Source organism: Leucobacter luti (genome assembly GCF_004217175.1).
Lineage (GTDB): Bacteria > Actinomycetota > Actinomycetes > Actinomycetales > Microbacteriaceae > Leucobacter > Leucobacter luti.
This window is the reverse complement of the sequence record NZ_SHKI01000006.1, coordinates 1-230686: the sequence shown is the minus strand read 5'-3', so window position 1 is coordinate 230686 and position 230686 is coordinate 1. Positions and strand designations below refer to the sequence as shown.

187 protein-coding genes, 6 tRNA genes, 1 rRNA gene, 1 pseudogene and 1 riboswitch (1 of these 196 cut by a window edge) are annotated in these 230686 nt (G+C 71.0%); of the genes and pseudogenes, 71 read left to right on the top strand and 124 right to left on the bottom strand.

Annotated elements, in window-relative coordinates; genetic code table 11:
- Positions 1–226, bottom strand: partial view of a RimK family alpha-L-glutamate ligase gene (locus EV139_RS12465; RefSeq protein ID WP_130454665.1) — the 5' end (the start) only. It extends 971 nt beyond the left edge of the window; only the first 226 of its 1197 coding nucleotides appear in the window; its start codon is at positions 224–226; the stop codon falls past the left edge of the window.
- Positions 227–250: 24 nt separating this feature from the next.
- Between EV139_RS12465 and EV139_RS12460 the strand changes: the two genes are divergently transcribed.
- Entirely contained in the window at positions 251–730 is a 480-nt protein-coding gene (locus EV139_RS12460; RefSeq protein WP_241989053.1) for an ATP-dependent zinc protease family protein, read from the top strand.
- A 3-nt stretch (positions 731–733) separates the two neighbouring features.
- Here the strand turns inward: EV139_RS12460 and EV139_RS12455 are convergent, their stop codons facing one another.
- Positions 734–1033 (bottom strand): META domain-containing protein, encoded by a 300-nt coding sequence (locus tag EV139_RS12455; protein ID WP_130454664.1) that lies wholly within the window; start codon positions 1031–1033, stop codon positions 734–736.
- Positions 1034–1130: 97 nt separating this feature from the next.
- On the opposite strand from EV139_RS12455, the gene EV139_RS12450 reads away from it, so the two are divergent.
- Positions 1131–2228, top strand: a complete 1098-nt coding sequence (locus EV139_RS12450) for an N-formylglutamate amidohydrolase (protein WP_130454663.1) — start codon at positions 1131–1133, stop codon at positions 2226–2228.
- A 219-nt stretch (positions 2229–2447) separates the two neighbouring features.
- Here the strand turns inward: EV139_RS12450 and EV139_RS12445 are convergent, their stop codons facing one another.
- On the bottom strand, positions 2448–3791 hold the full coding sequence (locus EV139_RS12445) for an anaerobic C4-dicarboxylate transporter (protein ID WP_130454662.1): 1344 nt from the start codon (positions 3789–3791) through the stop codon (positions 2448–2450).
- A gap of 176 nt (positions 3792–3967) precedes the next feature.
- Between EV139_RS12445 and EV139_RS12440 the strand changes: the two genes are divergently transcribed.
- From EV139_RS12440 to EV139_RS12425, 4 genes are all read left to right on the top strand, one after another.
- Positions 3968–5614 carry a SulP family inorganic anion transporter gene (locus EV139_RS12440; protein ID WP_130454661.1) on the top strand — a complete coding sequence of 549 codons (1647 nt, stop codon included), beginning with the start codon at positions 3968–3970 and terminating at the stop codon, positions 5612–5614.
- Positions 5614–6873: a heparan-alpha-glucosaminide N-acetyltransferase domain-containing protein gene (locus EV139_RS12435; RefSeq protein WP_130454660.1), complete on the top strand. Its 1260-nt coding sequence runs from the start codon at positions 5614–5616 to the stop codon at positions 6871–6873. Before EV139_RS12440 ends, EV139_RS12435 begins: the two co-directional genes overlap by 1 nt.
- A gap of 123 nt (positions 6874–6996) precedes the next feature.
- The gene (locus EV139_RS12430) at positions 6997–8319 is read left to right on the top strand and encodes an aminotransferase class I/II-fold pyridoxal phosphate-dependent enzyme (RefSeq protein WP_130454659.1); all 1323 of its coding nucleotides are present in this window, start codon (positions 6997–6999) and stop codon (positions 8317–8319) included.
- The gene (locus EV139_RS12425; RefSeq protein ID WP_130454658.1) at positions 8316–9839 is read left to right on the top strand and encodes an O-acetylhomoserine aminocarboxypropyltransferase/cysteine synthase family protein; all 1524 of its coding nucleotides are present in this window, start codon (positions 8316–8318) and stop codon (positions 9837–9839) included. The genes EV139_RS12430 and EV139_RS12425 overlap by 4 nt, the downstream gene beginning before the upstream one ends.
- Positions 9840–10143: 304 nt before the next feature.
- Here the strand turns inward: EV139_RS12425 and panB are convergent, their stop codons facing one another.
- From panB to EV139_RS12390, 7 genes are read right to left on the bottom strand one after another with little or no spacing between them, the layout of a single operon-like run.
- On the bottom strand, positions 10144–10992 hold the full coding sequence (gene panB, locus EV139_RS12420) for a 3-methyl-2-oxobutanoate hydroxymethyltransferase (RefSeq protein WP_130454657.1): 849 nt from the start codon (positions 10990–10992) through the stop codon (positions 10144–10146).
- A 5-nt stretch (positions 10993–10997) separates the two neighbouring features.
- Positions 10998–11879 (bottom strand): pantoate--beta-alanine ligase, encoded by an 882-nt coding sequence (panC, locus tag EV139_RS12415; protein ID WP_130454656.1) that lies wholly within the window; start codon positions 11877–11879, stop codon positions 10998–11000.
- Positions 11876–12607: a DUF2520 domain-containing protein gene (locus EV139_RS12410; protein WP_130454655.1), complete on the bottom strand. Its 732-nt coding sequence runs from the start codon at positions 12605–12607 to the stop codon at positions 11876–11878. The genes panC and EV139_RS12410 overlap by 4 nt, the downstream gene beginning before the upstream one ends.
- Before the next feature lie 8 nt (positions 12608–12615).
- A complete protein-coding gene (locus tag EV139_RS12405) occupies positions 12616–13890 on the bottom strand; it encodes an FAD-binding protein (RefSeq protein WP_420029121.1) in 1275 nt (424 codons plus the stop codon).
- Positions 13887–14315 (bottom strand): MaoC/PaaZ C-terminal domain-containing protein, encoded by a 429-nt coding sequence (locus tag EV139_RS12400; protein WP_130454654.1) that lies wholly within the window; start codon positions 14313–14315, stop codon positions 13887–13889. The genes EV139_RS12405 and EV139_RS12400 overlap by 4 nt, the downstream gene beginning before the upstream one ends.
- Positions 14312–14785, bottom strand: coding sequence for an FAS1-like dehydratase domain-containing protein (locus EV139_RS12395; RefSeq protein WP_130454653.1), 474 nt, complete (start codon positions 14783–14785; stop codon positions 14312–14314). Before EV139_RS12395 ends, EV139_RS12400 begins: the two co-directional genes overlap by 4 nt.
- Before the next feature lie 56 nt (positions 14786–14841).
- Complete coding sequence (locus EV139_RS12390; protein ID WP_130454652.1) at positions 14842–15471, bottom strand: DUF937 domain-containing protein; 630 nt, start codon at positions 15469–15471, stop codon at positions 14842–14844.
- Positions 15472–15658: 187 nt separating this feature from the next.
- Between EV139_RS12390 and EV139_RS12385 the strand changes: the two genes are divergently transcribed.
- Positions 15659–17425 carry an acetyl/propionyl/methylcrotonyl-CoA carboxylase subunit alpha gene (locus EV139_RS12385; protein WP_130454651.1) on the top strand — a complete coding sequence of 589 codons (1767 nt, stop codon included), beginning with the start codon at positions 15659–15661 and terminating at the stop codon, positions 17423–17425.
- Positions 17426–17567: 142 nt separating this feature from the next.
- Here EV139_RS12385 and EV139_RS12380 read toward each other — a convergent pair whose 3' ends face one another.
- Positions 17568–18836 carry a GNAT family N-acetyltransferase gene (locus EV139_RS12380; RefSeq protein ID WP_130454650.1) on the bottom strand — a complete coding sequence of 423 codons (1269 nt, stop codon included), beginning with the start codon at positions 18834–18836 and terminating at the stop codon, positions 17568–17570.
- A gap of 112 nt (positions 18837–18948) precedes the next feature.
- Between EV139_RS12380 and EV139_RS12375 the strand changes: the two genes are divergently transcribed.
- Both EV139_RS12375 and EV139_RS12370 read left to right on the top strand, forming a co-directional pair.
- Positions 18949–20316 carry an MFS transporter gene (locus tag EV139_RS12375; RefSeq protein ID WP_130454649.1) on the top strand — a complete coding sequence of 456 codons (1368 nt, stop codon included), beginning with the start codon at positions 18949–18951 and terminating at the stop codon, positions 20314–20316.
- A 189-nt stretch (positions 20317–20505) separates the two neighbouring features.
- Positions 20506–21492 carry an LLM class flavin-dependent oxidoreductase gene (locus EV139_RS12370; protein ID WP_130454648.1) on the top strand — a complete coding sequence of 329 codons (987 nt, stop codon included), beginning with the start codon at positions 20506–20508 and terminating at the stop codon, positions 21490–21492.
- 14 nt (positions 21493–21506) lie between these two features.
- Here EV139_RS12370 and EV139_RS12365 read toward each other — a convergent pair whose 3' ends face one another.
- On the bottom strand, positions 21507–24194 hold the full coding sequence (locus EV139_RS12365; RefSeq protein ID WP_130454647.1) for a MucBP domain-containing protein: 2688 nt from the start codon (positions 24192–24194) through the stop codon (positions 21507–21509).
- A 223-nt stretch (positions 24195–24417) separates the two neighbouring features.
- On the opposite strand from EV139_RS12365, the gene EV139_RS12360 reads away from it, so the two are divergent.
- Positions 24418–24693, top strand: a complete 276-nt coding sequence (locus tag EV139_RS12360; RefSeq protein WP_130454646.1) for a hypothetical protein — start codon at positions 24418–24420, stop codon at positions 24691–24693.
- A 603-nt stretch (positions 24694–25296) separates the two neighbouring features.
- On the opposite strand, the gene EV139_RS12355 is transcribed toward EV139_RS12360, so the two are convergent.
- From EV139_RS12355 to EV139_RS12345, 3 genes are all read right to left on the bottom strand, one after another.
- Positions 25297–27858: a helix-turn-helix transcriptional regulator gene (locus EV139_RS12355; protein WP_130454645.1), complete on the bottom strand. Its 2562-nt coding sequence runs from the start codon at positions 27856–27858 to the stop codon at positions 25297–25299.
- A 243-nt stretch (positions 27859–28101) separates the two neighbouring features.
- Positions 28102–28175, bottom strand: a tRNA-Met gene (locus tag EV139_RS12350).
- Positions 28176–28210: 35 nt separating this feature from the next.
- Positions 28211–28282, bottom strand: a tRNA-Thr gene (locus EV139_RS12345).
- Between the two features lie 121 nt (positions 28283–28403).
- On the opposite strand from EV139_RS12345, the gene EV139_RS12340 reads away from it, so the two are divergent.
- On the top strand, positions 28404–28880 hold the full coding sequence (locus tag EV139_RS12340) for a hypothetical protein (RefSeq protein WP_241989052.1): 477 nt from the start codon (positions 28404–28406) through the stop codon (positions 28878–28880).
- Between the two features lie 25 nt (positions 28881–28905).
- On the opposite strand, the gene EV139_RS12335 is transcribed toward EV139_RS12340, so the two are convergent.
- A complete protein-coding gene (locus tag EV139_RS12335; RefSeq protein WP_130454644.1) occupies positions 28906–29916 on the bottom strand; it encodes an NADP-dependent oxidoreductase in 1011 nt (336 codons plus the stop codon).
- A gap of 54 nt (positions 29917–29970) precedes the next feature.
- Positions 29971–30360 (bottom strand): DUF1304 domain-containing protein, encoded by a 390-nt coding sequence (locus EV139_RS12330; RefSeq protein ID WP_130454643.1) that lies wholly within the window; start codon positions 30358–30360, stop codon positions 29971–29973.
- A gap of 93 nt (positions 30361–30453) precedes the next feature.
- On the opposite strand from EV139_RS12330, the gene EV139_RS12325 reads away from it, so the two are divergent.
- The gene (locus EV139_RS12325; RefSeq protein WP_130454642.1) at positions 30454–31077 is read left to right on the top strand and encodes a TetR/AcrR family transcriptional regulator; all 624 of its coding nucleotides are present in this window, start codon (positions 30454–30456) and stop codon (positions 31075–31077) included.
- A gap of 135 nt (positions 31078–31212) precedes the next feature.
- Here EV139_RS12325 and EV139_RS12320 read toward each other — a convergent pair whose 3' ends face one another.
- Positions 31213–32157 carry an alcohol dehydrogenase catalytic domain-containing protein gene (locus tag EV139_RS12320; RefSeq protein WP_130454641.1) on the bottom strand — a complete coding sequence of 315 codons (945 nt, stop codon included), beginning with the start codon at positions 32155–32157 and terminating at the stop codon, positions 31213–31215.
- Between the two features lie 130 nt (positions 32158–32287).
- Between EV139_RS12320 and EV139_RS12315 the strand changes: the two genes are divergently transcribed.
- On the top strand, positions 32288–32968 hold the full coding sequence (locus EV139_RS12315) for a TetR/AcrR family transcriptional regulator (protein ID WP_130454640.1): 681 nt from the start codon (positions 32288–32290) through the stop codon (positions 32966–32968).
- A gap of 111 nt (positions 32969–33079) precedes the next feature.
- On the opposite strand, the gene EV139_RS12310 is transcribed toward EV139_RS12315, so the two are convergent.
- From EV139_RS12310 to serS, 3 genes are all read right to left on the bottom strand, one after another.
- Positions 33080–33170 (bottom strand) — tRNA-Ser (locus EV139_RS12310).
- A gap of 47 nt (positions 33171–33217) precedes the next feature.
- Positions 33218–34096 carry an HAD family hydrolase gene (locus EV139_RS12305; protein WP_130454639.1) on the bottom strand — a complete coding sequence of 293 codons (879 nt, stop codon included), beginning with the start codon at positions 34094–34096 and terminating at the stop codon, positions 33218–33220.
- Positions 34097–34101: 5 nt separating this feature from the next.
- Complete coding sequence (serS, locus tag EV139_RS12300; RefSeq protein ID WP_130454638.1) at positions 34102–35373, bottom strand: serine--tRNA ligase; 1272 nt, start codon at positions 35371–35373, stop codon at positions 34102–34104.
- Between the two features lie 90 nt (positions 35374–35463).
- On the opposite strand from serS, the gene EV139_RS12295 reads away from it, so the two are divergent.
- Positions 35464–36462 (top strand): diacylglycerol/lipid kinase family protein, encoded by a 999-nt coding sequence (locus EV139_RS12295; protein WP_130454637.1) that lies wholly within the window; start codon positions 35464–35466, stop codon positions 36460–36462.
- Between the two features lie 173 nt (positions 36463–36635).
- Here EV139_RS12295 and pheA read toward each other — a convergent pair whose 3' ends face one another.
- Positions 36636–37586, bottom strand: a complete 951-nt coding sequence (gene pheA, locus EV139_RS12290; protein WP_130454636.1) for a prephenate dehydratase — start codon at positions 37584–37586, stop codon at positions 36636–36638.
- A 35-nt stretch (positions 37587–37621) separates the two neighbouring features.
- Positions 37622–39262, bottom strand: a complete 1641-nt coding sequence (pgm, locus tag EV139_RS12285; protein WP_130454635.1) for a phosphoglucomutase (alpha-D-glucose-1,6-bisphosphate-dependent) — start codon at positions 39260–39262, stop codon at positions 37622–37624.
- A 257-nt stretch (positions 39263–39519) separates the two neighbouring features.
- Between pgm and EV139_RS12280 the strand changes: the two genes are divergently transcribed.
- Entirely contained in the window at positions 39520–40311 is a 792-nt protein-coding gene (locus EV139_RS12280) for an HAD-IIA family hydrolase (protein WP_130454634.1), read from the top strand.
- A 47-nt stretch (positions 40312–40358) separates the two neighbouring features.
- On the opposite strand, the gene EV139_RS12275 is transcribed toward EV139_RS12280, so the two are convergent.
- From EV139_RS12275 to EV139_RS12235, 9 genes are all read right to left on the bottom strand, one after another.
- A complete protein-coding gene (locus EV139_RS12275) occupies positions 40359–41822 on the bottom strand; it encodes an MATE family efflux transporter (protein WP_130454633.1) in 1464 nt (487 codons plus the stop codon).
- Between the two features lie 164 nt (positions 41823–41986).
- Entirely contained in the window at positions 41987–42433 is a 447-nt protein-coding gene (locus EV139_RS12270) for a MarR family winged helix-turn-helix transcriptional regulator (RefSeq protein ID WP_130454632.1), read from the bottom strand.
- Between the two features lie 59 nt (positions 42434–42492).
- Complete coding sequence (locus EV139_RS12265; RefSeq protein WP_130454838.1) at positions 42493–44034, bottom strand: carboxyl transferase domain-containing protein; 1542 nt, start codon at positions 44032–44034, stop codon at positions 42493–42495.
- The gene (locus EV139_RS12260) at positions 44031–45320 is read right to left on the bottom strand and encodes a CaiB/BaiF CoA transferase family protein (protein ID WP_130454631.1); all 1290 of its coding nucleotides are present in this window, start codon (positions 45318–45320) and stop codon (positions 44031–44033) included. Before EV139_RS12260 ends, EV139_RS12265 begins: the two co-directional genes overlap by 4 nt.
- A gap of 79 nt (positions 45321–45399) precedes the next feature.
- Positions 45400–46521 (bottom strand): ABC transporter substrate-binding protein, encoded by a 1122-nt coding sequence (locus tag EV139_RS12255; protein ID WP_130454630.1) that lies wholly within the window; start codon positions 46519–46521, stop codon positions 45400–45402.
- 3 nt (positions 46522–46524) lie between these two features.
- A complete protein-coding gene (locus EV139_RS12250; protein ID WP_130454629.1) occupies positions 46525–47358 on the bottom strand; it encodes an ABC transporter permease in 834 nt (277 codons plus the stop codon).
- Complete coding sequence (locus EV139_RS12245) at positions 47355–48320, bottom strand: ABC transporter permease (RefSeq protein WP_198677564.1); 966 nt, start codon at positions 48318–48320, stop codon at positions 47355–47357. Before EV139_RS12245 ends, EV139_RS12250 begins: the two co-directional genes overlap by 4 nt.
- Positions 48317–49396 carry an ABC transporter ATP-binding protein gene (locus EV139_RS12240; RefSeq protein WP_130454628.1) on the bottom strand — a complete coding sequence of 360 codons (1080 nt, stop codon included), beginning with the start codon at positions 49394–49396 and terminating at the stop codon, positions 48317–48319. Before EV139_RS12240 ends, EV139_RS12245 begins: the two co-directional genes overlap by 4 nt.
- Positions 49393–50859 (bottom strand): amidase, encoded by a 1467-nt coding sequence (locus tag EV139_RS12235; RefSeq protein ID WP_130454627.1) that lies wholly within the window; start codon positions 50857–50859, stop codon positions 49393–49395. The genes EV139_RS12240 and EV139_RS12235 overlap by 4 nt, the downstream gene beginning before the upstream one ends.
- Positions 50860–51022: 163 nt before the next feature.
- Here EV139_RS12235 and EV139_RS12230 point away from each other — a divergent pair, with 163 nt between their 5' ends.
- Entirely contained in the window at positions 51023–52042 is a 1020-nt protein-coding gene (locus tag EV139_RS12230; RefSeq protein WP_130454626.1) for an Lrp/AsnC family transcriptional regulator, read from the top strand.
- Here the strand turns inward: EV139_RS12230 and EV139_RS12225 are convergent.
- Positions 52039–53244, bottom strand: a complete 1206-nt coding sequence (locus EV139_RS12225) for an amidohydrolase (RefSeq protein WP_130454625.1) — start codon at positions 53242–53244, stop codon at positions 52039–52041. The two genes, EV139_RS12230 and EV139_RS12225, sit on opposite strands and share 4 nt — an antisense overlap.
- Positions 53245–53256: 12 nt before the next feature.
- Positions 53257–53448, bottom strand: coding sequence for a hypothetical protein (locus EV139_RS12220; RefSeq protein WP_130454624.1), 192 nt, complete (start codon positions 53446–53448; stop codon positions 53257–53259).
- Between the two features lie 138 nt (positions 53449–53586).
- Here EV139_RS12220 and EV139_RS12215 point away from each other — a divergent pair, with 138 nt between their 5' ends.
- On the top strand, positions 53587–53952 hold the full coding sequence (locus EV139_RS12215) for an Lrp/AsnC family transcriptional regulator (protein WP_157993044.1): 366 nt from the start codon (positions 53587–53589) through the stop codon (positions 53950–53952).
- Here EV139_RS12215 and EV139_RS12210 read toward each other — a convergent pair.
- The 10 genes from EV139_RS12210 to lysA all read right to left on the bottom strand — a co-directional run bounded on the left by EV139_RS12210 (position 53930) and on the right by lysA (position 64646).
- Complete coding sequence (locus EV139_RS12210; protein WP_130454622.1) at positions 53930–54712, bottom strand: sulfite exporter TauE/SafE family protein; 783 nt, start codon at positions 54710–54712, stop codon at positions 53930–53932. The genes EV139_RS12215 and EV139_RS12210 overlap by 23 nt on opposite strands.
- Positions 54713–54769: 57 nt before the next feature.
- The gene (locus tag EV139_RS12205; protein ID WP_241989051.1) at positions 54770–56314 is read right to left on the bottom strand and encodes a gamma-glutamyltransferase family protein; all 1545 of its coding nucleotides are present in this window, start codon (positions 56312–56314) and stop codon (positions 54770–54772) included.
- Positions 56304–57029: a FadR/GntR family transcriptional regulator gene (locus EV139_RS12200; protein WP_237465226.1), complete on the bottom strand. Its 726-nt coding sequence runs from the start codon at positions 57027–57029 to the stop codon at positions 56304–56306. The genes EV139_RS12205 and EV139_RS12200 overlap by 11 nt, the downstream gene beginning before the upstream one ends.
- Before the next feature lie 78 nt (positions 57030–57107).
- Positions 57108–57821, bottom strand: coding sequence for an ABC transporter ATP-binding protein (locus EV139_RS12195; RefSeq protein WP_130454619.1), 714 nt, complete (start codon positions 57819–57821; stop codon positions 57108–57110).
- 2 nt (positions 57822–57823) lie between these two features.
- On the bottom strand, positions 57824–59683 hold the full coding sequence (locus tag EV139_RS12190) for a branched-chain amino acid ABC transporter ATP-binding protein/permease (protein ID WP_130454618.1): 1860 nt from the start codon (positions 59681–59683) through the stop codon (positions 57824–57826).
- Positions 59684–59686: 3 nt separating this feature from the next.
- On the bottom strand, positions 59687–60592 hold the full coding sequence (locus EV139_RS12185; RefSeq protein WP_130454617.1) for a branched-chain amino acid ABC transporter permease: 906 nt from the start codon (positions 60590–60592) through the stop codon (positions 59687–59689).
- Positions 60593–60665: 73 nt separating this feature from the next.
- Positions 60666–61820, bottom strand: a complete 1155-nt coding sequence (locus EV139_RS12180) for an ABC transporter substrate-binding protein (RefSeq protein WP_157993043.1) — start codon at positions 61818–61820, stop codon at positions 60666–60668.
- Between the two features lie 26 nt (positions 61821–61846).
- Positions 61847–62344, bottom strand: coding sequence for a RidA family protein (locus EV139_RS12175; RefSeq protein WP_198677562.1), 498 nt, complete (start codon positions 62342–62344; stop codon positions 61847–61849).
- Between the two features lie 393 nt (positions 62345–62737).
- Positions 62738–63292, bottom strand: a complete 555-nt coding sequence (gene pyrE / locus EV139_RS12170; protein WP_130454614.1) for an orotate phosphoribosyltransferase — start codon at positions 63290–63292, stop codon at positions 62738–62740.
- A gap of 28 nt (positions 63293–63320) precedes the next feature.
- Positions 63321–64646 carry a diaminopimelate decarboxylase gene (lysA, locus tag EV139_RS12165; protein WP_130454836.1) on the bottom strand — a complete coding sequence of 442 codons (1326 nt, stop codon included), beginning with the start codon at positions 64644–64646 and terminating at the stop codon, positions 63321–63323.
- Positions 64647–64881: 235 nt separating this feature from the next.
- Between lysA and EV139_RS12155 the strand changes: the two genes are divergently transcribed.
- Positions 64882–66444 (top strand): PucR family transcriptional regulator, encoded by a 1563-nt coding sequence (locus EV139_RS12155; protein ID WP_130454613.1) that lies wholly within the window; start codon positions 64882–64884, stop codon positions 66442–66444.
- Positions 66445–66504: 60 nt separating this feature from the next.
- Positions 66505–67320, top strand: a complete 816-nt coding sequence (locus EV139_RS12150; RefSeq protein ID WP_130454612.1) for a Sir2 family NAD-dependent protein deacetylase — start codon at positions 66505–66507, stop codon at positions 67318–67320.
- A gap of 520 nt (positions 67321–67840) precedes the next feature.
- On the opposite strand, the gene EV139_RS12140 is transcribed toward EV139_RS12150, so the two are convergent.
- The gene (locus tag EV139_RS12140; RefSeq protein WP_130454610.1) at positions 67841–68878 is read right to left on the bottom strand and encodes a YeiH family protein; all 1038 of its coding nucleotides are present in this window, start codon (positions 68876–68878) and stop codon (positions 67841–67843) included.
- An 83-nt stretch (positions 68879–68961) separates the two neighbouring features.
- On the opposite strand from EV139_RS12140, the gene EV139_RS12135 reads away from it, so the two are divergent.
- Positions 68962–69894: a LysR family transcriptional regulator gene (locus tag EV139_RS12135; protein WP_198677561.1), complete on the top strand. Its 933-nt coding sequence runs from the start codon at positions 68962–68964 to the stop codon at positions 69892–69894.
- An 8-nt stretch (positions 69895–69902) separates the two neighbouring features.
- Here EV139_RS12135 and EV139_RS12130 read toward each other — a convergent pair whose 3' ends face one another.
- The 3 genes from EV139_RS12130 to EV139_RS12120 all read right to left on the bottom strand — a co-directional run bounded on the left by EV139_RS12130 (position 69903) and on the right by EV139_RS12120 (position 73637).
- Positions 69903–71276, bottom strand: coding sequence for a ferredoxin--NADP reductase domain-containing protein (locus EV139_RS12130; RefSeq protein WP_130454608.1), 1374 nt, complete (start codon positions 71274–71276; stop codon positions 69903–69905).
- A 94-nt stretch (positions 71277–71370) separates the two neighbouring features.
- Complete coding sequence (locus EV139_RS12125) at positions 71371–72387, bottom strand: polyprenyl synthetase family protein (RefSeq protein ID WP_130454835.1); 1017 nt, start codon at positions 72385–72387, stop codon at positions 71371–71373.
- Between the two features lie 41 nt (positions 72388–72428).
- On the bottom strand, positions 72429–73637 hold the full coding sequence (locus EV139_RS12120) for a class I SAM-dependent methyltransferase (protein WP_241989050.1): 1209 nt from the start codon (positions 73635–73637) through the stop codon (positions 72429–72431).
- 123 nt (positions 73638–73760) lie between these two features.
- Between EV139_RS12120 and EV139_RS12115 the strand changes: the two genes are divergently transcribed.
- On the top strand, positions 73761–75137 hold the full coding sequence (locus EV139_RS12115) for an isochorismate synthase (protein WP_130454607.1): 1377 nt from the start codon (positions 73761–73763) through the stop codon (positions 75135–75137).
- Here EV139_RS12115 and EV139_RS12110 read toward each other — a convergent pair.
- From EV139_RS12110 to EV139_RS12100, 3 genes are read right to left on the bottom strand one after another with little or no spacing between them, the layout of a single operon-like run.
- A complete protein-coding gene (locus EV139_RS12110; RefSeq protein WP_198677560.1) occupies positions 75134–76018 on the bottom strand; it encodes a PPK2 family polyphosphate kinase in 885 nt (294 codons plus the stop codon). The two genes, EV139_RS12115 and EV139_RS12110, sit on opposite strands and share 4 nt — an antisense overlap.
- Before the next feature lie 47 nt (positions 76019–76065).
- Complete coding sequence (gene menD, locus EV139_RS12105; RefSeq protein WP_241989049.1) at positions 76066–77898, bottom strand: 2-succinyl-5-enolpyruvyl-6-hydroxy-3-cyclohexene-1-carboxylic-acid synthase; 1833 nt, start codon at positions 77896–77898, stop codon at positions 76066–76068.
- Positions 77895–78380 (bottom strand): PLDc N-terminal domain-containing protein, encoded by a 486-nt coding sequence (locus EV139_RS12100; protein ID WP_130454605.1) that lies wholly within the window; start codon positions 78378–78380, stop codon positions 77895–77897. The genes menD and EV139_RS12100 overlap by 4 nt, the downstream gene beginning before the upstream one ends.
- Positions 78381–78483: 103 nt before the next feature.
- On the opposite strand from EV139_RS12100, the gene EV139_RS12095 reads away from it, so the two are divergent.
- Both EV139_RS12095 and EV139_RS12090 read left to right on the top strand, forming a co-directional pair.
- On the top strand, positions 78484–78876 hold the full coding sequence (locus tag EV139_RS12095) for a DUF4229 domain-containing protein (protein WP_241989048.1): 393 nt from the start codon (positions 78484–78486) through the stop codon (positions 78874–78876).
- Between the two features lie 9 nt (positions 78877–78885).
- Entirely contained in the window at positions 78886–80025 is a 1140-nt protein-coding gene (locus EV139_RS12090) for an FAD-dependent oxidoreductase (RefSeq protein WP_130454603.1), read from the top strand.
- Between the two features lie 94 nt (positions 80026–80119).
- Here EV139_RS12090 and EV139_RS12085 read toward each other — a convergent pair whose 3' ends face one another.
- On the bottom strand, positions 80120–81937 hold the full coding sequence (locus EV139_RS12085; RefSeq protein WP_130454602.1) for an ABC transporter ATP-binding protein: 1818 nt from the start codon (positions 81935–81937) through the stop codon (positions 80120–80122).
- Positions 81934–83772: an ABC transporter ATP-binding protein gene (locus EV139_RS12080; protein WP_130454601.1), complete on the bottom strand. Its 1839-nt coding sequence runs from the start codon at positions 83770–83772 to the stop codon at positions 81934–81936. The genes EV139_RS12085 and EV139_RS12080 overlap by 4 nt, the downstream gene beginning before the upstream one ends.
- 255 nt (positions 83773–84027) lie before the next feature.
- On the opposite strand from EV139_RS12080, the gene EV139_RS12075 reads away from it, so the two are divergent.
- The 3 genes from EV139_RS12075 to EV139_RS12065 all read left to right on the top strand — a co-directional run bounded on the left by EV139_RS12075 (position 84028) and on the right by EV139_RS12065 (position 87575).
- Complete coding sequence (locus EV139_RS12075) at positions 84028–85386, top strand: sensor histidine kinase (RefSeq protein WP_130454600.1); 1359 nt, start codon at positions 84028–84030, stop codon at positions 85384–85386.
- Positions 85383–86054 carry a response regulator gene (locus tag EV139_RS12070; RefSeq protein WP_130454599.1) on the top strand — a complete coding sequence of 224 codons (672 nt, stop codon included), beginning with the start codon at positions 85383–85385 and terminating at the stop codon, positions 86052–86054. Before EV139_RS12075 ends, EV139_RS12070 begins: the two co-directional genes overlap by 4 nt.
- Positions 86055–86177: 123 nt before the next feature.
- Positions 86178–87575: an acyltransferase family protein gene (locus EV139_RS12065; protein ID WP_130454598.1), complete on the top strand. Its 1398-nt coding sequence runs from the start codon at positions 86178–86180 to the stop codon at positions 87573–87575.
- On the opposite strand, the gene EV139_RS12060 is transcribed toward EV139_RS12065, so the two are convergent.
- From EV139_RS12060 to EV139_RS12050, 3 genes are read right to left on the bottom strand one after another with little or no spacing between them, the layout of a single operon-like run.
- Positions 87572–88528, bottom strand: coding sequence for a 1,4-dihydroxy-2-naphthoate polyprenyltransferase (locus tag EV139_RS12060; protein ID WP_130454597.1), 957 nt, complete (start codon positions 88526–88528; stop codon positions 87572–87574). The two genes, EV139_RS12065 and EV139_RS12060, sit on opposite strands and share 4 nt — an antisense overlap.
- Entirely contained in the window at positions 88525–89784 is a 1260-nt protein-coding gene (locus tag EV139_RS12055) for an AMP-binding protein (RefSeq protein ID WP_241989047.1), read from the bottom strand. The genes EV139_RS12060 and EV139_RS12055 overlap by 4 nt, the downstream gene beginning before the upstream one ends.
- A 19-nt stretch (positions 89785–89803) precedes the next feature.
- Entirely contained in the window at positions 89804–90592 is a 789-nt protein-coding gene (locus EV139_RS12050; RefSeq protein ID WP_130454596.1) for an IclR family transcriptional regulator, read from the bottom strand.
- 106 nt (positions 90593–90698) lie between these two features.
- Between EV139_RS12050 and EV139_RS12045 the strand changes: the two genes are divergently transcribed.
- Complete coding sequence (locus EV139_RS12045; protein ID WP_130454595.1) at positions 90699–92930, top strand: malate synthase G; 2232 nt, start codon at positions 90699–90701, stop codon at positions 92928–92930.
- 57 nt (positions 92931–92987) lie between these two features.
- Here the strand turns inward: EV139_RS12045 and EV139_RS12040 are convergent, their stop codons facing one another.
- Together EV139_RS12040 and EV139_RS12035 are read right to left on the bottom strand one after the other, a co-directional pair.
- A complete protein-coding gene (locus EV139_RS12040) occupies positions 92988–93902 on the bottom strand; it encodes a 1,4-dihydroxy-2-naphthoyl-CoA synthase (protein WP_130454594.1) in 915 nt (304 codons plus the stop codon).
- A gap of 26 nt (positions 93903–93928) precedes the next feature.
- On the bottom strand, positions 93929–94663 hold the full coding sequence (locus tag EV139_RS12035; protein WP_130454593.1) for a VIT1/CCC1 transporter family protein: 735 nt from the start codon (positions 94661–94663) through the stop codon (positions 93929–93931).
- 149 nt (positions 94664–94812) lie between these two features.
- Here EV139_RS12035 and EV139_RS12030 point away from each other — a divergent pair, with 149 nt between their 5' ends.
- Positions 94813–95829 (top strand): o-succinylbenzoate synthase, encoded by a 1017-nt coding sequence (locus tag EV139_RS12030; RefSeq protein ID WP_130454592.1) that lies wholly within the window; start codon positions 94813–94815, stop codon positions 95827–95829.
- 13 nt (positions 95830–95842) lie between these two features.
- Here the strand turns inward: EV139_RS12030 and EV139_RS12025 are convergent, their stop codons facing one another.
- The 4 genes from EV139_RS12025 to EV139_RS12010 form a co-directional block, all read right to left on the bottom strand.
- Complete coding sequence (locus EV139_RS12025; RefSeq protein WP_130454591.1) at positions 95843–97045, bottom strand: cobalamin-independent methionine synthase II family protein; 1203 nt, start codon at positions 97043–97045, stop codon at positions 95843–95845.
- A gap of 96 nt (positions 97046–97141) precedes the next feature.
- Positions 97142–98908, bottom strand: a complete 1767-nt coding sequence (locus EV139_RS12020; RefSeq protein ID WP_130454590.1) for an AMP-binding protein — start codon at positions 98906–98908, stop codon at positions 97142–97144.
- A gap of 5 nt (positions 98909–98913) precedes the next feature.
- On the bottom strand, positions 98914–102039 hold the full coding sequence (locus EV139_RS12015; protein ID WP_130454589.1) for a DUF2207 domain-containing protein: 3126 nt from the start codon (positions 102037–102039) through the stop codon (positions 98914–98916).
- Between the two features lie 58 nt (positions 102040–102097).
- Complete coding sequence (locus tag EV139_RS12010; RefSeq protein WP_130454588.1) at positions 102098–102664, bottom strand: adenine phosphoribosyltransferase; 567 nt, start codon at positions 102662–102664, stop codon at positions 102098–102100.
- A 120-nt stretch (positions 102665–102784) separates the two neighbouring features.
- Between EV139_RS12010 and EV139_RS12005 the strand changes: the two genes are divergently transcribed.
- A tRNA-Arg gene (locus EV139_RS12005) sits at positions 102785–102858 on the top strand.
- Between the two features lie 51 nt (positions 102859–102909).
- Here EV139_RS12005 and EV139_RS12000 read toward each other — a convergent pair.
- The 3 genes from EV139_RS12000 to EV139_RS11990 all read right to left on the bottom strand — a co-directional run bounded on the left by EV139_RS12000 (position 102910) and on the right by EV139_RS11990 (position 112104).
- Positions 102910–106485 carry a DUF11 domain-containing protein gene (locus tag EV139_RS12000; protein WP_198677559.1) on the bottom strand — a complete coding sequence of 1192 codons (3576 nt, stop codon included), beginning with the start codon at positions 106483–106485 and terminating at the stop codon, positions 102910–102912.
- 492 nt (positions 106486–106977) lie between these two features.
- Positions 106978–108477, bottom strand: a complete 1500-nt coding sequence (gene putP / locus EV139_RS11995; protein WP_130454586.1) for a sodium/proline symporter PutP — start codon at positions 108475–108477, stop codon at positions 106978–106980.
- Between the two features lie 69 nt (positions 108478–108546).
- Positions 108547–112104: a proline dehydrogenase family protein gene (locus EV139_RS11990; RefSeq protein ID WP_237465231.1), complete on the bottom strand. Its 3558-nt coding sequence runs from the start codon at positions 112102–112104 to the stop codon at positions 108547–108549.
- Between the two features lie 161 nt (positions 112105–112265).
- Between EV139_RS11990 and EV139_RS11985 the strand changes: the two genes are divergently transcribed.
- Positions 112266–113189: a LysR family transcriptional regulator gene (locus tag EV139_RS11985; protein WP_130454584.1), complete on the top strand. Its 924-nt coding sequence runs from the start codon at positions 112266–112268 to the stop codon at positions 113187–113189.
- Positions 113190–113276: 87 nt separating this feature from the next.
- A complete protein-coding gene (locus EV139_RS11980) occupies positions 113277–114686 on the top strand; it encodes a hypothetical protein (RefSeq protein WP_130454583.1) in 1410 nt (469 codons plus the stop codon).
- Between the two features lie 79 nt (positions 114687–114765).
- Here the strand turns inward: EV139_RS11980 and EV139_RS11975 are convergent, their stop codons facing one another.
- Positions 114766–115449 carry a metal ABC transporter ATP-binding protein gene (locus EV139_RS11975; protein ID WP_130454582.1) on the bottom strand — a complete coding sequence of 228 codons (684 nt, stop codon included), beginning with the start codon at positions 115447–115449 and terminating at the stop codon, positions 114766–114768.
- Between the two features lie 55 nt (positions 115450–115504).
- Here EV139_RS11975 and aztB point away from each other — a divergent pair, with 55 nt between their 5' ends.
- The 11 genes from aztB (at position 115505) to EV139_RS11915 (ending at position 130755) form a co-directional block, all read left to right on the top strand.
- Positions 115505–116362, top strand: coding sequence for a zinc ABC transporter permease AztB (gene aztB / locus EV139_RS11970; protein ID WP_130454581.1), 858 nt, complete (start codon positions 115505–115507; stop codon positions 116360–116362).
- Positions 116363–116418: 56 nt separating this feature from the next.
- Positions 116419–117744, top strand: coding sequence for an ABC transporter (locus EV139_RS11960; RefSeq protein WP_157993042.1), 1326 nt, complete (start codon positions 116419–116421; stop codon positions 117742–117744).
- On the top strand, positions 117741–118676 hold the full coding sequence (gene aztC / locus EV139_RS11955) for a zinc ABC transporter substrate-binding protein AztC (protein WP_130454579.1): 936 nt from the start codon (positions 117741–117743) through the stop codon (positions 118674–118676). Before EV139_RS11960 ends, aztC begins: the two co-directional genes overlap by 4 nt.
- Positions 118677–118696: 20 nt before the next feature.
- The gene (gene aztD / locus EV139_RS11950; protein ID WP_130454578.1) at positions 118697–119896 is read left to right on the top strand and encodes a zinc metallochaperone AztD; all 1200 of its coding nucleotides are present in this window, start codon (positions 118697–118699) and stop codon (positions 119894–119896) included.
- 94 nt (positions 119897–119990) lie between these two features.
- Positions 119991–121304 (top strand): YibE/F family protein, encoded by a 1314-nt coding sequence (locus EV139_RS11945; protein ID WP_157993041.1) that lies wholly within the window; start codon positions 119991–119993, stop codon positions 121302–121304.
- A 353-nt stretch (positions 121305–121657) separates the two neighbouring features.
- Positions 121658–121981: a hypothetical protein gene (locus tag EV139_RS11940; RefSeq protein ID WP_130454576.1), complete on the top strand. Its 324-nt coding sequence runs from the start codon at positions 121658–121660 to the stop codon at positions 121979–121981.
- Positions 121982–122120: 139 nt separating this feature from the next.
- Positions 122121–123302, top strand: a complete 1182-nt coding sequence (locus EV139_RS11935) for a low temperature requirement protein A (RefSeq protein ID WP_130454575.1) — start codon at positions 122121–122123, stop codon at positions 123300–123302.
- A 71-nt stretch (positions 123303–123373) separates the two neighbouring features.
- Entirely contained in the window at positions 123374–125794 is a 2421-nt protein-coding gene (locus tag EV139_RS11930) for a sensor histidine kinase (RefSeq protein ID WP_130454574.1), read from the top strand.
- The gene (locus tag EV139_RS11925; protein WP_130454573.1) at positions 125791–126456 is read left to right on the top strand and encodes a response regulator transcription factor; all 666 of its coding nucleotides are present in this window, start codon (positions 125791–125793) and stop codon (positions 126454–126456) included. The genes EV139_RS11930 and EV139_RS11925 overlap by 4 nt, the downstream gene beginning before the upstream one ends.
- Positions 126457–126612: 156 nt before the next feature.
- Positions 126613–128748 (top strand): VaFE repeat-containing surface-anchored protein, encoded by a 2136-nt coding sequence (locus EV139_RS11920; protein WP_130454572.1) that lies wholly within the window; start codon positions 126613–126615, stop codon positions 128746–128748.
- A 237-nt stretch (positions 128749–128985) separates the two neighbouring features.
- Positions 128986–130755, top strand: coding sequence for a cation:proton antiporter (locus EV139_RS11915; protein WP_130454571.1), 1770 nt, complete (start codon positions 128986–128988; stop codon positions 130753–130755).
- A gap of 179 nt (positions 130756–130934) precedes the next feature.
- Here EV139_RS11915 and EV139_RS11910 read toward each other — a convergent pair whose 3' ends face one another.
- The 5 genes from EV139_RS11910 to EV139_RS16000 form a co-directional block, all read right to left on the bottom strand.
- Positions 130935–132485: a GGDEF domain-containing protein gene (locus EV139_RS11910; protein ID WP_198677558.1), complete on the bottom strand. Its 1551-nt coding sequence runs from the start codon at positions 132483–132485 to the stop codon at positions 130935–130937.
- Complete coding sequence (locus tag EV139_RS11905) at positions 132482–133315, bottom strand: alpha/beta fold hydrolase (RefSeq protein ID WP_130454569.1); 834 nt, start codon at positions 133313–133315, stop codon at positions 132482–132484. The genes EV139_RS11910 and EV139_RS11905 overlap by 4 nt, the downstream gene beginning before the upstream one ends.
- A gap of 54 nt (positions 133316–133369) precedes the next feature.
- Positions 133370–134452: an HTTM domain-containing protein gene (locus tag EV139_RS11900; RefSeq protein WP_130454568.1), complete on the bottom strand. Its 1083-nt coding sequence runs from the start codon at positions 134450–134452 to the stop codon at positions 133370–133372.
- Positions 134449–135273: a DUF5819 family protein gene (locus EV139_RS11895; protein ID WP_130454567.1), complete on the bottom strand. Its 825-nt coding sequence runs from the start codon at positions 135271–135273 to the stop codon at positions 134449–134451. The genes EV139_RS11900 and EV139_RS11895 overlap by 4 nt, the downstream gene beginning before the upstream one ends.
- 106 nt (positions 135274–135379) lie before the next feature.
- Positions 135380–138709 (bottom strand): choice-of-anchor G family protein, encoded by a 3330-nt coding sequence (locus tag EV139_RS16000; protein ID WP_198677557.1) that lies wholly within the window; start codon positions 138707–138709, stop codon positions 135380–135382.
- Positions 138710–139060: 351 nt separating this feature from the next.
- Here EV139_RS16000 and EV139_RS11875 point away from each other — a divergent pair, with 351 nt between their 5' ends.
- The 3 genes from EV139_RS11875 (at position 139061) to EV139_RS11865 (ending at position 143639) form a co-directional block, all read left to right on the top strand.
- The gene (locus EV139_RS11875; protein ID WP_130454566.1) at positions 139061–141583 is read left to right on the top strand and encodes a LuxR C-terminal-related transcriptional regulator; all 2523 of its coding nucleotides are present in this window, start codon (positions 139061–139063) and stop codon (positions 141581–141583) included.
- On the top strand, positions 141580–142473 hold the full coding sequence (locus EV139_RS11870) for a phosphatase PAP2 family protein (protein ID WP_130454565.1): 894 nt from the start codon (positions 141580–141582) through the stop codon (positions 142471–142473). The genes EV139_RS11875 and EV139_RS11870 overlap by 4 nt, the downstream gene beginning before the upstream one ends.
- Positions 142474–143018: 545 nt before the next feature.
- Complete coding sequence (locus EV139_RS11865; protein WP_130454564.1) at positions 143019–143639, top strand: GNAT family N-acetyltransferase; 621 nt, start codon at positions 143019–143021, stop codon at positions 143637–143639.
- 58 nt (positions 143640–143697) lie between these two features.
- On the opposite strand, the gene EV139_RS11860 is transcribed toward EV139_RS11865, so the two are convergent.
- A complete protein-coding gene (locus tag EV139_RS11860) occupies positions 143698–144408 on the bottom strand; it encodes an MgtC/SapB family protein (protein ID WP_130454563.1) in 711 nt (236 codons plus the stop codon).
- 688 nt (positions 144409–145096) lie between these two features.
- On the opposite strand from EV139_RS11860, the gene EV139_RS11855 reads away from it, so the two are divergent.
- A complete protein-coding gene (locus EV139_RS11855; protein WP_130454562.1) occupies positions 145097–145465 on the top strand; it encodes a hypothetical protein in 369 nt (122 codons plus the stop codon).
- A 79-nt stretch (positions 145466–145544) separates the two neighbouring features.
- On the opposite strand, the gene EV139_RS11850 is transcribed toward EV139_RS11855, so the two are convergent.
- The 6 genes from EV139_RS11850 to EV139_RS11825 form a co-directional block, all read right to left on the bottom strand.
- Entirely contained in the window at positions 145545–147014 is a 1470-nt protein-coding gene (locus tag EV139_RS11850) for a phytoene desaturase family protein (protein WP_130454561.1), read from the bottom strand.
- 37 nt (positions 147015–147051) lie between these two features.
- A complete protein-coding gene (locus tag EV139_RS11845) occupies positions 147052–147231 on the bottom strand; it encodes a YegP family protein (protein WP_130454560.1) in 180 nt (59 codons plus the stop codon).
- Positions 147232–147362: 131 nt separating this feature from the next.
- Positions 147363–151061 carry a DUF7507 domain-containing protein gene (locus EV139_RS11840; RefSeq protein ID WP_130454559.1) on the bottom strand — a complete coding sequence of 1233 codons (3699 nt, stop codon included), beginning with the start codon at positions 151059–151061 and terminating at the stop codon, positions 147363–147365.
- Positions 151062–151406: 345 nt separating this feature from the next.
- Positions 151407–151498, bottom strand: a tRNA-Ser gene (locus EV139_RS11835).
- Positions 151499–151583: 85 nt separating this feature from the next.
- Entirely contained in the window at positions 151584–152903 is a 1320-nt protein-coding gene (locus EV139_RS11830; RefSeq protein WP_130454558.1) for an LCP family protein, read from the bottom strand.
- A gap of 110 nt (positions 152904–153013) precedes the next feature.
- Complete coding sequence (locus EV139_RS11825; RefSeq protein WP_130454557.1) at positions 153014–155755, bottom strand: helix-turn-helix transcriptional regulator; 2742 nt, start codon at positions 155753–155755, stop codon at positions 153014–153016.
- 116 nt (positions 155756–155871) lie between these two features.
- Between EV139_RS11825 and EV139_RS11820 the strand changes: the two genes are divergently transcribed.
- The 4 genes from EV139_RS11820 (at position 155872) to EV139_RS11805 (ending at position 160393) form a co-directional block, all read left to right on the top strand.
- A complete protein-coding gene (locus tag EV139_RS11820; RefSeq protein ID WP_130454556.1) occupies positions 155872–156750 on the top strand; it encodes an exodeoxyribonuclease III in 879 nt (292 codons plus the stop codon).
- Between the two features lie 47 nt (positions 156751–156797).
- The gene (locus tag EV139_RS11815; protein ID WP_130454555.1) at positions 156798–157664 is read left to right on the top strand and encodes an exodeoxyribonuclease III; all 867 of its coding nucleotides are present in this window, start codon (positions 156798–156800) and stop codon (positions 157662–157664) included.
- 52 nt (positions 157665–157716) lie between these two features.
- Positions 157717–158724, top strand: coding sequence for a tryptophan--tRNA ligase (trpS, locus tag EV139_RS11810; RefSeq protein ID WP_130454554.1), 1008 nt, complete (start codon positions 157717–157719; stop codon positions 158722–158724).
- Positions 158725–158848: 124 nt separating this feature from the next.
- Positions 158849–160393 carry an amidohydrolase gene (locus tag EV139_RS11805; RefSeq protein ID WP_130454553.1) on the top strand — a complete coding sequence of 515 codons (1545 nt, stop codon included), beginning with the start codon at positions 158849–158851 and terminating at the stop codon, positions 160391–160393.
- A gap of 148 nt (positions 160394–160541) precedes the next feature.
- Here the strand turns inward: EV139_RS11805 and EV139_RS11800 are convergent, their stop codons facing one another.
- Positions 160542–161582, bottom strand: coding sequence for an alcohol dehydrogenase catalytic domain-containing protein (locus tag EV139_RS11800; protein WP_130454552.1), 1041 nt, complete (start codon positions 161580–161582; stop codon positions 160542–160544).
- Positions 161583–161689: 107 nt separating this feature from the next.
- On the opposite strand from EV139_RS11800, the gene EV139_RS11795 reads away from it, so the two are divergent.
- From EV139_RS11795 to EV139_RS11765, 7 genes are all read left to right on the top strand, one after another.
- Positions 161690–163861, top strand: coding sequence for a bifunctional lysylphosphatidylglycerol flippase/synthetase MprF (locus tag EV139_RS11795; protein ID WP_130454551.1), 2172 nt, complete (start codon positions 161690–161692; stop codon positions 163859–163861).
- Positions 163858–164610, top strand: coding sequence for a DUF1345 domain-containing protein (locus EV139_RS11790; protein WP_241989046.1), 753 nt, complete (start codon positions 163858–163860; stop codon positions 164608–164610). Before EV139_RS11795 ends, EV139_RS11790 begins: the two co-directional genes overlap by 4 nt.
- Before the next feature lie 71 nt (positions 164611–164681).
- A riboswitch (FMN riboswitch) is annotated at positions 164682–164823 on the top strand.
- 57 nt (positions 164824–164880) lie between these two features.
- Positions 164881–166041: a bifunctional diaminohydroxyphosphoribosylaminopyrimidine deaminase/5-amino-6-(5-phosphoribosylamino)uracil reductase RibD gene (locus EV139_RS11785; RefSeq protein ID WP_130454550.1), complete on the top strand. Its 1161-nt coding sequence runs from the start codon at positions 164881–164883 to the stop codon at positions 166039–166041.
- Positions 166041–166706, top strand: a complete 666-nt coding sequence (locus EV139_RS11780; RefSeq protein WP_130454549.1) for a riboflavin synthase — start codon at positions 166041–166043, stop codon at positions 166704–166706. Before EV139_RS11785 ends, EV139_RS11780 begins: the two co-directional genes overlap by 1 nt.
- Positions 166703–167989 (top strand): GTP cyclohydrolase II, encoded by a 1287-nt coding sequence (gene ribA, locus EV139_RS11775; RefSeq protein WP_130454548.1) that lies wholly within the window; start codon positions 166703–166705, stop codon positions 167987–167989. The genes EV139_RS11780 and ribA overlap by 4 nt, the downstream gene beginning before the upstream one ends.
- Before the next feature lie 38 nt (positions 167990–168027).
- The gene (gene ribH / locus EV139_RS11770; RefSeq protein WP_130454547.1) at positions 168028–168555 is read left to right on the top strand and encodes a 6,7-dimethyl-8-ribityllumazine synthase; all 528 of its coding nucleotides are present in this window, start codon (positions 168028–168030) and stop codon (positions 168553–168555) included.
- Positions 168556–168701: 146 nt separating this feature from the next.
- Positions 168702–170690 (top strand): ABC transporter ATP-binding protein, encoded by a 1989-nt coding sequence (locus EV139_RS11765; protein WP_130454546.1) that lies wholly within the window; start codon positions 168702–168704, stop codon positions 170688–170690.
- Between the two features lie 790 nt (positions 170691–171480).
- On the opposite strand, the gene EV139_RS11760 is transcribed toward EV139_RS11765, so the two are convergent.
- The 6 genes from EV139_RS11760 to EV139_RS11735 all read right to left on the bottom strand — a co-directional run bounded on the left by EV139_RS11760 (position 171481) and on the right by EV139_RS11735 (position 176923).
- Entirely contained in the window at positions 171481–172563 is a 1083-nt protein-coding gene (locus EV139_RS11760; protein WP_130454545.1) for an acyltransferase family protein, read from the bottom strand.
- A gap of 9 nt (positions 172564–172572) precedes the next feature.
- Entirely contained in the window at positions 172573–173154 is a 582-nt protein-coding gene (locus EV139_RS11755) for a hypothetical protein (protein WP_130454544.1), read from the bottom strand.
- A 71-nt stretch (positions 173155–173225) separates the two neighbouring features.
- A tRNA-Thr gene (locus tag EV139_RS11750) sits at positions 173226–173301 on the bottom strand.
- Between the two features lie 123 nt (positions 173302–173424).
- Entirely contained in the window at positions 173425–175008 is a 1584-nt protein-coding gene (locus EV139_RS11745; protein ID WP_130454543.1) for an alpha/beta hydrolase, read from the bottom strand.
- A complete protein-coding gene (locus EV139_RS11740; RefSeq protein ID WP_130454542.1) occupies positions 175005–176159 on the bottom strand; it encodes a DNA polymerase III subunit delta' in 1155 nt (384 codons plus the stop codon). The genes EV139_RS11745 and EV139_RS11740 overlap by 4 nt, the downstream gene beginning before the upstream one ends.
- Positions 176160–176296: 137 nt before the next feature.
- On the bottom strand, positions 176297–176923 hold the full coding sequence (locus EV139_RS11735) for a YigZ family protein (protein WP_130454541.1): 627 nt from the start codon (positions 176921–176923) through the stop codon (positions 176297–176299).
- A gap of 188 nt (positions 176924–177111) precedes the next feature.
- Between EV139_RS11735 and EV139_RS11730 the strand changes: the two genes are divergently transcribed.
- Both EV139_RS11730 and EV139_RS11725 read left to right on the top strand, forming a co-directional pair.
- Positions 177112–177489 (top strand): RNA-binding S4 domain-containing protein, encoded by a 378-nt coding sequence (locus EV139_RS11730; protein ID WP_130454540.1) that lies wholly within the window; start codon positions 177112–177114, stop codon positions 177487–177489.
- Complete coding sequence (locus EV139_RS11725) at positions 177489–178475, top strand: 3-methyladenine DNA glycosylase (RefSeq protein ID WP_237465234.1); 987 nt, start codon at positions 177489–177491, stop codon at positions 178473–178475. Before EV139_RS11730 ends, EV139_RS11725 begins: the two co-directional genes overlap by 1 nt.
- Here EV139_RS11725 and EV139_RS11720 read toward each other — a convergent pair.
- The 4 genes from EV139_RS11720 to EV139_RS11705 all read right to left on the bottom strand — a co-directional run bounded on the left by EV139_RS11720 (position 178463) and on the right by EV139_RS11705 (position 183236).
- Entirely contained in the window at positions 178463–180373 is a 1911-nt protein-coding gene (locus EV139_RS11720) for a heavy metal translocating P-type ATPase (protein WP_130454539.1), read from the bottom strand. The genes EV139_RS11725 and EV139_RS11720 overlap by 13 nt on opposite strands.
- Before the next feature lie 54 nt (positions 180374–180427).
- Positions 180428–181495, bottom strand: coding sequence for an Rv2578c family radical SAM protein (locus tag EV139_RS11715; RefSeq protein ID WP_130454538.1), 1068 nt, complete (start codon positions 181493–181495; stop codon positions 180428–180430).
- 149 nt (positions 181496–181644) lie between these two features.
- Entirely contained in the window at positions 181645–181941 is a 297-nt protein-coding gene (locus tag EV139_RS11710) for a chorismate mutase (RefSeq protein WP_130454537.1), read from the bottom strand.
- Positions 181942–181949: 8 nt separating this feature from the next.
- The gene (locus EV139_RS11705; protein ID WP_130454536.1) at positions 181950–183236 is read right to left on the bottom strand and encodes an adenylosuccinate synthase; all 1287 of its coding nucleotides are present in this window, start codon (positions 183234–183236) and stop codon (positions 181950–181952) included.
- A 142-nt stretch (positions 183237–183378) separates the two neighbouring features.
- Here EV139_RS11705 and EV139_RS11700 point away from each other — a divergent pair, with 142 nt between their 5' ends.
- On the top strand, positions 183379–184365 hold the full coding sequence (locus tag EV139_RS11700; protein ID WP_130454535.1) for an epimerase: 987 nt from the start codon (positions 183379–183381) through the stop codon (positions 184363–184365).
- A 396-nt stretch (positions 184366–184761) separates the two neighbouring features.
- Here the strand turns inward: EV139_RS11700 and EV139_RS11695 are convergent, their stop codons facing one another.
- From EV139_RS11695 to EV139_RS11685, 3 genes are all read right to left on the bottom strand, one after another.
- Positions 184762–185184, bottom strand: a complete 423-nt coding sequence (locus EV139_RS11695) for a DUF3151 domain-containing protein (protein WP_130454534.1) — start codon at positions 185182–185184, stop codon at positions 184762–184764.
- A gap of 115 nt (positions 185185–185299) precedes the next feature.
- Positions 185300–186019, bottom strand: a complete 720-nt coding sequence (locus tag EV139_RS15995; RefSeq protein WP_198677556.1) for a hypothetical protein — start codon at positions 186017–186019, stop codon at positions 185300–185302.
- A gap of 23 nt (positions 186020–186042) precedes the next feature.
- On the bottom strand, positions 186043–186531 hold the full coding sequence (locus EV139_RS11685; RefSeq protein ID WP_130454533.1) for a YajQ family cyclic di-GMP-binding protein: 489 nt from the start codon (positions 186529–186531) through the stop codon (positions 186043–186045).
- A 159-nt stretch (positions 186532–186690) separates the two neighbouring features.
- On the opposite strand from EV139_RS11685, the gene EV139_RS11680 reads away from it, so the two are divergent.
- A complete protein-coding gene (locus EV139_RS11680; RefSeq protein WP_198677555.1) occupies positions 186691–188133 on the top strand; it encodes a dicarboxylate/amino acid:cation symporter in 1443 nt (480 codons plus the stop codon).
- A 105-nt stretch (positions 188134–188238) separates the two neighbouring features.
- On the opposite strand, the gene EV139_RS11675 is transcribed toward EV139_RS11680, so the two are convergent.
- The 5 genes and pseudogenes from EV139_RS11675 to EV139_RS11655 all read right to left on the bottom strand — a co-directional run bounded on the left by EV139_RS11675 (position 188239) and on the right by EV139_RS11655 (position 192217).
- Entirely contained in the window at positions 188239–188952 is a 714-nt protein-coding gene (locus EV139_RS11675) for a hypothetical protein (RefSeq protein ID WP_130454532.1), read from the bottom strand.
- Positions 188949–189869, bottom strand: a complete 921-nt coding sequence (locus EV139_RS11670; RefSeq protein ID WP_130454531.1) for an ABC transporter ATP-binding protein — start codon at positions 189867–189869, stop codon at positions 188949–188951. The genes EV139_RS11675 and EV139_RS11670 overlap by 4 nt, the downstream gene beginning before the upstream one ends.
- A complete protein-coding gene (locus EV139_RS11665) occupies positions 189866–190231 on the bottom strand; it encodes a GntR family transcriptional regulator (protein WP_130454530.1) in 366 nt (121 codons plus the stop codon). Before EV139_RS11665 ends, EV139_RS11670 begins: the two co-directional genes overlap by 4 nt.
- A gap of 187 nt (positions 190232–190418) precedes the next feature.
- A complete protein-coding gene (locus EV139_RS11660; protein WP_130454828.1) occupies positions 190419–191531 on the bottom strand; it encodes a sensor histidine kinase in 1113 nt (370 codons plus the stop codon).
- A 14-nt stretch (positions 191532–191545) separates the two neighbouring features.
- Positions 191546–192217: pseudogene (locus EV139_RS11655) on the bottom strand (response regulator transcription factor).
- Between the two features lie 87 nt (positions 192218–192304).
- Here EV139_RS11655 and EV139_RS11650 point away from each other — a divergent pair.
- The 3 genes from EV139_RS11650 (at position 192305) to EV139_RS11640 (ending at position 195536) form a co-directional block, all read left to right on the top strand.
- Entirely contained in the window at positions 192305–192967 is a 663-nt protein-coding gene (locus tag EV139_RS11650) for a M15 family metallopeptidase (RefSeq protein WP_130454529.1), read from the top strand.
- Positions 192968–193362: 395 nt separating this feature from the next.
- Entirely contained in the window at positions 193363–194298 is a 936-nt protein-coding gene (locus EV139_RS11645; protein ID WP_130454528.1) for a CPBP family intramembrane glutamic endopeptidase, read from the top strand.
- A 209-nt stretch (positions 194299–194507) separates the two neighbouring features.
- Positions 194508–195536: a threonine aldolase family protein gene (locus EV139_RS11640; protein WP_130454827.1), complete on the top strand. Its 1029-nt coding sequence runs from the start codon at positions 194508–194510 to the stop codon at positions 195534–195536.
- A 126-nt stretch (positions 195537–195662) separates the two neighbouring features.
- Here EV139_RS11640 and EV139_RS11635 read toward each other — a convergent pair whose 3' ends face one another.
- The 8 genes from EV139_RS11635 to EV139_RS11600 all read right to left on the bottom strand — a co-directional run bounded on the left by EV139_RS11635 (position 195663) and on the right by EV139_RS11600 (position 205619).
- Positions 195663–196280, bottom strand: a complete 618-nt coding sequence (locus EV139_RS11635) for a response regulator (RefSeq protein ID WP_130454527.1) — start codon at positions 196278–196280, stop codon at positions 195663–195665.
- Positions 196277–197608, bottom strand: coding sequence for a sensor histidine kinase (locus tag EV139_RS11630; protein ID WP_130454526.1), 1332 nt, complete (start codon positions 197606–197608; stop codon positions 196277–196279). The genes EV139_RS11635 and EV139_RS11630 overlap by 4 nt, the downstream gene beginning before the upstream one ends.
- Entirely contained in the window at positions 197574–199673 is a 2100-nt protein-coding gene (locus EV139_RS11625; protein WP_130454525.1) for an MMPL family transporter, read from the bottom strand. Before EV139_RS11625 ends, EV139_RS11630 begins: the two co-directional genes overlap by 35 nt.
- An 824-nt stretch (positions 199674–200497) precedes the next feature.
- Complete coding sequence (codB, locus tag EV139_RS11620) at positions 200498–201829, bottom strand: cytosine permease (protein WP_130454524.1); 1332 nt, start codon at positions 201827–201829, stop codon at positions 200498–200500.
- Positions 201826–202359: a nucleoside deaminase gene (locus tag EV139_RS11615; RefSeq protein ID WP_130454523.1), complete on the bottom strand. Its 534-nt coding sequence runs from the start codon at positions 202357–202359 to the stop codon at positions 201826–201828. Before EV139_RS11615 ends, codB begins: the two co-directional genes overlap by 4 nt.
- A gap of 26 nt (positions 202360–202385) precedes the next feature.
- Complete coding sequence (locus EV139_RS11610; RefSeq protein ID WP_130454522.1) at positions 202386–203915, bottom strand: tripartite tricarboxylate transporter permease; 1530 nt, start codon at positions 203913–203915, stop codon at positions 202386–202388.
- 1 nt (position 203916) lies between these two features.
- Positions 203917–204573, bottom strand: a complete 657-nt coding sequence (locus EV139_RS11605) for a tripartite tricarboxylate transporter TctB family protein (protein ID WP_130454521.1) — start codon at positions 204571–204573, stop codon at positions 203917–203919.
- Positions 204573–205619, bottom strand: a complete 1047-nt coding sequence (locus EV139_RS11600) for a tripartite tricarboxylate transporter substrate binding protein (protein ID WP_198677577.1) — start codon at positions 205617–205619, stop codon at positions 204573–204575. Before EV139_RS11600 ends, EV139_RS11605 begins: the two co-directional genes overlap by 1 nt.
- A 176-nt stretch (positions 205620–205795) precedes the next feature.
- Here EV139_RS11600 and EV139_RS11595 point away from each other — a divergent pair, with 176 nt between their 5' ends.
- Together EV139_RS11595 and EV139_RS11590 are read left to right on the top strand one after the other, a co-directional pair.
- The gene (locus tag EV139_RS11595; RefSeq protein WP_198677553.1) at positions 205796–207034 is read left to right on the top strand and encodes an ATP-binding protein; all 1239 of its coding nucleotides are present in this window, start codon (positions 205796–205798) and stop codon (positions 207032–207034) included.
- Complete coding sequence (locus EV139_RS11590; protein ID WP_130454519.1) at positions 207031–207780, top strand: response regulator; 750 nt, start codon at positions 207031–207033, stop codon at positions 207778–207780. Before EV139_RS11595 ends, EV139_RS11590 begins: the two co-directional genes overlap by 4 nt.
- A 45-nt stretch (positions 207781–207825) precedes the next feature.
- Here EV139_RS11590 and EV139_RS11585 read toward each other — a convergent pair whose 3' ends face one another.
- The gene (locus tag EV139_RS11585) at positions 207826–208938 is read right to left on the bottom strand and encodes a lactonase family protein (RefSeq protein WP_157993039.1); all 1113 of its coding nucleotides are present in this window, start codon (positions 208936–208938) and stop codon (positions 207826–207828) included.
- 102 nt (positions 208939–209040) lie between these two features.
- A complete protein-coding gene (gene lysE / locus EV139_RS11580) occupies positions 209041–209655 on the bottom strand; it encodes an L-lysine exporter (RefSeq protein WP_130454517.1) in 615 nt (204 codons plus the stop codon).
- Between the two features lie 60 nt (positions 209656–209715).
- Here lysE and EV139_RS11575 point away from each other — a divergent pair, with 60 nt between their 5' ends.
- Complete coding sequence (locus EV139_RS11575; protein WP_237465236.1) at positions 209716–210636, top strand: LysR family transcriptional regulator ArgP; 921 nt, start codon at positions 209716–209718, stop codon at positions 210634–210636.
- A gap of 9 nt (positions 210637–210645) precedes the next feature.
- Here EV139_RS11575 and EV139_RS11570 read toward each other — a convergent pair whose 3' ends face one another.
- The 6 genes from EV139_RS11570 to EV139_RS11545 form a co-directional block, all read right to left on the bottom strand.
- On the bottom strand, positions 210646–211491 hold the full coding sequence (locus tag EV139_RS11570; protein WP_130454516.1) for an ABC transporter ATP-binding protein: 846 nt from the start codon (positions 211489–211491) through the stop codon (positions 210646–210648).
- Positions 211488–212282: an ABC transporter ATP-binding protein gene (locus EV139_RS11565; protein WP_130454515.1), complete on the bottom strand. Its 795-nt coding sequence runs from the start codon at positions 212280–212282 to the stop codon at positions 211488–211490. Before EV139_RS11565 ends, EV139_RS11570 begins: the two co-directional genes overlap by 4 nt.
- Positions 212282–213139, bottom strand: coding sequence for an ABC transporter permease (locus EV139_RS11560; RefSeq protein ID WP_130454514.1), 858 nt, complete (start codon positions 213137–213139; stop codon positions 212282–212284). The genes EV139_RS11565 and EV139_RS11560 overlap by 1 nt, the downstream gene beginning before the upstream one ends.
- Positions 213136–214089 (bottom strand): ABC transporter permease, encoded by a 954-nt coding sequence (locus EV139_RS11555; protein ID WP_130454513.1) that lies wholly within the window; start codon positions 214087–214089, stop codon positions 213136–213138. Before EV139_RS11555 ends, EV139_RS11560 begins: the two co-directional genes overlap by 4 nt.
- A 3-nt stretch (positions 214090–214092) precedes the next feature.
- The gene (locus EV139_RS11550) at positions 214093–215745 is read right to left on the bottom strand and encodes an ABC transporter substrate-binding protein (protein ID WP_130454512.1); all 1653 of its coding nucleotides are present in this window, start codon (positions 215743–215745) and stop codon (positions 214093–214095) included.
- A gap of 62 nt (positions 215746–215807) precedes the next feature.
- Positions 215808–217007: a C45 family autoproteolytic acyltransferase/hydrolase gene (locus EV139_RS11545; protein ID WP_130454511.1), complete on the bottom strand. Its 1200-nt coding sequence runs from the start codon at positions 217005–217007 to the stop codon at positions 215808–215810.
- 84 nt (positions 217008–217091) lie between these two features.
- On the opposite strand from EV139_RS11545, the gene EV139_RS11540 reads away from it, so the two are divergent.
- The gene (locus tag EV139_RS11540; RefSeq protein WP_241989045.1) at positions 217092–217994 is read left to right on the top strand and encodes a MurR/RpiR family transcriptional regulator; all 903 of its coding nucleotides are present in this window, start codon (positions 217092–217094) and stop codon (positions 217992–217994) included.
- 70 nt (positions 217995–218064) lie between these two features.
- On the opposite strand, the gene EV139_RS11535 is transcribed toward EV139_RS11540, so the two are convergent.
- Both EV139_RS11535 and EV139_RS11530 read right to left on the bottom strand, forming a co-directional pair.
- Positions 218065–219444: a TRAP transporter large permease subunit gene (locus EV139_RS11535; RefSeq protein WP_130454509.1), complete on the bottom strand. Its 1380-nt coding sequence runs from the start codon at positions 219442–219444 to the stop codon at positions 218065–218067.
- Between the two features lie 62 nt (positions 219445–219506).
- Positions 219507–221171, bottom strand: coding sequence for an amidohydrolase (locus EV139_RS11530; RefSeq protein WP_241989044.1), 1665 nt, complete (start codon positions 221169–221171; stop codon positions 219507–219509).
- Between the two features lie 84 nt (positions 221172–221255).
- On the opposite strand from EV139_RS11530, the gene EV139_RS11525 reads away from it, so the two are divergent.
- The 3 genes from EV139_RS11525 (at position 221256) to EV139_RS11515 (ending at position 223552) form a co-directional block, all read left to right on the top strand.
- A complete protein-coding gene (locus EV139_RS11525; RefSeq protein ID WP_130454508.1) occupies positions 221256–221954 on the top strand; it encodes a TetR/AcrR family transcriptional regulator in 699 nt (232 codons plus the stop codon).
- Between the two features lie 8 nt (positions 221955–221962).
- Entirely contained in the window at positions 221963–222877 is a 915-nt protein-coding gene (locus tag EV139_RS11520; RefSeq protein WP_241989043.1) for an AEC family transporter, read from the top strand.
- Positions 222878–222976: 99 nt separating this feature from the next.
- Positions 222977–223552 (top strand): nitroreductase family protein, encoded by a 576-nt coding sequence (locus EV139_RS11515; protein ID WP_241989042.1) that lies wholly within the window; start codon positions 222977–222979, stop codon positions 223550–223552.
- A gap of 107 nt (positions 223553–223659) precedes the next feature.
- Here the strand turns inward: EV139_RS11515 and EV139_RS11510 are convergent, their stop codons facing one another.
- The 9 genes from EV139_RS11510 to rrf form a co-directional block, all read right to left on the bottom strand.
- Positions 223660–224085, bottom strand: a complete 426-nt coding sequence (locus EV139_RS11510) for a hypothetical protein (RefSeq protein WP_130454505.1) — start codon at positions 224083–224085, stop codon at positions 223660–223662.
- Positions 224086–224088: 3 nt separating this feature from the next.
- Complete coding sequence (locus EV139_RS11505) at positions 224089–224880, bottom strand: uroporphyrinogen-III synthase (protein ID WP_130454504.1); 792 nt, start codon at positions 224878–224880, stop codon at positions 224089–224091.
- A 189-nt stretch (positions 224881–225069) separates the two neighbouring features.
- A complete protein-coding gene (locus tag EV139_RS11500; RefSeq protein WP_130454503.1) occupies positions 225070–225330 on the bottom strand; it encodes a DUF3618 domain-containing protein in 261 nt (86 codons plus the stop codon).
- On the bottom strand, positions 225327–225839 hold the full coding sequence (locus EV139_RS11495) for a phage holin family protein (protein ID WP_130454502.1): 513 nt from the start codon (positions 225837–225839) through the stop codon (positions 225327–225329). Before EV139_RS11495 ends, EV139_RS11500 begins: the two co-directional genes overlap by 4 nt.
- Entirely contained in the window at positions 225839–226189 is a 351-nt protein-coding gene (locus EV139_RS11490; protein ID WP_130454501.1) for a YtxH domain-containing protein, read from the bottom strand. Before EV139_RS11490 ends, EV139_RS11495 begins: the two co-directional genes overlap by 1 nt.
- 99 nt (positions 226190–226288) lie before the next feature.
- Entirely contained in the window at positions 226289–227680 is a 1392-nt protein-coding gene (locus EV139_RS11485) for a hypothetical protein (protein WP_130454500.1), read from the bottom strand.
- Positions 227673–228839, bottom strand: coding sequence for a CPBP family intramembrane glutamic endopeptidase (locus EV139_RS11480; RefSeq protein ID WP_130454499.1), 1167 nt, complete (start codon positions 228837–228839; stop codon positions 227673–227675). Before EV139_RS11480 ends, EV139_RS11485 begins: the two co-directional genes overlap by 8 nt.
- 157 nt (positions 228840–228996) lie before the next feature.
- Complete coding sequence (locus tag EV139_RS11475; protein ID WP_130454498.1) at positions 228997–230382, bottom strand: glycine--tRNA ligase; 1386 nt, start codon at positions 230380–230382, stop codon at positions 228997–228999.
- A gap of 217 nt (positions 230383–230599) precedes the next feature.
- Positions 230600–230686 (bottom strand): 5S ribosomal RNA (rrf, locus tag EV139_RS11470); the annotation flags it as partial.

Here is a 230686-nt window from a genome sequence, read left to right as displayed (position 1 = left end):
CGGCCGTGCCGAAGTACGTCACCGAGTTGCCGATTCGGGGCAGCACCGCGTCGTAGTCGCTGAGCTGCTTCCCCCGATACATCAGGTCGGGTTCTTCCCCCGCGAGGTCGATCCCGAAGCGCAGGGTGTTCAGCACGCGCGCGCGGTGGCCGCGCTCTTCGCTTGCCGCCATCAGGCGTTGCGTCGAGTACGCCTGCGGGGCGCGCGAGAGAATCGCGAGTTTCACCGTGGTTCCTGCCAAGATAGAAGTGTGAGCGGACACCACTATTCAAGCACCCCCACCGGGTGGCGTGAATGGGTGTCGCTCGCAGACATTGGGCTGCCCTGGGTCAAGGCCAAGGTCGACACTGGCGCGCAGACCTCCGCGCTCCACGCGACCGGAATCACCGAGTTCGAGCGCGACGGCGCGCCGTGGGTCCGCTTCACCGCGCACCCCTGGCAGCTCAGCGATGACGACGCGGTCGAGGTCGAGCTTCCCGTGCACGATCGCCGCACCGTGCGCAGCTCATCCGGGCACGCTCAAGAGCGCCCGGTGGTGCGCGTCGACGTGGAGCTCGTGGGGCGGCGGATCCCCGCTGAGTTCACCCTCACTGATCGCGACGGGATGGCGTTCCGCATGCTGATCGGGCGCGAGGCGCTGCGCCAGGGCTACATCGTGGACGCCGCGGCCTCGTTTCTCGGCGGCAAGCCCGCGAAGCCGATCCGGCGCCGCAACCGCGCCCGCGCGTAGGCGCTACGCGTCACGCCGCAGCTCGCCGATCACCACGCCCGCGGCGTTTGCGACCGTGAGTTTCCCGCCCGCGAGCGTGACCGACGCGACGCCGGCAAGCCACTGATCAACGCCGACGCACGCCACCGCGGTGATCACGAACGGGGCGATCCGTGCACCGGCATCCGTCTCCTCGTACTTGCTGACGATGCGGTTGCAGCCGTCGCTCCCGCGCACCGTCCCAGACGCGTCAAACACGAGCGTGGGCCGCCCAGGCTCGTCGGACGCCCAGGTCCCGAGGACCCGTCCGTTCACAGCACTCATGCGGTCACCCTCTCGCCTCGCCGCGTGCCTCTCAGTTCCCCGAACAGACTTCCCGAAACCCCTGGTCAGGCTCTGGGCTCAAAGCTATTCTGAACTCATGAGCGCCACGAACCTCGATCTCATCCCGTCTGGCACGGTCTTCACTCCCGAGCAGATCACCCACTACGCCGACCCCGACACGCGGACGCTCGAGCAGGCGATCGCGGACGCGGATCTGCTCGTCGCAACGCCGCACTCCGGCGCCGCGATTCCCGAGGAGGTCGCGGAGTTCATCTCCCCCGAGCTCACTCGCCGCCTGCAGTACGACTACAGCGACGTAGCCACCGCGTCGATCGTGCGCCGCTGGGCCGAGATCGACCCCCGGATCGTCGCGGTCATCAACCCGCACCCGCGCCTGATCCGCGACCCGAACCGGCGCAAGCCCGACGACGTGCGCGCCGACCTCGCCGCGGCGATCGAGCGCGTGCGCGCCGCCGGCGCCTGGCAGAAGGTCGACCTCACGGGGGTCGACGCGATCCGGCCGGTGACGTTCTCGTTCTTCCCGATCCTCGAGATCCCCGACACCGACGCCGGGCTGCAGCGCCTGGTTGACGCGTTCGCCGAGACCGCCGAGCAGGGGCTCGGCGTGTACGAGCGCACCCGCGAGGCACTCACCGAGCTGTTTGTGGCGCAGGGCCTTGAGCGCGGCGGATCATTCACCCGGCTCTCGTTCCACGACACCATGAACACCACCACCACGCGCGACGGCGCGGTCAACGTGGAGCGCGCCGAAGCGGATCGGCTCCCCGACGTTGTCGCTCTGTCGAACCGCGGGGACCACTCCGGTGAGGAGCGCGATCCCGCGGACCGGCCCACGATGGATCCGGCGGCGCTGCGCAAGCTCGCAGCCGCGCACCGGTCCGGCTTCGAGGTGTCGCACCCAGAGGCCGTACTGCTGAATCAGCCCTACCTCGGCAGCGAGGAGATCCGGGCCGCGGGCGCGCGTTTCGGCGCAATGCGCGCCGAAGCCGACGCGGCCGGGCTGCGGCTCGGCGCGGTGCAGGCCGAGTTCCTCCGCGAGTATCTGCTGGGGCCGGTCGCGGCCGCGGAGCTGCAGCGGCCGGGCACCGACTGGGTCGAAGAGGATCCCGAGCACATCGACGCGATCGCGCACGCGTGCAAGCGCGCGTGGGATGCGTTCCGCGCCGACGCGTAGCCGAAGCAGCTCGGGCAACTCGGCACGGGCGTCGCGCGAGCTACGGCGCGGGCACGGGCGCAGTGCAGCGTCGACGCTACGCAGCGCAGCGCGCCGCGCCGCGCCGGCGCTACGGTGTGCGGGGCGCCCGGGCACGAACGCCGCGCGAGCACGCCCACACACCACGGGAGGCGGGGCCGCCAGCGTGCGCGGCCCCGCCTCCCGCGGTGTGTCCCGGGGTTAGCCGCCCCAGAGCACCCCGAACAGGGCGCCGGCCGCGATCGTGGTCACCGCGAGGATCAGCGTTGGCAGGAAAAACGAGTGGTCCACGAGCTTGGTGCCGAGCTTCGTCGAGCCCGAGTGGTCGAAGTTCGCAGCGGCGATCTGCGAGCCGTTGGTGGGCAGCAGGTAGATGCCGGCGAAGGCGCCGGCCCACATGCCGGAGAGCAGCCCGAGCGGGATCCCGGCGGCCAGGCCGATCGGCACGATCGTCCGCGTGGCGGTCGACTGGCTCGTGGTGAGCACACAGACCAGGAAGATACCGAGCGCGAAGATCCACGGCGCGGCCGAGACGAGGCCGCCGACGCCCTCGGCGATGAGAGTGGCGTGCGCGCCGAGGAACGTGTCGGTGAGCCAGGCGAGACCGAACAGGGCGATTGCAGAGACCATACCGGCCTTGAACACGGTCATGGTGGGGATCTCGGAGACCTTCGGCCGCGAGATCAGAAGGATCAGTGTGCCGACCACGAACATCACGATCTCGATGATCGGGGTCATGGCGACCGGATCACCCGAGGCATCGAGCGGCCGCATGCCCTTGAACAGGCCGAACGCGACGATTGCGCCAACACCGAGGAGGAAGATAATTGCCGCGTTGCGGCCGGCGGCGGTGACCGTGACCTCTGCGCGCACCTCGGCGGCGTTCGCCGACGGAGCGGGGATCGTGCCATCCGCGATCCGCGCCTGGATCTCGGGGTCGTCCGCGATGTCCTTGCCGAGCTTGTTGACAAAGATGCCCGAGATGATGATGCCGACGATAGCGGCGGGGATGGTCACCTTGAGGATGTCGACCAGCTCGAAGTTCCAGGGCGCCGTGTCGGTGAGCGTGACCATTGCCGCCATTGCCGCGGAGACCGGGCTACAGGCGAGCGCGACGCCGGTCGCGACCACCGACAGTGAGAGCGGACGCGAGGGCCGCACGCCGTTGCGGTACGACAGGTCCTGGATCACCGGCAGCAGCGGGTACAGGATGTTCGAGGTGCCGGCGCCGGCCGCGAACAGGAACGACACGAGCGGCGCGATGATCGTGATCTGCTTTGGGCTGCGAGCGATCAGCTTCGCGGCGATCGACACCATCCAGTCGATGCCGCCCGCGGACTGCATCATCGACGATGCGAGCACCACGGAGAGCACGATGAGGAGCGCGTCGACCGGGGGCGATCCGGGCGCGATGCCGAACACGAACACGAGGATCGCGACGCCGGCACCACCCCAGAGACCCAGGCCAACGCCGCTCGATCGGGTGCCCATGACGATACAGCCGAGCACCACCAACAACTGTGTAATGAACAGGACAATATCCACAGGGTCCCCCTTGATTCTTCTGCGATCAGCGTAGCGTTGTGCAGGGGTGAAGCACAGCACATTTTTGGAAGACGGCCCCGCGCGTGCGCGTGCGCGCGCCCCACGCCGGGACCGGCCGCCTCCCGTCCGCGCGCCGCGGGGTGGGGCAGGATAGAGGCAGAGAGCGGAGGCGATCAATGTCAGCACTTCTGTCGGGGCTCCGCGCCCTGTTGCCCACCCGCGCCGACTATCGCGGCGCGCGGATCAGCTGGCGCGCCGATCTCGTCGCCGGGCTCACCGTCGGCATCGTGGCCCTGCCACTGGCCCTGGCCTTTGGGGTGAGCTCCGGGGTCGGCGCCGAGGCCGGGCTGGTCACGGCAATCGTCGCCGGCCTCGTCGCGGCCGTGTTCGGTGGCTCAAACGTGCAGGTCTCGGGCCCCACGGGGGCGATGGTCGTGGTGCTCGCCCCCATCGTCGTGCTCCACGGCGTCGGCGCGGTCGCCGTGGTGAGCCTCATGGCCGGTGTGCTGGTGGTGGCCGCCGGGATCTTCCGCCTCGGCCGCGCCGTCAGCTACATCCCCTGGCCCGTCATCGAGGGGTTCACCGCGGGGATCGGGATCATCATCTTCCTCCAGCAGGTCCCCGCGGCGCTCGGCGTCGAGGCCGGCGGCCACTCCTCGAACGCCGTGGTCGCGGCGTGGCAGGTGGTCACCGAGGCGAGCTGGCCCGCCGCGCTGCTGCCGCTCGCCGCGGTGGCCGGGGTCGCGCTGATCATGGTGCTGCTCGGCCGGATCGCCCCGGCCATCCCCGCCTCGTTCGTCGCGATCCTCGCTGTCTCGATCGTGACGGTGCTCGCGGGCTCGCCGCTCACCACGATCGGCACGCTGCCGAGCTCGCTCCCGGCCCCGTCGCTCCCGGCTCTCGACCCCGCGACCCTCACCGCGCTCGCCGGGCCGGCGGTCGCGGTCGCGGCGCTCGCGGCGATCGAGTCGCTGCTGTCGGCCCGCGTGGCCGCCACGATCGCCGACACCGGCCAGGTGAACGCCGACCGCGAGCTGTTCGGCCAGGGCCTCGCGTCGATCGCGTCGGGGTTCTTCGGCGGGATGCCGGCGACCGGCGCGATCGCCCGCACGGCGGTCAACGTGCGCAGCGGCGCGCGCACCCGGCTCGCCGCGGTGATCCACGCGCTCGCCCTGCTGCTCGTGGTGCTCGTCGCCGCGCCAGTCGTCGGCGCGATCCCGCTCGCCGCGCTGTCCGGTGTGCTCATGATGACGGCGGCACGCATGGTCTCCCCCGCCACCATCGGGCGGGTGCTGCGCTCAAGCCGATCGAGTGTCGCGGTGTTCGCCGTCACCCTGTTCGTCACCGTCGCGTTCGACCTGGTGATCGCGGTCGGGATCGGGCTCGCCGTCGCCGCGTTCTTCGCGCTGCGCACCCTGAGCCGCATGAGCGACGCGACGCGCGAGGTGCTGCCCGGCCCCGCGGCACCCGGCGACGAGCGGATCGCGCTGTTCACCGTGCACGGTTCCCTCTTCTTCGGGGCGGCTGATCGACTCGTCGACCAGATCTCGGAGGCCCCGGACGTCGCCGTGGTGGTGCTGCGCCTCTCCGACGTGCAGATCATCGACGCGACCGGGGCAAACGCGCTCGCCGAGCTCGTCAGCGCCCTGGAGCGGCGCGGCGTGACCGTGCTCATCAAGGGGGTGCGCCCGGAGCACCGCCGGCTCCTCGAACAGCTCGGCGTGATCCGGTCCCTGCGCGATCCGGGCCACCTCTTCACCGAGCTCGCACCGGCGCTCGATCACGCACGCGACCACGTGCGCCGCGAAGCAGCGAGCCAGTAGTGCGCTACGTCGGAGTAGACCTCGCCCGGTTCCTCGCGATCGCCGGCATGATGGCGGCCCACCTCGTGACCATCGGCGGGATGGCGGCGGACCCCGGGAGCTTCGCGTACTCGGCCGCGGCGCTCACCGACACGCTCACGGAGGGCATCGCTGCCCCGCTGTTCGCGGTGCTCGGCGGCGTCAGCGTGGTATTCGCCTCCCGCCGCCAATTGCGGGACGGCAGGATTGGCGCGGCGATCGGCGCGACCGTGGTGCGCGGCGCGCTCCTCATCCTGATCGGGCTGATCCTCGGGCTCATCGAAACGCCCGTGGCGATCGTGCTCAGCTACTACGGCACCGCGATGCTGCTCGTCGCGCCGCTCGTCGCCGTGCGCGGCTGGATCCTCGCCGCCCTCGCCGGGCTCCTCACCGCTGTCGGCGGCCCCATCAACGCCGCCGTGCGCACCGGGCTCACCGTCGCGGGCCCCACGGGCTCTCTCACCTTCGAGGATTTCGGCGCGGACTGGGTGATCGCGGTCCGGGCGCTCCTCCTCACGGGCGAGTACCCGGCCCTCACGTGGTGCGTGTACCTGCTGCTCGGGATCCTCGTGGGGCGCGCGCTGACTGCGGCGAGCGCCCGCGGTTCGCTTGGACGCGCGGCCGCGGTCATCGCGGGGGTCGGTGCCGCGGTTGCGGTGGCGGCGCAGCTCTTCTCGGAGATGGTGATCCGCAACGTCGCGGCCCTCGGCGGCCCCTGGGTCCCGGGCACCGATCCCGCCGCGGTGCGGGAGCTCGTGGCGCACTCCTCGTCCGGTGCCCCGCTCGCCCCCGAATTGTGGGCACAGCTGATTGCCACGCCGCACTCGGGCTCGCCCGTCGACATCCTGCGCACGGCGGGCATCGCCGCGCTCGTGATCGGCCTGCTGGTGCTCGTCAGTGACGCGGGACCCACCGCACGGGATCGGCGCCTCGGCCCTGTCCTCGGAACCGTGCGCGCGGCGGGCGCCGCACCGCTCACGATATACACCCTGCACATCGTCGCGACCGGCCTGCTCCTCGAACCCGCGCTGCAGGATCCGCAGGTGTGGATCACTGGCTTCCCCTGGTGGGCCGCCGGGGTGAGCGCGTTCGTGCTGCAGCTCGCCGGCGCGCTCGCGATCGGCGCGATTCTCGCTGCGCTCGGGCGGCGCGGGCCGCTCGAGGCGGCGGTCTCGGGTGTTGTTCGGGTGGCGGTGGGCGACGGCCGTCCGGCGGGGGCGCGGACAGCGCGCGGGAACTGATCCGGATCCGGCCGGGCCCTCGGCTCCCTCTCCGTCCCTGATCGCGGGGGCCGCCCCCGCGCTGTGTGACGCCCCCTTACTCGCGGACTCGCGCCCGGCGGCGGCGCGGGAGACGATTGACGCATGAGCGAGCCTGACTGTCAGTCTTCCCCCAGCGTGGATCCGTCCGGTGTGCCGTTCACCGAGCTGGATCCGGAGCTGCTGCGCGCGCAGCGCACGAGCCTCAAGTGGACGCGCTTCCCCGCCGACGTGCTCCCGCTCTTCGTGGCCGAGATGGACTTCGCTGTGGCGCCGGAGATTCGGGAGGCGATCATCGCCCGCGTCGAGGCGTCAGACACCGGCTATCTCGACGGCCCCGGCCCGCTCGCGCCGGCGTTCGCCGAGTTCGCTGCGGCGGCGTGGGACTGGCACGTCCCCACCGAGCACGTGTACCTCGCCACCGACGTGGCGACCGGCGTGGTCGAGTCGCTGCGCATCGCGTGGGAGCTGCGTCGCGCTGACGCCGCCGCGGGCGGCGCGCCCGCGTCCGGCCGCATCGTGGTGCCCACCCCCGTGTACCCCGGCTTCTTCGAGATGCTCGAGGAGGTGCCGTACGAGATCGTCGAGGTGCCGCTGCGCGAGGCCGACGCCGCGGGCGCCGAGGCCGGCGCTGGCGCTGCGTCCGGCACCGGCGCTGGCGCTCCCGTCCCCGGTGAGGGCCCGGAGCTGCGACTCGACCTTGCGGCGATCGCCGACGCGTTTGCCGCCGGCGCCGACGCGTTCCTGCTCTGCAACCCGCACAACCCGCACGGGCTCGTGCACACCGCCGCCGAGCTGGGCGAGCTCGCCCGCCTCGCGGAGCAGTACGGCGTCTTCGCGGTCTCCGACGAGATCCACGCCCCCCTCACCCACGCGGGCGAGCGCTTTGTCCCGTTCGCGCCGCTCGCGGCGGCGGCGGGGGCGCTCGCGGTGGTGGCAACCTCCGCGAGCAAGGGGTGGAACCTTGCCGGAGCCAAGTGCTCGGTGATCGTCGCGGCCGACGAGCGGGCGAACGCCGCCCTCCAGCACCTGCCGCCCGAGACCGTGACGCGCGCGAGCATCCTCGGCCTGCACGCCGGCGTCGCCGCGTTCACCTCGGGCCGGGAGTGGCTTGCACGCGCAATCGGGCAGATCGAGGCGAACACGGCGCTCCTCGCCGAGCTGGTCGCGGCTCAGCTGCCCGGCGTGCGGCTCGTGCGGCCGCGGGCCGGCTACCTCGCCTGGCTCGACTTCCGGGAGGCCGGGCTCGGCGAGGACCCGTACGCGCGGATCCTCACCGAGGCCCGAGTGGCCCTCAACGACGGCGCGTTCTTCGGGGCCGGCGGGGCCGGTCACGTGAGGCTGAACCTCGCCTGCGCGCCAGACACGATCCGCGCGGCCGTCTCCCGCATCGCCGCGATTCTGCCGACTGGAAAGGGCTCCCGATGACCACGCATGATCACGCACACGAGGCGGCGGTCGGGGCTGCGCCCGTACCCCCCGCGTCCCCAGCGTCGGCAGAAGCGCCCGCGGCGCCGGTGACGTCGGCGGCCACGCCTTCCGCTCCGGCAGCGCCCGCGGCGCCGGCGGCACCGGCGGCACCGGTGACCGACTGGGCCGACTTCGGCTTCGATACGCGCCAGGTGCACGCCGGCGAGTACCCGGACCGGAACTCGGGGCTGCGCGTGCCGCCGATCGCGCTCTCGGCCGGCTACGTGTTCGACAGCTTCGACGACCAGATCGACCGGTTTGCCGGCCGCGCGCTGTGGCACGGCGGCGGCCTCACCCGCGGGGACGGGACCGACCCCGTAAACGAGCTCGCGGGCGAACCGGCCCCGATCTACTCGCGCCAGGGCAACCCCACGAACGCCGTGGCCGAGGAACGGCTCGCGTCGCTCGAGGGCGGCACCGCCGCGGTCGCCGTGTCAAGCGGGCAGGCCGCGATCTCGTCGGCGCTCTTCGCGCTCGCGCAGCAGGGCGACCACATCGTCTCGACCGCGTCGATCTATGGCGGGACCAGGATCCTCTTCGGGCGGAGCTTCAAGCGCTTTGGCATCGACTTCGACTACGTGTGGGACGCGGACGACGACGCCGAGTGGGATCGGGTGATCCGGCCGAACACGAAGGCGATCTACACCGAGACGATCCCCAACCCGCGCAACGACGTCACCGACCTGCGCCGCATCGCGGCTGTCGCCGCGCGGTACAACCTGCCGCTCGTGGTGGACAACACCGTCGGCACTCCCGCCCTGATCCGCCCCATCGAACACGGCGCGAGCATCGTGGTGCACTCCACCACCAAGTTCTTGACGGGCCACGGCGCCGCGGTGGGCGGCGCGATCGTCGACGGTGGCACGTTCGACTGGGATGCCGCCGAGCGCGCGGGGCGCTCGTACCCGCTCGTCACCGCGGCGCCCCGCCCGGGCGTCCCCTCGCTGCTCGACCGCTTCGGCCCGCTCGCGTACGCGCGGGCCGTGCGCGAGGCCGTGGTAAACGACATCGGTCCCTCGCTCTCCCCGTTCAACGGGTTCCTGCTGCACCAGGGCATGGAGACGCTGTCGCTGCGCATGGAGCGCCACGTGGACACGTCGCTGCGGATCGCCGCGTGGCTCGAGGAGCAGCCGGAGGTGGAGGTCGTCGACTACGCCGGCCTCCCGTCGAACCCGCTCCACGAGATCGCGCTGCGCGACTACGCCGGGCGCACCGGGTCGGTCTTCGGCGTTACGGTGCGCGGCGGGATCGATGGCGCGCGCGCCTTCGTCGACGGGCTGCGCGTCTTCTCACGCATGACCGGGATCGGCGACACCCGCTCGATGGTGATCCACCCGCTCAGCTCCACGCACGCGTCGTTCACCCCTGAGGTGTCGGCCCGGCTCGGGATCACCCCCGGCTTGCTCCGGCTCTCGGTGGGGCTCGAGTCGGCCGACGACCTGATCCGCGACCTGCGCGCCGCCCTCGACCGGGTGTAGTGCGCGGGGCTGCGGCGCCGCGCGCCGTGGCGCGGTGCGGCGGGCGCCGGCCGCGTGGCGCGTGGCGCCGCTCCGTGCGCACGGTGCCCCACTGTCCCCGCCCGCTGGTGGGCACCCCTCCCCCGCAGATCCGACCCGCTCCGCCAGATCCGACCCTCTGCACCGAGCCTTCCCCGCGAATTACCGGGTCGGATCTGAGCTAGCGGGTCGGATCTGCGGGACGGATCTGCGGGACGAGGAGCGGGCAGCCAGGAAGCAGCCAGCGCAGCCTGGGCCAAGCGCCCCGCCACCGCGCCCGCGCCCGCTACTCCCCGGCGAGCACGGCGCGAGCCGCCGCGACCGCCTCAGGCGCCGCCGCGTACCCGTGCTCGGGCCCGGGGAACGCCGCCGCGCGCACCTCGGCGGCGTAGGCGGCGATCGCCGCGGTGGTGTCGGCGCCGATCGTGCCGTACGACTTCACGAACTTGGCGGTGTGCCCCTCGGTAACGCCGAGCAGGTCGTGCAGCACGAGCACCTGCCCGTCCGCGGGCCCGGCGCCGATCCCAATGATCGGGATGTCGAGCGCCTCGCGCAACACCTCGGTGATCTCGGTGGGCACGGCCTCGACGACGACGCAGAACGCGCCGGCCGCCTGCACCCCGAGCGCCTCCGTGACCAGGCGCGCGGCGCTCTCGGTGGTGCGACCCTGCGCGCGCAGCCCGCCGAGCGCGGTGGCGGTCTGCGGCGTGAGCCCGATGTGCGCCACAACGGGGATCCCGGCGGCGACGATTGCGCGGATGCGGCTCAGGCGCGACGCATTGCCGCCCTCAAGCTTCACGGCGTCGGCGCCAGCCTCCTTGACGAAGCGCACCGCGGTCTCGACCGCCTGCACGTCTGACGCCTCGGTGGTGCCGAACGCCACGTCGCAGACCACGAACGCGGTCTCGGTGCCGCGGCGCACCGCCTTCGCGAGCACGAGCAGCTCGTCCGTGGTGATGGCGACAGTGGAGTCGTGCCCCAGGACCACCTGGGCGCCCGAGTCGCCCACGAGCACCATGTCGACGCCCGCGCGCTCGGCGGCGCGTGCCCCCGGATAGTCGTACGCGGTCACCATGACGATGGGCGTGCCGGCGGCCCGCTTCTCGCGCAGCTGCGGGATCGTGATTCGTGCCATCTGCCTCACTCCTTCTCGCCGGCGGGCGCCGGGGCCAGTACCGCGTTGTCGATCAGTCGCACCGCCCCAACGCGCGCGGCGATCGCGCAGAGCACCTCTTCGTCGACGGTGTCGACGGGGGTGAGCGCGTGGGGAGTCACGAACGCAAGATACTCCGGATCGATCTGCGCCGGGGCGAGGATCTCCTCCGCGGCCGAGCGCAGGGCGGCGACGGAGCGCTCACCGGCAGCGAGCCGGGCGGTCACCTCGGCGAGGGCCCGCGGGATCGCCAGGGCGCGCTCGCGCTCGGCCGCGCTCAGGCGAACGTTGCGGCTCGAGAGCGCGAGGCCGTCGGCGTCGCGCGCCGTGGGGCAGGCGACAATGCGGGTGGGGATCCCCAGATCGGCGACCATGCGCTGGACCACGAGCAGTTGCTGCGCGTCTTTCTGGCCGAAGTAGGCGGTGTGCGGCTGCACCGCGAGGAGCAGCTTGGTGACGACCGTGGCCATCCCGTCGAAGTGCGCGCTGCCGCGGCCGGCGCCCTCAAGGGTGGCGGTGAGCGGTCCGGCGACACTCACGGTGGTGGCGTAGCCCTGCGGGTACAGCTCCGCTGCGGCGGGCGCGAAGATGAGGTCGACGCCGGCGCCCGCGGCGAGCGCGGCATCGGCGGCCTCCTGGCGCGGATACGCGTCGAGGTCGCTGGCCTCGGTGAACTGCGTGGGGTTCACAAAGATTGAGAGCACCACGATCTCGGCGTCGCGGCGGGCGGCGCGCACGAGCGAGAGGTGGCCGTCGTGGAGCGCCCCCATCGTGGGGACAAACCCGACCCTGGCGTCACCCGGGGCGCGGGTGCCGCGCAGCTCGGCGAGTGCCTCGCGCAGTTCGGCGATCGTGCGGACAGTCTTCATCGCGATTCCTCGGTGGGTTCGGCGGGGTGGGCGGCGAGCGCCCGCGTGGTCTGGGTGAGCGCGTCGAAGAGCCCCAGCTCGTCGGGCAGCCGCGCTGCGAGCGCGTCGCGCTGGCGCGACACGGTTGCCTCGTCGCCGCGCGCGATCGGCCCGGTCAGCGCCGCGGCGGCCCCCCGCGCGGCCCAGTTGTCGAGTGCCGCGCGCGCGAGCGGGGCGAGCGCGGCCCGCGGCACCCCTGCGGTCGCTGCGAGCCGCTCGGCCACCCACTCGATCGCGACGAGCGCGTTCGCCGAGATGCTCGCCGCCGCGTGGTAGGCGGCGCGGTCCTCGTCTGCGACCGTGAACGGGACGAGCCCGAGCGTTTCGGCGAGACTCCGCGCGGTGGCGAGGGCTCGCTCGGACGTGCCAGCCACGGCGGCGTGCGCCCCCGCGAACGCGGTATCGGGGCCCGTGACGCTGAGCAGCGGGTGCACGCTGAGGGCCTCGTGCGGCGCGAGCGCGGCGAGGGTGGTCATACCGGAGAGGTGGCCCACCAGTGGGCCGGGGGCGATCAGGCGCGCAGCGTCGGCGATCGCGGCGTCTGGCACCGCGAGCAGCACGAGGTCTGCCCCGGACCCGTCGGCGCCGCGTCCGGCGAGCGGCAGCAGGACGTCGCCAGCTCCCGCGGCCGCGAGGCTCGCGTGGAGCGCCGCGCCCATGCGGCCCCATCCGACGATCTGGATCCGCATCGCGACCGCTACAGCTCGAGTCCGTAGAGGTTTGGCTCGGGGCTGAGGATCACGCCGAACTCCTGCTGCACACGCTGCACGATCAACCGCGCGAGCTCCGCGACCTGCGCGGCGGTCGCGGCGCCACGGTTGGTGATGGCGAGCGTGTGCTTTGAGGATACGGCGGCGCCGGATCCCGGCAGCCGGAAGCCCTTCGCGACCCCGGCCCGGTCGATGAGCCACGCCGCGGAGAGCTTGACCATGCGCTCGGGCTCGGCGGCGGGCGCCGGAATCTCGGCGCCCGCGGCGAGGTCTTCGAGCGACAGCACCGTGTCGGGCCGCTCGGCGACCGCGATGGGGAAGCGCGGGGCGTCTTCCGGGAGCGTGCGCGCAAAGCGCTCGGTCACGATCGGGTTGGTGAAGAACGAGCCGGAGCTCCACGAGTCGTGGTCGGCGGGGTCGAGCACCATCCCCTTCGCGGCGCGCAACCGCAGCACGGAGTCGCGCAGCACGCCGATCGGCACCAGGGTGCCCACTTCGACGCCGAGCGCGGTCGCGAGCTGCGCGTAGCGCACCGGCGCGAGCGGGGCGGCGGCTGAGATCGGCAACTCCGCCGGGTCTGGCACGGCGCCGTGCCGGCCGCGCGGCGCCGTGCCGGACGCGGTGCCGGGCGCGGCCTCGGCCGCCGCCGCGCGCGTGAGCACGAGGTCGAGCGAGAGCACCACGCCCTCAAGGCCCTGCTTGATCACCGAGTCGCGGTACCCGAGTTCGAGCTCGGCGGCAGACATGCGCCGCGGCTCGGCAGCGGTCGCGTCGAGGAACTCGATCGAGTGAAGCACGTCCGAGAGCTCCTGCCCGTACGCGCCGATGTTCTGCACGGGCGCCGCGCCGGCGCGGCCGGGGATGCCCGACAGCGCCTCGATGCCGGCCCAGCCGCGCTCACCCGCCGTTGCGACGAGCGCGTCCCAGTCCTCGCCGGCGGCAACGCGGATCCGCACCCGGTCACCGGGCAGTTCGGGATCGGTGACCTCGGCGATCCCGGCCGTGCGCACGAGCAGTGCGGTGCCCGGGAAACCGTCGTCGTGCACCACGGTGTTGGAGCCGCCGCCGAGCAGCAGCCACGGTTCGCCGTCGCGCCACAGCTGGGCGGCGAGGCTGATGAGCTCCTCCCGGGTGTGCGCCACGAGGATGCGCTCGGCCGGGCCACCGACGCGCATGGTCGTCAGCTCGGCGAGCGGGGTCTCGTCTGCGTACTGCGCGGCATCGGTGTGCTGCGACCCCGCGGCCGGAAGGAGTTCGCTCACGCGAACGCCGCCACGAGTTGGGCCTTGCCCAGCACCGTCGCGCCGTCGAAGACCACCTTCAGGTCAATGCGCGCGGTGCGTGCCTCGGCGTCGAGCGCGCCCACGACCGCGGTGACGGTGACGGTGGCGCCGAGTTCGGCGTCAACCGGTACCGGGCGCGTGAATCGGGACTGGAAATCCTTGACCCACCCGCTCGCACCCAGCCAGTCCGCGGCGACCCCGCCGGCAGCGCCCATGGTCAGCATTCCGTGGGCGAGCACCCCCGGCAGGCCGACCGCGGCCGCAACGTCGTCGCGGTAGTGGATCGGGTTGAAGTCGCCCGAGGCGCCCGCGTACCGCACGAGGCGGTCGCGGGTGAGGCTGAGCTCGCGCTCGGCGACGGTCTCGCCTACGGCGAGCTGCTCAAACACTGGTGCGGCGCTCACGCGGCGGCCTCCGTTGCGGCTTCGTCCGGCTCGGGCGCGCGCACCACGAGCGTGGAGATCGCGGTGACCACGTGCGCCCCGGACGCGTCGGTCATGCTGCTGGACGCGGTGACCATCGAGTGCCCGCCAAGCTGCTTCACCGCGGTGATCGTGAGAGTCGCGGTGAGCTCATCGCCGGCGACAATCGGCCGCGTGTAGCTGAACCGCTGGTCGCCGTGCACCACGCGGGTGAAGTCGACCCCCGCCTCGGGATCAGCGAGCAACTGCGCGAGCGTCGCCTCCTGCACCACGACCGGGAAGGTGGGCGGCGCGACCACGTCGGCGTGCCCGGCCTGACGCGCGGCCTCCGGGTCGAGATGGAGCGGCGATGCGCTCAGCACGGCGCGAGCGAACTCGCGAATCTTCTCGCGGCCCACGAGGTAGGGCGCGGTCGCCGGGTAGACCCGGCCTTGAATTTCAGGATTCACCACCCCGCCAGTCTACAGAATCGTGCAGAGCCGTGGCGGGGCGGTGCGCCCGAGGGTGGTTACTTCTTGCCGCCGAGCAGGCCACCCAGCAGGCCACCCAGGCCGCCGCCTGAGGACTGCTGGCCACCGCCGCCGAGCAGGCCGCCGAGCAGATCCCCGAGGCCACCACCCGAGGAGGCCTGCGAGCCCTGCTGCTGGCCGCCCCCGACGAGGCCGCCGAGCAGGTCGCCCAGCACGCCGCCGAGGCCGCCCTGGTCACTCTGCGCCGCGACCGTGCCCTGCTGGCCGCCGAGCTTGCCGGCGAGGAACTGCATCACGAGCGGGGCGAGCAGCGGCAGCAGCTGCGGCACGAGGCTCGCGACCGCGTTGTTGCCCGACTGCTGGCCGAGCGCCTGCGCGACCTCCTGCTCCTTGTCGCCCAGGACGTGCTTCACGATCTTCTCGCCGTCGGCGGTGTCGATCGCTTCGAGAGACACCGAACCGCTGGCGGGCTGGTGCTTCTGCACGGCACTCTCGAGCTTTGCTGCGCCGTCCGCGTCGGCCGCGTTGACCGCCATGCCGCCGATGAGGCCGGGGAGCGCCTGCTGCACCGCGGCGCCGATGGTGGCCTCGTCCACGCCGAACTTCGCGGCCAGCTCGCCGAGCGGGATGTTCTGCAGCAGGGAGTCAAGATCAGAGTTCTGTGCCATGGTGTGCTCCATATGTGTTGATTCGGGAGGGGTTCGGCGACGCAGCAGCGGTGCCGCACACCTCAGCGTACTGGCTGCGACAGGCCCGGGGAATAGACCACTCACTGTCTTATTCCGCAACGGATCAGGGAAAGGTTTGTGTCTTATATCCAAGGATGGGGGCTGCCCCTCCAATAGGCTGGAGGCCATGTCGCGCATTCGTAAAGTCCTCATCGCCAACCGTGGTGAGATCGCCGTCCGCATCATCCGCGCCGCCGCTGACAGCGGCATCGCTTCCGTCGCCGTCTTCGCCGACCAGGATCGCGATGCTCTGCACGCGCAGCTGGCCGACGAAGCCTACGCGCTCAACGGGTCGACAAGCGCCGAGACCTACCTGAGTATCGACAAGATCCTCACGATCGCGCGCCGCTCGGGCGCCGACGCCGTGCACCCCGGCTACGGCTTTCTCGCCGAAAACGCCGACTTCGCGCGCGCCGTGATCGCCGCGGGCCTCACCTGGATCGGCCCGGGTCCGGACGCGATCGAGCGCCTTGGCGACAAGGTCTCGGCGCGTCACGTTGCCGAGAAGGTGGGCGCGCCGCTCGCGGCCGGCACCAGCGACCCGGTGAACGACGCCTCCGAGGTCGTCGCGTTTGCCGACGAGGTCGGCCTGCCGATCGCGATTAAGGCGGCGTTCGGCGGCGGCGGCCGCGGCCTCAAGGTCGCGTACACCCGCGAAGAGATTCCCGAGCTGTTCGACTCCGCCACCCGCGAGGCCGTCGCTTCGTTCGGCCGCGGCGAGTGCTTCGTGGAGAAGTACCTCGAGCAGCCCCGCCACGTGGAGACCCAGTGCCTCGCGGATCAGCACGGCAACGTGGTCGTCGTTTCGACGCGTGACTGCTCGCTGCAGCGCCGGCACCAGAAGCTCGTGGAGGAGGCCCCGGCCCCGTTCCTCACCGACGAGCAGAACGAGAAGCTCTACGCCTCGTCGAAGGCGATCCTGCAGGAGGTCGGCTACGTTGGCGCCGGCACCTGCGAGTTCCTGGTCGCGAAAGACGGCACGGTCTCGTTCCTTGAGGTCAACACGCGTCTCCAGGTGGAGCACCCCGTGTCCGAGGAGGTCACGGGGATCGACCTCGTGCGCGAGCAGTTCCGGATCGCCGAGGGCGGCACGATCGACTATGCCGACCCGGTGCCGCACGGCCACTCGTTCGAGTTCCGCCTCAACGGCGAGGACCCGGGCAACGGGTTCCTCCCGGCGCCCGGCCCGGTCTCGCTGTTCAAGCCCGCCTCCGGCCCCGGGGTGCGCGTGGACTCCGGCGTCACCTCCGGCGACGTGGTCTCCGGCGCGTTCGACTCGATGCTCGGCAAGCTGATCGTCACGGGCGCGACCCGCGAGGAAGCGCTGCAGCGCGCCCGTCGCGCGCTCGACGAGTTCGAGGTGCAGGGCCTGCCCACGGTGCTGCCGTTCCACCGCAAGATCGTGCGCGAGCCGGCGTTCACCGCCGAGGACGGCACGTTCGGCGTGTACACGCTCTGGATCGAGACCGAGTTCACCAACGACATCGAGCCGTGGGAGGGCGAGGTGCCCCCCATCGCGCAGGATCCGAAGCGCCGCAGTGTGGTCGTGGAGGTCGAGGGGCGCCGCATCGAGGTGTCGATGCCGGCAACGCTCGTTCCGCTCGTGGACCAGGAGGTCACTCGCGGCCCGGCCCCCAAGCGCGCCAAGGGCGCCGGAGTCGCCACGGCCGCGGGCAATGCGATCACGGCACCGATGCAGGCAACGATCGTGAAGGTCGCGGCCGAGGAAGGCCAGGCCGTCTCCGAGGGCGACCTCGTGGTGGTGCTCGAGGCAATGAAGATGGAGCAGTCGATCTACGCGCACCGCTCCGGCGTGGTCGCGGGCGTCGATGCACCGCTCGGGCAGACCGTGCCGAGCGGCCACGTGCTGCTCACCATCGTCGACGCCGAGTAGGCACGCGGCCGAGCAGGCACAGGCCCCGAGGAGGCACAGGCCCCCAGCGGGCCACGATGCCGAGCGGGCCTCACGCCGGAGCCCGCCGAACGCCCCGCGCACGGGGAGGTCGGCGGCTCCGGCGTTTCCCTGTACCGCGGGGTTAGAACACCCAGTCGACCCCGGCAGCCACGGGCCACGACCAGGCCACCGCGGCCCGGGCCAGCGGCTCGGCGGTGCCGCGCACGAGGCCTGCCTGCGCGAGCGCCGCGAGCGACGTCGATCCGAGATGCGCGGAGCCCAGCTCGCGAATATCGAGCCGCAGATCCTGTTCAGTGTCGACGCGCGTCACCGCGGCGTGCCCGAATGCGTCGGCCACGACGCGCCACCGGCCCGCGTTCGCCGGAATGAGCGCGTCGGTCACTTCGAGCACCACGTCAACGGGCGCGGCGTAGCGGCGCTCGGCGAGCGCGCGCGGCAGGTCGAGGATCCTGATCCACTGCATGTCGTTCGTGGTCGGGAGCGCCGCCCTCGCGTCGACGAGCAGGCTCAGGATCGGGTCGTCGCTCGCGAGCGGACCGGCCGCGACCGTGGCCATGAGGTCGAGATCGAGCAGTACGCTCCAGAGCCGGTGCGCCGCCGCGGGGTCGAGCGCGACGATGTCCCGCAGCTGCACCGAGCTTCGCGGAACGTTGAGCTGCCACTCGGGCTTGCGGCGAAAGCGCGCGTACCCGCGCAGCTCCCCGGCGCCGTCGCGCACGAGCACGAGCCGCTGCGGCTCCTGCCCGCCCCGGAGCGCGGGCGGATCCTGGTCGACGTACTTGCGCAGCGTGGGCGTCTCCCACGTCGCCCAGCCCGGCCGCCCGAGCCCGGCGGGCAGCTGCGCGTAGGCGGCGTGCAGCGCTTCGACCACTGGACCGTCGCGCTCCGGATCCCACTCCCGCATTTCGAGGCTCAGCTCGGAGCTCCCGGCAACGTCGCGAAGGGCCGCGCCGCGCGGCACGGTCAACGACACCTGCGTGGAGGCCTGGCCGTACCCAAAGCGGCCATAGATCGCGGCCTCCGCGGCGTTCAGCCCTGAGACTGCCTCGCCGCGCGCGAGGCAGTCTGCGAAGTGGTGGGAGATCAGCTCGCGCAGGATCCCCTGACGCCTGGCGACGGGGTGCACTCCGACCCAGGTGAGCCAGCCCACGGGCACCACGGCGCCGGGCACGGGGAACCGCCGCAGCCCATGGCAGCCGTACATTGCGCGCAGATCACCGTCGAGAGTCTCAACTGCCCACGCCCGCCCCCACGGGATCCCCGATTCTGTGGCGACGCGATCGGCCAGCGGCGTTCCCGTGGGAAAGGTCCACGCGTCAAATCGCAGCACCTCTTCCAAACGATCAGCGGTATCGAGCGCGACGAGCCGGGTTCCTGCGGGGAGTGCCATTCACCCAGTATCCCCAATTTCGGGGGTGCTCTCGATTCGGGATCACCGAAGTTTTCGTTTACAGTGTTGGTACAGAAAGTAAGTTTCTATAGTTGGACAAGGGCGTCAAATAATGACACAGGCAACAGTTGCACCCGTGAGCTCGCAGAGGGAACGGCGCAAAGTCGTTGCCGCCTCGATCATCGGCACCACCATCGAGTGGTACGACTTCTTCATCTACGCGTTCGCCGCGAACCTGATCCTCGCGAAGCTCTTCTTTGAGCCGGCCGGCCCAGAGATGATGCAGATCCTCTCCCTCGTTACGATCGGCCTCTCGTTCCTGTTCCGCCCGCTCGGCGCGTTCCTTGCGGGGCACTTCGGCGACAAGCTCGGCCGTCAGCCAATGCTCGTGATCACGCTGCTACTCATGGGCATCGCCACGGTGGGCATCGGCCTGCTCCCCACCTACCAGTCGATCGGGATCGCCGCGCCGATTCTGCTCATCCTGCTGCGTATCCTGCAGGGCCTCTCCGCGGGCGGCGAGTGGGGCGGCGCTGTCCTCATGTCCGTGGAGCACGCCCCCAAGGGCAAGCGCGGCCTCTTCGGCGTCTTCCCGCAGCTCGGTGTGCCGTTCGGCATGCTGCTCGCGTCCGCAATGCTCGCCCTCATGCGCGTGCTCGCCCCGGGGGACGCGTTCGAGGAGTGGGGCTGGCGCGTGCCGTTCCTGTTCTCGGTCATCCTCATCATCGTCGGCTTCATCATCCGCCGCACCGTCGACGAGTCCCCGGTGTTCAGCGAGATCGCCCAGGCGAAGAAGCAGGAGTCGGCCCCGATCGTCCAGATCTTCAAGCTGCACTTCCCGCTCGTCATCCTGAGCGCACTGCTCTTCGCCGGCAACAACGCCGTCGGCTACATGCTCACCGGCGGCTACGTGCAGGGCCTCGCGTCACGTCCGGAGACGGAGGGCGGCCTCGGCTACGACCCCGTTCAGGTGCAGCTCGCGGTACTCACCGCCGCCGTGGTGTGGGGCATCTTCACCTACCTCTCGGGTCCGCTCTCAGACCGGTTCAGCCGCAAGTCGGTCATGACGGTTGGCTGGTTCGTGCAGGCGGCCGGCGTGATCCCGCTGTTCCAGTTCGTGTTCAACGGCGGCGTTGGCGGCGTACTGCTCGGCACCTGCCTGCTCGCCGTGGGCCTCGGGCTCACCTACGGCCCGGCCGCCGTGTGGTTCGCCGAGAGCTTCCCCGCCTCGGTGCGCTACTCGGGCATCTCGATCAGCTACGCGCTGGGCGGCGTCATCGGCGGCGCGTTCGCCCCCACGATCGCGCAGCTCCTGCTGCAGTCGTTTGGCTCGACCTGGGCGATCGTCGTCTACCTGCTCATCATGACCGGGCTCGGCCTGCTCGCCACCATCCTGCTGCGCGACCGCAGCAACATCCCGCTCGACGTGGAGTTCGAGCGCAGCGGCCAGTGGAAGAGCTGGACGCCCGCGGGCAAGTAGTCCCGCACGATCACACCGCGGCCGATCCCGGATTCCGGGGTCGGCCGCGGTGCGTGTGCCCCGCCCCCGCCCCCGGAGCCCTGATAGCCGGGGCCCGGCCGCCCGGGGCGCTCCGGGGCGCTCCGGGGCACTCCGGGGCACTCCGGGGCACCCCGGAATAGCGCACTCCCCCGGCGCGTTGCACACTCCATGACTACGCTGCCCCCGCTCTCGATCCTTGACCTCGCCACAGTCGAAGCGGACGGGAGCATCGCGGACGCGCTCACCCACTCGGTCGCCCTCGCGCAGCTCGCCGAGCAGCAGGGCTACTCGCGCGTCTGGTACGCGGAGCACCACAACATGTCGTCAATCGCGTCGAGCGCCACCTCCGTGCTCATCGCCCACGTCGCCACGCAGACGAGCACGATCGGCCTCGGCGCCGGCGGCGTCATGCTCCCCAACCACTCGCCGCTCGTGATCGCCGAGCAGTTCGGCATGCTCGCGGAGCTGCACCCGGGCCGCATTCACCTGGGCCTCGGCCGGGCACCCGGCACCGACGGCGCCACCTTCCGCGCGCTCCGCCGCACCCACGAGGCCGCCGAGCGCTTCCCCTCGGACGTGCTGGAGCTGCAGAGCTACCTCTCGGATGAGCTGCCGCGCAACGCCGTCAACGCGTACCCGGGGCGCGGCACGCGCGTGCCGCTCACGATCCTCGGCTCGTCCCTGTTTGGCGCTCAGTTGGCCGCGCAGCTGGGGCTCCCGTATTCATTCGCTTCGCACTTTGCCCCGCAGCTGCTCACCACGGCGGTGCAGCACTACCGCGCGAACTACACGCCGAGCGCCGCGCACCCCACGCCGTACGTTAGTGCCGGCGTCAACGTCGTCGCCGCGGCGACCGACGCGGCCGCCGAGCAGCTCTTCGCCCGCACCGAGCTCGACCGGGTGCGCCGGTTCCTCTCACGCGGACGCGAGCGCGACCTCACCGTCGACGAGGCGGCGACTCTCATGGACACCCCGGCCGGCACCGAGATCCGCGCCATGCTCACGCACACCGCGATCGGCGGCCCGGAGCGGGTGCGCACCGAGCTCGCCGAGTTCGCGAAGTTCGCGGATGTGGACGAGCTCGTCACCGTGCACGCCGCCCCCACGCGGGCCGAGCAGCTCGAGTCGGTGCGCCTCACCATGCACACCGACTGAGCTGGCTGCCGCGCCTAGCCCTCGGCCCCGCCGGTCCCCGGCTTGCGGCGGCCGTGGATGAACACGCCGGCCGCGATCAGGAGCGCCGCGGCGCCCGCGATCCCGATCGGCCACCACAGGTCCAGGCCCGTCGAGGCGAGTCCCCCGGCGGGCGGTTTGCCGCCCTCAGCCGGCGGGGTGACGACGGGCGGCTCGGGCGTGATCGCGTCTTTTGCCTGGTACACGTAGGTGACTCGCGCGGCGGTGCTGCCGTAGACGCCCGTGGCCTTCCCGTCGACTCGCACGTAGGAGTAACCGGAGAACGAGAGCTGTCTCGTCTGGTAGCTCGCGCCGATCTTGCCCGTCTGCGTCATCGGGCTGCGCAGCGCTTTACCCGACTCGTCGACGTAGTAGGCGGTCACGGAACCCATGCCCGCGGGCGGAGCGACCGACTGCTCGTAGTGGTAGCGCACCGTCACAGGAGCCTCGGCGAAGTCACCCTCGATCGGCCCCTCCACCCGCACGAAGGCGTAGCCCGGGAACGCGAGTTGTTCGGTCACATATGGATCGCCGATCGGCCCGGTCTGGGTGATCGAGTTGCGCAGCTTGTTGCCGTCCTCGTCAACGTACTCGGCGATCACCGTACCGTCTGCCACACTCGGGGTGTCGTCCTCCCACTGCGCGTAGAGCCTGAGGTTGCCCGCGGGGATGGTCACGTCGCCGGCGGGGAAGAACGCCCCCGTTCCGTCCGGCTGCGTGTTCCAGCCGGCGAACCGCTTGTCCTCGGGCACCGTGGTGGGTGCGGGTTCCGTCTGGACGGTCGAGCCAACGGCACCCACGGTCCAGACGAGAGCCGCGTCGTCGGGGCGCTGCACAATGCGTTCCCCGGACCGCGGCTCCTGAATGAACGCCTTTTCCGTGTAGTCAGCCCAGTCGCCGCCGTTGGGGTCGAACCGCACGAATGCCTGCTGTAGCGCGCCTGAGTCGGCAGGGTCGTCGACGGGGAAACCGCGCTGATCGGTCGTGATCCCCGGCGCGGCGGGACCAACGTTGTCGGCGATCCCCACCAGGTACGGCGCGTCGCCGGGCGTAAACAGGAGCGTCCCGGGCGCTTGCGCGGCGTCCCCGCGGGGATCCCCAGCCACCACGGCGTTGCCGTTCACGGCGAGCTCCGGGGTGTCCGTGCCGAGGACGGCGAGCCGGTTCACCACCGCCAAATCGATCGCGGTCCCGTTGTCCACGCCGATGTTCGTCGCGTCGGCGGCAAACTCAATCGTCTCCGGTTCGATCGCGGCGCGGTCCTCGTCGAGCGGCGGGTAGACGAGCTCAAGATCTTCGAGGGCCGGGATCCGCAGATCAGTGTGCACACCGTCGCTGTCGCCCGGTGCCGGCGGCAGCTCGCCCGCGGGCGACTCGATACCCTTCGACGCCGAGACCTGGCGGTACGCGCTCGACGCGACCGAGTTACCGTTGCGGTCGAGCACGTCATTGCCAACGAAGAGGTTGTGGGAGAACACCGGGATCTGTGTGGGGAGGTAATTGGTGTCCCCGTACATGGAGACGGCGCCGCCGCGCTGCGCCGTTCCGATGAGCAGGGTGCCGCGCTCGGCCACGTTGTTGACAAATGTGTTGTGCAGCAGCGTGAGCGGTGTGCCAAACGACTCGATCGCGCCGCCGCCGCTTGAGTCGTCGTAGTTCAGTTGCCGCCCCTGCGCAATGTTGCCGACGAACGTGCTGTTTCGCACGGTCACCTCGGAGCCAACGCCCGAGTGGGCAAGGATCGCGCCGCCCTCATCGGCCGCCACGTTGTCCACGAATGTGGTCCCAGAGATCAGGGTCCGGCCCGTTTGCTCGCCCGCGATGGGGCGCTCGGTCACTGCGATCGCCCCACCGTCATTGAGGGAGGTGTTGGTCTGCGCGAGGGGCACCGTGTTCCCCTCAAAGTAGCTGTCAGTGATGGTGAGGCGCCCGTCCATCTGGTGGAACGCGATCGCGCCGCCCCGGGTGGTCGAGAGGTTGTCGGCAAACACCGTGCGGTTCACCGTGAGATCCGTCTTCCCGGAGAGCCGGATCGCACCGCCCGAGTACCCCGGCCACGTGCCGTGATTCTTGGCGATCGTGCTGTCTGAAATGGTCGCGACAATCCCGTTCGGCAGCGCGAGCGCGGCGCTCGAGCTGGCGCGGTTGCCCAGGAAGCTTGACCCGGTCACGTCGAGGGTGGTGACGGAACTGAGGGAGAGTCCACTCGCGCCGTCGATCCCATTGAAACTCGAATCGGCCACTGTGACCGCCGCCGCGCTGCTGATGCTGACGCCGCCGCCCGGAACGCCGCCGGGCTCCCCCGTCGGATCCGGGTCGTTGAGGCCCACGAACGCGAGATTCTGCACCGCGATCGCCACGCTCCCGTTGCCCACGAGGTCGAGGTGGTGTCCGGTGGTACCGGCCGCCTTGGCCACGGTGGTGCCCGCCGCGTCGCCCGCGAGGGTGAGTTTGGTGACCCCCGCAGGGATCGACACACTAGTGATCGCCCCGACCGGCGCGAACCCAGCGGCCAGGGTGATGGTCGATTCGCCCGCCGGGAGCGCCTCGACCGCGGTCTTCAGGGCGTCATAGTCAGCGACGATGGCGTCGACCGCCATCGCCGGAGCGCTGACCGAAAGCCCCCCGGCAATCAGTGCGGCGCTGAGGCCGATCGCGGTCACGGTTTTTCGTGAAATGTTCACAGCTCGAATCCCCCGATGGTTCGGCCGGGACCCCACACGCACCCCGGCGGTTTCACTCGCTGAGCGACCGAGGGAGCATCGGTGCACCCTCTCCAACCTTAACTTTCGTTGTGAAAACGCTATTCGTCAAGTGTCGTCGAGATTTTCGCCCTTGACACCCCGGTTCGAGGGAACTTAAATGTGGGGATATCGAGTTGGCCTGTGACCTCAGCGGGGAGGGGACGTGAGCGATGCGAGCACCGCGGGTGATCCGCTCGCGCGCCTTCACGACGTCTCAGACGCCCTCGTCGCCGCCTACCGTGCGCGCTGCCAGCACCCCGAGAGCGCACACGCGGCGCGCTGCTCACACTGCGAGAACATCGCAGAGGTGCTCGACATGATTCGCTGCGCGGCAGACTCCGCGTTCGAGGCTTCGGCGCTCCGCGCTCACTTCCAGCAAGAATTGAGGGCGTTGCTGGGGCATGCGCCCCTCGGGGCGGTTGCGGTCACAACCGCCTGAGCCGTGGGTACCGCCCCCTCCGGGCCCGGCGCCGCGCTTGAAACGCGCGGTTGCAACTGGTGGCAAGTGCAGGGCCCCCCGGAATCACGACGGATTCCGTGGAGACCCAGCCGGCCACCGATGGAGATGCAGATCGCGCCGGGGGGATGATTGGGGATCACGGCGCGGCTTCGATGACAGACCTTGCAAGGGAAAAGTACTTCTGAACTGGGCCGGTGTCAAGCGCGCCGGACCGAGACGGTCATATTCACGGGCTACACCGACGCGTTTCTCAACCGCCTGCGAAAGAAAAGCCGCTGTGACCGACCGAGGGGATGGGGGATGGGGGTATCGGTCGGCCACAGCGAAGTGCTAGCTTCATCAACTCCGTCGTTGCGAAGAATCCACCAGCGTTGAGAAGCTCACAGAGACATGACCAGGGTCCTGCCCCTCCCTTTCCGCTCCGAGTTCGGAAGTCCGAACCTGCTGGTTCGTTGTGAACCTCTCAAGAACAACAGTACGGGCGAGAATGGGCCTATTTCCCATTCTGAGTAGGGCTTTCAATTAGTAGAGTGAGAACTACTCAATGCCTGAGTACGGCCGCTCGCCTTCCCCGAGAATTTCTCAACTCACCTCGCCCACCGCCCCGGACACCCAGCCGTGCACGGCCTCCACAACTTCCTGCCGAGTCGACACTCGGAGCTTCCGCATCAGGCGGTGCACGTGGTTCTCAACCGTGCGGATGCTCAGCACCAACTCTTCCTGGATCTGCCGATTCGACAGCCCCGCGGCGATCAGTCGCGCCACCTCTTCCTCGCGCCGGGTGAGCTTTGCCTCGGATGCGACGGCGCGCAGCAAATCGAGCCCGCTGTTCTCAAGCGACTCCCCGAACTCCTCTCGCTCGCGCGCGATCCGGCCCGCGAGCTTCGGGTCGCTGCGCACGTGGGCCGACTGCCCCAGATCCCAGTAGGCCTGCATCACGCGCCCCACCTGTCCCGTGCGCACCAGACGCGGGATCACCGCCAGCATCTCGTCGACGCTTCCGTTCTCCCGCGCGCTCAAGTAGGCGAACTGGGCGGCGAGCTGCTCGCTGTCGATCTCGGTGAGCCACTCGGCAACGACGCCGGCGTGCGCCTCGTCGAAGGAGTGCTCGAGGGAGCACAGTCCGGACTGGGCCGCGGCGAAGTACCCGCCACGCCGCCGCGCCTCGACGGCGTCATCCCAGCACCAGCGCGCCGCTCGCGCAACATCGCCGGACATCGCGGCGAGCTTCGCATCGGCCCAGCGGCGGGAGGTGCCCGGCAGGGTTCCGGACGGCAGTTGCACGGCGTCCAGCTCACGCACCAGGCCACGGATCTCATCGACCGACCCGTTCGCGCTCACGATCCCGCAGACGCGCGCCCCGAGGTAAGCGAGCTGCGGGAACACCGGCACCTCACCGAGCGCCGCAGCGAGCTCGCGCTGCATGGCAACGCTGGTGCTCTGGCCGCGCACCACCACGAGGAGCATGATCGCGTAGAAGAACGACCGCATCTGCTGCCCGTCGAGCTCGTCCTTCGCCCGATCAAACCCCTCCCGCGTCACCTGGACCGCGCGCCGGTACCGCCCCTGCCCCAGCGCAACGAGCGCCTCGAGCACGCGCAGCCGGCCCCGCAGCGCGCCAGTCTCTCCCACCGGCACGGCGTCGATCTCGCGTTGCGCGAGCCCCAGGCGGCCGCGCGTGTAGTGCACCCGCACCAGCTCGCAGCGCATCTCCGCCTGCACCGCCACGGGTGCGTCATCCCGCGCACGCAACTGCTGCTCCGCGTCGGACGGGAGCGCATCGAGATCCGCGTAGAGCCGAATCCGAGCGGCCACGACCAGCCCCTCGTACGCTCCGAGGCCGGTAGCCCGATCGAGCACGTCGAGGGCGTGCGGCAGGTCCGAGCGCTGGTAGGCGTGCACGCGCGCCTCCCAGATACTCAACCAGGCGCGCTGTTCGTCGGAGGGGCCGTAGCGTGAGGCCGCCGAGATTGCTTCGAGCACCTCCTGCGCGGCGGCGCCCGTCTCCACGAGCGCCTCGACGTACCGCAGTGCCGTCCCAGCTCCCGGGGTGTCCCGCCAGGCGCTCTGCGCGTCGGCGAGCATGGCGCCCCGCCGCTCCGCAAGCCGCTGCAGCAACAGCGGCCCAACCTTGCGCACGTGCACGTCCCGGGACTGCGACGACCGCGCCTCGAACTTGCGGGCAGTGACGCCCTCGATCTGCGCGCTCACCCGAGCGAGCCGCATCGGCGACTTCGCGTGGCGGAACATTTCGCCGAGAATCGGCGGCGTGACCGTGACCCAGTGCCGCGTGCCAGAGGGCTCGATCGCGACGTGACGCAAGCGCTCAAGACGCTCAAGCTGCACCTCCCCAACGAGCGCGACCGCCTCGGTTGCGGAGGTCAGCCCGGCGACCGCGAGCGTCTCGAGCGCGGCCGTGTCCGCCTCTTCCTCGGCCGGCGGCGCATACCCGCGCACCATCGGCAGCAGGCGGTTGCTCCACAGCTCCTGCGTCGCCACGAACTGACCGTCGGCGAGTTTGAGGCGCCCCTCGATGATCCCGATCTCGCTGATTGCCAGGGCGAGCTTCACGAGCCCCGCAGACTTGCCGTACACGCGGCTCAGCGAGGAAGCCTCGAGCGGCGACCCGCACGCCCCGTTGAGCACCGCGCCCAGCTCCTCAAGCGTGAGCGTCGGCAGCTGCACGGTGACCGCCTGGGGCGACCTGTCCTGCGCCGACGTCTCACGGTCGGTGAGCAGCACCACCTGCAGCTGCGAGCTCAATCGCAGGTGCGCGATCGCGGCCTGCAGCAGGGGCGGCAGCGCCTGTGGGCCGTCCACGAGCAGGGTAAGCGGGCGGCCCCCGTAGATCCGTTCCATGTGGGTGGCCAGCTCGACCGGTGAGGTGAGGGCGGCGTTGGGGACCGCACGCCCCTGCTCGGAGATTGCGGCGAGCAGCGCGCTCGGAAGCGGCCGCTCCTCCCCCACATCGGGCAGCAGCAGCGCGGCCTGCCCGTGCTCGCGAACCTCGGTCAGGAGTTCCCGCAAGAACCGCGTGCCGCCGTTGCCGCGCGGCGACAGCAGCTCGACGTCGTACCCCGCCATCAAGTAGCGGCGCAACACCTGCACGGTTTGCGGACGTGGCTGATAGGTGACCTTGCGCAAAACGACCTCCAGGTCCGGTCCCCCCGAGCCCCGTGGAACAAGCTCGAGACACCCGGCCCCGCGCTACAGCTGTCAGTTTAAACGGGCAAACTGGGCGCCAGGTGACGGGGTGGGGGCCAGGGCCCAGACGCCGGGAGATTCACCCCGCCAGGCACCTCGACAGGGCAGCCGCACCAGCTCAACCAAACCGCCCCACCAACAACAAAACCCCCTCCGTGGAGGGGGTTGTGCCGTGACTCTCTGTAGCTGAGGCGGGGCTCGATCCCGCGACCTCACGATTATGAGTCGTGCGCTCTAACCAGCTGAGCTACTCAGCCAAACTGGCCCGCACGAGTGCGAGCCAGAGAGTCAGAGCCCCGACCGGGATTTGAACCCGGGACCCCTTCCTTACCATGGAAGTGCTCTACCACTGAGCTATCGGGGCGTAGCCACCTCGCGGCGACAACCGTTTGAGAATAGCAGATTCCACATCGCGATGCGAAATCTGCTTGGCTAGTGGGGAGCGTCGCGCGAGTCGGCGTGGGCAGCGAGGAAAGGAAGCGCGCGTGAACAGCCGCGGAGTTGGAGTCATCGGGGTCGTATTGGCACTGTGGATGGCGCTGGGACGGTGGCCGTTCGGGATCGGCGGGTCGCTCTCCTGGTGGTACGTGCCGACCATCGGCCTGTTCTTTGCCGCACTCCAGCTGTGGCTGGCGCAGCGGATCGCCGTGACCCGCGCGCGCGGCAAGCGCACCGGCCGAAGCACGACGGTGAGCCTGGTGCTCGCCTGGGTGAGCGCGATCGGGTTCGGCCTCACCGTGCCGGATCTCTCCGGCGGCGAGCTCGTGTCGATCCTGAGCCTCGCCTCGGGTTCGTCGTTCTCTGCCGAGATGTCGATCGCGCTCTGCAACCCGCTGGGGATCATCGCGTTTGCGCTCACGATCGTCGCGCTCGCGTTTGCGTACGCCGACGCGCGCGACCCGCGGCCCGAGGAGGACGAGTCCGCCGACGACGGGGAGATGGTGCCGCACCCGCTCGCCTAAGCGGTCACGGGCGCGGCATCGCGGATCAGATTCGGACGAGCATCTTCCCGATGTTTGCGCCGCGCATCATGTCGAGGAACGCGTCCACCGCGTGGTCGATGCCGTCGACGATCGTCTCGTCGTACGCGAGGCTGCCGGCCGCGAACCACTCGCCCGCGCGCTCGCGGAACTCGGGCGCGTGCTGCAGGTGGTTGCCGATCGTGAACCCTTCGAGGCGCAGGCCGCGCGTGATGAGGTTGCCCATGTTGTCTGGCCCGGCGGTGCGGGAGCCCGCGTTGTAGCTCACGATCGCCCCGCACAGCGCGGCGCGGCCGCCGTCGTTGAACGCGTCGAGCGCCGCCTCCAGGTGGTCGCCGCCGACGTTGTCATAGAAGACGTCGATGCCTCCGGGCGCCGCTGCGGCGAGTTGCTCGCGCACAGGGGCGTCGCGGTAGTTAAAGGCGGCGTCGTACCCGTACTTGCTCGTCAGCAGCGCGACCTTTTCGTCGGTTCCGGCCGAGCCGATCACCCGGCCAGCACCGAGCAGGCGCGCGAACTGGCCGGCGGCCGTGCCCACGGCTCCCGCTGCACCGGAGATGAACACGGTGTCACCCTCGCGCATCCCGGCGATCGCGGTGAGCCCCACGTAGGCGGTGAGCCCCGTCATGCCGAGCAGCCCGAGTCGCAACGAATGCGGCACGCCGGGCGCGTCCAACTCCGGCCGGAACTGCGCGGCGGGCCCCTGGGCGACATCGCGCCAGCCGAGCTGGTGCAGCACGACCGTCCCCTCGGGAAGCTCGGGCGCTGCCGAGGCGACGACGCGGCCAATAGCGCCGCCCGCCATGGTCTCGCCCAGCGCGTACGGCGCCACGTAGCTGCGTGCATCTCGCATTCGCCCGCGCATGTACGGGTCGACGGAGATGAACTCGTTTGCAACGCGAACCTCGCCCGGCGCGAGCGGCGGCAGCTCAGTGACGACCGTGCGGAAGTCGTCGTGCGTCGGCCAGCCAGAGGGGCGGTTGACGAGCTGGATCTGGGTACTGCGTTCGTGTGACACGGTGGTCCTTTCGGGTTGCGGGTATAGGGGCGGGTGAGGTGCTGGGTGCTCGTGCTAGAGCGCGAGCCCGATCGCGAGGGCGACGATCGCCGCGAGCGGGGGCACGAGCTGCTTGAGGGCCGCACTCGCCTTACTGCGGTCAGAGAGCAGGAGCACGAGCCCCGCGGCCACCATCGATCCGGTGCCCACGAAGACGAGCGTGGCACCGACCGCGGTGGCGCCGATCGCGAAGGCGACGATGCCGGCGACGATCTCGATCGCGAGGAACAGGTTGTAGAAGCCCTGGTTGAAGGCGAGCGGTCGCGTGGTCTCCGCAAACTCCGCGCTTTCAAGCCCGAATGTTTTGCGCGCCGCCGGCCCCGTCCAGAGCAGCGATTCGAGCACAAAGATATAGACATGGATGAGCGCGGCAACCGCCGCGAGCACGAGTCCGACGATGATCATGCGGGATCCCCCTTCGCCGCCGAGGCACCCCGACGTTTGTGTACCGATTGATTCAATATATACTAGATCGAACGATACACAACAGGAGGAATTGTGGGCCGGGTACGCAGCTTTGACACCGACGACGCCGTACGGCGCGCGCGATCGGTGTTCTGGTCGGTGGGCTACGCACAGGCCTCGCTGCCCGAGCTGGAGGCCGCAACCGGACTCCAGCGCTCGAGCATCTACCACGCATTCGGCAGCAAACGCGGCCTCTTCGACGCCGCAGTGGCGAGCTATCTAGCGGAGGTGGTGCGGCCGCGGCTCGCGCCACTCAGCGGAGCAGACGTGGCGCCACACGCGCTCACCGATTACCTCACCGGCCTCGTACGCGCCCTGCGCGCCCCCGGCTCCCCGGCCGCCGACGGGTGCCTGCTCGTGGCCGCGGCCGGCGCACCGATCGGCCAGGAGCCGGAGGTACGCGAGGCGATCCGCGCCTACCGCTCCGAGCTGCTTGCCGCGTTCACAGCGGGTGCCGCCGCGAGGTTCCCGCGCCTGGCGGCCGCGGAGCGCGATCGGCTCGCCGAGACCTGCGCGGGGCTCGTGATCGCCGCGTTTGCCCTCGCCCGCATCGACCCGGTGGCGGCAGCAGCCACGCTCGAGCCGGCGCTGGGGGCGATCGCGGCGCTCGACCGCGCGGAGGCTGGCGACCGCGCTCCAGAGACCGCGGCCGCCTAGCGCCTCTGCGCTCTCGCGCCCGAGCGCCCGAGCGCCCAAGTCCCTGCGGGCTCAGGCGCCCGTGCGCCCGAGTCCACAAGCATCTGGGCGCCTGAGCGCCTGAGCGCCTTGCCCCTCGCGCCCCGAGGCTCCGCGCTACTCCGGAAGCATCGCGACGAGGCGGCCGTTCACCTCGCCGCGCTGCAGCCGCCCGAGCCCGTCTTCGATATCCTCGAAGCCGATCTCCTCGGCCTGCACTGTCAGCTTCCCGGCGGCGACCAGGTCAATCACGGCCTGCAGGTGCGCGGGCTCGCCCGCGACAGTCGCCCCGCGCAGTTCGATCGCCCGCGAAACGAGATCGATCGAATTGATGGTCCATTCGGATCGCCCGAGCCCAACGAGCACCACGCGCCCGCGGGGCTTAACGGCTCGGATCGCCCCGGAGGTGGTGGTGCCAAACCCTGCGAAGTCGATGACCACGTCGAGGTCCATGCCCTCGAGCGCGGACACGTCGGCGAACACCTCTGCGAGCCCGTGACCCCGCGCGGTCTCCCAGAGCGCCTCGCGCGGCTCCACACCATACACGGTCGCGCCCTGCACCACCGCGATCTGCGCGCCCGTCATCCCGAGCCCGCCGAGTCCGACGATGCCAACGCGATCGCCCGCCGTGACCTCGCCGAACACCACGACACCCGTGTACGACGTCAGCCCAGCGTCCGTCGCCGCGGCGGCCTGCGCCCAGTCCATCCCCTCCGGCAGCCGAATGAGATTGGACGCGTTTACCAGGGTGTACTCGGCATAGGCACCGTCGCGCGACACGCCGGGTGCGTCGTCCGGCGCGATCGCGCTCGCCACTGCGTCACCCACGCTCCACCCCGTCACACCTTCGCCGATCTCGGCGATGGTGCCTGACGCCTCGTGCCCAAGGATCACCGGGAACGGGATCGCGACGGGGATCACGCCCTCCATGTAGCCAACATCGCTGTGGCAGAGCCCGGATGCCCGTACCTTGATGAGCACCTGCCCCGGCCCCGGCGACGGGCGCTCCACATCAACGAGTCGCAGCGGAGCGTGTACTTCGTCGAGTACCCAGGCCTTCATGGTGAACCTCTTTCGGATCCTGCCCGCGCTGGCGGCGACCCATCGCAGCGTTGCGAGCGAGAGAATAGTGGGGGTCGCACCGTCAATGCTACGCCCAAAATAGACAGTGTCTATCGGAGTGAGGAGAGTTATGAGCGTGGAGCCAGGGATGACGCCGCAGGCGAACCGGCGCGCGGCGCTGCGGGCCGCCGAGGGCGACCAGTCCGGGAGCACGCGGGCGCGCCTCATCGCGGCGTTCAGGGAGGCCGCGGCGATGCAGCTCGACCGCCCCAGCGCAACCTGGATCTGCGACCGCGCGGGCGTGGGGCGGAGCACTTATTACACCCACTTCGCGACGGTGGACGAGCTCGCCGCCGAGACCATCACGGAGTCCTGGGAGGCGGTGTCGCACGAGGACGTCGCCCGCCGCACCGGCCCACATTCCGGCCGCGACGTGATCACGCGCGAGGGGCTCGGCCGGGTAGTCTCGGAGCTCACGCGCTCGCGGGAGCTCATCGAGTACGCCACGCGGATTGGCTCGCGCGCGCTCGTGCTTGAGCACCTCGTGCAGCGCTTTGAGCGCTTCACGAGCCGCACCGTCGCCGCCGAGTTCACCGGGGCCTCCCCCGGTGCCCGCGCGCTCATCACGAGCTACATCAGCGCCGGCACCGTGCACGCCCTCTTCAGATGGCTGGAAGAGCCGAGTTCGGAAACCGCCGAAACTGTCATCCAGGCAATCTTCGAGCTGCTCCCGGCGACGCTCACCGCCGACCGACCCGACCGCGCGGCCGGCCCGACCGCGCGGCCGAGTAAGCGCGCGGGACTCCCCTGAGCAGCGCTCTGCACCGGTCGACCCGCGGGGCCCGGGCGACCGGGGGCGGCCGCACGCGTCGCCCAGGAACGCATCAGGGCCCCTCGCGATGCTCGCGAGGGGCCCTGAACGTGGCGGAGGGTAGGGGATTTGAACCCCTGACTGGGGGTTACCCAGTGCTTGTTTTCAAGACAAGTTCCTTCGGCCGCTCGGACAACCCTCCGTCGTCAAGCCTAGCAAACCCAGACGGGCCCGCGCGTTCGCCGCAGCTCAGACCAGCTCTGGGAAGCGCTCGCGCAGTGCGACGAGCAGCCCGTTTTCCTCGATGGGGAGGGTCACGCGGGACGCGACGGCCTGCACGTCGGGTGCGGCCTGCCCCATCGCCACCGCGTCACCGCGGTGCGCCGCCCACGTGAGCATCTCGATGTCGTTGCGGCCGTCGCCGGCGGCGAACACCCGCGAGCGGTCGATGCCCACGCGCTCACGCACGCGCTCAAGTGCGCTCGCCTTCGTCACGCCGTCTGGCGCGATATCGAGCCACGACGTGCTGCCCACCGCGTACGAGACGTGCGTGAGGCCGAGCGACTCGACGGCGTCGAGGAACTCCTCAAGGCGGTGGTCCGGAGACACGACGACCACGCGCGACGCCTGCACCCCGAGCAGCTCCTCGAACGGCACCCGGCGCTGGGCGGCCGGCAGCGTGCCGGCCGGGATCGGCTCGGTGTAGAGGAACCCGCCGTCGGCGAGCTCGACCGCGAACCGGGCGGTGACGAGCTGCGTGCGAATCTTGCGCAGCGCATCGCTCGGGTCGAACGACTCGATCATTTCGCGGCGGTACGCGCGCGTCGCGAGCGGATCGCGCTTCAGCGTGACCGCACCGTTGGCGGCGATCACCCACTCTGGACGGATCCGCAGCCGCTCCACGATCGGCAGCGTGGCATCGACGGAGCGCCCGGTCGAGACGACCACCTCGTGGCCGGCCTCGTGCAGTGCGCGGATCGCGTCGGCCAGATCCGAGTCGATCCGGCCCCCGCTCGGGTCGTCCCCCGCGCCCTCCCCGAAGCCGTGACTCAGCACGGTTCCGTCAAGGTCAAGCGCAATGAGGTGCCGATCCGCCGCGGTCACGGGCGGAAGCGAGGGCGTCGTCATGGGTGTCAGGCTCCGGAGATCGGGGTGAGGACTTCAAGGCCGCCCAGGAACGGGCGCAGTGCCTCGGGCACCGTCACGCTGCCGTCGGCGTTCTGGTGCGTCTCGAGAATCGCGACGAGCCAGCGAGTGGTGGCGAGCGTGCCGTTCAGCGTGGCAACGGGCGCGGTCTTGCCGCTCTCGGTGCGGAACCGCGTGGCGAGTCGGCGCGACTGGTAGGTGGTGCAGTTGCTGGTGGACGTGAGCTCGCGGTACGCGTCCTGGGTGGGCACCCAGGCCTCGATGTCGAACTTGCGCGCGGCACTGGAACCGAGATCGCCGGCGGCAACGTCGATGACCCGGTAGTGCAGGCCGAGCGACTGCAACATGTCTTCCTGCCAGGCCACGAGGCGCTCGTGCTCGGCCTCCGCCTCGGCGGGGTCCGTGTACACGAACATCTCAAGCTTGTTGAACTGGTGCACGCGCAGAATCCCGCGGGTGTCCTTGCCGTGCGACCCGGCTTCGCGCCGGTAGCAGGTGGACCAGCCAGCGTAGCGGAGCGGGCCGGCGGCAAGGTCGACGATCTCGTCTGAGTGGTAGCCCGCGAGCGCGACCTCGCTCGTGCCGGTGAGGAACAGGTCGTCCTCGGGCAGGTGGTACACCTCTGCGGAGTGTTCCCCGAGGAAGCCGGTGCCGCGCATGATCTCCGGCTTCACGAGCGTCGGGGTGATCAGCGGCGTAAATCCGTGCGTCAACGCACGGTCGAGGGCGAGGTTCATGAGTGCGAGTTCGAGGCGAGCGCCCACCCCGCGCAGGAAGTAGAAGCGGGCGCCAGAGACCTTTGCGCCGCGCTCCATGTCGATCGCGCCGAGCAGCTCGCCCAGCTCAAGGTGGTCGCGCGCCGGGAAATCAAACTCGGGCTTGTCGCCAACCTCGCGGAGGGTGACGAAGTTCTCTTCGCCGCCGGCGGGAACACCGTCGATGACGATGTTTTCGATCCGCATCGAGATCGCAGCGAACGCGGCCTCCGCCTCCTTCGCGCGAGCGTCGGCCGCCTTCACGGACGCGGCGAGCTCCTGGGCGCGAGCGATCAGCGCGGGCTTGTCCTCCTTCGAGGCGGCCTTCACCTGCTTGCCGAACTCGTTCTGTTCGGCGCGCAGCGTCTCGAACTCGCCGAGTGCCGCGCGGCGCGACGAATCGGCGGCGAGCGCCTCGTCGACCACCCCCTCGTCATTTCCACGCGCGCGCTGCGAGCGCTTGACGGCTTCGGGGTCGGTGCGGAGGATGACTGGATCGATCACCCCTTCAGCTTAGTCGGGTGGGCCTGAGCACGGGCAGGGTCGCGCGGCCGCACTCCGAGGATCTGCCACCGCGCGCACTACTCTGGATCCATGCTCGTCACCCCAGCCCGCTCCCAGCCGAGCGCGGCCGTCGTCTTCCACCCGTTCAAGACCGACGTCACCGCGCTGCGAGCTGCGGTCAGCGAGCACGAACGACAGACTGGCTGGGCGCCCACGCGGTGGTACGAGACCACCGCGGACGACGCGGGGATCGCGGTGGCGCGCGAGGCGGTGGCGAAGGGCGCGAGCGTGGTGCTCGCCAGCGGCGGCGACGGGACCATCCGGGCGGTCTCCGAGGCGCTGCGCGGCACCGGTGTGCCGCTCGTGATCATTCCCCAGGGCACGGGCAACCTGCTCGCACGCAACCTCGGCGTGCCACTGAACCGGATCGAGGACGCGGTGCGCGCCGCGTTCTACGGTCGCAATCGCGCCATTGACGTGGGGATTCTCACGATCACGCGGGCCGACGACTCGGAGAGCGAGCACCTCTTTCTCGTGCTCGCGGGGATGGGCCTCGACGCGCGCACGATCTCGGCCACGCGCGCGACGCTCAAGCGCCGGCTCGGCTGGCTCGCCTACGTCGACGCGGGGGTGCGCACGATGCTGCGCGACGGACCGCTGCAGATTCACTACTCAATCGACAACTCGCCAGTGAAGCCGCTGTCCGTCTACACGGTGATGATCGGGAACTGCGGGCTCATGCCCGGCGGCGTGCTGCTCATCCCCGAGGCGAAGCTCGACGACGGCAAGCTCGACGTCGTGGCGCTCCGCCCGCTCGGCGCGTTCTCCTGGCTGCGCATCTGGAACAAGATCGGCTGGGAGAACGGCGTGCTTCGCAAGACGAAGACGGGCCGAAAGATCATCGACCTCGTCAACGACACCCGCAGCGTCAACTACCTCCAGGCGACGCGCTACGCGCTCTCGGTGCCGGAGCCGGAGCCGGTGCAGCTCGACGGGGACGACTTCGGGCTCGCGCTCGCCGTGAGCGGCGTGGTCGACCCGGGCGCCCTGCTCGTGCGCGTGCTGCCGGAGTGGAACGCGCAGTCCTGACGGAGCCGCCGCCGAGTTCGCGACGTGGCGCCACCGGAATTATCACTCAGGCGCTACGCGCCTTCGCCTGAGATAACTGGCGCAGTGGCGCCACCGGAATTATCGCTCAGGCGCTACGCGCCTTCGCCTGAGATAACTGGCGCAGTGGCGCCACCGGAATTATCGCTCAGGCGCTACGCGCCTTCGCCTGAGATAATTCCGCGCAACCAATCGCGGGCGTCGCGGAACGCGTCGTCGTCGTGCGCGGCGCGCGTCGTCGCCGCGACACGATCAGCGCGCGGGTACGAGCCCAGGAACACCACGTTCGGGCTGAAGCGCTTCACCCCGAGCAGCGCGTCGGCCACCCGCGCGTCCTTGACGTGCCCCTCGGCGTCGATCACAAAACGGTAGCGCCCCATGCGATCGCCGATCGGCCGGGAGGCGAGCAGCGTGAGGTTAACGCCGCGCGTCGCGAACTGCTCAAGCAGGTCGAGCAGCGCACCCGAGCGATCCTCCGGCAGCTCCACGATCAGCGAGGTCTTGTCCGCGCCGGAGGGCTCGCCCACCGGAACGGTTCGGCTCACGAGCACGAACCGGGTCACCGCGTCGGGGTTCTCCGCGAGGCCCTCCGCGAGCACCTCGACGTCGTAGTGGTCGTCAATGCCGGGCGGCGCGATCGCCGCGTCGATCCCTTTCTCCGAATCGAACAGATCCGCCGCCGCCTGCACGTTTGACGTGGCGATCAGGTGCCGGTGTTGCCCCGTGTGCGCGTCGAGCCAGGCCCGGCACTGCCCGTAGGCGACCGGGTGACCCGACACCACCGACACGTCTTCGAGCCGGGTCCCCGGGCGAGCCACGAGCACGAAGCTGACGGGCACCAGATACTCGCCCACGATCCGCAGCCCGGGGATCGTGGCGAGCGCGTCCTGCGCCACTGTCACGCCGCCGTCGATCGAGTTCTCGATCGCGATCATCGCCGCGTCACTGCGCCCGGACGCCACGTCGTTGAGCGCGGCCCCCAGGTTGTCAACCGCGTGCCACTCCTGCCCCACCGCTTCCGGCACCTGCTTCAGAGCCGCCTCGGTAAACGTCCCGGCCGGCCCGAGATAGGAGTATCGGCGGACGGGAGCTGGACTGAGCGACATGCTCACCAGAGTATCGCTTCGGGGCCTCGCGCAGACTAGCCGAGCACCCGCGCCACCAGGGCCTGCGCCGCAGCCTGCACGCGCGCGAGGTGGTCGGCGCCGCGGAACGACTCCGCATAGATCTTCATGACGTCCTCGGTGCCAGACGGCCGCGCCGCGAACCACGCGTGCTCGGTCTGCACCTTCAGCCCACCGATCGCCGCGCCGTTGCCGGGAGCGCGGGTCAGGATCGCGGTGATCTCATCCCCCGCCAGCTCGGTGTCGGTCACGTCGCTGGGCGCGAGCGCACCGAGCCGCGCCTTCTGCGCCGGCGATGCGGGCGCGTCGATGCGCGCGTAGCTCGGCTCGCCGAAACGCGCCACGAGCTCGCGATACCGCTCGGACGGCGACTGACCGGTGACCGCCTGAATCTCGGCGGCGAGCAGCGCGAGCAGGATCCCGTCCTTGTCGGTGCTCCACGCACTCCCGTCGAGCCGCTGGAAGGAGGCCCCGGCGCTCTCCTCACCCCCAAACACCACGCTGCCGTCCGAGAGCCCCGGGACAAACCACTTGAATCCCACGGGCACCTCGAGCAGGCTCCGACCGTGGGCCGCGACCACCCGATCGATGATGCCCGATGAGACCAGCGTCTTCCCGATGCCGGCGGCGACCGGCCACTCCGGCCGGTGCGTCAGCAGGTAGTCGATCGCCACGGCGAGGTAGTGGTTCGGGTTCATCAGGCCGTCTGCCGTGACGATGCCGTGCCGATCCGCGTCCGCGTCGTTGCCGGTGATGAGCGCGAACTCGCCGCGGAACGCGTCGACCGTGCTCATCACGTTGGCGGAGGACGGATCCATGCGAATCTTCCCGTCCCAGTCGAGGTGCATGAACCCCCAGCGCGGGTCGACGCCGTCGCCCAGCACCGTCACGTCGATGCCGAGCCGGTCCCGGATCGCGGCCCAGTAGGCGACGCTCGCCCCGCCGAGCGGGTGCGCGGCGAACCGCACGCCAGCATCGCGGATTGCCGCGACGTCGATCACTGCGGCGAGCGCGTCGACGTAGCCGCCGAGGAAGTCGAAGCGCGAAACGGCGACCACGGCGCTCTCCGAGGCGCGCGGGATCGCGGCCACGCCGGTTTCCAGGAGCTCGTTGGCGCGGGCGGCGATCCAGTTCGTGGCATCCGTGTCTGCGGGGCCACCGTGCGGGGGGTTGTACTTGAAGCCGCCATCGGCCGGCGGGTTGTGGCTGGGGGTGACGACGATGCCGTCGGCGCGCTGTGGATCGTCGGCGGCGCGGCCGCGGTTGTGCGCGAGGATGGCGTGGCTGAGCGCGGGGGTGGGCACGAACGCCGCGTCCCCCTCCCCTGCCGCAGCCAGCACGCGGACGCCGGCCGCGAGCAGGACCTCGATCGCGGTGCGCTCGGCCGGTGCGGAGAGCGCGTGGGTGTCGGCGCCGATGAAGAGCGGTCCGGCGATGCCCTGCGCCGCGCGGTACTCGGCGATGGCCGCGCTGATCGCGGCGATGTGGGCGGCATTGAACGAGCCGGTGAGGGCCGACCCGCGGTGCCCCGACGTGCCAAACACGACGCGCTGCGTGGGCTGTGCCGGATCCGGCACCACCTCCGCGTACGCCACGATCAGGGCTTCGAGGTCGATGAGGTCCGCGGGGCGTGCGGGCTGGCCGGCTCGTTCGTGCATGGGTACATCCTGCCACGGAGCCGCGGGGCAGCCCCTGACCGCGCCGTTCCGGGGATGGGCGCGCCGAGCCGGCGCCCCGCAACCGATCCGGCCCGCGATCCGGCCGGCGGCCCAGCACCCGATCCGGTCCGCGATCCCGCACCCGATCCGGCCAGAAAGGGGGCGGATCGCGCCATTTTCGCGGCCACCCGGGCGATCGCCGCGACAGAACCGGGCAGCGCAACCGCCCGTTCACACGCGCGGACTACGCTGAGACCATGACCGAGAGCGCGATCCACCCCCGTCGCAATGAAATCGAGTGCTGGCTCACCGACATGGACGGCGTGCTGGTGCACGAGAATCGGGCGATTCCCGGGGCGGCCGAACTGCTTGAGCGCTGGCGCGAGCAGGAGACCCCCTATCTCGTGCTCACCAACAACTCGATCTTTACGGCGCGCGACCTCAGCGCGCGACTCTCGGCGTCGGGGATCGACGTGCCGGAGGACCGGATCTGGACGAGCGCGCTCGCCACGGCAGCGTTCCTCAAGCAGCAGCAGCCGGGCGGCTCAGCGTTCGTGATCGGCGAGGCCGGGATCCTCACTGCGCTGCACGACGCCGGGTACATCATGACCGAGACGAATCCTGACTTCGTGGTGATCGGCGAGACCCGCAACTACTCGTTCGACGCGATCACCAAGGCGATCCGCCTCATCGCTGGCGGCGCGCGCTTCATCTCCACGAACCCCGACGCGACCGGCCCGAGCCGTGAGGGCCCGCTCCCCGCGACGGGCGCGATCAACGCGCTCATCACGAAGGCGACGGGCATGGAGCCCTACATCGTGGGGAAGCCGAACCCGATGATGTTCCGCTCGGCGCTCAACAAGATCGGCGCGCACTCGCACAACACCGGCATGATCGGCGACCGCATGGACACCGACATCATTGCCGGCATGGAGGCCGGACTGCACACCGTGCTCGTGATGACGGGGATCGCGGATCGCTCCGAAATCGAGCGCTTCCCCTTCCGACCAGACGAGGTGCTCGGCTCGGTCGCGGAGCTGCTGGAGTAGCTCGGCGAGGCACGTGACGTGCGACCCCGGGCCGGGGCCGCACGTCCTCATGCGTGCTCGGCAAGCACTGCCTCGGCGCGCACCTCGCTCCCGTCGGCGAGGCCCCGCTGGATCCCTGCACGTGCGCTCAGCCAGAGCGCGGTGGCCGCGGCGAGCACGAGCGCCTCGCTGATCGTAAGCGCCCAGATGATGCCGGCGAGCCCGAACCAGAGGTTTCCAAGGAACACGATCGGGAGAAATAGCACGCCCTGGACCAGCGAGAGCACGATCGTGGGGGTCACGCGGCCCGCCGCTTGGAATAGAGATTTCAGGAGACCCGTGAAGCCGTTGGCGAGCGTGGCGACCAGCTGGGCTGTGAGCACCGTGACGCCGATGGTGAGCACCGTGGGGTCGCTCGTGAACAGCCCGAGCAGTGGCTCGCGAAACACGAACACCGCCGTGGCGAACAGCGCAACGACTACCGCTACAGAGGCTCCCGACGCACGCAGCGCGGCGGCCAGTCGCTCGCGGTCTCCCTTCCCGTACGCGTAGGCGAGGAGCGGCAGCACCCCGATCGTGATGCCCATCACCAGAAACTCCGGCACCTGGGCGATGCGTACGCCGATCCCCATCGCGGCGAGCGCCTGCTCGCCGTATCCGGCAGCAAGGTTGTTCAGCACGAGCGTGGTCACAATCATGAGGGCCGCCTGCAGCAGCTCGCCAACGCCGATCCCAAACACCGGCCGCAGTACGTCTGGCGCGAGCGTGAACCAGCGCGGAGAGAGCCGCACGTTGGCGCTGTGGCGGCGCAGCCAGGTCACGAAGTACCCCACGAGGACCAGGTTTGCGAGGCCCATCGACAGCGCAGCTCCGCCGACCCCCCACGGGAGCACCAGGATAAACACCACGTCGAAAAGCACGTTCATCACGGTCGCCGCGACGAGACCAATCATCACCTGCCTGGCGGCGCCCTCGGCGCGCACCAGCTGTTCGAGGCAGAACGCCGCCGCGAGCACGGGCACAAAACACAGCATCACGGTGGCGTACTGAGCTGTCGCGGCGGCGGTCGTCGCGTCGGCGCCGAGCAGCGAGACGAGCGGGTCGAGCAGGATCAGCCCGAGCACCGCCACGATCGCGCCGCTGAGCACGGCGCCCCAGAGCGAGAAGGCAGAGACGCGCTTGATTCCGTCGGCGGCGGCGGGATCGTGCTCGGCCGCGCCCAGGAGGCGCGAGATCAGGGCACCCCCACCCACGCCGAAGACCCCACCCACCGCCATGACGAGTGCGAGCATGGGGGTGCCGAGCGTGATGGCGGCGAGCAGCGCGCTGTCGTCCAGGGAGCCCACGAACCCCGCGTTGATCACGTTGTACAGCGCAGACACGATCATCGCCGCCGCCATGGGGATGCAGAGGTGGGCGAGCGAGCGCAGGATCGGCGCGGATGAGAGGTACCAGCGGTTACTTCCGACCGCCGGCGGTGTGCTCAGCGCGGGTGTGGGGGGCGTGCCGTTTGCGGCGGAGGCGTCGATCATGGCGGTTTCCTTTCGGGCAGCACGAATCGAGCTCCGACCCGGGTCGGCTATCGAAGGGTGTGTCGGTGGTGAGCGGTCGGGTGTTAGTTTTTGGGCGCGCCGGATCTGGCGTTGCGCGATGAGGGGCGTCGCGGCGGCGTGCCGCGGGCGAGGCCGCGGCCCGGTTAGTCGCGCGTCGGCTGCGGCAGCTGCGCGGTGATCCGCGCCAGCAGCGCGTGCAGCGCTGCGCGCTCGGCGGGATCAAGCGGTGCGAGGAGTTCGTCCTCGATCCCCACGAGCGCGGTGTCGAAACCAGCGACGAGTTGACTCCCGGCCTCGGTCGCGTACACCAGCTTGCGCCGCTCGTTCTCTGGGTCAGTGCGCCGCTCCACGAGCCCGCGCCGCTCGAGCCCCTGGAGGAGACTCGAGACGCTCGCCGCGCTCGTGCGAGTCACCCGCGCGAGCTCGCGCTGGATCGTTCCGGGGTGTTGTGTGAGGTAGCCGAGCGCGAAGCTCTGCTCGTGACTGAGCTCGCGCTCGCGAATCCAGTCCTCCCCCGCTTTGCGTTGGGCCCAGGCGATCCAGCGGAGCTGGCCGAGGATAGTGGTGGGTTCCGAGGGCGAATCACTCATAGTTAGAAGACTAAGTGTTAGATGACTAACTGTCAACCTGCGCCGCACCAACGGCCCGGCTACGCTCCGAGCGTTCGGTAGCGCTCGAGCCGCATCACGCGCCGGCGCTCCGCCGGCTGCAAGCTCAGTGCCGCGAGTTCCTGCGCGATCGCATCACCCATTCGCACACTGAACGCTTCCGCCTCACTCGCCGCGTCTGGAAGCTCCGCGACGATCCGGTCGACAATCCCGTGCGCGCGCAGTCGCGCGGAGGCGACCCCCTGCTGCTCGGCGAGCTGCGGGGCGTGCGCGGTGTCGCGATACACAATCGCCGAGGCCCCCTCCGGGGGCAACGGCGACAGCCACGCGTGCTCGGCGGCGAGTGTGCGGTCCGCGGGAAGCAGCGCGAGCGCACCCCCGCCGGTCCCCTCACCCAGCAGCACCGAGAGCGTGGGGCTCGCGTGCGTGACCAGATCCGCGAGACTGTGCGCAATCTCAGACGCGAGCCCGCCCTCCTCGGCGGCACGCGAGAGCGCCGCTCCGGGCGTATCGATCACACTGACCAGCGGAAGCCGCAGCTCCTCGGCGAGATGCATTGCGCGCCGCGCAGCGCGCAGCGCCCCCGGGCCGAGCGGCGCATGGGAACGCTGCGTGCGGCGGTCCTGCCCCACCACCACGCTCGGCACGCCGCCGAATCGGGCGAGGCAGAGCGCGAGCCCGGGGTCCCGCTCCCCCTGCCCGGTACCGGAGAGCGGCACCACGTCAGTGGCCGCGTGCCGCAGCAGGTCGCGCAGCCCGGGGCGCGCGCGATCTCGGGTGCGCACCACCGAATCCCACGTGTCCACCGAACCGGCCGGATCAGCCGCGGCCGTTCCGGGATCCGCGGCCCGCGCCACGAGTTCCGCGTGCGTCGGCCGCTCCAGGAGGCGCAGCGTGCGCGAGATCACCTCGCGCAGCTCCCCCGGCGGCAGCACCCCGTCGATGATCCCGTGATGCGCGAGGTTCTCGGCGGACTGCACGCCGGCGGGAAACTGCGCATCGTAGAGCGCCTCGTACACCCGGGGGCCCAAGAACCCCACGAGCGCGCCCGGCTCGGCAACGGTGACCTGGCCGAGCGACCCGAATGACGCGAGCGCTCCCCCCGTGGACGGGTGGCGCAGATACGTGAGGTAGGGCAGCCCCGCGGCCTCGTGCGCGGCGACGGACGCAGCGATCTTCACCATCGCAACAAACGCAACGGTGCCCTCCTGCATCCGGGTTCCGCCGGAGGCAACCGCGGCGAGCACAGGGAGGCGCTCGGCAGTGGCGCGCTCCATGGCGAGCACCAGCCGCTCGGCCGCGGCAACTCCGACTGAGCCGGCGAGGAAGGTGAACTCGCTCGCGATGAGGGCCACCCGGCGGCCATCGAGGAGGGCCTCGCCCGTGATAATCGATTCGTCGACCCCGGACTTTTCGGCGGCTGCCGCGAGCTCCGCGCGGTACTCCGCCCCGAGATCGGGCTGCCGGGGCGCAGCATCCCAGCTGATGTAGCTGCCGGGATCGGCCGTGAGCTCGATCAGCGCTGTCGCGGAGAGCCGCCGCGGGCGCTGTGCGGCGGGCGGGGGCGTCGCGTGGGGCGTCATAACGCCAACCATTCGCGGATGATGGCGTCGTGCTGGTTGAGAGTGGGCGGCGCGGTGTGCGAGGTGCGCGTGCGCTCAATCTCCCCGGCTCCGGCCTCGGCCCCGGCGGACTCGCGGGCAGCACTCGCGCCCGAGCCGGAACCGGGGGCAGTACCCGCACCCGAGCCGGAACCGGGGTCAGCATTCACGCCCGAGCCAGAACCGGGGTCGAAGAACCGGATTGCGGGGCCGGGGAGCGTGATGGTGCCGAGGGCGGGGTGCTCCACGTCGACGAGCAGGCCCTGCGAGGCCACCTGGTCCCAGGCGTACACCTCGGGCAGTGTGCGCACCTTGCCGGCCGGGATCCCGGCCGCGCGCAGGCGTTTCAGCAGGGGCTCGGCGTCGTGGTCCGCGAACGCGGCGGTCACGAACTCGAGCGTGCGCGCGTGATGAGCGACCCGCTCCGCGTTCGTCGCGAGGCCCGGCGCCTCCGGGTCGAGCCCAAACTCGGCGCAGAGCGCCGCCCACAGGCGTTCGTTGCCCACGCTGATCTGCACCGCGCCGTCTCGGCACGGGAACAGCCCGTATGGCGCAATCGAGGGGTGGTGATTCCCCTGCGCGAGCGGGGTCTGTCCCGCCACTGTCGCGCGAGTGCCCTGGAACGCGTGCACGCCCACGATTGAGGAGAGCAACGAGGTGCGCACCACCTGGCCGCGCCCGGTCTCGCCGCGCTTCACGAGTGCCGCGAGCACGCCGACGACGCCGTGGATCCCGGCCAGCAGGTCCGCGATCGGGGTGCCCACGCGCTGGGGGTCGTCGGGTCCAGCCCCCGTGAGCGACATGAGGCCGGCCTCGCCCTGCACGATCTGGTCATACCCGGCGCGGTCGGCCTCGGGGCCGTCGTGGCCGAACCCCGTGATCGAGAGCTGCACGAGCCGGGGATTCAGCTCCGCGAGGGTGGCCGTGTCGAAGCCCAGCCGGGCCATCACGCCGGTGCGGAAGTTTTCGATGAGCACGTCGGCGCGGGCCACCAGGCGTCGGAGCACGCCGCGGCCGTCGTCGCTCTTCAGGTCGAGCGCGATCGATTCCTTGTTGCGATTGCACGAGAGGAAATAGGTCGAGTGTTCGGCGCCGTCGCCGCCCGGTACGAACGGCGGCCCCCAGCTCCGTGTGTCGTCGCCCGTTCCCGGGGACTCCACCTTGATCACTCTGGCGCCCAGGTCGCCAAACATCTGGCCGGCGTGCGGGCCGGCGAGCGCGCGGCTGAGATCAACTACGACCACACCGTCGAGTGCACCCTTGCTCATCTCTGGTCCTCCTTCACACGTTGACGCTGGTCCCCCTGGCGGGCCCGGCCGAGACGGCCGGGCCCGCCAGCCCCCGCGATTAGCCCTTGAACATCGTCCAGAGCTTGTCGTACTGCTCCTTCACCTCAGCGGAGCAGGGCTTCTGGTCGTGGCCGCGCTGCATGGTTTCTGCGTCCGCAATGATGACCGCGGCATCGCCCTCCGCGGGCTCCGCGAGAAACTCCTCAATGCCGGTGATCGGCGAGGAGTACTTGATGAAGTCAGCGTTGAGCGCCGCGTTCTCCGGCTCCAGGAGCCAGTTCAGGAAGATCTTTGCGTTGTCCTGGTTCTGGGCGTTCGCAAGAATGCCCAGGTTGTCGGCGCCCATCATGAAGCCTTCTTCGGGGAAGACGTACTCGAGGTCAGGATTCTGCGCCTGCGCCCGAGCAAATGAGCCGTTCCACATGGTCGAGAGCACCACTTCGCCACCGGCCATGCGGTCGATTGTGCCGTCCGAGCTGATCACCTTGACATCCGATTTGAACCCGTTGAGCAGGTCGAGTGCGTCCTGATAGGCGGCGTTGTCGGTAGTGCAGGCCTCTGATCCGACCGCCATGAGCGCCGCATCAATCACGAAGGTCTGGCTATCGTGGAGGTTGATCTTGCCTGCGGCCCCGTCCGGCACCCCGAAGTAGTCCTTCCACGAGGCGACCTCTCCGGATACCTCGTCGGGATTCACACCGATCCCCTGATACACGACCGCGTAGGGGGTGGTGTATTTTCGGCCCTCATCGAAGTACGAGTCGACGAAGCTTGCCTCAATGTTGCCCCCGTTGGGGAAGGAGATTGCGTCGATCTCGAGCAACTGGCCGCTTGCGATGAGATCCTCGGCGACGTAGTCGGAGATCGACACCACGTCGTAGGTCGCGGAGCCGGTCTTCACCTTCGCCACCATTTCCTCGGCCGACGAGAAGGTGTCGACATTCACCTTGATCCCGGTGTCCTCGGTGAACTTCGTCAACGCGTCCGGATTGATGTAGTTCGTGAAGTTGAACAGGTTCAGTTCACCGGAGCCGGATTCTGGGAACGCGGCGACAGCGCCCCCCGATTCTCCTCCGGTAGCGGGGGCCGCGGAACACGCTGTGGCCCCGAGCAGGAGTGCAGCGCCTGCGGCCGCCGTCAGGGTGAGACGCAACGGTGCGCCCGTCAACGAGAGTTTCATGGTTCAGCCTTTCTTACGGGTAATGAGTTGGGACAGGATCAGCACGACCACCGAGACGACGATGATCATGGTCGAGAGCGCGTTGATCTCTGGGGTGAGACCGACGCGGAGGGACCCCCAGATGTAGAGCGGGAGGGTGGTGGAACCGGGGCCGGCGGTGAAGAACGACATGATGAAGTTGTCCATCGAGACGATGAAGCTCAGCATGCCCCCTGAGATGATGGCCGGTGTCAGCATCGGGATGGTGATGCGCCGGAAGATGCGACGCTCGTTCGCCCCCAGATCGGCCGCGGCTTCGAACTGACTCCAGTCGGCCTCCGACAGGCGTGATCTGATCGTCATCAGCGCAAACGGGAGACCCACCACGGCGTGGCCGACGATCATCGCCGGGATCCCGAGCGGGATCTTGACAAACGCGAACAGGCTGAGAATCGCGATGGCGAGGACGATCTCGGGGAGAATCAGTGGCGCGGAGAGCAGTCCATTGACGAGCGTTGAATTGCGCCGCTTCATGCTGACAAGCCCGACAGCGGAGAGGATCGCAAGAATCACGACGAGGGCGGTCGACCACACCGCGATGAGCAGCGAGTTCCCGAACGCCTGTCGGATCTGCTCGGATTGGAACACACGAACGAACCAGTCGAAGGTGAAGCCCTCCCACACCATCACGATGTTGTTGGCGTTGAACGAGTACCCGATGATCACCGCGAGCGGCAGGTACAAAAACAGCAGCAGCGCGATCCCGATCCCCGCGAATCCGGGGAAGGAGTTGAGCGCCCGAAATCCGGGCTTCCGCGCGCCCCGCTCGGCGGCAGTGACCCCACGTGCGTTGCTCACAGCAGGCTCGCTTTCTCGCCAGACGCCGAGAACCGCTTCGCGAGGAACGCGAAACCGAGCAGCGCCAGCATTGTCAGGATCAGCAGCGCCACCGAGATCGCGGCACCAAACGGCCAGTTCATCGACTCCTTAAACTGGCGCTGAATCACGGTGCCGATCAGGTCGAGTTTTGCCCCACCCAGCAGCATCGGTTGGATGAATGCGCCGAGCGCTGGGACAAACACGAGCATGCTGCCGGCGAGGATGCCAGCGCGCAGATTCGGCAAGAGCACGCGCGTGATGACGCGCCACCGCGTCGCGCCGAGATCGTACGCCGCCTCCGCGAGCCGGAAGTCGAACTTTGCCGCGCTCGTATAGATGGGCAGGATCATGAACGGCACGAAAACGTAGACGAGCCCCACCATGGTCGCGAACGGGCTGGGAAACAGCGGCAACGGCGTGAGCCCCAGCGCTTCGATTCCCGAGTTGATCAGCCCGCGGTCGTTCAGAAGAATCATCCATGCGTAGGTGCGGATCAGGGTGTTCGTCCAGAACGGAATGGTCACGGCGAGTACCAGCAGGTTGCGCGTCCTCGGTGGCCGAGTTGCGATCCACACGGCCGTCGGGATCGCGAGCAGCGCTGCGAGAATCGTCGTGAGGCCCGCCATCCACACGGAGCGCCACAGGATCGCGAGGTACTGCGGGTTGAAGCTCCGCGTGCCGGTGAAGTCTTCTTCGAAGAGCAGCTTGCTCCAGCTCTCGAAGCTCACCGGACCCGCGACACCGACACCGCCCGGCGCCTGGCTCATGAATGAGTAGGTGATCACGAGGAGCACCGGGAGCGCGACGAGCAGCACGCCAAGGATGATGCCGGGCAGTGCCAGGATCGGCGACGCACTGCCCGGGCGGCGCCACCGCGTGCGCCGGAATTCTTCTGCGGTCGCGACATCGATCGGCACCGTCGCGTGGTGCTGCGCGGTCACGCCACCACCTCCCGCGCACCGCCTGGCGTGACTGCCAGCGCGGCCGGTTCGCCCACGGCTGTTGGGCCGTCGTAACTCGCGGCGACGCGCACCCAGACCTCGTCTCCCCCACCGATGTCGAGGCAGAGCCGCAGGTCAGTGCCGATGTACTGGGCGGCGGCGATAGTGCCGTTGAGTGGTCCGTCGGCGGCGATTGCGAGGTGTTCCGGACGGATCCCAACGGTCGTCGCACCCGCGCCAGCGAGCGGCGCGCTGAGCGCTGCGTCGTGGATAAGCGCTCCGGCCAGAGTTCGGAGGCCGCCCGGCTCCGGCGTGACGCTGAGGAAGTTCATCTCGCCGATAAACTCGGCCACGAAGCGGTTCGCGGGTTCGGCGTACAGATCACGAGGTGCACCCAACTGCGCAATCTCGCCGCGCTGAAACACCGCGATCCGGTCGCCCATGCTCATGGCTTCCTCTTGGTCGTGCGTCACAAACACGAAGGTGATGCCCGACTCGACCTGGATGCGCTTGAGCTCGGTCTGCATCTCGCGGCGCAGTTTCAGATCGAGCGCCGACAGCGGTTCGTCGAGCAGCAGGACGTCCGGCCGCTTGGCGAGCGCGCGTGCAAGCGCCACGCGCTGCTGCTGTCCTCCAGAGAGTTGGGACGGGAGCCGACTCCCGAAGTCTTGCAGACCCACCAGCTCAAGCATCTCGTCGACCCGGGCGACCACCTCAGGCGACTTCGCCTTCTTTCCCTCCATCTCGAGGCCGAACGCGATGTTCGCGCGGACCGTGAGGTGCGGGAAGAGCGCGTACGCCTGAAACACCGTGTTGACGCGGCGTCGGTACGGCGGGAGCTGATCGATTCGGTGCTCACCGAGCCAGATCTCCCCGCTCGTCGGTTGCTCGAGCCCCGCGATCGAGCGCAGCAGCGTCGTCTTGCCGCAGCCGGACGGGCCAAGCAGAACAAAGAACTCACCGGTCCGGATTTCGAGGTCGACCCCGTTGAGGGCGACAAAAGTGCTGCCCTCGGGGGTGGTGAATTCCTTGGTGAGCTGCTGGACTGAAAGAGTCGCGCCAGCTGATGCAGTCATCGAAGCGCCTCCGTTTCTTCGCGGTGTGGCCGATCGGGTGTGGAGTGGTCAAGAACACGCGGCGTCTCGCGCCACATCGGGCGTGCGCGCTCGAACTGGGCGGCGAGCGCGAGAATCCGCGCTTCGTGACGAGGCGGCGCGATCAGCTGGATCCCCACGGGAAGTCCCCCGGCGCTCAACCCGCACGGCACGCTGATCGCGGTGAACCCGGTGACGGTGATGCGCCAGCTCGCGCGCATCCACTCGAGGTAATCGGGCTGCTGCACGCCGTTGATCTCCCGCGGCCAGTGCTGCGCAGCTGGGAACGGCAGCACCGCGGTGACCGGGGCCGCGAGCACGTCGATGCGCTCAAACAGCCGCGCCATCCCCGCATACACCCGCGTGCGCTGTTCACGCGCATCGAGGTAGTCGTCGAGCGAGTACTGCAGTCCCGCCTCAGTGTTTGCGATGAGCTCTGGGCCGAGCAGCTCACGTTTCCCAGCGAGCAGGCTCCCAAAGTTGCGGGCGTATCCGATGCCCCGCATGACACGGAACACTGTGTCTGCGGCGGCGAGCTCGGGCTCCTCGTCGGTCACGGTGTGCCCCAGCTCCAGCAGCGTCGGGAGTCCGTGCGCTTCGAGCACCTCGGTCACGGCCGGGTCGATCTCAAGCCCGTCGAGTGTGCGGCTCCAGCCGATCCGCAGCCGGCGCTCGTGCGCGCCAATGCGCGTGTCGAACGGCTCGGGGAAGCCGAGCGGGGCACGGTCGGAACCGGCCGAGAGCGCCCCGAGGAGCAGAGCGGTGTCGCCAACCGTGCGCCCCATCGGCCCGTTGGTGGACAGCGTCTCCCACGCATTGTCACTGGGCCAGTTCGGGACGCGTCCGGCTGAGGGGCGCAGCCCGACCACGTTACAGAACGCCGCCGGGGTGCGCAGCGATCCACCCATGTCGGAGCCGTCGGCGATCGAGACCAGCCCCGCCGCGAGCGCTGCGGCGGCACCGCCACTCGAGCCGCCAGCGCTGCGGTCTGGAGCATACGGGTTCGTGGTCGTGCCGAACACGCGGTTGTACGTGTGCGACCCGGTGCCAAACTCCGGGGTGTTGGTCTTCCCGTAGATCACCGCGCCAGCGGCGCGCAGCCGTTCGACGACGAGCGAGTCGCTGGTCGGCACAAAATCGGCGTGGAGCGCCGAGCCGAAGGTGGTGCGCATACCCGCGGTCTGCTCCAGATCCTTCACCGCGACGGGAAGCCCCTCAAGCTGGCGCGGGGGCTCGCCCGCAGCCCGTCGCCGGTCTGATTCAGTGGCGCTGCGCTCGGCCGCGGCGAAGTCAGTGGTCACGATTGCGTTGACCAGCGGGTTCGCCAGCTCATAGCGTCGGCGTGTCTCGCTCAGCAGCTCGGCTGCGGAAAGCGTCCCTCCGGCCATTGCCGCAAGCTGGCTCTCCGCGCTCATCCGACACAGATCGGTTTCCAAATCAGCCACCCACACTCCATTGAATGAGCAAAATCAGAATCATCGACGCCCTGAAATGCTTAATATGGAATTTATAATGACCACGAATGACTACTTTGTCAACCCCAAGTATCACTCGTGTCCAGAACGCAACATCTGGCAGGATAGGCGCAGGAGACGTTGAAGGAGGGCCATGCACCAGCCGCTCGATGAGGCCGACCGCGAGATCTGCGCGGCACTGTTGCGCAACGGTCGCGCGTCCTGGCGCGAGATCGCCCGCGTCACAGGAATGCAGGAACGCACGATTGCGCGGCGGGGCGCCCGGCTTCTTGAACAGGGCCTCGTCCAAGTGCGCGGACTGTCTCAGCCGCTCCTGCAGGAGCGCGGCATCAGCAGTTTCGCTCGAATCGAGTGTGCGCCGAAAGACCTGAACCGCGTCGCGACGTGGTTCGCTGGACGCCCGGAGACGCTCTGGGTGGCGTCGTTGGCAACCGAGAGCGCGGTGATCTCGGAGTGCTACCTGCGCGACGACTCCCGCGCCGCCTTCATCGAGGGCGAGCTCGCCCAGCAGCCCATCACCAACTACTCGTTCTCCTACCTCGGCCGCTACCGGCGCACCGTTCGAGGCTGGCAGCCAAACATCTTGTCCACCGAGCAGCTGGACCAGTTGGGCGAAAACGAGACGCGGGCGCTGCTCGCCTCGCTCGACGAACGGGCTGCGATCACCCCGCTGCCCGACGAGACCGACCGTGAAATCGTCCGGCTGCTGCGCGCTGACGGCCGGCTCAGCATCGACGCGATCGCAGCGAACGTGGGGGTCGCGAAGCCGACCGCGCGTCGCAGAATCGCCCAGCTGCAGCAGGCCGACTATCTCAGCATTCGCGCCGTGATCGACCCGGCGCTGCTCGGATTCCCGCTCGAGGCGAGCCTCACCGTCGAAGCTCCAGTCGCCCGCCTCGACGAGATCGCCGCACTCGTCGCCGACGACTGGCGCACCCGCTGGGCCGCCGAGGTGCCCGGGCTGGGCCAGGTCCAGGCACTCCTGACGCTCGAATCGCACGTCGAGCTGCACGAGACCCTGCGGCGGCTCGACGCCCGGCTCGGGGACACCGCGACTCGGATCACGGCGAGCCCAATCCTCTCGCACTTCAAACGCAGCGACGTGCTGGTCTCGCACGGCACGCCGCGGCCGGAGGAGGCCGCCGCCGGCTAGCCCAGCGCCGCGCGCAGCGCCCCGACCGCCGCGCGCACCCCCGTGCTGAGGGTCGGCTCCATGTCGGGTAAGAAGAACGGCGAGTGGTTGACGGGGGGATCCGCGCGATCCGCGGGGAACCCCCCGAACACCCAGTACACGTTTGGCACCCCGATACTCTCGGCGAGCCACCCGAAGTCTTCGGAGCCCATCGACGGCGCGAGCGCGACGACCTGCTCAGCCCCCAGCTCCGCCCGGAGCGCGGCCGCGACCTGCTCTGTGCGCTGCGGGTCGTTGTGCAGCAGCGGGAACCGGTAGATCTCCTCGATCTGCGGCTGCGGCGCGCGCGAGGCCGCGGCCTCCGCGTTGAGGATGCGGGTGATCGCTTCGAGCACCCGGGAGCGCACGTCCTCGGTGAGCGTGCGCACGTTGATCGTGAACTCCGCCCGGTCGGGGATGATGTTCTCTTTCAGGCCCGCGTGGAAGGTGCCGCAGGTGACCACCGCGGGCTCCTGGGGTGAGAGCTCACGCGCCACGATGGTCTGCAACCGCACCACCATGTGCGCACCAAGCACCACCGGGTCGATCGCGTTCTGCGGCTGCGAGCCGTGCGACTGGGTACCAAACACGGTGACCCGAAGTGAGTCGGCCATCGCCATCGCGCTGCCCGAGGCGAGCCCCACTGCGCCCGACGGCACCTGTGGAACCACGTGCTGCCCCAGCACGAGCTCGGGTTTCGGCGCCCGGTCCCACAGCCCGTCAGCCACCATGGCCGCCGCACCCGCCGCGGTCTCCTCGCCGGGCTGAAACACCCACACGATCGTTCCGCGCCAGCTGTCGCGCTCGCGCACCATCACTGCGGTGGCGGTGAGCGCCGCCGCGACGTGGGTGTCGTGGCCGCAGCCGTGCATCACCGGAACCTCCGTGCCGTCGGCGAGTGTCCCGGTGGCCACCGAGGCGTAATCGACCCCGGTGTCCTCACGGATCGGCAGGCCGTCGGTGTCGGCTCGGAACGCGACCACGGGACCGTCGCCGTTGCGCAGCACCCCAACGACCCCGGTGCCGCCACACCGCAGGTGCTCGATACCGAGCTCTTCAAGCTTGCCCTCAATGAACTCTGCGGTGCGGTGCTCCTGCATCGACAGCTCTGGGTTCCGGTGCAGGTGCAGGTAGCTTTCGTGCAGCAGAGACTGTTCCGAATCGATCATGTTCGTGGGTGACATAGCGACAACTCCTCATTCATCTGACTCTGAACGCGTGAACTTCGACCGGTCTCGCACGATCCACGAGAACAGGATGGTACAGCCTACTGCGATCGCCGTAGCGAACGGCGCGAGCTGCTCGAAACTCGGGATCAGGGCGAAGTGGAGCGCAATGCCCACCACCACCGCCACGAGCGTGGCCCGCAGGTTTCGCATCGCCACCACGGGTGAGCACGACATCGTCGTAGAGCTCGGGTACCACGACAATCTCAGTGAGGTGCTTGAGCTCCAGGTGCCAGCAATCCCGGGGCTCGTGCGGTTCGCGGCGTTCCCGGTGCTCAAGTGTTTCAAGACGATCCGGGCTTGGCGCGACGCATCGACTGGCTGCTCGGATCCGGGCAGCTCTCGATTCGCGCGATCGTGGACCCGGCCGACGTCGGGTTCAGCGTCGAGGCGGTGCTGTGGGTGCAGGCCGCGCCGCAGCACGTCGAAGCGCTGGGGCAGCACCTCACCCGCTGGCCCGAGGTCCGCTACGCCGCCGCGATCGCGGGGACCTCGCAGTTGCTGGTCAACATCGTGACACCCTCGCACGCAGCGCTCTACCTGCTGCTCGCACGGCCAGTGTGGGCGAAATACTCGCAGCACGTGCGCACCGACCTGATCCACAGCGCGCGCGCAAGCGGGGCGGTCGCCTGCGCCCCGCCGACTAGGAGTTCTTGTTCTTCTTGAGGGTTTTGAAGAGCATCTGCCCGAGCACGAAAGCGAGCAACAGCGAGAACGCGACGTTTGACCAGAACGGCGGGATGTGCGTCGCGATCACCGATCCGAGCGGCGAGAGCACACTCGCCGCGATCCCGAGCACCGCGGCGGCGCGCAGATCAACGTTGCGCCGCCGCGAGTTGCCGATCGTGCCGGAGATCGAGCCGGGGATGAGCATGATGAGCGAGGTCCCCTTCGCGATGAGGTCGCTGGCGCCAAAGAAGAACATCAGCACCGGCACGACGACGACACCGCCGCCGACCCCGAGCAGGCCGGAGAGCACCCCCGTGACCAGCCCCGTCACCACGAGCAGCACGATCACGAGCACGGTCTTCTCGATCTCGGCGTCCCGCTGCGGCACCACGAACCACAGGCTCACCACGACGACCGCGAGGAACCCCATGAACAGCCAGCGCAGGAATCCGGTGGGCACCCGCGAGAGCAGGTAGCTGCCGATCTGCGCGCCCACGATCACGCCGGCCGCGAGTGCGATCGCGGCGATCCAGTCGACGTTTCCCTGCACCCCGTAGCCGATGCCGCCGACCACCGCGGCCGGGAGAATCGCGGCCACGGAGGTGCCTGCGGCAAGGCGCTGCTGGAAACCGAGGAACATCACGAGCATCGGGACGAGGACCACACCTCCCCCGATGCCGAACAGGCCGGAGAGGAGTCCGGTGATCGCGCCGAGCACGGCGAGGGTGAAAATGCTTGAGCGGGAGGGCTGAGTCATGAAGCGTCGATTCTGCGAGTCTGGTCGTGATGGCGGCGGCGGGCGATCCCGCGCGCGCTAGCTGGGGGCCGGCACGATGATCGCGGATCCGTCTGATCGGGGGTCGCTCGCGGCGGCGAGGCCGTCGGGCGCGACGCGGATGAGGTTTGAGTGCCCCAGGTCTTCCGTGTACGGCGGCACCTCGGTGATCGCGAAGCCGGCGGCGGCGATCGCCGCGAGCGTTGCGGCCGGGACGTCGGCCTCGGCCATGACCGCCGGCGTGCCTGATCCGAGCCACTCCTCGACCATCCAGCGCGGTGCGTGCGTCGCCTCGTGGGGCGTGGCCCCGGCAAGCGAGCGCAGCAGGAGCTGGGCGTGGATCTGCGGTTGTGCGGCCCCACCCATGGTGGCCGGCACCCACGCGACCTCGTCGCCGCGGAGGATGAGCACGGGCATGAGCGTGTGCCGCGGGCGCTTGCCCGGTGCGAACGCGTTTGGCGAGGCGGGGTCGAGCGAGAACGAGGTGCCGCGGTTCTGGAACAGGATCCCCGTCTCCGGCTCAAGGATGTGCGCCCCAAAGCTCCAGTAGACCGAGTTGATGAACGAGACCGCCCAGCCGTCGTCGCTGATCGCAGCAAACCCCACGGTGTCCCCGCTCGCCTTCGGGGCGCCGGAGACCGGGAACTCCGGCGCGTGCATGCCGATGAGCTCCGAGCCCGAGGCGCCACCGAAGCGGGGGTCGGCGAGGTGGCTGGCGCGGACCATGTTCGCGTCGCGGAACGCGCGTGCGAGACGCCCGGCGCCCGCGCCAAGCGGATCCTCGATCCCGGCGGCGACCTCGTTCAACGCGCGCAGCAGCATGAACCCGGAGGTGTTTGGCGGGCCGGTCACCACGCGGTGCCCGGCGAACTCGCCCTCGAGCGGCTCGGCCCAATACGCCTGGTAGTCGATCGCGTCCTGCGCGGTGATCTTCGATCCGAGCGCTTGGAGGCCCGCGATCCAGCGCTCCGCGGTCTCCCCCTCGTAGAACTCGGCGGAGCCGCCGTCGGCGATCCGGCGGAGCGTCCTGGCGAGCGCGGGCTGCACGAGCGGCGCCCCCTCGGCGATCGGCTCGCCGCCGGGGTAGAACACTGCGCGGGCGCCGGGATCGCGCTCGAGTGAGCCGCGATCGTCGACGAGGGCGGCGGCGACCGAGCGCGAGTTGGGGAACCCCTCCTCGGCGTGCCGGATCGCGGCCTCGAAGTGCGCCGCCCACGGCCGGGTGGCCCCGTATTCGTGGAGCGAGTTCCACCCGCAGATGCCGCCGGGCACGGTGACCGTGTCGATGCCCCGCAACGGAAGCGCGTCGCCGTGCGTCTCGCGCAGCGCCGCGAGCGACTGCGCGGCCGGCGCCGCTCCCGTGGCGTTCAGAAACCTGATCTCGCCGTCCGGGCTGCGCACGAGGGCCACGAGGTCGCCGCCGAGCGCCACGTTGTTGGGATACACGACGCACAGCGTCGCGGCTGCGGCGAGCGCCGCGTCGACCGCGTTGCCGCCGGCTTCAAGAGCGGCGGCCCCGGCCGCGGTCGCGAGGTGGTGCGACGTGGAGATCGCGCCGCCGGTGGGGGCTGCGTCACTGGCCACGGCGCTGTCCCTTCTGCGGAGCCCCATCCTCGGATGCTCGGGCGATCTCACGGCTGATGTCGTGCACGTGGGCCCGCGCCTCGGTCTCGGCGAGATCGCCGTCCCGGGAGGCGATTGCCTCGTAGATGCGGCGGTGCGCCACGCTCGACGCCTGGCGCCGGGCCTTCGTCTGGTAGCGACTGGCGCGACTCGGGGCAATCTGATTCGCAATTTGCTCGTTGATGAGCGACAGCAGTGGGTTGTGGGTGTACTGCGCGATCGCCTGGTGGAAGGCGCGATCGAGCTCTGCGTAGCGATCCTTCGTGACGTCGAGCTCCATCGCTTTGACGAGCTCTTCGAGCTGGGTCAGGTCGCGCGGCTGCGCGCGTGCCGCGGTGATTCGAGCGATGGGAGGCTCGACGATCGCGCGCAGTTCCATGATGTCTGACAGCTCCGTGCGCAGGGCGGAGAACGCCTCGATCACCTCGTCCGCGGCACCAGAGGACTCGCCCGGCGCAAGAATGATGGTGCCGCGCCCGGGCTTGCGATCGATGAGACCGCGGTTCTCAAGCTCACGGAGCGCCTCGCGGATCGACACTCTGGAGACGCCGAGCAGCTGCGCCAAATCGCGCTCCGCGGGGAGCTTCTCGCCCGGTGTGAGATCGCCCTCAAGAATCAACCGTTCAAGGTCGACCGAGAGCCGGTCTGGCACGGAGAGGGTCTCTCCCCGATTCATCGAACCCCAGTCCATACTGTCCACTCTCATCTCAATTCGTCGCTGACCGCGAGCGGCCGCCGCTGCCGCGAACCACGGTTAGTCCTCGGCCTCGGCGCTCTTGCCGAAGTAGGCCTCGTGGAGACGCTCATCCTCAAGCATCACACGCGCATCCCCACCGCCGGAAAGCGTCCCGGTTTCCATGAGGTAGCCACGGTGCGCGATCGAGAGCGCCATTCGCGCGTTTTGCTCGATCAGCAGCACACTCGTGCCCGCAGCATTGATCTCCTCAATGATCTCAAACATCTGCGCCACAATCTTCGGCGCAAGCCCCATCGACGGCTCGTCGAGCATCAGGAGTCGCGGGTGCCGGATCAGCGCCCGCGACAGCGCGAGCATCTGCTGTTCCCCGCCGGAGAGGGTTGCCGCGGTCTGGTGTTTCCGCTCTTCCAGGCGAGGGAAGCGTTCGAAGACCCCGGCAATCTCGGCGGCGAGGTTCGTCGTGGCACCCCAGTGAGCGACCTGCAGGTTTTCGAGCACGCTCATCCGCCCGAAAATGTGCCGCCCCTCCGGGACCAGCGTGAGTCCACGTTTCACCCGCTGCTCCGCGCGAAGGCCAGTGATCTGCCTCCCGCCGAACTCAATCTGTCCCCGGTGCTTATTGAGCCCCACGACCGCGCGGAGCAGACTGCTCTTGCCCGCGCCGTTCGCACCGACGACCACAACGAGTTCTCCCTCGTCTACGTGCAGGCTCGCGTCGAGCACCGCGCGGACGACTCCGTAGCGGACATTGAGGTCCTGTACTTCGAGCATCCTCACTTTGCATCACTCCCCAGGTAGGCCTCAAGCACGGCGGGGTTCTTTCGAATCTCCGCTGGCGTGCCGTCGGCGATGATCACGCCGTGGTCGAGGACAACGATTCGGTCGGAGACCCCCATCAGGAGATCCATGTCGTGCTCGATCAGGATTACGTCGATTCCGTGCTCCCTGATCCGCGCAATCAGCGTCGAGAGGTCTCGCGTTTCACTCTCGTTGAGACCGGCGGCCGGTTCGTCGAGCAACAGCACCCGCGGCCGCGTCATGAGCGCCCGGGCGATCTCGACCTTGCGCTGTTGGTAGGCATCGAGGGACGACGCTCTGCGGTCCCGGCACTCCCACGCGTCGACGAACGCGAGTACTTCCTCGGCCTCTTCGACGGTGAATCGCTCGCTCTTGCGCACGAATGGGAACGGCGAGAGGAACTTTGGCACGAACCCGGCGAGACGCGAGTGCCCACCGACCAGGAGGTTCTCGAGCACGGTCATGTCCCAGAACAACCGCACGGTCTGGAAGGTGCGCGCGATGCCACGTGTCGATACCGCGCTCGATTCGAGCCGCTCGGTGCGCTCTCCAAAGAACTCGATGGTCCCGGAGGTCGCGTTTGTCACCCCGGAAATCGCGTTGAGCAGCGTCGACTTCCCCGCACCGTTGGGCCCCATCAAGCCGAGCACCTCACCGTGCTTCAGGTCGAATGTGACCGCTTCGAGCGCGGTGAGGCCGCCGAACACCTGTTTGACCTCTTGCAGCCGCAGCACCGCAGCACCGGGTGCAACCGGCTGCTCCGCGTCCGGGCGAACGAGTTCACCCACGGGCGGGACCGTCCCGCCGCGGGCCCGGGTCAGCTCAAGCCGCTTCGAAATGATCCCGCCCGGCCGCAGGATCATCAGCACGATCACAATGAGAGCGAGGAAGCCGGTGCGGAACTCAGGGTGCGCTTGGATCAGCGGGATGTCTTTCGCGACCGCCTGGAAGAAAATCCAGAGCGCCGCGCCAGTGATGGGCCCCCAGAGCGTTCCCGCGCCGCCAAGGATCACGAGGCTCAACACGATGAAGTTGTCCTCGAGCGTGAAGCTGTCTGGATTCACGAACTGGTTCATGTGGGCGAAGAAGACCCCGATCACGCCCGCGGTCGAGGCACCGACCACGTACGCAAGCAGCTTGTACCGTCTGGTGCGGATGCCGATCGAGGCGGCGACGAGCTCGTCCTCGCGAATCGCCACCCAGGCACGGCCAACGGGTGAGGCGATCAGCGAAGCGAGCGCGACGATCAGGATCACGACCACCGTGAGGATGATGTAGTAGGTGGTCGTGGGCGGGACCATGCTCCCGTCAACAAAATTGAGGGCCGGGATGTTTCGAATGCCGACCGCACCCCCGGTGAATTCGGTCCAGTTGATCGACACGATTCGCACGATCTCACCGAACGCGAGCGTCATGATCGCGAGGTAGTCTCCGCGGGCACGCAGCGTCGGATAGCCGATGATCGATCCCGCGATGCCGGCGAACACGATCGCCGCAACCACGCTAATTGGGAGCACCCAGGCGAGCGCCGCCGGGTTCTCAGCGAGGAGCGGTCCGAACGTACTCACCGTGAATATCGCTGCGGTGTACGCTCCGACGATAAAGAAGGCGATGAAGCCGAGATCGAGCAGCCCAGTGAGGCCCACGAGAATATTGAGGCCCGAGGCGAGTGCGACGTAGACCAGCGCGAGCGCCGCGACGCGTACCCACTTATCGCCCGGCAATACCAGCGGGGCGAGGAGTCCGATCACCAGGAAGACACCGGGCCAGAGCCAGCGGTGCAGGCCCAGTTCTGGCTTGATGACCACTATCGGGGTGGTATGAGTATTCGACATGATTTAGACCTTCTGCACCTCTCGTCGGCCAAACAGGCCCTGCGGCCGGAGCCACAGGATGATCACGAGAATTCCAAACGCGATCACGTCGCGGTAGGCGGATCCCTGCGGCACGTATGCGGCAGCGAGCTCCTCGCTCACTCCGAGCACGAGGCCACCGACAAACGCGCCGGGGATGCTCCCGATTCCACCGAGCACCGCTGCAACCAGGGCCTTCAGCCCCGGCAGGAATCCCATCGTCGCCGCAGCAAACCCGTAGCGCTGCGAGTACAGCAGCCCGGCGATCGCAGCCATTGCCGACCCGAGGATGAACGTTGTTGAGATCACGCGGTCCACGCCGATGCCCATGAGGCGGGCGGCGTCCTTGTCTTCGGCAGTCGCGCGGATCGCGCGCCCGATGGGGGTGAACCGAATGACGGCCCAGAACGCCAGCGTCACGAGTACGGCCACCGTGAGCACGACGACGTCGATGCGCTGCACCCTGGCGCCGAGCACCATGATCGGGTCGCCAAGATCCGGCCGTTCGACGGGCACCTGAGCCGCCCCGAACAGGAAGGTCGCGACTGCCCGAAGCAGCATCGACACGGCAATTGCCGTGATGAGCATTGAGAGTATTGGGGCGTTTCTGAGCGGCCGGTATGCGATTCGTTCGATCAGCCAGCCCACGAGAGCACCGACGATCACCCCGATCAGGATCGCGAGCCACGCGGGGAACGCCGTGCCCTCGACCGCGGTTCCCGCGATCACGTTGTGAGTTTGCCCGGCAACGAGCGCCCCGAAGGCACCGAACATGAAGATCTCGCCAAAGGCGAAGTTGACCATTCCCAGCACGCCGTACACCACACTGAACGCGACCGCGAGGAGGCCGTAAATCCCACCGACCGCGAGTCCGTTGATGATTTCCTGCATCACTTATCTCCGTAATAGTTGAGCGGAGGAAGCCGCTTTGGCGGGCGCCGCATCACGGTGCCCGCCAAAGTGGCTACTCGGTAATCACAACAAACTTGCCGTCTTCGACTCGTTGGAACGTCAGCTCCCCGACTCGGTTTCCCTCGTCGTCGAAGCTGATACTCCCTGAGACGCCGGCGAAGTCCTTCGTGTCTCGAATGGCGGACGCGACATCCGCGCGATCGGTGGTGCCCGCCGCCTCGATCGCGTCGGCGACCACGTACGTGGCGTCGTATGCGAGCGCGGCCCAGGAGCTCGGCTCCTTGTCGTACTTTGTTGAGAACGACTCGACGAAACCAGACGACTCCGCCCTCGGATCGCTCGCGGAGAATGCCGCGTAGACCTCGACCCCCTCGGCGTTGTCCCCGGCAAGGTCGATAAACAGCGGGCTTGCTGCGCCGTCGGACGCGAAGATCGGCAACTCGGATCCCGCGTCGCGGATCTGCGTCACGATCTTCCCGGCCTCCGTGTAGAAGCCGCCGATGAACACGGCGTCCGGGTTATCCTTCAGCGCGGCGTCAACCGTGCTGCCGAAGTTCACGGTGCCCAGCTGGTACGCCTGCGAGCTCGTGACCTCGCCACCCGCTTCCTCGATCCCCGCGGTGAACGCGTCGGCGACGCCCTTACCGTAGTCGTCCTGCTGGTAGAGCACGGCGACCTTCTTCACACCGCGGTTCGCTGAGATGAACGACGCCGCCTCGGCCCCCTGATACGCATCCGTGAACACTGTGCGGAAGAAGATGTCGCTCGCCCCACTGAGCTCCGGCGAGGTTACCGCGGAGGCGACGATTGGAAGCCCACACTGCGTGTAGATCGGCAACCCGGACAGGGCAACACTCGAGAAGCTGAAGCCGAGCACCGCCGGGATCTCCGCGTTATCGCACATCTCTTGCGCGATCACCGGGCCGTTCGCGGGCTTCCCCTCGTCGTCAACGACCTCGGTGGTGAGGTCGCGTCCGAGCACACCGCCCTCGGCGTTGATCTCTTCGATTGCGAGGTCGATTCCCTCGCGCATCTCAAGCCCGTAGCTCGCGAAGTCGCCCGAGAGCGTCGCGGTGTAGCCCAGCGGGATTGCGCCCTCTGAGCTCCCCCCGTCACCGCCGCTGGAGCTTGCAGGGGAGCAGGCACTCAGTACGAGTAGTGCCGCACCAGCGGTCAGCCCGAGGGCGGCGGTTCTTCTGCTTCTCATCGTCATCACTTCCCTTGGCGGACGATCTAGTCGATCGTCTCGATGGTCATCCAGTTCTCGAAGCAGTGGTTTGCCGCGAGGGAGGTGACGCCGATCGTGGCGCGGCCTCCCAGGCCGGCCTCCTCACCGAAGACGTCACGGAACAGATCGGTCGCGCCGGAAGACACCAGGTTGACGTCGACAAAGTCGGGCGCGGAGACCACGAAGTTGAGCGAGTTTACGAGGCACTTCACGTTGTCGAGCGATCCGAGTGCGAGGCGCATCGTGCCGAGGCAGTTGAGCGCCGTGCGGCGAGCCGCCTGATAGCCCTCTTCGATGGTCACCTCGGCGCCGAGGCGCCCCGGGTGGATCGGCTGGCCGTTCTTGCCGAGTGTGTCCTCGACGTGTCCCGAGAGGAAGAGCAGGTTGCCCGTCTTATGGAACGCCTTCATCGAACCGTAATAGGTTCCGTGGTAGCCACCCTGGCTGTAGTCGGGAATCTCGAGACCGAGCTCAGCAACACGGGCTTCAAACGAAACAGACACCATTATCTCCTTCATAAATCTCTGCATTGAGTATGTACAGCCGCCACCCCTCCAGACCATTGGTCTGACCAAATGACCGACTAACGAAGATGCTAGCAAGTTGACTTCACTCTGGGAAGACCCAGTGTGTAAATTCTTTGTGCCCCCAAATTTCGGCGCAGATCTCGAGATAATCCCAGCTCAAAAGTTATTTATTGCGCTACACCCGCACGCAACTCACCGCAGTGACGCCGCAGCGAAACTTCGCCGACACGGCGAATCAATCACTCAGACCGCTCCCCGAAACACAACACTGGCGCCGCTCCCCACGCTTCCCTGCGCTGCACGCGCACGCAAAAACGCCGCGAGGCCCGGACGCAGATGCGTCCGGGCCTCGCGGCGTCTTGGTGCGGGTTACTGGGGCAGCAGCCCGAGGTCCTCGAGCCCGATCGCGTAGCGGTACTCGTAGCCGGCGGCCTCAATGCGCGCCTTCGCGGGGGCCTGGCGATCGACCACCACGGCGACCGCCACGACCACGGCGCCGACCTTCTCAAGCGCCTCAATCGCTGCGAGCGGCGAGCCGCCCGTGGTGGAGGTGTCCTCGACCACGATCACACGCTTGCCTTCGAGATCCGGGCCTTCGACCTGGCGGCCGCGGCCGTGATCCTTCGGCGCCTTGCGCACCACGAACGAGTCGTAGACCTGGCCGCGCGCGACGCCCTGATGCATGATCGCGGAGGCGATCGGATCCGCCCCCATCGTGAGCCCACCCACCGCAACCACGCCGTCGACGTCGGCGATGAGATCGAGCATCACCTGGCCGATCAGCGGCGCAGCACGATGATCGAGGCTCAGCTTGCGCAGGTCGATGTAGTACGTCGCCTTCTTGCCGCTCGTGAGCGTGAAGTCGCCGTGGAACACGGCCTCGCTGGTGATGAGGTCGATGAGCTGTTCGCGTGCGCTGGTCATGCGAACAATTCTACCGGCTGGCCGGGACTCACTCCGCCTGGGCAGCCGCGATCGCGGGCGCGTGCAGGCGCAGCAGGTCCTCGTACGTTTCGCGGCGGGCGACGAGCCGCGCCTCGCCGTCCGCGACGAAGACGATCGCGGGCCGCAGCGCACCGTTGTAGTTGTTCGCGAGCGTGTACGAGTACGCGCCGGTGGTCGCCATGACCACCAGATCACCGACCTGCGCGGCCGGCAGCTCCGCCCCGTCGACGAGCAGGTCGCCCGACTCGCACTGACGCCCCACGAGCTGCACACTCTCGGTCCAGGGCTCGGTGACCCGGTTGGCGAGCACCGCCTCGAACCGCTGATCGGTGAGCGCGACGTCGAGCATGTCGGCCATGCCGCCGTTGACCGCAACGAAGGTGTGTCCAGTGCGCTTCACCGACAGCACGTCGTAGAGCGTCACGCCGGCGCGGGCGACGATTGAGCGCCCGGGCTCGATCATGATCCTGGCCCCCTCGGGGAGGTGCTCACGCGCGGCCGCGACGATCGCGTCGAGGTACTCGTCGACCGACGGCGCGTCGTCGGCGTACGTGTACTTCACGCCGAGCCCGCCACCCACGTCGTAGGTGGCGAACGTGCCCGCGGTGGAGATGTTCTCAACTGCCTGCGCGAACTGGCGCGTGTTCAGGATCTGCGAACCGATGTGCAGGTGCACGCCCTCAAACTCCATGAGCGGGTGCGCGTTCATTCGCTCGATCGCGCGCAGCGCCTGGTCCATCGGCAGCCCGAACTTCGACTTCGCACCCCCCGTCGCCTGTGACGCGTGCGTCTCGGCCTCCACCCCGGGGATCACCCGCAGCAGCAGCGCCTGCGGCTTCGTGAGTAGCCGCTCCAGGCGATCGAGCTCGTCCTCGTTGTCGACGATGATGGCGCCGATGCCGGCGGCGAGCGCCATCTCCAGTTCGGCGTCCGACTTCGCGTTGCCGTGGAAGTGCAGCTTCGCGGGGTCCACACCCGCGGCGAGCGCGAGCTGCAGCTCCCCGCCGCCCGCAATATCGACCGACAGCCCCTCCTCGTGCGCGAGGCGGTACATCCCCACGACGGGCAGCGACTTCGAGGCGAACAGCACCTCCGAGTTGGGCCAGCGCTCGGCGAGGCCGTCGACGAAGCGGCGGATCTGGCGGCGCAGCCCCGTCTCGTCAAAGATGTGCAGCGGGGTGCCGTACTGCGCGGCGAGCTCCGTGACGGGGACGCCGCCGATCGTCAGGACACCGTCCGCGTTCACTCCGGATTCCTCGGGGAGCACGTCCCACAGTTCACCCAGCCGGGTCCCCTCGGGCGCGGGCTGGAGGGCGGTGGTGGTTTCTTGCATGACGGTCTCCTGTCGAATCACGGCTGTCTCAACACTATGGGAGACGATCAGGCCTGACATTGTTGCTTTCGGATAGATTTGGGGGATGGAAGGCAAGATTTCTCCAATCCAGGCCCAGGGGGCTCCCGGGACGCCACTGCCTCCCGGGGCGCCTGGGGTTCCTGGGGTTCCTGGGGTTCCTGGGATCCCTGGGACCCCCGGGTCTCCTGGCGGGACCCTCACCCTCGCGGGGCTCATGAGGAGCCTCGGGGCCGACGTCGCCTCCCCGCTCGGCCCCTACGACGCGGAGCGCGTGATCGCCGGCGCCGAGTTCCACGACGCGCTCGACGAGTTTCCCCCGGATCCGGATCTGCTCCTCCTGACGCCATCGGCGGGCGGCACGTCCCCCGACGGGTTCGCGAAGCTTGCCGAGCGCGCCGCCCGCGCACGCGTCGGCGCGCTCGCACTGAAGTGCCGTGACGGCGACACCGCGGCACTCGGCGCCGTCGCCGAAGCGAGCGGGGTAGCAATCATTCGCGTCTCCGAGCGCGTGAGCTGGCGCCTGTTCGATGCGCTCGTGGCCCCGCTCCTCGGAGCGGAGCACCACCCCGAGGACACGCACCGTGACCGTGGCGCAGAGCCGCTCTTCGCGCTCGCAAACGAACTCGCCGGACACTTCGGCGGCTCTGTCGCGATCGAGGATCTGGGGCGCCGGATCCTCGCATACTCGTCCATTCCCGGCCAGCTCATCGACAGCGTGCGCACCCAGGGCATCTTGACCCGCCGCGTACCCGATTCCCCGTTCAACGATGATCAGTACCGCACCGTGCTGCGCGCAGACCACCCCCTCGTCTACCCGGGCCAGGACGACGAGGCGCCGCGCATCGCGATGGGCGTGCGGGCCGGCACCCTCCCCCTCGGCACCATCTGGGTGATCACCGCCGACCCAGCTCCGGAGCTATCGCCCGAGCAGGACGCCAGGGTGCGAGCGGCCGCGGCCGTCGCCGCCGCGCACATGCTCGACGACGTGCGGGCCCGCAAAGCGAGCCAGATCCCCCGCGAGGCGCGATTCCGCACGCTGCTCGACGGCACCGACGTCGCCGGTTCTGAACTCGCAGAGCTGGGCATCACTGAAGAGCGCGGCGCGATCGTGCTCGCGTTCGAGGCCGCGGGCGACCCGGGGCCGGTCCCGATCGCCCAGCTGCGCTCCACGGTGCACCGCCACCTCGCGCTGCGACACCCGGAAGCCGTCACCGTGATCCGGGACCGGCGCGTCTACGCGCTGCTCGCCCGCGGCGCCGCCCAGGATCCCGCCGAGCTCGTCGCCCCACTGATCCCGCTCGTGGACCGGCTCATCGGCCCGGGGTCGCGGGCCGCGATCCCCGGCACCGCGCACCGATCCGGCGATGTCGCCGAGCTGCGGCAGCTCGCCGAGCGGCTCCTCGACGCTGCAGCACGCGCCGGGGCCGCCCTGCCCGACCGGATCCTCGGCCTGCCCGCGCTCCGTCCGAGGCTCGCGCTCGAACGCTTCGCGGGGGCGTTCGCGGCGGAGCCAGCGCTGCGCGCGCCGGAAGTGGACCGGTTGTGCGCGGAGGAGCCAAGCTACGCGGAGACGCTCCTGGCGTGGTGCGGCCACTTCGGCAACGTCGCCCGCACGGCGCGCGCACTTCAGGTGCACGAGAACACGGTGCGGCACCGGATCCGGCAGGCCGAGGAGCAGTACGGTGTGCGCCTCACCACCCCGGATGAGCGGCTCACCGCCTGGGTACAGTTGCGCGTGCAACTCGCGGGCGACTCGCTTCGGGCGGATGAGGAATAGCGGGCGGACCCGGACGTTCTCCATGAGGGCGCGTAGGCTGCAGACAACGATGGAGGGCACATGAATCAGGTGGGAGACCTCGCGGAGCTGTTCGCGAACGGACCCGTCGCCGTGCTCACGGGGGCGGGAATCAGTACGGACTCCGGGATCCCGGACTATCGGGGGGCGGGCACACCGCCGCGCACTCCGATGAACATCTCCCAGTTCACCAGCGATCTCGCCTACCGCCAGCGGTTTTGGGCGGGCGCGCGCCTCGGCGACGGCCCACTGCACACGATTGCGCCGAACGCCGGGCACGTGGCGCTCGCCGAGCTCGAGGCGGCCGGGCGCATCGAGGGCGTGATCACCCAGAACGTCGACGGGCTGCACCGCCGGGCGGGCTCGCGCACCGTCGTCGAGCTGCACGGCAACGGATCGATCATCCGCTGCATCGACTGCGGCTCGCGCTGGAGCCGCACCGAGGTGCTCCACTGGTTCGACGTGGGCAACCCCGGCTACGCGGAGGCGCACGCCGGGGCCCCGATCAACCCGGACGGCGACGCGGAGGTCGCCGAGGTAGCCGGGGTGCGCGTGCCGCAGTGCCCCGTGTGCGGCGGCATGCTCCGCCCCGACGTCGTGTACTTCGGGGAAGTCGTGCCCACCGGGGTATTCGCCGCAGCCGAGCACCTCGTCGCCGAGGCCGGCGCGTTCATCGTTGCCGGCACCTCGCTCGCGGTCAACACCGGCGTGCGGCTGCTGCACCGGGCCGAACGGCGCGGGATCCCGGTCGGCGTGATCAACCGCGGGCCGACCGGCGCCGACTCGCGCGCGAGCGTGCGGATCGAGGGCGGCACCACCGAGACGCTCTCGGAGCTCGCCGGGCTGCTGGTGCCGTAGGGTGCGGGCGCGCGCTGCCCGTGGCCCGTGGCCCGTCGCCCGTCGCCCGTCGCCCGTCGAGTGTAGCCAAAAGCCCCCTTCGAGCCACCACAAGGGGGATTTTGACTCCACTCGACACGGGCTGGACCCGCGAGCCCCACCCGCACCACACGCACCACACGCACCACACGCACCACACGCACCACACGCACCACACGCCGAGTGTAGGCAAACACCCCTCACGAGGCACCGCAAGGGGCGATTTGGCTCCACTCGGCTTGGTTGGACCCACGAACCCCATGAACCCCACGAGCCTCACGAGCCTCACGAGCCTCACGAGCCTCACCCGCCGAGTGTAGGCAAACTTCCCACACGAGGCACCGCAGGGGGGATTTGGGTCCACTCGACATGGGCGGGCGGCAGGGCCGACGAGCAAGGCCGACGAGCAGGGGTGCAGCTGAGCAGGGGCGCAGCTGAGCAAGCGAGCACCTCGCGACGCGGCAGGGCGAGCGAGGCAGGACCAGGCAGGGCGCCAAGCCCCCTAGAACGCGCCGGTGAGCGCCATCACGCCGAGCGTGGTGCTCGCCACGAGCACGGACAGGATCCCGCCCAGCAGCAGCGGCCGCAGCCCCGCAGTGCGGATGGCGCGCAGGTCGGTCGACATGCCGATCCCGGCGAGCGCCGTCGCCACGAGGAACACGCTGACTTGGGTGAGCAGGTCGGCAGCGGCGGCCGGCACGGCGCCGAGCGACGTGAGCGTCGCGACGACGAGAAATCCGACAAGGAACCAGGGCACGAGGCGCAGCACGCGCCGGGGCGTGAATCGTTCGCCCTCGCCGGAGCGCCGCCCCTCCATCACCGCGAGTCCGATGCTGATCGGGATGATCATCAGCGTGCGCACCAGCTTCACCACCACCGCGAACCCGAGCGCCGAGGCGCTGAACACGCTCGCGGCGGCCACCACAGAACTCGTGTCGTTCACGGCGGTCCCGGCGAACAGCCCGAAGGCGTGCGGGGTCATCCCGAGCGCGTGGCCCACCACGGGGAAGATCAGCACGGCCAGGATATTGAAGAGAAACACGGTGGAGATCGCGTACGCGATGTCGGCGCTCTTCGCCTTGATCACCGGCGAGACCGCCGCGATCGCCGAGGCGCCACAGATCCCGGTGCCGACGCCGACGAGCACGGTGAGGTCGCGGTCGATCTTGAGCGCGCGGCCGAGCAGCCAGGCGCCGAGCAAACACACGGTGAGCGAGGAGAGCATCACGGGGAGCGACTCGGCCCCCACCTCCACGATGCTCGCGAGCGAGAGCTGCGCGCCGAGCAGCACGACCGCGCACTGCAGCACGAACTTCCCGGAGTACCCGATCCCCGGCCGCAGCCGCGGGCCCGGGGTGCGGACCAGTGCGACCAGGACCCCGATCACCACGGCGGGGATCGCCGAGCCGAGCATCGGGAGGAAGGACCCGATCACCGTTGAGACCGCGGCGATCGCCGCGCACAGGAGCGTGCCGGGGAGCACCTCGACGCCGCGCGTGGCGAGCCTGCTGGGAAGGGTGGGGAGTGGGGAGACCTGCATGCGACAAGTCTTTCGGATCGGGCCATGCTGGCGGAACCGGGCGGGCGCTTGGGGGATCCAAGCTCAGGTTGTATCCTGGGGGCGTGAGGACCCCCGACATCACTGAGCTGCGCTGCTTCGAGGCCGCACTGCGCACCGGCAGTATCTCGGCGGCCGGCCGCGAACTCGGCGTCACCCAGCAGGCAGTCTCCGCCCGCCTCCGAGGGCTCGAGCGCCTGATCGGGGTGCCGCTGCTCGAGCGTTCCCCCGCCGGGGTGAGCCCCACACCGGGCGGCGACGCGGTCCTCGCCTGGGCCCGCGAGGTGCTTGCCGCGGCCGCCAGGCTCGACGAGGGGATCTCGAGTCTTGCCGGCCAGCCGGATCGCGCGCTCACCGTCGGGGCGAGCCAAACCGTCGCCGCCCACTTACTCCCGACCTGGCTGCTCGAGCTCAGGCGCGCCCAGTTGGCGGCGGGATCAGCGCCCAGCGAGATCGCCCTCCGCACCGGCAACAGCACGGAGATTGTCGCCGCGGTGCGCGCCGGCGAACTCGACCTCGGCTTCATCGAGTCGCCCGCCCCGCCGCACGGCCTCGGCAGCGCGCAGGTCGGTCGCGACCGAATGGTCGTGGCCGTCGCACCCGATCACGAGTGGAGCGGGCGCGCCAGCGTCCCGCTCGCCGACCTCGCGCGCGTCCAACTCGTCGCGCGCGAGGTGGGCAGCGGCACCCGCGCAGCGTTTGAGGCCGCGGTTTCGGAGGCGCTCGGGATTGAGCCGCTCGCCCCAGCGCTCACCCTCGCCACCGAGGCCGCCGTGCGCTCCGCCGTGGCGCAGTGCGTGGCCCCGGCGGTACTCAGTGAGCTCACCGTGCGCGACGACGCCCAGCTGGGCCGGATCGTTGCGCTCCCGATCGGCCCGGAGCCACTCGAGCGGCCGTTCACCGCGGTGTGGCGCGGATCGCGGCGGGACCTGACCGGGGTGCGCCGTCAGCTCGTGGCCCTCGCGGGGCGGCACCGCCACACCGAAGCGCCCGGGTAGACGCGGCGCTACTCCCCGCGGGAGACGCGCGTCATCTCGTCGCGAGGCACGACCTTCACGCGGGTGCGACCGGCCTCGGCCCCGAGCGCCAGCTCGTGCTCGTCAAGCCGGTGCCAACCGTCGAGCGTGGTGTACGGGACCTCGCGCTCGTGCAGCAGGGCGGTGACCGCCTCGCCGTCGGCGTTCTCGGGGTCCCACCACGTGCCGCGATCCTCGATGAGGCACTCAAGCGTCTCCATCGCGTCGGACTTCGTGTGGCCGATCAGGCCAACTGGACCGCGCTTGATCCAGCCCGTGGCGTAGACGCCCGGGATCTGCTGGCCGGAGAGATCCTGCACGCGGCCCTGCGCGTTGGGGATCACGCCCTTCGCGTCGTCAAACGGGATCTCATCGACCGGGGAGCCGAAGTACCCGACCGCGCGGTAGAGCGCCTGCATCGGGATGACCTCGAACTCGCCGGTGTCGATCACGCCACCCTCGCCGTCGGGCGCGGTGCGCTCAACCTTGAGGCCCGCGACGCGGCCGTCCTCGACGACCACCTCGACCGGCTTCGACCAAAAGTGCATGTGCAGTCGACGCGACGCGTGCTCGCCGGACTCCTCGCGGGCCCGCTGCTCCTCGCGCCACTTGTTCATGATGCGGGTGATCACCGTGATCTGCTTGTTCTTCCCGAGCACCTCGTCGGCGTACGCGTCCTCGCGGTCGAAGTCGCGTTCGGAGACGATCATGTCGACGTCGCGCACCTCGCCGAGCTCGCGCAGCTCCAGCGGCGTGAACTTCACGTACTTCGGGCCGCGGCGGCCGAACAGGTGCAGGTCCTGGATCGGGTTCGCCTTCAGGCCCTCGTAGACGTTGTCCGGGATCTCGGTGGGCAGCAGATCGTCGGCGTGCTTGATCAGCATGCGCGAGATATCGAGCGCCACGTTGCCGTTGCCGATCACGCCCACCTCGGCCGCTTCGAGCGGCCAGGTGCGCGGCACGTCGGGGTGTCCGTCGAACCAGCTCACGAAGTCGGCGGCGCCGTACGACGCCTCAGCGTCGATGCCAGGGATGTCGAGGCCCGCGTCGCGGATCGCGCCGGTCGAGAAGATCACCGCGTTGTAGTGGCGCTTGAGATCCTCGAGCGTGATGTCGCGCCCGTAGTGCACGTTGCCGAAGAAGCGGATCTGGCCGGAATCGAGCACGTCGCGCAGCGCGGTGATGATCCCCTTGATGCGCGGGTGGTCGGGGGAAACGCCGTAGCGCACCAGGCCGTAGGGTGCGGGCAGCTGCTCGAACAGATCGATCTCGACCTCGAAGTCGCGGTCCGCCTTCAACAGCAGGTCCGCCGCGTAGATCCCCGCAGGGCCCGCTCCGACAATCGCCAATCGCATCTTGCTCATCGCACTCCTAGCCTCAGTGTTGCCGTCGACGGTATTCTCCGCACGGCCGGTTCCCTCTCACGCTCCCGCATATTCGGATGCGGGAATGTGTTGCCTAGCCCTCGCGTGACACGATGGAGTCGGCCATTTGTTCAAGCGCTCGCTTCACCGCCGACTTCGGCAGGATGTCGAGCGCCGCGACGGCCTCGGTTGCCCAGCGCCGCGCGGTCGCCTCGGTCTCGCGAGTCACCTCGTGGGCGCGCAGGGCAACGACCGCCGCGTCAAGCACCGAGGCGTCGGCGCCGCCCTCGATCTCGGCCACACCCGCCTCGATCTGCGCGAGCAGCTCCGCGTCGGCGCCACCGGCACCCGCGGCGACTCGCTGGCGCAGCAGCAGCAGCGGCAGCGTCGCCACGCCCGCGCGCAGATCGGTTCCGGCGCGCTTGCCGGTCTGTTCCTTCTGCGGCGACAGGTCGATGACGTCATCGATGAGCTGGAACGCGACGCCGATGCGCTCGCCGTACTCCATAACCGGATCGGCATATTCGACGGGGGCGTTGCCAAACATGACGCCCATGCGGGCCGCGGTCGCGATCAGGGCGCCGGTCTTGTCGGCGAGCACCTGGATGTAGTGCGCGATCGGATCGTCCTCGGGACGCGGGCCGACCGTCTCGTGCAGCTGCCCGAGGCAGAGCCGCTCGAAGGTCTGGGCCTGGAGCATGATCGCTTCCTCACCCATTCCGGAGACGAGCGACGAGGCGCGGGCGAAGAGCAGATCGCCGGCGAGGATCGCGACGGAGTTTGACCACACGGTCTGCGCGGCGGGGACCCCGCGGCGCAGCTTCGCGTCGTCCATCACGTCGTCGTGGTACAGCGACGCGAGGTGGGTCATCTCGACGGCCTGGGCAGCGCGGCGCACGAGCTCGCCCGGCCCGTCGCCCAGCTCGCTCGTGAGGAGCGTGAGCATCGGGCGAATCCGCTTACCGCCAGCGCTCATCAGGTAGCGCGCCGGCGCGTCGGCAACCGGGGAGGCGAACGCGAGATGCTCCATCAGGCCGGCCTCGATCAGCTCAAGCTGATCCTGCAGCTGCTTCGCGTGGCGACGATCCTGCGCCCCGCGGAACAACCGCATGGGCAGCGCCTGTGTGGCGGTGTCTTCCGCGATCGGGCGGTTCACTCGGTACCTCCGGTGGCGTCGGACGACCCTGAGGGGGTCGTCGAGGGGTTCGATGCGGCGCTGGGCCGTGGCTTCGCGGCCGCCGGCTTCGCTGCGGGCTTCGCGGTGGTCGCCGCCTTGGCCGGCGACTTCGCCGCGGCGGCCGGCTTGGCCGTGGTCTGCTTCGCGGCCGAAGCGGACTTCTTCGCCGCCGGCTTCGTCGCCCCGCTCGCGGCGGGCTTGGCCGCGGGCTTCTTCGCGGCCGAAGCGGGCTTCGTGGTGGCGGGTGCCGACTTCGCCCCGCTCGAGGTCTTCGCGGTGGCCGGCTTCTTCCCCCACGCTGCCTTCGCGGCGGGTGCCGACTTCTGCGCGGCCTCGGCCTTCGCGGGCGCGCCGGTCGCGGCCTTCGCGCCAGTCGTGGCCTTCGAACCCTTCGCGCCGGTCGCGGCCTTCGCGCCGGTCGTGGCCTTCGAACCCTTCGCGGCGGTCGCGGCCTTCGCGGCGGCGACGGGAGCCTCGCGCGGCACGAAGCCGCGGTGCAGCGCGACAATCCCGAACGTCAGGTTGCGGTAGGCAACGCGCTCGAACCCGGCCTCGCGCAGCCAGCCCGCGAGGGCCTCCTGGTTGGGCCACGACTCGATCGACTCGTTGAGGTAGCGGTAGGCGTCGGCGGCCTCGCGGTTCAGCGCGCCCGCGACGCGGGGCAGCACGTGCCGCCCGTAGAAGGCGTAGGGGCCGCGCACCACGGACGACGGCGGGGTGGAGAACTCGGCGATCACGAGCCGGCCGCCGGGCTTCACGACGCGGAACAGCTCTGCGAGGGCCGCGCGCGGGTCGCTGATGTTGCGCAGGCCGTACGAGATCGTGGCGGCGTCGAAGCTGTCGTCGTCGAACGGGAGCGCGGTGCCGTCCGCGTGCACGAACTCAATCAGCTCATTGTCGGCGTGCCGCTTTCGCCCCTCGGCGAGCATCCCCTCGGAGAAGTCCGCGGCGACCACGTGCGCGCCGTGCGCGGCGAGTGCCGCGGACGAGGTGCCGGTGCCGGCGGCGAGGTCGAGGATCCGCATCCCCTTGCGCGGAGCGACGGCCTTCGTGGTGGCGATACGCCACAGGCGGTCGTTGCCCACGGTGAGCACATCGTTGATGAGGTCGTAGCGCGGCGACACCTCATCGAACATGCTTGAAACGTCGGCGGCGTGCTTGGTCGCGGTGTCGGGTCGGATCACCCCACCATGGTATCCCGTCCACGCTGAGGACACGGCGGGTACGCTCACGATCGGCTTCCGCGGCGCCGGATGCACGCACGCGGCGGGGATGCTCCACTCAGTCGGGAGGAGTAGATTGAGTGGGTGACAAGTGAATCCGCCGTGCCCCGTTTGCGCGCGATCACCCGACCCCTCGCGACGGCCGTCGAGTTGCTGCAGCTCGCGGATCCGACCGCCCCTCTCGTGTGGCAGCGCGGCGACCGCGGCTGCGTGGGAATCGGCGAGACGCTGCGGCTGAGCTTCACCGGCCCCGGTCGCTTCACCGAGGCCGCGGCGGCCTGGCGCGCGATCGCCGCGGCGGCGCAGGTCGACGACACCGTGCGGCTGCCGGGCTCGGGCCTGATCGCGCTCGGCACGTTTGCGTTCGCCGACACGAGCGCGACCGAGAGCGTGCTGATCGTGCCGCGCCTCCTCGTCGCGCGGCACCGCGACCGCTGGTGGGTCACCGAGACGACCGTCGCGGCGCCGGACGCCGCGGAGGACGCCTCGGACGCCACCGGCGCCCCGGTGACCACCGCCACCCCGGACGCGACGGGGACCACGGGCACCGTCGACCCGGCACCCGCGCTTCCCGCACCCGCCCCGCCCGGGGCCTGGCCGGGGGTCGAGTTCGCCCCCGCGGCGCCGGCCGCTGCCGCGGATCGCCCGGACTCGGTGTCCGCCTATCTCGACGGGGTGCGCGAGTCGGTGCGCCGCATCGCCCACGGCTCCGTTGAGAAGATCGTGCTCTCGCGGCAGATCGCGGGAACCCTCCCGGCTGGCTCGGACCTCCGGGTGCCGCTGGGCCGCCTCGCCGAGCGCTACCTCGACTGCTGGACCTTCGCCGTCGACGGCATGGTCGGCGCCAGCCCGGAGACGCTGATCCGCTCCACCGCGGGAGCGGTGTCGGCGCGCGTGCTCGCCGGGACGCGGGCCCGCCACCCGGAGGCTCCCCAGCGCGACGCTCAGGCGCGCGACGAGCTGCTCACCAGCGACAAAGAGCAGCACGAGCACGCGTTCGCCGTGCAGAGCGTCGTCACGGCGCTCGCCCCGCACGTGCGCGAGCTGCGCACCAGCGAGGAGCCGTTCCCGCTGCAGCTCCCAAACGTGTGGCACCTCGCGACCGATCTGGGGGCGAGCCTCGCCGAGCGCAGCTCAGCGATCGAGCTGGTCGGCGCGCTGCACCCCACCGCAGCCATCGCGGGCACCCCCACGGCTGACGCGATCGCCGCGATCGCCGAGCTCGAGCCGTTCGACCGCGGCCGCTACTCGGGCGCAGTGGGCTGGATCGACGCGGCGGGCGACGGCGAGTGGGTGATCGCGCTGCGGTGCGCCCAGCTCGGCGACGCCGACGCGGCGACGGGTGCGCGCCCGGTCACCGCCTCGGCCGGCGGCGGGATCGTCGCCGGATCGGATCCGGAGCACGAGTTCAGCGAGACCGTGTCGAAGTTTCGGCCGATCACCGAGGCGTTCGCCCGCTAGCTGCCGCTGCGCGTCGGCCAGCTGAGGTCGAGCGTCGACTCGACCCGGGCCCGCTCTGCGGCGACGTCAAAGTCGACGGCCGGCCAGCTCGGATTGAGCCGCTGCAGCTCCGTGATCACGATCCGCTGCACGGCGGCGCGCGCGTACCACTTGGAGTTCGCCGGCACCACGAACCACGGTGCGTGCGGCGCGTGCGAGCGCTCGATCGCGAGCTGGAAGGCGTCCATGTAGGCGGGCCACAGCACCCGCTCGTCGACGTCGCCGGCGTTGTACTTCCAGTGCTTCTCGGGGTCACCGAGCCGGTCGAGGAGCCGCGCGGCCTGCTCCTCTGGCGAGACGTGCAGCATGATCTTCACGATCCGCACCCCGTCGTCCGCGATCCGCTGCTCGAAGTCGGTGATCGCCCCGTAGCGGCGCTCGATCTCCTCGGGCGGCGCGAAGCCGCGCACGCGCTGGATCAGCACGTCCTCGTAGTGCGAGCGGTCGAAGAGGCCGATCAGGCCCGGGCCGGGCACGCGGGGCTCGATGCGCCACAGGAAATCGTGCGCGCGCTCTTCCTCGCTGGGAGCCTTGAACGCCGCGAGGGCGAGGCCGTACGGCTCGAGCTGCGCGAAGACGTGGTTGACGATCCCACCCTTACCGGCGGCGTCCATTGCCTGCAGCACCACGAGCACCCGTTCACGGGCGCCCACGCGGCTCTGCGCGAAGAGTTTCTCCTGGAGCTCGCGCAGCTCCTGTGCCGAACGGGCAAGCTCGGCCTGTCCGGCTTTCTTGTCGGCGGCGGTGCCCGGCGTCGCGGCCGGGTCAACCTCGCTCAGGCGGAAGCCGTCGCGCACGCGCAGCAGCTCGGTCACGTCGTCGGTCCAAAACTTCTGCGCCATCGCACACACTCCCCTGGGCTCGTTTGCACCCAACTGTATGACCTCAGCTACTCGCGGGCGAGCGGCACCTCGACGATGCAGGGGCCGGTGACCGGCTCGGTGAGCAGGCGCTCAAGCTCGCCGCGAGTCGCCACCCGGCGGTGCTCCCACCCGTACGCGGCGGCGAGGGCCGCGAGGTCGACGCGCTGCGGGGTGAAGAGCACGCGGTCGAACGCGGCGCGATCCGCGCTGCCGGCAACCTCGAGCCCGTCGAAGATGGTGCCGCCGCCGTCGTTGCCGACGAAGAGCTGGATCCGGATCCGGTCCTCCCCCTCCGGCAGCAGCAGCGAGCCTGCGTCGTGCAGCAGCGCGAGGTCCCCGATGAGCACGCGGGTGGTCCCGGCGGCGCGCGCCGGGTCGGCGTCGCCCTGGCTTGCCACGGCAACCCCGAGCGCGGTGGCGACGGTGCCGTCAATGCCCGCGAGGCCGCGGTTCGCGTGGACCGTGAGCTTGCGCCCCGGCGCGAGCCCGTCGAGCACGCGGACGAGGCGCGAGGCGGAGAGCACGAGTCGGTCGTGCGGCCAGGTGCCGCGCCACACCGACTCGGCGAGCAGCTCGCGCGTGATCGGCTCGCGAAGGATGGCCACCTCGGCGCGGGCGTAGCTGTTGCGCTCCTTGTACCCGGTCGCGGTCGCGGCGGCAAGATCCGGCTCGTGCACCGTGGAGCGCTCTCGCAGCAGCTCCCGATCGGCCACCACCCAAAGCCCGAGCCAGCGGTGCAGGGTGCGCGGGTCGTAGTCAGCGCCGACGGCCGCCTCGCGCACGATCCGTGCCCGCCGCCCGGGGTTCACGTGGGCGACGCCGGGGCCGGCGTGCGGGTCGACGACGATCACCTCGACGTCGTCGCGGGTGAGCAGGGCGTTTGCCTGGCGGGTGAGCGTGGGGTGGCCGAACACGACGACGCGCTCGGTGAGCCCGCCGATCTCGGGGGTGTCGAGCAGGGTCGCGTACGCGGCGATCGTCTCCCGGCCGTAGCGCGCGCCGCTCACCGCCTCCGCGAGCAATGGTGCACCGGCCGCGTGCGCGAACGCCTCGGCCGCGGCGCCGGCATCAGCGCCGGCGAGCACCACGGTGAGCGCGTCGCCCGAGTGCACGTAGCGCTCGGGCTCGGGGACCACGGTCCCGGCTGGCGCATCGGATTCGACCGGGGCGGTCCCGGCCGCCGCAGCCTCGGTTGCCGCGGTTGCCGCGGCGTCCGCTTCCGCGCGCGCGGCGGTGAAGCCGGCGGCGATCATCTCGTCAAAGCCTGCGGTGCCCGAGAGCGGCTCGCGGAACGCGAGGTTGAGGTGAACCGGGCCCGCGGGGGCGCTGCCCGGTGATCCGATCGCGTCGGCCAGGGCCCTGGCCGCGAGCACGCCGGGATCCCGCAGCCCGTCGCGGCGCAGGTCGCCGTCATCCGTGAACTCGGGGGCCTGCACGTCGAGCGCGAGCCGCGCGGCCTGGCCGAGGATCCCGGGTTGCTGCGTGGTCTGGTTGGCGCGGATCCCGCGCAGCTCGGCCGGCCGATCCGCCGTGAGTAGCAGCAGCGGCACCCGCGCCTCGTGCGCTTCGAGGGCCGCGGGCAGCAGGTTCCCGACGGCGCTCCCGCTCGTCACGATGACGGGTGCGGGGACGCCGCTCTCGCGCGCGATCCCGAGCGCGAGGAACCCCGCCGAGCGCTCGTCGATGCGCACGTGGAGCCGGATCGCGCCGGCGCGCTCGGCCGCGGCCGCCGCGAGTGCGAGCGCCTGCGACCGCGAGCCGGGGCACACCACGACGTCGCGGACGCCGCGGCGGATCAGCTCGCCGAGCAGCTCAACCGCGAAGATCGAGGCGGGGGCCGGGGGTGGCGCGCCGGTCACGGCTGCGCCGCGTCACCGTCTGCGCGCGCGCCGCCCTCGCGAGCGTCGCCCTCGTCGCCGCTCACGCCGCCATCGCGGGGCTTGGGCTTCGGCGCGGGGGCCGGCGGCGTCTCGGCGGCCGGCTCGGGCGCGGCGCTCGCGCGCGGTTCCTCGCCCGGGAACGTCTCGCTGTCGAGCTCGCGCAGCCGCGCCTCAAGGTCGCGCATGTGCGCGTCGAGGTCGGTGTCAGACATGCGCGTGCCGGTAAAGCGCGGATCGTCGTCCGGCGCCGCGGGACGCGCGGACCCGGCGGGGCGCGCCTGCCCCTTCCCGATCAGGAACCAGAGCACGCCGCCGATCACCGGCAAGACCACGACGAGCAGCACCCACACGGGCTTGCTCACGCCGCGAGCGCGCGATCCATCCGTCATCGCTGCGTCGACGAGCGCGTAGAGCGTAAACGCCACGGCGATGACGATACCGATAATCACGAATCGCACCATGCTCCCATCGTACCCGGCGCGGGTGCCCACCGGCTGGGTGCCAGCGGCGGCGCACCCGCCCCGCCTCAGCCGCGGCGCAGCGAGCGGCGCTAGACTCGTGGCCGTGAAGAACCCCCGCACCGCCTGGCTCGTGTACTCAGTACTCCGTCTCCTGTTTTTCGCGGTGCCGTTCGCCGTACTCTTCGCGCTCGGGATCTGGCCGTGGCTCGCGGCGATCTTCGCCGCGCTGATTGGCTTCTCGCTGTCGATCATCTTCCTCTCGCGGCCGCGCGACACCGCCTCCGAGAGCATCTACGAGTGGCGCAACCGCGACCGCACGCCCGACAGCATCCTCGAGGACGAGGCGGTCGAGGCGAGCGAGGCCCAGCAGGCGGCATCCGACGCGACGGCCGAGCCGCAGGCGACCGCGGCACCCGAGGCGTCGGCTGAGCCGCAGGCGGCCGCGGGTTCCGGGGACGAGTCCCCGCACGCCCGAGACACCCGAGACACCCAGTAGGAGCCCCGCATGAGCGAGCACTATGACCACGTGGTAATTGGCGGCGGAGTCATGGGGCTCGCCGCGGCCTGGCAGCTCGCCGCTCGCGGTCGCAGCGTGGTGCTGCTCGAGCGCTTCGCCCCGGGGCACACCCGCGGGGCCTCGCACGGGGCCACCCGCAACATGAACAACGCGTACGACGACGCGCTCTATCTCGACCTGTACGACGAGGCGCTCGGGCTCTGGAACGAGCTCGCCGAGACCTCGGGCGAGCGGCTGCTCACGCTGTGCGGCCTGGTGACCCACGGCGACCAGGCCGTCGTCACCGCCGCCCACGACGCTCTCGCGGCCCGGGGCGCCGCGACCGAGCTGATCGACGCCGAGGCCGCCGCGGCGCGCTGGCCGGGCATGCGCTTCTCGGGGCGGGTGCTGGTCAACCGCGACGCGGGCCGGATCCACTCCGCCACCGCGCTTGAGGTGTTCGCCGCCGAGGCGCGCAGGCTGGGGGCAGACCTCCGCTTCGAGCACCGCGTCACGGCGATCGCTGCGGCGGCCGACGGCGTGGTGGTCACCGGGGTGGCCGCGGATGGCGAGCCCTTCCGGATCGAGGCGGGCGGCGCGGTCGTGGCGGCCGGCGCCTGGAGCCGCGAGCTGCTGCGCGACCTCGTCGCGCTTCCGGCGCTGCGGGTCACCGAGGAGCACCCCGCGCACTTCACGCCGCAGCCGAGCCTGCGGGAGCCGGGCGCCGAGGCCTGGTGGCCATCGTTCAACCACGTGCGCACGGCGCCGTCCGCCGGGCCGAGCGTGGGCGCCGTGTACGGCATGCTCACGCCAGGCGAGGGCGTCAAGGTCGGCTTCCACGCCGTCGGCGACGAGGTGGACCCCGACGCCCGGCGATTCCGCGCGCCCGATCTCGCGCGTGCGGCGCTGCGCGAGTACGTCGCCGAGTGGTTCCCCGGCCTGGATCCGGACACCGCGGCGGAGATCAGCTGCACCTACACCTCGACCGAGTCCGGGCGCTTCGTGCTCGACCGCGTCGGCCCGATCACGGTCGCTGCCGGGTTCTCCGGCCACGGTTTCAAGTTCGCGCCCGCGATCGGCCGCGTGCTCGCGGACGCGGCGCTCGGCGTCGCATTCCCGCCCGAGCCGTTCCGCCTCGCCGCGCACTGAGCCACCCGGCACCCGCCCTCACGCGAGCCCGCGCGCCCGCGAGCCCGCGAGCCCAAACGCGAGGCCGCACGCCCACACGCTGCCCCACGCCGCCCTACGCCTGCGACGCCTCCCAGCCTGCGTTGAGGGCGGCGTAGCGCCCACCGGCCGCAATGAGCGCCGCGGGGCTGCCGTCCTCGACCACCCGGCCGTGCTCCATGACGAGCACCCGATCCGCGATCGCGACGGTCGAGAGCCGGTGGGCGATGATGATCGCCGTGCGGTCGGCGAGCAGCCGCTGCAGCGCGTCCTGTACGAGCCGCTCACTCGGCAGGTCGAGCGACGCGGTGGCCTCGTCGAGGATCAGCACGCGCGGGTCGGCGAGGAACGCGCGCGCGAACGAGACGAGCTGCCGCTGCCCGGCCGAGACCCGCCCGCCGCGCTTGTTCACGTCGGTGTCGTAGCCGTCGGGCAGCGCCTCAATGAACCCGTGCGCGCCGACCGCCTCGGCCGCGGCACGGATCTCGGCGAGTGTCGCGTCCGGCTTCCCGAGCGCGATGTTCTCCGCGACGGTGCCGCTGAACAGGTAGGCCTCCTGGGTGACCATCACGATCGCGCGGCGGAGGTCCTCGGGATCGAGCTGGCGCAGGTCGACCCCGTCGAGCAGCACGCGCCCCGCCGTCGGATCGTAGAACCGCGCGACGAGTTTCGCGAGCGTCGATTTGCCCGCCCCCGTGGTGCCCACCAGCGCGACGGTCTGCCCGGCAGGGATTGTGAGCGCGCAGTCGGCGAGCACGGTGCGGCCGGTCGCGTACGCGAAGCTCACGCCGTCGAACTCGAGCTCGCCGCGCGCCTCGGGCAGCCGGCGTGCACGCTCCGGGTCCTGCACCGTCGGGTCCTCCTCAAGCACGCCCGACACCTTCTCAAGCGCGGCGGTGGCCGACTGATACGAGTTTAAGAACATCGCCACCTCCTCGATCGGGCCGAAGAAGTTGCGCACATACAGCACCGACGCGAGCAGCACGCCGATCGCGAGCGTCCCGTCCGACACCCGCAGCGCGCCCCACAGCAGCACCCCGGCGATGGTCACGTTGGCGAGCAGGATCAGCCCCGGATCGAGCACGCCGAACAGCCTGAACACGCGCAGGTTCGCGCGCCGGTAGTCGTCGGCCACGCGACCGAACACCTCGCGGCCGCGCGGCTCGCGTCGGAACGCCTGCACGGCCCGGATCCCCGTCATCGTCTCCACGAACTGCACGATCAGGCGGGCGCTGACCACGCGGGTGGCGCGGAAGCCCTTCTGCGACTCGCGGACGAACCACCGCATCAGCAGCACGAGCGGGATCCCCATGCCGAGCAGCAGCAGGCCGCTGCGCCAGTCGATAAGGAACAGCATCAGCAGCGTGAAGCTACCGATCAGGATCGCGTCGATCAGCTCGTTCAGGCTGCCGTCGAGCAGCTCCTGGATCGATTCGAGGTCGCTCGTCTGCCGGGCGATGATCCGGCCAGACGTGTAGCCCTCGTGGAACTCAAGGCTGAGGCGCTGCGTGTGCCGGAAGATGCGGGTGCGCAGCTCCATCATGACCGCCTGGGTGAGCCGGGCGATCAGCACGATGTACCAGCCGACGAACGCGGCACCGATCCCGCCCGACACCACGAAGGCGAGGCCGATCAGGATCGCGGGGCCCCAGTCGCCCTGGTCGACCGCGCGCGGCAGCGCCTCGTCGATCCCGAACGCGATGAGGGTGGGCCCGATCGCGCGCATTGCCGTCGAGACGACAATCACGATGCCGGTGAGCCAGATCAGGCGTTTCAGCGGCGCGAGGATCGATCCGAGCAGGCGCAGCGAGCGGCGTCGGATCGCCCGGCTCTCCTCGCGGGTGTACTGGTCGCGGTCCTCGCCGCGGGTGCCGCGCACCGTTTCGGGGCTCATGCGCGGTCCTCCGTCGCGTCAATGCTGGCGATCAAGTATCGGTAGTGGGCGTTCTCGCGGAGCAGTTCGGCGTGTGTGCCGACCGCCTCGATCCGCCCCTCCCAGAGCACCGCGACCCGGTCCGCCATCGAGACGGTTGACGGGCGGTGGGCCACGATCAGCGCGGTCGTGTCGGCGAGCACGCGCCGCAGTGCCGCCTCAACGAGCGCCTCCGTGTCAACGTCGAGCGCCGAGAGCGGGTCGTCGAGCACGAGCACGTCGGGCGCCGCGGCGACCACGCGCGCGAGGGCGAGCCGCTGGCGCTGCCCGCCCGAGAGCGACAGCCCCTCCTCCCCCACCTCGGTGTCGACGCCGTTCGGCAGCTCGGCGGCGAAGCCGGCCTGCGCCACGTCGAGCGCCTGCGTGAGCACCGCGTCGGCCTCCGGGCTGTCCGGGTCGAGGTCGTCGCGCCCGAGCAGCACGTTCTCGCGCACCGAGGCGGAGAACAGGATCGGTTCCTCGAACGCGACGCCGATGCGGCGGCGCAGCTCGGAGAGGCGGAGCTCGCGCACGTCCACGCCGTCGAGCTCGACCGCACCGCCGGTGACGTCGAACAGCCGGGTGGGCAGCGTGGTCAGCGTGGTCTTGCCGCTGCCGGTTGCGCCCACGATCGCCATCGTCTCGCCGGGACGCAGCACGAGGTCGATGCCCGCGAGCAGATCCGGCTCCGCGGCGCCCGCGTCCGGGTACGCGAACCGCACGTTGCGAAATGCGAGCTCGCCGCGGGGCTCCGCGATGGTGCGCGGCTCAGCCGGATCCGTGATGGTCACGGGCGCGTCGAACACCTCGAAGACGCGGTCCGTCGCGGTGCGCGTGTCCACAAGGAACGAGTACAGGTAGCCGAGCGACGACATGGGCCACTGCAGCGCGGCGGCCATCGCGAAGAACGCGAAGAGCTCGCCCACCGTGAGGAGACCGTGCGCGGTGAGCCACACACCGGTGATGAAGCACGCGCCGAGGGCGAGGATCGGCACCAGCTCGTGCCAGAACCAGAGCGCCCCAACCTCGCGTGCCTTGCGCAGCTCTGTATCGCGCAGCGACTCCGCGCGGCGCGTGAACTGGGTGAGCGCGTGGCCGCCGCGGCCGAACGCCTTGAGCACGCGAATGCCGTGCACGCTCTCCTCGACCGCGGTCGCGAGATCGCCGGCCTGGTCCTGGCTGCGCCGAGAGAGCAGGCCGTAGCTCTGCTCGAAGCGGTACCCCATCACCCAGACGGGGATCGAGCACACCACGAACACCGTGCCGAGCGCCCAGTGCCACCGGAACAGCAGCGCGGCGCCGATCACGATCGTGAGAATGTTGATGAGCAGCAGGATCAGGCCGAACGCCAGCCAGCGGCGAATCGTTCCGATGTCCTGCATCATGCGGCTCAGCAGCTGGCCCGACTGCCACCGGTCGTGGAACGCGACGGGCAGGCGCTGCAGCCGGTCGTAGAAGGCCCGGCGGATCGACAGCTCGATCCCGGCGGCCGGTGTCAGCACAAAGCGGCGGCGCAGGAACACCATGAGGGCCTCCGCAACGCCGAGGCCGAGCACCGCGAGGGTGGCCCAGACGATCTGCACGCGGTCGCCCGTGGTGATGGGGCCATCGACGGCCCACTGGAGCACGAGCGGGATGAGCAGGCTCGCGACCGCGGCGCCGAGGCCCACGAGCGCACCGCCGATGAGGCGGGGCAGCGCCGGGCGCGCGAACGGGTACAGCCGGGCGAGCGCGCGGGGCGTGGACAGCCGCGCCGCGGGTTCGGGAACGGGGCCGCGGTCATCAGACGACGGCGGTACAGCGTGTGAAACAGTCATGATCCCTGATCGAGAAAGCGCACCGAAGCGTGGTGCGGAGAAGCTGGAAACGGAAGGGGCGGCGCCGAGCGGCGGGCCGCGAGATACCTAGTGTCCGGTCAGCGGGGTGCCCGGACGAGCGAGACGATATGCGATGCGGGTCATCCGTACCATGATCTGCTCCTTTCCGGGTCGTAGGGATACAGTGAACCACCCTATCCGGGCGGTCGCGCGATCTGCAAGCACCAGTTTGGGGTGGGGCGGTAGCCTTGCCGCATGACCCCTCGCCGCCGCCTCGCCCCCTGGCTGTGGGCCGCGGCCACCCTCGCCGCCCTCGCGGTGCTCGCGGTCAACGCCGCGCTCGGTGCGACCGTGTACGGCGTCGGGGTGGGCGACAGCCTGGCGGTCGCCCTCGTGCTCGCCGTCGCGGTGCTCACCGTGCAGCGCTTCCCGCGGCTCGCGCTCGGCCTCGTCACCGCGGGCGCGATCGGCGAGATACTCCTGGTCACCGCCACGCCGACCGCGCCGTGGCCGGTCCCCGTGGCCACGCTCCTCGCCGCGCTCATCGTCTTCGCGGTCGCGGCGCTGCGGGGGCACTGGGTGGGGGCGGCGAGCGGCACGGCGCTCATCGGGATCGTCGCTGGCGGCATCGCCTCCGGCACCGGATCCCACCTGCCCCCGGGCCCCGTGATCTCAAACCTCATCGTCACCCTCGCCCTGCTCGCCGCAGCCGTTGGCGCGGCGCTGCTCGTGCGCGCGATCCGGGCCACGCGGGGCGAGCTTGCCGCGGTCAAGGAGGTGTCCGAGCTTGAGCTCGCGCGCCGTCAGGTCGCGGAGGAGCGCACGCGGATCGCGCGCGAGATGCACGACGTCGTGGCGCACGGCATGTCAGTGATCCAGGTGCAGGCGGCAAGCGCGCGCTACCGCTACCCCGACCTCGACGCCCCCGTCGCAGACGAGTTTGACGACCTCGCGGCCACCGCTCGCACCGCGCTGGGTGAGATGCGGGCGCTGCTCGGGGTGCTCCGCGCCGATGACGACGCCGAGCAGGCACCGCAGCCGGGTCTCGCCCAGCTCCCCGAGCTCGTCGCCCGCTCGCGCGCCGAGCTCGACGATCAGCTTCCGCCGGCCGTGGGGGATCGCCTCGACCCGGTCTGCGCGCTCGCGGTGTACCGGGTGGCGCAGGAGTCGCTCGGCAACGCCGCCCGGCACGCGCCCGGCACCGCCGTCCGCGTCACGCTCGAGGCCGAGGCCACAGCCACAACCGATGCCAGTGCCGAGGTCGCCCGCACCGCCGGGCCCGAGGCCCCAGCACAGCTGCGGATCACCGTTGAGAACGCGCCGCCGACCGCGGCGTCGGCCCCGGCGGTCCTCGCTGCCGACCGGAGCGGCCACGGCATCCGCGGCATGCGGGAGCGCGTGGCGGCCCTCGGCGGCGGCCTCTGGGCGGACCACACCCCGGCCGGCGGCTTCCGGGTCGTCGCGCTCGTGCCCGTCACCCCGGGGACGCCGATCGATCCCGCACACGCGAGCATCGCACCCGCGCCGGCCGCGCCGACCACACTGACCGCACCGGTGACGCCGGCCGCGCCCACCGCCCCCGCACCACCCACCCGACCGGAGCCCCGCGCATGACCGTTTCAGTGCTCATCGTCGACGATCAGGCGATGGTCCGGGCCGGCTTCGCCGCGATCCTCGACGCCCAGCCGGACCTCACGGTCGTGGGGCAGGCAGCGGACGGCGAGGAGGCGATCGAGCTCTCGCACCGGCTCCGCCCGGACGTCGTGCTCATGGACGTCCGCATGCCCGGGAAGAACGGGCTCGAGGCCACCCGCGAGCTCATGTCGCCGCCGCCGCGCATCGACCACGTCCCCCGCGTGGTGATCCTCACCACCTTCGACATCGACGAGTACGTGCACGACGCGCTCGCGGCGGGGGCGAGCGGGTTCCTCCTCAAGGATGCGCCCCCGGCCGACCTCGTGCAGGCGGTGCGCGTGGTCGCCGCGGGCGACGCCCTGCTGGCCCCGAGCGTCACGAAGCGGCTGCTTCAGCGCTTCGCTGAGCAGCGCCCCGCCAGCGACGCGCACGCGCTGCGCCTCGCCGAGCTCACCGAGCGCGAGCGCGAGATCCTCGTGCGGATCGGCCGCGGCCTCGCCAACGCCGAGATCGCCGCCGAGCTGTTCATCGCCGAGCAGACCGTGAAGTCGCACGTGACCCGCATCTTCACGAAGCTGCACCTGCGCGACCGCGTCCAGGCGGTGATCCTCGCGTACGACGCGGGCCTGGTCTCGCCGGATCGCTAGTCGGACGGGGCCGTCCGGGAGCCGCCCCCTACCCCGGTAGGGGGTCGAATGCGCACCCCGGGGTGATGCGCAGGCCGATTCTGGCGCGGGACCGTACTTCCAGACCACTGGAAGGACCGTCACATGACCATCGTCGCCCCCACTCCGCGCAGCGCCCCCGCGCCGCGCACCGCCCGCACCGGCCGCACCGGCCGCACCGCGGCCCCCGGCTCCCGCCGCGACCCCGCGGTTGATCTCGTGCGCGCCGCGTGCCTCGTCGCGGTGGTCGCGGTGCACGCGCTCATGGTCGGCGTGAGCGTCACGGGCGACGGCGTGGTGCTCGAGAACGCGCTCGAGGCGTGGGACCTGTTCACGCCGTTCTCCTGGGTCGCGCAGATGATGCCGCTGTTCTTCATCCTCGGGGGCTTCGCCTCGGCGACCCACCTGCGGCGCGAGCGCGGGCGCGGGGTGCGCGGTCCGGAGTATGTCGCGCTCCGGCTGCGGCGGCTCCTCCCGGTGCCGCTGGCCGCCGCGGTGGCCACCACGGTCGCGCTCGCGGTGCTGGCCGCGGCCGGGCTCGACCCGGAACTCGTCGCGGAGGCGGGCTGGCGGATCAGTCAGCCGCTCTGGTTCCTGGGCGTCTACGTCCTGTGCACCGCGTTCGTGCCGCTCGCGCTGCGCGCCCACGAGCGCGCGCCGCGCCGCGCGGTCGCCGCGCTCGGCGCCGCGGTGCTCGCGGTCGACGCGATTCGGTGGGTGAGCGGCGTCGACGCGGTTGGCTGTGCAAATCTGCTGTTCGTGTGGCTGCTGGTGCAGCAGCTGGGTTTCTGGCTCGCGGACGGCCGCGCGCCGAGCCTGCGGCAGGCGGCCTGGGCCGCGGCGGGAATCGCGGGGCTCATCGTCGTCGGGGCAAGCCCGGCGAACCTGTTCGAGGCGCTCAACCCGCCCACGGCTGCGCTCGCGCTGCTCGGCGTGGTGCAGCTGGCAGCTTTCGCGGCGCTGCGGCACCGGCTCGCGGCCCGGGCCGGGCTCCCCCGGGTGCGGCGCGCCGTCGACGCGATCAACGGAACCGCGATGACGATCTACTCCTGGCACATGCCCGTGGTCGTGCTCCTCGCGGGCCTGCTGCTCGCCGCACAGTCCGCGCCCGGCGCGGCGGCGCTGCTCCCCGCTCCGCTCTCCGGCGACTGGTGGCTCGGCCGCCCCGCGTGGCTCGTCGCGGCCGGGGTCGCGGTGACGCTCGCTGTGTCGGTCGCGGGCCGCATCGAGCGCCGGCCCCGGGGCGCCGCGGGTTCCGTGCCGGCCGGGCGCCCCGGCGCCGTCTCCGCGCGCCGCGCCGCCCTCGGGGTGCTGAGCGGTGCGGGCGGCGTGCTGGTGATCCTCACCGCCACCGGAGCGCTCTGGGCCTGGGCGCTCGGCGCCGCGCTCATCGCCGCGGCGGTGTGGACGGTGTCGCCCGCCCGCTTGCGACCCGCGGACCAGATCGCGGTCGCGGGCGCCGTCGCGGCCACGGGGCCGGCCACGCGCCCGGCGCGGGGCTAGAAGGCGAAGCCGATCCCCAGCAGCACGCCGTAGGCGAGCGCCGCGAGGCTCGTGAGCTGCAGCACGAGGATCAGCTCGCGCGGGGTCTTCGCGGTGAGCACGATCAGGATGCAGGGCAGCACGAGCAGCAGCACGAACCACACGAGCAGCATCCCGGGATTGGCGAAACCGAACATCGCGGGCACCGCGAACGGGAGCAGCAGGCAGACCACGAACAGGATCCGCGAGGCCCGATCCCCGATCCGCACCGCGAGGGTGCGCTTGCCCGCGAGCCGGTCCGTGGGGATGTCGCGAATGTTGTTGACGATCAGCACGGCGACCGCGAACAGGCCCACGCCGGCACCGGCGAACCACTCCTCCTGCGTGCGCACGTCGGTCTGCAGCCAGACCGTACCCACCGTGGCCACGAGGCCGAAGAAGATGAAGACGACCACCTCGCCGAGGCCCGCGTACCCGTAGGGGCGCTTGCCGCCGGTGTAGAACCACGCGGCGATGATCGCGATCACGCCGAGCGCCAGGAACCACCACCGGCCGCTGAGCGCCACGGCCACGAGCCCGGACACGGCCGCGAGGCCGAAGAAGATGAGCGCGAGCGCGAGCACCCGCTTGGGGTTCACGAGCCCGGAGCCGGTGAGCCGGGCCGGGCCCACGCGGAACTCGTCGGTGCCGCGCACGCCGTCGGAGTAGTCGTTCGCGTAGTTGACGCCGATCTGCAGGAACACCGCGACCGCGAGCGCGAGCAGGGTGAGCGGCCACGAGAAGCCTTGCACCATGTGCGCAATCCCCGCACCCGCCGCCACGGGGGCGACCGCGAGCGGGAGGGTGCGCAACCGCGCCCCGCCCACCCAGTTGCGCCAGGTGATACGCGGCTCCGCGCCGCTGGCAACCTGCTCCGCTGCCGCTGCCCGCACGGCCGGGTTGCCCGATTTGCGGCGATCCTTTGCCTGGTTCACGACCGTTCCTCCCCTGCTGCGCGCCGCGTTTCGCGGAAGCTGTCGCGCACTCGTCCCAACCACTCGCCGAGCGCGACGAGGTCCGGTTTGCCGCCCGCGAGCCGCGGGATCTCGTCGGTCTCGGTCGCCCACTCCGGCGCTGCGGCCACGCCGAGCCGGGCGCGCACCGCCTCGCGGACGGCGTCAAAACTCGCGGCGGCCGGGTCGGCCGCGGCGTCGACGCCGGTGCCGGCCGGATCCGCGCCACGCTGCGTCTCGACGACCAGCGTGACCCGCTCGCCCCACTCCGGGTGCGGGGCGCCGAGCGCGACGGCGCTCTCCCAGCCGGGCAGCTCGCGCACCACGCGCTCGACCTCGTCGAGAGAGACGTTGATGCCGCCGGAGATCACGACCCGGTCCAGGCGGCCGGTGACGGTGAGCATGCCGCCCAACAGCTCGCCCGCGTCGCCCGTGCGGTACCAGCGCGACTCGACGCCGGCGGGGCTGACATCGGTGATGAAGCGCTCGGCGGTGAGGGCCGGATCGGCCACGTAGCCGAGCGCCAGCGCGCTGCCCCCGAGCTGCACCTCGCCGGCCCGGATGCGGACACGGGTGTCGCCGATCTCCACGCCGTCATAGACGCAGCCACCGGCGGTCTCGGTCATCCCGTAGCTGCGCTTCAGCGCGACGCCCAGCTCGTGGCAGCGCTGCCGCAGGGCCACCGAAACTGCCTGGCCGCCCACGAGCACCGCGTCGAACGCGCGCAGCACGGCCGCGGCGTCCGGATCAGCGGCGGCGAGGTCGAGCAGGCGCGACAGCTGCACCGGGACGAGCGACAGGTAGCGGCGCTCGGCCGTCATCGCCTCCACGGCCGCGAGCACGCGTGCCGGGTCGCCCGGGTCGTCAACGAAGACCGGGTCTTCCCCGGCGAGCGTGCTGCGGATGAGCAGCTGCAGGCCGGAGATGAGGTGGATCGGGAGGGCCACGAGCCACTGGCCCGGCCCGCCAAAGGCCTCGTGGGTCGCGGCCGCGCTGGCCCGCAGCGCCGCCGCGGAGAGCGCGACGGCCTTGGGGATGCCGCTCGACCCCGAGGTGCGCACCACGAGCGCGGTGCCGTCCGGGAGCGGGGCGTGCTGGAGCGCGTGCACCGCGTCCGGGTCAGTGCCCGGTGCGACGGGGAGCACGGGGGCCCCGCCGGCGAGCGCGTCCTGCAGCGCGGCCATGAGCCAGGCGCGATCCTCGGTGGGGATGGCGCGGAGTCCGTTCGGCTGTGTCACCCCACCAGGGTACTCCGTGTCAGGCGGCGCCGAGCTCGCGCGCCGCGCGGGTGAGCTCGGCGACCGCGCGCTCAACGATCGCGTCGGTCATGCGCGCGCTCGGGCCCGAGATCGACAGCGCCGCCGGCGGCACCGCGCCCGGCACGGCGACCGCGATGCACCGCACGCCGACCTCCTGCTCGCCGTCGTCGATCGCGAAGCCTCGGCGCCGCGTCTCGCGCAGGTCGGCGATCACGGCGTCCGCGCTCGGGAGCGTGGTCGGCGTGTAGGCCGGGAGCCCGGTCCGATCCAGAATCTCGCGCACCCGGCGCTCCGGCAGCGTCGCGAGCATCGCCTTGCCCACACCGCTCGCGTGCGGCAGCACGCGGCGCCCCACCTCGGTGAACATGCGCATCCTGTGCCGTGACGGGACCTGGGCCACGTAGGCGACCAGGTCGCCGTCGAGCACCGCGAGGTTGGCGGTCTCCTGCGCGATGTCCTCGAGACGGACGAGCGCGCCGCGGGCCGACTCGGCGAGCGGCGGCGTCGCGCGCTCGCCGAGGCCGATGAGGCGCGGGCCGAGCGCGTAGTCGCGGGTGTCGAGCTGCCGCGCCGCGCCGAGCTCCACGAGCGTGCGCAGCAGGCGGTGCGCGGTGGGCACGGCGAGCCCGGCCCTGGCCGCGATCTCGGCGAGCGGCAGCGCGGCGTCCGCCTCGGCCAGCACCTCGAGCACCCCGAAGGCGCGGGCGACCGACTGCACCTGCCCAGCGCCGGCGGGCACGGGAGTAGCTGCCGTGGCGGGAGCGGCGCGGGGATCCGGATTTCTCATGACTCCACGATACGGAATCGATACTCCAAAAAGCGAGCCGTCCTCCTATCGTGGGGAGCAGACCCCGCGGCGCACGGCCGCGCACGCCCGCAGCATAGGAGCTCGCATGATCAGCTACGCCTCACGCGCCGACCTCTCGGTCGCCGACCCGATCCTCGCCTTCGCGGAGGAGAGCCTCGACCGCCACGGCATCGACGCCGAGGCGTTCTGGGCCGGCGTGAGCGCGATCGTGCACGAGCTGTCACCGCGGAACGCCCGGCTGCTGCAGACCCGCGACGAGCTGCAGGCGCGGATCGACGCCCACCATCGCGCGCACCCCGGGGTGCCGGATCCCGAGGCGTACCGGGCGTTCCTCACCGAGATCGGGTACCTCCGGCCCGCACCGGAGGCCGTGCGGGTGACCACCGCCGACGTGGCGCCCGAGATCGCCACGCTCGCCGGCCCGCAGCTCGTGGTGCCCATCCTCAACGCGCGCTTCGCCCTCAACGCGGTGAACGCCCGCTGGGGATCGCTCTACGACGCGCTCTACGGCACCGACGCGATCCCGCAGGAGGGCGCGCTCGCGCCGGGCACGGGTTACAACGCCGAGCGCGGTGCCGCCGTGATCGCCCGCGGGCGCGAACTACTCGACACGATCGCGCCGCTCGTGGTGCGCGAGGGCATCACGATCGGCGCGGACCCCGTCCCCGCGGAGAACGCCCCGGCCTCACACGCCGACGCGACCGGCTACACGGTGGTCGACGGGGAACTCCGCGTCGAGCTGTCGGGCCTCGCAGCCGCCGGACTCGCCGACCCCGCCGGGTTCGTCGGCTACACCGGTACGGCCGATGCCCCGAACTCGCTGCTCCTCGTACACCACGGCATCCACGCGGAGATCGTCATCGATCCGGCCGGCTCGATCGGATCGCGCGACGCCGCCGGGGTGCAAGACATCGTGCTCGAGGCGGCCCTCACCACGATCATGGACCTTGAGGATTCAGTCGCCGCCGTCGACGCCGAGGACAAGGCGCTCGGCTACCGGAACTGGCGCGGGCTCATGGCGGGCACCCTCACGGAGCAGGTTACGAAGGGCGGCGCGAGCTTCACCCGCTCGATGGCCCCGGATCGGCGCTACACGGGGCCGAGCGGCGGCGAGGTCACGCTGCCCGGCCGCTCGGTGCTGTTCGTCCGCAACGTGGGCCACCTCATGCTGGGCGACTCGATCCTCGACCGCGACGGCGCGGAGACCCCCGAGGGGATCGTCGACGCGATCATGACGGCGCTCGGCTCGCTCGACGATCTCCGCGGCGCCCTCGCGAACTCGCGCACCCCCTCGATGTACATCGTGAAGCCAAAGATGCACGGGCCAGACGAGGCCGCGTTCACGGCCGAGCTATTCGGCCGGGTAGAGGAGCTGCTCGGCCTCCCCCTCGGCACCCTCAAGATCGGGATCATGGACGAGGAGCGCCGCACGTCGGCAAACCTCGCGGCCTCGATCGCGGCCGCCGCCGACCGGGTCGCGTTCATCAACACCGGCTTCCTCGACCGCACCGGCGACGAGATCCACACCTCCATGCACGCCGGCCCGTTCCTGCCCAAGGCCGCGATCCGCACCGCGCCCTGGCTCGGCGCCTATGAGGCGCGCAACGTGACGACCGGCGTCGCCTGCGGGCTCGACGGCCACGCCCAGATCGGCAAGGGGATGTGGGCGATGCCGGATCTCATGGGTGCGATGCTGGAGCAGAAGATCGGGCACGTGCGTGCCGGGGCCTCGACGGCGTGGGTGCCGTCGCCGACCGCCGCGACGCTGCACGCGATCCACTATCACCTCGTCGACGCGTTCGCGGCGCGGGCCGAGGTCACCGCCGCCGCGGCCGCGGACAGCGACTCGCTCGCCGAGCTGCTGCGCGTGCCGCTCGCGGGCGCCGACGATCTCGACCCGGCCACGGTGGCCGCCGAGCTCGAAAACAGCGCGCAGTCGATCCTCGGCTACGTGGTGCGCTGGATCGACCAGGGCGTGGGCTGCTCGAAGGTGCCGGACATTCACGACGTGGGCCTCATGGAGGATCGCGCCACGCTCCGCATCTCCGCGCAGCTGCTCGCCAACTGGCTGCTCCACGGCGTGATCACGGAGGCCGAGATCGACGCCGCGCTCGTGCGCTGCGCGGCGGTGGTCGATCGGCAGAACGCCGCGGACCCCGCCTACGAGCTGCTGCTCGGGGCCGACGGCGCCACCCCGGGCCTCGCGTTCACCGCCGCCCGCCGGCTCATCATCGAGGGCGGCGCGCAGCCGAGCGGCTACACGGAGCCGCTGCTGCACGAGCTGCGCCGCGCAAAGAAGGCGGAGCAGGCGGCGTAGGCCCGGCGGCGGCGCAGCGGCGGCGCAGGCCCGTGCCGCACCACCGCCCCCGCCGCGCTAGTAGTGGTAGGGGAACGGGCTCCAGTCCGGATCGCGCTTCTCGAGGAACGAGTCGCGCCCCTCGACCGCCTCGTCGGTGCCGTAGGCCAGGCGCGTGGTCTCGCCCGCGAAGAGCTGCTGGCCCACGATCCCATCGTCGACGGCGTTCATGGCGTACTTGAGCATCCGGATCGCGGTTGGCGACTTCCCGAGGATCGTCCGCGCCCAGGCGATGCCCGTGCGCTCAAGCTCGGCGTGCGGCACCACCTCGTTGACCGCGCCGATCTCGCGGGCGCGATCGGCCGAGTACTCCTCCGCGAGGAAGAAGATCTCGCGGGCAAACTTCTGCCCCACCTGCTTCGCAAAGTAGGCGCTGCCGTAGCCGGCGTCAAACGAGCCCACATCGGCGTCAGTCTGCTTGAACTTCGCGTGCTCGCGCGAGGCGATCGTCAGGTCGCAGATCACGTTCAGCGAGTGCCCGCCGCCCGCCGCCCAGCCGGGCACCAGCGCAATGACCACCTTCGGCATGAAGCGGATGAGGCGCTGCACCTCAAGGATGTGGAGGCGCCCCGCGCGGGCGCGCTCCTCGGGGCCCACGGCCTCCTCCGACTCCGCGTACTTGTAGCCGTCGCGGCCGCGGATGCGCTGGTCTCCGCCGGAGCAGAACGCCCAGCCGCCATCGCGCGGCGACGGCCCGTTGCCCGTGAGCAGCACCACACCGACGCGCGGGTTGACGCGCACCCGGTCGAGGGCATCGTAGAGCTCGTCGACGGTGTGCGGCCGGAACGCGTTGCGCACCTCCGGGCGGTCGAACGCGATGCGCGCGATCCGGCCGTCCACGCTGAGGTGCGCGGTGATGTCGGTGTAGCCCGCGGCACCGGGAGCGATCTCCCACTCGGCCGGATCGAAAAGCTCTGAAACCTGCTGCGTCATGCCCCCAGCCTATTCGCCGCGGCCGATCACGACACCGCGACGCCGAAGAGCAGCCCGATCAGGTACGTGGCCGCCATCGTCGCCATCCCCATCGTCACGTTGCGCAGGATCGCGGGGCGCCGGGGCGATTCGCCGAGGCCGGCGCTGATCCAGCCGGTGAGTACGAGGCCCACGACCACGCCGACCGCCGCGACCCACACCCGGTGCTCGCCGACCGGGAGCAGGATCATGAGCAGCGGGATCAGCGCGCCGGCCGTGAACGCCACGAACGACGACACCGCGGCCGCCCACGGGCTCGTGTAGTCGCTCGGGTCGATCCCGAGCTCGACCTCCGCGTGCGCGGCAAGCGCGTCGTGCGCGGTGAGTTCCTCGGCCACCTGCAGTGCCAGGCCGGAGGAGAGGCCGCGCTGCTCGTAGAACCCGGCGAGCTCGTGCAGCTCCTCCTCCGGCTGTTCCGCAAGCTCGCGGGTCTCCTTCGCGATGAGCGCGCGCTCGGTATCGCGCTGCGTGCTCACCGAGACGTACTCGCCGCCGGCCATTGAAAACGCGCCGGCCACGAGGGCGGCGAGGCCCGCGGTCACGATCGCGATCAGGTTGCCGGGCGTCGCGCCGGCAACGCCGATCACCACGCCGGCGGTCGAGACGATGCCGTCGTTTGCGCCGAGGACGCCGGCGCGCAACCAGTTGAGACGCTGGCCAACCTTCTGGTGGGGCTCGTCAGCGTGCTGCCGATTATTCTCGGGGTTCTGCGTGAGTGCCATGCCCTGAGTCTGAACCTCCCGCGCGGGGTCCGCAAGCATGGTGAGGCTGGCCTTTCTCCCAGCCTGAGGCACACAACTCCCAGCTCGGGAGACGAATCCAGCGCTCGATGCGGGGCCGGGGCTCCGCGAAACTCCGTACACTCGGGTGCATGACGCACGCCGAGCTCCCGCCCCTCGCAGCCCTGCTCGACGCGGTGCGCGTGGTGGCGATCCCCACCCGCACCCGGTTCCGCGGGATCACGGTGCGCGAGGCGGCGATCTTCGACGGCCCCGAGGGCCCGAGCGAGTTCTCCCCGTTCACCGAGTACGGGGACGCCGAGGCGGCGCAGTGGCTCGCGGCCGCGATCGACTTCGGGTGGCGGCCGCAGCCCGCGGCGCTGCGCGACCGCATCGACGTGAACGCGACCGTCCCGGCGGTCGGGCCCGCAGAGGTGGCGGGGATCCTCGCCCGGTTTCCCGGCTGCCGCACCGCGAAGGTGAAGGTCGCCGAGCGCGGCCAGACGCTCGCGGAGGACGTCGCCCGCGTGCGGGAGGTGCGCGCGCTGATGGGGCCGGACGCGCGGATCCGCGTCGACGCGAACACGGGCTGGACCGTCGATGAGGCGGTCGCGGCGCTCACCGCGCTCGCCACGTTCGACCTCGACTACGCGGAGCAGCCGTGCGCCACGGTGCCGGAGCTCGCGGCGGTGCGCGAGCGGCTCGCGGCGGCGGGGACCAGCGTGCGGATCGCGGCTGACGAGAGCGTGCGCAAGGCGAGCGACCCGCTCGCCGTGGCCCGCGCCGGGGCCGCCGACCTCATCATCGTCAAGGCGCAGCCGCTCGGCGGGGTCGCCCGGGCGCTCGACATCGTGCGCGAGGCCGGGCTCCCGGTCGTCGTGTCGAGCGCGCTCGACACGTCCGTGGGCATCGCGATGGGGGCGCAGCTTGCCGCCGCGCTCCCCGCGGGAATGCTCGCCGGCGCCTGCGGCCTCGGCACGGTCGCGCTCCTCGCGGGCGACGTCACGGCGGCGCCGCTCGTCCCGGAGCGGGGGTCGATCCCGGTGGGCCGTCCCGCGCTCTCGGACGAGCTCCTCGCGCGCTACGCGGCCGCGCCCGAGCGGGCCACCTGGTGGCGGGAGCGCGTGGCCCGGTGCCACGCGCTCCTCGCGACGCCGGGCCGCGCCTGAGCGCGCCCTTCGGTTAGACGCGCACGCGGCGGGCGCCCTCGCCGAGCGCCTCAAGCTTTGCCCACGCGATCTGCGGGTGGACGCGGCCGCCGAGGCCGCAGTCGGTCGCCGCGATCACGCGCTCCGGGCCGACCACCCGAGCGAAGCGCTCGATGCGCTGCGCCACGAGGTCGGGGTGCTCCACGAGGTTGGTCGAGTGGCCCACGACGCCCGGAACGAGGATCAGATCGTCGGGGATGAGCGCCTTCTGGTCCTCCCAGACCGCCCACTCGTGCTCGTGACGGGCGTTCGCCGCCTCGAACGAGATCTGGCCCACCTTCGCGCCGAGCACCGTCTTGAGGATGTGCTTCAGCTCGATGTCGGTGGTGTGCGGGCCGTGCCAGGAACCCCAGCAGAGGTGCAGCCGGATCTGCTCCTTCGGGAGCCCCTCGATCGCGGCGTTGATCGCGTCGACGCGGATCTGCGTGAACGCGAGGTAGTCTTCGATGCTCGGCTCCGGGTTGATCTGGTCCCAGTTCTCGGCGAGCGACGGGTCGTCGAGCTGCAGGATCAGCCCGGCGTCGGTCACGGCGCGGTACTCCTCGCGCAGGGCCGCGACCCAGGCGTCGATGTGCTCCTGCTCGCTGCCGTAGAACTCGTTCTCGATGCGGGCGGCCGAGCCGGGCGCGATCGCGGTCAGGAAGCCCGTCTCGCCCTCGGCAAGCGCCGCGTTCAGGTTGCGGGTGTCGGCGGCGATCGCGGCCTGCCCCGTGTAGCTGATCGGGCCCGTGGTCGCGGGGAACGCGGTCGCGTTCTTGCCCACGCTGATCCCGCTCTCCGGATCCTGGTACGCGGCGGAGAACTCGCTCCAGTCGCGACGGTCAGGGAACGTGGTGAGGCGCACGTTGCCGGGCTCGGAGCGGACCGGCTCCTGGCTGAAGATGTCCTTGCCGGTCAGCTCCAGGCCCGCGGTGCGCTGGAACGAGTACGTCCACCAGGCGCCGTAGTCGACCGCGTTCGACATCGCCTTGCCAAACTCGCCGTCGCCCGGCTGGGTGATCCCGGCCTCGCGCTGCCGCTCCACGACGTCGCGCACCGCCTCAGCGACAAGCGCCTCGTACTCCGGAGTCGACTGCAGCGTGAAGCCGTCGTCTGCGAAGGTGCGGGCCGCGTTCGCCTCGATGAGCGCCTGGGTGCGGGGCAGGCTGCCGGCGGTGGTGGTTTCGATACGGGTCATGCTTCGAAGCTACCGGGCGGCGCACACGGCTCCCAGTTGCGTGACGCAGGATGACGCGGCGGGCACACCGGGGGCGGCGGGCGGGTGCGCGCGGCGCTAGCCCTTGAGGCCCGGGAAGTCCTCTTCGCGCCACTCGCCCGCGGTCCGCTCCCCGGCGGCGAACGACGCCTCCTCGTGCTGGCGCAGCTCGACGCGGCGGATCTTGCCCGAGGTGGTCTTCGGCAGCTCAGCAAACTGGACCCGGCGCACCCGCATGTACGGCGGGAGGGCGACGCGAGCGTGCGCGAGGATCTCGCGGGCCGTGTCCTCGGTGGCGGGCACCCCGGCGGCGAGCGCCACGTACGCCTTCGTGACGTTCAGCCGCGTCTCGTCTGGTGCGCCGACCACGGCGGCCTCGGCCACGGCCGGGTGCTCCAGGAGGGCACTCTCCACCTCGAACGGGGACACCTTGAAGTCGCTCGACTTGAACACGTCGTCGGTGCGGCCCACAAAGGTGAGCACCCCGTCGGCGTCGCGGCGCGCCACGTCGCCGGTGTGGAACAGGCCGTCGGCGGTCGCGCGGGCGGTCGCCTCGGGGTTGCCCAGGTACTCGGTCATGAGGTTGATCGGCGCGCGGCGCGGGCTCGCCCCGTCGGTTGCGGGGTCGGCGGGCACGATCCGCAGGCAGATCTCGCCCTCCTCGACCTCGGCGCCGGTCACCGGGTCCACGAGCACGGCGTCGACGCCGGGCAGCGGCAGGCCCATCGCCCCCGGCACGATCGGGTCGCCCGGCATGTTCGCGATGAGCGCCGTCGTCTCGGTCTGGCCGTAGCCGTCACGGATCTCGAGCCCCCACCACTCGCTGATGCGCGCGATCACCTCGGGGTTGAGCGGCTCGCCGGCGGAGACGAGCTCGCGAAGGGCGTGCGGCTTGCGGTCGAGCCGGTGCTGGATCAGCATGCGCCACACGGTGGGCGGCGCGCAGAACGTGGTGACGCCGGCGCGGTCGAGCTCTGAGACGAGGAACTCGGCGTCGAAGCGACCGTAGTTGGCAACGAAAATCGTGGCGCCCACGTGCCAGGGCCCGAAGAAGCTCGACCAGGCGTGCTTGCCCCAGCCGGGTGCGCTGATCACGAGGTGGGTGTCGCCCGGGCGCACCCCGAGCCACGACATGGTGGTGAGGTGGCCCAGCGGGTAGCTGGTGTGCGAGTGGACCACGATCTTGGGGAGGCTCGTGGTGCCCGAGGTGAAGTAGATGAGCGCGGGATCCTCGCTGCGGGTGGTCTTGGGGATCCGCCCGGGGCCCGCCGCGCGCGACTCCTCGTAGTGCGCCCACTCCCAGAGCGCGGCGCGCTCGTCCTTGGTGCCCTCGGCGAGGCCGACCCCGATACCGCGGTAGCGGCCGGGCACCTCGGCGAACTTCACCGCGTCCTCCGGGGCGGCGAACACCCAGTCCACGCGGCCGCGGGCGACGCGGTCCTCAAGCTCCGCGGCGCCGAGCACCACGGAGGTGGGAAGGATCACCACGCCGAGCTTCATCGCCGCGAGCATGATCTCCCACAGCTCGACCCGGTTGCCGAGCATGAGCATCGCCACGTCGCCCTTGCGCGCGCCGGTGCCGCGCAGCCAGTTTGCGACCTGGTCGGAGCGGCGCTTCAGCTCGGCGAAGGTGAGCTTCTGCTCGGTGCCGTCTTCCTCGGCGATCCAGAGCGCAACCGTGTCGTTGTCCGCGGCGATCACGTCAAAGACGTCGTGCGCCCAGTTGAACTCTGAGCCCACATCGGGCCAGCTGAACTCGGCGCGTGCGCGCGCCGGATCGCCCGCGCAGGCGAGCAGCTGGTCGCGGGCGGCGAAGAATGCGGCGGTTGCATCGATCTGGGTCATGCGGTCTATTCTCCACCCGTGCGGCCATGGCGGCGCACCACGGCGACGAGTTGGGCCCCGAATGCCACGAGCATCGCGCCCGCGAGGATGAACGCGGCGACGCCCCGCGCGTTGCCGCTCGGCATCGGGCCGACCACCCACCAGAACACGACGCACTGCGCGATGAGCAGCACGGGGAGCGCGCCGAACGCGATCAGCCCGAGCCCGAGGCTCGGGGGCCGGCGGCGCAGCAGGGCGGCCACGGCGGTGCCAACGCAGGCGGCGAGCAGGGCGCCCGTGAACCACATCATCGCGGCGAACGGCAGGTCGTACTCGGCGGCGGCCCGCTGCGCCGCGCCCGCCTCAACCCCGGCGAAGGTGCCGGGCGCGAAGTCGAGGCGCGCACCCAGATCGGTGAACCCGCCGATCTGCAGCTCGTACGATCCGAGCGTCGCGTTCACCTCGGGCGAGACCTCGAACTCGCCGCCCTCGCCGAGCACGTCGACCTCACGCGACTCGACCGCGTCGGCGTCAAACGTGACCACGAGTGCCCCATCCTCCCGCACCGTCTCGGACCCGACCCGCAGCTCACGCCGCTGCCCGGCATCGTCGTACGTGGCCATCTCCGCAACCCAGGGCACCACCGTGTTGCCGTCGGCGTCGGGGATCTGCGGGAGCTCACGATCGGAGTCGATCCACCCGCCGCCGCGCAGCTCGGCCGCGAGGTCCGGGGCGACCGTGAGCTCGATGCGGAGCGGGCGCACGGGGGCGGATCCGTCGTACGGGTTGTTGGGGTTCGTGTAGTACTCGTCGTCCCAGGTGTCGAGCCACGCGGCCCAGCGCACCTGCTCGGCGGCGGCGGTGGGCCCCGCGTCAACCGCGGCGCTCGCGAGCGTGTAGCGCACCTCGACCTCGTGCGCTCCGGAGAGCGCCTCGGTGAGCTGGGTCACCGCGACCGCGCTGCGCGGCTGCGGCAGCTCCCGCACGGGCACCTCCGCGCCGTCGATGCTGAAGGAGTCGAGGGCGAAGCCCAGATCCTGCCCGAGATAGCTCGTACGCCACTCGCGCGCCACCTGGGGCACCCGCGCGGAGTCCGCGGCGAACACGACGTCCAGCTGCTCGGTCACCGCCAGGCGCGCGGCCCCGGACGCGTCGCGGCTGAGCTCCGCGCGCACGTCGAAGCCGGAGACCTCGACGGCGAGGGTGCCCGGCAGGTTGCTCGCGTCCTCGCTGAAGTGCGTGGTCGGCTCGTAGGGTGGCGGCACCGTGGCCACCGTCACGATCGCCCCGGCGAGCACCGCGAGCGCGGCGGCGAACGAGAGCATCCCGGGCAGCGACAGGAACCGGTCCCCGCGCCAGCCAGCGGCGATCGCCGGGCTCCCGGCCTCGCGGATCGCGAGCGCGGCGACCCGCTGCCCGGCGCGGCGCGGCCGCTCGAACAGCAGGGCGAACGGCAACAGCGGGTCGTCGAGCGGCCCGCGCTCCGTCAGCCGGGTCGCCCGCGCAAACACGTGCGCGCCTTTGAGCTGCTGCACCGCGAGCGCGCCCCGCCGGGTGAGCGGGCGGGGCCGGTGCACGAGCACGAGCGTGGCGAGCGCGAGCGCCGTCGAGGCCACGACGAAGGCGGCCGGCCACCACACGACCGTCAGAATCACCTGCTCGGACAGCTGCCGCAGCACGCCCCACTGCAGCAGCGTGATCGCGATCGGCGCGAAGACGAAGAAGTCGCGCACGTAGCTGTCCGGCACCCAGCGCAGCCCGCGCTCGACCGCCTCGTCCGGGGCGCGCCAGCGGCGGGCGGCGGCGCGCACCGCGGGCAGGTTGCCCCAGCGTCCCGCACGCCGCCCGGCGCGCGCGAGCCGCGCCAGCCAGGGCTCGCGCGGCGCGCGCTTGGTGGGCGGCGCGGCGAGCTCGGCCACCAGCTCCGCGTGCCCGGTCTTCCCCAGCAGAGCGGCCGCGAGCTCGGGCGAGAGCCCCTCCGGCGGTTCGCTGCGCGCCAGGTACCACGGCTCCCCCGCGCTGTCGGCCCACACGACGCGGCGCGCGGCCGCGGCGAACAGCGCGAGCGCCGCGAGCACGACGAGGGGCAGCAGCGGGCCGTAGCTCTGCCACCAGAACAGCGCCGTGGTGGGCGGCTGCGCGAAGGTGCCCGGTTCGAAGCTCGCGCGGATCACGATGTCCGGGTAGGGCGGGAGCCCCTGGTCGTTGGTGAAGCTGTAGCGCACGTCGGCTGCATCGCCGGATCCGGCACTCTCGTCGGCCCCCACCCCGTCGCCCGCGCCTTCCCCGTCGCCCGCCCCGACGGCCTCGGGTTCGAGCCACTCGGTCGCGCTCGCGATCAGCCAGCCGACGTACGCCTGCGGCTGGCGGATCAGCGCGGCGTCGAGCTCGGCCGGGAGCGTGAGCGACACCTCGATTCCACGGGTGGCCTGCGGCCACAGCTGCCCGAACACAGGCCAGTTCAAGGCGTCGACCGGCTGGCCTGTGGCGTCGTCAACCTCGGCGGTGATCAGGTGGTGCAGCTCGTACGACACCGCGATGTTGTGCGTGCCGGCGAACTCCGTGCCGGTGGGCGGCGTGATCCTGATCGTGGTGGTGGTCGCCGCGCGCACGAGCTCTGCGGTGGCCGGTGTTCCGTCGACCAGCACCTCCCCGAGCTCGAACTCCGCGTCGTGGCCCTGAAACTCGGTGACGAGCACGCGCTCGACGCTCGGCTCTGGCCCGTTCCTGAAGTCGGCGGTGTAGCGCTCCGCGATCTCAGCCGCGAAGCCGCCGTCGGCGCCCCGTGTGACCGCGTAATCGACGCTCACGTCGCGCGCCACCCAGTCGACCTCGTCCACCTCGGCCGCGGCGATCACCGCGTCGAAGTCGTGCGGCTTGTTGATGATCGGCCCGAACAGCAGGAACAGGCCGACCGCGCCGAGCAGCGCCCAGAGGAACCGCAGCGCGGTGCGCGCCGACGCGTCGCCGCGGGCCCGCAGCCGGGCCTCGACCGCCGTGAGGATCCGCGCCAGCCACCGGAACAGCGGCGTGTGCGCGGGCACCGGGTCCGGGATCCGGCCGGAGTTCAGCAGCTCGGGATCGCTCCCCGCGAGGTCGAAGAAGTCGGGGCCGGGCAGCCCGCGCCGTGCCGGTCTCGCGTCTTTGCTCATGCTCCAGATTCCCCCGAACCGTGTGCCCCGCGCCGGGTGCGCCGGGGCTGGTGCGCCGCTAGCTGTGGAAGACCGTGTGCAGCTGCGGATCGTTCAGCGCCGCGCGGCCGCCGAGGTCATCGATCTCGAACAGCACAGAGGTGCCGGCGACCTCGTAACCGAGCTCCGCCATCAGCGCGTGCGCCGCGATGAGCGTGCCGCCCGTAGCGAGCACGTCGTCGATGAGCAGCACGCGGGAGCCGCGCGGGAAGTCGGCGTGCGCCTCGACGACCGCCACCCCGTACTCGAGCGCGTAGTCGACCTTCGCCGCCGGGCGGGGCAGCTTCCCCGCCTTGCGGATCGGCATCAGGCCGGCGCCGCTCGCGTACGCCGCGGCGCTCGCGAACAGGAAGCCGCGGGCCTCCAGACCGGCGACCACGTCGAAGGTGCCGGCGAAGGGGGCGATCAGCGCGTCGACGGTGGCCCGGAACGCGGGGCCGTCGGCGATCAGCGGGGTGATGTCGCGAAACAGGATCCCGGCCGCCGGGTAGTCGGGCACCTCGAGGATGAGGGACTCCGCGCGCTCAAGCGCCGCCCGATCGGGCGCGGACGGGTGGCTGGCGGGGGTCGCATCGTTCTCAAGCACGATGACCAGGGTACCCTGCCGCGGCGGCGCGGGCGCGGGCCCCACACGCCCGGGATCCCCACCCGAATTTTCGTTTTCGAATCGGCTCGTGTAATGTTTCTCTGGTTGGGAAACCAACGGGCGCCCCTAGCTCAGCTGGATAGAGCATCTGACTACGGATCAGAAGGTCGGGGGTTCGAATCCCTCGGGGCGCACCGCAAGACCCTCACTCTTTCGAGAGTGAGGGTCTTTTTGTGTGTGCGGGCTTACTTAAGCCGCCGCAGCCGCGACCGCCGGTCGGCGCGGCCGATCCCCAGCGCGACCGCGCCGGCGAGCGCGAGCGCCGCCCCGGACGCTCCGAGCCACAGCGCCGCATCGTCCGCGGCACCCGTGCGCGACAGGGCCGAGTTCGACGGCGGGGTGGGCGTGGGCGGTGTCGGCGACGGGTTCGGCGGGGTGGGCGTGGGCGTCGGCGTCGGCGTCGGCGTGGGCCCTGGCACGACCGTGCGCGTGGCGCACACCCCGGCCGCGGCGCAGGTTCCTGACGCCCCCGGCACGACCAGGTTCTTGAGCGTGCGATCCGCCGCGTCAGCCGAGACGGTCACCGAGTAGGTGATCGTAATCTGCTCGCCGACGTCGAGTGCGCCCTCCCACCGCAGGGTGTCGGTGTCGAACGTGGCTCCCCGCGTGGCGTCGTCGTTGTACGCGGCGTCGTCGAGCACGTCGCTCAGATCGTCCGTGAACGATGCGGGGTGCTCCGCGGTGAACGCGACGGGCCCGGTGTTCGTGACCGTGACCGTGTACGCCACCCGGTCGCCCGCCGACGCCGACGCACGGTCCACCGCCTTCTCGACCGTGAACGACGGGATCTCGGTCACGGCAACGCAGGCGTCTGCGCAGGCGCCACCCGAGCCGGGGACCACCGCGTTGGTGAGCACGTGGTCGCCGGTGTCTGGATCGTCAACGGTCACGCTGTAGGTGAGCCGCACCGTTTCCCCGACGGGCACCTCGACGTCCCAGACCAGCACGTTGCCGCTGAGCGCGGCAGCCGGGCTCGCGTCGTCGTTGTACGTGGCGTCGTCGAGCACCGCGCTGAGGTCGTCGGAGACGCTGGCCGGGGTATCCCGGGTGAAGTCGGTGGCCCCGGTGTTCGTGACGAGAATGGTGTAGGTCACCACCTCCCCGACCTCCGCCTCCGTCACGTCGACGGACTTCGACACGTCGAACTCGGCGATCTCCGTGTCGGCCTCGCAGACGGTTTCGCTCACGCAGGTGCCGTCCCCGGTGGGGACCACAGTGTTGACGAGTTCGTGATCACCGGATCCGGCCGCCGCCACGGTGACCGAGTACCTGATGAGCACCGTCTCGCCCACGGCGAGCGGCCCCGACCAGCTCAGGAGCTCACCCGTGAGGGTGGCGCCCCCCGTCACGTCTCCGTTGTAGGTGGCGTCGCGCAGCACATCGGTCAGGTCGTCCTCGAAGCCCGCCGGCGACTCGCTCGTGTAGTCGACCGCACCAGTGTTTTCAACGGCGATCACGTAGCTCACCGAATCGCCGACGCGGGCGACGCGCGTCAGTACCGACTTGCTCACGACGAACGAGGAGACCGGAGTGTCAGTGCCGCAGCTGGCCTCGGTCTCGCAGACCCCGTCCGGGCCCGGGAGCACAGCGTTGCGCAGGTGCAGATCACCGCTTCGCGGGGCGTTCACCGTGACCGAGTAGGTGACGGTGAGCTCCGCCCCCACGCCCAGGGCACCCGCCCAGCTGAGCAGAGTGCCGTCGACCACGGCGCCCGCTGACGCGTCGCCGTTGTACTGCGCATCGTCGAGCACGTCCGAGAGGTCATCGGTGAACGAGGCCGGATCGTCGGCGGTGAACGCGACACCGCCCACGTTGCGCACCGTCACGGTGTACGCGACGACGCCGCCGAGGCGGGTGCTGGGCGGTCCGGCCGTCTTGGCGACCGTGAACGCCCGCACCAGCGTCTCCGTGGTGCAGTTCTCAGCGCTCAAGCACTGCCCGTCGTCGCCGGGCACCACGGCGTTCCTGAGCGTGCCGTCGCCGGTGGGCGGAGCGTTGATCGTCACGGAGTAAGTGATGGTCGCCTGCGCCCCCACGTCGAGCGGGCCGGCCCAGGAGATGGTCTGCGCCGCGGAGTCGTACACCGCGCCGAGGCTGGCGTCATCGTTGTACGTGGCATCGTCAAGCACGCCCGCCAGCGAGTCGCTGAAGCTCGCGGGCGCCTCCGCGGTATATGCGGTCTCCCCGGTGTTCACGACGCTCACGGTGTACGTGACCCGATCGCCCGGCGAGGCGCTCGTCCTAGACGCAGACTTGGTCACGGCGTAGGCCGAGCCTGGCACGAGGGGGCACGAGGAGGCCGCGCTCGAATTGTTCGAGTCGTCTGGATCGCTCTCGGAGCCGACGACCACCGCGGTGTTGTTGACGCACGCGGTCTCGGTGGCGCTCGTGGTCCCCTGCAGCTCGATGGTGAGGCTCGCCCCCGGCTCAAGCGCCCCGGTTTCGCAGCGGAGGACGCTCCCATCGACCTCGCAGCCCGGGGTGGCAGACCTGACGCCAGTGAGCTCGGGCGGAATGCTGTCGGTCACGACCGCGCCCGAGGACGATCCGGGGCCGTTGTTGGTGAGGGTCAGCTCGTACGCGATCCCCTCGCCCGGCGTGAACGTCGCCGGCGCCGTCTTCACGAGCGACAGGTCAGCCGGAGGCGGCGGGCAGGTCTCGTTCGTCCCCGTGTTGTTCGCGGGGTTTGGATCAGACTCGTTGCCGAGCACCGTCGCGCCGTTGGTGATGCACGCGGTTGCCGTGCTCGACGTGGTGCCTGTGATGGTGACCGTGCTCGTGGCACCCGACGCGAGCGGGCCCCCCGCGCAGTTGAGCACGCTCGCCTCGATCGTGCAGCCCGCGGTGCTGGTCGCCGGATTGAGCACCCCCTCCGGAAGCGGGTCGGAGATGACGTACCCGCTCGAGGCGCCCGGACCCTGGTTCGTGACCGTGAGCGTGTACGTGATGTCGCCGCCGGGCGTGTACACCGGGTTCGTCGACTTCACCAGCGACAGGTCCGCCGCCTCGCCGCGGTACGAGGCGCCATCGTTGTTCACGCTCGCCGGCCCGTTGATCCGGGAGACCACGGCGAAGGTCGGCGTCGCCGTCGTGCCGCCCGTGACGCTGATCTGCGTGATCCGGCCGGTGACGTTGTTCGAGATGCCGAGGTTGCCGTTGCCGTACACCCACTGCGCGCCGAACGGGTTGGTGCCCACGCCCAGCCCCGCGAGCGACCAGGATGAGACCGCCCCCGTGGCCGGGTTGATCCGGTACATCGTCTGCCCCTCGCCGTATACGCCCCAGATGGCGCCGTCGAAGAACACGATGTCCGAGAGGTTTGGCACCTGCTGGTTCAGCGTCAGCCGCGTCGCGGTCTGGGTCGCGACGTTGACCAGGTAAACCGCGGCGCTCGCCTTCGAGTCGCGCACGAAGAGGGTTGCAGCGAAATCTCCCTGCCCGAATGTCGCCTGGTTGTAGTCGAGGACCGGCAGGCCCGCCACGGGACCGAGCACGGTCACCGCGCCCTGCTGCCCAATCCGGATGAGCCGGTTGTTGTCTGGCTGCAGCATGCCGTAGAGGTACATGTCTGCTTCGTTGAAGGAGATCGCGTTGTAGCGACGCCCCGACGCCGGCCCCTCGGGGGCAAACGAGATGTTCCCGTCGTCAGATTGCACCGCCTCATACAGGCGAGTGTTCGTGGCCCCCTGCGCCACGAACACGAGGCCGCGCCCAGCGGGGAACGGGTCGCCCGCCGCCGCCTGCGCGGTAGGCGCCGTCACGGTGAGGCTCATCGCCCCGAGTACCAGGGCGAGGCCCGCGGAAACGAGGAGACGCGCGCTGCGGCGCGGTGGGCTGGCTGGACTGGCGTGGGGTGCGGCGTGGACCGATCTCATCATCTGAACTCTCGTTTGGCAGAACCACCGTCGCCACGGTGCGCCAACGTGGGTGCTGCCCGCCGCGTGCGGTGACGTCCAAACGCTCCAAGACATCTCTGTCGAGGTCGCGTCGCTCAGTCACACCCGGCGGAGCGCGGCGCAAAACCGCAGTTCAGGATCAAAAGTGGGACTCAATCACCCCCGATTCTGGGGGCGAAAAACGAGTTCAGTGTAGGCCCGGATCCCACGCGTCAATACCCCGAAACCCAAACCTCACCAGGTTGATTTTCGGCCCCGGGGCGGCGCCCCCCGGGGCCGTGTTCCCGTGGGCACACGCGCAACACGCCCGCGGGGCCGGGGCCAGTACCGGCTCCGGCCCCGCGCCACTGCCCCGCCTTAGCGGTCCGCCGGCTTGCGCAGCACGAGGTTCATCGTGGTGGTGAACTCGTCCTGGATCTCGGCGTCCTCGCGTTTCGTGGCGAGGCTCACGATCACGGCCGCCAGAAGCGCGGCCGCGAAGCCGGGGAGCAGCTCGTAGAGACCGGTGTCGAACGCCTTCCACACGAACACGGTGACGGCGCCCACGATCATGCCGGCGAGCGCGCCCCAGTTGGTGAGCTTGCGCCAGTACAGGCTGAGCAGCACGATCGGCCCGAACGCCGCGCCGAAGCCGGCCCACGCGAAGCTCACCAGGCCGAGCACCGAGTCGTTCGGGTTGATGGCGAGGAGCGCCGCCACGGCGGCGACGGCGAGCACACCGACGCGGCCGAGCACCACGAGCACGCGCTCGCTCGGCGGGGTCTTGCGCATGATGCGGTAGAGATCCTCGACGAGCGCTGAGGAGCACACGATGAGCTGGCTCGACAGCGTGCTCATGATCGCGGCGAGCACCGCGGCGAGCACCAGGCCGGCCACCAGCGGGTGGAGCAGCACCTGCGACATCAGCAGCACGATGGTCTCGGGGTCGCTCGGAGCGCCGCCGAACTTGCTGAAGTACGCGATCCCCACGAGCCCCGATACGACGGCGCCCGCGAGCGAGAGGAACTGCCAGGTGGTGCCGATGCGGCGGGCCGAGGCGGCCTCCTGCGGCGAGCGGAGGGCCATGAACCGCACGATGATGTGCGGCTGGCCGAAGTACCCGAGCCCCCAGGCGAGGCCCGAGATGATCACGAGTGCCACGGCGCCGCCCGTGAGCGCGCCGCCGCCGGTGAGCGACAGGTTTCCGGCGCCGACGGCGTCGATGATGCTGGTCGTTTCGCCCCAGCCACCGATCGTGATGATCGCGACCACCGGCACGACAATCAGCGCGACGACCATCATGAGCCCCTGCACCACGTCGGTGAGCGAGGCGCCGAGGAACCCGCCGAACACGGTGTAGGCGAGCGTCACCGCGGTGACCAGCAGCATCCCCACGAGGTATTCGCCCTCGAACGCGCTCTCGAAGAACTTGCCGCCGGCCACCATGCCCGACGACGCGTAGAGCGTGAAGAACACGAGGATGATCACGCTCGAGATGGATCGGAGCAGGTGCGAGCGGTCGCGGGTGCGGTTCTCAAAGAAGCTCGGGATCGTGATCGAGTTGCGCGAGACCTCCGAGTACGCGCGCAGCCGCGGGGCCACGAGCCGCCAGTTGAGGTACGAGCCGATGAGGAGACCGACGGCGATCCAGCCCTCGATGAGCCCGGTCGCGTAGATGGCGCCGGGGAGGCCCATGATCAGCCAGCCGGACATGTCCGACGCGCCGGCCGAGAGCGCGGCCACCCACGGCGGGAGTCCGCGGCCGGCGAGCATGTAGCCCTCGTGGGTGTTTGCGCGCTTGAACGCGAGCGCCCCGATGAGGAGCATCAGCGCGAAGTAGATCCCCAACGCGAGGAAGAGGAAGAACTGGTCGGACATCGGTGTCACCTGTATTTCTGGGGTTGTGCGGGGTGAACGGCGCCGGGCCGCGCACCCCGCGGGCGGGCCCTAGATGAGCCCCTCGGAGAGCCGGTTCGGCGTACCGAACCGGTGCGCGGTGATCGACACCGCTTGTTCGTGGAGGAAGGGGAGCAGTTCGACGCGGCCGGCAGACACGACCCTACCGCCGTAGACGGCGATGTCCGGCTTTCCACCCGTTGCCGCGGTGATCGCCGCCAGCGCCGCGGCCCGGCTGGCGCCGGCCACGAGGCGCACGCGGGCGCTCGCGTGCGGACCGTCCTGCGCGGCGAGCCGCCCCAGGCGTGCCGCCCACGCGGCCTCGTCCTCGAACGCGACCTCACTTCCCGCGGCACGAAGCGCCGCGATGATGGGCTCGGGAAGCGCGACCGGGGTACTCACGACGGGGGCGCTGCCGGCCGCGACGCCAGCCGCGACCGCGCGGATCGCGTGGTGGAGCGGGGCGTCGGCCGCGATCCGCACGGTGACCGGGACGGGGCGGTAGCGCAGCAGGTTGCGCTCGATGCCGACGCCCGACGCGTCGCGCGCGATCCCGAACTCGTCGGCCCACGCGCTCGCGTCGGTGCCGAGCGCGGCGCGCAGCCACTCGAGTTCGGGGCCGGAGACGCCCGCCTGCTGGGCGGCGTGGAGCAGCGGCGCGGCGGCCGGGCGCGGCGCCCGGAGCTGGGCCGCGACGGGCGCGTCCTCCCAGGAGCCCAGGCCGAACAGGTAGCTCGGGCCGCCGGCCTTGGTGCCCGCGCCGATCGCCGATTTCTTCCAGCCGCCGAACGACTGCCGGCGCACGATCGCGCCCGTGATGCCGCGGTTGACGTAGAGGTTGCCCGCCTGGATGCGGTCGAGCCAGCGCGCGAGCTCGTCGCGGTCGAGCGAGTGCAGGCCGCTCGTGAGACCGTAGTCGATCTCGTTGACCATGTCGATCGCCTCGTCGAGCGTCTCGGCGGTCATGACGCCGAGAATGGGGCCGAAGTACTCGGTGAGATGGTACTCGGAGCCGCGCCGCACGCCCTCGCGGACGCCCGGGCTCCAGAGCTTCGTGTCGCCGTTCGCGTCGCGCGCGAGCGGGCTTTCGCTCGCAAGCGGGCGGGGTTCGATGAGCCACCGCTCCCCCTCGCCAAGCGTGGTAAGCCCGCGGAGTAGCTTGCCGCCGGGCGCGGTAATGATGGTGCCCATCTGGGTGTCCAGGTGCTCTGGGGTGCCCACCTTCAGCGAGCGCGCCGCGTCGAGCAGCTGGCCCCGGAAGCGCTTCGAGCTGGCGACCGAGCCGACGAGGATCACGAGCGAGGCGGCCGAGCACTTCTGGCCGGCGTGGCCGAACGCGGACTGCACCACGTCCCGCGCCGCGAGGTCAAGATCGGCGTTCGGCGTCACGATGATCGCGTTCTTGCCGCTCGTCTCGGCGAGGATCGGGAGCTCGGGGCGCAGCTCGCGGAAGCTCACCGCGGTCTCGTACGCGCCCGTGAGGATCAGGCGGTCGATGCGCGGATCGGCCACGAGCCCCGAGCCGAGCGCGCGGTCGCCGAACTGCACCAGCTGGAGCACGTCGCGGGGCACGCCGGCGTCCCAGAGCGCCTCGACCATCACCGCGCCGGATCGCGCCGAGTTCGTGGCGGGCTTGATGATCACGGCGGACCCGGCTGCGAGGGCGGCGAGCGTGCCACCCGCGGGGATCGCGACCGGGAAGTTCCAGGGCGGGATCACGGCGGTGAGCGTCGGCGGCGTGAACCGTGCACCGTCGAGCTGGTCGAGCTGCTGCCCGAGCATCGCGTAGTAGTTCGCGAAGTCGATGGCCTCGGAGACCTCGGGGTCGCCCTGATCGAGGGTCTTGCCGCACTCCGAGCCCATCACTTCGAGCAGCTCGGCCCGACGCTCCTCGAGCTTCTCACCGGCGCGGACGAGGATCCGTGCGCGCTCGTCGGCGCCGAGCGCCTGCCAGCCGGCCGCCGCCGCGACGCCGCGCGCCACGACCACGTCAAGCGCTGCCTCGTCGGCAACCCGGGCGTCAGCGACGAGCCGCGCGCCGAGCTCCGACGCGACCATGCGATCGGCGATCCCGCGGCCCCACACGTGGTTGCCCGGCAGGTCCGGATCACTGTCCGGGGTGTTCTCGAACCCGCCGTTGCGCCCTGCCGCCACGCGCGCCTCGACCCGGGCGTCAACACCCGCCGCGTCGTAGCGGCGCCGGTCCTGCACGCGATGCGACGGTGGGACCGCGTAGTGCGCGGGGTCGCCGTCGGCGGTGATCGTCCCGAGCTCGGCGAGCGAGGCGCGGAACCGGGCCTCCTCGCGCTCGAACAGGGCGGCGTTCTCGCCCAGCTCGAACACTGCCGACATGAAGTTCTCCTGGCTGGCACCCTCCTCCAGGCGGCGGATCAGGTACGCGATCGCGACGTCGAACTCTTCGGGGTGCACCACGGGCACGTAGAGCAGCAGCGATCCGACCTCGCGCCGCACCACCTCGGCCTGGCCGGTCGCCATCCCGAGCAGCATCTCGAACTCGATCCCCTCGCTCGCCCCGCGGCCCTTCGCGAGCAACCACGCGAGCGCCACGTCGAACAGGTTGTGGCCCGCGACCCCCACACGCACGTTGCGCACGTGCTCGGGGGTGAGCGCGTAGTCGAGCACCGCCTTGTAGCTCGTGTCTGAGTCCTGCTTTGAACCCCAGGTGGCGGCCGGCCAGCCGTGGATCGCCGCATCGACGAGCTCCATCGGGAGGTTCGCGCCCTTCACGAGGCGCACCTTGATGGGCGCGCCGCCGCGCGCCACGCGCGCAGCCGACCACTCCTGGAGCCGGATCATCGCGCCGAGCGCGTCCGGAAGGTAGGCCTGCAGCACAATGCCGGCCTCGAGCCCCAGGAACTCCGGCCGGTCGAGGATCCGGGTGAAGACCTCCAGCGTGAGGTCGAGATCCTTGTACTCCTCCATGTCGAGGTTGATGAACTTCTGCGGCGCCGCCGCGGCCGCGCGCTCGAACAGCGGCACGAGCTGGTGCTCGATGTGGGCGATCGCCTCGTCGAACGCCCAGTGGTTGTGCGGCGCGACGGTCGAGGACACCTTGATCGACACGTAGTCGATGTCGTCGCGGGCGAGCAACGCGTGGGTGCCCGCGAGGCGGCGCTCTGCCTCGCCCTCCCCGAGGATCGCCTCGCCGAGGAGGTTGACGTTGAGCCGCACGCCCTCGCGCGTGACCTTCGCGATCGCCGGGCCGAGCTTCGCGTCGCTGGCGTCGATGATCAGGTGGCTCACCATGCGCCGGAGCACGCTCCGCGCGATCGGCACCACCACTCCCGGCACGGTCTTCGCAACCGCGCCGCCAAGCCCGATCGCACCGCGCATCGGTGCCGGGAGAAACCCGGGGGTGAGCGGGACCAGCTGCTTCAGCTTCTGCGCCGCGACGCTGAGATCCTCCGGCCGCACCACACCGTCGACGAACCCGACGGTGAAGTCGAGTCCATTTGGATCGCGCAGCACGCCGGCGAGGCGCGCCCCCGAGGTGTCGGCGGGAATGGTCGCCGCCTCGGCGATCCACTTCCGGGTGAGGGTGACGGCCTCGTCTGCGAGGTCCTGGGGGCGAGGGCGTGCCTGAGCCAACGGCGTTCCTTTCACAACGGGGGGCGGTGTCGCGACACGGTGCTGCGCGAGATCCACCCGACGCTCACCAGTCTGGATCGGGGCGAGTGTGAAGTACAGCGGTTCTTTATGGCGGATAATCTTTAGAATTACTTCACTATTGCGCGAGGAGGAGGATCACCGTGCTCGAAATGAAGCGGCTGCGGCTGCTCTGGGAGCTGTCCGCGCGCGGCACCGTGGCGCGCGTCGCGGAGGCGCTCAACTACAGCCCCTCGGCCGTGTCGCAGCAGCTCGCACTGCTCGAACGCGAGGTGGGCACCCCGCTCTTTCGGCGCGTGGGCCGCACCCTCGAGCTCACCGCGGCCGCCGAGGCCCTCGTCGCCGAGACGGGCGATCTGCTCGCCGGCCTCGAACGCGCTGAGATCGCCGTGCAGCTCGCGCAGGGCGAGGTCGCCGGCACCGTGCGAGTCGCGGTGTTCCAGACCGTCGTGCTCGCGTTTCTCCCGAGCGTGCTGAGGCGGCTGCGCGACGAGCACCCGCGGCTGCGCATCGAGATGGTGCAGCACGAGCCGGAGACCGCGCTCCAGGAGACCCGCGTGCGCGGCTTCGACCTCGTCGTCGCCGAACAGTACCCGGGGCACGCGACCGCCCAGTTTCCCGGCCTCGACCGCGAGCACCTCGCGCGCGACTCAATCGCGCTCGGACTGCCGGCGCCGGGGACCGCCGACGCGGAGTTCGACGCGGTCGATCGTCTCGAAGCCGCCGCGACCCTGCCGTGGGTCATGGAACCGCACGGCGCCGCGTCGCGGCACTGGGCCGAGCAGGCGTGCCGCAGCGCCGGGTTCGAGCCGGATGTGCGCTACGAGACCGCCGACCTCCAGTCCCACGTGCGGCTCATCGAGTCGGGCAACGCGGTCGCGCTGCTCCCCGGACTCATGAGCGCCGGCGAGCGGTCCCGGATGCGGCTGGTCGGCCTGGCCGGGGACCCGCACCGCAGCATCTTCACGGCGGCGCGCATCTCGAACGCCGGCCACCCGGCAGTGCGGGCGGTGCGCGACGCGCTGGGCGCGGAGGCCGCAGCGCTCACTCGCACAGCAAAACCCTAGTTTTCCCGAAGAATCCGGCAGAATGTTCTTCACCGGCACACGCGCGCTCGCGCCAGGATGGCGCCGGCCAACCCGAGGAGCAGCGCCGTGGCCGCACCCACCGATTCACCCCCGCTCGATCGCCTGCGCGAGCTCGAAGCAGAGAACGAACGTCTCCGCGCCGGCCTTCGGCCGCGGCGGCGCGGCCGGAGTGCCCTGTCCGCCGTCGCGCTCACGCTCGCCGTGCTGCTTGCCCCCGTCGCGGTGCTCAGCACCTGGGTGCGCGCGGAGCTCGTTGACACGGACCGCTTCGTCGCGACGCTCGCGCCGCTCACCGACGATCCTGCGGTGCAAGAATTCATTGCCGATCAGGTAATGTCGGCGGTCGACGCGCAGCTCGACTTCGACGAGGTCGTGGCCAGCGTCACCGCCGGGCTCGCCGAGCTCGACCTCCCGCCGCAGGCGTCCGCAGCGCTGGGCCTCCTCCGCGGGCCCGCCGCGCACGGCATGCGCTCGGCGGTGTCGTCGGCGGTCTCGGAGACCGTGGCCTCCGACGCGTTCTCCGGGGCCTGGCAGCTCGCGCTCACGCAGACACACCGCGCGGGGATCGCGCTCATGCAGGGGCGCGCCGACAGCGTGCTCACCGTCGAAGACGGGATGCTCGCGCTGCAACTTGGATCCGTGGTCGGGGCCGTCTCCACCGAGCTGCAGGACCGCGGCTTCGCGCTCGCCTCGCTCATCCCCGAGGTCACCGCTTCGATCGAGCTGGCCCCGGCCGAGTCGCTGCTGCTGGCGCGCGGCGGGTACGCCACGGCGGTGGCGGCCGGGATCTGGCTCCCCTGGGCCACGCTCGGCCTGCTCGTGTGCGGTGTCGCCCTCGCCCGCTTCCGTGTGCGCGCGGTGACGCGGGCCGCCGTCGCGCTCTTCGCCGTGTTCGGGCTGCTCCTCGTCGGCCTGCGGGTCGGGTCCGCGGCGTTCGAGGGGATGGTCAGCCCCGCAACGATGTCGGCCGAGGCCGCGAACGCGATCACCGCGCAGCTCACGGCCACGCTCGCGTCGACGCTGACGGCGCTCGCGTTCGCCGCGGCACTGATCGGCGTCGGCACGTTCCTCGCCGGCCCCAGCCGGGTCGCCGTCGGACTGCGCGGCCTGCTCACCGCGGGGTTCGCGCGGGCGCGCGCCGGGCTCGCGCGCCACGGGCTGGGTACGGGCGCGCTCGGCCCGATCCTCGAGCGGTTCCGCTCGGCGATCGCACTCGGACTCGCCACGCTCGGCGTGCTCATCGTGTTTGTCAGCCGCCCCGTGAGCGTCCCCACAGTTGCGTGGACCACCGTGGGCGTGCTCGCCGGGCTCGCGCTACTCGAACTACTGCGACGCCCGGCAGAATCGGGCGCCGCGCCGGACGCCGCGCCGGCCGGCGGACCCGATCCCGCTCCGGACGCCGGGCCGGCCGGCGGACCCGATCCCGCTCCGGACGCCGCGAACTCCGGCAGGAGATCCGAACTCGCGCAGGACTGAATCGCAGAATTCGTCCTGCGCGAGCTCGGATCTCCTGCGTGAGTTCGGGTCCCCGACCGGGCCGCGCGCGGGCGTCCGGCTAGCGCTCGGCCGCGAGGAGCCGCCCGCCCGCGAGGCGGATCGTCCGATCCGCGGCCGCGATCGCCGCGCCGTCGTGCGTCACGCAGACCACGATCGCGCCGCGGGCGGCCTCCTCGGCAAGGATCGCGTGCATGCGCGCCGTGCTGTGCTCGTCGAGTCCCGCCGCGGGCTCGTCGAGCAGCAGGATGTCGGGGCTGCGGACGATCCCCTGCGCGAGGAACACCCGCTGGCGCTGCCCGCCCGAGAGCTCGGCGAGGGGCCGCGCGGCCTGATCGAGCATCCCCACGCGGTCGAGCGCCGCGTCGACGGCACCCCGCGTCGCCGCCCGCGAGGATCGCCCCGCTCGGGGGCGCCGCCCAGCTGACCCGCGCGCGCCGCGCGGCCCCGCGCTCGATCGCCGCCAGGCCCCCATCACGGCCACGTCTCGCGCCGTGACCGGGAGCGTGGCCGGGGCGCTCGGCCGCTGCACCACGAGCGCCGCGTCCCCGACACGCCGAACGGTTCCGCGCCGAGGCGGGAGCGCGCCGGCAAGCACTTCGAGGAGCGTTGACTTGCCCGAGCCGTTCGGGCCCGCGAGCGCCGTGAGCTCCCCGGGGCGCAGGCGCACGGTCACATCGTGGAGCACGTCGGCCCCGGAGTGGGCGAACGAAATGCCGGTCGCGGCGAGGGTGGGTGAGGGCATGGACGCCATTATAGCGAATGAGAACCGTTCTCATTATCGACTATAGTGATGTTCCATGCATTCGACCCTCGCCCCGTTCGCGACCGATTTCTTCCTGCGCGCACTGCTCGGCGGGTCCCTCGTCGCCGTGATCTGCGGGGTCGTCGGAACGTGGGTGGTGATCCGCGGCATGGCGTTCCTCGGCGAGGCGATGGGGCACGGAATGCTCCCCGGCGTGGCCCTCGCCACGGTGCTCGGCGCCCCCGTACTGCTCGGCGCCGCCGTGAGCGCCGCAATCATGAGCGCCGCAATCGGGGTGCTCAAGCGGCGCGGTCGCCTCTCGTACGACACGAGCATCGGGCTCCTGTTCGTCGCGATGCTGTCGCTCGGCGTGATCATCGTGTCGCACTCCCGCAGCTTCGCGACCGACGCGACGGCGATCCTGTTCGGCGACATCCTCGCGATCAGCGCGGCGGACATCGCGCTGCTGGCGGGGGCCGGCGCCGTCACCGTGGCACTCGCGGCTCTCTTCCACCGCGCGTTCGTCGCGGCGGCGTTCGACCCGAGGATCGCGCGCACCCTCGGCCTGCGGCCGGAGTGGGCGCACGTGGCGCTCGTGGGCCTCGTCACCATCGCGGTGGTCGCGTCGTTCCAGGCGGTCGGGACCCTGCTCGTGGTGGGGCTGCTCCTCGCCCCAGCGGTCGCGGCCCGCGCGTGGACCGCCCACATCCCACTGATCATGCTCGGCGCCGCCGGCGCGGGGGTCCTCGCGGTCGCCGGCGGACTCCTCGCGTCCTGGCACTGGGGCACCGCCGCAGGCGCGTCGATCTCTGCCGCGGCGATCGCGCTCGCGGCCCTCTCGTCCGGCGCACGCGCGCTCACCGCCCGATCCGCCAGATCCGCCCGCTCCACACAGCCCAATCCCGCGGCGTGACCGCACCGCACACCCCCACACCCCGGCGCCGCCACCGCGGCGCACGAAAGGAACCGATGACTGCTCGCCGATCACTCGCGGCGATCCCGACGCTGCTACTCACGCTCGCGCTTGCCGCGTGCACGGCAGCGGCGCCCCCGCCCAGCGCCGACACGGCGCCGCCGACCGCGGCCGGCCACGGCGCGGTCGCCGGCGCCGCGCAGGTGGCCGAGCCGCCCCTGGCGCTCCTGTCTGTCGCGGCCGACGGTAGGGCCGGGGTGCTCGATCTGCTCGACGGCACCGCTGCGGAGCTGGGCCGGATCGCACCGCCCACGGCGGTCGCGAGCGATGGGCGCTTCGGCTTCTTCTCGACCGAGCAGGGAGTTGCCGTGATCGACTCCGGCCGCTGGACCTGGGACCACGTGGACCACTTCCACTACTACCTCGCCGAACCGCGGATCGTTGGCACCCTGCCCGGGGCGGGCCCCGCGACGGTCGCGACCGGAATGCTCGCGACCGCGGGCGGCACCGGCGTGTTCTTCGCGGGATCCGGGGAGGCGGTGCTGCTCGACAACGCGGCCCTCGCCGACGGCAGGATCACTGAGCGGTTCAGGATCGCCACCGACACGGGGGCAGGCCTCATCGCCCCGCTCGGCGACGGCGCCGTGGTCGCCGACGGGCACGAAATCGTGCGCTACTCCGCCGCGGGTGCGATGCAGGGTACCGCCACACCGTGCACGGCGCCCGCCGGCGCGATCACCACGCGCGTGGCACTCGTGATCGGCTGCGCCGAGGGGGCGGTATTCGCCACCGCCCCGGGCGCCGGCGCAGCGACCGGCACTGACGCAGCGGCCGGCACTGACGCAACGGCCGGCACTGACGCAGACGCCGGCACGGACGCGGGCACTGACACGGATCCAGGCGCTGTACCCGCCACGACTGTCCCGGGGTTCGAGACCGTCCCGTACCCGGCGGGCGGCGGAGCCGACCGCGCGCTGAGCCTTGACGGCCGCAAGGGGCGGCCCACCGTGGCCGGGCGCACCGGGGGGCCCGGCTTCTGGCTGCTCGATACGCGAGCGCGGGCCTGGCAGTTCGTGCCCACGACTGCGGTGCTTGAGCGGGTCGTGGCCGTGGACGACGAGGCAGGGCACGTGGTGGCGCTCGACCGCGACGGGCGAGTGCGCGTCTTCGTGGCCGAGACCGGCGCCGAGGTGGGCACCACCGAGCCACTGGTGCCCACGATCACCGACGCGGTCTCGCTCACGGTTGATAGCCAGCGCGCCTACGTCAACGACCCGGCCGGGGGCGTGGTGCACGAGATCGCGTACTCGGGCGAGGCGCGCCTGGCCCGCACCCTCGACACGGCGACCACGCCGGATCTGATCGCGGAGGTGGGCCGATGAGCCGCTCGCCCCACCGCATGACCCTCGCGGCGCTCGCGCTGATCGTCCCGCTGCTCACCGGGTGCACGGCCGTCGCGGAGGACGCGTCCCCGCAGGTTGTGGTGACCACCAACATCCTCGGCGACGTGGTCGAGCGGATCGCGGGCGACGAGGCCGCGGTCACCACCCTGATGAAGCCGAACGCGGATCCGCACTCGTTCGAGATCTCGGCGCAGGAGGCCGCACGGCTTGAGTCCGCCGCGCTCATCGTGGCGAACGGGCTCGGCCTCGAGGAGGGGCTGCAGCAGCACCTCGACCGCGCCGAGGCCCTCGACGTTCCCACGGTGATCGCGGGCGACCACATCGAGGTACTCAGCTACGCGGCGGCCGACGCCGGGGGCACCGACGCCGGGGACACCGCGGACCCGCACTTCTGGACGGACCCAGCGCGGATGGGCGAGGTGGTCGACGCGATCGCGGCGGCCCTCGCAGCGACCGACGGGGTGGACCCGGCGGCGATCCGCGCGAACGCGACCGCGTATCGCGCGGAGCTCGCGCGGCTCGACGCGGACATGACCGCCGCGTTCGCGGCGATCCCCCCGGAGCGGCGCGCGCTCGTCACCAACCACCACGTGTTCGGCTACCTCGCCGAGCGGTTCGACTTCACCGTGGTGGGCGCCGCGATCCCCGGCGGCACGACGCTCGCGGCCCCGAGCGCGGCGGACCTGCGCGACCTCGCCGCCGCGATCGACACCGCGCGGGTGCCCACGATCTTCGCGGAGTCGTCGCAGCCAGACCGATTGATGCAGGTGCTCGCCGAGGAGGCCGGCATCCGCGTCGACGTGGTGGAGCTGTTCACCGAGTCACTCACCGCGCCCGGCGAGGGCGCGGACACCTACCTGACCATGATGCGCTCAAACACCGCGCGCATCGCCACCGGCCTCACACCGTGAGTGCCACACGAAAGGAAATAATGAAACGACACCAGCGAACGGTCGCGGCAGCGGCCGCCCTCATGGGGGTCGCACTCCTCGCCACCGCCTGCGCCAGCACCGGCAGCGAGGCCGCGCCGGAGGGCACGACCGCCGGATCTGTCGACGCCCAGAACGGCCGGGTCGCGGTCTCCTACGAGGGCGGGATCGCGGTGCTCGATCCAGACACCCTCGCCGTCATCGACGAGTTCGAAACCGAGGCGTTCACGCGCCTCAACACGTTTGGCGACGGGCGCACGATCGCGGTCACGACCTCAGCCGGCTTCCAGGTCCTCGACACCGGCGAGCCGGCCCTCACCGACCTCGTGTTCGATGCGACCGCGCCCGGCCACGTCGTGCCTCACGACGGGAAGACCGCGCTCTACGACGACGGCACCGGCACCACCACGGTGCTCGACACCGCCGCGTTCGCCGACGGCTACACCACCCTGCCGCAGGGCGCCACGTACACGGCCGAGGCGCCGCACCACGGCGTATCGATCGTGCTCTCAGACGGGACGCTGCTCACGACCGTGGGCGACGAGACCTCGCGCAGCGGGGCCGCGGCGCTGCACGCGCACGACGACCACTGGCACGAGGAGGCGGTAAGCGACCAGTGCCCCGGGATCCACGGCGAGGGCACCGCGGCCGCCGAGGCAGTGATCTTCGGCTGCGAGGACGGGGCACTGCTCTACACGGACGGCAAGTTCGTGAAGTTCACCGCCCCCGACGCTTACGGCCGCATGGGGAACGCGTTCGTCACCGACACGAGCCCGATCGTGGTCGGCGACTACAAGAGCGACCCGGACGCCGAGGGCTACCTGCTGAACGCGGTGACGCTCATCGATACGGCCGCGGAGAGCTACGAGGTCGTCGATCTGCCCGACGAGGTGCAGTACACCTTCCGGGACGTTGCGCGCGGCCCGGGCGACCTGGCCTACATCCTCGCCACCGACGGGAGCATCCACGTGCTCGATCCCGAGTCAGGCGAGCTGACCGCCGCCTACCCCGTGGTCGCGCCCTGGGACGGGCCGGCGGAGTGGCAGGACGCGCACCCCGCGATCACGGTGAGCGGCGATATTGCGTACGTCACCGAGCCGGCGACGAACAGCGTGCACGCGATCGATCTCATGACCGGCAAGACCGTGGCGTCTGTGGAACTCGATCACACGCCCAACGAGCTCGCCGTGGCGAGCAGCTGATCACCGTATGACGCGAGACGTCGGGCGCCGCGACCGCGGCCCCGGCGTCTCCCCGCCCGACCACCCGCGCACTCGACCGAGGGGCACACTTCGCATGACTCCCACGCACGATCACCACGCTACGCCGCCGCCCCGCGGCAGCGGCACGAGCACGCGGCGGCGGGTGTTCCGGGCAACCCTGGCAGCATTCGTGGGCCTGCTCGTCCTGGGCACCGCGCTCTCGATAGCGCTCATGTGGCCCAGCGCCGACCGGGTCGCGCCCGGCGCCGGGGTCTCGGACCCGGGCGGAGAGATCGTGTCTGCCCGGGTCACCGACGTGGCGCTCGCACCGTGCACCACCCCCGGGGCGGCTGCGGCGTCAGCCGCGTCAGCCCCGGACTCCCCCACCGGCGCGCACACGGCCCCGCCGCCCGGGGCCGACGACTGCGTCGAGGTGCGGGCGGAGCTCCCCATCGGGAAACCCGTGGAGTTTACGATCCGCGGGCCCGCCGCCCGCGGAGTCGCGCTCGCCCCCGGGGATGCCGTGCGCCTCATCGCGCACGAGGTCGTGCTGGACGGCACCGCCGAGGTGAACTACTCCTTCTACGACGTCCCCCGCGGGGGCAAGCTGCTGACCATCGCGATCGTGTTCGCGCTCATCGTGATCACCGTGGGCAGGTGGCGCGGAGCGATGGCCCTCCTCGGGGTCGGTGCCGCCACGACGCTCCTGGTGCTGTTTATCCTCCCGGCGATCCTTGCGGGGAAACCACCCGTGCTCGTCGCGGTGGTCGGCGCAACGGGAATCATGGTGATCGTGCTCTACCTGGCGCACGGGCTCACCCACCGCACCACCGCGGCCCTCTTCGGCTCGCTCTTCGGCATCCTCTTCACCGCGGTTGCGGGGTTCGGCGTCACGCGCTGGCTCCGCTTCACCGGCGTGAGCTCCACTGACGACGCCAGCCTCGTCATCGCCGTGCCGACGCTCCAGATGAACGACGTGCTGACCGCCACCATCGTGATCGCCGGGCTCGGGATCCTGAACGACATCACGGTCGCCCAGGCGTCGTCCGTGTGGGAGATGCGGTCACTCAACCCCGGGCTCCCCCAGCGGCAGCTCTATCTCTCGGCGATGCGCGTGGGGCGCGATCACATCGCCTCAAGCATCTACACCCTCGTGTTCGCCTACGCCGGCGCGATGCTCGTCATGCTCCTCCTCCTCACCACGTACCCGCGCGATCTCATCGAGCTCGTCACCTCGGAGCAGATCGGGCAGGAGATCGTGCGCACGCTCATCGGTGCCGCGGGCCTGGTGCTCGCGATGCCGGTCACCACGGCGTGCGCGGTGCTCTTCGCCGCCCCGCCCGAAACCGATCACGGCCCCGCGCGAAACCCCTCGGCGCCGTTCTGGCGCGGAAACACAGCCGGGTGAGGACTCATTTCACGCGGCGCGGTACTCAATCTCCCGGCGGATCCGGGCTCCACCACTGCCGTTCGAGATCCGTGCAGCTTCGCCGATTAGAGTGTGTGCGGGCCGGCAATTGGGGAAGCAGGGGGTGCCAGCTCACTCACGTATTCACACCGTCGAAGAGACCCTCCCATGCACACACACGCCCCACGCCCAGCCACCGCCACCCCGCCCCGCCGGCCACGTGACCGCTGAGGGGGAGACGCGTGTACGAACACAGCTCCTGGGGCCGTCGGCGCTTCGGTGAAGCAGATTGGCGCCGGATCAGTCACGACTACCCACGCTCGCCAGCGTGGCGCAGCCGCAAGATTCAGTGGGTGCAAGATGAACTGACCTGGTACTTCCGCACCCCGATCCGGTGCATGGGCGGGTGCCAGCAGGACTGGTCCCTCCTCACCGACGAGCTGCACCTGTGCAGCTACGAGCGGCTGGGCGCCGAACTGCACGAGGATATTCTCCCGCTGTGCCGCGGCTGCCACACCGACCTCCACCTGGTGATGGAGCGGGACGTGCGCTTGCGTCTTCTCGACCTCCGAGACGCAAGCCTGACCGCCCTCGGGATGATCCAGGGCCAGCAGAAGCGCCGCACGCGACGCCCCGGGGCTGTCCCCCGAACGGGGGACACTCGCAGCTCGCACTAGTGTTCGGGCCCGGGGTTTGGTAAATAGATCAGGAGAGCTGAACTTCGAGGAGCCTGACTATGAGCGGAAACCACCCGCGGGCCATTCCGACCGCGTTCCCGGGCGCCCGCGCCGGCGCGCGCCCGATTCACCCGCGCGCATGAGCACCGCGACGGCGCGCCGCTTCGGCGTTCAACGCATGGCGGGCCGCGATCCGCACGAGCCGCACCGCGTGGCCAGCCCGCTCGAGCTGTTCTTCGACCTCGTCTTCGTGATCGCGGTGTCGCAGGCCTCCCAGAGCCTGCACCACGGCATCGTCGACGGGCACGCTGCGACCGCGGTGACCGGCTACGCGATGGTCTTCTTCGCGATCTGGTGGGCGTGGATGAACTTCACCTGGTTCGCCTCCGCGTTCGACACCGACGACTGGCTGTATCGCGTCACCACGATCCTGCAGATGGGCGGCGTGCTCGTGCTCGCCGCGGGCGCGCAGGCGGCACTCGCCGACGGCGAATGGGCGGCCGTAACCTGGGGCTACGTGATCATGCGCCTGGCGATGGTGATCCAGTGGTGCCGCGCTGCGGCATCGGACCCGCGGCAGCGGACGGTGGCACTGCGCTACGCCGTGGGCATCAGCTGCGTGCAGCTCGTGTGGGTGGCGCGCCTCGCGCTCCCCGGCGACGCGCAATTCTGGTCGTTCTGGCCGGCGATGCTGCTCGAGCTCCTCGTCCCGGTCTGGGCCGAGCGCTCACGGCGCACCCCGTGGCACCCACACCACATCGCTGAGCGGTACAGCCTCTTCGTGCTGATCCTGCTCGGAGAGAGCCTGCTCGCCTCGGCGAACGCGGTGATCGGTGCGCTGCACGCCGGCACGCACGGCGCCGGGATCGTGGGGCTCGCGGTGGCCGGCCTGCTGCTCGCCGCAGGCATCTGGTGGCTCTACTTCTCAGACGACCACGGCGAGCGGCTCACCGGCGTGCGCACCGGCTTCGGCGTGGGATACGCGCACTACTTCATATTCGCGGCCGTTGGCGCGCTCTCCGCCGGCATCGAGGTGGAGCTCGACCTCATGAGCGGGGAGGTCGAGCAGCTCTCGGGCTCGGCCGCGTCGTTCGCGCTCGCCGTGCCGGTGTTCGTGTTCATGGTCACGGTGTGGGCGGTGCTGCTCCGACACAAGCTCTCGAGCCCCGCCTCGGCGGTGTTCCTCGCCTGCGCGCTGGCGGTGCTCGCGAGCGCGGCCCTCCCCGTCGTCACCGTGCTGGGCACCACGGCGTGCGTGGTGATCGCGGTCGCCACCGTCGAGATCGGGCGTGCGCGGCGCACGGGCGCCGCAGCAATGTGACCCTGCGCGCAGTCCCGGCTGCGCCTAGAATGGGCCCAATTGCTGGTGGTTCTGAGACGAATCGGGTGGGGATGACCGCGCTGCGCTCCATGCTCGTCCGGGTGGGTGCGGCCGATGCCGCGGGGCTCACCCCGGCAGCCCCCGGCGGCGCAACGCGCTCATTCCTCGGCTCAGTGTCTCGGGTCGCGCTCACCGCCGCCGCGACGTGGCAGGCCGTCATGGTCGCGATCACGCTCTTCGCCCTTGGATCGGCAGGCGTTCCGCTCGCCGGGGCGCAGGCGATCGTGGGCGCACTCGCGCTCTGCGCGCTGCGCGTGCCGCGCCTCTGGCCGGCAGTCCCCCCGGCGATGGTGGGCGCTGGCATCCTCGGGTATGTCCTGAGCGGCGACGTGGACTCGTCCCTCACCTTCGCCGCGTGCTGGCAGATCGACTTCGCAAGTTGCTTCGCGGGCCTCCTGATCCTGCGCCGCTCGGCGATCTGGCTCGTGGGAGGCGCTGCGCTGTGCGCCGCCGCTGTGATCGTGACCGTGCTCCCCGGCTGGGGCATTCAGCTGCCCCTCTCGATCGTGGTGACGCAAATCTCAATCATCGTCGCGCTCCGCCTGGGCCTCTCAGCGCTCCTCGCCCACTCCGCGGCGGCCGACTCGAGCATGCGGGCTGCCGACGACGCGGCCCTGCGCGCCGAGTCGATCCGGCACCAGAGCGCGCGGCTCGCAGAAGACGCCCGCGTGCTGCACGACACCGCGATCAATACGTTTGCGGCAATCGCTTCGGCCGGAGAGGGTGCCGGAGGCCAGGACGCCGATCGGGTTCGGGCCCAGTGCGCCCGCGACGCGGCGCTTCTCGGCGAACTGCGAGGTGCCCGCGCCACGCGTACCGCGCAGATACTCGACATCTTCGTTCAGCACGGGCTCCCGATCCGACGCCGCGGGGCCGCCGACGAGGCGATTGAGCGAGCGGGGGCGGCACTGCCCCAGCCGACCGTCGAGGCGATCATCGGTTGCGTACGCGAGGCGGTCACGAACGCGACCAAGCACTCCGGCGCGGACCACGTCGACATCGAGGTCACCACGAGCCGGTCTGAGCTGCACGTCCGAGTGACCGACGATGGTTCGGGGTTCGCGGGCAACGCCGCACTCGGCCGCGGGGTCGATGTCTCGATCCGCGAGCGCGCCAGCGCTCACGGCTTCTCAGCGGAGGTGCGCAGCTTCCCTCGCGCGGGCACGACGGTCGCGCTGGCGGCGCAGCTGCACCGGCCCGCCGCGGACCCACGACCCGCCACGGACTCGGAACTCGCGGAGTCGGCCGCCGCGGTGCAGCAACGCGCGGGCGACTACTGGGGCATCGGGGTCACCGTGGTGAGCGTGGTGCTCATGGCAGCGGGCGGCACCAACGAGGGCGCCGCCCTCTTCCCAATGATCGGCGTGATGCTCGCAGCGGTCCTCCTCAGCCGCGTCCCCGCGCTGCGCCGCGGCCGTGTCCTCCTGCCGCTCTTTCTCGCAATTGCCACACTCGTGGTGTTTGCCCTTGGCGCCCGAGCAACCTCGTTCGGCACGGTGGGGGCGAACCACTGGCAAGCGCTCGCGCCCACCGGGCCCTTCGTGTTGCTCATGTCGACTCAACGGGGGCGCGGTTGGATCCTCGCAGCGGCAGCAGCCTGGGGCGCGCTCGTCGTGTCACTCGCGGCGGCCGTGCTCCCGCACTCCGCGACCGCGGCAATGATCGTACTCGTCGCTGGGCTCGTGGGCCTCGGGTTCTCGGGCGTCTGGGCGCTCTTCCAGGGCCTGGTGCACCGCCTTGCCGGAGCAGAAGCCGGGGCGCGGCGCGCGGCATTCGACGCGCGTCTCGCCAGCGAGCTCGAGCTCGGGTCACAGGAGAGCTTTCAGCGCTGGATGGAGTCCGGTCTCGATTCGGCGGAGGCGCTGCTGTGCGGCATTCGCGACGGTGAGCTGCCGCTCGATGCCGCCGCCACCCGGTCCGCGTGCGACGAGGAGGAGCGGTACCTCCGCCAGCTGGTGCACATCAGCCCCGCCCTCGTGCACCTCGGAAAGGTCGTCATACCAACGCTCAGCCGTGCGCGCGCGCTCGGCATCGCGTTCCGCCTGCGACTCGGAGAGCTCGACGCGTCCGACGCACACGTCGCCCAAGACATCGGGGCGACGATCGCGGAGAACCTCACCGCCGAGCGCGCCGGAAAGCCGCTCACCGCGACACTGTTTCCGTCTGACCATGGCGTGCAGCTGACGCTTACCGGACCGGATCTGCGCGCGCCCGCGCATCTCGCGGACCGGGCCTGCCTCGTGCAGCTGGGCGGCACCGAGCTGCTCGAGCTCGCGTTCCGCACCACATCCACCCCGCAGGGCGATACTGACCCGGGTGCGCGTCCCGGTGGTGGCCCTGCCGCGCACCCAACCGGCACCACAGGGCGCGGGGCACCCGCGCGCGCACTCTCAACCGCGGCAGCGCCCCTGCCAGAAAGAGCACCGCAATGAACACCGCACGGATCGCGATCGTCGAGGACCATCTCCTGCAGCGCACCCGGACCGAAGAGCTCCTCCGGCGCGCCGGCGCATACGAGATCGTCTTCAGCGGGGAATCGGCCCCCGACTTCACACGGTGGGCGGAGGCGACCCCGCGATCCGGCCGCCCGCATCTTCTCCTGCTCGATCTCATGGTGGATCGCCGACCGAGCGTGAGCCCAGCCCAGGTCGAGGTCATGGTCAAGGCAGGGCTCAAAGTGCTGGTGCTCTCGGCGCTCGCCTCTCCCACGCTCGTGCGTCAGGTCGTGCGTGCGGGAGTGTCCGGTGTGGTGGGCAAGCGCGACAGCGAGGCCGATATCCTGGCGGCGATCGCAGCGGTGCTCAGCGGGGCGGAGTGGATGACCCCGGAGCTCGCATCGGTGATCGCGGGCGACCCGGACCGCCCGGCACTGAGTGTGCAGGAGGAGCGTGCGCTCGTGCTCTACGCATCGGGGCTGAGCGTCGACGAGATTGGTGCCGCGATGAACATCGGCCGCGCGACCGCGAAGCAGTACCTCGATCGAGTCAAGAAGAAGTACGCCTCCGTGGGCGTCCCAGTCCGGTCAAAACTCGACTACGGGCGCGTGGCCTGGGCAGACGGATATCTCGATCCTTCGCTGCCCAGCGACGGATAACCGGCGCGGGCGCGCATGACCCCCGTACGGGGGTGATCCTCGCCCGCGGCATTCACACGCGAGGCAGGCGTGAATACCCTGTGACAGATCGGCTGAGACACGGGCGCGCTGAGGGACTCAGCAGTTGCGCTCACCGAACAGGGATGAGGGCAGAGGATGACGAGCACAACAGTTGGACACCCAAGCAGGCTCGCCAGTTGGCTGGGTGCGGCACTCCTCGCACTTGGCATCCTGGTGGTTCCGCTGGCGACCGCCACGAGCGCTCAGGCGGAGGGACCGGCCTCGCCCGTCGTTGAAGCATTCGATGCGCCGCTCTGCGAGAACACCGTCGGCACACCCGCCGTCGACGCGGACGGCGGGCCCGTCGCCAATCTGCTCGGCGTCTTCGGGCAGCGACTGACCGACTACAACGCCGGCAAGCCCGTCATTCTGTACACCAACAGCGGCCGAAGCGGGTGGACCTCGTCCGGATCGCAGTACTCCGCGAACCCGCTGTGCGCCACGCGCTACGTTGCGGAGGCCGGCGGCCCGGTGTCGTCGTGGATCTACTGCACCTACGATCGCGCATCCACGTGTGGCTGGACAAACGCGGAGGGCAAGCTCGAGCGGCAGGGCGTCGTGCTTCCCGGGCTCGATTACGTGGACCCAGATCCTCGGCTCACCGCAGAACAGCGCAAGCTGCAGGCGTACATCATCCAGAACGACCTTCCCGTTCTCGCGGGACCGAACGGCACGGGCGGCACGGTGGCCACCGACACCGTAGCCAATAATGCGACGCCGACCTCCCGGCAGCTGCGGCAGAATCTCGTGCACTGCATCGATAATCCCGAGCGTTCGTCGGGCGTAGCGTTCTGCGCCGCCAACATGAGCCCGGCGACGCAGCAGCGCATCCTCGAAATCATCGGCTCGGATACCGCCTCGCTCCTCACCGCGAGCGGGCCTGCGGCGACGGTCGCCGCCGGCGCCGCCGGAGAAGTCGTCGTCACCACCACGCTCGCGGGATCCCCACTCCAGGTGTCCGTCACGGGTGGGACCGCGACGGTCTGCGGCGGGCCCGCGACGCTCACCGGGTCGGCGCTCGTCGTCGCACCCGACGCCGAGCTCCCCGCCGAGATCACCCTGTGCGTCACTCGGCCGGACACTGGCACCGCCTCGGTCGAGGTCACCGGCGCCCCGCCCGTCATCGAGAACATCGGGTTTGCACAGAGCTCGCGGTTCGCGGGCGACACCCTCTGTCAGGTCTTCTCCGCGGTCGAGTCCGAACGCCGCACCACGCTGCAGGCGCAGGCCACGATCGCGTTCGGGGAGGTGCGGGTACAAGAACCGTCGATCGGCACGTCCCTCGTCGACCTGTCCGACGGAGACCGTGTGCTGCCGTGGAACGGTGGCACCGTGGTGGACACTGTTGAGTACCAGAACGTCACCCCCGGTGCGTCGTACACGGTGTTCGGCGAACTCATGCATCAGCACGACGGATCCGGAACCGGGATCAGTGCCCAGGCAGAATTCACCGCTGCCGCCTCCTCGGGCGCTGTCGACGTCACGTTTGTGATTCCCGCGGGCTACGCTGGCACCGCACTCGTCGCGTTCGAGCAGCTCCGCGTGCGCAATCCCGAGGCGGCAGCGGGCTGGGACACGATCGCTGTGCACGAGGATCTCGCGGACGCTGCACAGACCGTCACCATCGAGGCGGCACCGACCACGCGCGTGCCGCTGATCGGCACCTCACTCACCGACGCCGCCGACGGGGACCGCGTCGTTGCGGGTGCGGGCGGAGCCGTCATCGACACTGTCGCGTACCGCAACCTTGCGCCCGGCGTCGAGGTCACCGTCACGGGAGAGCTTGTCAACCGCGCGAGCGGCGCGGGAACCGGCATCACCGGCGCAACGACCTTTACGCCGGCCGCGCCGAACGGGTCTGTCGACGTGCGGTTCGTGATTCCCGCCGGACACGACGGACGCGATCTCGTGGCATTCGAGCGGCTGTACACCGGCCCCACCGCGAGTGGAGATCCGATCGCTGCTCACGAAGACCTCGCGGACGCAGCGCAGACCGTGAGGGTCGAGAAACTCACCTCGACCACACCGATCACGCCCGGCCACCCCGCGCAGCCCAGCCCACCCACGGGCCCCACGCCGGCAGCGCAGCCCGGCCAGCCCGCGGGGCAGCACACGGGCGAGCTGCCCCTGACCGGTGGCGCACTCCCCGGCATCGGCCTCGGGGTCGCCGGAGCCCTCCTTGTTGCGAGCGCCGCCGTGCTACTACGTCGGCGGGCGCGCCGCCTCAGATAGCGCTTCGGCGGCCACTCCCCCGGGCTCTCGCGGGGTGGCCGCCGAACTCGCGGGTGCCCGGCCCCGCGTCCGCGTGATCGCCGAGCACCCACCCCGGCTCAGTTCCGCGCGCAGCGTAGCAGCACCCCCGCAGAACTCCCTGTTCAGTAGGCTCGACGTGACGACCGTATTCGCCAGACGGCCTCGGCCTCTCGCGCGAACGACTGAGCGGGGCTGCCCGCGGCGAGGAGCACACGCGTGGAATTGCTCATCATTGGGGTGCTGGGAATGCTCGGCATCGCCGGGGCGAGCCTCATCGCTCCGAAGCTTCGGATCCCTGCACCGCTGCTGCTGGTGCTCGTGGGGATCGTGCTCAGCTTCATGCCCTTCGTAGCGGACTTCGAGATGGATCCCGAGTGGATCCTCGCAGGCATCTTGCCGCCGCTCCTGTACTCCGCGTCCGTGTCGATGCCCACGGTCGACTTTCGGCGAGAGTTCAAGACGATCAGTGGCCTGTCTGTGGTGCTCGTGGTCGTGAGCGCCGTGGTGCTCGGGTTCCTGTTCTCGTGGCTGATCCCGGGCCTCGGCATCGCCGGCGGCATCGCCCTCGGCGCGATCCTCAGCCCCACCGACGCGGTGGCCACCACGATCGTGAAACGCGCGGGGGTGTCGCCGCGGATCGTGACAGTGCTTGAGGGCGAGAGCCTCCTCAACGACGCGACCGCCCTGGTGCTGCTGCGCTCGGCGATCGCGGCGTCTGCGGCGTCGGTGTCGCTGTGGGGCGTGCTCGGCGACTTCGTGTGGGCCGTGCTGATCGCCGCGGCGATCGGATTCGCTATCGGGATCCTCAATCTCGTCGTGCGATCGCGCGTCAAGGACGCCACCGTCAACACCGTGATCTCGTTCACGGTCCCGTTCCTGGCGTCGCTGCCGGCCGAGGCGCTCGGCGGGTCCGGGCTCGTGGCCGCGGTCGTGGCGGGCCTCGTGACCGGGATGGGTTCGGTAAAGTTCCTGAACCCGCAGCATCGCATCTCGGACGAGCAGAACTGGCGCACCGTCGAGCTGCTGCTCGAAAGCACGGTCTTCTTGGTGATGGGGCTCGAGCTGTCGAAGATTGTCGGCGATGTGCAGCGCGACGGGGCTGGCGTCTGGACCGCCGTGGGCCTCGCCGCGATCGGCCTCGTGACGGTGACCCTGCTGCGCGCGCTCTACGTCGCCCCGCTCATCGCGTCGCTCGGGCGCAATCAGAAACGCGGCGAGAAGATCAAGCCGACCCTCGACCGCCTCCAGAGTCGGCTCGACGACGCGGGTGACGGCGAACTCGAATTTGAGCGCGACGGGCAGTCGCGCACCGTGTCCGGGCGCAGGCTCTCGCAGCTGCGCGGGCGCGTGCAACGCAAGTCCGCCGACATCGACTACTTCGCCAAGAAGCCGCTCGGCTGGCGCGAGGGCACCGTGGTGACCTGGGCCGGCATGCGCGGCGTCGTGACGCTCGCGGCGGCGCAGACCCTCCCGGCTGACACGCCCAGCCGCTCGCTGCTGATCCTCGTCGCGTTCATCGTGGCCGGCGCTTCCCTGCTGCTGCAGGGAGGCACGCTGCCGTGGGTCGTGCGGTTGGTGCGGCCGGCAGCCCCAGACCCGCAGGAGGACGCCGCGGAGCGCGCGGAGCTCCGCGATCTGCTCCGCGAGGTGGCGGAGGCCAACGGCGCGCCCCGGCGCGACGGCGCCCCGCAGCCAGAGGTCGCTGATGCGCCGGACGGCACAGCCGGGGCGGGCACTCCGCTCGACCGGGACGAGGAAGAGGAGGAGGCCGAGCTGCTCGGCGCGCTCGACCCGGAGACGGCAGCGCGCGAGGAGCGCATGTTCCGCCGCTCGCTCCGCAAGGACATCCTGCTCGCGCAACGGGAGTTCCTTCTGGCGCTGCGGCAGGAGGGCAGATTCAGCTCGGCGACGCTCTCGCACGCGCTCGCCACCCTCGACGCCGAGCAGATCGCGCTGGAGATGCGCGAGGAGGCCGAGGGCAGCTAGCCCGCCCGGCGCTCACGCAGGAGATCCGAACTCAGGCAGGAGATCCGAGCTCAGGCGGAGGGAATTCGCGGAATTCCTCCGCCTGAGCTCGAATCTCCTGCGCGAGCGCGGGCCGTACCCGTGACAGCCCGAGCCCGCGCGACCGCGAACCGAGGTCCGGGATCACAGGAGCGCGGGGCTCAGGCGCCCGGCTCGCCCGCCCACTCCCGTACGACCACGGCGTCCTTGCCGCCGTACTTCGCGGTGTACATGGCCGCGTCGGCAGCGTTCATCAGCCCGTCAACGGTTGGCGCGCGGCCGCCCGGCGTCGGATCCCACCTGGCGACCCCAACGCTGGTCGAGAGCCTGGCGCCGCGCACGATCGCGTCGAGCGGCTCGCGCACCGCGGCCCGGATGCGCTCCGCGAGCGCGGTCACGGCCTCACGCGTGGCCCCGCTCACCGCGACCACGAACTCGTCGCCTCCCAAGCGGCTCACGGTGTCCCCCGCGCGGCAGCTCGCGCGCACCCGCGCCGCCACGGCGCGCAGCACCTCGTCCCCGGCGGCGTGCCCGGCTCCGTCGTTGATCGCTTTGAACCCGTCGAGGTCGATGAACAGCACGGCGCACGCCTCGCCGGTGCGCGCGGAGACCGCGAGCAGTTGCCCCAGCCGTTCGGCGAAGAGCACCCGGTTGGGGAGCCCCGTTAGCCCGTCGTGCAGGGCGCGGTGCCGCAGCTGTTCTTGGAGGTGGAGGTGTTCGATCACCCGCTCAGCCTGCACCCCGAGCGCGTGCAGCGTCTCGAGCTCGTCGGGTTCGAGGGCGCGCGGTCGCCTGAATCCACAGACGATCTCCCCCAGCACGCGCGCATCATCTCCGGTACCGCGCGTGATCGGAGCGATGATGAGCGCCTCGACCCCGCCGGCGTGCAGTTCGTGCGCCGTGTCCGGGAAGGACTCGGCGATCTCGGCGGGGGTGCGGCACACCAGGCGCTCAGCCCGCGGCGTGAGCGCACCGGTGCGTTTGAGCCCCGGCGGGAGCTCACCCCAGGTCTGCACCCGGGGCTCACCGGCACCGGCCACGCCGACCACACCAGCATCGGCAACACCGGCCGCGCCGCCCGGACCGCGAGAGCCACGCGGACCGGCCGCGCCGCCCGAGACTCCGCCGGCACCGGGATCGGCGGAACTCTGCGCGGCGACCCGCACCGCGGTCCACGCCGCGTGCGTGGCGCGCCCCGCGCCGTGCACGAGCGCCTCGGCAAGGTCGCCCACGCCGCGGGCCACGGCGAGCGCACTCGTGGTCTCCTGCAGTAGCGCGAGCCGCTCGTGCGCCTCGTCAGCGGCCAACCGCGCCTCGACCAGCTCCCGCTCGAACGAGATCCGGCCCCCCGCGTCGAACGCGGCAATATAGATGGTTCGGGTGCCCAGCTCCGAGACGCGCACCTCGGCGTTGCACAGCACGGCCCGTGTGGCCCCCTCAGCGGTGCGCAGCTCAAGCACCACCTCACGCGCGTGCCCGGTCTCGAACAGCTGCGGCAGGATCCGGGTCTCGTAGAGGAGCCGCGAGCTCGGGGTCAGCCACTCGACGATGTTGCGCCCGCGCAGGTCCGCCCCGGCCTCCGGCACCCCGAGCCACGCGCTCAGTGCGCGGCTGTGGGCCTGAATCTCCCCATTGGTGTCCACGGCAAGGAGCGCGGCGGGGCTGTACTCAAGGAGTCCATCGTGCTCGGCCGCAGCGCGAGCACCGGTCACAGTGCCGCCCGGATCTGCGCGGTGATCAGCTCGGGCTCGGTCAGGTGCACAAAGTGGCCCGACGAGTTGAGGGCGACGAGTTCGGCGCCCCGGATGTGATCGCGCAGGTACTCGCCAATGCGCGGCGGGCAAATGATGTCGCCGCTCGACTGCAGGATCACGCACGGGACCTGGATCTCGTGCAGCCGGTTTCGCACGTCGCTGAAGAACACGACCTGGGCAAAGTGCTTCGCAACGCGCTGGGGCGTCGCGGCAAACAGCTGGCGCACGCGGTCGGTCACGTCTGGCAGGTCCGCGCGGGCGGTGACGGCGGGCGCGAGGGAGGCGGCCCAGCTGGGCTGGTTCGCGTCGATCGCGTCGATGAGGCCCAGCACGTCTTCGCGGCTGAACCCGCCCTCGTATCCCTCGTCGTTGACGTAGCGGGGCGACGGGCTCACCATGATGATCCGGGAGAACAGGTCCGGGCGCCGCAGGGAGGCGAGCGCCCCGATCATCCCGCTCGCCGAGTGTGCCACGAGCACCGCCTGATCCGCGCCGACCGCGTCGAGCACCTCGATGAGGTCCGTGGCGTACCCGTCGTATGAGTCGTAGCGCCGCTCATCGTAGGCGGCAAGGTCTGAGCCGCCCGATCCGACGTAGTCGAACAGGACCACTCGGTGGTCCGCGACGAACTCGTCGGCCACGCGGGTCCAGGTCGACTGGTTGGTGCCGTAGCCGTGGGCGAAGACGAGCACCGGGGCGCCCTCGGGGCCTCGCACGGTCACCGCGTTGCGCCGGATCACCTCGTCGGCCGTTAGCGCTGCCTCCCCGTGAAGTGCCGCTCCGCTCACAGGATTCCCCTTCCCCGCTGTGGACTCTTATCGAGAGTATGCCACGACCGTCGCTCAGTGGCGAGGCGAGGCGGCGGGCGCGCCCGCGGGTTCTGGGTGCGGCTGCTCCGCGGGCGGATCCGGCACCCGCGGTTGCCGCACCGCCGCGGCCCAGGGCGCGCGCCGCACCCACGCAATTGCGGTCACCCAGCTCCGGTCTCGGACGAAGATCATGTCGCCGAGAATCATCATGAGCGAGAACCACGGAAGCGCAAGCAGGATCCCGATCGAGGCGTGCATTCCAGTGACGAGCACGAGGCCGCCGATCCGCGTCCACCGGTTGAGCAGGAAAAGCGGGAACAGCAGCTGCCCGTAAACGCTGAGCCACGAGGCGACGTACACGGCCGGGGTGAGCTGCCAGGCGAGGTGGTTGAGCCACGGAAACAGGGTGAGCTCTTCGAGCTGCAGCGGGTAGTACGAGGCGACGCCAGACACCCAGGTGGTGCCCTGCAGCTTCCAGAGCGCGCTCGTCACGTAGATCACGCACAGCTGGTACCCGATGAGCACGACCGCGAGGTTGTTCGCGAGGATCGGCACCCAGCGCGGCAGCCGCCAGGCACCCCAACCGAGCGCCGGGTCGTCCACGCCGGATCGGGCGCGACGCCTGGCGTCGAGGGACCATCTCCGCGATGTATCGGCGAGCAGCAGGAAGAGCAGGAAGATGCGGAAGGTTTGGTAGTGCCCGGTGTTGAGGATCACTGGGTTCGTCGCGGCGAACCCGAGCCACATGATCACGAACAGCGGCGAGATGATGCGCATCCGCCACCCCAGCGCGTACACGACCGCGACCGCCATGAGCACGAGGATCTTGATGAGCAGCAGCTGATCCGGGTCGTCGCGCGAAAACAGCTGCGGGATCGGCCACGCGTAGTCGTTCACGGCGGAGTTGCGAAACAGTGTCTCGCCCCAGCGGGACCCCTGGCCGAAGGAGTACGAGAAGTTGGGGAGGTAGAGCGCCAGGATCGCCACCGTCATGGTCCCGAATCCGATGCGGATCACGGCGAGCCCGTAGGTGGCGCGGCGCGCGTCGATGAGCCAGTGCAGGAGCCGATCCCACGCCCGGGCGACGGCGTTGCCGGTCGAGGTCGCTTCACTCATGCGCCGTCCTCCCCCGTCTGCTCCGCCCACGCGCGGAAGGTCCGCGCGAATGCCTCTCGGTCCTGCCCGGGCCACTCCATCGGCGGCACCCAGCCGAGGTCTGTGTAGCGCGACGGTGGCCGCTCGGCATCCGGGTCATGGCGGTCAGCCCAGCGAATCACCGGGTCGTACACCGCCCTGGCCTGCACGCCGACGATCTCGCCCTGGTCACCCCACATCGCGTACGCGACCTGGGTTGCGTACGAGGTCACGAAGTTGTCTGCCCGGATGAACTCGCGCACCGCGGCGGGATCTGAATCGTCGGCGGCAACCATTGCGTCGTTCACCCCGTACAGCTCGGTGCTATCGAGATGGTTCTGAGCGACCACGCCCTTGTGCGTGTCGTTCAGCGCCGTGTATGCCGCCATGAGCCGCTCCGCGCCCACCACCGAGAGCTGCTTCCGCAGGGTCTTGCGGTAGGCCTCCGAGAGCTCAACGTGGGAGGCGTTGAGCCACTCGGTGTTCACCCGTTCCCCGTCCGGCTGCTCCACCCATGCGCGCACCCAGAGCTGGCGGTCGGTATCCGCGGGGTCCGGGGCGAAGATCTTGTAGTCCTGCACGAGGTACGGGCGAACGTAGCGGTCGGCAACCGCCCCCGGGAGCGCACCGTACTTCAGCTCCTCGGAGGGGGTGTTGTACACGGCCGTGAGAAACATGTGTGCGCCCAGTAGCACCACCGCCGCACCCGCGGTGGCCTTCGCGGCCACCGGGATCCCCGCCGACCCGGCGCCACGCTCCGCGGCCCGACGCCGCCCGCGGTGTTCCCCGTCTCGATCAGTCATGACCGTCCCCCCGCCGCACATCGCTCGTTGGTGCTCAGCTTAGATAGTGGTGGCCCCCAGCTGCTACTGCCGCTGGAGGCCACCACTGTGATATGCGCCGCGGCGGCTATTCGGCCGCTGCTCCGGATGCCCGCGTGCGTCGCGGGGCGAGGAGCAGTGCGCCACCGGCGAGCAGCGTCAGCAGCGTGAACGGCACCAGCAGCCCCGTGTCGAGGCCGGTGACCGCGAGGCCGCCGCCCTTCGCTCCCGCGCCGACGGGGGTCGCCACGGCCTGCGCGACGACCGTCACGCTGGCCTCGGCGGCCCGCCCGCTCCCCAAGCCCGCGGCGGTGTACTTCGCGGCTCCCAGCGGCGTCGCGGTCGAGACCACCACCACGGTGGAGAACCCGCCGCTCGTGTCCGCGGCAACCGGTTGCACGGCGCCGTCCGGGAGGGTCAGGGTGACTGCCTCGCCGGCCACGAAGCCAGCCCCGCTGAGCGTGACCGTGCTGCCGCGCACCACCGTGCCGGGGGTGGCCGTCAGCGACGCCTGCTCAACGCCGGGATCCGTGCCGGGCTCCGCGGTTGGATCGGTCCCGGGGTCCGTCGACGGGTCGCTGCCGGGCTCGGTGCCGGGGTCCGCGGCCGTATCGGTACCAGGATCGGTACCGGGGTCCGCGGCCGTATCGGTACCCGGATCAGTACCGGGCTCCGCGCCAGTTCCGGGGTCCGTGCCCGGGTCCACACGCGGGTCGCTGCCGGGGTCAGTCCCCGGGTCGGTCCCGGGATCCGCAGCGGTGTCGGTGCCAGGATCGGTGCCCGGGTCCGTGCCCGGATCGGCGCCCGGGTCCGTCCCCGGGTCCGTGCCCGGATCGGCGCCGGGGTCAGTACCGGGGTCTACACCGGTGTCCGTGCCCGGATCAGTTCCCGGGTCGGTACCCGGATCAGCTCCCGGGTCCACGCCGGTATCCGTGCTCGGATCAGTCCCGGGCTCAGTGCCCGGATCCGCACCAGGATCGGCGCCCGGGTCCGTGCCCGGGTCTGTACCGGGGTCGGTCCCTGGATCCGTGCCGGGGTCAACACCGGTGTCAGTGCTCGGATCGGTACCGGGATCCGTACCGGGGTCAGCGCCCGGATCAGTTCCCGGGTCCACGCCGGTATCCGTGCTCGGATCAGTCCCGGGGTCAGTGCCCGGATCCGCACCAGGATCGGCGCCCGGGTCCGTGCCCGGGTCTGTACCGGGGTCGGTCCCTGGATCCGTGCCGGGGTCAACACCGGTGTCAGTGCTCGGATCGGTACCGGGATCCGTACCGGGGTCAGCGCCCGGATCAGTTCCAGGATCGGCACCGGGATCAGCGCCCGGATCCGTGCCCGGATCGGCGCCCGGGTCAGCACCCGGGTCCGTACCGGGGTCGGTCCCTGGATCCGTACCGGGGTCAGCGCCCGGATCAGTTCCAGGATCGGCGCCGGGATCCGTACCGGGGTCCGTGCCCGGGTCCGTACCGGGGTCGGTCCCTGGATCGGTACCGGGGTCCGCGCCCGGATCAGTTCCAGGATCGGCACCGGGATCAGCGCCCGGGTCAGCACCCGGGTCCGTGCCCGGGTCCGTACCGGGGTCAGTGCCCGGGTCCGTACCCGGATCGGTACCGGGATCGGCGCCCGGATCGGTACCGGGGTCCGCGCCTGGGTCAGTTCCAGGATCGGCACCGGGATCAGTCCCCGGGTCAGCACCCGGGTCCGTACCGGGATCAGCGCCTGGATCGGTAACCGGGTCAGTGCCCGGGTCCGTACCGGGGTCAGTCCCCGGGTCAACCGCGTACGGCTTCACGGTCGCGGAACCGAACTGGAGTGCGACCGCGCCGTTCGTGGCCACGTTTGGAAGCACGCTCACGTTGAGCGCGCGAACCGTGAGGCTCCCGGCCCCGAGGTCGCCCACCTCCGGCTGCTGGTTGACCGTGATGGTTGCGATGCCGCGCAGCACCGGCCCCACTCCGTCCGTGAGCAGACCCGAAACGATCGGTGAGAGCCAGTCGGTGAGTGTGGGCTGGAGCGTGTCGAGCAGGGTGACCACGGTGCTGTCGAGCGCGTTGCCGATCGGCTGGATGACCCCGCCGAGGAGGTTCACGATCGGCTGGAGTACGGTGCCGACGGGGATGTTCGCGACGGTGATCAGGCTCGTGTCAATCACGGGCGGGGTGTGTCCTTCGGCGCCGATGAAGTCGCCGATATCGCCGGAGATGGTCACCGGCGCGTTGACGAGGTTGGCGGGCGGCAGCGGCGGCACCTGCAGCCCCACGGACACCTGCACGTCCACGTCGACCGCCACATCGTAGATGCCGGCCCGGAGCAGGTCGACGGTCTTCGAGATCAGCGAGTTCTCGCCCGCGCCCGTGAGCGCGTCCGTGACGCCGTCGAGGATCGCGTTGACCGTGTCTCCGCCGAGCACCTCGGTGTTCTTGGGGAGCGAGCTCAAGCTTGTCGCTCCCGTGCGGTCAACGGCGAGTTTGCCGAGGTCCACGCTGATCGTGCCGGTGCTCAGGTCGACCAGCACGCTACCCTCGCCGTTTGAGAGCGGCTCGGCGAGCAGCGACGTGCGCAGCTCTGCGAGCAGCGGGGCCGTGTCGATCGACGCGGTATTGAGCTCCGCGTCGACGAGCGGAAGCGCACCGATCGCGGACACCAGGTCCGAGAGCGTGCTCTCGATGCCCCCGCCGGGCCCCAGGAGCGCTTGGAGCGGCTCGAGCGCCGTCGCGAGCTCGCCGTCGAGCTCGGTGATCAGGCCCCCGACGAGGGGGCTGTGCACGTCGACGGTGAGGTCTGAAAGCATGTACTCGCTCGTGGTCGCGGCGCCGTCTGCCGTGACCGCGCGTGAGCCGAGTGCGCCGATCTCGATCGCGGCCTCGTCGACGAGCGAGTCGATCAGTTCCGGGGTGAGGATCTGAGCGAGCAGGGCGTTGGCGTCGAGGCGGGCGGTGCCGTACTCGCCGCTGTTGGCCGCGTCGATGTTGAGCGATCCGTCAGAGTTAATGAGGCCGGAGGACGCGGTGGATGCGGTCGCGCTCGGCGAGGCGCTGTAGCTCGAGATCGCACCGAGGTTGCCGAGCCGTAGGAGTCCGGGGGACGCATCGTCGGGCTTGATCAACGGCAGCGCGAGCGTGCCAAGTTGCACACCGACCAGGTTGTTCAGCACGCTCACGTTGAGCGGATCCGCAGCGGGAGCCGGGGTATCCGGGAACGCCGATCTGGTCGTCGCGGCACCGACGACGTCGAGGCCGAGCCCCTCCGCCCACAGCCAGTGCCCGTGCGCGGCGGAGTCATCGGGGGCGACGTAGCTGTCGGCAAACGCGGCGGGAACCGCCCCGTAGCCGGCTGCCGCCATCACGATGGCCGCGGTTCCGAGGGCGAACCCCCGGAGGCCTCCTCGGCGACGAGGTGTCGCCGGTTTCTGTTGGTTCAAGATCCCCTCACCTTCACTCATGCGAGCACGTGGCCACGCGGCTCGAGCGAGCGGAAATCGCAATTCGACTGCGCAGCTTGTTCGGGAGCCTAGGGTTGTGCCGCGGACCGCGCCTATGGTGCTCGGTATCCCTGATCTGGGCCCGCTGCACCGCTGAGAGTGGGCTCGCCGACTACTGAGATGGAGGACGCCCGCACCTGAGGCTCGGGCTTTTCTATGCATCCCCTATACATGCTTTGGGCGGCGTTTACCAGGGCTATCACTTCCTGATCCGGGGAGTTAAGCTCACCAGCACAACGGTCACTGCGTGGAATTCGGCTGCTGCGCATGACCCGTCGAGGGGGAATCGCGATGGGGAGAGCTGGAACGGTCATCCGCGGGTCCGTGCGCACTGAGATCGCGACCCACTGCCTGGCCGGCGAGAGCATCCTCGTCTCCGGCCCGATCGGCTCGGGGAAGAGCCACCTCCTCAGCGCGGTCGCCGATCAGCTCAGCGCCGGCGGGGCCCCCGTGCACCTGATTGACGGCGCCGACGACGCCGCGCTGGCGGTCGTGAGCGCCGCCCCGGCCGGCACGGCGCTCGTGCTCGACGGCCTGGAGCGCGCGCGCCCCGAACTCCTGCGGGCCTGCCTTGATCGCCTCGGCTCCGGCGAGCCGCTCGTCATGTCACTCACCATCGGCCCGCAGCACGCGAGCTGCATGCACGCCCTCGACGCGGCGAGCGCCGGCTCCCCTGCCGCGCGGGATGCGCTGGCGGCGGTTCGCCGGGTGGAACTTGAGCCGATTGCCGCGCGGGAGCTCGAGTGGCTGTTGCACGAGCGGAGCGCCGAGCGCCTCGACTCCGGCACCGTGCACCGGATCCTCACTCTGGCGTCCGGGCGCCCGGGGTGGGCGGTCGACCTCCTCCAGCTTGCACAACACGGGTACCTCAGCGAACGCCCTCGCCCCTGGATCGTGGAGGCGCCGCACGGCGAGCTCGATCTCCCCGCCCTGCGCGCCCTCGCCCGGGAGCTCGGAAGCGTGACACCGGAGGCGGCGACCGCGGCGCTCGCGCTCTCGGAGCTCGGCGCGACCGACCTGGCCGGGGCACGCGATCTCGTGGGCTCGGGGGCCGTCGCCGAGCTCGTCCGTTGCGGCGCGTTCGTGAAGCAGCCGGGGGCGGAGGAGTTTTCGGTGCCGGTGTTCGTGGCGGCGGCGCTCCGGGACCGCGTGAGCGCCGACATCCTGGAGCGGCAGCGCGAGGCGATCGCGCAGCGGCTCGCCGTGCAGGAGGCGCTCGGGATCCAGCTCTCAGAGGCGGATGTACTGCTGTACGCCAGGTCGCTCAGTGGGGGCGCGCAGGCGGACTCGTCTGGCGCGGGGAATGCGCTTGGCGCGGTTGGTGCGGCGAGACACCGCGTGCTGCAGCGCGCCGTATCCCACCTCGTCGCGTTCACCGGAGAATCGACCGCGCGCACGATCTTGCTGCGCTCCGGTCCGTTGGACGGGCCGACCGAGCCGCTCCTGCACGCCAGGACCGTCAGCGCGCTGGTGGGGCCGGCCGCCGCGCTCGAGGCGCTCGCGAGCGGGCCGCGCCCCGAGGGCGGCCACGACCTCCTGCTGCACGAGTTTCTCCGCGCGCAGTTCGCGGCGGAATCGGGCTTCGCGGCGGCGAGCGCTGCCGCTGATCTCGACGCCGAGACCGCCGCGCTGCTGCGCGACGCGACGGCGGTGTTCACGCTGTGGAACACCGCGGTCCCCGCGGTCGGCCCCGACGTCCGCCGCGGGGCTGCGCTGGGAATCATCGCTGCCCGGAGTTCCAGTCCCGAGGTGGCCGGGCTCGCCGGGGCGCTCGTCGATCTCGACCACGTGTGGCACGGTGCGCTGCCGCCGCGCTCGTGGCTGGCCACGGGCGCGGCGATTCCGATGCCCCGCGAGCAGCACACCGATTTTGCGCGCACGGCCTCCGGCGCGCTCCTGTTTGCCCACGCCCTGACGGCGTTCCTTGCCGGCGAGCACGCGCTGCGTGCCGACGAGCTCCGGGCGGCGGCGGCACGCACGGTGCCCCATGACTCACACGCGCGCTGGCTGCGGCATCTACTATCGGCCGGGGAGGCGCTCGCATGCGGCGACCCCGCGCGCGCGAGTGACGAGTGGACCTATCTCACGCGCGAGGCACCCCGCTTCATCCCCGTCCGGCTGCGCGGGTACCTTCAGCGCGTCGGGGCCGCAATCCGGCTCTCCGCTGACCCGGACGGGGCGGGTGCCGACGCGCTCACCAGCGTCGCCGCGACCCCGGTGCAGATCGCACAGTACCTCTCGGGCCAGCACGACGCGCTTGCGCCGGCGGCTCGGCGCGCCGGGAACGCGGCGGGAACGCTGCCGCTGCCGCTGCTCCGGCTCGCACACGCGCACCTGCAGGCCGCTACAGACCAGAACCCCGCGCGCCTGCTCCGCACCGCACACCGCCTGATGCAGCTTGAGCTCTGGGCCCCGACCGCGTTTGCGCTGCGCACCGCACGGCAGATCTTCCTCAGCCGACGCGCCGTGGGCGGGGTGCAGCAGTGCGACGAGCGGCTCGCGGCGCTTGAGGATCAGCTCACCGCGTCGGTGCCCTGGTACCGCTCGGGCGACCTCCCGGCAGTGGCGTTCGCACAGCTCACACCGCGAGAGCGCGAGGCTGCGGCGCTTGCTGCCGAGGGCCGCTCGAACCGCGAGATTGCGCACCAGCTCGGCTGTGGCGTGCGCACCGTTGAGTCCCACCTCTCGCAGGCCCGCGCTAAGCTGGGCTCCTCCTCGCGTCGGGACCTCGCCGCGCGCCTCACTCCGGCGCCAGTGGCGTCGGCCGCGGGAGCCACGTTTCCCCTCGCCACGAACGGAGCCCACTCGCGATGAGCCGGGAGCGCGACACACGCTCGCTTGGCGCGCCCAGCGCCCGACGCTGGTGGGTCACGCTGGCGTGCGCCGTCGCGCTCTTCGGTGCGGTCTATGTCGCCGCGGTCCTCACCCCCGCGGGCCAGGCGTTTGAAAACGCCGCGCTGCGGGGCGCCGACCAGGTCAGCGCTGGCGAGTTCGCGCTCGCGAGCGACGCGCTCGGGCGCATCACGCTCATCAGCCTCGCGGTGGCAACGGTCGGTGTGGGAGCGATCGGGCTGCTTCGGCGCCAGCCGGCGCTCGCGGCGATCGCGGTCGGGGTGATCGCCGCGGGACAGCTCGTGACGCAGTCGCTCAAGCGGTGGGTGCTCCCGCGGCCCGAGCTGGTCCCGGTTACGGGAGACTTCACCGAGAATTCGTTCCCCTCGGGGCACACCACAATCGCGATGACCGTGCTCGTCGCGGTCTTCCTCGTCGTCCCGTACCGCTGGCGTGGGATCGCGATGCTGTTCACGAGCGGGTGGGCGGTGGGAATCGGCGCGTACACGGTCACCGCGAAGTGGCATCGGCTCTCGGACACCATCGGCGCCGACCTCGTGGCGCTCGCCCTCGGCGCGGTCGCGGCCCTGATCCTGCTCCGCATGCGCCGCCTCGAGATCATCGCGCGGCCGCCGCGGGCACGAACCGCGGTAGTGGTGGTCTTTGCCGTCCTGTGCGCGGTCTCGTGTGCGCTCGGCGCACTGCTCGCCACGGCCGCGCTCCGCTACACACTCACGGATCCCGTGATCGAGTGGGACGTCTACCTCTCCGCCCACGCCCTCGCGCTCGCCGGGTCGTTGGGCGCGGCGCTCGCCTACTGGGGCACCTGGCACCGGATCGGCGTGCGGCCAGCTCCCCCGCGGCACGAGTGAGGGCCGGGTGGCTCCGCGCGACGCAGACTCGTGGAAGCAACCACTCAGGGGCGGCCCGTAGCGCTCAAATACTGCGGCTTGCACTCATGTTTGGCGAGGCAATTGCGACGACTCGGGACTCAGGCGCCTCTGAAAAACGGGAACCTCTGCCTTGAGTAGGGCCCCAATCAGCCTGACAGCGCAGCGCGCTGGGCTCAAATTCGCGGCCCCGGCCACTCACTTCGCCCGGGACGCGGCAGCCGCACTCGCGCCACCCGCGAAACTTAAACCCAGCACCAACGACCCGCCCCGGTGTGATTTCGCGGCGGGTGCGGCCGTTTCCCCCCTCCCCCCCGGTCGTGTGCTCGATTCACCATCCACCAGGGTGAGTCCCGGGGCAGGAGGTACCCCCATACCTTCTGTCCCGCCCCACCACCCCTGTGTTGGTCTGGTGCGCGACCACACCGCGGAGCGCGCGGGGCCGCGGCCACCGGAGTAACATCCAGAGTGAAGCCCGCGCGCGCACTCAAGCTCGGCGGGTCCGTCGCACCACGGAGGCCCATCCAGTGATTCCCGCAGCGCCCACGCCCCGCCAGGCAGTCCCAGCCGACCGGGAGGCCATCGCCCACGTGCTCACCGCCGCGTTCTGGGAGGACCCGGTGTGGCAGCCAATGTTCCCCGCGTCGGACCCCGCGGAGCGGGAGCACCAGGCGCGCACGTTCTGGAGCTTCATGGTGAACGAGGCTCTCCAGTATCCAGATAGCGCCGTCGCCGTGGGCCCAGACGGAGACATCGCCGCGGCGGCGATCTGGTTTCCGCCCGGCGCTGATGAGATCCGGGAGGCGTCGCTCGAGCCGCACGCCGCGCTCACGCAGCACCTCCTCGGCGCCGACGGCGCGGCCGCTATCGACGAGGTGGGACGCCGCTTTGGGGAGGCCCGCCCGTCCGAACCGCACGCGTACCTCACGCTGCTCGCCGTGGCGCCCGAGTGGCGCGGACGCGGAGCTGGCATGGGGCTGCTCCGCCACACCCTGACGCGGTTCGACGAGACCGGGATCGCGAGCTACCTCGAGTCCTCAAACCCGGTCAACGACGCGCGCTACGAGCGGCTCGGGTACCGCCGAGTCGGGGCGGTGGAGGTGCCGTCCGGCGCGCGCGCGAGCACGTACTGGCGCGATCCGGCCTAGCCGGCCCTGCCCGGGCTCGGGCTGCTCCGCGCGGCGTGCGGGTGACCGAATCCCTCTGTCAGTCCTCGCCCTCAAACTCTCGCGCCCGCCACCGCACCGAGGTGACCTCCGGGATCGGAACCACGTCTGCGATCGCCGCTTCAAACGCCGCGTCACTCCGCTCCGAGGCAGTGAGCCGAGCGGTCAGCTCAACCTCACCGGACTCAAGATCGTTCGCCTCGAGCGAGTGAATCGTGAACTCGGGCCGCTGGAGCGCCGTGACCACGCGCGAGCGGGTCGGCACCTCCGCCTCCGCCACCGACCGCACCACGAACACGTACTCGGTCGTCACCGGCTCTCGGGTGACGCCCCTGCCCCGCCGGTCGAGCAGCCGCCCCAGGGGGCGCAACACGATGTTCGAGGAGACGATCGCCACGGTACCCCCGATCGCGACGATGAACATGCCGCCGCCGGCCAGCGCCCCGACCGCCGCCGAGGCCCAGAGCGTCGCCGCGGTATTCAGCCCCGAGATCGACGCCCCCTGCCGCATGATCACCCCGGCGCCGAGGAAGCCGATTCCGGAGACGACCTGCGCGGCAACGCGCGTCGGATCGGCTCCCGGCCCCTCGAAACTAAAGGCCCCCATGATGACGAACAGGGCGGAACCAAGGCTCACCAGCGCGTTCGTGCGCAGGCCGGCCGTGCGGGATCGCACCTGCCGCTCGAAGCCGATGGCGGCGCCGAGGGCCAGGCCGGCCACGATCCGGAGGGCAAGGTCGACTGTCTCCACGGGTTCCTCGTTTCAGGGTTGGGGCGGGTGCCGGTCCCGGTCTCGCGCTGGCGAGCGGGATCGGTGAGCGGGGTGCGCTCGCGGGGAGCGTGCCCCACGCGTGCTCGGCGGTTCGGCAGCTCGGCGCCTCGGGCCAGGAGCCCCCGGCCGGGAGCCCCGGGCGGGGCACTCCCGCCGGTGCGCGACGCGCCCGCGGCGGGATCGGGACCGGCGGCGCGCCTCCGCGGCCCGGCCGGGCCCGATGAACGTGCCGCACGGCATCGCCGCGCTGCGTCACCGCACGGCGCCACCGTAGCTCCGAGCGATCCGCGGCGCCGCGGGCGGGCGCCACCACAAGCTCCGGCTCCGGGCCCGCGCTCCACGCGAGCGCCACCCGCGGACGGGCTGACTAGCGGGGCACCGCGTGAGAGCGCTCCGGGGCTGAGCGCCCCAGCGCGGTGGCACCACGCGGTTCGAGTGATCGGCCTGGTTGATCCTGCACCTGGTCACCCCCTGCACGCTCGCGCGAGCACTCCGTGGCACGAAGCACCGCTCCACCAGCATACTGTCATTTGCGCAATAACGCAATTAATGTCGTTCCTGTTGACATGCCGCGACGTGCGGCCGACACTAGAGGCGCGGGCACCGGCTGGCGCCGAGGCACCACGCGGTGGTCGCGGGGATGGGCTGTCTCGGCAAAGGACACCGCATGACCCTCGACAGCACTGACCTGCTCGACGAGCAGCTCGGGGCGCTCCCCCTCGCGGATCAGTATGAGATCGCAGCGGCAGTGGCTCACGGCCGCGCGGTCGCGCTCCCCCGCCTCGCGCCACTGGCCGTCGCGTACGCGATCCGCTGGCAGGCGAGCCTCGGGCGCAGGCTCTACCGAAGTTGGTGGTACCTCGGCGGCACGATCGTGTTCGCCGCGGTGGTCGCCACGGCGTCCTCGTGGGAGCTCGGCGCCCTCGTTGCGCTCGCGCTCGCGGTCGCGCCTCAGCTGTCGCGCGGCAGCATCACCCGCGCACGCACCTCGGAACGCCTCAACCGCGAGCTCCTGCGCACGAGCCGAGCGGAGTGAGCCTCCCCGGGGAGGCCGGGCGGGGTGGGTGCGGCGCGCTCGGCACGCCGCGGTGCGCCGCCGACGCGGCCTGGCGCGGTCACTCCAGGCCGAGCTCCGGGACATCGAGACCGTATTCGTGGCGCAGCGCCGAGCGCGCCGCGTACCACCCGGCGAGGCCGTGCACGCCGGGCCCCGGCGGGGTGGCCGACGAGGCGAGGTACACGCCCGGGACCGGGGTGCGCCACGGCTCCGCACCGACCACCGGGCGGGCGAGGAGCTGCCGCATCGTGATTGCCCCCGCGCTAAAGTCGCCGCCCACGTAGTTTCGGTTGTACTGGCTGAGCGCCGCCGCCGTCGTGACCGAGTGCGCCACGATTCGGTCCCGGAACCCGGGCGCAAACCGCTCGATCTGCGCGATCACTCGGGCTGCAACGTCGACGTCGGAGCCGCTCGGCACGTGCGTGTAGCTCCACACCGCGTTCACCCCGGCGGGGTTTCGTGCCGGGTCAAACTCGGTCGGCTGCGCCAGCAGCACGAACGGGCGCTCCGGGTGCCGGCCCCGCGCCACCTCGCGCTCCGCGGCCGCGATCTCCGCGCGGGTGCCGCCCAGGTGGACGGTCGGCGCTGCGCCCACCCGCGGATCCCGCCACGGGATCGGGCCGTCGAGCACGAAGTCCACCTTCGTGGCCGCATCGCCAAATGAAAACCGCGCCAGCGCCCGGCGGTACCGCGCGGGGAGTGCGTCGCCGGCGATCCCGAGCAGGCCCCGGGTGGAGGTGTCGAACAGCTTCGTCCGAAAACCGTCGAGCTCGCCGATCCGAGAGATCGGGTGGTTCGTCTCGATGCGACCACCGTGGGCGAGGAGATCCGCCGCGAGGGCGTCGGTAATCGCGCGGGACCCGCCCACCGGGACCGGCCAACCGCCCGCGTGGCCGAGCGCACCAAGCACGATGCCGACCGCGGCGGGCGCAAGACTCGGGAGCGCTCCGATACTGTGTGCTGCGACCCCGGCCAGGAGAGCCGGAGCGGCCTCGTCCCGGAATCGCACCCCCCAGAGCGGCGTCCCCTGCTCCACGGTTCGCAGGGCGGTCACGAGCGCGGCGAGGGGATCGCGGGGCAGACGGGTCATGCTCCCGCCGAGCGCGAAATCGAGGACGCCGTCGAGGCGGCGCAGCACGGGGGCGTAGAGGCGGCGGTAGGCGGCGCCGTCCCTGCCAAGCTCGGCGGCCGTGCGGGCGAGGTCCCGGTAGGCGATGGCGGCGCGACCGCCAGGGCCGCCCCCGCTGTCGAGCGGCTGCGCATACGACGCCTCGGGCACCACAAACTCGACGCGGCGCGAAAGCTCGAACCGACGGAAGAACTCGGTGGCGAGCGCCATCGGGTGGATCGCAGAGCACACGTCGTGCAGCACGCCGGGCTGCACCAGCTCAGTGGTGCGCGTACCCCCGCCGATCGTCTCGGCGGCCTCAAACACCGTGACGGGCACTCCCGCCCGGGCCAGGGTGACCGCGGCGGCGAGGCCGTTCGGCCCCGCGCCGACGATCGCGGCGCGCCCGTCGTGAGTCATCGCCCGAGTCTATGGCACACGCCGCCGCCCCCGAACGCTAGTCGAGTTCGACGATCTCCGCGATCGGCGCGTTCTTCTGCACGGAGGCGATGCCGTTCTTTGCCGCGGAGCGCGAGGAGTACCCCTCGGACACCGCAATCACCTCGCCATTCGCGGCTTTCAAGCGGAACCGGCTCTCGCCGGCCTTGTCCGTGTAGATCTCGAATCGAGCAGCCATGTGGTGTCCCCCTCCGATGAAAGTGTTTCGGACACCAGATTGGCACACGCGACCAGAAAGCACCACGGCGATTTCGCGCGCGGAAGCGGCCCGCCCGGTCCGGATACCTCCGGACCGGGCGGGCCATCGCGTCACTCGGCTCCGGGAGTGCGGCGTGGCAGCCGCGAGGCAAGCAGCGCTCCGCCCACGAGCGCGAGCAGCGCGCCCGCCCCACCCCAGAGCGCCTGCGCGGCCTCGCCGCCCGTCGCGGCGAGCGGCACCCCAGTTCCCTCGTTCGTCGTCGGCCCCGGTGGTGTGGGACCGGGCACCGCCACCCCGATGCCGTGCCACGAGGCACTCGCAGCGACCGGGCTGCGGAGTCGGGTCTCGACGCCGCTGGCGCTCACCTCGGCGACATACGATCCGAGCGCGACCGGGCCGACCGCCGTGAATTCGACGGTTGCGCCGGGCTCGACCACGCCGGAGTAGTCGTCCGGCGCCTGAATCTCTCCCGGCACGGTGTCCGCTATTTCGTCCAGTGCGACCGTCGTATTGCCGGAGTTGTGCAGGACGTATCGGAACGAGACCTCGCTCCCCGCCGCCACCGGTACCGCCTCTGCCTCACTCGGGGCGGCCACTCCCGCCCCCAGCTGCACGAGCTGCAGCTGGGCGGCGACCCCGAACCCGTGCCACTCGTGGTGCGCCTCCACGGCAAGACCCGCTGCATCGAGTCCGACCGCGCTGCCCGTAGCCGCCCAGGCCCCCGCCGGTGCGGGCGCTTCACCGGAGAACTCGACGCTCTCGCCGACACCCAGCACCCCCGTGAACCCCGACGGCGCCGTGCCGCTGCCCACCTCGAAACTCGTCACCCCGGTGAGCGTGACCGGCGCGTTGCTATCGTTCGTGACCGTGTAGCCAAAGCTGGTCGTCGCGCTGGCGACAACGTCTCGCGGCGACTCCGCCCGCTCCGCCACAACACCGTCACCGGTCATCTCGAGCGATATCCCGCCGGCCACACCAAAGCCGTGCCACCGGTCGCTCGCCTCAAGCGCGCGATCAAGCTCGTCGTGGGCAGTGACCGTCACCTCGGTGACGCGCGCGCCCTCGAGTTGCGCGGCCGTGGCCGACACCACAACGCTTCCGCCGGGTTCGAGCACCCCGCCGAAGTCAGCCGGGAGGGCGAGTTCGCCCAGGACGCTATCTGTCACGGCGTCAATCGTCAGATCCGCGGTGCCACCGTTCGTAATGAGGTGCGCAAACGCCACCTCCGCGTCGACCCGCAGCCACACCGGTTCTTCGGCAAGCGGCGCGGCAACCCCGTTGCCCGTTGTGCGCAGCGAGAGATCCGAGGCAATTCCCTCGCCGAACCAGCTCGCTGTTGCCGTCAACTCCTCGGCATCCGGAGCCCCTGAGCTTCCGGGGTCAGCCTCGGCGTACGTCACCGTCACGTCGTTGCGGTACGAACCAGCACCAACCGTCCCGGCGGCCGTATACACCGCTGTCGCGCCCGGCTCGAGCCTTCCCGAGAACTGCTCAGGGCTCACCACGGTATCGACGGCACCGAGCTCGCTATCGGCCACGCCGGTGATCCCGACGGCGACGTTCCCGGTGTTTGTGACCCGGTACGCAAACGCGACCTCGGAGTCGGCCGACACTCGCGCCGGGTTCTCCTCAGTGGGAGCGAGTAGGCCGTTCCCCGTCTTGGCGACGGTCGCGGCGAGCACCGCCCCGAACCCAAACCACTGCGTGCGGGCCGACACCGGTTCGCCCTGCGAGGTTCCTGTGGCGATGGTCTCCGCCTCGTACGCACCGGCGGGTAGCGCACCGCCCGAAGCGACCAGCGTTACGGCTTCTCCCGGGGCGAGGTCACCCACGAAGCCCTCGGGGGCGACAACCTCCGTGATCTCGCCAAGCACGCTGTCTGACACTTCAATTCCAGTCACGGGCGCGGGACCCTCGTTTGTGACGACATACCTGAACTCGACGTCCGTCTTCGCCGGGAAGCGAGCCGGCTCGGCCGGATCCGCCGCTTGGAGCCCGTTCCCGAGTTGCTCGATCACCAGCGTCGAGGGCGGGAGCTCCGGGCGCACCCGAGCAGCGTCGCCGTTCCCCGCCTCGTTCCAGGCGGCCACCCGGAACACCGGCACGGTCTCGGGGTTCAGACCGGTAATGGCCGCGGTCGTGTCCAGACTCAGTGGCCGGTCGATCAGGTTCCACTGCGCGCCACCGTCGGTCGACATTTCGATCACAAAGTCGCGCGTGGGCAGCTGTCCTGCGGCCTCGGCAACGCTCGGGGCGTCCCACGAGAGCTCGACCTCGGTCATGCTCGCGTCGCTGTAGCGCGCAGCGAGACCCGTTACCGCGTCGGGAGTTCGGCCAAATATCTGCACTCGAGTGGCCGAGGCACCCTCCGAGGTTGTGGCGTAGAGGAGCCCCCGGGCGTCGAACCCGATCCCGCGCACGTTTTGCAGCATTCCGTTCTGAGTCCCCACTCCGTACCCGGGAAACCCACCGAGCGGTGAGCCATCGGTGGCGAACACCCGCACTGCCCCCTGCCGCTGCCCCACATAGATATCTCCGGAGGATGGATCCACCTGAATCGCGAAGGTCACCGCGTCCGAGGTGTTCACGCCGGGGCCCGAGCCGATTCCGAGCGTTCCGACGCCGATCCGATCGAGCACCTCGCAGCGGTCTCGGAACGAGCCCACCGGGGTGGTCGCTTCCTCGGTGGTGCACACGTCAAGGTTGACGCGCTCGATGAAGCTGGGGTTGTCAGCGCCGGGATCGGTGTACCCGACGAGCACATCGTTCTCGGGCGTGCTCGGATCCGCGGCCACCGCGTAGGGCGACCGGTACCCCTTATCGCCAGCCCCAGCGCTTCCGGCGGGCTGGGTCAAGAGAATATTGCGAACGAATGAACCATCTTCGCGGTACTCCTTCAGCAGCTCGGGAGTGCTGCTGGTGGCCACCAGGTTTCCGCTGCCGAGCCGCGCAATACCGACCGGGTAGTCGAAGGCCTCAGGGTGGTGCCGATTCGTCCAGGAGCTTCCGCTCGGCCAGGTCGTTTTGCCGAACGAGGGCCCCTCAGATCCGTCCCCGGTGAGGACCCGTGCGGCGAGGCCCTGGCCGCCCAGCGCGCCCTCGGCAAAGTCGGCGTCGATCGCCCACGCCCCACCAGAGTCCGTCGCCGCGATGCCGCGCACACCGTTGAGGCGACCGCCCGGCAGGGTGGTGCCATCGAGCACGAGCGCATCCGCGCGCGGCGTATAGTTCGCTCCGACCCCCGCGTTTGCGCGGGTCGCGGGTGAGCCGTAGCCGCCGTTGCCGCGATACTCGCCGAGCGCCCAGTCTGGTTCGGTGGTCAGCCCGTACTTGAGCACACGAGATTGTCCGACATAACAAAACGAACCGACAACCTTGCCGCCGGCGAGACTGCAGGCGAGCGAGTTTGACGTCCAGATAATCTTCGCGCTGTCAGTGACCCACAGGGCGCCGTCGGCGGGGCTGAGCGAGAGCCCGTAGCTGAACACGGATCCGCTGGTGCGCGTCTGCACGTCTCCGGCATAGCCCCAGAGCCCAGACCCGCGAGCCTTCCCCGCGGTGACCGGCACGCTGGTAACGCCCGCGGGAGTGGCGGTTGCACCCGGATCGGCCGCTCCCGCGACCGCCCGGGGCTGCTGTTCACCGGGCGCCGGCGCGGCGGAGACCGCGACCGCCCGGGGCACCTCAAGTGCGTGGGCACCGCCACTCGACATCGTGGCAGAGCTCAGCACCAGTCCGGCGATGGCGCCGCCCGCGAGCAAGCGCTTCAGCGCTCGTCGCTGCCGCCATGAACTTACGTGTAGCCGCACACAGACTCCCTTGTTCTCGCGGCGTCGCACCACCGCGAACGCCGCCTCGCCCAACGCTGTTTTCCGGCGCACCAAATATCGCAGTGGGCGGCGAGAGGCCGCCCGGACTGGGCATGGTGGCCTCGCCCACGAGGCCGGCGCCATGGCTCCCAGAATGGGTGCCAGCACAAACCATAGGGTGAAACCCCCGCGCGTGGACAGAGCTGAGTGCGCCTCAGAGAAAGGTGAGTGCCTGCCGCGAAAGGCGAGTGGGAAATGGTGTGTTTGAGTAACCATATAGCCGCAAGGGCGCGCACACAGCAAAACAGCCCCCGCGGCGGCGGGGGCTGTTTCGTGGTATTCGACTGGCGGAGACGGGGGGATTTGAACCCCCGGTCGAGTTTAACCCCGACCCTTCATTAGCAGTGAAGTCCGTTCGGCCGCTCCGGCACGTCTCCATACGCGAACACCGTGGACCATCCTACCGGACCAGGGCGGCGCGCAGGAAATCGGCCAGCGCGCCGCGCAGTTCGGTCGGCCCGCTTAGAAGACCGTGCGACCGGCCGAGCACGCCTCCGTGCTCGCCTGCAGGCCCGTGATGTTGTCGGGCAGCTTGGTGGGCCCGGCCTCCTCGGTCGGCGCGATCGTGCCCGGGTCGACCGGCTCGCCGGTGACCGGATCGATCGCCTGTTCCTCGACGATCGGCTCGCCGGTCACGGGATCGACGGCCTGCTCGGTCTCGACCGGAGCCTCCTCGGTGACCGCGTTCGGATCGACGCCGTCGACCGCGACGCCCTCACCCACGCCAGTGACGTCGAACGGCTCGCCGCTGCGAATCACGTCGAACAGTGCCTGCGCGCTCACGTAGTCGGGGGTGAGGCGGCCCTCCTGGTACGGGTGCGTCGAGCTGGGGTACTGCACAAAGTTGATGCGCTCGAGGTCGATGTCCTTGACCGTCCCCGCGATCGCCTGCATAAACTCGACGCTCGCCATGTTGCTCGACAGGGTCATGTTCTCCACGCCGGCCTTCGCGAGCCCGAACACCTTCATCGGGTCGGAGAGCGTGTCGGAGTCCTTCAGCTTGCGCACGAGCGCGGACATGAACACCTGCTGGTTGCTGATTCGGCTGGTGTCGCCGCCGTCGCCCACGCCGTGCCGGGTGCGGAGGAACTGCAGCGCATCCCAGCCCACGAGCGTGTTCATGCCGGCCGGCAGGTCGAGGTCGGCCGCCGGATCGACGATCTCCTGCGTGAGGCACACATCCACGCCGCCGAGCGCGTTCGAGACGCCCACGACTCCGTCGAACGTGATGAGGCCCGCGTAGGGGATGTCCATGCCGGTGAGCTCGGAGATCGTGGCGACCGCGCACGGCAGCCCGCCGTACATCATGGCGGAGTTGAGCTGCTGCTCACTCATCGCCGGGTAGTAGTCTGGCTCGCCGTCGGGGCCGGGGCAGCTGGGGAACGGCACCATGAGGTCGCGCGGCAGGCTCACGACGGTGGCGTTCTGGTGATCCGCGGAGACGTGGAGCAGCAGGTTGACGTCGTTGAGCTCGCCCTCCTCGCCGTCGTCCCACGACTGGCCCGCGCGGGTATCGGAGCCGACGAGCAGGATCGTGAGCTCGCCATCGATCGACTGCGAACCGGCGCCCACGCCGGACGCCTCGTTGCCGAGCTCGACGGTGTTGAGATTCTGCACGATTCCCCACACCGCGTACGCGACAGTGGCCGCGCCGGACAGCGCGACCACAAGCGCCGTCGTCGCAATCACGCGCAGGGCGTTGCCCCACGCGCTTGAGCGACGCAGCTTTCCGTGTCGCACGAACGCGGGGCGTGCAGCATCTCCAGCGGTGTTCTTGGCCATTCAACATCCAGTTCCTCGGGGACGCCGCGGTGCGGGCATCCGACGATAGCGTCCTAATTTACCCGACGCGACTGTGTGGGCGCTTGGAGACGGATGTTTTGGGGCCGCGCCTAGACGCTCGGGGCCGGGGTGACCGCGGGGGGCGGTGGCGTGGCCGGCGGCGGCGCGGCGTCCGGGGCCGCCGGCGCACCACCGACCCCGCGAGTGGCCCCGGCTGCGGCTGCGCGATCCCGGGCCGCCCACACCCGCAGCTCGTCTCGGTTCTCGACCCCGATCTTCGCGAACACGTTCGAGAGGTGCGTCTCGACGGTGCGCGCCGAAATATGCAGGCGCTCGGCGATGAAGCGGCTGCTGTGTCCCAGCGCGGCGAGCAGCGCGATCTCACGCTCGCGGGCGGTGAGGCCCGGGGCCGGCGGCAGCGGCAGCCAGACGCCCAGCTCGGCGAGCATCCGCACCTCGGGCTCGTCGGTGTCGACGGCGGCGACGCCGGCCCCCGCCGCGATCCGCTCCATGTGAGCCACGTAGGCGGCCCCGAGCGGCTCGTCAACCGCCTCGGCGAGCGCCCGGGCGCGCGCGAGATCGTCGGCGTGCGCTCCCCGGGTCTCAAAGGCGATCGCGTGCAGCGCCTGCAGCTCAATCAGGGCGAGCCCCTCGGCGCGCGCCCAGTCGGCCAGTCGTCCGGCCTCGGCGACCGCTTCCCCGTCGCGCAGCCACTGCCTGGCGCGAAGCGCGAGGATCCCCCGGTGCCCGCCCACCGCCTGCCCCAGCCCGCGCGTCTGCGCGCCCGCCGCACGGATCGCCCGCACCGCGGCGTCGCGCTCCCCGAGCACGGCGAGCGCGAGCGCGAGCGCCGCCTGGGTCAGCGGCGCGAGGCCGTAGCTGTCGTGCCTTCCGAGCCGCTCAAGCAGGCGCTCGGCGCTCTGCGCGGCGTCGGTCCACCGCGCCTCCTGCACCCCGATCAGCACGGTGCCCGCCTCGACCAGGCCCGAATAGTGCGCTTCGGCGTGCGTGTCGGCCGACGCCGCGGTGACGAGCTCCTCAAGCACCTGACGCGCAGCCTCCGCGCTGCCGCTCACCCAGTACCCGAGCAGCCAGCAGAACCCCTGCATATCAACAAAGTCGGGCCGGGCGCGCGGGCCGAGCCGGCTCAGCATGCGCGTGTTCTCGGCGCTGGCAACGGCCCGCCCAACCTCGCCCTGCTGGTCGAGGATCAGCGCACTGATCGCGCGCGCGGGCGAGCGCACCCACTCAGTCTTGAGGTCCGACGAGACCTCCTGACTGGGGGCCGCGCACGCGGCGTCGCGGAGCCGTCCCGCGTACGCGAGCACCTGGACCCGCGTGCTCCGCACCACCTCGATCACCGGGTCATCTTCAGCTTCAACGCTGCGCTCCAGCACCTCGAGCGCGCTCAGCGCAATGTCCACGTCGCCGTCGTCCCAGATACCCTGTTTGATCAGCACGGCCGTCATCCGCGTGCGCAGCATCGGCGTCATGCCGGCCGCGCGCTCGGAGTCGTCGAGCAGCCGCTGCATGGTGCCGAGCAACGGCCGCAGGCTTCCGGCGTCCCCGATGAGGCGCGCGAGCCGGTACGCGCGGAGCGCGGCGGCCCCGGCCTGCATCGCGTCGGCCCCGGGGTGCACGGTGACCGCGAGGGCGAGGTTGAGCACGAGTCGCGGATCGCCGCCCCGCACCATCAGCTCGAAGGCGGCCCAGAGCCAGGCGAACGGCAGCTCGTGCCCGCCCTCGATCCCGAACACGACGAGCCGCATGAGCCGCTCCGGCGCGTACACCGGGTCGAGTGCGCCAAGCTCCTCGGAGAGGACGCGAAAGATCTGGTCGTTGAGCTGGATCCTGCGCACGGGCGACATCCCTGCGCGCAGCATCGAAGCGAGCAGGTGGTTTCCGATCGTCAGCGAGAGCCCGTCGGAGTGGGACTGCGAGACGATGAGGCCGCGCTCGAACAGGCTCGACAAACACGCGGCGTCGACGCTGCGCAGCAGCACGGTCTCGGTGACGGGCTCGGCGACCGCGACGAGCTCGAGCACCGCGATCTCGGCTGGGGTGCACGCATCGATGAAAACTCGGGCGTACTCGCTCGACACCACCTCGCGCTCCGCCGTGGTCCATGCCGTGCCCCGGCTGCGCCGCAGCGCACCCGAGCCGTCGCTCGAGAGCGCGAGCACCGCGAGCGCGTAACTGTTTCCCCCCGCGATCTCGAACCAGCGCCGCAGGGTGTCGGACTCGATCCGCTCGACCCCCAGCAGCACGCTGAGGTAGGTGCCCGCCCGCTCGATGTCGAGCGGGGCGACCGAGATGCGGCTGCGACTCGCGCCCACCCCCAGCCGCTCGACGGCGCTGGTCAGCTGTTTGACCGTGATGAGCGCGCGCACGCGCGGGTCGCGCAGCACGAGTTCGAGGATCCGGGAGTCGATCGGCGAGTAGAGGTCAACGTTTGGCGCGATCAGCACCGCGTGTGTGGTCGACGCGTCCGCGAACAGCCCCGCGAGCACGCGCGCACCGCTCTCGGCAGCCTCGGCGTCGCCCGCGCCGGGGAAGTCGGCGGCGAAGACGGAGGCGATGCCGCTGGTCTCGTGGGGCGGCTGGGGCAGCACGAAGAGCGTTGCGGATCCGCCCGCCTCGCGCACGAGTTCCCGGGCGGCTACCTCGGCGAGGGCAAGGCGACCGCTGCCGGCGTCTCCGAGGAGCACCACGACCGCGCCCTCGGGGGCGAGTGCGGTCTCGATGTGGGCTCGCAGTTCGGGCACCGCGGCGGCGACGCTGGCGCGCTGGCGGTCGAACGCCGCGGGGGTGCCGGGCAGCCCGAAATCGGGCGTTGCGTGACCGAACTGCATTTCGTCACCCCCGTACCACTTTGGACACCGTGCAAGCTATCTTCCGCCCCCTCCCCTCAGTTTCTCAAATTGTGAGGAAAACTGGGGGTAAAGTTTCAGCGCGCTAGGCTGGCTGCATGCGCATCGCCACCTGGAACGTCAACTCGATCCGCACCCGATTCGGCCGCGTCGTCGACTGGCTGGTCCGCGAGGATATTGACGTCCTCGCCATGCAGGAGATCAAGTGTCGCCCCGATCAGTTCCCGGTCGAGGCGTTCGAACAGGCGGGCTATCAGCTCGAAATTCACGGGCTCAACCAGTGGAACGGGGTGGCGTTCGCGAGCCGCCACGAAATGACCGACGTGGCCCGCGGGTTCACTGACATGCCGGGCTTCGGCGCACCGATCAAGGGGCAAGAGGACGTGCAGGGCGTCGGCCCCAACGGTCTCCCGCTCGAGGCGCGCGCGCTCGGCGTCACCGTTGGCGACCTGCGGCTGTGGAGCCTCTACGTCCCGAACGGGCGAGCCCTCGGCGATCCGCACCTCGAGTACAAGCTGAACTGGCTCAACGCACTGCGCCGCGACACCGCGGCCTGGCTTGAGGAGGATCCGGATCTGCCGCTCGCGCTGATGGGCGACTGGAACATCGCCCCCCTCGACAGCGACATGGGCGACCCGAGCTTCACGCTCGGATCGTCCACCCACGTGTCCCCCGAGGAGCGGGCGGTATTTGCCAGCTTCGCGCCGCACGTGGAAGATGTGGTGCGGCCGATCGTGCCCGAGGGCTACACATTCTGGGATTACAAGGCCGGGCGCTTCCCCAAGGACGAGGGCATGCGGATCGACTTCATCATGGGCTCGCGGGCGTTCGCCGACGCCGTCACCGGTGCCGCGATCGACCGCGACGAGCGCAAGGGCGACGCCCCCAGCGACCACGTCCCCGTGATCTGCGACATCGATCCCACGCTGCTGGGCGACACCTTCGAGGACGAGTACGACCGCCCGATGGTGTTCTAGGGGCACAGCGCAGCGCGGTGTCGGTGGCCGCGCGTAGACTAGGCCGCATGGTCGAAACCCTGCGCGTCGCGTCCGTTAACGTCAATGGCATCCGTGCCGCCTACCGCAAGGGCATGGGCGAGTGGCTCGCGAATCGCGACGTCGACGTCCTCGCGCTGCAGGAGGTGCGCGCACAGGACGAGCACCTCGAGGAGTTCCTGGGGAGCGCGGGGTGGCACTTCCTCCACGACCCCTGCGATATCAAGGGCCGCGCCGGCGTCGCCATCGCGAGCCGCATTCCCGCCACCGCGCACCGCGTGGGGCTCGGCCAGGCGGACCAGCAGGAGGCCGTCCAGTCGTCCGGGCGCTGGCTCGAGGCAGACTTCGACTTCGGCGGCACCCCCGTCACCGTCGTCTCCAACTACACGCACTCTGGCGAGGTAGACACCCCGCGCCAGGACGCGAAGTGGGCGTTCCTCGACGCGATGGACCTGCGCATGCGCGAGCTCGCGGCAGAGCGGGAGCTCGTCGCGATCGTGGGCGACTTCAACGTTGGCCACCGCGAGCTCGACATCAAGAACTGGAAGGGCAACGTGAAGCGCTCGGGCTTCCTGCCCCGCGAGCGGGCCTACTTCGACCGCTTCTTCGGTGAGCGCGATGCCGCGATCACCGGCGTGGACGGCTCCGAGGGCACCGGCCTCGGCTGGGCCGACGTGGGCCGGCGCTGGGCGGGCGAGGTCGACGGCCCGTACAGCTGGTGGTCAAACCGCGGCCAGGCGTTCGACAACGACACGGGCTGGCGGATCGACTACCACGTGGTCACCCCGCAGCTCGCGGAGCGCGTCACCGACTACACGATCGACCGCGCGGCGTCGTACGCCGAGCGCTGGTCGGATCACGCGCCCGTCGTCGTCGACTACCGCCTCGCCGACTGACCGCGCCGCTCACCCCACACTCGTCACCCTCAACACCTCGGGAACCGCACACATGAACGCCACGCCCAAACCCGTCCTCTTCTCCGGCATGCAGCCCTCCAGCGACTCGCTGCAGCTCGGCAACTACATCGGCGCACTCAGCCAGTGGACCAAGATGCAGGAGGACTACGACGCGTTCTTCTGCGTGGTCAACCTCCACGCGATCACGGTCGCGCAGGATCCGGCCGAGCTCGCCGCCCGCACCCGCCGCACCGCCGCCCAGTACATCGCCGCGGGCATCGACCCCGCCAAGTCAACGCTGTTCGTGCAGTCGCAGGTCTCGGCGCACGCCGAGCTCGCCTGGGTACTCAACACGCTCACGGGCTTTGGCGAGGCGAGCCGCATGACGCAGTTCAAGGATAAGTCGCAGCGCTTCGGGGCCGACACCGCCTCGGTCGGGCTGTTCACGTACCCCGTCCTCATGGCCGCAGACATCCTGCTCTACCAGGCGGCGTCGGTGCCGGTCGGCGAGGATCAGCGCCAGCACGTTGAGCTCACCCGCGATCTCGCGAACCGTTTCAACAGCCGCTTCGGCGACACGTTTGTGGTGCCCGAGGCCCAGATCCCGCAGGGCAACGCAAAGATCTACGACCTGCAGGATCCCACGGCAAAGATGTCGAAGTCCGCCGAGACCGAGGCCGGGCTCATCAAGGTGCTCGATCCCGCCAACGTCACGAAAAAGAAGATCATGCGCGCGGTCACCGACGACGAGGGCGAGATCCGCTTCGACCGGGCAGCGAAGCCCGGAGTCTCGAACCTACTCACGATCTACTCGGTGCTCAGCGGTCGCACCATCGACGCGATCGAGGCCGAGTACGCCGGCCGCGGGTACGGGGACCTGAAGAAGGGCCTCGTCGAGGTGGTCGAGGAGTCGCTCGCTCCGGTGCGCAACCGCACCGAGGAGCTGCTCGCCGATCCGGCCGAGCTCGATCGGCTGCTCGCGGGCGCCGCCGCGCGCGCCAACGAGGTTGCCAACCGCACGCTCGATGCGGTCTACGAGCGGATCGGCCTGATCCGCTAGCCCACGCGGGCGGGGCGCCCCGCAGCCCGCCGGGGCGGGGCGCTTCCGCCGACCCGCGCTGGCGGGATGCTTCCGCCGCCCCGCCCGGGCTGGGCGGCCTCCGCAGAACGAGTAGCGTGGACGCATGGTTTCACTGCTGCGCTCCGTGCGCCTGCTCGGTCAGGACGCCCCCGTCGACATCGCGCTGGAGTCCGGCCGCATCGCCGCGATCGCACCGGCCGGGCAGCTCCCCGCGGGGACCGGTTCGGGGGCGGCGGGCGACGGGGTGCTCCACGGCGACGGCCGCTTCGTCACGAGCGGGCTGTGGGACGAGCACGTCCACTTCGGTCAGTGGGCCCAGCAGTCCACCCGCTTCGACCTGGGCGCCGCCGAGTCCGCGGCGGCCGCGCTCGACCTGCTCGCCGCGGAGCTCCGAGCGGACGCGGACCAGACGGACGCGGATCGGACGCGCGGGGACCGGGCGAGCGCGGCCGCCGGTGTCGCCGCGGGCGGCACCGCGACGCCGGCCGAGTTCGTCGCGGTGCGCGCGCGGGCCGGCGCCTGGTCGGACGCGATCACCCGCACCGCGCTCGATCAGATCGCCGGCGCGCGGCCGGTGGTGGTGATTGGCGGCGACCTGCACGGGGTGTGGCTCAACTCCGCGGCGCTCACCGCGCGCGGGCTCCCGGCCACCGGCGACGGGCACATTGTCGAGGACGAGTGCTTCGCCCTGCTGCGCGAGATCGACCGCCTTGCGCCAGAGACGCTCGACGCGCTCGTCGCCCGCGCCGGGCGCGCGGCGGCGGCGCGCGGCGTGGTCGGCATCGTCGACCTTGAAATGCGGTGGTCGATCGACGACTGGGTGCGCCGCGAGGCGAGCGGCTTCGACCTGCTGCGGGTCGAGGCCGCCGTCTACCCGGATCAGCTGGAGCGCGCGATCGCCGCGGGGCACCGCACGGGCGACGCGCTCGGCACCGGTGGACGCTTGCGCGTGGGCCCGCTCAAGATCATCACCGACGGCTCGCTCGGCACCACCACGGCCTGGTGCTGCGACGCCTACCCGGGCGGCGGGCACGGCCGCTCCCTGGTCTCGGCGGGCGAGCTCGGCGCGCTCATGCGCCGCGCCACCGCCGCCGGGCTGGGCCTCACCATTCACGCGATCGGCGACCGCGCCGGCGCCCAGGTGCTCGACGCCTACGCGGCGCTGGGCCGCGGCGGCAGGATCGAGCACGCGCAGCTGCTCCGCGACGAGGATCTCGGCCGGTTCGCCGCGCTCGGCGTCACGGCGAGCGTGCAGCCGGAGCACCTCGTCGATGATCGCGTGGCGATGGCGCTGCAGTGGCCGGGGCGCGATCGCCGCACGTTCCCGCTCGCGTCGCTGCACGCCACGGGGGCGCACCTCGTGCTCGGGTCGGACGCGCCGGTCGCGCCGCTCGATCCCTGGCGCTGGGTGCAGGCCGCCGTGCTCCGCGCGCACGCCGGGGAGCCCGCGTGGGTGCCGGAGGAGCGGCTGCCCGTGGCGGTGGCCCTCGCCGCGTCGATGCGCGGCCCGCTGCGCCCGGGGGTGGGGGACGCCGCCGACCTCGTGCTGCTCGACGCCGACCCGCTGCGCACCGATCCGGCACAGCTGTCGGCTACGCGGGTCGCCGCGACGCTCCTCGGCGGCACGCCCACCCACCTCGCGCTCTAACCAGGTGCGGCTGGACGGGCCCGGGCCGCCTGGCCCGGGCCCGCGCCGCGCCGCGCCGACGCTCCCTCGCGGCCGCCGGTTCTACGTTGTTTCGCGGCCGCCGGCGCCACTTCGCCGCCGCCGGGACCGCTCGCCGCCGAGCGCCGGGCTAGGGGACGAGCACCGCGCGGCCCGCAATCCGACCGTGGTGCAAATCGTCGAACGCCTGCACCGCGTCGTCGAGCGAGTACCGGACCACCTCGACGGCGATCTTGCCGGCCTCGGCCAGCGCAACGGCCTGCCGCATATCGGAGCGCGTGCCGCCGTAGGCGCGCTCGATGTTGACACCCCAGGGCAGCCCCGATCCGGCGCCGGCCGTGTATGAAAACTCCCCACCACCCAGGCCAACGAAGCGAATTGCGCCGCCGCCGCGCACCACGGCGATCGCGAGGTCGACAGTCGGCTGCACGCCGACGAAGTCGAACACCACGTCGGCGCCGATCCCGCCGGTCTCGGCGAGGATCCGCGCCGCGGCCTCCCCGTCGCTGGGGATCGCGAGATCGGCGCCGTGCGCCTCCGCGAACGCGAGCTTTGCCGGATCGGTGTCGAGGGCAATGATCCGCGCGCCCGTGGTCGCCGCGAGGATCTGCAGCGCCATGTGGCCGAGCCCGCCCAGGCCGATCGTGACGATCGTCGCGTCGGCCGAGAGCCGGTCGCGCACCGTGTTGATCGCGTGCATCGGGGTGAGCGCGGCGTCGGCGAGCGGGGCGGCGTCGACGGGGTCGAGCGCGCCGATCGGGTCGAGGTGGCGCGACTTCACGGCGATGTAATCGGCCATGCCGCCCGGGCTGCCGATGCCGGGTGAGAGCGGGGCGAGCGAGCCGCGCGGCGCGACCACCTCGCACTGGTTGTCGCGCCCGGCGAGGCACTCGCGGCACTGCCCGCACGACAGCACAAGCGCGACGATCGCGCGGTCTCCGACGCTCCAGCCGGCGACGTCCGCGCCGAGCCGCTCCACGGTTCCGGCGACCTCGTGCCCGAGGGTGCCGCCCACGAGCGGGTTGTCGTCGCCGAAGCCGATGATCGTGATGTCCGAGTGGCACACCCCGGCTCCGCCGACCTTCAGGAGGACTTCGTCCGCCGCGATCTCGGGAACCGGCTTCTCCAGCACCTCGACAGTGTTGTTCTTGACGTAGGTCACAGCGCGCATTGCTTCTCCTGCTCCGGCCCGGAGGCCTCACCATACGGGGGCGTCACGTGGCGTGCCACCACAATTCAGCGTACTCCCGCAGCGCCGTCAAACTCTAGACTGGGTCCATGACCGACGACGTCGTCCACGCCACGGCCCCCGCGCAGGCCCCGGACACCCCAGCGCGCCCGCTCCCGCCGGTCCTGGCCGCGCTGCGCCGCCTGCCCTTCACGATCGCATTCGTCGCCGCACTCATCGCCGTGGGCGCCGCGACGGGAACGCTGTTCAGCCCCGCCGCCGACAAGCCCTGGTACGACCAGGTCGCCACCGGGATCCCGGCGTTCGCCGAGGGCCGCTGGTGGACGCTGGCGACCTCGCCGTTCTTCGTCGACCACCCGCTCGTCTACCTCACCCTGCTCCCCCTCGTCGTGGGCGGCATCGGCTGGGCGGAGTGGCGCTTCGGCTGGCTCCGCACGCTCGGCCTCTTCGCGGCGGGCCACGTGGTCGGCGTGCTCGGCGCCGCCGGGCTGCTGCTGCTCGTCTCGCAGACCGGCTGGCACTGGGCCGTGCAGCTCACGCAGAACTTCGATGTCGGCCCCTCGTGCGGGGCGCTCGCCGCGCTCGTGTTCGCGATCGCCACGCTCCCCGCGCCGTGGCGTTTGCGCGCCCGGATCGCCGTGGTGATCTGGGTGGGGATCTCCCTGCTCTACCTCGGTCAGCTCCACGACGTGGAGCACGCGGTCGCGATGGTCGCCGCCCTTGTCGCGAGCGGGTGGCTGCCCGCGTTCCGGCACCCGGCCGGGCGGCCGAGCGAGCGCGAGTGGCGCCTGATCGCGTGCGCCGGGCTCATCGCGATCGGCGTGATCCAGATCATCGACCTCCTCGTGCCCTACGACGGACCGCTCGGACAGAACGAGCCGGTCGCGTCGTTCGTCGACGTGGCGATCGACGTGGTCGTGATCGCGCTCATCGCGAACGGGGTGCGGCAGGGGGTGCGGATCGCCTGGATCGGCGCGATCGTCATCGCGGCGTTCAACATCGTGACCGCGGCGCTCGGATTCGCGCTGCTCCAGTTCATGGTCGCGGCCGAGATCATCGACTCCCCCGCCGAGTTCCTCGGTGGGCTCATTGCCCCCGCGGTGCTGTGGGCCGCGCTCCTCGTGGTCCTCATCGCCGGTCGCGGCGCGTTCCGGGTGCCGCTGCGGCGCTCCCGGCGCACCCTCGCGGCCGAGCACCTGTCCACCGCGCAGGCGACCGAGCGGCTTGCGCGCTTCGGCGGGGGCACGATCTCCTGGATGACCACCTGGCGCGGCAACCGGCACGTCGCGGCCGGCACCGGTGCGATCACCTTCCAGCCGCACGCCGGCGTGGCGATCATGCTGGGCGATCCGATCGTGGCCGCCGGCGAGCACCACACCGCGTTCGAAGAGTTCGAGCGCGTCACCCAGCGCGCCGGCCTCATCCCGTGCGCGTTCTCGGCGAGCGAGGTCAGCGCGCTGGCGAAGCCGGCAGGCTGGCGCTCCGTGGTGGTCGCCGAGGACACGATCGTCGATCTCCCGGGGCTCGCGTTCACGGGCAAAGCGTGGGGCGCCGTGCGCACCGCGATCAATCGGGCGAACCGCGAGGGGATCTCCTTCCGCATGGTGCGGCTGGCCGACGAGCCCTGGAGCGTGCTCGCCCAGGTGCGGGCGATCTCCGAGCAGTGGACGGGCGACAAGGGGCTGCCGGAGATGCGCTTCACGCTCGGCACCGTCGAGGAGGCACTCGACCCGGCAACGTACGTCGGCATCGCCGTCGACGCCGACGGCAGCCTGCACGGGATCACGTCCTGGCTGCCCGTCCACGGCCCGGCGGATCCGGCGACCGGGGAGCCACGCGTGATCGGCTGGACACTCGATCTCATGCGGCGGCGCGACGGCGGCTTCGGCCCCGTCATGGAGTTCCTGATCGCGTCTGCCGCGCAGCATTTCTCCGAGGAGGGGTACGAGTTCCTCTCGCTTTCGGGCGCACCGCTCGTGCGCCCCGCCGAGGCCGCGGCTGGGCCGGTGGACCAGGTGCTCGATCAGGTGGGCGCGCTCATCGAGCCGCTCTACGGTTTCAAGTCGCTCCACCGCTTCAAGCAGAAATTCAACCCGCGCTCCGCGTCGCTGCACCTCCTGTTTCGCGACGAGGGCGACCTGCCCCGCATCGGGATCGCGCTCACCCGCGCATACCTCCCGGACGCCTCACTGCGCGATCTCGTCGCGTCCGCCGCGGCCGCAAAGCCGGCGCCGGCCGCGGGTGGGGAGGGCGCGAAGTGAGCGCGGATCCGGGCCAGGAGGGCCGGGCGCCCGAGGCGGCCCCGCCCGGCACACCGCACGGCGCGCTGCGCGCGATCGGCGTGGGGCTGAGCGTTGGCGGCGAGATCATCGGGCTCGTGATGCAGCTGATCCTCATCTGGGTCGGCCTCGATCTACTGTGGGGCGACGACGAGGATTTCGCGCTCGTCCCGATGTTCGTGTGGTGCGTCACCGCCACGCTCTACCTGATCCCCACCGTGCTCACGCTCAACATTCTCGTGCGCATCGATCAGCCTGATCCGCGCGTCACCCGGGTGCTCGTGGGGCACCCGATCACCCGCGCTTTCTCCACGCTGTTCACGTTCGCGTCGAGCGCGATCGGGCTCAGCGTGGCCATCGATCTCATCACGAGCATCGGCAAAGACCTGCACGATCCGGCCGGCGAGTTCACTGCGGTGTGGGCAATGCTCCTCGCCTGGGCGATGTTCAACTGGGGCTACGCGCGGATCTACTTCTCCCGCTACCACCGGGCGAAGACGCCGCCGCTCGAGTTCCCCGGCACCGACGACCCTCGGCTCGTCGACTTCGTCTACCTCGCGTTTACCAACTCGACCACGTTCGCCGTTTCAGACGTGAAGATCGTCAACACCCACATGCGGTGGACCGTCGTGTGGCACACCACGATCGCGTTCTTCTTCAACGCGCTCATCATCGTGCTCACCATGAACGTGATCGCGAACGGGCGTTTGTTCGCCGACCTCTTCGGGTGACGCCGTTGCGCCGTCGGCGTAATGCGGGGGCGCAGCACTGGTCTTCCGCCCCGCGGTGGGAGTAGCATGGTCCCGTGTTCCGGGGTCGGTGAGAATCCGAACCGGCGGTGACAGTCCGCGAACCTCGCTTCCGCGAGGCCGATCCGGTGAAATTCCGGTACCGACGGTGATGCGTGAGAGTACTCGCGCTAGTCCGGATGAGAGGAACGCGCCGTCGCGGGCTCCCCGCGACCCCGCGCGAACCCCGCACGCAGAAATGGGGCGAACGGGATGCTTGAGCAAGCGCTCCTCGAAGCGGCAATGCACCGTGCACTCGCGCTCGCGACCCGCGGCCCCGCCGAAGACGACAATCCGCGCGTCGGCTGCGTGCTCCTCGACCCGGACGGCCGCATCGTGGCCGAGGGCTGGCACCGCGGCGCTGGCACGCCTCACGCCGAGATCGACGCCCTGAGCCGGGTTCCCGCCGAGTGGCGGGACCGGCTCGGCGAGGTCACCGCGGTGGTCACGCTCGAACCGTGCAACCACACCGGACGCACGGGTCCGTGCGCCACCGCGCTCGCGGAGGCCGGGATTGGCGCCGTCGCCTACGCGCTCGGCGATCCCGGCCAGGCCTCGTCCGGCGGTGCTGCCACGCTGCGCGCTGCGGGCATCGAGGTGCGCGGCGGGATTCTCCCCGGGGAAGCCCGGGCGCTCCTGGCCGGCTGGCTGGCCCGACAGGCGGGCGCCCGCGCCGCCGCGAGCGGCGCGGACGCCACGCCCCCGGCGACCGCGAGCGTCGGCATCGCCGAGGCGGGCCCCGCCGCCCCGCCCGCCCGCCCGTTCGTCACCGTCAAGTGGGCGCAAACCATTGACGGCCGCGCCGCCGCCGCTGACGGCAGCAGCCAGTGGATCACCGGCCCCGACGCCCGCGGCGACGTACACCGCCGACGCGCAGAGGCAGACGCGATCCTTGTCGGCACCGGCACGCTGCTCGCAGACGATCCGGCGCTCACCGCCCGCGCAGAGACCGGCGGGCTGCTCGTGCCCGCCGCCGAGCAGCCAGTCCCCGTCGTCGTGGGTCACCGCGCGATCCCGGACGACGCGCGCGTGCGCCGCCACCCCGGCCTCGCGGCGCGCGGCCTCGCCGAACCGATCCGGATCCCCGGCGACGACCTCGCCGCGGAGCTCGCCGAACTGTACGCCCGCGGCATCACCCGCGTGTTCGTGGAGGGCGGACCCACCGTGTCGAGCGCGCTCATCGCGGCCGGGCTCGTTGACGAGGTGCTCGTCTACATCGCCCCCGCGTTGCTGGGTGGTCCACGCCTCGCGCTCGGCGACATCGGTATTTCGAGCATCGCCGACATCGCGCGGCTGCGCGTCACGCACACCGCGCAGCTCGGCGCCGACCTGCTCATCAAAGCCACCACCGTTCCGCTCGAGGAAGGACACTAATGTTCACGGGACTCATCGAGGAAATCGGGGAGATCGTCGCGATCGACCCCGTCGCAGACTCGCTCCGCCTCACCATCGCCGGCCCGCTCGTGACCAGCGACGCCACGCACGGCGCCTCGATCGCGGTGTCGGGCGTGTGCCTCACGGTGATCGAGCAGGGCGCGACGCCCGACGGGCGCGGCACGTTCGCCGCCGACGTGATGGCGCAGTCGCTGCGCATGTCGGCGCTCGGCGACCTCGGCGTGGGCAGCCCCGTCAACCTCGAACGCGCGGTGCGCGTTGATACCCGCCTGGGCGGCCACATCGTGCAGGGCCACGTCGATGGCACCGCCGCGTTGATCTCGACCACCCCCGCCGAGGCCTGGCGCGTGCTCCGGTTCTCGCTCAGCCCCGAGCTTGCCCCGCTGCTCGTTGACAAGGGATCGGTGACGCTCTCGGGCGTATCGCTCACGGTCTCGGCGATCTCGGAGCCCGAGGCGACGGACGCCTGGTTCGAGGTGTCCCTGATCCCCGAGACGCTCGTCGCCACCACCCTCGGCGCGCTCGCGCCCGGCGACCGCGTCAACGTCGAGACCGACATTCTTGCCCGCCACGTTGCCCGCATGCTGCGCCTCGGCGTTGGCCCCGCAGCTCCCACCACGACCACCGAAGGACCACACGCATGAGCACCGAAGCCACCCCTGACGCACCCCGGACCGCCGGGATCGCCCGCATCGAGGACGCCGTCGCCGCGATCAAGGCGGGCCGCCCGGTCATCGTTGCCGACAACGAGAACCGCGAGAACGAGGGCGACGTCATCATCTCCGCCGAGCTCGCGAGCCAGGAGTGGATCGCGTGGACCGTGCGCTGGTCGTCCGGCCTGCTCTGCGCGCCCATGACCAACGAGGTCGCCGATCAGCTCGAACTCCCCATGATGGTGGAGCGCAACGAGGACGCCCGCGGCACGGCCTACACGGTCACGGTCGACGCGGCGCACGGGATCACCACCGGGATTAGCGCGAGCGATCGCACCACCACGCTGCGCGCGCTGGCAAACCCGGCCGGCGTACCCACCGACGTGCGCCGCCCCGGGCACGTGCTGCCGCTGCGCGCCGTCGACGGGGGCGTTCGCGCCCGCGACGGCCACACCGAGGCGGCCGTCGAGCTGATGCGCCTCGCCGGGCTGCGGCCGGTTGCGGCGATCGCGGAGATCGTCGCCGAGGACGGCGAGATGATGCGCCTCCCCGGGCTCATTGAGCTCGGCGCGCGCGAGGGCGTGCTCGTGATCACGATCGAGCAGCTCATCGCATACCTCAACGAGCATGATCCCGCCGGGGCACCCGCCGGTGAGCCACACAACCGCCGCGTGAGCCTGCGCGCGAACACGCTGCTCCCCACCGAGCACGGCGACTTCCGCGCGCTTGCGTACCGCGACCGCCGCGTGGGGGTCGACCACATCGCCCTGGTTGCGCCGACCCCGGAGGGCGCGCTGCCGCAGAGCGATGCGCTCGTCCGCGTGCACTCCGAGTGCATCACCGGCGAGGCATTCGGATCGCTGAAGTGCGAGTGCGGCCCGCAGCTCGACGCCGCCCTCGACCTGATTCACGAGCGCGGCGGCATCGTCGTATACCTCCGCGGGCATGAGGGACGCGGCATCGGCCTCGCCAACAAACTGCGCGCCTACCAGCTGCAGGAACAGGGGCTCGACACGCTCGACGCGAACCTGCAGCTCGGGCTCCCCGCGGACAGCCGCGACTACACGGCCGCCGCAGAGATCCTCGCCGACCTCGGCGTTGAGCGCGTCCGCCTGCTCACGAACAACCCGGACAAGGTGTCGCAGCTTGAGGCGCACGGCATCGACGTGGTCGAGCGGGTGCCCCTGCTCGTCGGCGTGACCGAGCAGAACGTCGGCTACCTCAACGCCAAGCGCGACCGCATGGGGCACCAGCTGCCCGACGCGGTGCGCTAACCCGATCCGACACGACCCCCACCACCGAAGGAGCCACCATGAGCGGCGCTGGAGCACCAAACCTTACTGTCGACGCGAGTGGCCTGCGCGTTGCGATCCTTGCCGGGAGCTGGCACGAGGAGATCATGTCCGCGCTCGTCGCGGGCGCGGAGGAGACACTGTCCGCATCCGGCGCAGAGCACAGCCTGTTCCGCGTGGCCGGCGCGTTCGAGCTGCCGCTCGCCGCGCAGGTTGCGCTGGCGCCGCTCAGCTCGGGCGGCGGCGGGTTTGATGCCGTCGTGTGCCTCGGCGTGATCATCCGGGGCGGCACGCCGCACTTCGACTACGTCTGCAACGCCGTCACCGACGGCCTCACCCGCGTGCAGCTCGACGCTGGCCGGCCGGTCGGGTTCGGCATCCTCACCACCGACACCGAGCAGCAGGCGCTCGACCGCTCCGGCCGCCCCGGCGCCCCGGAGTCGAAGGGGCAGGAGGCCGCGGAGGCCGCCCTGCACCTCGCGGTGACCGCGCGGCGGATCCGCGAGACCGGGCCGACGCTCCGGCTCGTGCCCGGGAGCGATTCGTAGCCACGCGTTCAAGGCCGGGCGGCCTGGGCGCCCAGGGGACCTGGGGGCCTGGGCTGCTCGGCTAGTCCGGATGGCCTGGGGCCCGGGCCGCCGGGTGCACACGTTTCCGAGGCCCGCTGTCAGCGTGCCTCGGTAGAGTTGGCCCTATGTCAGAGCACGCCGCCGCCCCGTCCGAGAACCGTCGCGGAGGCCGCGGCCGGGGAGCCGCAGCCGAGGCGCCCCGGGGGCCGCGCGCCTCAATCAAGCAGCTCGTCCCCTACCTCTTCGAGCAGCGCAAACTGCTCGTGCTCGCACTGGTGCTCGGCATCATCGGCGCGGTCACCTCGCTCGTGCAACCGCCCATCCTCGGCCAGCTCATCACCCGCGTCGAATCGGGTGAGGCGCTCACCAGCCTGCTCGTGCTGCTCTCCGCGATCGTGGTGGTCGACGCGGTCCTCAGCGGCTTCCAGCACTATGTGCTGCAGCGCATGGGCGAGGGCGTCGTGCTCACCAGCCGTCGCCACCTGATCGCCAAGATCCTGCACCTGCCGATCTCGCAGTTCGACCGGCGCCGCACCGGCGACCTCGTCTCCCGCGTCGGCAGCGACACCACCCTGCTGCGCGCCGTGCTCACGCAGGGCCTCGTTGAGGCGATGAGCGGCATCCTCGTCTTCATTGGCGCGCTCATCGGCATGCTCGTGATCGACCCGCTGCTGTTCGGCATCACGTTCGGCGTGATCCTGGTGGCCCTCGTGATCGTGGTGCTCGTGTCCGGCAAGATCCGACCGGCAGTGGCCCAGGCGCAGGAGAAGGTCGGCGATCTCGCCGCCCAGGTCGACCGCACTGTGTCGTCGATTCGCACCATTCGCGCGGCCGGAGCCGCCGAGCGCGAGCAGCAGGCCACCGAGCAGGATGCGCGCGACGCGTACCGTCTCGGCCTCAAGGTGGCTCGAATCTCGGCGCTGATCGTGCCGATCTCGTTCCTCGCCATGCAGCTCTCGTTCCTCGTGGTGCTCGGGCTTGGCGGCTTCCGCGTGGCGACCGGGGCGATCACCATCGCGCAGCTGGTCATGTTCATCGTGTTCCTGTTCCTCATGATCACGCCGCTCGGACAGGCCTTCGGGGCAATCTCGGCGGTCAATCAGGCGCTCGGCGCGCTCGGCCGCATCCAGGAGATCACCTCGCTGTCCACCGAGACCGCGCACGATGCGGAGCTCTCCCCCCGCGGCCGGATCGAGCCGCTCGACGAGGTGAGCGTGCCGCAGGCCCCCGCGATCTCGTTCGCGGACGTCCACTTCACCTACCGCTCCGCCGCGCCCGAGCGCGCGGACGCCCGCTCGCTGGTGCGCAGCGGGCGCGGGGCGGCGCGCGACGTGCCGCCCGCGGAGATCGTCGAGACGCCGGTGCTCCACGGGGTGAGCTTCGACGTGCAGCGCGGCACTCGCGTGGCGCTCGTCGGGCCGTCCGGAGCGGGCAAGTCAACGATCCTCGGCCTCATGGAGCGGTTCTACGACCCCGACTCCGGGACGGTGTCGCTCTTCGGGGCTGAGCTGCGCGCGCTCGACCGCGCCGAGCTCCGGGCGCAGCTCGGCTACGTGGAGCAGGACGCCCCCGTGCTGGCAGGCACGCTGCGCGACAACCTGCGGCTGGGCGCTCCGCACGCGACCGACGAGGCGTGCGCCCGCGTGCTCCGCGCCGTGAACCTCGGCGGGCTGCTCGGTCGCGCGTCCGGCGGCAGCACCACCTCCGCAAACCCCGACTCGCCCGCGCCGCTCTCCCCGGGCGAGCTCGCCGCGGCGCTCGACCTGCAGGTGGGCGAGAGCGGGATTCTGCTCTCCGGCGGCGAGAAGCAGCGCCTCGCGATCGCCCGTGCTCTGCTCACCGCGCCGCCCGTGCTGCTGCTCGATGAGTCGACGGCCAGCCTCGACGGCGTCAACGAGCGCCTCATGCGCGACGCCCTCGACTCCGTCGCCACCGGGCGCACGCTCGTGGTGATCGCGCACCGGCTCTCGACGGTCGTCGATTCAGACAAGATCGTGGTGCTCGACGCCGGCCGGGTGGTTGGCGAGGGCACGCACGCCGAGCTCGTCGAGACCACCCCGCTGTACCGGGAGCTCGCGCAGCACCAGCTGCTCGTGGCCGAGCCGGAGGCGTAGGCCCCGACCTGCGGCGCGGGCCCGGCGCCCGCTGCGTGGGCCGCTGGGCCCGCTGCGTGGGCCGCTGCGTGGGCCTCTGGGCCCGCTGCGCCCGCTCGTAGGCCGCTGGGCCTGCTGCGTAGGCCGCTGCGCCCGCTGCGAGGGCCGCTGGGCCTGCGGTCTGCCGCGCGGCGGGCGGCACGGGCCGGCGGGCGCCGCTGGACTGTGTTTGCGGGCGGACGGGCGGGCGGGGCTAAGCTCCGTCCGGGCGGGGCGCAGATCCGACCCGATCCCACACATCCGACCCGCGCCACCGTCGCGTTCCGCCCCCAAACAGGGTCGGATCTGCACTAGAGGGTCGGAGCTGCGCGACAGGGTCGGACCTACGCGACAGGGTCGGACCTACGCGACAGGGTCGGACCTACGCGACAGGGTCGGACCTGCGCGACAGGGTCGGACCTGCGCCGGCGGCGGCCGAGCGGCCGGTCTCGGGCGCGCCCGATCGGCCATCCGCGCGTGCGCGCAGACCCCGGTGAACGCGCGCGCCCGCGCAGCAGCCGCGCGTCGGACCGAGCGCCCGACCACGCCCGGCGCCTACCACCCGAAGATCCGACCCGATCCCCCACATCCGACCCGCGCCACCGCCGCGTTCCGCCCCCAAACAGGGGCGGAGCTGCGCTAGCGGGTCGGATGTGCGCGACCAGGTCGGATCTGCGCTAACGGGTCGGACCTGCGTGGCCGGGTCGGACCTGCGCCGTCAGCGGCCAAGCGCCACGCACAGGGGCGCCGCGCGCAGGAGCAGGCGCCCCTCCTAGGGGGTCTTCTCGCGCTGCAGCGCCCAGTCGAAGCCGGGCTCGATGATCGGCCCGGTCGCGCGCGCGACCCAGCGCTGCGACAGCAGGATCGCGAGCCCCACCCCGCCCCCGATCAGGAGCAGCAGCCCGACGGGTCCGAGGCTGCCAAACCAGGCGATCACCCCGCCCTCGCGCAGCAGGTACACAACAGGCCCGTGCAGCAGGTAGACGAACAGCGTGCGCGTGCCCCAGACGGTCACCGCGCTGTGGCCGCGCGGCACGATGATGAGCAGGGCGAGCGTCATCGCTCCGGCCACGGCGAGCAGCACCGCGGTCACGGCGACGCCGCCGGCGACCACAGCGCCCCACGCCTCCGGCTGCCAGTCGCCGATCGGGGCGTGCGAGAACAGCCAGAAGTAATCGTCGCGCCAGGTGAGCCACCGGTCGATCCGCCAGACCTCACGCAGCTGCGGCAGGAGCGCCAGCACAATCGCCAGCGCTCCCAGCAGCCCCCAGGCTGCGGCGCGGGTTGCCCCGCGCGGCCGGGTGAACCAGTCTCCCGCCAGCCAACCGCGCTGCCGCGCCAACCAGCCCGCGACGAAGAACGGAAGGAACGCGAGCGTGCGCGAGGCGGAAAAGTCGGTGCCGATCGCCGGGAGGATCCCCGCCCCCAGCGCGACGATGATCGAGACCAGGAGCGGGTGCCGGAGCTGCGCAATGTAGGGCAGGAGAATCCGCATGGTGGCGAGGGACACCAGGAACCAGAGCGTCCAGGCCGGCGAGACGAGGAACGAGTTTCCGGGCACCCGCCCCTCGACGACCCCCCGGATCCCGGCCCAGATAAGTTCCCAGAGGCCCCAGGTGACGAGCAGCTGGAGTGTTGACCGCACCGCCTTCGGCGAGGTCTCTGCCCGGGAGAACATCCCGGAGAGCAGGATCATCGCCGGCATGTGGAACAGGTAGATGTATGCGTAGAGGCCGAACCCGAGTGCGGAGTCGGTGCGCACGGTCGAAATGAGGTGGCCGATCACCACGAGTACGATCAGCACAAATCTGGCATTGTCCCAGAGCGCGACCCGGGGTTTGGTAGTGGAGCTCACCTCTGTAGCCTACGGCGCGTCGTGGCTCCGCGCGGCGCCGGTGTCGGCGAACCGTGCGGCGCGGGCGTCAGTGCGGAGCGCCCGCGAACTCGCAAACTCCCACCCCAGCCACACGGCGGCCGCGGTGGGGACCGCGTACAGGAGGTGCTGCGGCTCGGCCCACGCGTTTCCATCGAAGGAGCCGTACGTGCTCATCTGCAGCACGACGGAGGTGAGGTAGCTCACCACCACCGCGAGCGCGATGAACGCGGCGCGGTGCACCCAGCGCCGCGGTTCGCGCCGCAGGAGCTTCCCCAGCCCGAACGCGGCGAGCCCGCCATAGGTGACGCACGCGAGCGCCGAGACCGGCGCCGCGTACAGCGGCACGATCAGCAGGTACTGCGCCCCGTCAAGCGGCGGCAGCCCAGCGGCGAGCTGCCCGATCACGCTGACGACGAACAGAAACGCGAGCAGGACGACGTTGAACGCGACGAAGGTGATCCCAAGCCCGCGCAGGAACTCGGCCACCGTGAAGTCCATCGGCCGCTCCGGCGTGCGCGGGTTCGCGCGGGCGTAGCGGCTCGGCATTTCGCGCGCGAGAACGTTGGTCATGCTCCCACCCTATGCGCCGATTCCCAGCGCAGCGAATAGCGCGCCTCAGTGGGCGACCGGTCCGTCAGAATTGGAGCCACCTGTCAGAATCGAACTGACGACCTATTCATTACGAGTGAATCGCTCTACCAACTGAGCTAAGGCGGCCTGTGCGCGAAATTGCTCTCGCGCACAAGCAACTACTCTAGCACGATCGGGGCGCCTCAAGCACGTTGACGAGCGCCGGGCGCGTGCGGCGCGACAGCACTCACCACAGCACTCGCGACAGCGCTAGCTACAGCGCGGGTCGCTACCCGGCACGGCGCCGGTGAGCAAGTAGTCGACCACCACGTCGGCTACGCAGTCGCTCGTGGTCGTGGCGGTGTGGCCCTCCCCCACGTAGGTGACCAGCACCCCGCTCTCGAGCTGCTCGGCGAGGGACACCGCCCACGGGTACGGGGTGGCCGGATCCCCGGTGGTGCCCACCACGAGGATCGGGTCGGCGCCGGATCCGGTGACCGCGGCGCGCTCCTCGGGCCCCGGGACGGGCCACGCCGCGCAGCTGATGTCGCCGTAGCCCTGGAACCGACCGATCGTGGGGGCAATCTCGGCAAGCTCGGCCGCGTCGGCCCGCAGCTGATCGCGGTCTCGGGTGATCGGGTAATCCAGACAGTTGATCGCCGAGAATGCCTCGGTCGAGTTCGAGAGGTACGCCCCGTCGACGCGATCGTAGTAGAAGTCGGCGAGCGACAGCGCCACGCTCGGATCGTCGGTGGCGAGGCTGGTGAAGAGGTCGTCGAGATAGCCCCACATGCTCTCCGAGTACAGCGGGGTAATGATGGCGGTGAGGGCGACGTTGACCCCCACGGTGCGGCCGTCCGAGCCAGTGAGCGGCGACGCGTCGACCCGGTCGAGGAGCGCGCTGATCTGGCCCATCGCGTCGTCCACGCTGCCGGTGAGCGGACAGCCGCGGCGCTGGAGACAATCGGTCGTGTAGGCGCGCAGCGCCTGCTCGAAGCCGAGGGTCTGCTCGCGCACCACATCGCTCATGCTGGTGGTGGGGTCCATGGCGCCGTCGAGGACGAGGCGGCCCACCTGTTCTGGGTAGGCGTCCGCGTAGCGTGCCCCGATGTAGGTGCCATAGGAGAACCCGAGGTAGTTCAGCTTCGGGTCGCCCACGATCTCGCGCAGCATGTCGAGATCGCGGACGGTCGCGTCAGTGCTGACGTGCGCGAGGAGGGGCCCGGTCGCGTCGGCGCACGCCGCACCGAATTCGGTCTCCTCGGCGAGCGCCGCGTCGATCCAGGCGTCGCTGCCGCGTTCAAGACCCGCCGCCGGGCTCTCCCCGAAGAGGTACTCGTCCATTCCGGCGGTGTCGAGGCAGCTCACCGCGCTCGATCCGCCCACGCCGCGCGGGTCCCAGCCGATGACGTCGTAGGCCGCCTGCAGCTCGGGAGCGACGGCGTAGTCGAAGTTGTCGCTGACGTAGTCGGCCCCGGACGCTCCGGGACCGCCCGGGTTCACGAACAGGGTGCCCAGCCGCTCGTCGCCCGTCGCCGGGTGCTTGACCAGTCGGAGCGTGATGGTGTCGCCCTCGGGGGCGTCCCAGTCGAGCGGAGCGTGCACTTCGGCGCACTGCATCGCGTTGTCGCAGGCTTCCCAGACCGGCTCCTGCGCGCCAAAGCTCTCGACGGTGCCGCTCGGGGCGGGCGGCAGGGGTGCGGGATCGCTGCCAGCGGCCGCGCAGCCGCTGAGTGCGACCGCAGCGATCACCGCGCCGGCAACAGCTGCGAGCGCGCGCCCTGCGCGTGTGCCGCACCGCCACGCCGCCACCGGGCGCACGGGTGGGCGGGGGTGGTGCACCTGGTCGATCATGCTGGCTCCTCCACCGCGATAATTCCCGCGAACAGCGCCTCGAGCACCAGTCCCGGCGTGATCCCCCGCGTGAGGCGCACACGGGCGGCCTCAACGGCCGAGACCACCGCGAGGGCGCGCGTGGGGCCCCACCGCTCGGCGAGATCCGCGATCCGCGCGTGCTCTTCGCGGTTGATGAGCTCGATGCCACCGCCGGACTCGGCGGTGAGCGCGTGCAGCAGGATGTCCCGGTACACGGAGAGCAGATCGGTGAGGATCCGGTCGATGCCGTCGCGGAGGCTGCGCGTGGCGCGCCGCTTCTGATCTTCCTCGAGCGTCCGCATCTGTGCACGCATCTGGGGCGGGATCGCGGCTCCCGGCGCGAGGCCGAGGCTGCGCATCGCGTCGTCGCGCTCGCGCTGGTCGCGCTCCTCCGTGAGCGCCGAGGCGTCCGCCTCGGCCACCTTCACGAGGGCCGTGGCGACCCGCATCGCGTCGCCGAGCGTCGCGATGCTCAGTGCGAGGTCGATGCTGCGGTCGCGGCGCTGCATGGCCCCCTCGTCGGTGGCGAGCCTGCGCGCCATGCCGATGTGGCTCTGCGCGAGGCGAGCCGCCCGCTCCGCGGCCGCGGCGTCGATCCCGTCGCGCTCGTGCAGGAGCTGCGCGATGTCTTCGGGGCGCGGGGTGACCAGCCGCAGGGACCGGGCGCGCGATCTGATCGTGGGGAGAAGGTCTGCCTCGCTCGGCGCGCACAGGATCCAGATCGTGCGCTCCGGCGGCTCCTCGAGCGCCTTCAGCAGCACGTTCGAGGTGCGCTCGGGCATGCGATCCGCGTCTTCAATCACGATGACGCGGTAGCGGCCCTCCGCCGGCGCGTAGTGCGCGGTGGTGACGATCTCGCGCGCCGCCCTGATGTCGATGAGGAGCTTCTGCGTGGTGAGCACCCCGATGTCCGGGTGAGTCCTCGCGCGAACCTGCTCGAAGACTGCCTCGCGCTGCTCGGGGGTGCGGGCGATGAGCGCCGCGGCGAAGCGGAAAGCGAGGTTTGATCGGCCAGATCCGGGCGGTCCCGTGATGAGCCAGGCGTGCGCCGCGACCACCCCGGGCTCGGCGGCACGGTGCAGGGTGCGGACCGCGTCCGCCTGTCCGACGATCTCTGCCCAGTAGTCCACTCAAGAAGCGTACCGTGACCCCCTGACAGCGGCGGGCGCGGGATACGCGGCACGCCCGTCGCGTGCGCGTGCGCGCTCTCGCGCTCCGGCGCGGGCTCGTGCTCCGGCGCGGGCGGCGGCCCACGCGGGGTGCGGGCTTACCCGGCCAGGTCGACGTACTCGGCGGCGCCCTGCTCGAACTCGGCCGCGCCGGCGCTGAGCTCGGCCACGAGCTCGGTGAACGGGGCGATCTCGCCCCGCGACACCGCGAAGCGCTGGGCAACGCGATCGCTGTACTGCGCCTGGCCGATGCTGTAGCCGCGACGGCGGGCCTCGGACTCGATCTGCGCGGCGACGTCGTAGCTGCAGTGCACGGTGACCTCTTGCCGGATCGCGCGCCGCACCCGCTCGGCGCGGTGCACGGCGTCGGCGACCGAGGACCGGTAGGCGCGCGTAAGCCCCCCGGCGCCGAGCAGCACGCCGCCGAAGTAGCGGGTCACCACCGCGACGACGTCGTGCAGGCCGGCCGAGGTGAGCGCGTCGAGCATGGGCGCGCCCGCGGTGCCGCTCGGCTCGCCGTCGTCGTTTGAGCGCTGAATCCGGCCGTCGGATCCGAGCACGAACGCCGAGCAGTGGTGCCGTGCGCGCGGGTGCTCCGAGCGGACGCGCGCGATCACCGCGCGCGCTTCCTCCTCGGTGGTGACCCGCTCGAGCCTGGTGAGGAAGCGCGACCGCGAGATCTCGGTCTCCGCATCCACGGCGGACCTGATCGTCTCGTACTCCATCTGTCTCTCCCGGTGCGTTGGGCGCGCGACGGTGGCGCTGCGGGCGGTGCTCGTGGGTGGGCCCGTGTGGGCTTTGGTGGTCGGATCGGGCGGATCGGGCGGGCCGACTGGCTGCGGCGAGCCGCAGGCCACCCTGCTCGGCGCCCGTTCCCGGGCGAGACTCACCGACTCTCGGTAGCATCGAGTCTATGGCGGGCGACAGCGTACGGGTAGACACCTGGGTGTGGGGCGTGCGTCTCGCGAAGACCCGCAGCCAGGCCACGGCAGTCTGTCGTGCCGGGCACGTGCGCGTGAACGGTGCGACCGCGAAGGCCGCCCAGGCGGTGCGGCTTGGCGACGAGGTGCGCGTGCGCCTCCACGGTTTCGAGCGCATTTACCGCGTGGCCGGGCTCCCGGTGCGGCGCGGCAGCGCGGTCGAGGCCGCCAAGCACTTTGAGGATCTCACGCCGCCCCCGCCGCCGCGCGTGGAGCGCCCCGCGACGGTGGTGCGAGATCCCGGCGCGGGCCGCCCCACCAAGCGGGATCGCCGCGACATCGACCGGCTGCGCGGGCGGGAGTCGGAGTGATGGGGGCCGCCGCGACGGCACCGGCGCAGCGCCCCGACACCCGGGAGACCACCCCCGCCGGTCAGCCCCCGGTGTCCCGCGCGATCCGACCCACCACGCTCGCGCGGGAAGACTGGACCGCCCGCGAGGCCGCGCACCGCGAGCGCGCGGACGCGCTCACTGCGGCGCACCGCGAGCGCAAGCTGCGGCACGAGCGGCACCCGATCGAGGACTTCCTCTGGACCTACTACTCGGTGACGCCCGGCGAGCTGCGCCGCTGGCACCCGGGGGCCGGCGTGCTGCTTGCCGGTGCCGCCGCGGAGCGTGGCGAGCTCAGGCACTACCGCCCGGCCGGCCCTGCTGGCGCGGATGCGACCGTGGACGTGGCCGGGTTCTTCGCGCGGCGCGGCGGGACGGTCGACTACGTGGAGCGGCTGCTCTCAGCCACGCTCGATCACACCCCGAAGTTTGGCTGCTTCGGACTGCACGAGTGGGCGATGGTGTACCGCATGACCCCGGAGCAGCTGCGGCACGCGGCCCTGCCGCTCAGGATCGGGCACGCGGCCACTGACCGGGTGGTCGAGTCGCACCAGATCGGCTGCACGCACTTCGACGCGTATCGCTTCTTCACCCCGGAGGCCGCGCCGCTCAACACGCTGCGGCCCACCCGCGAGACGCAGCCGGAGACCGAACAGGCCGGGTGCCTGCACGCCGGCATGGACGTCTACAAGTGGGCGGCGAAGCTCGGCCCGATCGTGCCCGGCGAGGTGCTGCTCGACGCGTTCGTGCTGGCGCGCGACATCCGCGAGGTCGACATGCGCGCGTCGCCCTACGACGTGACGGGGTTCGTGGGCGCCGACGGCACCCCGCTCACTCCCGTGCCGATCGAGACGCCAGACGGGAAGCGCGAGTACGCGCGGCTGCAGCGCGGTTTCGCGGAGCGCGGCAACGCGATCCGCGTCCGGGTGCTCGCGGCGATCGCGGCCGCCCGAGCTCACACGGTCTGATCCGCGCCCGCCGTCGCTTCGACCGCACGGGCCGCACGGTCGGGTGCGGTGCGCGGCCCGCGGATCGCGCGAAGCGCCCCGAGGATGGCGACGAGGTCGACGACCTCCTGCAGCCACGCTCCGACGAGCGCGGGCAGGAACCCGAACGCGGCGATGAGCATGAGGGCCACGCTGAACGCGATCCCGAGCCAGATGCTCTGCACCGCGATCCGCACGGTGTCGCGGCCGATTCGGATCGCGTCGGCGACTCCGCCGATGCGGTCGAAGCGGTTGACCACGTCGGCTGACTCGCTCGCCGCCGTGGAACCGCGCGCGCCCATCGCGAAGCCGATGTCGGCGGCGGCGAGCACCGGCGCGTCGTTGAGCCCATCGCCGGTCATCAGCAGGGGCCGCGGCTCGACCTCCGCCACGATGCGCACCTTGTCGGCCGGGGTGCACTCCGCGTGCACCTCGCCGATGCGCAGCTGCGCGGCGAGCGGGTTCGCGGTGGCGGCGACGTCGCCGGTAACGACGAGCATGCGCGAGACGCCGAGCCCGTGCAGCTCGGCGATGGTGTCGATGGCGTCGTCGCGGAGCCGGTCGCGCATCACGATGGCGCCGGCGAAGCGGTCGTTGCGGGAGACGTAGATCGCGAGCTCTCCGGCTTCGAGCTCCGCGTGCACGAGGCCTGGCGCGGCCTCCCGCACCCAGGCGGGCTTGCCCACGCGAACGACCCCGCCCGCGAGCCGGGCAGTAACGCCGTTGGTCGCGTGCTCCTCGGCGTCGGTCACGGCGAGCAGGCCCACGCCGCGCGCCTTGGCCGAGTCAACGACCGCGCTCGCGAGCACGTGCGACGAGTAGACCTCGGCCGACGCGGCGAGCTGCAGCACGTCCTCCTCGGTGAAGCCGGGCTGGGGCAGGATGCGGCGCGGTTCGGGCTTGCCCGTGGTGAGGGTGCCCGTCTTGTCGAACGCCGCGGAGCGCACGCGCGCGAGCTGCTCAAGCGTGCCACCGCCCTTCACGATCAGCCCGGCCTGTGCCGCGCGGCTCATCCCGCCGAGGAACGCGACCGGCGCTGCGATCAGCAGTGGGCACGGCGTAGCGACAACGAGTACCTCGGCGAAGCGCACCGCGTCGCCACTCACCGCCCAGGCGATCCCGGCCAGCGCAAGCGAGAACAGCGTGAACGGCACGGCGTAGCGATCCGCGAGGCGCACGGTCTTCGCCTTGCTGCTCTGTGCTTCCTCGACCAGTCGCACGATCTGCTGGTACTGGCTGTCGCCCGCGAGCGCGGTCGCCCGCATGCGGATCGCTGCGGCCCCGTTGACGACGCCGCTCGCGACCTTCTCGCCCGCCGCGCGCTCGACCGGGAGGCTCTCCCCGGTGAGCGAGGACTCGTCGAACGAGGCGGTGTCGTCGAGCAGGATCGCGTCGACCGGCACGAGCGCACCCGGCCGTACGAGGAGGACGTCCCCCACCCCGATCTCCTGTACGTCGACGGTCTCGGTGCGCTCCATTCCGTCCTCATCGATGATGCCGGGGACGATACGGGTCGCCCGGCTTGGCGCCCGATCGAGGAGCGCGGTCAGCTCACGCTTTGAGCGGTTCTCGGCGTAGTCTTCGAGCGCCTCGCCGCCCGTGAGCATGAGCACCACCACGAGCGCTGCCCACGGCTCTCCCACCAGGACCGCCGCCACGATCGCGGTGACCGCCAGGATGTCGAGCCCCGCGTGACCCCGCAGGAGCTGGCGCACCATCCCCACGGCTTGCCAGGCAGCGATCCCGAGCGCGTAGACGCCAACGAGCCAGGGGGCGACGTAGCTGGCCGGGGTCGCGAGGAGGAGCAGTCCCACCACGCCAACAGCGATGGTGGCCGCGACGAACGGATAGGCGCGCATCGCGCGACGCAGGGTGTCCATTCTTGCATTCTCTCGAATATCTGACGGTTCCGCATGATTTTCGGATTGCCCGGGCTAGAACAGCGTGGGAGCGGGCACTCCCGGCACCACCCCCTCAGCGGCTGCGGGTACGGCCGCCGGGGTCGCCCGCCCCGCGGGGCGCTCGAGACCGAAGCGCCGCAGCAGCGGCCGGATCCGCCCGGCGAGCTCCATGCGATACGCCTGCGGAGCCCGGCTTGCGCTGCCGGGGTACAGGCGGCGATACTCGGGCACCAGCTCGGGATGGCTGTGCTCAAGCCACTCAAAGAACCACGGCTTCACGTGCGAGCGCAGGTGCAGCGGCCCGTACATGACCGACCGCGCGCCCGCCTCGTGGATGTCGCTCAGCAGGGCCGTGAGCTGCGCGGCCGAGTCCGTGAGCCGCGGGAGCACCGGCATGATGAACACGTCGACCGGAAGCCCGGCGGCTCGGGCGGCGGCGACCGTATCGAGCCGTGCCCGCGTGCTGGGAGTGCCCGGCTCCACGGACTGCTGCAGCGCCGGGTCGCCGATCGCGATCGAGAGCGCGAGGCTCACGGGCACCCGCTCCGCCGCCTCGCTCAGGGCGGGGAGGTCTCGTCGCAGCAGCGTGCCCTTCGTGAGGATTGAGAGCGGGGTGCCGGAGCGGGCGAGCGCGCCAATCACGCCGGGCATGAGGCGGTACCGACCCTCGGCCCGCTGATACGGGTCGGTGTTGGTGCCGAGCGCGACCGTGTTGCGGGCCCAGGCGGGCCGCGCGAGCTCACGCGACAGCACCTCCGCCACGTTGACCTTCACCACGATCTGCGAATCGAAATCCCGCCCCGTATCGAAGTCGAGGTAGCGGTGCGAGCCGCGCGCGAAGCAGTACACGCAGGCGTGCGAGCAGCCGCGATACGGGTTGATGGTCCAGGAAAACGGCATGCTCGATTCGCCAGGCACCCGGTTGAGCGCGCTCTTGGCCAGCACCTCGTGGAACACCATCCCCGCGAACTCGGGCGCGCGAACACTGCGGAGATGGCCGGGCATGGCCGCGAGCTCGGGAAGCTCAAGGCCGGGCAGCGCGGGCGCGGCAGCACTCGCCCCCGCGGGGGACGTGGCTACGCGTTGCTCGTTCCATCTCATGGAACTATTCGAACATATGTTCGAATGGTTGGCAAGTGGGATCTGCGCGTCGCGCGGGGAGCGCAGGAAACGCCGGGAACACCGGGGCCGCGCCAGCCGCGCAGACGAGATCGGCCCCGAGCTTTCGCCCGGGGCCGATCCTGAACCGCTTACCGCTCGGCGGCGATCTGCGTGTGGTGCTGAATCACCTCGGCGACCACGAAGTTAAACCACTTCTCCGCGAACTCTGGATCGAGGTGCGCGTCGGCTGCGAGGCTCCGCAGGCGCTCGATCTGCCGCGCCTCCCGCGACGGATCCGACGCGGGCATCTCGTTCTCGGCCTTCAGCAGCCCAACCTCCTGCGTGCACCTGAACCGCTCTGCGAGCATGTGCACGAGCGCCGCATCGATGTTGTCGATGCTTGAGCGCAGCCGATCGAGTCGCTCCGCGGGGGTCGGGGCAGTCATGTCAGCTCCTAGCTCAGCAGATCGTGCAGCTCGACGACCTGTTCACGCTCCGGGCCGACGCCGACGGCGGAGAACCGCGCGCCGCTCATCGCCTCGAGCGCCACAATGTAGTCCTGCGCGTTCTTGGGCAGCTCGGCGAACGTGCGGCACCCGGTGATGTCCTCGGACCAGCCCGGGAACTCCTGGTAGATCGGCTTCGCGTGGTGGAAGTCGGACTGGTTCACGGGCATCTCGTCGTGGCGCACCCCGTTCACGTCGTAGGCGACGCACACCGGGATCGTCTCGAGGCCCGAGAGCACGTCGAGCTTGGTGAGCACAAAATCGGTGACGCCGTTGATCCGCGCGGCGTACCGAGCCATCGGAGCGTCGTACCAGCCGCAGCGGCGGGCGCGACCCGTGGTGACACCGAACTCGCCGCCCTTGGTCTGCAGGAACTCGCCCATGTCGTCGAACAGCTCCGTGGGGAACGGACCCGATCCGACACGCGTCGTGTACGCCTTGATCACCGCGATGATCCGATCGATCTGGTGCGGCGGAACGCCCGATCCGGTCGCCGCGCCACCGGAGGTCGCGTTCGAGCTGGTCACGAACGGGTAGGTGCCGTGGTCGATGTCGAGCATCGTCGCCTGGCCCGCCTCGTAAAGCACCGTCTTGTCGTCGGCGAGTGCGTTGTGCAGCAGCAGGCCGGTGTCGCAGACCATCGGCTCCAGCAGCTCGCGGTAGCTCAGCAGGTCCTCGACCACGTCGTCGGCCGAGATCGCGCGCCGGTTGTAGATCTTGACGAGCACCTGGTTCTTGAACTCGAGCGCCGCCTCCACCTTCTGGCGGAGGATCCCCTCGTCGAAGATGTCCTGGATGCGCACGCCGACGCGGTTGATCTTGTCGGCGTATGCCGGGCCGATCCCGCGCCCGGTCGTGCCGATCTGGCGCTTGCCGAGGAACCGCTCCGTCACCTTGTCGAGGGTGCGGTGGTACTCGGTGATGACGTGGGCGTTGGCGCTCACCTTCAGCTTGGAGACGTCGACCCCGCGCTCCTTGAGCGCGTCGAGCTCGAGCTTGAGCACCGCGAGGTCAACGACGACCCCGTTCGCGATGACCGGGACCACCCCGGGGGTCAGGATCCCTGACGGCAGGAGGTGCAGGGCATACTTCTGGTCGCCGATGACGACGGTGTGGCCGGCGTTGTTGCCGCCGTTGAACTTGACGACGTAGTCGACGCGGCTTCCGAGCAGATCGGTCGCGCGCCCCTTACCCTCATCGCCCCACTGGGCACCGGTGATAAGTACTGCGGGCATTTCAGCCCCTTTCTGAGCACTAGGCAGATACCGGCCCAGTCTACCCACCCTCTCCGACTTCCTGCCCTGAGCGGGCCCGGCGGGAGCCCGGTCAGGCTAGTCTGAGTCCACACCCGCCCCATCCAGGGACCGAAGGGACACGATGAAACCGCAACGCATTGTCATCGGAGGAGCCTCCGGCTTCCTCGGTTCGCGACTGGTCACCGAGCTCACCGCGGACGGCTGGGAGGTGGTCACGGTCGGGCGCGGCGCGGCAGACGCGAACTGGGACGACCCCGCGGGGATCCTGCGCCTCGTCGACGGGGCCGCCGCCGTGATCGGGCTCGCCGGGAAGAGCATCGACTGTCGCTACACCGACGCGAACCGCGACGAGGTGCTGCGGTCGCGGATGGACACCACCCGAGCACTGTCGGACGCAATCGCCGCCAGCGCCAATCCGCCAGCCGTGTGGCTCAACGCGAGCACGGCGAACATCTACCGGCACGCCACGGATCGCCCCCAGACCGAGCGCGACGGCGAGATCGGCGGCGGGTTCACCGTGGACGTCTCCCGCGAGTGGGAGCGCGCGTTCACCGAGGCGGAGCTGCCGGGCACCCGGCGCGTGGCGCTGCGGATCTCGATCGTGCTCGGCGACGGGCCCGCGACCCATCTGCTCTTCCGGCTGGCACGGCTCGGCGCCGGCGGGCCGCAGTTTGACGGTCGCTGGTTCCCGCACTCGCGATACCGCGGGATCGGATCGGATCCGTCCGAGCCCGAGCAGCCCACCTGGCACCCGACGCGCGGGCGGCAGCGCTTCTCCTGGGTGCACATCGACGACTTCGTAGGGATCGTGCGCTTCGCGCTTGCAAACGATTCGCTCTCCGGCCCCGTCAACGTTGCCGCGCCGGCCGTGAGCGACAATCGCACGTTTATGCGGCACCTGCGACGCACGGCCGGCATGCCGATCGGGATCCCCGCCTTCAGGTGGATGCTCGAGCCCGCGACCTGGGCCATGCGGAGCGAGTCCGAAATGGTACTGAAGAGCCGTTGGACCCCGCCGGCCGCGCTGCTCGACGCGGGCTACGTGTTCACGTGGCCCGAGCTCGAGCCCGCGCTGCGCGCAGTCGACGCCGAGATTCGCGGGCGGTAGTCGGGGCGCTGGGAGGTCGGGTGCTGGGCGGTCTGATGCCCGGGCGCTGGGTGTGAGTGGGGGATCCGTCACCCGCTCGGTCGCGCGGTCGCTCGGTCGCGCGGTCGCTCGGTCGCGCGGTCGCGCGGTCGCGCGGTCGCGCGGTTGCCCGATTGCGCGGTCGCCCGGTCACCCGATTCACGCACGAGTGGAGGATCCGTGCACGAGTGTGCGGCTTCACTGACGCAGCGAAGCCGCACGCTCGTAGCGAAGCCGCACACTCGTGGAAAAGCACGGGCGCCCGCGGAAGAGCACGGGCGCTCGCGGAACACGCGCACCCGCGAAAGCGCGCGAGCACGCCGCACCCAGCCGACCAGCTAGCCCCGGGCAGCTAGCCCCGGGCACCCAGCCACGCAGCTAGCTCCGGGCGGCCGCCTCGATCGCGGCGATCGCGTCGGGGTCAGCGCCCGTGAGGAACTCGGTGAGCCGCTCCACCTCGGAGGCCTCGCCGATCGCCGCCGCGCCGCGCCGCAGCGCGTAGAGCGCGCGCAGCACACCGCGGTTGGGCTCGTGCGACCAGGGCACGGGGCCTGCGCCGCGCCAACCGGACTTGCGCAGCGCGTCAAGACCGCGGTGGTACCCGACCCGCGCAAACGCGTACGCCTCGATCTCGCGGCCGGCGGCGGCGGCCTCGTCGGCGAGTTCGGCCCAGGCGAGCGGCGACTCCGGGTGGGCTCGCACCACTTCCTCCGGGGTGCGCCCTGCGGCGAGCGCGGCGGAGACCTCCGGCTCGGGGGCGAGGTGTGTGGGTTCTGGACCGAGCAGGTTCTCACCAATCATGGCGCCAGTGTACTGCGCGCGGCTGCGAGGCTGGGGCCGCCCGAGCGCCCCAGTCTCGGCGACGCTCGCGACCTCAACGCCGCACCGGAGACGCGCCCAGCGCACCGCCCCGGGGCTACGCGATTCGGAACGACTGCAGGATTCGCACGAGCTGCGCGTAGTCGTCCGTCTGCGTGTACGCCCGCGCCTCGTCCATTGAGCCGAACAGCCACTGCGACTGCGGATCGTAGGTGTCGACCTGCAGCGCGGTGCCGAACGCGGTCAGGCCGCCCGACGTGTGCAGCAGGTTGACGTACATGCACGAGAGCGGCGGCACGTCGTCGGCCAGCGCAAGGCTCGCGAGCGCGCCCTCGGCCACCGGCGCAGCCCGGAACACGACGCGCGGCGCAACGAGCTCGGTCACCCCGTCGGGGGCGGCGACGTAGCCGGGGATCTCGACCGGACACGCGTCGAGCTCCTCGATCGCCTGCTGGGGCAGCTCACCGCAGGCGCCACCGAGCCCCTGCACCGCGTTCATGAACACGAGGCGCTGCGCCCCGGTGGGGTCGAGGACACCGAGCTGCACAATACCCATGTCGTTCGGGCCGCCGAGCTCCTGCACCGTCCACCCGGGCGGCAGCTCAAATGACTGCGTCAGCCGCTCATCCGAGAAGCGCTCCCACGGGATCGCGGTCGGCGTCGGGGTGGACGTCGGGGTCTGGGTCGGCGTTGGCGCTGGTGTCTGGGTCGCGATCGGCGTGGGCGTGGGCGCTGGTTCCGGCGCGCACGCGCTCAGCCCCGCGACCCCCGCGGCCAGTGCGAGCACCGCGAACAGCGGCGCTGTCCTGCCGCGCACTCGCTCCCCCATCCGCGCCATCCCTAGCGGTAGTTCACGAACTGCAGAGCGACGTCGATGTCGGCACCCTTGAGCAGCGCCATGGTGGCCTGCAGGTCATCGCGGCTCTTCGAGGAGACGCGGAGCTCGTCGCCCTGGATCTGCGACTTCACACCCTTGGGGGCCTCGTCGCGGATCAGCTTGTTGAGCTTCTTCGCGGTCGCCTGGTCAATGCCCTCCTTGAGCTTCGACTCGATGCGGTACTCCTTGCCGCTGGGATAGGGCTCGCCCGTGTCGAGCGCCTTCAGCGAGAGGTTGCGCTTGATGAACTTCGACTGGAGTACGTCGAGCACCGCGTTCGCGCGCTCCTCCGTGTTCGCCTTGATGAGGATGCTCTCCCCACTCAGGCTCACGTCGGCTCCCACGCCCTTGAAGTCGTAGCGCTGCTCGACCTCCTTGCGGGCCTGGTTCACCGCGTTCTCGACCTCCATCGAGTCGATCTTGCTCACCACGTCAAACGAAGAATCAGCCATGACCACAGCCTACCGGCTCAGCGCCCCGGCGCCACGGGCCGCGCAACACACGCCGTTGCGCTATGCGTGGAATAAGAAGAACGAATAGATTGCTACACTCTTCGTTGGCCCGGCGCCACTGCGCCGCCGAAACCCAGATTTGCCGAAGGACTTCCTCGAATGTCATCACAGACCGCCCAGGCGGCACCGCCCACCCGCAGACTCCCCCGCTGGATGACCTCCTTCGGGTGGCAGATCCTCGCAGCGCTCGTGCTCGGCCTCGTGCTCGGCGGCGTCGCGATGTCGCTCGGCGACGACGCTGAGGGCAACCCGAACGGACTCCACGCGACCCTCGCGACAATCGGCAGCAGCTACGTCTCGCTGCTGCGCGCCGCGGTGGTCCCGCTGATCTTCACGGCGATCGTCTCGAGCATCGTCGGCCTGCGCAAGGTCACGAACGCCGCGCGCCTCGCCGGGCAGACGCTGCTGTGGTTCGCCATCACCGCGCTCATCGCGGTGACGATCGGCATCGTGCTCGGCGTGACGCTGCGCCCCGGCGCCGCCGCGTCGCAGGCCGAGCTCGCGACCGGCGACCCGTACACGGTCGGCACCTGGTGGAACTTCCTGATCGGCCTCGTGCCCTCAAACTTCCTCGGCCTCACCGTGAGCGGCTCCGCGGACCTTGAGACCGGCGTACTCAGCGCGAGCCCCGGCTTCAACGTGCTGCAGGTAATCGTGATCTCAGCCGCGATCGGCATCGCCGCGCTCAAGATCGGCGAGAAGGCCGAGCCGTTCATCCGCCTCACCGAGTCCGCGCTCGCCGTGATCCAGAAGGTGCTCTGGTGGATCATCCGGATCGCCCCGATCGGCACCCTCGGCCTCATCGGCAACGCCGTCGCCGAGTACGGCTGGAGCAAGATGGGTTCGCTCACCTGGTTCGTCGCGGTGCTCTACCTCGGCCTCGCCCTCGTGCTGTTCGTGGTCTACCCGATCCTCGTGCGCGCGCACGGGCTCTCCGTGAAGCAGTACTTCTCTGGCGTATGGCCCGCCGTGCAGCTCGGCTTCGTGAGCCGCTCCTCGATCGGCACGCTGCCGCTGACGCAGCGGGTCACCGAGCGCAACCTCGGCGTGCCGCGCGGTTACGCGTCGTTCGCCGTGCCCCTCGGCGCGACCACCAAGATGGACGGCTGCGCCGCGATCTACCCGGCGGTAGCCGCGATCTTCATCGCGCAGTTCTTCGGCATCGAGCTCACGATCGTGCAGTACCTGCTGATCGTGCTCGTCTCCGTGGTCGGCTCGGCGGCGACCGCCGGCACGACCGGCGCGACCGTGATGCTCACGCTCACGCTGTCGACGCTCGGGCTGCCGCTCGAGGGCGTCGGCCTCCTGCTCGCGGTCGACCCGATCATCGACATGGGCCGCACCGCGGTGAACGTGGCTGGCCAGGCACTCGTGCCCGCGATCGTCGCGAAGCGCGAGGGGATCATCGACCTCGAGCTCTACAACGCGCCGCGCCGCGGCCAGGCGTTCGACAACGAGGACGACGCGCCCGCCGAGGCCTCGGCGCCTTCAGCGGCGCCCACCGAGGCCGCGCAGGACGAAGCGGCACCGGCCGCGCGCTAGCGAGCGAACAGGCCCCGCGCGAACCCGCGCAGGAACAACGAACTCACGCAGGGAGAATCGAGAGATTCTTCCTGCGTGAGTTCGTTGTTCTGTGTGAGCGCGGCGCTACCGCACCGAGGCCCGGCGCATCGCAAACCAGGTGCCCACGAGGGCGATCACGATCACGACCCCCGCGCCGACCGCGAGACCGGTGCGCGTGATCCCGGCGATGATCTCGCCGAGCTGCGGGGCAAGGATGAGGATCAGCACGGCGAGCGCCAGACCGAGCCCGAGGCCCAGCACCGCGGGCCCCTTGGCCCCGAAGCGCACCCAGATCGCTCCGAACAGCCCACCGATGGTGAGGCACAGGAGCACGCCGATGAAGCCGCTCAGCGCGAGCACCCACGGGTCCCCCGCCCCCACCGCGTAGGTGTCGAGCACGTACGTGTTGGAGAACCAGTGCCCCGTCGCGAGTTCGATCCCGAGCAGTGCGACGAGCAGCACCGCGATGTAGGCCGCCTGCAGCACGTTTGCGAGCATGGTTCCGAGGATAAAGTTGCGGCGGGTGGTGCCGAGCGCGAGCCCGAACGGGTACGTGGTCGCCACGGCCTGCACGCCGTAGTAAATGAGGAAGCCGGGGAGTGACCACACGACGCCGGCGTTCATGCGCGCGCCGTCGATGTACTCGGGGCTCCCGTCGCCGCCGCCGATCGCGCGCTGAATCGCGAGCGCGATGATGATCGACACAACGAGCACGATGGCGAGGATGATCGCCGGGGTCGCGAGGAAGTTGTCCAGCTTATTGAGGTGCAGCCGGGTGACCTTGAGCGCGCGGTTCATGCTGCGTTCCCTTCGTATGACGGCGTTGCCGTGGTCTCGGCGCCCTCGCGGTCGAAGCCGTAGGCCGCGACGAGATCCTGGAGGGACACCGGGGTGAGCTCGAGCCCGAGGCCGAGCGCTGCCTCGCGGTCCGCCGGGGTCAATGCCCCGTTGACCACGGCGCTGCCGAGCCCGCCCATCCCGCGCCGCGAGAGGATCTCACGGCCAGCGAGATACGTCTCGAGCGCGCTCGCTTTCCCGGCGATCTGGTAGGCGTCGCCGCGAAGCTCCTCGACGTCCGCGTGGCGCACCACGCGGCCCTGCTCGAGGATGATGACGCGCTCAAGGAGGCGGTCCATCTCGTCGATGAGGTGCGTCGAGAGGATGATCGTGCGCGGGTGCTCGGCGTAGTCGCGCAGCAGCTCGTCGTAAAACACCCCGCGCGCGGTGGCATCGAGGCCGAGGTACGGCTCGTCGAAGAAGGTGATCGGCGCGCGCGATGCGAGGCCGAGCACGATGCCGAGCGCCGAGAGCTGCCCGCGCGAGAACTTCTTCACCACGGGCTTCGTGGGGATCCGGAACTTGGCGATGAGCCGATCGGCAAGCTCCTGCGACCAGTGCGGGTAGAAGATCGCCGCGGCGCGGATCGCGTGCTTCAGCTTGTAGTCGTCGGGGTAGCGCTGGTTGTCGCGCACGAAGCACATCTGCTCGATCGTGGCCGAGCGCTCGAACGGGTCGTGGCCCGCGACGCTGATCGTGCCCGAGCTCGGCCGATCCTGCGCAGTGAGCAGCGCCATCAGCGTGGTTTTCCCTGCCCCGTTTCGGCCGAGCAGGCCCGTGATCACGTTTGCCCGAATGTCGAGCGTCACGTCGTCGAGCGCGGCCGCGCCGCGATAGTGTCGCGAAACTCCGCGGGTCTCAATGGCGGTGGTGGTCATGATGCTGCGTCCCCCTTCTCGGAGATGAGTCTGATGATGTCGTCGTCGGTGAGGCCGAGCCGTTTTGCCTCGGCCAGGAGCGGATCGATGAAGTCCGCGACGAACGCGACCTGCCGGTCCGCTCGAATCTGCGCTCGCGCTCCGGGCGCCACGAACATGCCGATGCCGCGCTTCTTGTAGAGCACCCCGCGATCAACGAGGAGGTTGAGTCCCTTACCCGCCGTGGCGGGGTTGATGCGCAGGTGGGCGGCAAGCTCGTTCGTGGAGGGAACCTGCTCCTCTTCGGCGTAGACCCCGGTCAGGATCTCGTCGGAGAGGCGGTCGGCCAGCTGGAGAAAAATCGGCCTGGTGTCGTCAAACACGCGCACCCCCTTCCTTGGTTAGTTACTTCACTAACGAACCTAGGGGGTGAGGGGTTCGAGTGTCAAGCCCGCGGGTGAAGCGGCGCTCGGGGCGCTCGGGGCGCTCGGGGCGCTCGGGTGCTCGGGGCGCTCGGGTGCTCGGGGCGCTCGGGTGCTCGGGCCGCGCGGGTGCACGGGCCGAGCGCCGCTAGACGCCGCGGGTGCTGGTGGCGGCGCTCGGCGGCGCAGGTTCGCGCGGCGGCTCTCCGCCGGGGAGCCACACCGAGACGCGCAGCCCGCCGGGTTCGAGCGCGGTCAGTGCGAGTGCGCCGTCGTGCGCGCGCACGATGCTCTGCACGATCGCCAACCCCAGGCCAACGCCGGGCCGGTCGCCGCGCCGCCGCGCCGCACCGCGCTGAAACGGCTCGGTGAGCGTCGCGAGGGACTCGCGGTCGAGGGCGGACCCGGTGCTGGTCACGGTCAGCTCGACGCCGCCGGGCGCCGGCCCCGTGGTGACCCACACCGCCCCGTCCGCGGGCAGATTGTGCACGATTCCGTTGTGCACCAGGTTCATGGTGAGCTGCAGCAGCAGCGCCGGCGACCCCGCGGCGTGTGCCGCCTCGCCCGCCACCACGAGACTCACGCCGTGCTGCTCAGCGAGCAACAAGAGGGTTTCGGTCGCCTCCTCGGCGAGCAGTGAAAGGTCCACCGACTCGTGCGTAAACGCGCGCTGGCCGCTGCGACTGAGCAGCAGCAGCGCCTCGGTGAGCTCGATCGCTCGGTCGTTCACCGCGGTGAGGCGAGCCACGAGCTGAGGGCCGTCGTGGTCGGGGTCCTTCCGCGCCACGTCGAGCTGCGCGCGCGTGATCGCGAGCGGGGTGCGCAGCTCGTGCGAGGCATTCGCGGCGAAGCGCTGCTGCTCGGCGACGTGCGCCTCAAGCCGGGCAAGCATCGCGTCAAAGCTGTCGGCGAGCTCGCGAAACTCATCCCGCGGGCCGTCGAGCGCGACCCGCGCCGCGAGCTCGCCGGCGCCCGCGGCCCGCGTCACCGCGGTGATCCGCCTCAGCGGGGCGAGCATCCGCCCCGCGAGCACCCAGCCGCCACCGAGCCCGAGCAGCAGCAGGAACAGCAGCGCCCAGAGCGCGGCCGGCACGAACGCGCGCACGAGGTCGTCGCGGCCCGGCATGAACCCGCTCTGGCTCCAGGCCGCGTCCGGCGGCACGTAGCGCAGCAGGAACACCCAGACCACCAGCATGAGGAGCACGCCGGCGAGCATGAGGAACCCCGCGTAGCTGAGGGTGAGCTTGAGCCGCGCGCTCATTCCCGCGGGCCGAGTCACGCGGGCTCCCCTGTGTCGATCCGATAGCCCACACCGGGCACGGTAGCGATGAGCCAGGGCTCGCCCAGGCGCTTTCGCAGCGCAGAGACCGTGATCCGCACCGCGTTGGTAAACGGATCGGCGTTCTCGTCCCAGGCGCGCTCAAGCAGGCTCTCGGCACTGATCACCCCGCCCTCCGCGGCGACGAGCACCTCGAGCACCGCAAACTGTTTGCGCGTCAGCGCGACGTAGCGGCCGTCGCGAAACACCTCGCGCCGAAACGGGTCGAGCCGCAGGCCCGCGACCTAGCGCACGGGCGGGCGGTGATGCGCGCGGCGCCGATCGAGCGCGCGCAGTCGAAGCACCAGCTCCTGCAGCGCGAACGGCTTGGTGAGGTAGTCGTCGGCGCCCAGCTCGAAGCCACTCGCTTTGTCGTCGAGGCGATCCGCTGCAGTGAGCATCAGGATCGGCGTCCCCACCCCCGACGCGACGATGCTCGCCGCGATCTCATCGCCAGACGGGCCGGGGATGTCGCGGTCGAGCACCGCAATGTCATAGCGGTTGAGGCTGAGCAGTTCGAGCGCTGCGTGCCCGTCACCCGCAATGTCGGCGGCGATCGCTTCCAGACGCAGGCCATCGCGGATCGCCGTGGCGAGATCGGGCTCGTCCTCGACGAGTAGTACACGCATGGTCCCCATCGTACGATCCGGCGCATATCGTGGGCGTATCGAAAACCGCGTACGATCGGGCAACATCCGGCACGGTGGACTTGCCTCATGCGCTACGAATCCCGCGGCCTCAAGCTCCGCAAAGCCATCGTTCCAGGACTCATCATCACCGGTGCGGCCGTCGCCATCGCGCTGATCGCGGGTGTTGCGGTCGCCCAGATCACCGGCGTCAACGCGCTGGGAGCCGCGCGAGGTGAGGTGCCCGCCGCCCGAACGCAGGAGTCGAATCCCGAGAGCGGGGCGGACGACGCGGGTCCGACGGAGGCGGACGGCGCCCTGCCCGAGGGCACCTCGGTGTGGAGCGAGGACCAGCCGGGCGTCACCGGGCTCGCCCCCGGCCTGCTCGAGGCGCTGCGTGCCGCGGCGACGGAGGCCGAGGCGGTGGGCTTTGAGATGACGGTCACGAGCGGCTGGCGCTCCGCCGCGTACCAGGAGCGGCTGCTCACCGACGCCGTGACCGACTACGGCTCGGCGGCCGAAGCGGCGCGCTGGGTCGCCACGCCAGAGACCTCGGCCCACGTCGCGGGCGAGGCCGTGGACGTGGGCCCGTGGGGCGCGGCCGACTGGCTCGCCGCACACGGGCAGCAGTACGGGCTGTGCCAGATCTACGACAACGAGCCCTGGCACTTCGAGCTGCGGCCCGATGCCCCCACTGTCGGGTGCCCCACGCTCTACTGGGACCCCACCTACGACCCGCGACTGCAGTCGTAGGGGTCGAGCGGACAGCCGCCGCGCCCGGCCATTCCCGCCCGCGCCTGCCCCCGCTCTCGCACACGTTCCCGCCCAGTTCCCGCCCGTCCGTCCGTCCGCGCACGCTCCCGCACACGTTCCCGCGCCCATTCGCCGGCGCGAGGAACTACACCCGTGTAACTCATCCACAGCCTGGGGACAGGTCTGTGGACAACTTGGGGAAAACGTGTGGAAAAGGTGCTGCTTCGGGTCGTGTCAGGGCCGCGTCCGCGTGCTCCCGGCGAAGTACCCGGTCCGGGTCGGATTCGCCGCGAATTACACCGGTGTAATTCATCCACACTCTGGGGACAGTCCTGTGGACAACTTGTGGACAGAGTAGAGTGACGTCAGCCAACTATGGACGGAGTCCTATAATTATGGATACTCGCACTCTCCCCGCCCCCGCCAACGGGATGCTCCGTGCACGGCGTCCCACGGGCATTGTGATGGCGCTCGTGGTCTTCGCGCTCGCGGGCGTGATGCAAACAGTGTTCACGGTCGTCTGCGCGCACCTGGCGAACGCTGGTAGTTCTTCACCGAGTGGTTCCCTCGCTGAGATGGTCGCGGCGTTCTCGGCGACACCGCTGGGCGTGGTCATGTCACTGCTGTCGTTCACAGCTGCGCTCGGGGTCGTGTGGGCGTGGGTGCGATTCAAGGAGCGCAGGCCGTTCGCCAGCCTCGGGTTCGAGCGCCGCGCCGCAGCTCCGCGGCTCGCGCTGCGCGGCGCGGGCATCGGCGCACTCATGCTCACCGTCTGCGCGCTCGTGCCGGTCGCGGCCGGCCAGACCCGCATCTCGTGGGCGGCGCCGGACGGCGCATCCCTACTCTTTATTGGGATCATGCTCCTCGGCTTCATCGTGCAGGGGTCCACCGAGGAGATCCTCACCCGCGGCTTCCTCACCCAGGCGGTGGCCCGGCGCTGGGGGCTCGTCGCCGCCGTGATCGTGCAGGCGGTCTTCTTCGCCGCGATCCACGGCGCGAATCCGGGGATGAGCGTGCTGCCGATCGTCAACCTGCTGCTCTTCGCGGTGTTCGCGAGCTTCATGTCGCTCGCCGAGGGGAGCCTCTGGGGCGTGTGCGCCATGCACGGCGTGTGGAACTGGGCGCAGGGAAACTTTTTTGGCATTGCGGTCTCGGGGAGCAAAGCGCAAGATTCAGTGCTCACGACGACCCCGGTGCAGGGCGCGAACGAGCTCATCACCGGCGGCTCCTTTGGCGCCGAGGGCAGCCTGATCACCACCGCGGTCTTGCTGATCGGCGCGGGAATCGCGTACCGCGCGTGGCGTGGACGGGCGAAAACTACAGCGGTGTAATTCATCCACAGCTTGGGGATAACGTTGTGAACAACGTGTGGAAATGCGCACGCTGCGCGGTGCACGGGGTGAATGAGCGGACGCTGCCACCCACCCCTCGAGCCGAGCCCCCACACGCCCACCCCGAGGTCGCTCCGCAGGCCCACGCCCCAGCTCCGCGGGCGTAGGGTGGAACTGTGAATAGCCACGACGCTCCCGCCCAGCCCCGCATGTCATTCGCCTCCGACAACTGGGCCGGCGCCCACCCCGAGGTGTTCACCGCACTGGCCGAGGCGAACACCGGCCACGCGCCCGCGTACGGCGGGGACGCCTGGACCGCGCGCTTCCGCGAACGGGTGCGCCAACTCTTCGGTGCCGACGCCGAGGCGTTCCCCGTGCTGAACGGGACGGGCGCGAACGTGCTCGCGCTGCAGGCCGCGCTGCCGCGCTGGGGTGCCGTGATCTGCGCCAGTACCGCGCACATCACGAGCGACGAGACGGGTGCCCCCGAGAAGACCGGCGGGCTCAAGCTTCTCAGCGTGGCCGCCCCGAACGGCAAGCTCACGCCCGAGCTCGCCGATGCCGAGGTGTGGGGCATCGGCTCCGAGCACCGCGCGCAGCCCCTCGCGATCTCAATCTCGCAGAGCACCGAACTCGGCACCTGCTACACACCGGACGAGATCCGCGCGCTGGCCGAATTTGCGCACGAGCATGGCATGGTGCTCCACATCGACGGCTCTCGCCTCGGCAATGCCGCGGCGCACCTGGGGGTCTCCCTGGCGGCGCTCACCAGCGAGGCGGGTGCGGATCTGCTCAGCCTCGGCGGCACGAAGAACGGCCTGCTCGGAGCCGAGGCCGTCGTGGTGCTGCGCCCGGGCGCAGCCGAGGGCATCCCGTTCCTGCGCAAGATCGACCTGCAGCTCGCCTCGAAGATGCGGTTCGTCTCCGCGCAGCTGCTGGCGCTCTACGGCGGCGAGCTGTGGCGCGACTCGGCGGCGCACGCGAACGCGATGACGGCGCGGCTCGCCGCCGGGATCGCCGCCCTCGAGGGCACGGCGCAGGATTCCGGGATCCGGATCGCGCACCCCGTCGAGTCGAACGCGGTCTTCGCGACGATGCCGGCCGACGTCGCCGCGCGGGCACAGGAGCGCTTCGCATTTGGCACCTGGCCGGGCGACCCGAACCTGTACCGGCTCATGTGCGCGTGGGACACGCAGCCCGACGACGTCGACGCGCTGCTCGCCGTGCTCGCGGCGTAGCCCGGCCGGGCGGCGGCGCTCCCAGGCCAGTCGGCTGGGCGAGCCGGCTAGCTGCGCGAGCCGGCCAGCTGCGCGAGCGAGCTGGCCGGGCGAACGGGCGCGCCGGCCTGCCGGCTGGGCGGCCCCCTAGATCAGCCCCGTCTCGCGCGCCACGTGGATCGCCCGCGAGCGGCTGTCCACCTCGAGCTTCGTGAAGATGTGCGCCAGGTGACTCTTCACCGTCGCCTCAGACACGAACAGCCCGCGGGCGATCTCGCGGTTCGTCGCGCCCTGCGCGAGCCAGCGCAACACCTCGACCTCCCGATCGGTGAGCTTTGGCAGCGGGTTGCGGATCCCCTGGAGCACGCGCGTCGCCAGCTCGGGGGTCAGGATCATCTCGCCGGCCGCCGCGCGCTGGATCCCGTCGCTGATCGCCTCGGGGGCGGCGTCCTTGAGCAGGTATCCCGTCGCGCCGGCTTCGATCGCGCCCAGGATCTCGGCGTCGCGGTCGAACGTGGTGAGGATCAGCACCGCGGGGGCCGGGTCGAGTGCGCGGAGCGCCGTGGTGGTCTGGATCCCGTCGATCCCGTCGCCCAGGCGCAGGTCGCACAGCACCACGTCCGGGCGCAGGTGCGCGGCCAGGGCGATTGCTTCCTCGCCCGTCGCCGCCTCACCCACCACGCGCACGGCCTCCGTGTCGAGCACCGCGCGCAACCCGCTGCGCACCACGGGATGGTCGTCGACGAGCAGAACGGTGGTGGTCATGCGGGCTCCTCCGTGGCTGGGTGGCTCGGTGCGGGGTGCAGCGGCAGGTGCACGGAGAGCGCAGTGCCGTCGCCCGGCGCGCTCTCGATGTCGAGCCCGCCGCCCAGCTCGCGCAGCCGCGCGCGCATAAACCTGAGCCCGTAGCTCGCCGAGCGGTGATCCGCGTCGCGCTCCCACGCGCCAGCGTCGAAGCCCGCCCCGTCGTCGATGATGTCGAGGCGCACGGTGCCGTCCGCGTCGATGAGGCTCACCACCACCCGGCTCGCGTTCGCGTGCAGCCGCACGTTCGCGAGCCCCGACTGCGCCGCGCGCAGCAGCGCCACCTCGGTCTCGGTCGGCAGCAGCGGGAGCGACTCGTCGACGTGCAGCTCGACCTGCAGGCCGGCCTCGTCGCGCGCGCGATCCAGCATGCGGCGCAGCGCTGCGGCGAGCGCGTCCTCCTCAAGCTCCGCCGGCACGAGCGCGGCGACGATCCGGCGCACATCCGACAGGCTCTCGCCGGCGAGCGTCTCAACCTGCCGCAGCGTCAGCGCCGCCTCGGGGTCCGCGGTGCGATTGCTCTCCGCGTGGGCGAGCAGCTTGATCGACGAGAGCGCCTGCGCGATCGTGTCGTGGATGTCGCGGGAGATGCGCGTGCGCTCCGCGATCGCCCCGGACTCGCGCTGCGCGAGCGCCAGTTCGTCTTGCAGCTCCGCGGTCTCGCGCTGCGCGCGGGTGAGCGAGTCGACGAGGCGCTCGCGCTCGGCCGCGTCGCGCAGCAGCTGCAGGTAGCCACGCGAGATCCCGAAGGCGAAGATCCCGCCGATGAGCGGGCCAAATACGTTCGCGTAGCTCGTTGCGCCGTGGTGCAGGATCGGCGCGAGCACCACCGCGGCGAGCACCGCGACCGCGTACGGCAGCCCCCACCGCAGCGGCAGGAGGTGGCCGGCGAGCAGCCACAGCAGGAACGCGAGCCAGACGAACTCAGCGGAGACCGCGATCGCGGCGGCCCACACGACCGTCAGCCCAATGAGCCACCAGATTGCAAAGCTGGGCGTGCGCGAGCGCGCGGGGACGAGGGTGCCGGCGGTGTGCCAGGCGAGGATCGCGAGGCCCGACACCAGGGCCGCCGCGACCGGGGTGCCGTCGCCGATCGCGCGGACCACCCCGATCACGGTGAGGGCGATCGCGATCAGGTGCTGCCCCACCTCCATCGCGCGGGTGGTCGCCCCGGCGGCGCCCCCGCCGGTCGCCCCGCGCCCGGGGGCGCCCCAGCCGGACGTGCCCCCGCGTGCCGGGCCCCGACCTGCCGCGTCAGTGCGCGACAGCGGTGCGTTCACGATGCTCATGCGTCGATTCTCCCCGACTTCGCCGCATTTTGCCCGGCCACCACATCCGGTCCCCCACGAGGGTGAACAGCGCCGGCACGATCACCGTGCGCACCACGAGCGTGTCGACCACGACCCCGATCCCCACGATCAGCCCGAGCTGGCCCAGCGTCACGAGCGGCAGCACCCCGAGCGCCGCGAACACGGCGGCAAGCACGATCCCCGCGCTCGTGATCACCCCACCCGTGTGCGCGACCGCCTCGACGATCCCGCCGCGGGTACCGTGCGTCTCGGCCTCAGCGCGCGCCCGGTGCACAAGGAAGATCGTGTAGTCGATCCCGAGCGCGACCAGGAACATGAACGCCAGCAGCGGGACCTGCAGGTCGAGGGCGTGCTGCCCGAACACGACCCGGCTGAGCCACGCCCCGGCCCCGATCGCGGCGAGCGCGCTCGCGAGGTTCACGGCGAGCAGCAGCAGCGGAGCGACCAGCGCGCGCAGCAGCAGCGCGAGCACGGCGAAGCTGACGAGCAGCACGAGCGGTGCGATCAGCCACAGATCCTGCTGATTGCCGGCCCGCGCGTCGACGTCGGTGGCGACGGCCCCGCCGACGACGGCGTCGGCCCCCGGCACCTCGTGGACCGCGGCGCGAAGCTCGCCGATCTGATCGAGGCTCGCTTCCGAGCTCGGCGCGTACTCGCTCGTGACCATGATCTTCGTGAGTGTGCCGTCGGCGGTCTCCCCGACGGGGTGGGCGCGCACCACGCCGACCACGCCCCGGGCGGCGGACACCACGGCGTCGGTCGCCCCGCTCTCGGCGACCACGTAGATCGGCTGGGCCTCGCCGGGCGCGAAGTGCTCCGAGAGCGTTTCGAGGCCCGCGGCCGACTCGGACTGCACCCGGAACTTCTCGACCTGGTCGAGTCCCACCGAGGTTCCGATCAGGCCCGCGGACATCACGGCGAGGAGCGCAACGCCGCCGAGCAGGCTCGCCACCGGGCGCCGCCCCACCCGGGTGGCGACCCCGCGCCACAGCCGGCCCTGGCTGCGCGGCTGGCCCGGCCGCGGCACGAACGGCCAGAATACGCCACGCCCGCACACCGCGAGCAGCGGCGGGAGCAGGAACAGCACGACCGCGAGAGCGACGAGCAGCCCGATCGCGGCCGAGACGCCGAGACCGCGCGTGCCCGGGATCACGGCGAGCGCGAGGGTGAGCAGCGCGAGCACCACGGTGAGGTTCGAGGCGATGATCGCCGGGGCGGTCTTGCGCCACGCAGCGGCAAGCGCCGCCCGGTGGTCGTCAGTGCCGAGCAGCTCCTCGCGGTAGCGCGAGATCAGCAGCAGGGCGTAGTTCGTGCCGGCGCCAAACACCAGCACGCTGATGATCCCGGCGTCGAATTGCAGCCCCCACGCGGACCCCGCGGCCGCGGTGAGGCGGCCCGCGAGCCCGTCGGCGAGGGCGACCGCGACGAGCGGGATCAGCCACAGGATCGGCGAGCGGTACGTCGCGATGAGCAGGATTGCCACGATCAGGATCGTGACGAACAGCAGCGTGAAGTTTGCGCCGTCGAACGCGGCGGCGACGTCCGCGCCGAACGCCGGGCCGCCGGTGACGAGCAGCTCGAGGCCGCTCGGGGTCTGCGCGGCGAGGTCCGCGCGCAGTTCGCCGATCAGCTCGGCGGTCTCGCCGTTCGTGTCGCCCACCGCGATGGGCACCACGAGGAGCGCCGCACCGCCGTCCTCGCTCACGAGGGGACCGGTCGCCGGGGCGTCCGCCCGCTCATCAAGGAGGGGCAGGAGCGCCTCGGCGGCAGCGAGGTCCGCGGCAGACAGCTCGCCGCCGGCGGCCGGGGTGGCCACCACCAGCACCGACTGGCGCTCAGCGTTGGGGAACTGCTGCATGAGCTCCGCCGCCCGGGCCGACTCGGACGCGGGCGGGGCCGAGGCGTTCTGCGCGGGCGCTTTCGCCGAGCCGAAGGCCCCGAAGAGCACGGTCATGATGAGGAGCACCGCGCCGAGGGCGAGCCAGGCCCCGCCGCGCGAGGTGAGCCAGCCGGAAAAGCCCGGGGATTTCTGAGGGGTAGCCATGCAATCAACTCCACCAGGACGCCGCGCGCGGGGAATCGCGGGCACGACTGATCCTCGCGTCATCCATTTGGCTGATGGGCGGGGCCCGCGGCAGGCGGGCGCGGCGGGCGTCTGGGGCGGGTGCCCGTCCGGGCTCCCCTGTGACGCACGAGCGTGCGGCTTCATCACGAGCGCGCGGCTTCATCACGAGCGCGCGGCTCCAGCACGAGCGTGCGGCTTCACAACGAGCGTGCGGCTCAACCACGAGCGTGCGGCTCAACCACGAACGTGCGGCTCCACAACCGCAGCCAAGCCGCACACTCGCGCGCGAACCCGCCACTCGTGGGAAACGCGGGCGCGGGCACGGGAACGGGAACGGGCGCGGCTGGGGTGCGGGCGGGATAGGCGCGGGCGTCGCCGCAGCCGGGCCCCGGCCCGCGCTGCCACGGCGAGGCGAGCGAAGCCGCACACTCGCGCAAGATCGAACGCCGCCCCGTCTCACCTCCACGAGCGTGCGGCTCCACCATGAACGTGCGACTTCACAACCGCAGCCAAGCCGCACACTCGCGCGCGAACCCGCCACTCGTGGGAATCGCGGGCGCGGACGCAGCGGGCACGGACGCAGCGGGCGCGGACGCAGCGGGCACGGGCGCGGCAGGCACGGGCGCAGACGCAGCGGGCACGGGCGCAGACGCAGCAGGCGCGGGCACGCAAAGCCGCACGCTCGTGGGAAACGGCGCGCGGGAAACAAAGAGCGGGGAACAGAGCGCGCGACAGCGACCGGGCCCCGCCCGGGCGCCCCCGCCGGAGCGCCCCAGCCGGAGCGCCCTGCCCCGCGCCCGCCGCTAGCCGCGGCGCGGGGTGAGCCGCGCGAACGCGAACGCGAGCACGAGCGCCGCCACGATCCCGATCACGGGCGGGATCCCAAGCTCGAGCTGGCCGGCGCCCCAGGCGAGCGCGCAGGAGAGCGCGTACACGCCAAGGTTGACCCAGTTGAAGCGGGGCAGCACCTCCCCCTCGGGCATCTGCGTGCGCCGCCACCGGGCGAGGTAGTCGCCGATGATGACGCCGCCGAGCGGCGGGATGAACGTGCCGAGCAGGCCGAGGTACTGCGGCAGGTGGTCGCCCACGCCGAGCAGCGCGAGGATGGTGCCGATGATCGAGCCGTAGATCACGAACCGCGTCTTGCTGGGCTTCTCGAACAGCTCCGCCCCGGCCACGCCAAATGAGTACGCGGCGTCGGCGTTCGACTTCCACAGGTTGCCGAACAGCAGGAACAGGCCCCAGCCGATGAGGCCGAGCTGGAACAGGACGAGGACGAAGTCGCCCTCACCGAAGGTGATCGCACCGATCGCGCCAAAGAAAATCATGAGGCCGTTGCCGATCAGGAACCCGACCACGCACGCGATCACCGCCTGCCGGCCGCTGCGCGCGAACCTGGTCCAGTTGGGCGCCTGCGTCCCGGCCGACACGAAGGTGCCGACCACGGTGGTGACGGCCACGGCGAGCGTCATCTGCCCGCCGGGCTGGATCGCGGCGAGGCCCGCCCAGCCGCCGACCTCCTCGAGCGAGCGGAACATGACCCAGAAGGCGAGGATCAGGATCAGCGGCGTAGAGATCAGCGATACCCAGTACATGCCGCGGTAGCCGTAGACCGCGGTCGCGCACATGAGCGCGCTCACGGCGATCATGATGGCGGCGCGGGCGACCGACGATTCCCACCCGAACGCCTGCGCGGTGAGCTCGCCAATCGTGCCGATGACGACGCCGTACCAGCCGATCTGCGTGCCGCCGAGCAGGATCGACGCGAGCTTCGAGCCGCGAGAGCCGAGCGTGTAGCGGGCCATCACGACGGTGGTGAGGCCGGTGCGGGCGCCGATCCAGCCGAGCACGGCGACGTACGCGCCGAGCACGAGCGAGCCGACCGCGATCACGACGAGCAGCTCGCGCAGGCCGAACGCCTCGCCCAGGGCTGCGCCCGCGAGCATGGTGGGCGTGAAGATCGTGAAGCCGAGCAGCACGACCATGAGGGAGAAGAATCCCTTGCGCGCGTGCCGCGGCACCGGGGTGACGGGGTAGTCGCGGTCGATCACCGGCTCCGCGGCGGCAGCGGCTCCGGCGGTCCCGGCAGCGGCAGCGGTTGCCTCGGCCTCTGTCTCGGGCGTCTCGGCGCTCACGCGCGGGGCTCGATGCCGGCCGCGGCCGTGCCGAGCTCGGCGGTCTCCACGCCGATGTCCTCGGCCCAGATCTCGGGGCGCTCGTCCATCATGCGCTGCATGAGGGCACGGCAGGTGTCGTCGTTCGCGGCGACGAGCTCCACCCCGTTGCTGCGCAGCCACGCCTCGGACGCCTCAAAGCTGTCGCTCTCGCCGATCACGATGCGGGGGATGTCGTAGAGGATCGCGGTGCCGGCGCACATGGTGCAGGGCGACAGCGTGGTGTAGAGCGTGCACTCGCGGTAGACGCTGGCGGGGAGGCGGCCGGCGTTTTCGAGGCAGTCGGTCTCGCCGTGGCGGATCACGCTGCCCTGCTGCACGCGGCGGTTGCGGCCAACCGCGAGCACCCGGTCGCCCTCGGGCCCGTGGTGCACGAGGGCCGCGCCGATCGGGACGCCGCCCTCCTCCCACCCGAGCTGTGCCTGCTCGATCGCGAGGTTGAGGAAGCTGCGGTCGGAGTCTGAGAGCGGTGCCGGGGTGTTCGTTGCCATAGCCAAAATCGTACCGCGCGCGGCCGCTACTCCACGGGCTCGAGCTGCGGCTGGCGGCGGGCGGCGCGGCGCGCCACCACGCGGTTGCGGATCGCGAAGCCGAGCACCAGTACGAGCAGCCCGTAGAGCACGAGCACGATCGGGCCCTGCAGCAGCACGGCGAAGTCGCCGTTCGCGCTCATCGTCGCGTCGCGCAGGCTGGTCTCCGCGAGCGGGCCGAGCACCATGCCGATGATGAGCGGGGCGATCGGGTAGTCGAGCGCGCGCATGAGGAAGCCGACGAGTCCGATCCCGAGCAGCATCAGCAGGTCGAACACCGAACCGGAGGTCGCGTAGATGCCGAACGCGCAGAACACGGTGATGCCGGCGTACAGGTACGGGCGCGGGATCAGCAGCAGCTTGGCCCACAGCATCGCGAACGGCAGGTTGAGGATCAGCAGCACGACCATCGCGATGAAGAAGCTCGCGAGCAACGCCCAGACGAGCTCGGGCGCCCGCTCGAACAGCAGCGGCCCCGGCTGCAGGCCGTACTGGCGGAACGCGGCGAGCATGATCGCCGCGGTGGCGGAGATCGGGAGACCGAGCGCGAGCAGCGCGCCCATCGCCATGCCGGTCGTCGAGTTGCCCGCGGCCTCGGGGGCGGCGAGGCCGCGAATCGCCCCCTTGCCGAACTGCGGTGAGCGGCGGCGCGCGTCGAGGCGCTTTTCGACCCCGTAGGCGAGGAAGGTGGGGATCTCGGAGCCGCCGGCGGGAATCACACCGAACGGGAGCCCGATCGCCGTGCCGCGCAGCCACGCCGGGGTCGCCTCGCGCAGCTCGCGCCGCGACAGCCACGGCCGACCCTTGGGTCGGATCATCCCGCGGTTCGAGACGTGCCGTTCGAGGCAGGCGACGTAGATCACCTCGCCGAGCGCGAGCACCGCGACCGTCACCGTGACGAGCGAGATCCCGTCGAACAGGTTCGGGGAGTCCATGGTGAAGCGCGGGGCGCCGGAGACGCCGTCGATGCCGATGACCGCGATGCCGAGCCCGATGAACAGGGCGGCGAGGCCCTTCACCGGATTGTCGGTGACGACGGTGGAGGTTGCGGCGAACGCGAACACGGCGAGCGCGAAGAACTCGGCGGGCCCGAATCGGGTCGAGAAGTCCGCGAGCACGGGGGCGAGGAACACGACCACGATCGACGCGATGAAGCCGCCCACGAACGCGCCGATCGCGGCGGTCGCGAGCGCCTGCGCGGCGCGGCCGTTCAGCGCCATCTTGTGGCCCTCGAACGTTGACGCGATCGCGGAGGCCTGGCCGGGGGTGTTCATGAGGATCCCCATGGTGGAGTCGCCGAACAGCCCGCCGAAGTAGACGCCGGCGAACATGATGAACGCCGCGGTCGGTTCGAGCGAGAACGTCACGGGGAGCAGCAGCGCCACGGCCATTGACGAGCCGAGCCCGGGCAGTACACCCACGGCGGTGCCGAGCAGACAGCCGACCAGCACCCACAGCAGGTTTTGCCAGGTGAGCGCGCCGGCGAAGCCCTCGAGGAGCAGTTGCAGTGTGTCCATGTCAGAACCCCCAGCCGAGCACGCCGGACGGGAGCGACATCCCGAGTGTGAGGTCGAACGCGATGTAGATGATCGAGCTCACCGTGAGCCCGACGACGAGGCTCGCGAGCGGCCGGCGCAGGCCGAACGCGCGCGAGACGCACCAGAACAGCAGCCCGGCGGCGATGATCCACCCGAGCACAGGGAGCAGCAGCGCGAACGCAATGAACGGCAGCACCACCCAGGCGAGCGAGCGCCAGTCGACCCGGACGGGGGTGCCGCCGGACGCCGGATCGGCGGGGTCGAGGTCTGCCGCACCGGCGCCAACCGCGTCGTGCTCGGCCGAGAGCAGCTCGAACGCGTCGTCACCCACGCCCACCGTGTGGCGCTCCGTGGTGCCTGACCGCCGCCACGCGCGCACCGCACCGAGTGCGAGCAGCGCCGCGAACAGGAACAGGCCCGTCGCGATGAGGCCGGGGAAGAAGCGCGGGCCGGGGAACGCGGTGCCTTCGGGCACCCGCATCGTGAGGTTGCCGATCACCAGGTAGGTGGCGAACCCGGCGAGCAGCGCCGGCATGATGAGCTCCTTGAACAGCACGGCGCGGCGGCCGTGCCCGGCGGCGAGCTGGATTTCCTCGCCCACCACCGCGGACATTGCGGTGGGGTTGTTGGTCGGCATCACTGCCCCATCTCCTCATACAGGCGGGTGATCCGCGCGTGCTCCTCGTCGAGGAACGGGGCGAGCGCCGCCCCCGTGATGACCTGCTCGGTCCAGTGGTATCGGTCGACCGCGCTCACCCACTCGGGCGTCGCGAGCGTGTCCTCGATGAGCTCGGTGAGCTCACCGGTCTCGTCGGGGGTGATCCCGGCCGGCGCCGCGAGCATGCGCCAGTTCGCGAGCGTCACGTCGTAGCCCTGCTCGCGCGCGGTGGGGATGTCGATGCCGGCGACCGGCTCTTCGGCGACGAGCGCGAGCGCGCGCAGCCGGCCAGACTCGATCTGATCGATGTTGTCCGGGTAGCCGCCGGCCGCCGCCTGCACGGTCCCGTTGAGGAGCGCGGCGACCGCCTCGCCGCCGCCGTCTGACGAGATGTAGGTGGTGTCCACGGGGTCGATCCCCGCGGCGAGCGCGAGGTCGGTCACCACGAGCTGGTCGAACGAGCCGCCGCCAGTCCACGGCACGGCGCCCGGGTTCTCGCGCCACGCGCCGACGAGGTCGTCGAGCGTCTCGTAGGGCGAGTCGGCGGGCACCACGATCACGTCGTACTCCTCGAAGAGCACCGCGAGGGGCGTGACGTCGTCGAGCGTGGCGGCCGAGTCGTACTGGATGGTGGCGGCGAGGAGGCCGGTGCCGCCCACGAGCATCGTGTTGGCGCGGCCCTCAAGGCGCGACATGTTGCCGAGCGCGATGGTGCCGCCGGCCCCCGGCATGTTCACGACCTGCACGTTCGCCGCGAGCCCGTTGGCGCGCTGCGCCTGCTGCATTTCGCGCGCGACCGTGTCCCAGCCGCCGCCTGCCGCGGCCGGCGCGATGAGGGTCAGCGACGAGTGGATGTCTTGGCCGGCGGCCGCCGAGCTGATCGATCCAAACGAGGCGACGCCGATCGCGACAGCGGCGACGGTGCCGCCGATGATGCGCAGCGCGGTGCGCCGCCCCGGCGGGCGGCTGGGCGCGGGCTCGCCCGCGGTGTGGCTCGGGGGCTGGGGCGCCCCCGTTTCGAGTATCTCCACTGCAATCACTCCTTTGTGAGGGCGCACGTGCGCCGCGGTGTGCCCACACGCTCCCAGCTTTTCGCGCCGTTCTCGCCGCGATCCGGCTTTGTGCTCATAGATGCTCACGGGGCTGCGCACCCGCCCGCCCAGCGCGGTCTAGACTGTGTCGGCGACGAGGAGGTTGCTGAATGAAGCGAGTATTGACGCCGGCCGGCGTGCGGCTCGCGATGCTGTTCCTCCCGACCGTCATCGTCTTCGCGGCGGTCGCCGTCACGGCGAGCATCGCGTTCGCCGTGCAGGAGCGGAGCATCCGCGACGCGACGGGCGAGCGCGTCACCGACGTGGCGCTGAGCCTCGCCGAGCTCGCGCAGGTGCGCGACGTGCTCGCCGTGGCGCACGAGGATTTCCCCGCCGCGATGGCGGAGCTCCAGCCGCTCACCACGGTGGTGGAGCGCGCGGCCGGCGTGGACTACGTGGTGATCTCCGACGAGGAGGGGATCCGCGTGACGCACCCGACCCCGGCCGAGCGCGGCCGGCCGCTCTCGACGGACAACTCCTCGGTGCTCGCGGGCAACACCTACCTGGGCACGGAGACCGGCACGATCGGGATGACGCTGCGCGCGAAGGTGCCCGTGCGCGACGACGCCGGGGAGGTGATCGGGGTGCTGTCGGTGGGGATCCTCGAGAGCCGGATCGCCGCGGACTCGGCGCAGGCGGTCAGCCGGCTGCTCCCGTGGGTGATCGGCGCGCTCGTCGTCGGCACGCTCGGCAGCTCGATCATCGCGGCGCTGCTGGAGCGCCGGTTCCGCCGGCTCGACGAGGCGGCGCGCGACACGGCCGAGCTGCGCCGCTCGTCCGCCGCGCTGCAGGAGCAGTCGCACGAGTTCACCACTCGGCTCCACGTGATCCACGGCTTGATCTCGCACGGCGACGCGGAGCAGGCGCTCTCGTACATCGCGGGGGTGACCCCCGTCACCACGGGCGGCGCCGACGCGGCGCTCAGCGACCAGCCGCTGCTGCGGGCCACGCTCGACGTGCTGCGGGCGGAGCTCGGCGCGCACGGCGCGCGGCTCGACGCCGAGGTGTTCGTTGAGTCGGAGGTCGACGAGGAGGTGACGCTCGTGCTCGCAAACCTGTGCCGCAACGCCGGCGAGGCCGGGGCCACGATCGTGCGCTGCGCGCTCGGTGAGCGCGACGGCGTGTTCGTCGGCGAGGTGGCAGACAACGGGACCGGGGTGGCCGCGGGAGAGGCGGACCGGGTGTTCGCGCGCGGGGTCTCCACGAAGCGCGACCCCTCGGGGCTGGGGCGCGGGATCGGCCTCGACATCGTGCGGCGCGCGGTCGCGGCGCGCGGCGGCAGCGTGGAGCTCGGCCGCGCAGACCTCGGCGGCGCCCGGTTCCGCTTCGACATGGCGGTGCGCGCGTGACCGCGGGGCGGGAGATCCGCGTGCTCGTGGTTGACGACGACGCGGGTGCGCGCGCCCTGCACGCGCGGTTTGTGGGCGACGCCGCGGGCTTCACGCTCGTCGCGGCGGTGGGCACCGGGCGCGCCGCCGTGGCGCACGGGCTGCACGGCGGGATCGACCTGGTGCTGCTCGATATGCGCCTGCCAGACATCAGCGGCGTCGAGGTGCTGAACCGGCTGCGCACGCTCGGAGCGCACTCACCGGACGTGCTCGTGATCAGTTCCTCGCAGGATCGGGTCACCGTGCGTCAGGCGCTCGCCGGGCAGGTGGTCGGCTACCTCGTGAAGCCCTTTACCGCCGACGCGCTGCACGCCCGGCTCGCGGCGTATCGCGCCGAGCACCGCGCGCGCGGCGGGGACGCGAGCGCCCGCGATCTGCCACTCGGCCAGGGCGAGATCGACCGGCTGCTGTCCACCGGCCGGATCGCACTCCCCGCGGCGCCCGGCATGCCCGGCACGCCTGCCACCGCCGCACCGCTCCCCAAGGGAATCTCGAGCGTCACCCTCGACCGGGTGCTCGCGGCGCTCGACCCGGTCACCCCCACCACCGTCGCCGCGCTCGCGGTGCAGTGCGCGATCTCGGTGCCGACCGCCCGGCGCTACCTCGACCACCTGGTCGAGGTCGGCGCGATCGACCTCGCGCACCGCTACGGGAAGCGCGGCCGGCCGGAGGTGCTCTACCGGTTGGTCCCGCCACCGCAGGGCTAGCGCCGGCGAGCGCAGTGCCAGCGGGCGGGGTTCCGCGCGCGGCCGTCAGGCGACGAAGAGCACCGCGGTCGGGGTGGCCACCGGGATCCGGATCGGGTCGACCGGGAGCCCGCCGACCCAGCCAAACGCGGTGACCTCGTCGGAGTCCTGGTGCGCGACCCACAGCGCGGTACCGTCCGGGGAGAATGCGAAGTGGCGCGGATTCTCGCCGCGGGAGTCGACCGTGGCGCGCTCGGTCAGCTCCCCGCTCGCCGAGACCGCGTACACCGTGAGCGAGTTGTCGCTCCGGTTTGCGAGCACCGCCGCCGCGCCGCCCGGGTGCACCGCGATCTCGGACGGCACGGGGCGCTCCCGCCCCAGCCCGGCCCCCGCGACGGTCTGCCGCACGCGCAGCCCGGCCGGCGCCCCGCCTGGCCCGGGGCTCACCTCGACCACCGTGACCCCGCCGCTGCCCTGGTTACTCACGAGCACCGCGCCCGAGGCCGGGTGCCGGGCGAGGTGGCGCGGCCCGGTCCCCGGCGCGAGCGGCAGCGCGGCGCGCAGCTCGGCGGCGGCCAACTCGCGGTCCCACCGGAAGAGCGCGAGCAGATCGCGGCCGCAGTCCGCGACGAGAAAGTGCGCACCGTCCGGCAGCACGAGCACCGCGTGCGGGCGGGAGCGTCGGCGGGAGCGGTCCCAGCCGGCCCCGCGCTCGGGGAGCGTGATCGTCGCGGCGAGCCGCACGGGCACCCCGGCGGCGTCGCACGCGATCGCCGCGACCGCACCACCGTAGTAGTGGCTCACGAGGGCGAGGCCCGGGGCGAGCGCGAGGTGGCACGGGGCGTCGCTTCCGGTGGCCACGCGGGCCGGCGGCGCCTGCGCCGGCCATCCGCCGTGGCCCGCGGCGTAGCGGAGCACCTCGCCGCCGCGCTCCGGCTCGGTGACCGCCCACACCGCGCCGTCTGCGGCGAGCGCGAGAACGGACGGGTTGCGTTCCGCCGCGCGCCAGCCCCCGGCCGCCGCCGCGTCCAGGGCCGGGGTCGGGGCCGGGCCAAGGCTCGCCGATTCAGCACTCGCCGCTCCGGCACCCGTATCGACCCCGACGATGCCGTCACCGTGCGCCCCGGGCGCTCCGGCCCAGGGCGAGGGGACTGAGTAGGAGCCGATCAGCGCGCGCACGCCGCAACTGTAGCGCAGCGGGCACAGCGGGCACAGCGAGCACAGCGAGCACGGCGGGCACGGCACGGGACCAGCGGCACGGGCCCCCGCGCGCCCCGCGCGCTAGACCCCGACCCCGCCGAAGACGAGGCGGGCGGCGATCACGAGCATCACGACCGCGACCACCCCGTCGAGGATCTGCCACGAGCGCGGCGTCGCGAAGAACCGGGTGAGCGCCCGCGCCCCGTAGCCGAGGAGGAAGAACCAGGCGAGGCTCGCGAGCGCGCCGCCTGCGGCGAACCACCACCGCCCCGGGTCGCCCTGCGCGTTGCCGATCGACCCCATGAGCACCACCGTGTCGAGGTACACGTGCGGGTTGAGCAGGGTGATCGCGAGGCAGGCGAGCACGGTGCGCTTGAGCGAGCCGGCCCCCTCCCCCGCGGCGACGAGCACGGCGGGTTTCATCGCGCGCCGCGCGGCCGACCACGCGTACCAGAGCAGGAAGGCCACGCCGCCCCAGCGCACGATCTCGAGCACCAGCGGGGCGCGCTCGATGAGAAAGCCGATGCCGGCCACTCCGAGCGTCTCGAGCACGGCGTCGGCGAGGCCGCAGATGAGCACGACGGGGAGCACGTGCTCGCGCCGGATCCCCTGGCGCAGCACGAACGCGTTCTGCGCGCCGATTGCCACGATGAGGGACAGGCCGCTGCCGACGCCGACGAGAAGGGGAACGATCATGCAGCTGACGCTACGGGGTGGACAGCGCCCGATCCAAGTTGAGCGTGCCTGTATATTTTCATGCAACATAAGAAATTCTTCATTTGGAGGCGCGCCATGGAGCTGCCGGTCGAGCACCTCGCCACGTTCACTGCCGTGATCGACGAGGGCAGCTTCGAGGGCGCGGCCCGGCGCCTGCACGTGACCCCCTCGGCGGTGAGCCAGCGGGTGCGCGCGCTCGAGGAACGCGTCGGCTCCGTACTGGTGCAGCGCAGCCGCCCGCTCGCCGTGACCGAGGCGGGCGCGGCGGTGCTCCGGGCGGCGCGCCAGATCGCGCGCATCACCGACGACGTGGGCGCCGAGCTGGGGACGGCGCCAGAGGCCGGATCCCTCGTCCCGATCGTGGTGAACGCCGACTCGCTCGCCACCTGGTTCGTGCCGGCCCTCGCCCGGGCGGCCCGCGAGACGGGCGCCCGCTTCGAGGTGCTCCGCGCCGACGAGACGATCTCCACGGAGAAGCTGCGGCGGGGCGCGGTCATGGCGGCGCTCACCTCCACCAGCGATCCGGTGCCGGGCTGCACCTCGACGCGCATCGGCACCGACCGCTACCACGCGGTCGCGAGCCCCGAGTTCGTCGCCGAACACTTCCCCGAGGGGCTCACCGCCGACGCGCTGCGGCGCGCACCGTCCGTGGATTTCGACCGGCACGACGCGTTCCAGCAGCGCTTCCTGCGCAAGATCACGCGCGCCGAGGTGCGCCCACCGCGCCACTTCATTCCGTCGTCCGCCGAGTTCGCGCACGCCGTCGAGCTGGGGATGGGGTGGGGCATGCTCCCGGTGCGACAGTGCACCGAGCCGGTTGCGGCCGGGCGCATGATCGATCTCGCGCCCAGCTCGGCGATCGAGCTGCCGCTCTACTGGCAGCGCTGGAAGCTGCGCTCCCCCGTGCTCGACGCGCTCTCGCGGATCGTCGCGGAGGAGGCGGCCGCCGCGCTCGGCTAGTCGCCCGGGCTACAGCGCGTCGAGGGCGATCGCCTGCGTAAACGTGATCCGGTCGCGCACCACCCGCTCCGGGTCCCAGCCGGGGCCGGGCGTCGACGAGATGAGCAGCTGCGTGTAGGCGTGCTGCGGCTGGCCAAGCACCTGCGCGGTGGGCCCCTCCTCCACCACGGTGCCCCGGTACAGCACGAGCACCCGCTCGCACACCTCCTCGACCACCGCGAGGTCGTGGCTCACGAACAGGTAGCCGACGCCGGTGTCGCGGCGGATCTCCGACAGCAGGTCGAGCACCTGCGCCTGCACTGACACGTCAAGCGCCGAGACCGCCTCGTCGAGCACCAGCAGCTCCGGCTCAACCGCGAGCGCGCGCGCAATCGCCACGCGCTGGCGTTGGCCCCCCGAGAGCTCGTGTGGCTTGGCGGCGGCGTGCCGCTCGGTGAGCCCCACCCGGTCGAGCAGCGCGAGGGTGCGCGCGCGGGCGTCCTCGGCCGACGCCGCGACGCCGTGGAGCCGCATCGCCCGCCCGAGCGTCTCCGCCACGCTGAGGCGGCGGTCGAGCGAGCCGTTCGGGTCCTGAAACACCATCTGCACGGCCCGCGCGCGGGCCAGACGAGCGGCGCGGCCGCGCGGCTTGGCGAGCTGATCGACACCGCCGACCGTGAGGGCGCCGGCGTCGGGCCGCTCCAGACCGACGAGGATCCGCGCGATGGTCGATTTTCCGGAGCCCGACTCACCGACGAGCCCCACCGATTCGCCACGCTCGATCGCGAACGACACCCGGTTGACCGCGGTCACGTCGCTCGCGCCGCGGCCCATGCGGAACACGCGGTGAAGCTGGTCTGCCTGCACGAGCGTCATTGGGTCTGCCTCCGGGTCATGGTGGGCGCCGCCGTGATGAGCGACCTGGTGTATTCGTGGGCGGCGTCCTCGAACAGGCGCGCGCCGCTGAGCGACTCGACGATCTCGCCGCGCTGCAGCACGTGGACGCGGTCGCAGATCGCCGCCGCGAGGTGGAGGTCGTGCGTGATGAACAGCACGCCGAGCCCGCGCTCGCGGATTTGGCGCTGGATGATCGCGATCACCTCGGCCTGCGTGGTCACGTCGAGCGCGCTCGTCGCCTCGTCGGCGAGGATGAGCTTCGGCTGCGTGCTCAGCGCGCCCGCGATGACGACGCGCTGCAGCATGCCGCCCGAGAGCTCGTGCGGGTACTGTCGCATGCGGCGCTCCGGCTGCGAGAGCCCCACGGCCGCGAGCAGCTCGCGCACGGTCTCGGTCGCCTCCGCCTGCGGCCGCCCGTGCACGCGCACGAGACGTTCGGTGAGCGAGTCGCCGATGCGGCGCACGGGGTTGAGCGCCGCGCGCGGATCCTGCTGGATCAGCGCGGTGTCGGTGGCCCGCACCCGCCGCAGCGTCGCGGGGTCTGCGCCCAGCATCTCGGTGCCGTCGATCGCGGCGCTGCCGGAGAGGGTGGCCTCGTCGCCGTAGAGCCGCAGCGCGGCGCGCACCGTGGTCGACTTGCCCGAGCCGGACTCGCCGACCAGGCCGACGAGCTCGCCCGGGGCCACGGCGAGGCTAATGCCCCGCAGCACTGGAACCGGGCCCTCCGGCGACGCGAAGCTGAGGTGGAGGTCTGAGATATCGAGCAGCATCAGTGTTCCTTCCTGGCGAGCAGGCGGTCGGCGACGCGCACACCGACGACGTTCACGGCGATGACCACGAGCGCGATCGCGGCGCCGGGGATGAGCGTCGGGAGGAAGTGCCCCTGCACGATCCCGGCCTGCCCCTCCTGCACCATAAGGCCCCACTCGGAGCTCGGTGGCTGGGCTCCGAAGCCCAGGAAGCTCAGGGTGGCGATGCTCATGAGCGCCTCGCCGAAGAGCACGACGAGGTAGCCGACGAGCGGCGGCATGAGGTTGGGCACCACGCCGCGCACGCAGATCGCGAGGCCGCCCATGCCCTGCGTGCGGTACGCGTCGATGTATGCCTTGGATATCTCGCTGAGCGCGAGGCTGCGCACGAACTTGGCGATAACGGGAGTGTAGGCGAGCGCGAGGGCCACGATCGCCGTGGCGGCGCCCTTGCCGAACACCGAGATCACGAGCACCACGAACAGGAGGCCGGGGAACGCGAACATGACGTCGGTGACGCGCGCGAGCAGGGTATCGACCCAGCCGCCGCGCCAGGCGGCGAGCATGCCGATCGTGATCCCGAGCACGGTCGCGATGAGCAGCAGGATGACCGGGCCGATGAGGGTGTCGGCGGTGCCGAGCATCACGCGCGAGAGCAGGTCGCGCCCCATCTGGTCGGTGCCGAGCAGGTGGCTCGCCGACGGGGAGCCCCACAGGGCGGTGAAATCGATCTCATCCTGCCGGTAGGGGGCGAGCCACGGGGCAAGCACCGCGACGATCACGACGAGGGCGAGGAAGCCGGCGGAGAGCCAGAAACTGAACGGGGTGGCCGGCTTGGCCGGCTTCTTCCGCAGTCGTGGCGGGAGTATCGCGGTCATCGTGCGGCCACCTTCCCGGAGATTCGGGGGTCGAGGATGGGGAGGAGGAGGTCGACCACCGTGGTGACGACCATGTAGGCGACCACCATGAACAGCAGCACCGCCTGCACCACGGGAAAGTCGTGGGTGTTGATCGCGTCGACCAGCAGGGAGCCGACCCCCGAGAGCCCGAACACGGTCTCGACCGCGACGGTGCCGGCGATCATCGAGGCGATCACGAGCGCGACCATGGTGATGATGGGTCCCCATGCGTTGCGGAGCACGTGGTCGCGCACGATGAAGCGCTCGCGCAGGCCGGTGGCCCGGGCCGCCTCGACGTGCTCCGAGGTGAACTGCTCGATCATCGTCTGCCTGGTCACCCGGCTCACGATCGCGAGCGCGGTGATCGCGAGCGTGAGCGCGGGGAGGGTGAGGTGGAACAGCCGGTCACCAAACCCGCCGCCGCCGATGCCGGCGACCGGGAACCAGCGCAACTGCACGGAGAACAGCGCCACGAGCGCGATCCCGAGCACGAACGAGGGAATGCTCGCGGCGAGCGTGGTGCCGCTCACGATGAGGGAGTCGACCGCGGTGCGGCGGCGCACGGCAGCGACCACGCCGAGGCCGATCCCGAACACGGTGAGCAGCAGTGCCGCGTACGCGACGAGCGAGAGCGTGGTGGGGACGCGGGCCGCCATGATGTCGGCAACCGGCTGGTGGTATTTGAACGACTCACCGAAGTTGCCGGTGAGCACGCCCGAGGCCCAGTGCCAGTACTGCGCCAGCAGCGGCTGGTCGAGGTGGTACTGGGCCCGGACGCTCGCAATCCGCTCCGGGGTCATGTTCTCCGGGTTCCCGATGAGGAACGTGACGGGGTCGCCGGGTGCCGCGTACATCGCGGCGAAGATGATGAAGGAGGCGATCACCAGCGTGACGAGCATGCCGGCGAGCTTACGGATTGCGTGCGGCATTGCTTAGCCCTTCGCGCTGCCGAGGTCGGCGGCCCACGGGTAGTAGATGAAGGCGGCGGAGGACGGGACCCCGGTCACCTCGGACGACATCACGAGCGTCGCGGGGGTCGCGACGACGGGCAGCCACACGGCGTTCTCCACCCACGTGTTCTGCAGCTCGATCGCGATCTCCGCGCGCTCGGCGTCGTCGGTGGCCGCGTAGCCCTCGGCGACGAGCGTGTCGTACTCGGGATCTGAGAAGCCGACGAAGTTGACGCCCGCGTCCGACTTGCCGTTCTTGTAGAAGCCGATCGGGTCGTTCTTCGAGATGTAGTACTCGTCCGGCCACAGGTCTGCCTGGTTGCGCAGCGCCTCGTCGGTGTAGAGGTCCCCGTACTGCACGGCGGGCACGGTGAGGATCTCGGCTTCAAGGCCGATCTTGCCCGCCGCGTCGACGAGCGCGCTCGCGATCACGTTGTGCGCGGACGAGCCGTTCGAGGCGACCACGATCGGGTCTGCCGGTGCGCCGGCCTCCTCGACGAGGGCCGTCGCCGCGGCGAGGTCGTCCGCGCTCGGCTCAGCGGGTGCCCCCTCAAGCGCGTCGTACGCGGCCTGGAACGCCTCCTGCTCGTAGCCCCACGCGCCGGTGCCCACGGGGGTCTTCCACGGCTCGGCGAGGCCGGCGAACGCCGACTGCGCGATGCCCTCGCGGTTGAGCGCGAGCGAGAGCGCCTGGCGCAGTCGCACGTCGGTGAGCGCGCCCTTCGCGGTGGTCTCGAGCACCCACGCGTTCGTCGAGGGGCCCTGGAAGACGCCGACCGCGTCGCTGTCGAGGAACGCCTTCGCGCCCGCCGCGTTCTCGAGGAAGGCGCCCTGCGCCTCGCCCGTGGTGAGGCTGTTCACGATCGCCGACTCGTCAGCCCAGCGGAACACCACCTCGTCGACCAGTCCGGCGCGCTCGGCGTTCCAGTAGTTGTCGGTCTTCGTGATGGTCAGCTGCGAGCCGGCGTCCCACGAGGTGACCTCGTAGGGCCCGCTGCACGCGGACGCCCCGCCCGGCTTGCCGAACGCGTCGCCCGCCGCCTCGATGACCCGCGGGTTCCACACGATTCCGCCGTCGCCGGCCATCGCCTGGACGAAGATCGCGTCGGGCTGGCTCGTGGTGACCGTGATCTGGTTGTCGCCGGTCTTCTGCATGTCGACCACGTTGCCGTACTCGTCAGACTCGGCCGCGCCCTCCTCGGCGTGCCGCTGCATGCTCCACAGCACGTCGTCGGCGGTGACCGGGCTGCCGTCGTGGAACACCGCGCCCTCGCGGATCGTGAACACCACGTGGGTGTCGTCGACCCACTCGGCGGACTCGGCGATGCCCTCGCCGAGCGACAGGTCGGGCTGCACCTGCATGAGGCGGTCGCAGACGTTGGCGAGCACGGTGTCGTCTGCGGTGGTCGCGTCGACGTCGGCGTCGAGCGTGGTGGGCTCGCCCCCGAGCATCCAGGTGACGGACTCGAGCGGGCCGGACGCCGCGGGGGTGCTGGCGCCGAACGGCACCTCTGCGCCAGCGGCGTCCCCGGAGTCCGGGGAGCCGGCCGAGCAGCCGGTGAGGACGAGTGCCGTCAGCGTGACGGCGCTCGCGGCGAGGGTGAGGGAGCGGGCTGGATGCCGGTGTGCTCTCATGTGGGTGACGCCTCCTTGCGTGTGGGTGGTGTGGTGGTGCTGTGGTGGATGGTGGGTGGGAGCTACGCCGCGGGTGCGGCGCCGGCGGGCAGCGGCTCGCCCGCGGCTGCGCCCGGCCCGTCGTAGACGTTCCAGGGCAGGAGCTGGTACTCGGTTTCGCACGGGAAGCCGGGAGCCACGAGGTAGTCGCCGGTCGTGAGGTCCACGCAGCTCGAGAGCAGGGTCGACCAGCGCTTCAGCTCGGGGGCGTCCGCGCTGGGGTGCGTGCAGACGCCCTCAGGGTAGCCGAGGTGATCGGACATTGCCGCGCGCACGAGCTCGTAGCTCTCCGGCGCGGTGGTGGCGGCCGCGACCCGCGCCAGCCCCTCGGTGACGCGCGGCAGGCGCAGCAGCGAATCGGCCGACACTGGGCGGTAGCGCCCGGCGAGCTGCGGCGGCACCGACGCCTGGAAGTGGTTCGTGTGGGCGAGCAGCCCCGCCTCGGGGTAGAGCCAGTCGACCCCCTCCGGCGTGGTTTCGAGGTCGATGCCGAACCCGCTCCGGTGCGCGAGCAGGGCGTTGCTCGCGATGTGCGGGCGAATCTTCACGAGGGTCTTCAGCGCGAGGTTCAGCTCGGCGTGATCGAGCACGAGGCGGCGGATCAGGGTCTGCGGCAGGCCGATCTCGTTGCCGAAGCTGCCGCCGAGCCCGTTGGCGTTGAGCGCGATGCCCGCGGAGTTCGCGCCGTGCCTGCCGACCTGGCCGGCCTCGACCTGCAGGATCACGGTGGGGAGCGGATCCTGCACCACACGGACGATCAGCGTGGTGTCGGCGGTGAGCGTGCGCCAGTCCCAGTTCTGACCCACGAGCGTGTGCCCGGTGCCCGAGGCCGCGCCGGTGAGGAAGAACGAGGTGCAGCCGTCGGCCGGATCGCGCTCGTCGTCGGGGGCCTCCACCTGCGGGGCCGCCTGGCTCGCCTGGTGGTTGTAGACAAACTCGCCGCGCACGTTGAGCGTGAGGATCTCGGCGAACGAGCGGCCCGAGCCGTCGGCGATGCCGCGCATTTCCTCGACGAGGTGGGGCGCGTGCGCCTCGCACACGGGCAGCCAGCGCTTCACCGAGTCGGTGATTGCCGCCCAGCTCATGCCGGTCTGCTGCGTGAGCGCCGCCTCGTAGTAGCCGATTGCGCGCTCGATGAGATCCGCCGCTGCCGCACCGTACTGCCGCCCGCGCTCGCGCGGGGTGCCGCTGATCTCGATCGTGCGGATGGGGCTGGCGCTCACTGGCGGTCTCCTTCGGCCTTGCGTGGGGCTCCTCGACGGGGCATGATGCTTGGAACAGCTATTACAAGAATAGCGGCTCTCAAAATGGATGATACACACATGGAAGCTTTTGTAACAACCGATACCGAGAATCCCGCGCTGGTGCGGCTCCGGTCGCGGATCGCCCAGCGCTGGGACGACCTCTCGAAGGCGGAGCGCGCGGTGTGCGGAATCCTCACCGGAAACTCCGCGGAGCACCTGCTCTACGCGAGCGCCGCCGAGCTCGGCGTGGAGTCGAAGACCTCGAACGCGACCGTGATCCGCACCCTACAATCGCTCGGCTACGCCGGGCTCTCCGAGCTCAAGCAGGAGGTCGCGGCGCCGTTCACCTCGGCGGTCGCGCCCGAGGTGCGGCTGCGCCAGCGCATCGAGTTCCTGGGCCAGAACCTCGCGACCATCCAGCAGGAGGTGTGGCGGGAGGCAGAGTCCCTCATCGCGCTCGGCGCGCAGGGAAACAGCGACGCCGACTACTCCGCCGCGATCGACGTGCTCATCCACGCGCGCACGGTGTACTGCTACGGCCTCGGCGCCTCCGGCATCGCCGCCGACCACCTGTCGCTGCGGCTGCGGCGCACGGGCGTTGCCACGCGGCGGCTCGCCGTCGACGGGTTCCGTCTCGCCGATGAGCTCCTCGAGCTCGGGGCGCACGACGCGGTAACGATATTCGCCCCGGGCCGCGTGACGCGCGACATCGAGGCGCTGCTCGACCGCGCGCAGCGGGTGGGCGCCAAGGTGCTGCTCGTCACCGACGAGCTGCGCGAATCGCTCGCCGGCCGCGTCACCGTGGCGCTCTCCGCGCCACACACGCCCACGGGGATCACCGCCGAGGGGCTGATCGGGATCCTCATCGCCGACGTGCTCGTGCAGGGGATCGTGGCCGTCGGGCCAGACACGGCCCTGCGCGCCTCGCAGGAGCTCAACGAGCTGCGCAGCCAGCTGGGGTACTAACGACCGCGGGGCGGGGCGCCCGCGCAACTCGCCCCGCCCCGCCCCGCCAGTGGCGGTCGCCCCGCCCGCGCTAGCCGGCGAACGACACGCAGCCTGCGATCAGGTACGCAATGAACGAGAGCGCCGCCGCGAGCCCCGCGTAGGGCAGGATCGACAGCATCAGGGTGAGCGGCTTCACGCCCACCGACTTCGAGGCGAGGATGATCCCGTCGCCGTAGAGGCAGGTGGTGGAGCCGAGTGCGGCACCCGAGAACACGGCGGTCCCGGCGAGCACCGGGTCGACGCCGACGGCGATGGCGAGCGGCAGCACGACTGGCGTGATGACCGCGGCGAGATCCCAGAACGCGCCGGTCGCGTAGGCGTAGATGCCGCACACGAGGAACACGATCGCCGGCAGCAGCGCCCCGTGCATCACGGGCTCGGTCGCCCCGATCACCCACTCAGCGAGCTGCAGGTCCATGTTGATCTGCTGCACCATGAACGCGAGCACGAACAGCACCATGACGTAGCCCATGCTGGTGATGCCCTCGAATGCGTGATCGAGCACGCCCTTGAGCGTGATCCGGCGCTGCGCCACGTAAAGGATGAGCGCGACCACCACGGCCGCCGCGGCGCCCTTCACGATGTCGACCTCGGTGAGGATGGTCACCGCGACGAGCGTCGCGATCGGGATCAGGAAGTTGTACGGAAGCGGGCGCGCGCTCTGGGCACCGTCCTCGGCGAGCTCGAAGGCGCGCTCCTCGGGGGTGAGCCCCTCGGGCAGCGTGTCCCCCGTGCGGTCGACGCGCAGCTGCTCGCGCTTCAGCGGGCCCACGAGCGGCAGCACGCCAAGCGCGAGCAGCAGGCCGATGATCAGCGCGAACCAACCGAAGAACACCGTGGGCAGGCCGGCCAGGTAGGCCCCGAAGCCCGAGCCGTTCACGGTCACGCCGTCCTGCTCAAGCAGCGCGGCGAAGAACACCGCCCAGGTGGAGAACGGGATGATCACGGCGATCGGAGCGCTGGTCAGCTTCACGATCGAGCCGACGAGCGTGCGGGGCACCCCGTAGCGATCGGTCACCTTCTTCATCGACGTGCCAACGGTGAGCGCGTTGAGGTAGTCGTCGATGAACAGCGCGACGGTCAGCAGCCACGTGAGCAGCAGCGACTTGCGGCGCGAGTTCACGAAGCGCTCAGTCCAGCGCGCAAAGTCACTTACCGCGCCGGAGGCGTTGAAATAGGCGATCAGGATCCCGAACAGCACCACGACGAGCACGAGCCAGTGCACCGTCTCGTTCGTGAGTGAGGCGCCGAACGTGCCGACGAGGGTGTCGAAGAACCCCCACCCGCCGATCAGGATCGCGCCGACGACCGTGCCGGAGAGCAGGCCGAGCAGGGCGCGTTTGGTGAGCACCGAGACGGCGAGCACGGTGAGGACTGGCAGCAGCGCCAGTGCAGTGTTTTGGACCACGGTGGCCTTTCAGTGGGTGGGCAGCGCGGCGGCGCCGCGAGCGTGGGGTGAAGCGAACAGCGTTAGCCGGCGTGCGCGGTGCGCAGCCCGTCAAGGTAGGTGGCGGTGACCGGCAGCTCGACGAGGTCGTCGGCCGGCACCTCGAGCGGATCCTCGGACCAGACCGCGAGGTCGGCGCGCGCGCCCGCACGCACGATCCCCAGGTCGGCGTCTCCCTGCGCGAGCGCCGCGCCGCGCGTGTAGCCGTGCAGCGCCTCGGCCGCGCTGAGCCGCTCGGCCGGCTCGTACACGAAGCCGTCCCGGTCGCCCGGGGCGCGGCGCAGCATCGACCAGGCGAGGCCCACGCGCGCGTCGAGGTCCGCGATCGGCCAGTCGGATCCGAGCGCGAGCGGCACTCCGGCCCGAAGCACGGTTCCGGCGTTCCAGCCGCGCGCCGCGCGCTCGACACCGAGCCTGCGCGCCCACTCGTCGCTGCCGTCGGCGATCCGCCACTGGAGGTGCGGGAGCTGCATCGAGGCGGTGATGCCCAGCTCAGCAAGGCGGGCGACGTCGCGCGGGTCGAGTGTCTCCAGGTGCTCGATGCGGTGCGGGATCCCCGCGAGCGAGCGACCGCCGACCGTCTCGTACGCGGTGATCGTCTCGCCCACGGCGCGGTCCCCGATCGCGTGGGTGGCGATCTGGAACCCCGCCGCGGTGAACTCCCGCACCGCGGCGACGAAGTCGGCCTGCTCCGGCCAGAAGCCGTCGAGCCCGTCGCCGTCCGCGTCCGCGGCGTACAGCCAGCCCGCCCCGGTGTCGATCACGCCGTCGGCGTAGAGCTTAATCACCCCGCCGCGCCAGCGACTCCCGGCCCGGTCGCGCTGCGCGCGGATCGCGGCGCGCTGCTCCGGGGAATAGCTCGGCTTCACGTCCATGGCGCTGACAATGCGCACGGGCAGGCCGAGCCCGCTCGCGTCGAGCGCCTCAAGCAGGTCGAGCGTCTCCGCATTGCCGTCCATGATGGTGCCGCCGGTGAGCCCGGAGCGGCGCATCTTGGCGAAGGTGCTGCGCGCTGATTCGAGGGTCTCCTCCCGGCTGGGCTTCGGCGCGACCTCGAGGATCGGCTGGTACGAGCTGTCCTCGCGCAGCTCGCCCGTGGGCACGCCCGCCGCGTCCACGATGATCTCGGAGCTGTCGTCGAAGCTGCGCGCCCCGGTGATACCCGCGCGGCGGAGCGCCTCGGTGCTCGCGAGCGCGGTGTGGAAGTCGAAGAAGAAGAGCAGCGCGGGCAGGCCGCCGGTCGCGTCGTCGATGAGCTGCGCGGTCAGCGGCGCACCGCCGAACACCGCGTAGTCGAGGTTCCAGGCCCGCACCCAGTCGTGCGCGGCGTCGCTCGCGCGCAGCCGCGCGGCCTCGGCGGCGAGCGCCGTGCGCAGCCCGCGGAGGTCGGCGATTCCGCCGAGGTCGACGCCCTGGCACAGCTCGACGCCCTGAATGGGGTGCAGGTGGGCGTCGATCAGCCCGGGGGTCACGGTCGCACCGGCGGCATCGTCGATCCTCGTCCCGGTGCCGCCGAACGCCTCGGCGATTGCGTCGGGAGCGCCGACCCCGAGCACGCGGCCCCCGGCGATCGCGATCGAGCGGGGGGCTGGGTCGGCGTCGCCCGCGCACATGGTGTGCACGCGCGCGCCGGCAATGATCAGTTCTGCTGTGCGCTCCGCCACGGTGGCCTCCCGGTGTGTCGACACCCCGTATCCTCGAAGTAAGGCGGAGCACCATTAATTTACGCAGATTCAATAACGTCTGCAAGCCCCGCGAGGACAGGGAGTTCAATGTCGACGGCGTCCGAAGCCCACCGACCGGCGGGGCGACCCCGCACCGCGGTGCTCTCGCGCGAGCGAATCCTCGCCGCGGCCTTCGAACTCGCCGACGTGCGGGGCGGCGACTTCACTCTCGCCGCGCTCGCCCGCAGTCTCGGGGTGCGGCCGTCCGCGCTGCACCACTACTTCGCCGGGAAAGACGAGCTGATCGCCGGGATGCGGGGGCAGCTCACCGCACGCATCGGCGACCACGGCTTCGAGACCTCGCCCTGGCACGTCGCGATCCTCTCCTGGGCCCGCGCCCACCGGCTCACCTTCGGCGCGCACCCCGGCATCATCGCTGCGCTCGCGACCCTCCCCGTGGCCGACGAGCCCGAGTCGATCGTCGACTACGAGCGGATCGCCGCGGCGCTGCGCCGCGACGGCTACCCGGAGCACCGGATCGTGCCGGCGATCGTGGCGATCGAGTCGTTCATCATCGGCTCCGCCCTCGACTCGCTGGCGCCCGAGGACAACCTGCGGCCGGTGGCAAACCGGGGCATCGCACCGCACCTCACGGGAGCCGAGGAGGCCGCGCGGGACCACGCGCTCGCCCGGGGGCACTCAGCGGCCACGGAAACCTTCGAGTTCGGGCTCACCGCGCTCGTGGCCGGCCTGCGCGCCGCGGGGACCAGCGCCGAGACCGATCCGACGAGCGGGGCGGACGCATAGTGTTCGGCGTGCTCCAGGGCTTCGCGCTCATCCTCGGGATCATCGGCGCCGGCTACCTCGCCGCACGCTTCCGCGTGGTCGAGGGCGAGCAGCGCCGCGTGCTCAACAACGTCGCGTTCTACGTCGCGACACCCGCGCTGCTGTTCACCGTGCTGCACGACAGCGACCCCAGCATCATCGTCTCGCCGGTGATCCTGATCACGAGCAGCGCCGCGCTCATCGTCGCGGGCGTGTTCATCCTCGTGTCCAGACTCGGCTTCCGCCGCGACCTCGCCGAGACCACTCTCGGCGCCACCTGCGCCGGCTACGTCAACTCGAACAACCTGGGCCTCCCCGTCGCCGTTTACATTCTCGGCGACGCGGCCTACGTGGCCCCGCTGCTGCTCGTGCAACTGGTGGTCTTCGCGCCCGCGGTCCTCGCGATCCTCGAGACCACGCGCGGCAATCAGCGCGGCGCCCTCGTCGCACTGGGCCGCGCGGCATCGAACCCCGTGATTATCGCCTCGGTCGCCGGGCTGCTGTTCGCGCTCTTCAGCCTCCCCGTGCCGGCGCTCGTGCTCGGCCCCATCGACATGCTCGGCTCGGCCGCGATTCCGATGGTGCTGCTCAGCTTCGGGATGTCTCTGCGCGGCCAGCGCATGCTGCAGGCCGGCACCGGTCGCGCCGCGGTGTTCACCGCGTCGGGGCTCAAGGTGCTCGCGATGCCGCTCGTTGCGTGGCTGCTCGCCACCGCGTTCGGGATGCCCGCCCACGAGGTGTTCGTGGCCACCACCATCGCCGCGCTGCCCACGGCGCAGAACGTCTACAACTACGCGGCCACCTACCGCCGGGGCGAAACGCTGGTGCGCGACACGGTGTTCCTCACCACCTTCGCCTCGCTCCCCGTGATCGCCCTCATCGCCTGGCTCCTCGGCGGCTCATAACCGCACCGGGAATATCCGCGCGCCGCGGGGCGTTGAATGAGGTCGGGCCGCAACCCTTTCCGGGCCCCGAGACACCCAGCACCAAGGAGACCACACACCGTGAGCCTGCGCACCGCACACACCAGCGCCCCCGTACTCGACACCCTCGCAGAGCGGTGGAGCCCCCGCGCGTTCGACGCCGCGCACACGCTCCCCGAGAACGCGCTCCGCGGCGTCTTCGAGGCAGCGCGCTGGGCGCCGAGCGCCAACAACTCGCAGCCCTGGCGATTCATCGTCGCGCGCCGCGGGAGCGAGAGCTTCACCACGATCGAGGACACGCTCGCGGGCTTCAACCGCGCCTGGGCCGGCAGCGCCGCGGCGCTCGTAGTCAACCTCGCCGAGGTCACCACCGAGGCCGGCGACCCGCAGCCGTGGGCCGAGTACGACCTGGGGCAGGCCGTGGCGCACCTCAGCGTGCAGGCGCACGCCGAGGGGCTCTACGTGCATCAGATGGGCGGCTTCGACCGCGAGGCGATCAGCGCGGCGTTCTCCGTGGACCCGCGGTTCCGCCCCGTCTCCGTCATGGTGATCGGCGCGCTCGGCTCCGCCGACCAGCTCCCCGAGCCGCTGCGCGAGCGCGAGGTGGCACCCCGCACCCGCTTCGACCTCGAGTCGCTGTTCATCGCGCGCGACTAGTTCCTCCCGGCGGCACGCGCCGCAACACGCGACAGGGCGCGTGCGAGATCATCTCGCACGCGCCCTGTCGCGTTCTATCTGGCTGCCGGCAGTGAGCCCGGCCGCAGCTAACCCTCGGTATCGACCGTGACGCCGCCCTCGCCGTCATCGAGCCGCAGCGCACGCACGAGCTCGGCGGCGTGCGTGGTCGAGAGGATCACCCGAGCGAACGAGTCGTACTCGCCCACCCAGCCGCGGTCCTCCGACGACTCGGGAGCGCCCTCGAGGTCGATAATCACCGCTTCGCGGCCCTTGCGCGCCAGAACGAAGTCGCGGCCAGCGAAGCTGCGCCACGTCCCGGACGCGAGCGTGCCGGGGAGGTGGGTTCCCGGCGAGCGCACGCCGCGCAGCCACACCCACGGATCGTCGGTGATCACTGCCGAGGTGATCGCTGAGCGGTCGAGCGTAATGTCGCGCCGCCGAAGCGACGCAAGCTTTTCTGCGCTCGTCAGGCGAATGACCACCCGGTCGCTGTGCACCTCTACCCGCGCCATCGCTCAGTCCAGCATGTCGCTCTGGTCGATGACCGACTCGACCGACTCGATCAGCGCCCGCTTGAGCTCGTAGTCTGCGTGTGCCGGATCGTCGGCGTCATCGGGCAGCCCCAGCGCTGCGGCGACCTCAAGCGTGTTTACACCAACGCACGCGACGATCGTGTTCTCGGGCAGCTGCGGGAACTGCGCCGCGACCTCCTCCGCGATCTTCGCTGAGGCGACGAGGAGTGCGTTGATGCGACCGGACTCAATGTCTTCCCGAATGTGCACCGAAGCCGGCACCCCGACCGTGCGGAACGCGAGCACCTGGGTCACGTCGTGGCCGCGATCAATGAGCCCCTCAGTGAGTACCGGGATGGCGACGTCGGAGCGCAGCGTGAGCACCTTCAGTACGTCGCCGGTGTCGATCTCGGACCACTCTTCAAGCAGCGCGTGCGTGCTGTTCTCGCGCTCGGGAGTGCGGGTGATGTGGTATCCGGCGTCGCGAAACGCGACCGCGGTTGCCTCGCCGACCACTGCGACGTTGGTCTCCTGCGGGATCACCGCGTTGTGGTGCGTGAGCACGTCGGCGACCGTCGAGCTGGTCGCGGTCATCCAATCAAACTCGCCAGCTTCAAGTCGCTTGAGCGCGTCGACGAGCTGATCCTCTTCGCTCGTGTGCGCAAAATCAACGAGCGGCGCAGTCACCGTGTGAGCCCCACGCTCACGCAGCGCCCTCGAAACTAAATCCCCCCACGGGCCACCGCGCGGGATAAGCACCCGCAGGCCACTGAGCGGTTTCGCCTCAGACGACATAGACCCCACTCACTCGAAACAACAAGAAAAGACCAACTCAATAGTCACTCGAGGACCTGGAGCTGGTCACTGCTACGGAAAACCGTTGACCCTATTCTTACCCCGAGGCCCCGTGGAAGCAAAACGAACGCGTCCGGACACCAGAACGCAATCGAACTGTGACCTCCCGGAATCGCTGTGCGACTACCCTCAGTCGAGGCGCCGTGCGACCGCCCGGGCAACGCCCCACACCACCAGGCCCGCAACCACGGCGACGCCGGCGACTGCGGCGGCGAATCGCAACGGGTTCTGCGCTTTCTCCGCGGCGATCCGCCGCTTCGCGTCAGCGACCGAGTCGTCGATCCGCTGCGCGTAGTTCAGCCGGCCCTGCAGCTGCGTGAGCGTGTCATAGAGCTCCTCACGCGCCTGCTGCGCCTCCGCGACACCGCGCTCGCGGTCCTGTGCGCTCATCGCCAGTTCCCTTCTTCGCCGGCCCGCGGCATTCTGTTGGAGGAGCCCGGAGTCGGGCGCGGCGCAGCCGTGGGCCGGGCGGCAGCCTGCCGGTCCGCGCCGGCGGTCGGCGCCGTCGAGTTGAACCGGACGTCGCTCATCGCTGCGACGTCGTGGCCCACCCGATCGAGCGTGTCCTCGGGCACGGGATTGCCGCGCTGGATCAGCTTCACCCCCGCGAAGACCGCAACGGCGGCGAGCACCAGCAGCGCGGCCGCGACCACGAGGGCGGCGAGCCACCACGGCCAGACGAGCGCGAGCGCCGCAATGGCGGCCATCACGAGCGCCTGCAGCATGAAGAACACGAAGAACAGCGCGATCGTGATCGCGCCTGCGCCGATCCCGGCCTTCTTTGCCTTCGACGCGATCTCACGCTTGGCGTTGTCGTACTCAATCTTGGCGAGAGACACCACCTGCTGCGGCAGGCGGGACAGCAGCTCGAACGTGCCGGCCTGGTCCTTGTTGCGCATTAGTCGGTACCGTCCGTGTTCGCGGGGGCCACTGGCTCCGTCTGCGACCCAGGCGCCGGCCTCGCTGCCGCCGACCTCGCTGCGGGCGCGGGTGCCGCCGGCTGCGCGCCATCGCGGTCGCGGGTGAGCGCGGCGTACGCGCCCTTCCCGGCGCGAACCACGCTGTCCTTCAGCTCGTCGACGCGGCCCTGGGCGGCGGTGCGCACCACACCGACCCCGCGCTGCACCGGCTCGGTGTTCCACACCGTCTGCGCGCCGCGCTTGATCTGCTCGTAGCGCTCACGACCAGCGCGCGTTCCCAGCACGTAGCCCACGGCCGCGCCGAGAACGAATGCGATCTTGCCCTTCATGCCTGCCTCCAGCCGTTTGCGTTCCGTAGTCCTGATCAGCCTACTCCCGGCCGCCGGACTCTGCATACCGATTCGGTTATATAGGCCCCGAAATTTCGCTCAGTCGGCGATCCCGGTGAGGTGGCGGCGCAACTGCACGGCCCGCAGCCGCGCGTCGGCAACCGCGGTCGCGAGATCGCCGCCGTGGAGTCCCACGCCTGTCGGCACCTGCCCCGGGTGCGCCTGGCACAAGGCTTCGAGGGCGGCCACAGCGGCGTCGCGCTCCCGCACGGTCGCATATGGCGCAAACGGCATTGACACACGCGGAATTGATTCTGTGGGTGTCCCGCCAGCGGCGCGTACGGCCTCGGTGACGATAGCGGCCGCCGCCGCGGGCTCCGGATCGGGGCCCACTCCCGCCGCTCCGGCAACCCGCGCAACCCACTCGGGGCCGGTGGCCCGCGCAGTCCGCTCAAAGCGCACGGCGCAGCGCGTGCCGTCGGCGAGTGCGACCGCCTGCACCGCGGGCCAGGCCGCGTGGCTCGCGGGAAGCTCTGGGTCCGCGATTGCGATCTCCCCGAGGAGTCGACGCTGGCCACCAAGCAGCGCGTCAAGACCCGTCGCGGCGGGGGCGGTTGGGATCCCCGGCGCCTCGGCACGGCTCCCGTGGATCACTGCGCGCCCAGACTCGGGCCGCACACCGTCTGGGAACTCAATCTCCCAGAGCTCCTCCGCCCGCGTGAAGCGCGCGGCAGGAACCTCCGCGAATACGACGGCGTAGAGCCGCAGTCGGGCGACGAGCGCCGCGCGCAGCGCCCCCCAGCCGGTCGCAGGACGCACCGTGGTTTCACGTGCAACCTCGCGCTCGGCATAGTCGAGCACCGCGCCCGAAAGGGTACCCAAGCGCGTGAGCGCCTCGTTGAGCCCGGGCGCGATGATCGCCGCATCGATCTGCTCCGGTGCGACCCCGTAGGCCTCGCGCGCGAGGGGATCGACGAGCGTGGTGAGCACCGCGCGCCCCATGCGGCTGCGCACGAGCGCGCCGAACTCGTGCGTCTTTCCGATCGTCAGCACGGGCCGGATCCGATCGAGCCACGCGCGCATCGCGGCACCGCCGCCGAGCGCGGCCATGGTGTCGGTTGCGAGCGGCACCGCCGGGATCCCCCACACCGCGGGCTGCGGCTGCGGCACCCACTCGCCCTTCGCCCCGCGCACGAGCACGGGGGCCGGGGGTGTCAGGGCCGGGCTCAGTGCGGGGTCGGCCGGCGCCGCGGCCGCGCCGGGCGCGGCCACCGGGGTCGCCACGTACGTCACGAACTCACGCAGCGTGCCGTCCGGGTCGCGGAGCCCGGCCGTGTCGCACGAGTCCGGGTGCGGCGCCACGTCCGCCGGGGCCGGGTGCGGCTCCGGCGCAGCGAACGGCGTGACGAGCACGCGCAGCCCCACCTCGGCGAGCTCAAGCGCGGCGGCGAGCTCGGGAATTCCGTCGCCGATCACCACTGCATCATGCACCGTGCGATCCCGCCTCTCCCTGCGCCGCCGCCTGGTGCGGTGCGACCGTGAGCGGCACCTGCACGGTGACGAGGTCGATGCGCGTGCGTCCGTGGCCGCCGCGCGCGAAGATCCGCAGCGTGAGCCAGATGAACACGCCCAGCCCGGCGACCTCGCCCACGAGCGTGCCCACCCCGCCGCCGTCCGCGGTCTGCGCGGTCTCGCCACCGAAGCCCGCCGTCATGAAGCCAAAGGCGATCAGGTTGTTCACCACGTGGATCGCGATCGCTGCCTCGAGCCCACCGGTGCGCCAGGTGAGCCAGGCGGCGACGCCGCCCATCAGGCCAACCGCCGCGAGGCCCCAGATGTCGTAGATGTGTGCGAGCGCGAATCCGATCGACGGGATCAGGATCGCGAACCAGGGGCTCTTGAGCCAGGAGCCGAGCACCTGCATAAACAGGCCGCGGAACACCACTTCCTCGGCGGTCGCTTGGAAGGGCACCAGGAGCACGATGAAGAGGAGCGACAGCAGCGCGGCGTTCACGTCGAACTCGGTAGCGGACTCAACGGGCTCTGAGACCACGACCGGGTTGAGCAGCATCTCGACGCCGATCCCGACCGCGTTGAGCACGATCACCGAGACCACGGCGGCCAGGAAGAGCTTGCCGAGCATGCCCCAGCGGATCCGTGTCGCCACCGACCAGACCCGCCCCATCGGCCGCATGCCCATCGTGAGCATCGCAAGCAGCACCGCGGGAATCATGACGATGATCGACACCATGCTGAGCAGGATCGAGATCGGGCGCTGCGTGTCGAGCATCTCGGCGGCACCGGTCGACACCTCGAACGCGTACTCCGGGTCGAACGCCATCATGAGCGGCACGAACGCGATCGTCACCACCACCGTGAACACGCCGAAGTACACTCCAGAGAGGAGGAGGAGCATGAGCGGCTTCCACCAGCGATAGTTCTGCGTGCCGCGCAGTAGGCGGTGGTACTCGAGGGGCTCGGTCTCGACGGTCTGCACCTGCGTCGGCTGCGCCCACGCCCACTGTGGCGGCACGGCAGACCCGGCGGGCTGCGGAGCGCCGAGCGCGGGCTGCGGCGTGAGGCTCTCGTGAACCGGCGGGGTCCCTGCCGGATCGGGCTGGGGTGTGTGGTCCGGGCCAGTGCTCGTCATGTCCCTATTCTTTCATCCCGCGCCGTGCCCGGAGCCCCGGCCCGGTGATCTCGCAGCTGCGGGCCCGCGCCGGCCCCGGATACACCTCAGTCCCGAGCCAGCGGGCTCGGGGCTGAGGTGCAGCGGGCGGCGTGCAGCGCCCGCGGGAACGTGGCGGTTACGCGCCGCGGAGGCGTGACGCGAGGTACGCGTGCAGCTCGGCGCGCGGCACGCGCTCCTGCTGCATCGTGTCGCGCTCGCGCACGGTCACCGCGTTGTCGTCGAGTGAGTCGAAATCGACCGTGACGCAGAACGGCGTGCCGATCTCGTCCTGGCGCCGGTAGCGGCGGCCGATCGCACCCGAGTCGTCGAAATCGACGTTCCAGTCGTCGCGCAGTTCCTGGGCGATCTCGCGCGCAGCGGGCGAGAGTGCCTCATTGCGGCTGAGCGGCAGCACCGCGACCTTCACGGGCGCGAGGCGCGGATCGAGCGCGAGCAGCGTCCGCTTGTCGGTGCCGCCCTTCGCGTTCGGCACCTCCTCCTCGCGGTACGCGTCGACGAGGAAGGCCATGAGCGAGCGCGTGAGGCCCGCCGCCGGCTCAATCACGTACGGGGTGTACCGCTCGTTCTTGGTCTGGTCGAAGAAGCTGAGGTCCTTGCCGGAGTGCTCCGAGTGGGTGGTGAGGTCGAAGTTGGTGCGGTTGGCGATGCCCTCGAGCTCGCCCCACTCGCTGCCAGTGAACCCAAACTTGTACTCGATATCAGCGGTGCGCTTCGAGTAGTGCGAGAGCTTCTCTTTCGGGTGCTCGTAGAAGCGCAGGTTCTCCGCGGCGATCCCGAGGTCGGTGTACCAGCGCATGCGCTCGGCCATCCAGTACTCCTGCCACTCCTCGTCCGTGCCCGGCTCGACGAAGAACTCCATCTCCATCTGCTCGAACTCGCGGGTGCGGAAAATGAAGTTTCCGGGCGTGATCTCGTTGCGGAAGCTCTTGCCGATCTGGCCGATGCCGAACGGCGGCTTCATGCGCGCGGCCTGGAGCACGTTCGCGAAGTTCACGAAGATGCCCTGCGCGGTCTCGGGGCGGAGGTAGTGCATGCCGGCCTCGTCATCGACCGGGCCGAGGTAGGTCTTGAGCAGCCCGGAGAAGGCGCGGGGCTCGGTCCACTGACCGCGGGTGCCGCAGTTGACGCAGACGATCTCGTCGAGCCCGCCCTCGGGGGCGCGGCCCTTCTTCTCCTCGAACTCCTCGAGGAGGTGGTCCTCGCGGTAGCGTTTGTGGCACTGGAGGCACTCGACGAGCGGGTCGCTGAAGACCTCGACGTGGCCGGAGGCCTCCCAGACGCGCTTGGGCAGGATGACGCTCGAGTCGATCCCGACCACGTCGTCACGCTTCTGCACCATGGTCTTCCACCACTGGCGCTTGATGTTCTCCTTCAGCGCCGTGCCGAGGGGGCCGTAGTCCCACGCGGAGCGGGATCCGCCGTAGATCTCACCCGCCTGGAACACGAAGCCGCGGTGGCGGGCGAGGGCGATGACCTTATCAAGGCGGGACTGTTCAGCCATTTTCTTGTATCACTCCAAGGTGCAAGTGGGGATCTTGGGAACCGGCGCTGCCGGCATCAGTTCAGTCTACTCGCGTTCGCGAGCGGGGCCCCACGGGCAAGCGCGCGGGCGAGCCGCCCGACGCGGGCCGTGGGTGTGTGTTTTTGGGTGCACAAATGCGGAAAGCCCCAGAACCCGCACCATCACTGGTGCGTGTTCTGAGGCTTCCCTAAAAGGTGTCCGGCGGTGTCCTACTCTCCCACACCCTCCCGAGTGCAGTACCATCGGCGCAGTCAGTCTTAGCTTCCGGGTTCGGAATGTGACC

What these genes read in the sequence shown, in the direction of transcription:
- EV139_RS11925 (WP_130454573.1), top strand. Translation starts at nt 125,791, where the DNA reads ATGAACACCGCACGGATCGCGATCGTCGAGGACCATCTCCTGCAGCGC.
- EV139_RS12020 (WP_130454590.1), bottom strand. Translation starts at nt 98,908, where the DNA reads ATGACCCAGATCGATGCAACCGCCGCATTCTTCGCCGCCCGCGACCAG.
- EV139_RS11875 (WP_130454566.1), top strand. Translation starts at nt 139,061, where the DNA reads ATGGGGAGAGCTGGAACGGTCATCCGCGGGTCCGTGCGCACTGAGATC.
- EV139_RS12200 (WP_237465226.1), bottom strand. Translation starts at nt 57,029, where the DNA reads ATGAATCGGGGAGAGACCCTCTCCGTGCCAGACCGGCTCTCGGTCGAC.
- EV139_RS11920 (WP_130454572.1), top strand. Translation starts at nt 126,613, where the DNA reads ATGACGAGCACAACAGTTGGACACCCAAGCAGGCTCGCCAGTTGGCTG.
- aztC (WP_130454579.1), top strand. Translation starts at nt 117,741, where the DNA reads ATGAGCCGCTCGCCCCACCGCATGACCCTCGCGGCGCTCGCGCTGATC.
- EV139_RS11785 (WP_130454550.1), top strand. Translation starts at nt 164,881, where the DNA reads ATGCTTGAGCAAGCGCTCCTCGAAGCGGCAATGCACCGTGCACTCGCG.
- EV139_RS11505 (WP_130454504.1), bottom strand. Translation starts at nt 224,880, where the DNA reads ATGTCGTCTGAGGCGAAACCGCTCAGTGGCCTGCGGGTGCTTATCCCG.
- EV139_RS11565 (WP_130454515.1), bottom strand. Translation starts at nt 212,282, where the DNA reads ATGCTGCTCGATATCTCAGACCTCCACCTCAGCTTCGCGTCGCCGGAG.
- EV139_RS11765 (WP_130454546.1), top strand. Translation starts at nt 168,702, where the DNA reads ATGTCAGAGCACGCCGCCGCCCCGTCCGAGAACCGTCGCGGAGGCCGC.
- EV139_RS11930 (WP_130454574.1), top strand. Translation starts at nt 123,374, where the DNA reads ATGACCGCGCTGCGCTCCATGCTCGTCCGGGTGGGTGCGGCCGATGCC.
- EV139_RS12255 (WP_130454630.1), bottom strand. Translation starts at nt 46,521, where the DNA reads ATGAAACTCTCGTTGACGGGCGCACCGTTGCGTCTCACCCTGACGGCG.
- EV139_RS11540 (WP_241989045.1), top strand. Translation starts at nt 217,092, where the DNA reads ATGGATGATACACACATGGAAGCTTTTGTAACAACCGATACCGAGAAT.
- EV139_RS11735 (WP_130454541.1), bottom strand. Translation starts at nt 176,923, where the DNA reads ATGGAGTACGAGACGATCAGGTCCGCCGTGGATGCGGAGACCGAGATC.
- EV139_RS12305 (WP_130454639.1), bottom strand. Translation starts at nt 34,096, where the DNA reads ATGACGACGCCCTCGCTTCCGCCCGTGACCGCGGCGGATCGGCACCTC.
- EV139_RS12015 (WP_130454589.1), bottom strand. Translation starts at nt 102,039, where the DNA reads ATGAGCAAAGACGCGAGACCGGCACGGCGCGGGCTGCCCGGCCCCGAC.
- EV139_RS11780 (WP_130454549.1), top strand. Translation starts at nt 166,041, where the DNA reads ATGTTCACGGGACTCATCGAGGAAATCGGGGAGATCGTCGCGATCGAC.
- EV139_RS11695 (WP_130454534.1), bottom strand. Translation starts at nt 185,184, where the DNA reads ATGATTGGTGAGAACCTGCTCGGTCCAGAACCCACACACCTCGCCCCC.
- EV139_RS11635 (WP_130454527.1), bottom strand. Translation starts at nt 196,280, where the DNA reads ATGACCACCACCGTTCTGCTCGTCGACGACCATCCCGTGGTGCGCAGC.
- EV139_RS11820 (WP_130454556.1), top strand. Translation starts at nt 155,872, where the DNA reads ATGCGCATCGCCACCTGGAACGTCAACTCGATCCGCACCCGATTCGGC.
- EV139_RS11900 (WP_130454568.1), bottom strand. Translation starts at nt 134,452, where the DNA reads ATGAGTGAAGCGACCTCGACCGGCAACGCCGTCGCCCGGGCGTGGGAT.
- putP (WP_130454586.1), bottom strand. Translation starts at nt 108,477, where the DNA reads ATGTCCGACCAGTTCTTCCTCTTCCTCGCGTTGGGGATCTACTTCGCG.
- EV139_RS11800 (WP_130454552.1), bottom strand. Translation starts at nt 161,582, where the DNA reads ATGCGCGCTGTGACCTACGTCAAGAACAACACTGTCGAGGTGCTGGAG.
- EV139_RS11960 (WP_157993042.1), top strand. Translation starts at nt 116,419, where the DNA reads ATGACTGCTCGCCGATCACTCGCGGCGATCCCGACGCTGCTACTCACG.
- EV139_RS12240 (WP_130454628.1), bottom strand. Translation starts at nt 49,396, where the DNA reads ATGACTGCATCAGCTGGCGCGACTCTTTCAGTCCAGCAGCTCACCAAG.
- EV139_RS12110 (WP_198677560.1), bottom strand. Translation starts at nt 76,018, where the DNA reads ATGGCGCAGAAGTTTTGGACCGACGACGTGACCGAGCTGCTGCGCGTG.
- ribA (WP_130454548.1), top strand. Translation starts at nt 166,703, where the DNA reads ATGAGCACCGAAGCCACCCCTGACGCACCCCGGACCGCCGGGATCGCC.
- EV139_RS11725 (WP_237465234.1), top strand. Translation starts at nt 177,489, where the DNA reads ATGGGGGCCGCCGCGACGGCACCGGCGCAGCGCCCCGACACCCGGGAG.
- EV139_RS11710 (WP_130454537.1), bottom strand. Translation starts at nt 181,941, where the DNA reads ATGACTGCCCCGACCCCCGCGGAGCGACTCGATCGGCTGCGCTCAAGC.
- EV139_RS11935 (WP_130454575.1), top strand. Translation starts at nt 122,121, where the DNA reads ATGAGCACCGCGACGGCGCGCCGCTTCGGCGTTCAACGCATGGCGGGC.
- EV139_RS11560 (WP_130454514.1), bottom strand. Translation starts at nt 213,139, where the DNA reads ATGACCGCGATACTCCCGCCACGACTGCGGAAGAAGCCGGCCAAGCCG.
- EV139_RS12150 (WP_130454612.1), top strand. Translation starts at nt 66,505, where the DNA reads ATGAATCAGGTGGGAGACCTCGCGGAGCTGTTCGCGAACGGACCCGTC.
- EV139_RS12430 (WP_130454659.1), top strand. Translation starts at nt 6,997, where the DNA reads ATGAGCGAGCCTGACTGTCAGTCTTCCCCCAGCGTGGATCCGTCCGGT.
- EV139_RS11625 (WP_130454525.1), bottom strand. Translation starts at nt 199,673, where the DNA reads ATGGCTACCCCTCAGAAATCCCCGGGCTTTTCCGGCTGGCTCACCTCG.
- EV139_RS11500 (WP_130454503.1), bottom strand. Translation starts at nt 225,330, where the DNA reads ATGAGCGCACAGGACCGCGAGCGCGGTGTCGCGGAGGCGCAGCAGGCG.
- EV139_RS12070 (WP_130454599.1), top strand. Translation starts at nt 85,383, where the DNA reads ATGACCGTTTCAGTGCTCATCGTCGACGATCAGGCGATGGTCCGGGCC.
- EV139_RS12190 (WP_130454618.1), bottom strand. Translation starts at nt 59,683, where the DNA reads ATGTCGAATACTCATACCACCCCGATAGTGGTCATCAAGCCAGAACTG.
- EV139_RS12410 (WP_130454655.1), bottom strand. Translation starts at nt 12,607, where the DNA reads ATGCGGATCCAGATCGTCGGATGGGGCCGCATGGGCGCGGCGCTCCAC.
- EV139_RS12090 (WP_130454603.1), top strand. Translation starts at nt 78,886, where the DNA reads ATGAGCGAGCACTATGACCACGTGGTAATTGGCGGCGGAGTCATGGGG.
- EV139_RS11490 (WP_130454501.1), bottom strand. Translation starts at nt 226,189, where the DNA reads ATGAAGGGCAAGATCGCATTCGTTCTCGGCGCGGCCGTGGGCTACGTG.
- EV139_RS12035 (WP_130454593.1), bottom strand. Translation starts at nt 94,663, where the DNA reads ATGGCACTCACGCAGAACCCCGAGAATAATCGGCAGCACGCTGACGAG.
- ribH (WP_130454547.1), top strand. Translation starts at nt 168,028, where the DNA reads ATGAGCGGCGCTGGAGCACCAAACCTTACTGTCGACGCGAGTGGCCTG.
- EV139_RS11495 (WP_130454502.1), bottom strand. Translation starts at nt 225,839, where the DNA reads ATGCGCAACAAGGACCAGGCCGGCACGTTCGAGCTGCTGTCCCGCCTG.
- EV139_RS11720 (WP_130454539.1), bottom strand. Translation starts at nt 180,373, where the DNA reads ATGGACACCCTGCGTCGCGCGATGCGCGCCTATCCGTTCGTCGCGGCC.
- EV139_RS12100 (WP_130454605.1), bottom strand. Translation starts at nt 78,380, where the DNA reads ATGGTGCGATTCGTGATTATCGGTATCGTCATCGCCGTGGCGTTTACG.
- EV139_RS12195 (WP_130454619.1), bottom strand. Translation starts at nt 57,821, where the DNA reads ATGCTCGAAGTACAGGACCTCAATGTCCGCTACGGAGTCGTCCGCGCG.
- EV139_RS12155 (WP_130454613.1), top strand. Translation starts at nt 64,882, where the DNA reads ATGAGGAGCCTCGGGGCCGACGTCGCCTCCCCGCTCGGCCCCTACGAC.
- EV139_RS12040 (WP_130454594.1), bottom strand. Translation starts at nt 93,902, where the DNA reads ATGACGCAGCAGGTTTCAGAGCTTTTCGATCCGGCCGAGTGGGAGATC.
- panB (WP_130454657.1), bottom strand. Translation starts at nt 10,992, where the DNA reads ATGGCACGAATCACGATCCCGCAGCTGCGCGAGAAGCGGGCCGCCGGC.
- EV139_RS12390 (WP_130454652.1), bottom strand. Translation starts at nt 15,471, where the DNA reads ATGGCACAGAACTCTGATCTTGACTCCCTGCTGCAGAACATCCCGCTC.
- EV139_RS11630 (WP_130454526.1), bottom strand. Translation starts at nt 197,608, where the DNA reads ATGAGCATCGTGAACGCACCGCTGTCGCGCACTGACGCGGCAGGTCGG.
- EV139_RS12295 (WP_130454637.1), top strand. Translation starts at nt 35,464, where the DNA reads ATGCTCGTCACCCCAGCCCGCTCCCAGCCGAGCGCGGCCGTCGTCTTC.
- EV139_RS11650 (WP_130454529.1), top strand. Translation starts at nt 192,305, where the DNA reads ATGCGCTACGAATCCCGCGGCCTCAAGCTCCGCAAAGCCATCGTTCCA.
- EV139_RS12185 (WP_130454617.1), bottom strand. Translation starts at nt 60,592, where the DNA reads ATGCAGGAAATCATCAACGGACTCGCGGTCGGTGGGATTTACGGCCTC.
- EV139_RS11610 (WP_130454522.1), bottom strand. Translation starts at nt 203,915, where the DNA reads ATGGACACACTGCAACTGCTCCTCGAGGGCTTCGCCGGCGCGCTCACC.
- EV139_RS11555 (WP_130454513.1), bottom strand. Translation starts at nt 214,089, where the DNA reads ATGCCGCACGCAATCCGTAAGCTCGCCGGCATGCTCGTCACGCTGGTG.
- EV139_RS11975 (WP_130454582.1), bottom strand. Translation starts at nt 115,449, where the DNA reads ATGCCCTCACCCACCCTCGCCGCGACCGGCATTTCGTTCGCCCACTCC.
- EV139_RS11745 (WP_130454543.1), bottom strand. Translation starts at nt 175,008, where the DNA reads ATGATCGACCAGGTGCACCACCCCCGCCCACCCGTGCGCCCGGTGGCG.
- EV139_RS11845 (WP_130454560.1), bottom strand. Translation starts at nt 147,231, where the DNA reads ATGGCTGCTCGATTCGAGATCTACACGGACAAGGCCGGCGAGAGCCGG.
- EV139_RS11850 (WP_130454561.1), bottom strand. Translation starts at nt 147,014, where the DNA reads ATGACTCACGACGGGCGCGCCGCGATCGTCGGCGCGGGGCCGAACGGC.
- EV139_RS12275 (WP_130454633.1), bottom strand. Translation starts at nt 41,822, where the DNA reads ATGATCGACGCCTCCGCCGCAAACGGCACGCCCCCCACACCCGCGCTG.
- pgm (WP_130454635.1), bottom strand. Translation starts at nt 39,262, where the DNA reads ATGCACGAACGAGCCGGCCAGCCCGCACGCCCCGCGGACCTCATCGAC.
- EV139_RS11825 (WP_130454557.1), bottom strand. Translation starts at nt 155,755, where the DNA reads ATGCAGTTCGGTCACGCAACGCCCGATTTCGGGCTGCCCGGCACCCCC.
- EV139_RS12315 (WP_130454640.1), top strand. Translation starts at nt 32,288, where the DNA reads ATGAGCGTGGAGCCAGGGATGACGCCGCAGGCGAACCGGCGCGCGGCG.
- EV139_RS12225 (WP_130454625.1), bottom strand. Translation starts at nt 53,244, where the DNA reads ATGTCACCCACGAACATGATCGATTCGGAACAGTCTCTGCTGCACGAA.
- EV139_RS11510 (WP_130454505.1), bottom strand. Translation starts at nt 224,085, where the DNA reads ATGGCGCGGGTAGAGGTGCACAGCGACCGGGTGGTCATTCGCCTGACG.
- EV139_RS12045 (WP_130454595.1), top strand. Translation starts at nt 90,699, where the DNA reads ATGATCAGCTACGCCTCACGCGCCGACCTCTCGGTCGCCGACCCGATC.
- EV139_RS11595 (WP_198677553.1), top strand. Translation starts at nt 205,796, where the DNA reads ATGAAGCGAGTATTGACGCCGGCCGGCGTGCGGCTCGCGATGCTGTTC.
- EV139_RS11705 (WP_130454536.1), bottom strand. Translation starts at nt 183,236, where the DNA reads ATGCCCGCAGTACTTATCACCGGTGCCCAGTGGGGCGATGAGGGTAAG.
- EV139_RS12385 (WP_130454651.1), top strand. Translation starts at nt 15,659, where the DNA reads ATGTCGCGCATTCGTAAAGTCCTCATCGCCAACCGTGGTGAGATCGCC.
- EV139_RS12260 (WP_130454631.1), bottom strand. Translation starts at nt 45,320, where the DNA reads ATGAGCAAGGGTGCACTCGACGGTGTGGTCGTAGTTGATCTCAGCCGC.
- EV139_RS11605 (WP_130454521.1), bottom strand. Translation starts at nt 204,573, where the DNA reads ATGCCGACCAACAACCCCACCGCAATGTCCGCGGTGGTGGGCGAGGAA.
- EV139_RS12440 (WP_130454661.1), top strand. Translation starts at nt 3,968, where the DNA reads ATGTCAGCACTTCTGTCGGGGCTCCGCGCCCTGTTGCCCACCCGCGCC.
- EV139_RS11480 (WP_130454499.1), bottom strand. Translation starts at nt 228,839, where the DNA reads ATGACGAGCACTGGCCCGGACCACACACCCCAGCCCGATCCGGCAGGG.
- EV139_RS11550 (WP_130454512.1), bottom strand. Translation starts at nt 215,745, where the DNA reads ATGAGAGCACACCGGCATCCAGCCCGCTCCCTCACCCTCGCCGCGAGC.
- lysA (WP_130454836.1), bottom strand. Translation starts at nt 64,646, where the DNA reads ATGCAAGAAACCACCACCGCCCTCCAGCCCGCGCCCGAGGGGACCCGG.
- EV139_RS11525 (WP_130454508.1), top strand. Translation starts at nt 221,256, where the DNA reads ATGTCGACGGCGTCCGAAGCCCACCGACCGGCGGGGCGACCCCGCACC.
- EV139_RS11700 (WP_130454535.1), top strand. Translation starts at nt 183,379, where the DNA reads ATGAAACCGCAACGCATTGTCATCGGAGGAGCCTCCGGCTTCCTCGGT.
- EV139_RS11570 (WP_130454516.1), bottom strand. Translation starts at nt 211,491, where the DNA reads ATGACGCTCGTGCAGGCAGACCAGCTTCACCGCGTGTTCCGCATGGGC.
- EV139_RS11675 (WP_130454532.1), bottom strand. Translation starts at nt 188,952, where the DNA reads ATGAACCGCGCGCTCAAGGTCACCCGGCTGCACCTCAATAAGCTGGAC.
- EV139_RS12080 (WP_130454601.1), bottom strand. Translation starts at nt 83,772, where the DNA reads ATGACTGTTTCACACGCTGTACCGCCGTCGTCTGATGACCGCGGCCCC.
- EV139_RS12210 (WP_130454622.1), bottom strand. Translation starts at nt 54,712, where the DNA reads ATGACTCAGCCCTCCCGCTCAAGCATTTTCACCCTCGCCGTGCTCGGC.
- lysE (WP_130454517.1), bottom strand. Translation starts at nt 209,655, where the DNA reads ATGATCGTTCCCCTTCTCGTCGGCGTCGGCAGCGGCCTGTCCCTCATC.
- EV139_RS12370 (WP_130454648.1), top strand. Translation starts at nt 20,506, where the DNA reads ATGACTACGCTGCCCCCGCTCTCGATCCTTGACCTCGCCACAGTCGAA.
- EV139_RS11670 (WP_130454531.1), bottom strand. Translation starts at nt 189,869, where the DNA reads ATGACCACCACCGCCATTGAGACCCGCGGAGTTTCGCGACACTATCGC.
- EV139_RS11575 (WP_237465236.1), top strand. Translation starts at nt 209,716, where the DNA reads ATGCAACATAAGAAATTCTTCATTTGGAGGCGCGCCATGGAGCTGCCG.
- EV139_RS11660 (WP_130454828.1), bottom strand. Translation starts at nt 191,531, where the DNA reads ATGAGCGCGCGGCTCAAGCTCACCCTCAGCTACGCGGGGTTCCTCATG.
- EV139_RS12075 (WP_130454600.1), top strand. Translation starts at nt 84,028, where the DNA reads ATGACCCCTCGCCGCCGCCTCGCCCCCTGGCTGTGGGCCGCGGCCACC.
- EV139_RS11855 (WP_130454562.1), top strand. Translation starts at nt 145,097, where the DNA reads ATGACCCTCGACAGCACTGACCTGCTCGACGAGCAGCTCGGGGCGCTC.
- EV139_RS11795 (WP_130454551.1), top strand. Translation starts at nt 161,690, where the DNA reads ATGACCGACGACGTCGTCCACGCCACGGCCCCCGCGCAGGCCCCGGAC.
- EV139_RS11805 (WP_130454553.1), top strand. Translation starts at nt 158,849, where the DNA reads ATGGTTTCACTGCTGCGCTCCGTGCGCCTGCTCGGTCAGGACGCCCCC.
- EV139_RS12425 (WP_130454658.1), top strand. Translation starts at nt 8,316, where the DNA reads ATGACCACGCATGATCACGCACACGAGGCGGCGGTCGGGGCTGCGCCC.
- EV139_RS12280 (WP_130454634.1), top strand. Translation starts at nt 39,520, where the DNA reads ATGACCGAGAGCGCGATCCACCCCCGTCGCAATGAAATCGAGTGCTGG.
- EV139_RS11830 (WP_130454558.1), bottom strand. Translation starts at nt 152,903, where the DNA reads ATGGCCAAGAACACCGCTGGAGATGCTGCACGCCCCGCGTTCGTGCGA.
- EV139_RS12030 (WP_130454592.1), top strand. Translation starts at nt 94,813, where the DNA reads ATGACGCACGCCGAGCTCCCGCCCCTCGCAGCCCTGCTCGACGCGGTG.
- EV139_RS12050 (WP_130454596.1), bottom strand. Translation starts at nt 90,592, where the DNA reads ATGAGAAATCCGGATCCCCGCGCCGCTCCCGCCACGGCAGCTACTCCC.
- aztD (WP_130454578.1), top strand. Translation starts at nt 118,697, where the DNA reads ATGAAACGACACCAGCGAACGGTCGCGGCAGCGGCCGCCCTCATGGGG.
- EV139_RS12455 (WP_130454664.1), bottom strand. Translation starts at nt 1,033, where the DNA reads ATGAGTGCTGTGAACGGACGGGTCCTCGGGACCTGGGCGTCCGACGAG.
- EV139_RS12085 (WP_130454602.1), bottom strand. Translation starts at nt 81,937, where the DNA reads ATGAGCCCCGAAACGGTGCGCGGCACCCGCGGCGAGGACCGCGACCAG.
- EV139_RS12450 (WP_130454663.1), top strand. Translation starts at nt 1,131, where the DNA reads ATGAGCGCCACGAACCTCGATCTCATCCCGTCTGGCACGGTCTTCACT.
- EV139_RS11645 (WP_130454528.1), top strand. Translation starts at nt 193,363, where the DNA reads ATGGATACTCGCACTCTCCCCGCCCCCGCCAACGGGATGCTCCGTGCA.
- pyrE (WP_130454614.1), bottom strand. Translation starts at nt 63,292, where the DNA reads ATGACCAGCGCACGCGAACAGCTCATCGACCTCATCACCAGCGAGGCC.
- trpS (WP_130454554.1), top strand. Translation starts at nt 157,717, where the DNA reads ATGAACGCCACGCCCAAACCCGTCCTCTTCTCCGGCATGCAGCCCTCC.
- EV139_RS12270 (WP_130454632.1), bottom strand. Translation starts at nt 42,433, where the DNA reads ATGAGTGATTCGCCCTCGGAACCCACCACTATCCTCGGCCAGCTCCGC.
- EV139_RS12130 (WP_130454608.1), bottom strand. Translation starts at nt 71,276, where the DNA reads ATGAGCAAGATGCGATTGGCGATTGTCGGAGCGGGCCCTGCGGGGATC.
- EV139_RS11475 (WP_130454498.1), bottom strand. Translation starts at nt 230,382, where the DNA reads ATGGCTGAACAGTCCCGCCTTGATAAGGTCATCGCCCTCGCCCGCCAC.
- EV139_RS12330 (WP_130454643.1), bottom strand. Translation starts at nt 30,360, where the DNA reads ATGATCATCGTCGGACTCGTGCTCGCGGCGGTTGCCGCGCTCATCCAT.
- EV139_RS12230 (WP_130454626.1), top strand. Translation starts at nt 51,023, where the DNA reads ATGCACCAGCCGCTCGATGAGGCCGACCGCGAGATCTGCGCGGCACTG.
- EV139_RS11730 (WP_130454540.1), top strand. Translation starts at nt 177,112, where the DNA reads ATGGCGGGCGACAGCGTACGGGTAGACACCTGGGTGTGGGGCGTGCGT.
- EV139_RS11755 (WP_130454544.1), bottom strand. Translation starts at nt 173,154, where the DNA reads ATGACCAACGTTCTCGCGCGCGAAATGCCGAGCCGCTACGCCCGCGCG.
- EV139_RS11640 (WP_130454827.1), top strand. Translation starts at nt 194,508, where the DNA reads ATGTCATTCGCCTCCGACAACTGGGCCGGCGCCCACCCCGAGGTGTTC.
- EV139_RS11870 (WP_130454565.1), top strand. Translation starts at nt 141,580, where the DNA reads ATGAGCCGGGAGCGCGACACACGCTCGCTTGGCGCGCCCAGCGCCCGA.
- EV139_RS11685 (WP_130454533.1), bottom strand. Translation starts at nt 186,531, where the DNA reads ATGGCTGATTCTTCGTTTGACGTGGTGAGCAAGATCGACTCGATGGAG.
- EV139_RS12380 (WP_130454650.1), bottom strand. Translation starts at nt 18,836, where the DNA reads ATGGCACTCCCCGCAGGAACCCGGCTCGTCGCGCTCGATACCGCTGAT.
- EV139_RS12180 (WP_157993043.1), bottom strand. Translation starts at nt 61,820, where the DNA reads ATGAGAAGCAGAAGAACCGCCGCCCTCGGGCTGACCGCTGGTGCGGCA.
- panC (WP_130454656.1), bottom strand. Translation starts at nt 11,879, where the DNA reads ATGAAGACTGTCCGCACGATCGCCGAACTGCGCGAGGCACTCGCCGAG.
- EV139_RS12065 (WP_130454598.1), top strand. Translation starts at nt 86,178, where the DNA reads ATGACCATCGTCGCCCCCACTCCGCGCAGCGCCCCCGCGCCGCGCACC.
- EV139_RS11680 (WP_198677555.1), top strand. Translation starts at nt 186,691, where the DNA reads ATGTCATCACAGACCGCCCAGGCGGCACCGCCCACCCGCAGACTCCCC.
- EV139_RS11715 (WP_130454538.1), bottom strand. Translation starts at nt 181,495, where the DNA reads ATGAGATGGAACGAGCAACGCGTAGCCACGTCCCCCGCGGGGGCGAGT.
- EV139_RS12025 (WP_130454591.1), bottom strand. Translation starts at nt 97,045, where the DNA reads ATGACCCGTATCGAAACCACCACCGCCGGCAGCCTGCCCCGCACCCAG.
- aztB (WP_130454581.1), top strand. Translation starts at nt 115,505, where the DNA reads ATGCATTCGACCCTCGCCCCGTTCGCGACCGATTTCTTCCTGCGCGCA.
- EV139_RS12375 (WP_130454649.1), top strand. Translation starts at nt 18,949, where the DNA reads ATGACACAGGCAACAGTTGCACCCGTGAGCTCGCAGAGGGAACGGCGC.
- EV139_RS11945 (WP_157993041.1), top strand. Translation starts at nt 119,991, where the DNA reads ATGACTCCCACGCACGATCACCACGCTACGCCGCCGCCCCGCGGCAGC.
- EV139_RS11815 (WP_130454555.1), top strand. Translation starts at nt 156,798, where the DNA reads ATGGTCGAAACCCTGCGCGTCGCGTCCGTTAACGTCAATGGCATCCGT.
- EV139_RS11895 (WP_130454567.1), bottom strand. Translation starts at nt 135,273, where the DNA reads ATGACTGATCGAGACGGGGAACACCGCGGGCGGCGTCGGGCCGCGGAG.
- EV139_RS12265 (WP_130454838.1), bottom strand. Translation starts at nt 44,034, where the DNA reads ATGACGCCCCACGCGACGCCCCCGCCCGCCGCACAGCGCCCGCGGCGG.
- pheA (WP_130454636.1), bottom strand. Translation starts at nt 37,586, where the DNA reads ATGTCGCTCAGTCCAGCTCCCGTCCGCCGATACTCCTATCTCGGGCCG.
- EV139_RS11615 (WP_130454523.1), bottom strand. Translation starts at nt 202,359, where the DNA reads ATGGCAACGAACACCCCGGCACCGCTCTCAGACTCCGACCGCAGCTTC.
- EV139_RS12320 (WP_130454641.1), bottom strand. Translation starts at nt 32,157, where the DNA reads ATGAAGGCCTGGGTACTCGACGAAGTACACGCTCCGCTGCGACTCGTT.
- EV139_RS12125 (WP_130454835.1), bottom strand. Translation starts at nt 72,387, where the DNA reads ATGCGGTTGTTCCGCGGGGCGCAGGATCGTCGCCACGCGAAGCAGCTG.
- EV139_RS12140 (WP_130454610.1), bottom strand. Translation starts at nt 68,878, where the DNA reads ATGCAGGTCTCCCCACTCCCCACCCTTCCCAGCAGGCTCGCCACGCGC.